A 178,673-nucleotide genomic window follows, 5' to 3' on the forward strand; every position below is an offset into this window, starting at 1 on the left:
GCACCATCATTCGATCAAAGGCAGCTGCCGTTTTAGCGACCTCATCCTCACCGACAACAGCCACTCGTTTGGTATAGTCACCGCTTTGTTCTACCTGAATAATCGTGTTGAATAAACCTGTCAGTGGGTTGGTGATGGAATAAACCAGACGTGCGAGAAAGAAGCTAACAAAAATCAATACCAAGGTAATAACTACCGCCAATACAATCTTTACCTGAGCAATAATATCTCTTGCATCTGTTAATGTTTGGTTCATAAGATAGCGCTGCCATTCTTTTTGATCAGCGATATACTCAAGCATACGATTGCGAGCAGGCACAATTTCACGGGTTAAAAGTGCATAGGCATCGGCAGTTTTCCCCGCTTTCGCTAACTCAACGATTTGTTGAGAAAGCTGCCAAAACACTGTATCGGCCTCACGAATGTTAGAGATGATATCTCTTCCTACATCCGTTGATAAATTCGCTTCCGTTTCATTAATCAAGCTGATTAAAGTCTGACGATCGCCGGCCACACGAACCAGAGTCGCCGACAGTTCTTGCTCATCATCAACAGAAAGTATGGCATGACGAGCTTCTAGCGAAATTTTAACTAATAGCAACTCAGCTCTTGTCATCCTGTCTACTTGGGGTTCAAACATTTCGATAATTTGCTCAGCATGTGATTGGACTTTATTAAGTGCAAGCCAACTTAATGCAGCTACACCGATCAAGAAAAAGCCCAATAATGCAAAACCGAGGAGAAGTCTGAAGCGAATGGACAAGTTTGCAAAATATTTTTTCATAAGAGGCCCAATGACGAGAATGACATTAAGTCAAATACTTGAGCTGAAGGCGTATTAACGGGTTCATAGAAGGCAATACAGCGTCAGCTTTTTCAAATCATCTTAGCACCAAAACCTCAAAGACACGTATCATTCACTGCAACCTTAATTGAACTCGATTAACCTGCTCTTGACGTTGTCAAAAACCACGATGAATCAACTCACTTTCTAATCTGACACAGGTTAAAACACCAAACGCCATGCAATCGGTAAAAAAAGCGCGGTAAACACCGCCGTAAGCCCCATTCCTAAGGATGAAAACGCGCCAGCAGTCGGGCTTAACTCGAAGGCTCTAACCGTCCCAATGGCATGGCCATTAATGCCCAATGCAAAGCCAATTACACGGTGATCCTGAATATTCAGAATTTTAACCAAAACGGATACCCAAAAGGTTGCCATCACCCCTGTAATCAACAGTCCTCCCATTAGAACCGGGATTGAGCCGCCCAATTGCTCCGTAATACTGATGGCAATCGGTGCTGTCACTGATTTAGGAGCCAGAGACGCCATGACTTCAGGCGTCGCACCCGCCAGCCATGCCAACAGCACAGAATACACAGCCGCCAATATAGCAGCTGGGGGCAGGGTGAATAAAATAGGCTTCCACAGGGCACGAATATGATGCATTTGCTGATAAAGGGGTATCCCAAGTGCAACGGTCGCAGGCCCCAAGAGCAGCACCAACCAAGCGGCGCCTTGTTGATACACTTCATAGTTAACGGATAACAAGACGAGCGTTAACACAACAATAAGCGCGGCGATTAAGATACCCGGACACCAACTGGGCCGTCCTATCCATTGAAACACTTGGTTACCCGCAAAAAAAGCCAGCAAGGTCAGCGCAATAGCCGCAATCGGCGTTTCGAAAAGATGATTGGGTAGGGTTAGTAGACTGTCTAACATGACCTATCCTTATCCTTTACAGACTCTTTGGGGGTAAAGCGCGACATCAGGATCAAGGTCGTCAACACGCTCAAAAACGTGCCGACCACTAACGCCGCAACAAACGCCAACCATTGATCTGCGTAACGCCCCGCCACAAAGAAAACACCAACAACACCCGGCATAATCAACATCGCCAACACAGCAATCAGAGGCTGACTGGCGAGGGCAACATCTTCTTGCATGCGCCCACGCAACATGAACCAAAGCGTAATCAGCAGCATCCCAGCCACCCCAGCTGAAATAGGAAGATTCAGCAGGGTCACTAAGACATCGCCTGATAACAAAAACAATAATAGGATCAAAAATCCTTTAATGACTTGCACGTGTTAATCTCATGCTTTTGCCTTGGCAACTTCTCTTAAGCGTTTAACCACTTCGGCGTTAATGCTTCGTTGGGAAAAACTACCATCCGCCTTGAGCTGACCCGCTTTACGTCCCATGAGTAACTCTAAGCACTCATCAACATTGCTAACGGCATAAATAGCAAAGTCTCCATCAGCAACCGCTTTGACGACTTCTTTTTTTAACATCAAGTTACGCACATTTGCTTTCGGAATAATGACAGACTGAGTGCCCGTCAGGCCACGCATTTGGCAAAGCTTGAAAAAGCCCTCAATTTTTTCATTCACCCCTCCTATGGCCTGTACTTCACCATATTGGTTAATCGAACCCGTCGTTGCAAAAGACTGGCGGATCGGGATGTCAGTTAGAGCGGAAATTAAGGTGCATATTTCGGCCAGCGACGCACTATCGCCATCGATATATCCATACGATTGCTCCATAGCGATACTCGCCGACAGGCTGATGGGGAACTGTCGTGCGTATTTATGTCCTAAATAACCGGATAAAATCAGAACGCCTTTCGAATGAATCGGCTGACCCAGCGTGACTTCTCGCTCAATATCGATAATACCCTTGCTGCCAGGATGTACCGTCACCGTAATTCTAGCGGGCGTACCAAACGCAACATCCCCCACTTGTAGAACAGTAAGGCCATTCGCACAACCCACGCTTTCCCCATCGGTATCAATCAAAACCGTACGATTTAGAATCCCTTCAAGAATTTTTTCTGAAAGTCGACCCGTACGCTTTTCTTTTGCTTGGAGCGCGGCTTCAACATGCGGGGCATTAATGAGTTCGTCTCCTTTTTGCTTGCGTCGAAAATCGGCTTCACACAATAAATCCACTAATTCACCGATGTGCGCTGACAGCATCTCCTGGTCTTCGGCGAGGCGAGAGCTATGCTCAACCAATCGCGCAACGGCTTCACGTTTGAGTGGGGCCAAGCCTTCCTCTGTCGCAAGCGTCTTCATTAAACGCGCATAATTACGAATGCTGGAAGGTGTTCGACGAACATCTTCATCAAAATCCACCACCACACGAAACATCTTCTCAAAGTCATGATCGAGTTCTTGCAGTAAGTAATAGGTATCACGTCCGCCCACCAGTACCACCTTCACGTTCAACTTGATGGGTTGTGGGTTCAGCGTAATGGTACTGACACCTGTGTATTCGTTGATCGGATTTTCAATGCGTATTTCATGCGATTTAAGTGCACGCTTCAACGCGCTGTATACAAAGGGCTGCTCGATCAACTTTTCGGCTTCTAAAAGCAGATAACCGCCATTGGCACGATGCAACGCACCGGGGCGAATAAGTTGATAATTGGTCACTAACGCTCCCATTTCACTATTGTATTCAACTCGTCCAAACAAGTTCTCGTAGCTAGGATGCGCTTCATAAATAACCGGAGCACCTTTGGTTTTATGGTTATCAACCATTAAGTTGATGCCATAATTTTCTTGAAAGAAATTAATACGCATTTGGTCCGTGCGTGTTTCGAGGGTCCCACCTTCACCCGCAATATCAGACGCATTTTTAATCAAATCTCGTTCAATGTGCGTCAAATAGTTCACAACATTCGCTTGATGAACATAGCGCTCTTTAAGGCCCGCAAACAGAGGCGCTAATGAGCGTTGTGCCGTTTCTCGATCAAGCGCTTTGATCTGACCTGCCGCCTCACGACGCCATTTAGGAAGTTCAGCCAAGGCTTCATTCAGCTCTTCTTCGAGAAAATCTATATTGCGTTGAAAGGCTTCACGCTCATCTTCTGGCAATTGTGAAAAACCAGCTTCATCCATGGCTTGGCCTTCTGAAACAGGTGTAAAGCCTATGCTACCCGCATCTCGGTACACCGCAATACTAAACTCCCTCGCTTTACGTTCAACCGAATCCACCGCTTGGTCATAACGCCGCGTAAAGTCACGTTCAATTCGGCTCTTACTGCGCTGATAGCCTGGGCTTTCAAATGCGGCAGGCAAGTCCGTTAAGATACTTTCGAGAAGCGTATCGACATCTTTACGCAGTTGCGCCGCCTTTCCAGCGGGCAGCTCTAATATGAGAGGGTAGCGTGAATCCGATAAATTATTGAGATAACACCAGTCGCTCGGTTTTGAGTTTTCTTTTTTGGCGTAATTCTTAAGGTTTTCAATCGCAAACGAAAAGCGACCCGTATGAGGGTTACCCATCACAAACAGATTATACCCTGGTCGGCGCATGCTAACGCCAAACTCCATCGCTTCAATGGCGCGGTCCTGACCGAAAAAACCACTAAAATTCTCGAGCGTTTCAGTGGTTCGAAAAGGAAGGTCTTGGTGATCACACACCTTGTACAACTGATCGACGCTTAATGCTTGCATTGTCTCTGACATTATCAATATCCAGTACTCAACCTTGTATAACAAGGTTATAGCTTGTATTAAGCGTTTGATTCAAGCCCTGTTATATTATTGATGGCTTAAACTTTGCCGCAGCAACTCAATAACGGGAGCCGTATCGGGTTTAACGCCTCTCCAAATTGAGAAGGACTCTGCCGCTTGCTCAACCAACATTCCGAGCCCATCAAATACGCGCTCAGCACCTTGCGACCTTGCCCAACGACAGAAGGGGGTTTGCGTGTTGGAATACATCATGTCATAGCAGAGTGTGTGAGCACTCACTACACCCTCTGGAACAGGTGGTACTTCGCCTTGGATACTTGCAGAAGTACCATTAATGACAATATCTACATGACTTGTTGGAGATATCTCCGAAAACTCACATGCGGCAACTATCACACCTGGCTCGGCCAACTTACTAAACATGTCAGCCAGATGTTTTGCTTTTGCAAAGGTTCGATTCGCGATAACGATGGATGCACAGCCGCTGTCCAACAAAGGCTTGATTACGCCTCTAACGGCACCACCGGCACCTAGTACTAATAGATGACGTCCCTTTAATGTTGCACCACAGTTATTTAGCAAATCATTGACTAAGCCTACGCCATCGGTGTTGTCCGCATGCAGGATGTTGTCTTGCATCCAAAGGGTATTAGCAGCTCCGGCCAATTGTGCCGCTTCACTTAAGTGTTCGGCCATTTTCCAAGCCATTTCTTTGAAGGGAAGTGTTACATTCGTGCCTTTTCCACCTTCAGTAAAAAAATGCTGAATGTCCTGTTTAAACCTATCCACATCCGACAAATTCGCTGTGTACTCAAGGCGTTGCTTCAACTGCTCAGCGAACAAGCTATGGATAATCGGTGACTTACTGTGTGAAATTGGGTTACCAAAGACTGCGTACTGATCAATCATTTGCTGTCTCCTCAGCCCAGTTTCGGGGAACTAAATAACGTTCATACAGATTTGCCTCTGCGGAATCATGCGCAGGTTTCCAATCATAGCTCCAGCGAACCTCGGGCGGTAATGACATCAGGATGGATTCTGTCCGGCCTCCAGACTGTAAGCCAAACAGTGTGCCTCGGTCATATACCAAGTTGAACTCAACATAGCGTCCTCGACGATGAAGTTGAAAGTCTCGCTCAACATCGGAGTAGGGAAGGTGATGACGTTTTTTGACGATTGGTACGTAGGCTTCTAGGTAGGCATCACCGATCGCAGACATTAAAGAAAAGCTGGTCTCAAAATCCGGCTCATTCAAGTCATCAAAAAACAGTCCACCAACACCACGCGGTTCACCTCTGTGCCGAAGGTAAAAATACTCATCGCACCAGGTTTTAAATTTTGGATAAATATCTTCGCCAAAAGGGTCGCATGCGACTTTTGCGGTTTTATGCCAATGAATGCAATCTTCATCAAACCCATAGTAAGGCGTGAGATCAAAACCGCCGCCAAACCACCACACAGGCGCTTCACCTTCTTTTTCAGCAATAAAAAAGCGCACGTTCGCATGTGAGGTGGGTACAAATGGGTTACGTGGATGAATGACTAAAGAGACGCCCATCGCTTGAAAATTCCGTCCCGCCAACTCAGGGCGGTGCGCAGTTGCTGAGGCGGGTAGCTTGTCACCAAAGACATGAGAAAAATTGACGCCACCTTTTTCAATAATCTGCCCATTCGCCAGCACGCGTGTCCGTCCACCACCACCCGCTTCTCGATCCCATTGATCCTCAGCGAATTTAACGCCATCTAATATCTCGAGCTCTCGGCAAATACGATCTTGAAGCGATAAGAGATAGTCTTTTACACGTGCTATATCGGGCTGAGACACAAACATCCTCCGTAGTAAGTATTCACTTACATTCTAACAACTTTAAAATCTAGAATTGAGCGTATGGTGCTTGGCTTGTCTGCTCCACCCGTTGCACCATTCAATATATAATCAACATTAGAGCCGAAGTAAGTCATCACTTTCAATTTACTTCTTGCCGGAAGAGCCGTTGAGCGATTTGCAGACGTTGAGACAACAGGTCCTCCCCAATAGTCACAAAGTGACTTAACAAGTAAGTGACCACTTACTCTTACAGCAACTGATGAATGCTGCCCCTTAATCCAACGCGGGATAAAGTTCTTTGGATCTGGCAATAACCATGTATTAGGTCCAGGCCAAGTCGCATCCAGTTCAGCACGCTGTGCCGATGACAATCCATCCAGTAAGGGTCGAATTTGCTCAATCGAAGATGCAACCAGAATTAATCCTTTATGCTCCGGTCGGTGTTTAATCGCCAAGAGGCGTTGAACAGCCGCTTCATTAAAAGGATCACAACCTAACCCCCAAACGGCTTCAGTCGGGTAGGCAACAACCCCCCCTTGACTCATCACTTCACAGGCTTTCTGAATCTGCCACGGCTTCATAATGACTAATCTCTGTTGAACCTAATGCGATTAAAAACTGAACTCAGGAGCAGGGGCATCCGGCAATAATTGAGCAACTTGTTCAACTTTACGTTTCAAGTCATCAATGTTACCTGCCACTAGATTAATATGCCCGAGTTTGCGACCTGCACGCTCACTCTTACCATAGAGATGCAGATGAGTATCCTCTAGCTTAAGAATATCTTCATAGTCACCATTTTTACCAATGATGTTAATCATACAGGTGAGTGCTTTAGCATGTGTCGAGCCCAGAGGTAAACCTTGGACCGCACGTAAATGGTTTTCAAACTGACTGGTCATCGAGCCATTTTGAGTCCAGTGGCCAGAATTATGTACGCGTGGTGCCATTTCATTGGCAAGCAAACAACCATCCGCTTGCTGAAAAAGTTCTAGGGTTAAAACGCCAACATATTCAAGCTCATCAAGTAATGCATGAATATAGGCTTCGGCCTGCACTTGAGCCTCTTGGCTGAAATTTGGAACAGGTGCCAAGGAGTAGCGCAAAATACCCTCTACATGATGATTTTCAGCAACAGGATAGAATACAACATCGCCAGAGCGTCCTCGTACGGCAATAATCGAAACCTCCCGAACAAAATCGACAAAGGCTTCAACGATTAAGCGAGAGTGACCAATACGTTGCCAAGCAGAAGCGGCCTCATCTGGACGTCTCAAAACAGCTTGTCCCTTACCATCGTATCCCTCTGTTATTGACTTGGCCACGACGGCTTGTGCACCTGCCGTCATCAATTCCTGACACGCCTGAGCCAGCTCATCAGCTGAGTTAACAAGACGATAGTCAGCGACAGGTATACTTAATTGATCAAAGAGGGCCTTCTCTGCCTCTCTGTTTTGACAGACCTGCAGCGCCTTAACACTCGGAAACAAGGGTTTTTGCTCAGCAATCGATTTAACTAAGGGTAAGGGCAGGTGCTCAAACTCATAGGTTACACAATCCACCTGCGCCAAAAAATCGGCTAAAGCACTGTCAGCTTCACTATGGGTAAACAAACATCCTATGTCAGCGCTTGCATTTGCACTGGTATCTAAAAAGGAAAAACGATTACCTAAAGGATAACCTGCTAGCGCCAACATCTGGCCCAATTGACCTGCACCAAGAATACCGATTTTCATGTAAAACTCTCTCTTTACCGCTTAACCACGAGGGTCGGGATTATCTATAACCGTTTGTGTTTGCTGCTGGCGAAATGCAACGAGTGCAGCTTTGACTAAGGGATCTTGTAACGCCACTATTTGAGCAGCCATGATGCCTGCGTTGGTCGCACCCGCTTTTCCAATCGCTAAAGTCCCTACAGGAATCCCGCCGGGCATTTGAACGATCGATAACAGCGAATCCATTCCACTTAAGGCTTTTGACTCAACGGGCACACCTAAAACAGGCAAAGCTGTTTGTGAAGCAACCATTCCAGGTAAATGCGCCGCACCACCGGCACCGGCAATAATCACTTGCAGACCCCGAGCATCAGCAGACTTAGCATATTCAAATAGTAAATCGGGTGTTCTGTGAGCAGACACAACTCGTGTTTCATACGCAACACCTAACTGATCCAACATCGCAACGGCATGTTCCATCGTTGGCCAATCAGACTTGGATCCCATTATTACGCCCACTTTTGGTTGCATTGTTTTAGTCCTGTTAATAAGTTCTCAATCTGTAAAACAAGCCAAGCAGGATACCGCTAAAAGCGATTTGGGAAAAGTCAAACCTAGGTAATTCCTGCTGAATCCGTCTGAATCAAATAGACACCATCCTGTATCACGCGGCCCGCTAAAACCAACTCCATTATGACATTTTGTAAAGCTGAATACTGCATATTCGTTTTCATCATCAAGTCATCAAACGTCATCTGATCATAGGAGAGAGTACGTAGGATTGGCTCCCACTCGGGTTTGACTTGAGGTAACTTTGAAGGTTGTTTAGCACGTTGATCTTCATTTAAGTAGCCCAACAATGCCCCTAAATGTTCAGTGATGTGCTGTGTTGAATCCACCAAAGTAGCCCCTTGACGGATTAACTCGTGACAACCTTTGCTCATAGGATTACTTATCGGTCCAGGGACAGCAAAGACTTCTCGGCCCTGTTCCATGGCAAGTCGTGCCGTAATCAATGACCCACTGCGCGTTGCAGCTTCTACAACGAGTGATCCAACGCTTAACCCACTGATAATTCGATTACGACGAGGGAAATGAGCGCTCAGAGGAGCAGAGCCTGGCATCAGCTCTGATATTAAACATCCCCCTTTGTCTAGAATTTCGCGAGCGAGGCCTGCATTGCTTTTAGGGTAAATTAATTCAGGGCTTGTACCCATCACCGCTAATGTAACACCGTTTGAAGACAAGCAGCCCTTATGTGCTTGAGTATCAATACCCAATGCTAAGCCACTGGTAATTGCAAAACCTGATTTAGCCAGTTCAGCAGAAAAAAGATAGGCAAGACGTGCGCCAGATTGAGTTGGTTTCCGGCTACCGACCACAGCTAACTGCGGTAAATAAAGAGCAGTTTTACAACCCTTAAACCAGAGTACAGGGGGTGGATCAGGAAGGTTCTGTAGCAGAGGAGGGTAATCATCGGCGCCCAGACAGACACATTCAATCTGATGCTGCTCCGCCTTGTCCTGTATTTGCTGGGCTTGGTCTAACCAAAAGCCCGCCGACTTCTGGCGCAAGGACATGGTGGTATCCGGACGTAATCGAATATCATCCGGTAGATTTCCGTCTAAAAGATCACGTAAATTGACATCGAGCTCTACAAGTCGCGAAAGCGTACCTGGGCCAAGCCCGGGTACGAGTAACAACGCGATCCATTCCCTTGGATCTATCTTCATAATTCCCTCTGAGGGTTAAGCGTTTATGGACGTGTTATTTCATCACCAATCGAAATAGTATTCGTTGCACGCATCACCAAGCCATAACTGACTTTATCGTACACTTTAAAAATCATCAAAATGCCTGCACGCTCGGACGGTAACTGAATTACTTCATTGGTCACTGGATCATTGAGCACTTCGCCCTTACGACGAATACTAAAGACATGGCCTGATTCCAAACCATCGCGCTCACCTAAATTGACAACGACGGCATCAAACTGGCCGATATAACTAACCCCTTGAAGCACATCGATAATCAAACCATCGGTATCATAAGGCGCAGGTTTTGGGTAAAAAACAGATTGAACGCGGGTGGTCTCAGATGGAAGCAAACGGAAACCTGCACGAACTTCTTCTGTCGTGCCTAATAAACGCAGAGTTGTAATGTCATTCTCGGTTCCGGTGATACGAGCATCCGCAACCTTGAACAGCTCGTAACCTAAAAATTCACCCGTGACAGGATCGATATATTCCTTAGATGGGCGGTAGAGAATCTGCTGTGCATCATCGCTCAACAGCTCACCACGAAGATACACTCGATCACCTGCACCCGACACAATGCGACGATTATCTCCCGCTACAATATAGGGTGCGCTAGACAAAACATCATCATCCGCCACTCGGTTATCATTCAGGAAACTGACAATATCCTTTAACGGAATTGCGGGGACTGCTTGATCTAAGGCTGACTCACGAATTTGGGGAGATAGTTTACGAACGCCTGGGGTGAGTCCCAATCTTGGACGACCGTCAACCCAAGTGAGGTACACGGTATCACCAGGGTATATCAAGTGAGGATTTTGTATTTGAGGATTCACCCCCCAAATCTCAGGCCATTGCCAAGGCTGATCCAGAAATCGACCCGAAATTCCCCATAGTGTATCGCCTCTCACTACGGTGTATTCCGTTGGGTGTCCCTCTCTCAGCTGAAGTGGTGCTTCGTTGCGTTGAGCCTGTGCATTACCGGTTAGAATACAGGCAGCTGCCAGTAATCCTATTAGCAGTTGTTTCATTTGCAGTTCCCTATGATGAGACACCTTCGAACACCTTTTCTATCTGTGACGCAGGCATCATAACAATGCATTCAATTGAGTATTCAGTATAATATGACTTATACGCATTGCCGTCACCTATCTGACGACATTTATAGACACTTTATGAAAGTTTGAGACCTATGGCTATCTTAACAATTCTTGAATTCCCTGACCCTCGGCTCAGGACAATTGCAACCCCTGTAGAGCAAGTCGATGATTCTGTTCGTCAGATTATAGACGATATGTTCGAAACCATGTACGACGCTCCTGGTATTGGCTTAGCGGCTTCGCAAGTCAACATCCATAAACAGATTGTAGTGATTGATATTTCCGAAGACAAATCTGAACCTTTAGTCTTGATCAACCCAAGTTTTAAAGTGATCGAACCTGAACTTGAAGAGATGCAAGAGGGTTGCTTGTCCGTTCCTGGTTTTTATGAAACGGTAAAACGCCCAAATAAAATTGAAGTAACCTCATTGGATCGAGATGGCAACCCGCAAAACTTCATTGCTGAAGATCTGTTGGCGGTTTGTATTCAGCATGAGCTTGACCACTTGAACGGAAAACTTTTTGTTGATTATTTATCGACCCTCAAGCGCAACAGAATCCGTTCTAAGTTAGAAAAAAAACATAAGCTAGAGCAAATGGATGACGCCTGAATGACAGTTCCTTTGCGTATTATTTTTGCAGGCACTCCTGATTTTGCTGCAACCAGTTTGGCTGCTTTACTGAAAACAACACATGAAATTGTGGCCGTTTACACTCAACCTGATCGGCCTGCAGGTCGAGGACGGAAGTTAACGGCAAGCCCTGTTAAACAATTAGCTCTTGAGCATAACCTGCCAGTAATACAACCTCTTTCTTTAAAAACAGAGAGTGCTCAAGCTGAATTGGCAGCCTTTAATGCCGATCTTATGATTGTCGTTGCCTATGGCCTTATTCTACCCAAAGTTGTACTAGACACGCCGCGGCTTGGTTGCATCAATGTGCATGCATCACTTCTGCCCAGATGGCGCGGCGCAGCCCCTATTCACAGGGCTTTATTAGCAGGCGATCACGAAACAGGGATTACCATTATGCAAATGGATGTCGGCCTAGATACTGGCAATATGCTATGTAAATCGACAACGCCCATCTATGACACGGATACAAGCCATTCTTTGCATGACCGCTTGGCCGCACTCGGTGCGGAGACCTTGGTTCAGTCTCTGGATGCGCTGACCGAAGGGCCTTTGGCAGGTGAAGTTCAAGATGACACGCTTGCTTGCTACGCCGAAAAACTGCAAAAGGAAGAGGGGCGTCTAGACTGGGCACAATCGGCTGTTTATTTAGCGCGGCAAGTTCGTGGGCTTAATCCTTGGCCCGTGGCATGGTGCGTAATGGGTGAACAAATTCTTCGTGTATGGGATGCTCAGGCTCTAGAAATGAATCTAGGCGATGCCGAGCCTGGTACTCTAGTTTCAATGACGAAAGATCAGTTAGTCATTGCGACCGGTGAGGGAGCGCTTGCGCTTAAAACCATCCAATTACCCGGACATAAAGCACAACCTGTCTCCGCTTTATTAAACGGCAAACATCCTTTCCTACTTCAGCAGAGATTTAATTAACTTGAATAATGTTCGTGAAGCAGCGGCAATTGTCATCAGTCACCTTATTCAGCAACAGGGCTCACTGACGACCTTGCTCTCTGATCAATTTGAGACGATTTCTGAAAGAGACAAAGCGCTGCTGCAACAGCTTTGCTACGGGACCGCACGCGATTACTATCGACTCTATGCCGTGGCAGGGCGACTGTTAAAACAACCCTGTGACCAAACAGACACAGACGTTCTTGCATTAATTTTGCTCGGGTTGTACCAGCTTCGTGACATGCGTATTCCTGCTCACGCAGCGATCAGTGAAACCGTCTCTGCGATCAGCGCATTGGGTAAGCCTTGGGCCAAAGGATTGATTAATGCCATTCTACGACGCTATCAACGTGAAGGCGTTGATATTGAAGAGAAACTGGCAAAAACAGATGAGAGCTATGCATTTAACCATCCAACTTGGATGATTGAAAAACTGCGCCATAACTGGCCGGATCACTGGCAAAGCCTACTGCATAATAACGACATTAAAGGTCCGCTATGCCTAAGGATCAATGCACTTAAGTTAACAGTGGGCCAGTGGGAGACACAGGCGCAAGCTCAAGCGATAGGTTACCAATCAGGACACTTTAGCGAGCATGCGATCTATCTTGACGAAGCAATGGATGTACATCTAATCCCTGGCTTTGACGAGGGGCATCTAAGCATTCAGGATGAAGCTGCCCAATTAGCATCTGCGTTATTAGAACTCGCGCCAGGACAGCGTGTCTTAGATGCCTGTGCGGCTCCCGGAGGCAAACTCTGTCATCTACTCGAATCTGAGGCTGAATTATCAGACGTCATCGGTCTGGAGCTTAACGAAGGGCGAATAGGCCGTATTTATCAAAACTTAGAACGTTTAGGGTTACAAACGCGTTGTCAGGTTTTGCAAGGTGATGCATCAAGCCAAGACTGGTGGGATGGGCAACTTTTCGATCGCATTTTGCTGGACACACCCTGCAGTGGCACAGGCGTTATTCGACGTAACCCCGACATAAAGATTTTGAGGCAGAATGAAAATATCCTGCACCTTGCTAAGTTGCAGTTAGATATTCTAGAAAATCTTTGGCAAGTGCTTAAGGTGGATGGTGTATTGGTTTACGCAACCTGTTCTGTTTTTCCACAAGAGAATGAGCGCATTATCGAGCGTTTTTGCAAATTGCATAGCGATGCACATCACGATCCGATCAAAGCCGAGTGGGGGATTGAAAGGCCCTATGGAAGACAACTCTTTCCGCAGACTTCAAGCCATGATGGTTTTTTCTACGCGCGTTTAATTAAAAAGGCGTAATGACTAGAGCTCGGGATGAAATAGGTCCCGAGCCAGTCTTAATTTTCAAACTATTGGTAAATATCCGCTTCCCCTTCAGGTCGTGAACTAAAGCGCTTGTATTCCCATTGATACTGCCAAGGGGCCTGTCTTACACAGTTTTCAACCGTTCGATTCATTGCTGAAGCTGCAACTGACAAGTCTTTTTGATTGATCTCAGGATCTCCCTCATAAAAATAAATCTCAAAGCCCTGTGCATGAGGTAAACGCTTAGCAAAACCACAAATCACACTCGCACCGGTTTGCGCCGCCAACTGAGGTAAGAGCTTCATTGTGAGGGCCGGTGAATTGAAAAATGGAACATAAATACCGCTTTCTAGATCGGGCTCTTGATCCGGTAAAATGCCCACCATTTCTCCACGCCTTAGCGCTTTCATCACCATTCTAACGCCCTGTACATTCGCAGGTGCCATTCGCGAGCCAAGTCGTGCACGCATCCGCTTAATCAGCTTATCCATGGCCGGTTGTTTAGGTGGCTTATACATGGCTGTAAAGCTGTACTTATTAGATAGGTATAAATTTAGTACTTCCCAATTGCCTAAATGCGGCGCAATTAAAATCACCCCCTTTTTTTTAGACAACGCATTCGTAATGAGCTCTTCGTGGTGAATCTTCACAACCTTCTTTAAGGTTCGTTTGGGTGCCCATAGCCAGGACATACCCATTTCAGATACAGACTTGCCTGTTTCAATGAGGCTTTCTTGCACAGCGACATTACGCTCATCTTCACTTAACTCTGGAAAACAGTGTGCAATATTACTCTGCGTAAATCGGCACCACTTGTTTTTATCCCCTTTGCGAAAGAAATAACGCCCCAGGTGCGCACCAAGGAACTGAGCCCAAGACAAAGGCAAAAGCGCCATTAATCCCAGAAAACTGATGGCCAAAACACTCTTAATTTTCTTCACGGCGTAATCCTGTATTTTTTCATAGCAAAATTATACCTCTTCGTAATGATCGACTGAACCAAGATAATGACCTTAGATAGACGCTTAGCGGTTCATGTTGATGTATAATTTGGCCTTTATTTTGATCAATTAATAGCTAAGGTGATTCTCGTGACTGACAAGGCGACTCCAGACGTTAGCACATTTCAGGGGCTTATCCTCGCATTGCAGCAATACTGGGGCGACCAGGGTTGTGTTCTGGTGCAGCCTCTGGATCTTGAAGTAGGGGCCGGAACCTTCCATCCCGCTACCTTTTTACGTGCCATTGGCCCTGAGTATTGGCGTTCAGCCTATGTACAACCTAGCCGACGCCCTACGGACGGTCGCTATGGTGAAAACCCAAATAGACTTCAACACTACTACCAGTTTCAGGTGGTGATGAAACCCTCACCTGATAACTTCCAAGATCTCTTTTTAGGGTCTTTAATGCACATAGGCTTAGATCCCGGCATTCATGACATTCGCTTTGTTGAGGACAACTGGGAATCTCCAACGCTTGGTGCATGGGGATTGGGTTGGGAAATCTGGTTAAACGGCATGGAGGTTACTCAGTTCACCTATTTCCAGCAAGCGGGGGGGTTAGAGTGTTACCCTGTCACTGGTGAGTTAACCTACGGCTTAGAACGTATCGCCATGTACCTCCAGGAAGTGGACAGTGTCTACGATCTGATTTGGGCAAAACAGCCTGATGGTAGCGTTGTTACCTACGGTGATGTGTATCATCAAAACGAAGTTGAAATGTCGACTTACAATTTTGAATACGCAGATGTCCCACAGCTTTTCCTCAATTTCGATCACTATGAAAAAGAGTGCCTGAAGTTACTTGAAGCATCGCTTCCTTTACCTGCGTACGAGATGGTACTAAAGGCTTCTCATACTTTTAACTTGCTCGATTCTCGCCATGCGATTTCAGTGACTGAACGTCAACGTTTTATTCTTAGAGTGCGTACACTTGCCCGAAATGTTGCCCATGCGTACTTTGAAAAGCGTCGTGCATTAGGCTTCCCCTTGGCGCCTGAAGCCTTGCGTCTAGAAGTGTTATCGGCTTATGAGGAGTCTAAATAATGGTTGATCAACAAGATTTTCTGGTTGAGCTAGGAACAGAAGAACTGCCACCAACAGCACTTAAAACCTTGTCTAATGCGTTTCTTGCAGGCATTGAAAGTGGTTTAAAGCAAAGTGCAATTCAATATGATTCAGCACGCGCCTATGCATCTCCTCGCCGTTTAGCTGTGATTGTATCGGGTTTAAGCACCCAACAGCCTGATCGTGTTTTTGAGAAACGCGGTCCTGCAACTTCTGCACCTGAAAAAGCAGTGCAAGGCTTTGCCGGATCCTGTGGGGTTGGCCTTGCCGAACTTGAAACAATGGAAGTTGGAAAGGGTACTTACTACGTTTATCGTGGCACTGAAGCCGGAAAACAAACACAAGACCTGCTACCTGAAATTGTAGCCCAATCATTAAACGCGCTGCCCATTCCAAAGCGTATGCGCTGGGGTGCACGCCGTACTGAGTTTGTAAGGCCCGTTCATTGGCTGGTCATGTTGATGGGAGAGACGGTCATTCCTTGTGAAATTCTTGGTTTAACCTCTGGCAATACAACACGGGGGCATCGCTTCCACTTTAATGAAACCATTGAGCTTACGTCTGCAGCTGAATACGAAGCTAAATTGCTGAACCCAGGCAAGGTCATTGTTGATTTTGATCGCCGTATGCAGAACATTAAGGAACAGGTTCTCGCTGAAGCCCAAAAACTCAACGCTAAGGTTGTTATTGATCCGGCCTTACTGGAAGAGGTGGCGGCACTTAATGAGTGGCCAGTAGCCCTGACAGGGCGCTTTGAGGAACGTTTTCTTGATGTACCATCTGAAGCCTTAATCTCATCGATGAAAGCCAACCAGAAGTACTTCCACTTGGTTGACACAAACAACCAGCTGCTTCCGTACTTCATTACGCTGGCCAATATTGAATCCAAAGATCCTGCTCAGATCATCTCTGGAAATGAAAAGGTTATTCGCCCGCGCTTAGCCGATGCTGCTTTTTTCTTTAATCAAGACAAGCAACATCCACTCATTTCTCGCACCGAGAAGCTGAAAACCATCGTCTTCCAACATGACCTAGGCACGGTCTTTGAAAAGACACAGCGCATCGAGAAGTTAGCCACAGCTATTTCTGAACGCATTGGTGGCAATCCTGCGTTTGCTGCGCGCGCTGCTCAGTTATCGAAGTGTGACTTAATGACTGATATGGTTTTTGAGTTCACCGAGTTGCAAGGGCTCATGGGCTATCATTATGCACTGCATGATGGAGAGCCTGCCGAGGTTGCAAGTGCATTGAACGAGCAGTACATGCCACGCTTCTCAGGTGACGAACTGCCGCAAACAAGAACGGGCATTGCCTTAGCCTTAGCCGATCGTTTAGATACGCTAACAGGCTTGTTTGGTATCAATCAACCGCCCACTGGCTCTAAAGATCCGTTTGCGTTACGTCGACAATCACTAGGCATTCTGAGAATCATCATTGAGCATCAGCTCGACTTAGATCTGGTTGAATTAACCAACCTAGCGGCAAGTCATTACGGTCAACTTCCTAGCCAAGCGGACGTGGCTCAGCGTGTGGTGGATTTCATGCTTGATCGTTTCAAAGCCTGGTATGACGAGCAATCCATTTCGGCTGAAATCTACTTATCCGTGCATGCTTTACGGCCTACAAAGCCACTCGACTTTGACAAACGTATTCAGGCCGTCGCGGCATTTACTCAGCTCGCTGAGGCAAAGGATCTTGCTGCCGCCAATAAGCGCGTATCGAATATTTTATCTAAGCAGGGCATAAGCGACGCTGAGGTTAACGAGAGTTTGCTAGTAGAACCAGCGGAGCAGGCTCTCTACAATCAAATTTCTGAAATTGAATCTGAAATAACTCACTTGTTTGCCACTGGTGCCTACACAGAAGCCATGCAGCATTTAGCAAAGCTGAACGACCCCATCAATCAGTTCTTTGATGATGTAATGGTGATGTCAGATGATGAAGCGCTTCGATTGAATCGTCTTGCACTCTTATCCAAGCTACGCAAGCTGTTCTTGGGTGTTGCGGACATTTCTTTGCTGTAACTCGCCATCTGCTCCACAAAAAAACCGTATCACTCGATACGGTTTTTTTGCTTCACGTGAAGCATATTAATCCATTTTATTTACGGTCGGATCCTAGCACTAAACCTAATGCGGCATAGGCCTTTTTCAACCAAACCTTAACACGTTGACGCTCCATAATACCAAGATGGTTTTCACCTTCTTTAATATTGGCTGCACCCCAAAAACTGAAAGAGGAGTGTTCAATTTTACGCATAGTCGGTGCGTGCAAGCAGGGCAGTTCAATAGATTGAACATCCGCTAAATCACTTGCTAGAAATGCATCAATCTTTGAAAAGTCAGAACCTCTGCCTAAATTCTTTACTACAACGCACTTTAACTGACTGGAATAGCGCTGACTAAACGCTTTCAATAGAGACAAAGAATCCAGCCCATCATCTACTACGTACCAAACAAGCAATTCAATACCTAATTCTTGACACAGCTCAGCCACACCGTTTTCGTTCATCCAAAGATCAAGAAAGCGTTCACTTTGAGCAGGCAAGTCGATTAATACATCTACATCATTTTGAACAACTGTCTCTATGATCTGATCAGCACCTTCAAAATCATCGAGGACAATACGTCGCGTTGATTGGCCATAAGACCGCGTTAGGGTTGCATGAGACTGATCGGCATCCATACCTACAAAGGGTGTGGAGTTATCTAAAAAATACTGCGACAACAGGCGAGACAAAACTGACTTACCAACTCCGCCTTTTTCTCCGCCAACAAAATGAACACGACGCATAACAATCTCCTAGAGGAACCTAAATTCATTAATGGGGCAGGCTTCATAATATTATTAGTATATGAAGTTTAGTGTACAAAGAAATGACAAGGATTGCAGAATTAATTATCGGCATCTGAGCTAGAGCTAGAATAAAGCTCTTATGATCGAAGCAATATGAAGGGTGAAGGGTGAAGGGTGAAGGGTGAAGGGTGAAGGGTGAAAAGGATAGCTCTGGTAGTGTATCAGGTAAAGATACAGACACATCAAAAATAATGATGTGTCTGTATAAACTAAATCGGTTTAAACATCCAAGTTAGAAACATTCAGCGCATTGTGTTCAATAAACGCTCTGCGTGGCTCTACATCATCGCCCATCAGTGTTGCGAATAGCTGATCAGCAGCAATCGCATCATCAATGGTAACCTGGAGCATGCGTCTTGCATCAGGATCCATGGTGGTTTCCCATAGCTGGTCTGGGTTCATTTCACCCAGTCCCTTGTAACGCTGAATCGAGTTTCCTTTACGAGAAATTTCTAATAGCCACTTAATACCGTCGCCGAGATTTCTTAATGGATATTTACGATCACCACGTTGCAAGTAAGCGCCTTCTTCCAACAAGGCTTGCATTTCAGCACCTAACTCGGCAATCGCTTTATAATCTCTCGATCTGAAAAAATCCTGATCGAAGGTATAACGCGTATCCACACCATGCTGCGTCAAGATCACTTGTGGAATGAACTGACTGTGCTCACGATCTTCAATCACGGAACAACCGTACCATGCAGAGCTGGAGCTCACAAAGTCCATTAAGTAGGTCGATAGGGTGTCAACCCATTCCTGGACTGCTTCACGTGAAGCAAGTGAATCAACACTCAACTGTGGCAAATACAATAGCTGCGACAAGACTGAACTTGGATACACACGACTGATACGCGCAATCAGAGATTCAACATGACGATAGCGCGAGATCAAAGACTCTAGTGCAGCACCGAGAATTGGAGGAGCCTCAGCACTTGGGAATAAGGACGTGCCATCTAGAGCACCTTGGAGAAGGTATTGCTCTAATGCCGCTTCATCTTTTAAATACTGCTCTTGCTTGCCTTTCTTTACTTTATACAAAGGCGGCTGAGCGATATAAATATGGCCACGCTCAATGATTGTCGGCATTTGTCTGAAGAAGAAGGTTAATAGAAGTGTCCGAATATGCGAACCATCGACGTCAGCATCCGTCATGATGATAATGCTGTGGTAGCGCAATTTATCAGCGTTAAACTCTTCACGACCAATACCGCAACCTAAAGCGGTGATTAAGGTACCGACTTCGGTTGAGGTCAGCATCTTATCAAAACGCGCCTTTTCAACATTCAAGATTTTACCCTTGAGTGGCAAAATGGCTTGTGTGCGGCGATCACGGCCTTGCTTAGCAGAGCCACCTGCCGAATCACCCTCCACCAAGTAAAGTTCAGACAAGGCGGGATCTTTTTCTTGGCAGTCAGCCAACTTACCAGGTAAACCTGCAATATCCAACGCACCTTTACGACGAGTCATTTCGCGCGCCTTACGAGCGGCTTCACGAGCACGTGCAGCATCAATCATTTTAGAAACGATTGCTTTGGCATCTGATGGACTTTCCAACAGGTAGTCAGATAAATGCTGCGCCATCAGCTGCTCAACCGCCGTCTTCACCTCAGATGAAACCAGCTTATCTTTGGTTTGTGAAGAGAACTTCGGATCTGGCACTTTAACTGAAATGATGGCATTCAAGCCTTCACGGCTATCATCACCCGTGGTCGCGACTTTACCGTTCTTATTAAGCTGTTCAGACTCAATGTAGTTGTTCAAACAGCGCGTCAGGGATGCTCTAAAACCAGACAGGTGAGTCCCGCCATCACGCTGAGGAATGTTGTTTGCAAAGCAATGAATGCTTTCTTGAAAGCCATCATTCCATTGCATCGCCACTTCAACGCCAACACCATTTTCATGCATGGCATTGAAATGGAACACAGAGTTAACCGTGGTTTTCTTCTGATTGAGATACGCAACAAAGGATGCCAGTCCACCTTCGTATTCGAAGATTTCTTCACGACCCGCACGCTCATCCTTTAAACGGATACGAACACCCGAATTCAAGAATGACAGTTCACGCAAACGCTTTGCCAAAATATCAAACTGGAAATGGATATTGTTAAAGGTTTCTTCTGATGGCTTAAAGCGAACAATGGTTCCTGTGGAATCAGTTTCTCCCACGATTCGCAAAGGCTGCTGCGGCACACCGTGATGGTAGATCTGTTCATGCACTTTACCATCACGGCGAATGGATAGTTTAAGTTCGCTAGAGAGGGCGTTCACGACGGATACACCCACACCATGCAGACCACCTGAGACTTTGTAGGTGTTGTCGTCAAACTTACCGCCTGCATGTAAAACGGTCATGATAACTTCAGCGGCCGAAACACCTTCACCTTCGTGAATGTCCGTTGGAATACCACGACCGTTGTCGGCAACAGAGACGCTTTCATCCGGATGGATAATCACCGTCACTTCAGAGCAGTAACCCGCCAGTGCTTCGTCAATACCATTATCAACTAACTCAAACACCATATGATGAAGGCCGCTGCCGTCATCGGTATCACCAATATACATACCCGGGCGTTTTCTAACCGCATCAAGCCCTTTAAGGACTTTAATGCTAGTTGAGTCATAACTATTATGGTTTTCACCACTCATTTTAATCTCCTAGCGCAACCTTGTGCGATAACCGTCCAGAATCCAGATGAAAGAGCGACAGATCTATATCCGAAGCCCAAAATTGCGTCATAGTGTCAGGATCGACACAGGTTATAAAACATTGATCCAAGCTTTGACTGATAAAATCACAAAATAAACGACAGTGCTTATCATCGAGCTCAGAAGGCAAATCATCGAATAAATAAATACAGGGGCGATTCGAATATCGACGATACAGCGACCCTTGCGCCAGCTTCAGTGCACTGACAACAAGTTTCTTCTGACCACGTGACAAAATATCAGCCGCATTCTTCTGCTCCAGTCGGAAGCGCAAATCAGCTCTCTGCGGGCCCAATTGAGTGAAGCCATGCTGAAGATCACGAGCAAAGTTTTCATCAAGCATATCAGCCAACGCGCGCTTTCGATCCCAGCCAGCAGAAAAGCCAAGTCGTATTGGAACGTCACCTAATAAAACGGAAAGAATTTGTTCAAACTCAGGAATCAGCGCTTGCAGGTATCGATCTCTAAGATCCGTTAAGGCTTGCCCTTGCTCAACAAATTCTCGGTTCCACACCTGCATTTGTATTGGGTCTATCTTACCATATTTCAGCAATGAATTCCGTTGTTTCAGCGCACGTTTGAAGCTACGCCAGCGTGTAATAAAGGCCGATTCAGAGTGAAAGCAGCCCCAATCCAGAAACTGTCGCCGTACGGTAGGACTTCCGTCCAACAACTCGAAGGTACCCGAGTGAATAACTTGCACTGGCAGTAACGATGCCAGTTCAGCAGAGTCGAGTGTACGGCCATCGTAACGGGCTTTAACATTGCCTTGATCATCGCGCTCTACACCTAACGCGGATAAACGTTGCTCCGAAAAAGGATCAATACGCGCAAACACTAAGGCTTGCTGCGCTCCTTGCGACAATAAATGGCGAAACTGACTGGTGCGAAAGGAACGAGTGGTTGCTAAAAAGTGAATGGCTTCAAGAACACTGGTTTTACCACTGCCATTAGCGCCATACAGAATATTAACACGAGAGACAGGCGTTAAATCAGCCTGACTTAAATTGCGGATATTCGTAATTTTAATTCGTTTTAAGGTCATTGATGAGATCATAACGAGCGACTGCGCTTAAGAGAGTCGCTCGCCTGTCAGACGGTTGGTTACATGCGCATCGGCATTACAACATACATCGCATCGGTTTCATCAAACCCTTGGATTAATGCACTGCTATTGGAATCCGATAAGTTAAAGCGTACAACGTCGGTGTTAAGAATCGACAAAACATCTAAGAGATAATTAACGTTAAAGCCTATCTCTATATTCTGTCCTTCAAAATCAACAGACAATGACTCTTCGGCTTCTTCCTGCTCTGGGTTGTTTGCTGAAACCTGTAATAAGCCATCGTTGATGTTTAAACGCACTCCACGGTACTTCTCGTTGGATAAAATCGCGATACGAGTAAATACCTGACGCAACTCTAAACGATCACCCAACAGCGTTTTATCGCTATTACGCGGAATAACGCGGTTGTAATCAGGAAACTTGCCATCAACAAGCTTAGAGGTAAAGGTAAAGTCACCCACTACGGCACGAATATGGTTGGCACCAATCACTAACTGAACGGGCGTGTCGCCACCTTGCAGTAAGCGAGCAAGTTCCAGAATCCCTTTTCTGGGCACAATGATCTGATGAAATAACGTGGAATCCACCTCAACCGCTGCAGTACAGGTCGCTAATCTATGACCGTCTGTTGAGACAGCACGCAATAAACCATCTTTAACTTCCAACAGCATTCCATTCAAATAATAACGAACATCCTGCTGAGCCATTGAAAAGCCAGTACGCTCAATAAGATGACGTAAAGACGACTGAGGCAAAGATAAGGTTAAGGCTTCAGGACTGTCTTCAACATTTGGAAAATCAGCCGCTGGTAAGGTCGACAAGGAGAATCGACTGCGGCCCGAGCGCAAAGAAGCCTTCGCACCATCACATTCGATTTCAATGCGTGCATCATCGGCTAATGACTTACAGATATCCATCAGTTTTCGGGCAGGAAGAGTAACCGCGCCTGACTCAACCACTTCTGCAACAGGAATACGAGCCACTAGCTCAACTTCTAAGTCGGTTCCAGTCAAGGACAACTGACCTTGATCCACCACCAACAGGACATTTGACAGTACCGGCATTGTCTGACGGCGCTCTACGACACCTGCCACTAACTGGAGTGGCTTAATTAGTGCTTCTCTTGAAATAACGAATCTCATGGCTGTCTTACCTTAGTCAGGATCCGGACGCTACGCCGTCAGGTGACGCAGCAGGTTTTTATAATCTTCACTGATGTCAGCATCGGTTTCCCTCAGCTCTTTGATTTTACGACATGCATGAAGAACGGTTGTGTGGTCTCGTCCACCAAAGGCATTCCCGATTTCTGGAAGACTATGGTTGGTGAGTTCTTTCGAAATACTCATTGCCACTTGACGAGGCCTTGCCACCGATCGACTTCTCCGCTTGGATAGAAGATCGGCGATCTTAATCTTATAATACTCTGCGACAACACGCTGAATATTATCTATGCTGACTTGTTTATCCTGTAAAGCTAACAAGTCCTTTAAAGATTCTTTGATAAAGGGTGTTGATATAGTGCTGCCTGTGAAGTGAGCATTCGCTATCACTCGCTTAAGCGCACCCTCTAACTCTCTTACATTTGATCGAATTTTTTGTGCGAGAAAAAATGCAGAATCATGGGGTAATTGAATCCTAGCTTCCTGCGCTTTTTTCATCAAGATCGCGACACGTGTTTCAAGCTCAGGAGGCTCAATAGGAACCGTTAATCCCCAACCAAACCGAGACTTAAGGCGTTCTTCAACACCACTGATCTCTTTTGGATAGCGATCACTTGTTAAAATCAGCTGCTGACCACCTTCCAAAAGCGCATTAAAGGTATGAAAGAACTCTTCCTGTGATCGTTCTTTACCCGCAAAAAACTGAATATCATCGATTAGCAACGCGTCAACTGATCGATAATAACGCTTAAAATCATTAAACGCATTCAATTGTAAGGCTTTTACCATATCCGCTACAAAACGCTCAGAATGCAGATAGAGAATCCGAGCATTCGGATTGCGCCGCAACATCTCACAACCGACAGCGTGCATTAAGTGAGTTTTACCTAAACCAACACCGCCATATATAAAGAGAGGGTTGTAACCACCACCTGGGTTATCCGCAACCTGCTGGGCCGCCGCAAGTGCTAACTGGTTCGATTTACCCTGAACGAACGCCTGAAAGGTAAACGCTGGGTTTAAGTTAGACTGATGTTTAACTCCGCCCTCGACATCCACTTTTCGAGGTTTACGTTTGCGTGTGTCTTCGGCAGGTAACATCTCAAGCTCAAGCTGAGGTTCCGGCATGGATACTCGTTGACCATCCGTAACAGGCTCAACGCCTGAAGATTGCATAGACTCATAAGAGTCCGTCGACAAGGATTCTGTATAATGCGCTTCTTGAGCTGGCACATACACTTGATCATTTGACGGCGGTGTCGGTATAGCAGGTACATGACTTCTAACGTCTGCTGTATGTGCAGCTGGCACTGACGCAACAACAGGACTCGATGCTCTTAGCAAAGGCTGAGCCGCACCAGACTGTGCAATTTCAATCATGACTTCAGCACTAATGCTACCTGTCAAATGGCTAAACGCCTGTCTGATATGGCTTAAGTATTTATCACTCACCCAATCCTTCACAAAGCGATTAGGCGCCAAGAGGACTAGAAGATCGGTTTGACACTGAGCTAATCTAAGTGGCCTAATCCAAGTATTATACTGCTGAGCCGGAAACTCATCCCGCAGACTGGACAGGCAGCGCTCCCATAACTCGTCAGACATGAATAACCCCTGTCAACACACATTAATCCGCAAATAATAAACTTCTATTCTATCGGTTCATCGTAAACTTATCCACAACGAATCGCTTCATCAACAGGCATAGAGGTAGAATTAAATAAAACAACAAAGTATTTGCAAGCACAAGCAAGGACGAATATAATCTCGCGTCTGATTTTTTATATAAAACGTGGCAACTAACGTGGAAAACGCGTGGAAAAACGCGCGGCAACTCCAATCACTTAGCTAACACGTAAGAGCTCTCACGTAAGCAGGACTGGTGCAATGAAAAGAACATTTCAACCTAGCGTTTTAAAGCGCGCTCGTACACATGGTTTCCGTGCTCGCATGGCAACAAAAAACGGCCGTCAGGTTCTAAACCGTCGCCGTGCTAAAGGCCGCAAAAGTCTGACTGTTTAATTCAGTTCAGCGGTTTTCGACTCAATGGCCGAATTCGGATACCCCCGTCAGTTACGTTTGTTAACTGGTGGGGACTTCAAACAGGTATTCGACAGAGCCAGTCTAAAGGTATCTGACCCCTCTCTGTTGATCCTCGCGAATCCAAATCAGCTAGGTCACCCACGCATCGGCTTCGTTATTTCAAAAAAAAATGTACGCCGGGCTGTTAAACGTAACCGCATTAGACGTATTATTCGCGAATCCTTTCGACTTCAGCAACATGATTTACCAGCCATCGATATGGTAATCCTTGCTCGCAAGGGATTGGATACCCTCTCTAATGAAGAGATTGTAGCCTTAATTAACCGAAGCTGGTCAAAGCTGAAACGAAAAGCTTCTAACGTCCTTAAAGAAAACTAATGGTTTAATCGCGATGGATGTACAGCGAGTCATATTATTATCCGTATTGTCAGTTCTAACGTATTTTCTGTTTCTTCAATGGAATCAGGATTACAATCAACCTGTCGTACAAGAGATCAGTAGCAGCCCCGTGGTTGCAAGTTCAGTGTCAGATCTCCCTTCCGCTGAATCAGTATCCGCTGATATTCCAGCCGTTGTGACGGGTGAGCCCACCTCAATAGCGTCAGAACAGGCAACGTCTCAAGCGTCTGTCATCAGCGTTGTGACCGATGTTCTGGATATTCGTATTGATGCCAGAGGCGGTGACATCATCTATGCTGCTTTGCCAGAACACAAAGCTCAATTAAACTCTCCGCAGTCATTTGTACTATTAGAGCAAAATGCAAACCGTACCTATGTCGCGCAGAGCGGGCTAGTGGGTCGAGATGGTCCTGATGGACGTGCTGATGGACGTCCTCTATACCGTTCGCCACAAGCCGAATACAGCTTAGATGATAATGAATCGCTTGTAGTCGATTTACTTTACACCACCGAGACTGGCGTTGAAATCATCAAACGTTATTCATTCGAGCGTGGAAGTTACCGTGTAGGCATGAGCTATATCGTTAACAACCCATCGGAAGACACGTTCAGAGCAACACTCTTTGGTCAGCTAAAACGCGACCGCAGTGTTGATCCCACCAGCTCAACGTCAATTGGTATGTCATCTTACTTAGGTGCTGTCTTCTCAACTCAAGACAACAACTACCAAAAAGTCTCCTTCGGTGACATGGATAAAGGCAATTTCCAGCGCACTAGTGATAGTGGCTGGGTTGCGTTTAGCCAACATTATTTTGTTTCTGCATGGGTACCTGAAGCAGGGCAAGAGCTGACGTTCCAAACGCGTCGTGCCAATAACGAATACATCGCAGGCTTCTTAGCACCTACCTTTGAAGTAACGCCCGGTGCTTCCACTGAAGTAAATGCAACGCTTTACGTAGGTCCTAAAGACCAAACACAGCTAGAAGCAACCGCTCCAAACTTGAAGCTAACCGTTGATTACGGCTGGCTCTGGTGGATTGCCTATCCTTTGTATTGGTTGCTGACCACTATCCAAAGCTTTGTGGGTAACTGGGGACTTGCGATCATTGGTATAACCGTGGTTGTTAAAGGTGCCTTGTTCCACTTGAATGCAAAAGCCTTCCGCTCTATGGCTAAAATGCGCAAGTTCGGCCCTGAAATGATGAGAATGAAAGAGCTTTATGGTGACGATCGCCAAAAAATGTCTCAGGAAATGATGAAGCTCTACAAGAAAGAGCAAATCAACCCCCTAGGTGGCTGTCTACCCATACTTGCTCAAATGCCTGTCTTCATTGCACTTTACTGGGTATTAATGGAATCCGTTGAACTGCGTCATGCGCCTTTCTTCGGATACATCCAAGATTTGTCGGTAATGGATCCTTATTTCATTCTGCCGATTCTAATGGGTGTCACCATGTTCTTGCAGCAAAAGCTGAACCCGACACCTCCGGACCCAATGCAAGCGAAGATTATGAAAATGTTGCCAATCGTTTTCACTTTTTTCTTCCTGTGGTTCCCTGCAGGATTGGTATTGTACTGGTTAGTGAACAACATTCTTTCAATTGCTCAACAGTGGTACATTACTAAGCAAATCGAGAAAGAAGACGTCAAAAAAGCAGCCTAGCGCTTGCTCAAAACAAAAGAGGCTCCTTCGGGAGCCTTTTTGTTGTATAAAGATAAATGTGATCCCTGACTTGGAGTTTATTCATGCCACACTACACACAGGATACTATCGCCGCTCAAGCCACTGCACCGGGGAAAGGTGGCGTCGGGATTATCCGAGTATCAGGGCCCGGCTGTGTAAAAATTGCCGAAACTCTTCTGAAGTTAGTCCCCAAACCTAGATATGCTCATTATGGAGATTTCTTTTCTCGCGATGGAAATGTAATAGATCAAGGCATTGCCCTGTATTTTCCTGGCCCAAATTCATTTACAGGAGAGGATGTCCTTGAGTTTCAGGCACATGGCGGCCCAGTTGTCATGGATTTCATCCTGCAAAATGTTATTGCCTTGGGTGCTAGAACAGCAAGGCCTGGAGAGTTTAGCGAGCGGGCCTTCCTGAATGACAAACTCGATCTTGCGCAAGCCGAAGCTATTTCAGATCTAATTAACAGCACTTCTGCACAGGCCGCACGATGTGCGCTTCGATCGTTGCAAGGTGAGTTTTCGAAACGCATTCATAAACTCGTTGAGCGGCTGATTCTGCTAAGGATCTATGTGGAAGCGGCCATCGACTTCCCAGAAGAGGAAATTGATTTTCTGGCCGATGGCAAAGTGCAAAGTGATCTTATCCACATTATGCAGGACTTAATGGATGTGCAAAAAGAAGCCCATCAAGGCAGCCTAATGCGTGAGGGCATGAATGTAGTGATTGCGGGCAAGCCAAATGCGGGAAAATCAAGTTTACTCAATGCTCTGGCTGGTCGTGAAACGGCTATTGTAACCGATATTGCCGGTACCACCCGCGATGTGCTTCGCGAACATATCCACATTGATGGTATGCCGCTGCATATTATCGACACAGCAGGTTTACGCGATGCACCCGACAAAGTCGAGCAGATTGGAATCAACAGAGCATGGGAAGAAATCCATAAAGCAGACCGTATTTTAATGGTAGTGGACTCCAGCGAAACACTTGCGCACACACCAGAGGAAATTTGGCCGGAGTTCGTTGCCCAACTGACGCACACCTCTCATATTACTGTTATACGCAATAAGATCGATCTACAGGCCGAGAAGCCCGAACTCATTAGTAACAGTGATTACTCACTCATTTCTATTTCAGCCAAACAAGGGCAGGGAATAGACTTATTAAGAGAGCACCTGAAAGCCTGTATGGGATTTAGCAGTACAACGGAGGGGGGCTTTATGGCTCGCCGTCGTCATCTTGATGCGTTAGAGCGCGCTCAACAACAGTTAGAGAAGGGCTTAGAACAGCTGCAAGACTTCAGTGCTGGAGAACTACTGGCAGAAGATCTACGCGCCGCACAGCAGAGTTTAGGAGAGATTACAGGGGAGTTTACACCCGATGATCTACTCGGACGTATTTTTTCGAGTTTTTGTATTGGGAAGTAAAGTCATCGGAACTCAACCAACAAATAGAGAATCTGCATATTCTTAGTTCACTCTCTCACTGTGGATAAACAGGGTATCTTCTTCTATATTTAGCCAGTTGAGTTGCTTATATTTAATCAAAGGAATGGCATGATGGCAAAAAAAGACTTAGATAGTTCAGTCAGCCAAAAACTGGATAATTTGCGAAATACTTACAAAGCACACTTGGGTGAATACAAAACTGAATTAGAAAACATCTGGTTAGCAATAAACAAAGATCCTAGACAACTGGAAAGTCTCATATCGATTGCACATCGTCTTAGCGGTTCAGGAAAGGTATATGGTTTTACAGAGCTATCCTTGCTTGCTAAGGCGTTAGAAGAAGCCTCTAATACTGCAGTTACTCTTTCAAAGCCCGAATTAACAGCTGCCTTAGCTGAGCCTTTACACGCACTGCTTACTGTTCTTGATAGAGATTCTATTATTGATAGTAATAACACTCTGAAATCCGTAACAAGTGTTGAAAACCCTTCTATTGATAAAAATGAGGCTGTCAATTTACTCCTAATTGATGATGATCCGGACTTTTCAGTACAAATCAGTGAAATACTCAAACATCGTGGATATTCCATCAAATATCAGGAAGACATAAACCAACTTGAACAAGCGGTAGCAGAGTATGAACCTCTAGCACTGATCGTTGATATGGACTTTTCTGGACAGCGTTTTGCTGGCGCGAATAAAGTAGGACTATGGCGCCAAAAAGATGGAGCGCCTTTGCCTGTAATTTTTATTTCGGCTTTTGACTCTTTTGATGTTCGTCTTGCTGCCGTGCGAGCAGCTGGCAATCATTTCCTCAGAAAACCGCTTGATGTTTCAAAATTAATATCATTGCTTCAATCAGAGCTAAACCTCGCTCCAAGCGAACCATACAGAATAATGATAGTAGATGATGACCGCGATCTTTTAAGCTTATATGGAACAGTACTTTCAAATGCGGGCTACAGTGTTTCGATGGCAACGTGTGCTGAAGATGCAATCGCTATGCTTGAACTTGAGCAGCCAGAGTTGATACTAATCGACGTATACATGCCAAGCTGTAGCGGTATTGAGCTAGGAAGAATTATTCGGCAGCATGAAGAATTTGCCACTATACCTTTGCTATTTATGTCAGCAGCAGGGGATACCGATATACAGCTCGCCTGTGCTCGGCTAACAAGCGATGAATTTATAAATAAACCGATTGAGCCATGGCGTTTGCTGATGGTCATAAAATCACGGGTTTTGCGGGGGCGATTGTTACGGGCCAAAACGGGTTCGTTAACACTCTCAGAAACCTCCGTTAGTCAAGATATGTTAACAGGACTTCCTAAGTTCGCGAAAATACGTTCCATACTCGATAATATACTGCAAAATAGAGACCCAAAAGCGTTAATTGCTGTTGTAAAAATTGATCTACGGAATTTTCATACAATTAATAATTTATACGGTTACTATTTTGGAGACCAAGTACTTCAGAGACTTGCTTGGGAGTTGACTCAGTGCCTAGATGCAAAGGATATATTGTGCCGAGAAAGTGCAGATGAGTTTATACTGCTAATTTCTAATCATAATTCTGAGTACTCTATCAATCAATTCATCAGATCACTCAATATAGCGGTTGATAATACAAATGATGCAGAGAAGCACACCAATATAGCTTTGTCAGCCGATATAGGCATAGCATGTGCCTCAAACGAAACTAAAAATGCGGATGATTTGCTTGATCAAGCGGATGCTGCTTTATTCAACGCAAAAAAATCTCCAACTGCTGACGTATGCTATTACAAGTCTTGGATGAAAGATAAAGAGAAAAATCATTTTTCTTTAGCTAGGTCTATTATAAAAGGGCTCGAGAAAGAAGAGTTCATATCGGTTTACCAACCCATCTTTTCGGTTAGTACTGGCAAACTCATGGGGTTTGAAGCGCTCGCACGCTGGCAACATCCAGATAAAAAAGTGCTAGGCCCTGGAGACTTCATCCCTTTAATGGAAGAACAAGGGCTAATATCAAAACTCACAGAACAAATGTTAAGCCAGAGTCTAACTCGACTTTCATCTTGGCAAGAAAAACAACCTGACTTATTCATGTCCATCAATTTATCAGCACAGGATATTCAAAAGCCCACATTCTTATCACATCTGAGATATCTAATTGCGCATCACCGTTTAATCCCAGACAGAGTCATTTTAGAGATAACCGAATCACTGTTACTGTCTGATTGGCAACAGGCTAGCAACGTGCTAAATGCTCTTAAAGAGATAGGCGTCAGATTAGCTTTGGATGATTTTGGCACGGGTTATAGTTCTCTGAGTTATTTGCAACGAATTAATGCTGCAAAATTAAAGATCGATCGTAGTTTTATACAGCAATCGACCCAAACAGGTGATTCACGACTTCTACAATCGATAGTACAACTGGGAAAAACCATGAACATGAGTGTTATTGCAGAAGGAGTTGAACAAGTTCAAGAACTGAATTTCCTACGTATAATTGGTTGTGATCAATATCAAGGGTTCCTAAAGGCTAAACCCATGCTCGCAGAGGAAGTGGAGCGTGATCTATGGATATGACAAATACTTAAAAAACTGTATAGATTGCCTCAAACAGGGAAGTCTTGCTCGTACAAAACAAAAACTACCCAGATATAATCGGCTTATTTCTCAGTCTTTCTAATACGAAAGCCAATCTCATTAATTAACTGCTCGACTGATACACGTGATTTAAGCAGAGCCAGCTCAACCCTTTCGAGTTGATGACTCGACAGATCTGTGCCAGATAGCACTATTACCTTAGCATCGGGCTGACAGGCACGGATCTCCGGTAGCAAGTCCCAACCCGAACCGTCAGGTAACCCTATGTCTAGCAGTACAACATCAAACCAAGCCTGGAGTAGAGCACTTCTAGCCTCTTCAAGTGAATGTGCGGATATAAATTCAATTTGGTCACCGACCATCGCACAGATCACTTCCTGCAGATCAGCATCATCTTCTATGTGTAAAACTCGGGGCCCATGCTCTCGCTGCGTCGTAAGTTGACCCTGGACTAGGTCTAAAAGCCGAAGCTGATCAATCGGTTTCGCTAACCATTCAATATTCGATACATCGCCATTGAGCGAAAGCCGACCTTCCTCCATTTTTGCTGAGACAACTAGAATAGGTAGATCCGATGTTTTCTGTTCTGCACGCAGTTGACGAATAATATCAAGACCACTTATATCAGGTAACATTAAATCTAGGCATATCAGATCGTAGTGGATATGGATTATAGCTTTTAATGTCTCGGTGCCATTGTAGACGACGTCTACTTGATAGCCCGCCTCATTGAGCATGATGCTCAAGAGATTGGCTACATCTTGATCATCTTCTACAATCAAAATACGAGGCGCTTGTGTATTCGTTGTTGGCAATGCAGGCAGAACCACTGCTGAATGAACAATAGGTAGCTCAAAGAAAAAACGCGCACCCTTACCTTCTTCAGATTCGTAATCGATACGTCCCCCCATTTTTTCGACTAACTCACGGGTAATTGCTAATCCCAAGCCTGTACCCTCTTTTGCACGAGTATCGGATGCATCTGCCTGAGCAAAACGTTGAAATATTTTGCCACGAAACGAATCAGCTATGCCTCGACCATTATCAATCACACTAATAATCACTTTTGTGTCACTTACATCGGCCTTGATCCTGACCTCGTCATGATCCGGAGAAAACTTAATAGCATTGGATAACAGATTAGCCAGCACTTGCATTAAGCGTTGAGTATCAACATAAACGCGTGTATCGGATAAATCGCCTGATATAAATGAAAGCCTTATACCTCTATCACTACCGTAATCTTGATTAGACTCTACAGCCTGCTCAATTAAAGGCATCAAAGGTTGAACTTCCATATCATAATGCAATTTGCCAGCTGTAATCTTTTCAATGTCCAACAGGTCATTAATTAGGTGCGTTAAACGCTTACTGTTTCGGTGTGCTGTCGCCAGAAGTTTTTGAGCCTTTTCGGGAAGATCACCCAAACCACCACCAATTAATAATCCCAAGGCCCCAGAAATTGAAGTCAAGGGTGTGCGCAGTTCATGACTGACCGTGGAAATAAATTCACTTTTCATTTTATCTAAGCGTTTCCGTTCGCTGATATCTTCAGCTATACCAAGATAGCCCGTTATGTCTCCAGTATCATTGCGCATGGTAGTGACTACCAATGACACTGGAATAGGCCGACGGGTCTTGTGCAAGTAAGTCCAATCGCGCTTTTCCGCCCCATTTTGTTCGGCTTTTTCAACAAACACCCTAAAACCATTAACCGGGTAACCGAGAGCTGCGCTCAGTTCCGCTGATCGTTGTTCAACTTCTTCAGCTAAATGCAGTAATGCAGGGGTTTCCTTACCGACTAGATCAGCTCCACTGAAGCCCAACATACGTTCAGCGCCTTTGTTAAAGACAGTAATGACGCCATCTTTGTCGGTAGCGATAATCGATATTTCGGATGCAGAATCGAGAACATTCGTCAGAAATCTTTCTACTTCACGAACGGCAAGGTTAGCTGCCTTTTGTTCCTTAGCTAAGCGATTCATTGCCCGCGCCAATGCCTTTACTTCCGGATTACCCTTGTCGGGGAATACCTCATCTATCAGCCCATCATCAGCCATCTCTTCTATACGTTTGGTCATTTTTTCTAACGATTGCGTAAGGCTTCGTGCAAGCCATACACCAACGATTGCAACGAAAACCGTTAAAATAAGTGCAATTAATAAAAATTGGCGAAAAGACGCTTGAGCGGGTGCTATCACCTCGCTATAGGGAATAGCTCGCAGTACGATCCAGTTTAGAGAACTCAGTTGAATTGTCGCTACTAAAAACGAGCGTTGTTGATCATCAAATAAAATGCTAGGCGGAGCCAAGGTTAAGGCTGCATCTACTAAAACATCTGTACCCTTTTCGGGCAGAGGTTCTGGTTTTTCAAAGCGCTCGCGCATGGAAACAAATAGGCGATGTTGCGGATCAATTATTAATGTTATTGCATGGTTTTCAAAGTCAGATCGAATATCCTCCTTCAGTAATGGAGTATTCGCAAGATCGAGTATCCCTCCAGCATAAGCTAGAATGTCTCCATCGGATGATAATACGGGTTGCAGATAGGAAATTAAGGGTAAGCCAGTCACTCGCCCCAAAATAGGCTCCGAAATCACTGCTGCTTTTGTTCGCTGTGCTCTTTGGAAATGAGGACGGTCAGTGTAGTTTGTACCTAAACGACCCTCCGTAAATTGACTCTCTGCAATGGCCGTTGCATTGGCATCGAATACCAAAAGACCATCAGGAAAAAGGTCCTTGGCAACCGAGGGCTGATTTAGGAGCATTTTAAGTACCTGAGTATCGAGTAATTCTCCATTTTCATTGAGTAAACGCGCAGCAAATCCCTCTAGACCAAGTACACGTTGCTGTTGAGTCAGTTCAAGCTCCGTTGCTAATCGATGTATTTCTGACACATTGCGTTCAGAAACCACCAATTCAATATCTGCTATTTTTAATTTGTATACGGTCAGTAACATACCGCCAACCAATAGGCTACTGATGAAAAGTACAAGAAAGATAATTCGCATGCTCAACGAAATATTCATCAGCTACATACCTCAGGTAACAAAATATAAAACTCACCACCACCGCCAGCAGCCTCTCGATAGTTGACCTCGCCCCCAAGCTGTTGGCTTATCTCTCGAGTGATTGCCAACCCCAACCCTGTACCTGGTAGCTTGCGAGTATCGCTGCTGTCTGCTTGAGAAAAACGTTGAAATAGCTGACTACGGAACACAGGGTCAACCCCAGGACCATGATCTCGCACAATCACTTCTACAGCACACTCTTTCTGCTCGACACTTACTTCAACACTTTCATTTTCAGGGGAGTATTTAATTGCGTTTGAAAGCAAGTTGGTCAGTGCCTGTATAAAGCGTGGTCCATCAACGTTAACCCAAATATCCGGCCAGGTAGGAGTAGTCTTGATTGTTACCCTGTGCTGATCACCGTAACTAATCATGGACTCTACGGCATCATCAATTAAAGGGCCTAGCGCTTGTACACACATATTCAACGTCATTTTACCCGCAACCAGCTTTTCCATATCTAACAGATCATTGATCAAAGTTGCCAGACGCTGTACGTTACGCTCGGCGTTACTCAGCAATATATTTGCTTTATCAGGCAAGGTTCCCGCTGCTCCCCCAGAGAGCAATCCTAACGAGCCTTTGATAGATGTAAGCGGTGTGCGCAACTCGTGACTAACAGTAGCGATAAACTGATCTTTCATTTTATCCAGCTTGCGCCGTTCAGTGATATCTTCAATCAAAGACCAAATGACCCGCCTACCGTCTTGTTCCTCGCTAAGCATCCCTTGTAAACGCACGGGATAGCGGCTGCCATCTTTGCGAATATACTCTTTTTCAAAGGGGCCATAGCGGCCTATCCTTGTTAAATCAGCAAGAGCTTTCTCTTCTTCAAGTTGAAAGTCAATCGGTGTTATATCCTTGTAACTCAAGGCAACAAACTCTTCGCGGGTATAACCCGTTGGTGCCAAAACAGCATCATTTAAGTCGATAAACTGCCCACTTTCAAAGTCATTCAGCGCAATGCCAATAGGAGAAAATTCAAACAAGCCTCTAAGACGAGCTTCATTGCGTGCCAACTTCAGACGTGCCAACTCCTGCTCATGAATATCTTGTAAATATCCATGCCATAAAACACTACCATCCATAAGACGCTCTGGCCGAGCCTGCCCAGAAATCCAACGATAATCATTACCCTCGCTGCGCACACGAAAAGTAGCTTGCCAGTATTCTAACGAATCTGCCGAATACTCGATTGTATTGCTTACCTTATCTAAATCATCAGGATGAATTCGGGTAAATGCAGGGCTCGCGTCATAAGCTGCTGCTTCTGGAGTCAGACCATATAGACTCTGAATCTGTGGTGAACTGAAAGGGAATGACATATGCCCATCAGAATAAAGACGAAACTGATAAATAACGCCTGGCAACTGCGCCATTAGCTTTGTTAAACGCTCACTACTTAGGCTATTCGTTAATGCATCAGAAAGCCAACCTGCCAGCAAGCGCATAAACAGCTGTTCGCTTTCATCAAATTCATCAGCTCGGGGGCGACTGGACGAAAAATTCAATGTACCAAATGCTTGGCCATCAACTTCAATCGTTATTCCAGCATAAGAGCCAAGTGGATTATCCCGATAGCAAGGATGGGAATAAAATTCACTCAGCTCGGCATTCGCAATAAACAGCTCATGTCTTTCAACTAAAAGATGGCCGGAAAATAGTAATTGACACCAAGTTTGATCAAGTGAGAATTGTTGCCCAAACACAACACCCACATTAGGAACTGCATCCATCCACCGAACCGTATAGACGTCACCTTCTATCTGGCTGATAATTGCAAGATCCGCTTTTAAATATTTTCTAGCGGTTATTAGCGCATTTTGTATTTTGCTGTCTAGCGTATCCCCAGAAGCAAAGGCAATATCATTAAGCAACATCAACGCATCATGATGTTTATTCATCTGACTCAGCGCATTACGCTCACGAGTAATATCCACAATAAAGCCTTCAAGGATTTCGGGATATTGTGGATCATTGCGTATACATTTACCGCGTTCCTCGACCCAACGCCAATGTCCATCACGATGGCGCACACGATATTCAACATGCCATTGCTCATTCATTGCCATCGCAGATGCAACAGCTTCGTCCAAACCTTGAGCATCATCAGGATGAATTAAATCAGCATAGCAAACCCGTTTATTGCCAATGAGATCATCTGCCGAATAGCCACTGACACGATCAACTTGACCACTGATATACAGCATTGTCCAATTGTTATCCGGTAAACAGCGATACGTGACACCTGGCATATTATCGATTAGAGAGGACATCTCATCTCGACTTGCGATCAGCTCAGACTCTAAATTTGTATAGGCTGAACGAGTCATTTCATCGGCTTGTATCAGCTCCTCAACAGTACCCGCAAAGTCTACAAGCATATCGATCTGCTCTAAAGATAAGCTTCGGGCAACCGTATCTATCAAGCATAGGGTACCAATTCGATAACCTTTGCTCGTATGAAGAGGGACGCCCGCATAAAAACGGATATTCGGTGCGTTTATAACAAGCGGATTATCAAAAAAACGAGAATCGTCCAACGCATTTTCGACGATCAATGGAACATTACCGAGAATAGCATGGCCGCAAAAAGAAATATCACGTGGTGTTTCCTGCGCCTCTAACCCCTGACGAGACTTAAACCACTGCCGATCCTTGTCAATCAAGGATACCAAAACAATAGGCATTGAGAATATTTGACGAACTAGGCGCGTGATGCGATCAAAACGTTCTTCCGCTCCACACGTGAGAAGGCAAGTTGCATCCAATGCCCGCTGACGCTCTGCTTCATTTTCAGGGACCGGTGGTCGTTTCATTCAGTACCGTCCTAAATAGAATTTTGTAAGAAACTACTTTACTCTATAGCTAAACACACACGGTTCCGACCTGTATGTTTAGCTTTGTACAGTGCATTATCCGCTCGCTCAAGCAGTGCTTCGGGACTATCATCAGGAAACAAATGATTGTCAACAACACCAGCAGAAAGCGTACAGGAAAAATGCTGACCATTGACTGTAAACTGAATAGTCGCAAACGCCTCACGCAGGGCGTTCACCATGCTCATAGCATTCTCAGCGGTACAATCAATTAGCACTAGTGTGAACTCTTCACCACCATAACGACCTAGCTTATCCGTGTTACGAAAGCGCTGACGCAATAATGTTCCCACCGCTGCTATCACTAGGTCACCAACTGCATGACCATAGGTATCATTCACGCTTTTAAAATGGTCTATATCCAGCATCACAACGCTGAACACTTGGGGTTGCCTCTGAACATACTCCCAATGATTTTGTAAAGCCTCTTTAATACTGGCATGTTTAAGCAGGCCTGTGAGACTGTCTTGATTCTGGGTTTGTTTTAATTGCCGGGCCCTACGAACTCTGTCTTGACACAAACGAACCAGAAACTCCATATCAAGTGGCTTTTCTACAAATGCATCTCCACCCATGAGTAAGGCTTGATGACGAAGATGAACATTAGACTCAGCCGATAGATAAATCACCGGCATATGTGCCCAACGATCTACTTGCCTGAGTAAAGAGGCCATCTCTGCACCACTGACATCAGGCAACCAAAGATCCATCAAAATTAAGTCTGGATTAAAATTACTCACTGTTTCAAAGAGCGCTTGTGGATGATCAAGGCAAACGACTTGCATGCCCGCCTGCTCAAGATATGATTGACAGTGTCGAGCCAGTTCTTGATCATCCTCAACAATTAAGAGCCGCTCAGGCTCAACCTTTTCGGGTTTAATCAACTGCGCCAAAAATGAGGTCAGTTTGATCATGTCTAAAGGTTTAACAAAGTATCCTTGACCTCCGCTGCGAAGTGCATTCAAACGCGCGGTAAAGCTCTCTTCGGCCCCCATAAAAAGAATAGGGCAATCAACCAACTTAAAGCACTCCTGCCAAAATAGCACAGGATCTGAGAAGAGAGTCTCCGCTTGACTTCCGTGGTGATCGACTAGAATGCAATCTGGCAATTTTTCTGTGCCATTTTCTATCTGCAAAGCATCATGAAAGGACTTCACAGAGAAGCCAAAACTTTGCAGTTGATGAGTTAAATACTCCTGTAAGATTGCATCTCGTTCAACTAACCAGATAAGAGGTTTGGCGATAGCAGAATAAGACTGATTTGTCTCAATACCAACTGATGAATTACACTTTTCATCCGCTAGCGCCGCATTACGTAAATGTTCAAGCCAGTCTGCGAATGGAAATGTTACTTGCAATGCCTGCGGCTTTTTAAGGGCCTCAGCGAGAAAATACTCATATTCTCTTACCTTATGTCCAAGCTGCTGAAAACCAAACGTTCCAGCTGAGCCTGCCATTTTATGAAAACACGAATGTAATTTTTTAAGATATTCGGCATTAGATGAGTCTTCTGTCAGTCGATCAACAAGTATAGCTAACTCCTCAAAATCGATTTTTAGGCGTTTATTATAAGCTATTCGGAGTGTTTCCAAACGGGCTGTAAGCGAATTGGACGAAGCCTTAATCATTGAAAGTATCCCAAATACCTCTAACCTCATCAGCAAGTGTCATAGGGTCAAAAGGTTTAGCTATAACCTGTGTAACACCAAGCTGTCGATATCTAAGTAACTCATCAGGATAGACTTTTGCTGTCATAAACGCGACTGCTGTTTGATCGGTAACCGACCCTTGACTGCGCATGGCTTCTAAGGTTTCAGGACCATCCATACCGGGCATCATCACATCCAGTAAAATAAGCTGTGGGGCGAAATCATCTACTTCTAACAATGCTTTAGCGCCAGATTCACAGACTTTGACTGTGAGTCCTCCTACATCTTGTAAGGCTAAAGTGGCAATTTCACGAATATCGCAGTCATCTTCAACATACAGAACTCTTTCTAACGTGTTCATGTTATCGGCCTTATATATTTCAACCTTTGAGTAAAGTTAGCACATATGAACACGTTTTTCTTATACCCTAGATGAAACAAGACCAAATATTTACAATAGTAAAGACGTATAATGAGTTCACTACAAGGCGCATGAAAATGAACTACTGGCTTGCAAAAACAGAACCGGATGAGTGTAGCATCAGAGATTTTGCAAATACGCCCGATACCCCGCTGCGCTGGGATGGGGTTCGTAACTATCAAGCACGTAATTATCTAGCCAAAATGCAGCTAAAAGATAGAGTTCTCGTTTATCATTCGAGCTGCAAGCAAATAGGCGTGGCGGGCATCGTTGAAGTGACAAAAACAGCCTATCCGGATCCCACCCAGTTTGATCCAACATCTGTCTATTACGATCAAAAAAGCACTGAAAACGAACCTCGATGGCAAGCAGTGGATATGCGTTTCATTGAAGAGTTTAATGACGTTTTAACATTAAAAAACCTAAAGACACTCACCGAGTTAAACGACTGCCCGTTGGTTAAACCCGGCAATCGTTTATCCGTCATGCCGCTCTCAGCCAGTATGTTTCATGCAGTTCTAAACTTAGCTACGGGGCGTTGAAGGTGCTTTCAATTCAGGCGCCGCTTTATAAGAAAGAACCTCCACAGATGCCCCTTTTGTAATCAAACCAGGCTTAATAACCACTAGATTTTGACCAAAAATAGCGCCGCCTGACTCTAAACGACGGTATTGGCTTAAGGTGCGCAAAGGCTCTTGCAAAGAATTAAAGCTTTCTGATCCAACGGGTAATGTAATCAATTTGCAACGTTCGCAAGGGGAATGAACGGCAAACTCGGCTTCACCAATCTTAACATGCAACCACTGATCCTCTGCAAATGGCAGATTCCCTGTGATCACAAGATTAGGCCGAAACTGATGTATATCAAATGGAGCAGGGCAACGTTCTTGCAGCCATTGATGGGATGATTCCGTAGCCAGAAGCAGGGGATAGCCGTCGGCAAAACTGACTTCAGATGTTTCGACATCCTTCACAGGACGACGAGTTAGCTCACCAAAATAAACCAACTGACAGTCAATCTGCAAAAACTCACTCAGCCATTGGTCCGCTTCATCGCTGCACTTTTGCGCAGAAACAACTTGTCCCCAGACCTTAACCTCAGCGTACGTCTCTGAAAACTCATTAATCACTAACGATAGGCTGTCTTTATCCACAGCCGAAAGCACTAAACCCGTCTCAGTAGGCGTCGCCAACAAACGTGTTAATTTAGGATACTTACGCGCTGTGATAAACAGGCCGTCTTTATCCACTAGCATATAACGGCGATCTGCATTAAGACCTTTATAGTCAGCCCATGCACGGTCAACGCTCAGCGGTGCACAGGATTTAACCGGATATATCACGATATCACTTACAAACAGACTCGACACAGTGCCCCCTAATAAGTCCGTTTAATAAACTTATCCACATACCAACAGCTCGCTGATAGTTGATAATCATTTGATCTTGCCCATTCTAAACCTGCATAGACCAGTGTTTCTGCAATTTTTCGTCCTCGCAGCTCATTGGGTACATAGGTACGCGTGAAATCAATTGATGACCCAGTGACTTCATACTCTAAGACGGATTCTAGATTGTCTTCAACCCAGACAAATCGGCTTTTTTCAGGTTGATGTTTTACCATCTCAATAACCTCAATTTAAAAATGACAACAAGAGGAACTAAGGTCTATGCAGTATTGGGACAACCCTTCTTACAAACCCCATCCGCAAGAAGGGTTATGTATCAATCGCTCGCTAACCAGTGAGTCAGTTCACCAGCGGCGATTTCTTGGCAACCCGTCACATTCTGACCCGCCCAAAGTGGAGTAAAGTCAGCATTGTTAAGGGCTTCTGATGCCGATCTCAGAGGGGCTATCGCTGTGCTCGCCAACGGAAAAGCAGGGGGCAATGACGATAAAGGTCCCAATTCACGCATAATACGATTCACGATGCCACGTGCAGGTCGTCCTGAAAAAAGACGGGTCAATGCCGTATGATCAGCCGCTGAGCTTTTTAAAACTTGTCGATGCACAGGTGTCGTTTTGGCTTCAGGACACAGCAAATAGGCTGTTCCGACTTGAACACCTGCTGCCCCCATGGTCAGAGCGGCACGAACCGCTTTCGGGCTGGCAATCCCCCCTGCAGCAATAATAGGAATCGATGTGTGCTCAAGCAATTGTGGCAACAACGAGAATAGGCCTTTTTGCTGTGTCACATCATCGGTCAAAAACATTGCCCTATGCCCACCTGCTTCTAGACCCTGTGCGATGATGGCATCAACCCCCTTGGCTTGTAACCAAATTGCCTCCTCTAAGGTTGTCGCTGAAGAGATGATTTTTCCTCCCCAGCCACGGATACGGTTAAGCAATTGCTCATTTGGCAGACCAAAGTGAAAGCTCACCACTTCTGGTTCAAACTCACTTAAGACATCACAGGCTTCAGCATCAAAAGGCCGACGCCCTGGCACCTCAGGAATGGCATCAGGGTCAAGCCCTAACTCCAAATAATAAGGACGTAACGCCGAACGCCACAGGTCTTCTTGTACGACATCTGGCGAGGGTGCTTGGTGGCAGAAAAAATTCACGTTAATAGGTGACGTCGTTGCCATCCGGATGGTATGAAGTTCTCGTTTAATCGCCTCAGGCGTTAACATCGCACAGGGCAATGCTCCTAATCCACCCGCTTGAGCCACGGCAATGGCAAGTTCACTGCCTTGAACGCCCGCCATAGGCGCTTGGAGAATCGGGTATTTGATATTAAATAGCTCTGTTACCTTCACATGCAGGTCCTCTTTGAGTCCAGGTGTGTTTCGCCGTTTTAAATAATGATCACTTTCAAGTGTTCTTATACTCTTTCAACCTCTAAGAGTACAATTAGCACTTCATCTGAACCCTTTAAACTTTTACAATCGGGCAAGCTGTCAAAATTAATTTAGACTAGACTTAGCACAACCAACTTATCATAGGGTTTTGAATATGGATATTTCATCAATCATTATTATTGCCGTTATTGCACTTCTTGTGTTCTATACCATCGGCATCTTCAACCGTTTAGTTGCACTAAAAAATCGTTTCGAAAATGCCTTTGCGCAAATAGAGGTCCAATTAAAACGCCGTTACGATCTGATCCCCAACTTAGTCGAGACAGCAAAAGGGTATATGAAACATGAACGCGAAACGCTTGAAGCCGTTATTTCTGCTCGGAACACAGCCTTAGCTAGCTTACAAGCCGCCGCTGCGAACCCGGGTAGTGCCGCCGCTCTTACTCAGCTCATGAGCTCAGAAGGCGCGTTAAAAAGTGCCCTTGGTAGCTTAAATATTACGATGGAGGCTTATCCTGATTTAAAAGCGTCTGAAAACATGCGCCAATTGTCTGAAGAGCTCATCAGTACCGAAAATAAGGTTTCTTTTTCACGCCAAGCTTTTAATGATGCGGTTATGGCCTACAACACATACAAGCAGAGTTTTCCACAGACCTTATTAGCAGCGACCTTTGGTCATGCAGCGGATGCATCATTACTCGTATTTGAAGACAGCGCCTCAATCCAAGCAGCACCTAAAGTCTCCTTTTAAGTGTCTGAAGATAAAGGTGAGGGTTTGTTATGAATTTCTTTGAGCACCAGGAACGTGCCAAACGTAAAACATTGCAACTGGTCTTTTTATTTGCGCTTGGCGTCGGCAGTCTTATTATCAGTTTAACACTGGTCATCGGATTGCTAATGTACTTTGCAGAAGGCGGAACAGGTGAGGTGTTATCCCAAGCGACTAACAATCCTTCCGCTTTGCCTAGTCTTTTATCACCAGAAAATCTCCAATTACTGATCACCCTAACAGTCGCCGTTATCGGCGTTATCCTTTTAGGCAGTTTGTTCCGGCGTGCACAATTGACTAAAGGGGGGCAGGCTATTGCAGAAGCAATGGGAGGACGCTTACTCAATACGGCAACGCTCAATACCGAAGAAGAGCGCATCCTCAATATCGTCGAAGAAATGGCACTGGCATCGGGTATTCCTGTGCCACCGGTCTACCTAATTGAAGACGATGCAATCAATGCGTTTGCGGCAGGCTATCGTCCCCAAGATGCAGTGATTGGCATTACCCGTGGCTCTATACAACTCCTGACACGGGATGAATTACAAGGCGTCGTAGCCCATGAGTTTAGCCATATACTTCACGGCGATATGCGCCTTAATATCCGTTTAATTTCAATGCTATATGGCATTTTACTGATAGGGATGATTGGACGATTTATTGTGCGTTCTCTACGATATCGTCCCATAGCACGCACTTCCAATAAGAATAACAGTGTCGCTTTCTTGATGGTGTTGGGACTGGGGTTGATGATCGTGGGTTTTGCAGGCTCCTTTTTCGGGAATTTGATTAAAGCCGCCGTCAGTCGCCAACGTGAGTTTCTAGCCGATGCCTCTGCGGTTCAATACACCCGCAATCCTCTTGGTATTTCCGGTGCCTTAAAGAAAATTGGTGGTCATGTATCCGGCTCGAGTTTTAATAATCCGCGCGCAGAAGAATTCAGTCATATGTTTTTTAGCCAACATCTCAGCAATGGCTTTAGTGACTGGTTCTCTACACACCCTCCCTTAGAAGATCGCATCAAGCGTGTTGAGCCACGATGGAAAGGATCATTTACCACACCCACTCACATTATCACTGACGATACTCGGCCTGCATCGACCTTTACGACCACTGGATTTGTATCCACAGCCAAGCCCCAAAATTTCAGTGCGCAAATCGCGCTAAATCAAGCCATGGCAGGAATGGCGGACCCAACACCTGAGCACCTTGCGTATGCGAGACGTATATTGGACACATTTGATTCAGACCTGTTAAGCGCGGCTCATGAACCTTTCTCTGCAAGGGCGCTCATTTATGGTTTACTGATGAGTCAGGACAAAAGGATACAAGAGCAACAACTCGATCAGTTACGAAAAGAAGCGCATCCCGATACCTTTAAAGCGTTAGAGGCTTACTTACCCAAATTACTTTCTCTAACGGCAGAGTTCAGACTACCACTCGTTGAAATCAGCCTACCGGCACTAAAACAACTCTCGGATGAGCAATATGAAACATTTAAAACCTGCTTAGAACTCTTAATTGCCGCAGATAATCGTACCTCGCTTTTCGAATGGTCAATCAAAACCATCGTTACCCGCCACATTCGAGGTGTACCGCGCTCAGCAAAACGCTATTTACCAACGGAAACACGTGCTGAAATCAGTCGACTTGTCTGTTTGATCGCAAACGTTGGCCATAAAAATGATGAAGATGCAGAAGCTGCGTTTCATCAGGCCATGCAAAGCCTTAATTTTCCCATGCGTTATCAACCTGACGCACGACCCAAAATAAAGCAGCTTGAATCGGACTTAGAAAAACTTTCACATTTACGTCCGTTGGATAAACCCGCCATCCTTCGTGCCTTAGTGATCTGTGCCAGTCATGATGATGTGATTACTACCGCTGAAGCAGAGTTATTAAGAGCGATCGCAGAGTGCCTGGATTGCCCTCTACCTCCATTACTCATCTAGTTGTTGTTTCGCTCTTTACGCATCTTTAGGCATAGGTATTTTCAGTTTTTTAATACGCCGATAGATCGTAGGGCGCGATACACCGAGGTGTTTAGCTACCGCCGAAATATTCCAACGCTGCTGCCGTAATAGGCTCAACAACCGTTCTTGCTCTGAGTTTTTCGCATAGTTTTTCGTGTGACTGTCGATATCTTCACTAGAAAAAAGCTCTGAAGCGATGTGGTTCGTGCCAATTAATGCGGGCCATTCTGGCGGATGCAAGGTAATGTCTTTGGGTAAATGGTGAACGGTAATTTCATCGCCCTCGCAGATGGCTTCAGCAAAGGTCAAAGCATTCACCAGTTGTCTTATGTTGCCCGGCCAAGAGTAAGCCAATAGTGCGCTCACAGCGTCCGCACGCAGTCGCAAAGTCGAGTTAATCTGTTTCATTAAGGTTTGGATAAGATACTGCTTGTCGGCTCGTGCTTTCAACGAGGGCAGTGTCAGTGTCGCACCGTTGAGTCGATAGAATAAGTCTTCACGAAAACGACCTTCAGTAATCAGTTTTTGAAGATTACAGTGAGTCGCCGCCAATACTCGAATATCGACATCAACGGGTTCTAGCGCCCCTAAAGGCATGACTTGTCCTTCGGCTAACACTCGAAGTAAACGTGTTTGCAACGGTAAAGGCATATCACCAATTTCATCTAAAAATAACGTGCCGCCATTGGCCTGCTGAATCAGCCCTTTCGCACCTTTCGAACGGCCTCCCGTAAATGTGCCCGGTGCATAACCAAACAACTCACTTTCAATCAGTGACTCAGGAATAGCTGCACAATTGACCGCCATAAATGCATGCTTTGCTCTATGACTCGACGCATGAATTGCCTGAGCAAGCACCTCTTTACCCGTGCCTGTCTCACCAAGAATAAGTAAACTCACCTCTTTGTTTCGTAGGCGCTTCGCCAAGCTGATGGTTTGGCGCATGGCAGGGTCATCAGCACACAAGCGGTCCAACACTGGAACCGATTCATCTTGTTGAATAACCCTAGTTGAAGGGTTAAGTAGGCTCGATGTGCGTGATTTAGGTTCAATAAGGGTGCCGAACAGGGTTTGTTGTGTGCCCTGCACTCGAAATGAGCGTGTACCCTCACTGCAGTGGTTAATGGCTAAAATATCTTGCCATTGACACTCAAGCAGCTCCGGTAAGAAAAGATTCGGCTGATCCATTTTTTGCAGCTGAACCAGCAAGTCTCGAGCGATGGTGTTCGCCGCCAAAACATGACCTTCTTCATCCAGAGCAAATAACAACTGCCCACTGACTTGCACCAACTCTCGCGATTGATCGCATTTAAACACTAAATGATGGCGATAACGTCTTAAGAAATAGACGTCTTCTATCAAGCGAGCGTAGAGCTGAGTCAGATGCAATGCAAAATTTTGGCTTTCTGGTGTGCGAGATGAGTTTAAGGCCGAAATATCCAGAACGGCTAAAAGTTGTCCCGATGGGTCTTTGATCGGGGCGGCGGTGCAGGTTAAACGAATATGGGAGCTGTCGAAATGATCAACCCGATGACACGTCAGCGCTTTTTGCTCTTGGATACAAGTGCCCACCGCAGACGTGCCAGCATATTGCTCACTCCAGTCTGCACCCAGATACAATCCTGCCTTATGTAAACGCTCATCGCGCTGATCACCTAAAAACTGAACCGTGATGCCCCGGTAATCGCTCAATAGCAACACATAACCAAGGCTTGCAACCTGAGCATACAATTGTTCGACACCGGCTCGTGCCACATTCAAAAACTCATCGACAGAGTCCTGATGCTCACGCAGGGTTTGGTGCGTTACTATCCGGGCAGGTCTCGGTTGGCAGGGATCCAAACCATAATCGCTCAAACATCGTTTCCACGAGCGTCCAATCATCTCGTGTGTGGGCGAGTAGCTTTTATGCGCGGACTGATAGCCGCCATAGCTAAGTATCGTGTCAATATGACGACGCTGACTTGAGATACTCATGTTTCCCTCATTCACGACTATTATTTTTATTTCAGGGTATTTTCGAGTTTACTCTTGAACAAGTGTGCTTTCTATACTTCTTTAGCGCCTTAATTTGGCCACGTTACACCTGTAAAGTTAAGCTCAATATCGCGTTACAGATGCAACGCCAACAGGTTACAGGTGTAACGACATACGCGAACCAATGCTTCTGCCAATCTGCTCACTAATCTTTAAAGATTATTTTTAAATCTATATAAATCAAACAAATAAAATTAAATACAGTTTTGTGCATACACTCTGGCACATTTGCTGCTCTATCTCTCTTATCAACATTGCTCAGGAACACCTGATCTAAGCGCAAACGTTGGTGTTAACGCAGTTACAAAAACAATAGTCTGCACTGGAGAGATTTATGACACATACCTCACTCACCCCAACCCATGAACCGACACTTGCTGCCGCCGCGTGGATCGAGAAATTATCCACAGCCCTAAGCTCCAACACACCTACCGAAGCCGCTCAATTATTTGAAGAAGAGGGGCATTGGCGAGACCTAGTCGCGTTTACTTGGAACATTAAAACACTCTCAGGCCGAGCCGCCATCCGTGACATGATTGCGGCAACTCAAGCAACAGCTACTCCGAGTAATTGGCGTCTGGAAGAGGATGCTACCGAAGCAAATGGGGTCGTCGAAGCCTGGATCTCCTTTGAAACAAAAGTGGCAAAAGGGCGAGGCTATCTACGATTGCGCAATGGCCTTGCATGGACATTTTTAACCACCATGGTTGAGTTAAAAGACTACCCAGAAAAACGCAATAAATTACGCCCGAAAGGTGCAGAACATGGCGCGAGTAAGAGTCGCCAAACCTGGTTAGAAAAACGTCAGCATGAAGAGGCAACACTTGGCTATAGCGAGCAACCTTACTGTCTAATCATAGGGGGTGGTCAAGGTGGTATCGGCTTAGGCGCTCGGCTTCGCCAGCTTGATGTCCCGACCATTATTATTGATGCATTGCCGAAGCCCGGCGATACCTGGCGCAATCGCTACAAATCTCTCTCGCTGCACGATCCCATTTGGTATGACCACATGCCGTATATCCCTTTTCCTGAAAACTGGCCTGTCTTTACTCCAAAAGACAAAATCGGTGATTGGTTGGAAATGTACACCAAAGTCATGGAATTGAATTACTGGGGCTCCACACGCTGCACCCAAGCAAAATTCGATGAGGAAAGACAAGAATGGACGGTAGAAGTTGATCGAGACGGTGAAAAACTGACGCTTCATCCCAAACAACTGGTTTTAGCAACGGGTATGTCGGGCATTCCCAATATCCCCAACATACCGGGCATGGACAGTTTTGAAGGGGAGCAACATCACTCCAGTCAACATCCCGGTGGCGAGACTTACAAAGGGAAAAAATGCATTGTTCTTGGTGCCAATAATTCTGCCCACGATATCTGCTGTGCGCTTTGGGAAAACGACGCCGATGTCACCATGATTCAACGTTCTTCGACTCATATCATCAAATCGGATTCGCTAATGGAGCTGGTGTTAGGGGGGCTTTATTCGGAGGAGGCGGTTGAAAATGGGATGACGACCTACAAAGCAGACCTCACCTTTGCCTCCATTCCCTTTGAAATTATGCCGCAGTTTCATATACCTGCCTATGAAGCGGTTGCAGAAAAGGATGCAGAGTTTTATCAGCGCTTAACCGATGCTGGATTTATGCTCGATTTTGGTGAAGATGGATCTGGCCTATTTATGAAGTACCTACGCCGTGGATCAGGCTATTACATTGATGTCGGTGCATCTGATTTAGTGGCCAACGGCGATATAAAATTAAAAGCAGGCGTATCAATCGAACGCATCAACCCCAAATCAGTGGTGCTAACCGATGGTACGGAACTAGATGCCGACTTAATTGTCTATGCTACAGGCTATGGGTCGATGAATGGTTGGGCAGCGAAGATTATCTCGCAAGAAGTTGCCGATAAAGTAGGGAAATGCTGGGGCATGGGTTCCAACACCGCGAAAGATCCAGGTCCCTGGGAAGGCGAACTGCGCAATATGTGGAAACCCACGCACCAAGAAGCGCTGTGGTTCCATGGTGGCAACCTACATCAATCTCGGCACTACTCTCAATACCTATCCTTACAGATAAAAGCGCGAATGGAAGGAATCGACACGCCTGTTTATGGCATGGAACCTGTTTACCATCTGAATTAGAAGATGGTTTGGGGTTACCTGAGAAGAGTTTAAGAGGTCTTCCGATTGGATGATTTCAATTACATCAGTAAGGAATATAGTATGTCGATTCAAGGTAAAGTGGCGTTGGTCACAGGTGCTGGTCAAGGTATTGGACGTGCAATAGCCCTGCGTTTAGCAAAAGACGGTGCAGATATCGCTATCGTTGATCTAAACGAAGATAAAATGCGTGAAGTCGCTCAGGAAGTAGAGGCCTTAGGACGCAAAGCCTCTACTTTTAAAGCGGATGTCAGCGACCGCGAACAAGTTTATGCGGCTATCGAACATGCGGAGAAAACACTGGGTGGGTTCGATATCATCGTTAATAACGCGGGTATCGCTCAAGTTCAAGCGATTGCGGATGTCACACAGGAAGAGTTGGATAAAATTCAGAAAATCAATGTGGATGGCACGCTCTGGGGTATTCAGGCTGCAGCAAAAAAGTTTATCCAACGCAAACAAAAAGGCAAAATTATCAATGCGTCTTCAATCGCAGGCCATAATGGTTTTGCCCTGTTGGGCGTATACTCGTCAACTAAATTTGCCGTGCGGGCTTTAACTCAAGCGGCAGCATTGGAATATGCGAGCCAAGGTATAACCGTCAACGCTTACTGTCCCGGTGTCGTTGGCACGGATATGTGGGTCGAGATTGATAAGCGCTTCGCTGAGATCACTGGCGCAGCAGAGGGTGAAACCTATAAAAAGTATGTCAACGGCATTGCTCTTGGCCGTGCACAAACGCCTGAAGATGTGGCAAGTTTTGTCTCCTATCTTGCCGGCCCAGACTCCGACTATATGACAGGTCAAGCACCCTTAATTGATGGCGGCATTGTTTTTCGTTAAGAAAGGCTAGCATGTCGTCCCGTTGACGAATGCCGCCAGCCGTTGCTGGCGGCTCTTCTAAAGTGAACTTTAGCGGATCACCGCACCTTGCCTTCGTTATTCATTTCATCTGAATTAGAAGAATATTCATTGAGTAATCCTTTGTTGTAGTTGCTCAATTTTTAGTCCATTTTTTACAAAAAAATCAAAAATCATCCGCCATTACGCAGGGTTAAGGTACTCTATAGGACTTAATCATTTGCCATGAACAATCAACAGACCCTATCCGATGAAAAATCAAAAAACCGCACTTATGTTTGCACTGGCCGCTGTTGCGTGTTGGTCAACCGTCGCCACTGCGTTTAAGCTCTCACTGAATTATTTTGCGCCCGCTCAATTGCTGCTTGTTGCGACCTTAAGCTCTGCGGTGCTGCTGATCCTATTACTTGGCTATCAGGGTAAGCTCAGCTTGTTGAAAACGCTCTTCCGTGAACGGCCTTATTTTTACTTACTAATGGGGGCGCTTAACCCCGCACTCTATTACCTTATTTTATTTCAGGCTTACGACTTACTGCCGGCGCAACAAGCACAAACGCTCAACTACACTTGGGCAATTAGCCTAACCTTGCTGGCAGTGCCTTTTTTGGGACAACGTATTCGACGTCAGGATTGGATTGCCATTGCTTTAGGGTATTTAGGTGCTTTAGTGATTGCCACCAGAGGTGATCTCCTCGGTTTACAATTCGAAAGTCCTCTTGGTGTTTCGCTGGCATTGCTGTCCACCTTGATTTGGGCAAGTTACTGGATTCTCAACACGCGTAATCAGGGCGATCCACTGGCAAGCCTTGCCTTAAGTTTCTTACTGGCACTTCCAATTGTCTTGGCTGCAACCGCGATAGGTCCTGGGTTTTCAATGTCTCCATGGCAAGGCTGGGCAGGAGCCATTTACATTGGCATCTTCGAGATGGGCATTGCCTTCTTCTTTTGGTTGATGGCAATGAAGTACGCAGAAAACACAGCGAAAATTTCAAATCTAATTTTTATATCACCTTTTATATCATTGATTTTATTAAAATTTATAGTCGGAGAGGAGATATATCCCGCCACACTTGTCGGCTTGGTTTTAATCATTGCGGCCTTACTTATCCAACAAGTACCAACATCGAGGAAGCCATCAACACCTATGAAAACAATTGAATAACCTTACTCACAGTTGGAGTGTTAAATGCTTGGATTTATCCATTCATACAAAGGCTTATTCAAGAAGATATACAGTTAGCTAACAGACTTATCAACAGGATTAATTGTAATATTTATAATATTTTTCAAAAGGTTATAGGTTTACTTTTAATTTTTTATATTTTTTAATCACAAACGGAAAGGGGGTACTTGCCAATATTTGTTGGTAAGTATGTGTATAAGTTGAATTTTTACTGAAATAGATCCAGATGTGTTGTTTTTTCGTTAACAGGGTCGGGAAAATCTGATTTAGGATCGACTGTGCAAACAATCAACTTAGTATGGCTAAAGCGAGATCTTCGTCTACTTGATCATGTGGCACTCGCTCATGCTTGTTCATCAGAACATCCCTTATGTATTTTTTACACCTTTGAGCCCTCATTACTCACAGATCCACACATCAGTGACCGCCATCAAATATTTATTGTGCAAAGCTTGAGTTGTTTATCCACACAACTTAAACAGTTGGGCCATCAACTTTACGTCTTCTGGTGCGATATGCCTGATCTTCTAATGGCATTTCAACAATCCTTTGTCATCAACTGCCTATTGAGTCATGAAGAAATTGGTCTAGACACTACGTATCAACGCGATAAACGCGTTAAACAACTGTGCGCCGAACTCAAGATTCCTTGGATAGAATATCCACAAGTTGCTGTAAGAAGAGGGCAAAATGGGCGAAAAGGATGGAAAAAATTTGCAGATCGCTATCTTAAAGAGCCTATAGCTCAGGTTCATTTTAACAAGGTCTCATCTATTCAACTTTCAGAGGACCATCCACTTCAAAAATTAAGATGCCGTGCACTTCCCAAACCTTGGCTCGAAGCTAACGAAAATTTCCAAAAAGGCGGTGAGTTAGCCGCTTTAGATCGCCTGGCTGAGTTTTTAAACACAAAGCTTGCGTCTTATTCAAAAAGTATCAGTCAGCCAATGCTCAGTATTGATAATTCTTCCCGACTCTCAGCTTACTTAGCCTATGGCAACCTATCCATTCGTTATGTTGTGCAGCGACTCAAATCCCAATCAGGAGCTGATCGTTCAAAGCGCGCTTTATATTCAAGATTACGCTGGCATTGCCACTTTATTCAAAAGTTTGAATCCAACTGCGTCACTGAATTTAAGCCATTGAATCCAGGGTATGTCGAATTACTCAATACCCAGAAAACGAATCAATCAGAAAGTTATACACAGCAATATCAGGCCTGGTCTCAAGGCGAAACCGGTTATCCAATGGTAGATGCCTGTATGAGAGCCTTATTAACAACAGGCTATTTGAATTTTAGGATGCGCGCGATGCTGGTCAGTGTTGCGTGTCATCACTTACAACTTGATTGGAAAGACGTTGCAGAACATCTTGCACGCTGTTTTTTAGATTTTGACCCCGGAATACATTATCCACAGATTCAAATGCAAGTTGGGTTAACAGGATACAACACCCTCAGAATCTACAATCCTTTGCAGCAATCACTGCATCAAGACCCAGATGCCGCCTTTATCCGACGCTATGTACCGGAAATCGCCCATTTGCCTATTCCTTTAATTCATCATCCTTGGTTATTAACGGAGATGGAAAAACACTTTTATCCGGACCCGCATCAAGTAAGTTATCCACAGCGTATGTTTAACCACGAAGAAACGGGGAGTGAAGCACGTCAGCGTCTCTGGGCATGGAAAAAGCACCCGAAAGTTCAGGCAAACGTCCCTAATTTGTTGAAGAATCAAGTTGAGTAAGATGCATAGAAAACCCCATTTACCCGAGAAAATGTGTCCCGTCTGTCAGCGTCCTTTTAGCTGGCGAAAAAAATGGGAAAAAAACTGGGAATCGGTAACCTATTGCAGCCATGCCTGCCGAACTAAACGCAAACCCCATGCACCTAAAGAGGATTAACATGAAACGGCTCAAACTTATTTTAGGTGACCAACTCAATGCTAAGCATTCTTGGTATAAAGCCCGAGATAGCAGCACCTATTTTGTTATGTTAGAACTTCATCAAGAAGCTGACTACGTTAGACATCACATACAAAAACTCTTAGGTTTTTTTGCGGCCATGCGTGCCTTTGCCAATGCCTTAGAGACCGCCGGCCATCAAGTGATTTACTTAACACTAGATGATGCAGCGCCAGAGCACTCACTCACGGAACAACTGGAAAGGTTAATAAACGACTACGATATTAGTGAATTTCATTACCAAGCACCGGATGAGTACCGCCTAGATAAACAGCTACGGGAATGGTGTGAAAATCTAAACATTCCAACCACTATGGTTGATACGGAACACTTTTTGACACCACGAGAGGCTTGGCAAACATACCCAATGTCACGTATGGAGTTTTTTTATCGATCACTGCGTAAACACTACAAAGTTCTGCTTGATGAGCAGGGAAAACCGTTCGGTGAGCGTTGGAATTTTGATACTGAAAATCGAAAAAAACTTCCAGAATCCAAAACAATTCCAGAACCTCTGTGCTTTTCAAAGGATGTAAGTGACATCCTAGCCATGATCAAGCGTCATCAAATAGTGACTATTGGCTATGTTGATGCAACACATTTCATCTGGCCAACCACTCGACAAGAAGCACGAGAATTACTCAACTTTTTTCTTTGTCACTGTCTTCCCGAATTTGGGCACTATCAGGATGCAATGACATCAAGGGGTTGGAGCCTTTATCACAGTCGCCTATCCTTCGCACTGAACACCAAAATGCTGCATCCACTGGATGTGATTCGTCGTGTCGAAAACCATTGGACAGAACATCAAGAGCAAATAGACCTGGCTCAGGTTGAAGGCTTTATTCGTCAAATCTTAGGATGGCGTGAGTTTGTCAGAGCCTTATATTGGCAACATATGCCCGATTATGCACAGCTAAACAGTTTAAATGCCGATCGGAATCTTCCAGATTTTTTCTGGACAGGCAATACGAAAATGGCCTGTGTCAGCCATGCGATTAATCAGTCCTTAGAGCAGGCGTACGCCCACCATATACAACGCCTGATGATCACAGGCAATTTTGGACTGCTCGCAGGCATTCATCCTGATCAAATGGATCAGTGGTATTTAGGCATCTATATTGACGCCATCGAATGGGTAGAAATGCCCAATACACGAGGCATGAGCCAATATGCGGATGGCGGAATCATCGCGAGCAAGCCTTACGCAGCGTCTGGCAATTATATTCAAAAAATGGGGCATTATTGCAAACCCTGCCACTATGACGTTAAAAGCAAGTTTGGCGAAATGAGCTGTCCCTTTAATAGTCTTTATTGGCACTTTTTAAAACGACATGAAGACAGCTTTCGCAAAAATCCGCGCATGAGCTTGGCCTATAAAGCTTGGGAAAAACAATCCGAAGAGCAACAAACCGCTATTCTGAAAACAGCGGACGATTACTTACACCATCTAAACGATCTTTAATGTTTAGATCTTTAATTCATCGGAAACTGCCTTATACTGAGATTTCACATTGATGAAATCTCAATTAGATTCGTCTCAAATATGCCCCTTGAATGAAAAATAGGAATGACTCATGAGCCATGTGTTGCACCGCAGTTTACTCCAAGACTATCCAGTCGCGGTTAAAGGAGACGGTGTGTATATTATTGATGCTGACAATAAACGTTACTTAGATGCCTGTGGCGGAGCGGCTGTTTCGTGTCTTGGCCACAGCGATAGTGAAGTGATCCAAGCCATACAGCAACAAGTCAGTCAACTGGCCTATGCCCATAGCTCATTTTTTACCACCGAGCCGATGGAAGCTCTTGCTGAATTTTTAGCCAAACGCGCTCCGGGCCATCTCAATTCGGTTTACTTTGTATCCGGAGGGTCAGAAGCGGTTGAAGCGGCATTAAAACTGGCACGTCAGTATTATGTTGAAAAGGGAGAGCCTCAACGTAAACACATTATCGCACGTCGACAAAGCTACCATGGCAATACACTTGGTGCACTAGCAACAGGTGGAAATCTTTGGCGTCGACAACAGTTCGAGCCCTTACTCATTAATATCCACCACCTTAGCCCATGTTATGCCTACCGCGAACAGCATGATAGCGAAGATGATGACGCGTTTGTTACGCGCTTGGTCAATGAGCTGGAAGATAAAATTATTGAACTCGGCACTGACCAAGTCATGGCATTTATCGCCGAACCCGTTGTTGGCGCCACTTTGGGTGCAGTACCAGCCGTTGGCCGTTATTTTGAAAAAATGAAAGCCATTTGTGAAAAATACGGCGTTTTATTCATTGCAGACGAAGTCATGTGCGGAATGGGCCGTACCGGTGCATTATTCGCAAGTTCACAAGAAAATCTAGTTCCTGACTTATTGTGCATTGCCAAAGGCTTAGGTGCAGGTTATCAGCCAATTGGCGCAACGCTGGTCAGTGATGACATTATTAACACCTTGAAATCAGGTTCGGGGTTTTTTCAACACGGGCATACCTATATCGGACATGCAACAGCCTGCGCAGCAGCCCTTGCCGTACAACATCGAATAGAAGATGCCCAACTTCTCAGCAATGTTGAGGCAATGGGCACACACCTTCACCAAGCACTGCTTCACCAATTTAAGGATCATCCTAATATTGGTGATATTCGTGGCAAAGGCCTGTTTAGAGGATTGGAGCTGGTCAAAGACCGAAATACAAAAGAGCCTTTTGATAGCGCCCTTAAATTGCACGCCAAGATTAAAAAAGCCGCCATGAATGAAGGCCTGATGTGCTATCCAATGGGAGGCACAATCAATGGTCGAGACGGCGATCATATTTTATTAGCACCGCCTTTTATTTTTAATGAAGAACACATTGATGAGCTGGTCACAAAACTCAGTGTTGCCATTGATCATGCACTCAAAGTGTCTTAACGGAGGTGTCAGATGAAATCAAGATTGAGTCATTTACACTACGATGATATGACAAAACCTCAACAACTGGTTTTGGAAGATATTTTGAAAGGTCCGAGAAGAAACTTAGACGGTCCGTTCCTTGCTTGGATTCACAGTCCAGAGTTGGCCAATCATGCCCAAAAACTGGGTGCATTTTGCCGTTATCACACTCAACTACCCCTTGTGCTAAGTGAGTTAGCAATCTTAACAACGGCTTCTTTATGGCAGTCTCAGGCAGAATGGCAAATTCACGAACCTATTGCCTTAGAAGCCGGGCTGTCTAAGTCAATAATAGAAGCTATACGTCTTAAACAAGTGCCAGAATTTGAAAATGAAGCTCAATCGGTTGTTTATCAACTGACAAAAACCCTTTACGAAACCAAACGAGTCAATCAAGGTTTGTACGACAAGGCTGTTTCTTTGTTTGGGGAAAGTGCATTAGTTGAGCTCGTTGGCGTACTGGGCTACTACGCATTGGTGGCTATGACACTGAACGTATTTGCAGTTGATCGTGAAACGGGACAGCCGTTACCCTTCATCGAACCCTAGATTTATCCCCTTTTATTCAGGCATTCAAGCGAACTATCGACTTGAATGCCCCTTTTTTATCCTCACTTCGCAAGTAATCCACACCTGAACTCTGCATTTTTCAGTGTAAATTTTTATATTTAACACCTGAAAAACTGATTTTTGACATGAAAATCATCATTTTTGACGTCTAAAACCGGTCTAGCACCCTGATTGTGAAAATAAATTAAATTTTTTTCACAAACTTATCAACAGATTACCTAGTAAACTCAATCAACTGATTTTAATCATAATTTAATGTTTATCCGGACGTTTTTATGCACATAAATAACAGCTTATTAACAGATGAAAGGCAGATTAAAACTATCCACATTTACCTGTGTGCAATATGTATAACTAAGGAGGGTAAAAACGGTATGAATCTGTTGATAACTTCACCTGTGCATAACTGACCCTTTTACCCACAGCCGATGAACAGGCAGAAGACCCTTGTTGCCTGTGTATAAACACAAGCTAGCAGGTATTGTAACTATATGATTTATAGTAATCTTTTCTGCTTGTTAACAGAAAAGTGCTCCTCTAATAACAATCATCACTATAAAACTATCTTTTAATAGAATAGTTTTTATTTTAGTAAATCGCTTTGTAAGACTTTGATCATTTTTTGAGCATTTCTTATCTGTGCATAGAGCGTTATACTTAGCCCATCGAAATTGTCTTGTTTGTTGTTCTTTTATTTAATGGGTGAAACCTGATGGTGGATTATCCTGACCACTTTGATGTGATAGTCGTAGGTGGCGGTCATGCCGGTACAGAAGCTGCTCTAGCCTCGGCTAGAATGGGCGTAAAAACGTTATTGCTGACTCATAACATTGAAACTCTTGGCCAAATGTCCTGTAATCCAGCCATTGGTGGGATTGGGAAAAGTCATTTGGTCAAAGAAATTGACGCATTTGACGGTGCAATGGCACGAGCAACAGATAAGGGCGGAATACAATTTCGAATTCTAAACGCTCGCAAAGGCCCAGCGGTTAGAGCAACACGAGCTCAAGCTGATCGAATTTTGTACAAAGCGGCCATTCGCCAAATTCTTGAAAATCAACCGAACTTGTCTATTTTTCAGCAAGCTGTGGATGATTTGGTCATTGAAAACGGCCAAGTGAAAGGTGCGATTACACAAAGTGGTATACGTTTCAAAGCCCGATCTGTTGTGTTAACAGCAGGCACTTTTTTGGGTGGCGTCATTCATATCGGCTTGGAAAACTACCAAGGTGGTCGTGCAGGAGACCCTCCATCTGTGCGTTTAGCTCAGCGTTTAAGAGAAATGCCTTTTAGGGTTGAACGCTTAAAAACGGGCACTCCACCAAGAATTGATGCACGCAGCGTTGATTTTTCGGTGATGCAAGTTCAGCCAGGTGATACACCTACGCCTGTTATGTCTTATATGGGACAATTGAGCGATCACCCAGAGCAGGTCAACTGCTACATCACCCATACGAATCTGAAAACTCACGATATTATTCGTGGTGGGTTGGATCGATCGCCCATGTACAGTGGCGTAATTGAGGGAATTGGTCCGCGCTACTGTCCATCCATTGAAGACAAAATTCACCGTTTTGCTGATAAAGACCATCATCAGATCTTTGTCGAGCCTGAAGGGCTTACAACACACGAATTATATCCAAATGGGATCTCAACCAGTTTACCCTTTGATGTTCAGCTCGATTTGGTTCGCTCAATACGCGGATTTGAAAAGGCGCATATCACGCGCCCTGGTTATGCGATTGAATATGATTTCTTTAATCCGCAAGATTTGAAACACAGTTTGGAAACACGCTTTGTTTCCGGTCTATTCTTTGCAGGTCAGATAAACGGTACAACCGGATATGAAGAAGCGGGCGCTCAAGGGTTGCTGGCGGGTATGAATGCGGCGTTACTGGCTCAAGAAAAAGAGACATGGTATCCGCGCCGAGATGAAGCCTATATCGGCGTGTTGGTTGACGATCTGATTACTCATGGAACATCTGAACCTTATCGTATGTTTACCAGCCGCGCGGAGTATCGCTTGATTTTGCGCGAAGACAATGCGGATATGCGATTAACAGAAAAAGGCCGCGAGTTAGGATTGGTTAGTGATGAACGTTGGCAGCATTTTGAACGTAAACGCGAAGCCATCGAACTTGAAAAGCAACGAATGCTGTCGACTTGGATACAACCGTCTACACCTGAAGCCGAACAACTTAATACTAAGTTGAATCATCCATTGGCTCGAGAGTACAATCTCGCCGATCTTATCAAGCGTCCGGAACTTACGTATCAAGATGTTGCCAGTTTGAAAGGGCAAGCCGTTGAGGATATCGCGGTTGCGGAGCAAGTTGAGGTTCAATTTAAATACGCAGGTTATATTGACCGTCAGTCGGAAGAAATTGAACATCTTCGACGTCAAGAGCATACACAGTTGCCAGATGACCTGGATTATCAACAGGTCAGTGGGCTTTCGAATGAACTTAGATCAAAATTAACCTCGGTAAGGCCTGTCAGCATTGCGCAAGCATCGCGCATTCAAGGAATGACACCTGCCGCAATATCGTTACTGTTGATATACCTGAAAAAGCGAAAAATGTCTGAAAAACAACTGCAGGCGGTCAGTGAATGACTGAGTTAACGTCTTTACTGTTACAACAAACCAAGGCGCTGAATCTGTCCATTTCGAATGAACAAGTGGATCAGTTAATGGCTTATCTGTCTCTATTGGTGAAATGGAACAAAGCCTACAATTTGACGGCCATCCGAGACCCCAAGGAAATGGTGAGCCGACATTTGATAGATAGCCTAAGCGTCCTGCCTTATGTCAAGGGCAAACGCCTGATTGATGTTGGCAGTGGGCCTGGGTTGCCTGGTATTCCCTTAGCCATTTGTTTGCCGGATCTAGAGGTTACAACGCTAGACAGTAATGGTAAAAAAACACGTTTTCAACAGCAGGTAAAAATGGAGTTGGGGCTAAATAATCTTGACGTTATCCACAGTCGAGTTGAAAGATTGGATGTACCGGCCTTCGATATGGTGATTTCTCGTGCTTTTGCATCTTTACGTGACATGTTGGTATGGACCGGACATTTAGCAGCGGAAAAGGGCGTCTTTTTGGCGATGAAAGGTCAATATCCAGAAGATGAACTCACTGAAATACCGAAAGCGTTTACGCTCAGAGAAAGCCATCGTTTAGGGTTACCAGACAATGATGCCGAGCGACATTTGTTGATTTTAGGGAGAGCGTAATCGTGGCTAAAATTTTAACCATCACCAATCAAAAAGGTGGCGTGGGGAAAACAACCACCTGCGTGAATCTGGCGGCATGCTTAGTTGCGGTAAAAAAACGTGTTTTGTTGATTGATTTGGATCCACAAGGCAACGCAACCATGGGCAGTGGTGTGGATAAACATCAAATTGAACATTCATCTTATGAGTTACTCACAGGTGACAGCTCGGCCAAAGACTGCATTATTACGGGACTACCAGGCGGCTTCGATGTCATAGGAGCCAATGGTGACTTAACGGCGGCTGAGGTTGAATTACTGCAGTTGCCGCGTCGAGAATTTCGTTTGCGCATGGCATTAACCGATGTTCAAGATGAGTATGATTTTATTCTGCTGGATAACCCGCCTTCGTTGAACTTATTGACAGTCAATGCTCTTTCTGCGTCTTCAGGCGTGCTCATTCCGATGCAGTGCGAATACTATGCATTGGAAGGAATCAGTGCCTTGATTGGTACAATTGAGAAGATTAACAAGCGTCTAAACCCGGAATTGCGCATTGAGGGCATCCTTAGAACGATGTTCGATCCTCGGATGAGCCTAACCAAAGATGTATCCGTGCATCTGGTCGAGTATTTTGGAGACAAGGTTTACCGAACCGTCATTCCTCGTAATGTCAGATTGGCCGAAGCACCAAGCCATGGTTTACCTGTTTTACAGTATGATAAAAATTCACGAGGCGCTCTGGCATACTTAGCCCTCGCAGGTGAGTTGATTCGTCGGACCGAAGCCGAAGCGCTCGCACAACTTCAAGAAGAGTCAGAAAGTCAGGAAATTGCATAATGGTAGTGAAAAAGCGGGGACTGGGTCGCGGTCTGGATGCTCTATTGTCGGGCATAGGTGATGAAGCCGTTGCGGTACCTGTTTCTAAAGCTAAAGAGTCTTTCCAATCTGAGAACAATCTTAGTGTTGATGGTGAACTCAAGCATTTACCCTTGGGCATCATACAGCGTGGGCGTTATCAACCACGTCGTGATATAGAACCGCAAGCGCTGGAAGAACTGGCTGCCTCCATTAAAAATCAGGGAATCATGCAGCCAATTGTTGTTCGGACGATTGATGATGGACGCTACGAAATCATTGCTGGAGAAAGACGCTGGAGAGCGGCTCAGCTTGCAGGATTGCAAAGCATCCCTGTACTGGTTCGAGAAGTTGCTGATGAGGCCGCCAGTGCGATGGCGCTGATTGAGAACTTGCAACGTGAAAATTTAAACCCGATGGAAGAAGCCATTGCACTTCATCGTTTGCAAACCGAGTTTGAACTGACACAACAACAAGTCGCTGATACCGTCGGCAAATCTCGTTCGGCGATCAGCAACTTATTACGCCTGATGAATTTAACCGATGCTGTTAAAAAGCGCCTAGAGCATGGCGATATTGAAATGGGTCATGCTCGCGCATTGTTGGCGTTGGAGGATGAGCTACAGATTTCTGCTGCCGAACAGGTCATTCACGAAAACCTATCGGTCAGGGAAACTGAGCATCTCGTGAAAAAGATCAGTGCAGGTGAGCCCTTAGCACCGGTTGTTAAAACAAAGAAAGTGGACGAGAGCTTACAAAGTTTATCTGGAAGTCTGTCTCGTCACTTTTCGACGCCTGTAAAGATTACTGAAAATGCCCAAGGAAAGGGAAAAATCAGTATTAGTTATGCTTCTGCTGAGCAACTAGAGCAAATAATCGCGCAATTACAGGCGAATACCTGAAATATGGGGGAAAATAGTTGTAAACGTTAAGACCTTAGTGCTAGAGAAACTCTATAGCTGTTGAGTCATAGCGTTTAAACCCATATAATCCCCCGACTAAGTTAAAGTTGCGATAATACGATGTTAGAAAAACCTGAAGAGAGTGGTCTTAACCTCGCGGGGGTTCGATCCAGAGTCCAAGGCTCACAGGGAAAAGTAGTCGCGCAAGCCTTTGCTAAGGTGTTGTTAATACAGGTTTTTATAACCTCGGCATTATCCTTGGCACTGATATTTAAAGATTTTGTAGCCGCCTACTCAGCTTTTATAGGCGGTATGCTGTACCTAATACCGACGGCTTACTTTACGTTGAAGGTGCAGTTTAAGAATAACGCTCATACGGCAAAGGAAATATTAGCCAATGTCTATATGAGCCAATTTGGAAAGATGGTGTTAGCCATTGCGTTGTTTAGCCTTACCTTTATGATGGTGGAGCCGCTAAACCCTCTTTCTTTATTTGTAACGTTTATATTGATGCAGATATCCGGTTGGTATTTGCAGTTTAAACTCAATAATCGATTTCTGAAACGTTGACTGAGAGTAACTGAGAATGGCAAGCGAAAACCCTACATCCTCAGAATATATTGCCCATCACCTCAGCAATCTCACGTTTGGTAAGCATCCTGTTGAAGGATGGTCTTTTGCCGGCGGAGAGAAAGCTGCGGAAATGGGATTCTGGGCGATCAATGTCGATACCATGTTCTTTTCCATCCTGACGGGCCTGTTCTTTATATGGCTTTTCAAAAAGGTGGCGGACAGCGTGGTGGTTGGTGTTCCGAACAATCTACAAAACTTCGTTGAAGTGGTCATAGAATTTGTTCAGGATAACGTCAAGAGTATATTCCATCACAATAATCCTACGATAGCGCCTCTGGCGTTGACTGTATTCGTATGGATATTTTTGATGAACCTGCTGAAACTCATACCAGTAGACTTTATTCCTTTCATCGCAGGTGAAATGGGCATTCCTTACTGGAAAATCGTACCAACGACCGACATTAACGCGACGTTGGGCATGAGCTTCAGTGTGTTCTTCCTAATCGTTTACTACAGTATCAAAGTCAAAGGTGTCAAAGGTTTTGCCGCTGAGTTATCTTTGATGCCATTAGGTAAGTACTTTATTCCGTTTAACCTGTTCCTTGAGCTGGTTAACTTATTAGCTAAACCTGTTTCGCTAGGCTTGCGTCTATTCGGAAACATGTATGCTGGTGAAATTATCTTTATCCTGATCGCACTTCTGCCTTTCTGGGTACAGTGGGTGCTGTCTGTGCCTTGGGCAATTTTCCATATCCTGGTAATTGTGCTGCAGGCATTTATCTTCATGGTGTTAACTATCGTTTATATGGCGATGGCCCATGATGAGCATGATCACTAATCATTGATTAGTGGTCTGCAATGAAAATAGTTTTTTTGTAAAATTAACTTTAACCTTAAAAATGTTGGAGAAAAAAAATGGCTGAACTGCTGTTTATCGCTGTTGCTCTGCTTCTGGGTCTTTCTGCACTGGCTGGTGCTTTGGGCGTAAGTTTGCTGGGTGGAAAATTCCTTGAAGGTGCTGCTCGTCAGCCAGAATTGGTTCCTTTACTACGTAGCCAGTTCTTCATTGTGGTAGGTCTTGTTGACGCTATCCCAATGATCGGTGTAGGTATGGCACTGTACATGCTTTTCGCAGGTTAATAACCGGTTTTTTTATAGCCTTGGGGCTTACCCAAAGGGGTATGAACCTTATTAATCAATCGCGAGGGGTAATGGCGTGAATATAAATCTCACCATCATTGGTCAGGCCATAGCATTCGCCATTTTTGTTGTTTTCTGCATGAAGTATGTATGGCCGCCGATTACGACAGCCATGGCAGAGCGCAAAAAGAAGATTGCCGAAGGTTTGGATGCAGCTGACCGTGCTGAACGTGATCTAAGGCTCGCTCAAGAAAAAGCGGCTGACAATCTACGTGAAGGTAAGGAGCAAGCTGCTGCCATCATTGAACAGGCCAACAAGCGCGCGAACCTGATCATCGAAGAAGCCAAAGAGAAGGCTCGTGAAGAAGCTGCTCGCGTAAAAGCAGCAGCTGATGCTGAGCTTATCCAGGAAGTTAACCGTGCAAAAGAAGCTTTGCGTGCACAGGTTGGCGTTCTGGCTCTTGCTGGGGCTGAAAAGATATTGGAAGCCTCTGTTGACCAAAAAGCACATGCTAAGCTAGTTGAGAAACTGGCAGCTGAGCTTTAAGCGAGGTTTATGATGGCTGAACTCAACACTATCGCTCGGCCTTACACAAAAGCAGCGTTCGATTTTGCGCTGGAAAAGGGCGAAGTCGATCAATGGTCAAATATGCTGTCATTGGCTGCGGCTGTAGTAAATGACAGTGAAATGAAGCGTGTACTTGGTATACCTTCACTGAGTGCGGAGCAAAAAGCAGACTTGTTAATCGCCGTTTGCGGCAAGCAAGTCTCTGAAGCGGGCAAAAATTTTCTGACACTCTTGTCACAGAATCGCCGCTTGATTTTGCTTCCAGAGATTTCAAATCAGTTCAATGAATTGAAAGCAAACCATGAAAAATCCATCGAGATTGACATGGTAACTGCCTACGATTTGGATGCCGAATTGGTTGAAAAATTAGCTCAGGCTTTACGTACTAAGCTGGGGCGTGAAATTAAAGTAACATCAACAACTGATAAATCAATTATCGGCGGTGTTATTATTCGCGCTAATGACCTTGTGATCGACGGTTCTGTTCGTGCCAAATTGGCAAAACTAGCCGAAGCGATGAATTCCTGAGTAACGGGGAATAACAATGCAGCAACTGAATCCATCTGAGATCAGCGAGATTCTCAAGAAGCGCATCGAAAAACTTGATGTGTCTTCTGAAGCCCGTAATGAGGGCACTATCGTAAGTGTATCTGATGGTATTATCTTGATTCACGGTCTAGCCGATGTTATGTACGGCGAAATGATCGAGTTTCCGGGTGGTATCTACGGTATGGCGTTGAACCTAGAGCGTGACTCTGTAGGTGCAGTCGTACTGGGTGACTATCAAAGTCTGGTAGAGGGCATGACTGCTCGCTGCACAGGCCGTATTCTTGAAGTACCGGTTGGTAAAGAACTTTTAGGTCGTGTTGTCGACGCATTGGGTAATCCAATCGACGCCAAAGGACCGATTGAGACTAAACTGACTGACGCCGTTGAAAAAGTAGCACCGGGTGTAATTTCCCGTAAGTCGGTTGATCAGCCTGTTCAAACAGGTTTGAAAGCAATCGATGCAATGGTTCCGGTTGGACGTGGTCAGCGTGAGCTGATTATCGGTGACCGCCAAGTTGGTAAATCAGCGATTGCGATCGATGCGATTATCAACCAGAAAGGAACCGGTGTTAAGTGTATCTATGTTGCGATAGGTCAAAAGCAATCGACCATTTCTAACGTAGTACGCAAGCTCGAAGAACACGGTGCAATGGATCACACCATTGTTGTAGCAGCAGGTGCTTCAGATCCAGCGTCAATGCTGTTCTTGGCTCCTTACTCTGGCTGCACAATGGGTGAATACTTCCGTGATCGCGGTGAAGATGCGTTGATCATCTATGATGATTTAACAAAACAAGCTTGGGCATATCGTCAGATTTCCTTGTTGCTACGTCGTCCACCAGGACGTGAAGCATACCCAGGTGACGTATTCTATCTTCACTCTCGTCTACTTGAGCGTGCTGCTCGTGTTAACGCAGATTATGTTGAAAACTTTACCAAGGGTGAAGTGAAAGGTAAGACAGGTTCGTTAACGGCATTGCCTATTATCGAAACTCAAGGCGGTGACGTGTCTGCCTTCGTTCCAACCAACGTAATTTCGATTACGGATGGTCAGATATTCCTTGAATCAGACCTGTTCAACTCGGGTGTTCGTCCTGCGATCAACGCAGGTTTGTCCGTATCCCGTGTAGGTGGTGCTGCTCAGACCAAAATCATCAAGAAATTAGGTGGTGGTGTTCGTCTGGCATTAGCGCAGTACCGTGAATTGGCGGCATTCGCTCAGTTTGCATCCGACTTGGATGATACGACTCGTGCTCAGTTAGAGCATGGTCAGCGTGTTACCGAGTTAATGAAACAAGCGCAGTACTCACCTATGTCTGTTGCAGAAATGGGTCTTAGCTTGTTCGCAGCGAACGAAGGCTATCTAAAAGACGTTGATTTGAACAAAATCGGTGCATTTGAAACAGCTCTGATTGCTTTCTTCAACAGCGAGTCTGCTGATCTGATGAAGTCAATCAATCAGTCCGGCGACTATAACGACGAGATTGCTGCTAAGTTCAAAGCAGGGATTGAGAAGTTCAAATCTACCCAAACTTGGTAAGCACTTTGTTGAAGTAACTTGCAACGAAGTAATGCGGTCTGTAAACCTCGGTTTACAGACCCTACACTGAGTGAGGAATAGAGGCGGAACTATGGCAGTCGGAAAAGAAATTAAGACACAGATTGCGAGTATTGGTAGTACGCGCAAAATTACCAGTGCCATGGAAATGGTGGCTGCGTCTAAAATGCGCAAAGCCCAAGATCGTATGCGATCCTCCCGCCCGTATGCCCTAGGCATCAAAGGTGTTATTCAGCACGTTGCAAAAGCAAATCCTGAATACAACCACCTTTACATGCAAGAGCGTGAAGTGAAACGCGTTGGTTTTATCGTCGTTTCTTCTGATCGTGGTTTGTGTGGCGGCTTGAACGTAAACGTGTTCAAGAAAGCTGTTATTGCTATGAAAGAATTCCATGAACAGAAAGTCGAAATTGACATCTGTGCATTGGGAAACAAAGCCATTACTTTCTTCAAAAACTATGGGGGCAATGTTGTTGCTGCCAAAGGCCATTTAGGCGACTCACCTGAACTTGCAGATTTGATTGGATCTGTAAAAGTGATGCTCAACGCCTTTGAAGAAGGAAAAATTGACAAGATCTTCATAGTATCGAATGAATTTGTTAACACGATGACACAACAACCCGTCGTCGAACAAGTTCTTCCAGCGCGGGCAGACGATAACGGAAATGAACAACTGAACCGTAGTTGGGATTATCTGTATGAGCCAGATGCAAAAGAGCTGCTTGAGGCACTTTTCGTCCGCTATATAGAATCAGTTGTTTATCAAGCGGTTATTGAAAATATCGCCTGTGAGCAAGCAGCACGTATGCTAGCGATGAAGAATGCTACAGATAATGCTGGTGATCTGATTGATGAGCTGAAAATGGTTTACAACAAAGCTCGTCAAGCAGCGATTACCCAAGAAATTTCTGAAATCGTGAGTGGTGCGGCGGCTGTTTAATGCAGTTCACAGGTTTAAAAGTTAAGAGGATCCGGACATGAGTAGCGGACGTATTGTTCAGATTATCGGTGCGGTTGTCGACGTGGAGTTTCCACGTGACTCTATACCGAAGGTTTATGACGCGTTAAACGTCACGAAAACCGGTCTGACTCTTGAAGTTCAGCAACAGCTGGGCGACGGTGTAGTCAGAGCCATTGCGATGGGTCAAACCGAAGGTGTAAGCCGTGGTCTTGACGTCGTCAATTCAGGTGCGCCAATTTCTGTACCCGTAGGTACAGCAACCCTAGGCCGCATCATGGATGTTTTGGGTAACCCAATTGATGAAGCGGGCCCTATCGGTGAAGAAGAGCGTATGCCTATTCACCGTAAAGCGCCTTCCTACGCTGATCAAGCAGCTTCAAACGAGCTGTTAGAAACCGGTATCAAGGTTATCGACCTTGTTTGTCCATTCGCTAAGGGTGGTAAAGTCGGTCTATTCGGTGGTGCGGGTGTAGGTAAAACCGTTAACATGATGGAATTGATCCGTAACATCGCGATCGAGCACTCAGGTTTCTCTGTGTTCGCGGGTGTGGGTGAGCGTACTCGTGAGGGTAACGATTTCTACTACGAGATGAAAGAATCCAACGTATTGGATAAGGTATCTCTCGTATACGGTCAGATGAATGAGCCACCAGGAAACCGTTTGCGTGTTGCGCTCACAGGTTTGACAATGGCTGAAAAATTCCGTGACGAAGGTCGTGACGTACTGTTGTTCGTTGACAACATCTACCGTTACACCTTGGCCGGTACTGAAGTATCAGCGCTTTTAGGTCGTATGCCATCTGCGGTAGGTTACCAGCCTACACTGGCAGAAGAAATGGGTGTACTGCAAGAGCGTATTACCTCAACTAAAGTGGGCTCTATCACTTCTATCCAAGCGGTATACGTACCTGCGGATGACTTGACTGACCCATCACCAGCGACCACCTTCTCTCACTTAGATGCGACCGTTGTATTGTCACGTCAAATTGCTGAGTTAGGTATCTACCCTGCGGTTGATCCATTGGATTCAACTTCACGTCAGCTGGATCCTTTAGTGATTGGTCAAGAACACTACGATGTTGCACGTAATGTACAGGGTGTTCTTCAGCGTTATAAAGAGCTGAAAGACATCATTGCCATTTTGGGTATGGACGAGCTTTCTGATGAAGATAAGCAAGTTGTATCTCGTGCACGTAAAATTCAGCGTTTCTTATCTCAGCCATTCTTCGTGGCCGAGGTATTTACCGGTTCTCCTGGTAAATACGTGCCACTAAAAGACACCATCAGTAGCTTCAAAGGCATTTTGGAAGGTGAATACGACCATATGCCTGAGCAAGCGTTCTACATGGTAGGCGGCATTGAAGAAGCGATTGAAAAAGCCAAGAGCATGAAGTAAGTTCTGGCGGAACCTTTTAAGAGGTAATCAACATGGCTGTAACTGTTGAATGCGAAATCGTTAGTGCTGAAGAAGAAATCTTTAACGGCAAAGTCGAGTTCGTTTCAGTAACAGGAAGCCTGGGTGACTTGGGTATTATGCCCGGTCACACTCCGCTATTAACGGAACTGAAACCAGGCCCGATAGAACTGCGTAAAGAAGGCGGTGAGCAGGACATTTTTTATGTTTCTGGTGGCTTTATTGAAATACAGCCTTTCAAGATAACCGTGTTAGCCGATACAGCTTTACACGCGCAGGATCTTGACGAAGCTGCAGCAATGGAAGCACAGAAGCATGCTCAGCATGCGATTTCTGATAAGTCAGGCGAGTTCCAGTACTCACGTGCTGCAACTCAATTGGCAGAAGCAGCTGCGCAATTGCGTACTTTACAGCAGATTAAGAAAAAATTGGGTAAGTAAGTCTATACCGACTTACTACCGGTACAAGAAAAGCAGCCATCAGGCTGCTTTTTTTTATTCTTAAAAAACCTCTAGGGAGTCAAGAGTCGGATATCCGTGTAAAATATCCCTTTGCGATTGATCCCGTCAGGAGAAAAATGGATGAAAACAGACATCGTTATTTTAGCGGCAGGTCAGGGAAGTCGAATGAAATCTGCCCTACCAAAAGTACTCCATCCCTTGGCTGGAAAACCGCTACTATTTCATGTTATCGACAGTGCTGCGAATATAGCCGACAGTCAGCTTCATCTCGTCGTCGGGCATGGTGCTGAGCAGGTTGAGCAATCCCTGAAGGAAAAGAGCACCTCTGTGCAAGTTGCGGTTCAAGCTCAACAGCTTGGCACAGGCCATGCCGTAGCCCAAGCTTTACCCAACTGTGCAGAAGACTCCATCGTTTTGATTCTTTATGGCGACGTGCCTTTAACGCCAAGCGCTGTATTCAAATCACTGATTGCCGAAGCAAACAAGGATCAACTGGCTCTGTTAACCGTCACGTTGGATGATCCAACGGGCTATGGCCGGATACTTCGTAATCAAAATGATGAAGTCATCGCGATTGTCGAACAAAAAGATGCCACTCCAGAAGAGTTGCAGGTTAACGAGGTCAATACTGGGATCTTGGCAGTTCATGTGCGTTACCTCAGGCAATGGCTACCCTTACTGTCTTCTGAAAATGCGCAGGGCGAGTATTACCTAACGGATATCATCGCAATGGCGGCTGCAGATGGTGTACCGATTGCAGCTATACAACCTCAGTACGAACAAGAAGTACAAGGCGTGAATACACGTTCGCAATTGGCTCAGCTTGAACGTTGGTATCAACAACAACTCGCTGAAGCCTTGATGGCGTCTGGCGTGACGCTTGCGGATCCGAACCGCTTTGATCTAAGAGGGAATTTATCCACAGGCACCGATATCTTTATAGATATCAACTGTGTATTTGAAGGTGACGTTGAGATTGCCGAACAGGTCAGCATTGGCCCTAACTGCATGATACGTAATTCACGTATTGGTAAACATACGGTGATTGAAGCAAATACCGTTATAGACGGTGCTGAAATTGGTGAGCACGCGCATCTTGGCCCCTTTGCACGAATTAGACCTGGCACTCAGCTGGGTAAGGCAACCAAGATTGGTAATTTTGTCGAAACTAAAAAAGCCGTCTTAGGGCAGGGCAGCAAAGTAAACCATCTGAGTTACATTGGTGATGCTATTATTGGAGAATCGGTGAACATCGGTGCAGGAACCATTACCTGCAACTATGACGGTGTGAATAAGTCGACAACCAAAATTGGTGACAACGTCTTTGTCGGTTCAAACACAGCTTTGGTTGCACCTGTGGATATCTCTACCAATGCCACGATAGCCGCGGGATCTGTGATTACCCAAACCGTTGAAGAAGGCCAACTCGCCATCGCGCGTGGCCAACAACGTAATATTATCGGTTGGAAACGACCGCAGAAGCGTCAATCTTAAGGAGCAAGTGCATGTGTGGAATAGTAGGAGCTGTAGCAGCTAGACCCGTAGCCGAAATTCTGCTTGAAGGGTTACGTCGGCTGGAATATCGCGGCTATGACTCAGCGGGAATGGCATTGATTGATGGCAAGGATATCCACAGACTAAGACGGGCAGGTAAAGTCTCAGCCTTAGCCGATGCGTTATCCACAGAACCGTTACGTGGACATACCGGAATAGCCCACACGCGTTGGGCGACACACGGTAAACCCAATGAGGTGAATGCCCATCCACACATGTCAGGTGAGCAGTTAGCGGTTGTCCACAATGGCATCATCGAAAACTATGAACCGATAAAAGTACAGTTAATTGAACAAGGGTATGTATTCACTTCAGAGACGGATACCGAAGTTGTGGCTCATCTGCTGGATCAAGCCATTCAATCCGGTATGTCTTTGAAACAAGCAGTACAAAATACCGTGTCGCAACTGGAAGGTGCGTTTGCCTTGGGGGTTATCCACAAGGACTTCCCTGATCTACTAGTGGCCGCACGTAAAGGCAGTCCTCTTGTGATTGGCGTAGGTATGGGTGAGTATTTTATTGCCTCCGATCAGCTTGCCTTATTACCCGTTACCGACCGCTTTATGTTTTTAGAAGACGGTGACATCGCTTTACTGACACAAGATCAAGTTGAGGTTATGGATAAGTCTGGCCAGGACGTACAGCGATCTATTTCAGTGTATGAACATGGCATCAGTGCTGTGGATAAAGGTGAATTTAAACATTTCATGCTGAAAGAGATTTATGAACAGCCTGATGTGATGGCACAAGTGCTTGAAGGTCGTATTGCCAGTGGCCACGTACTGGAACAGGCTTTTGGTGTTGATGCCAAGCGCGTGTTCGATCAAGTCAAACAAGTTCAAATCGTCGCGTGTGGTACGAGTTATCATGCGGGCATGGTGGCAAAATACTGGTTTGAAGAATTGATCGGTTTGCCTTGTATGGTAGAAGTGGCCAGCGAATTCAGGTATCGATCCGTGGTAATACGCGAAGGTACCCTGTTGATAACCTTATCCCAATCGGGTGAAACCGCCGACACCCTCGCGGCATTAAGGGATGTTAAATCGCAAATTCTTGCCAGTTTGAGTATTTGCAACGTGCCGGGTAGTTCATTGGTGCGTGAATCGGATCTCTGCTTAATGACCAATGCGGGGCCCGAAATAGGCGTGGCCTCCACGAAAGCCTTTACCTCACAATTGGTTGCACTTTTGTTGACCTGTTTGGTGATAGGGCGTCGTCATGGCTTAAGCTCGGAACAAGAAAAGCAGATCGTCACCGATCTGCAAAACTTACCGACTCTTACCCGCGCCATTCTCGACCTAGACGAGCCTGTAAAAGCCATGGCAGAGGCCTTTGCAGAGAAGCATCATGCGTTATTCTTAGGGCGTGGTGCACTGTATCCGATTGCCTTGGAAGGGGCGTTAAAGCTGAAAGAGATTTCCTATATTCATGCAGAAGGCTACCCAGCCGGTGAATTAAAACACGGGCCTCTAGCCCTTGTGGATAAAGATATGCCCGTTGTCACCGTTGCCCCGAATAATGAAATGCTGGACAAGCTCAAAGCCAATTTACAGGAAGTACGTGCTAGGGGCGGCGAGCTGTTTGTGTTTGCGGGTTGTGAACAAACATTAAAATCCGAAGAAGGTATGCAAGTCATTGCCCTTCCGGCTTGCAGTAAACTGATGGAACCGATTGTTTATACGCTGCCTTTACAGCTCTTGTCCTATCACGTTGCGGTGTTAAAAGGGACGGATGTGGATCAGCCGCGTAATTTGGCGAAGAGTGTTACGGTGGAGTAGGAGGATAATCACGATCATTTTTAAGTGTCAGAGAATAATAAATTTTGATAATTATAGGCCTCCTTCTATGCGTGAAGTATATGGAGGCCTTTTTTATGTCAGATATCAATACGTCAATCGATCCGAAGCACAAGAAGTTACTTTCCTATCTCGTTGGAAGGGATATGGGCGAGACTACGCATCCTTTATCAAGGCTCATGAATTATGTAGCCAAGGTGAAAGTGTCTGTATTCACAGTGCAACCGTTGGCCAAATTCATCACTTGCTTTCTGGTATCGAACTTCATGCATTTCTCATTTTTGACCAGTATCAGCAAACGGTTAATATCAGAGAACAGTTTCCTATCGATGTGGAAGATGCCCCTGTGGTTGTTTTACCTTTGGCAAAGCAGCGAGCGATCATTGCGATGGTCAATACCCTGGCAGAAGAACAAAGGTTGATACAGAAGTGAGTTAATAATGGTGAGCGCATGATGGGTGCGATCATTAAGATTTATTCGAAAACAAGGAGGTAATCATATGAGAGATCAGCATCAACCCTTCGAACAACTGAAGCAGATTGATGAAAATGACATGGAATTTTGGTCAGCCAGATCAATTTCTAAACTATTAGGCTATTCCGAATACTGTCATTTTCAACCTGTTATTACAAAAGCATTACATCAGAACCATGTATTTGACGAGGTTAAGGCATGACGGATAAGCAGCAACCCCAAGCCCCAATCGGCGAGTTTGTTATGTTCGCAAGCGCGGATGGCAAGGTACGTATCGAGTGTCGCTTCGAGAACGAAACGCTGTGGCTCTCGCAAGCGATGATTTGTGATCTGTACGGCAAGGCTAAGGCCACCATCAGTGGGCATATCAAAAATATATTTGAAGAGGGTGAGCTGAACGAGGATTCAGTTGTTCGGTTTTACCGAACAACTGCCGCAGACGGTAAAAACTATCAGGTGCAGTACTTCAGTTTGCCCCTAGTGCTGGCCGTTGGCTACCGCGTGCGCTCAACCCGTGGTACACAGTTCCGCCAGTGGGCGACACAGACACTGCAGGAATATTTGATCAAAGGTTTTGTGATGGATGACGAGCGACTGAAAAATCCGCCCGTTGGCCAGTTGGTTGTACCGGATTACTTTGGCGAAATGTTGGAACGCATCCGCGACATTCGCGCTAGCGAGCGGCGGATGTATCTGCGGGTACGCGAGATTTTTGCATTGGCTGCCGATTACCAGCCGTCGCTGAAAGAAACCACGCAGTTTTTCCAGATCATCCAGAATAAACTGCATTTTGCCTGCACAGGTCAGACTGCGGCCGAGCTGATTTACCATCGCGTAGACTCGAACCTTCCTCACATGGGGTTAACGAGCTTCAAGGGGGAAGAAGTGCGCAAGGGTGATGTGACTGTCGCTAAAAACTATTTAAACCAACAAGAAATCGACGAGCTGAACCGCGTCGTATCGATGTGGCTGGATTTTGCCGAAGACCAAGCCAAACGCCGCCAGCAGGTATTTCTGCGCGATTGGCAGGATAAGCTGGATCAGTTTTTACAATTTAACGACCGTGATGTATTGCAAGGTGCAGGCAAAATTAGTAAGCAGCAGGCCGATGAAAAAGCGTTGGTCGAATACACGTACTTTGCCGAAAAACAACGCAGGCTGAAAGAAGTTGAAGGTGAAAATGACATCGCGGCACTTTTGGTATGGGATACTTCACCGCGCAGTGATAAGAGGGATAAATGACAAACCAAGCCTTCATACCCAAATTTCAGGAAGAATACGGTGCCAAGTTACTGGCTCTGACGTTATTGACCAACTTCGGCTGGTCGTTCCTCTCCTGAAATGGAATTAAACACCCTTTTTTGCAAGTATGGCCGAATTAGCTTTACAGGAATTTGGAGTCTATTTCATGGAAAAATTTTAATGGCTGGCCATCTTGGCCTAGTAAGGTGATATTTAAAACCTTTATTAGAAAGTCGAGGGTATAAGGCTAAAGGGTTTGATCTTGCCGGTGGCAGTGGCGATATATGCCAGCCTGAACAAATTGAACAGGCGCTTGCGGGGGCTAAAGGAGTCATTCATCTTGCCGCAGTCTCTAGGGGGATCTGGGGTGAGCGGAATCCTGAATTGTGTTGGCATACCAATGCTGTTGCCAGTGAGCAGCTGTTGAAGGCCGCTTGTGAACAGGTAGAGACCCCCCTTCTGTCAGGATAGTTGTCGCGCCATTTGTTAAACTCTCTTAAACATTCAGGGGCGTTTGGAGATTTGTATGCCTAGTTACTCAGATGAGCGACGTCAGGCCGTTATGGCCAAGCTGTTATCACCCTACAACCAAAGCGTCGAAGCTGTTGCCCGCCAAGAAGGCATTTCTTCGGAAACGATTTACAAGTGGCGTAAAGAAGCACGCGCTGAAGGGCGCTGCCTGCCCGATGCCCGTGATCAAGGCACAGAGGGCTGGTCCTCGCGTGACAAGTTTGCGGCGGTGGTTGAGACCCCGCTCCATTTTGGTGCTTATATTATTTTCAGTATGATACTTTATTTGCATAGCGAAGTTTTTTACTGGCAAAAATTATTATTTTCAGGACAGTTCAGTATGAAACATTCCTAGCTCACATCTAAGCAAGTTTTGAATATTTAATTAATATGTTGTATCTACTAGAGAAATTCTTAACGTGCTTAGCTTTTGAGAGCATGGATGAAATAGAGTAGTGGCCACAAAGTAGATTTTAATGTACCTGCTCAAAAAGATGCAGGTACATTGTTGAGCCTTCTTGAAGATGATAACTATGAAAGAATTTCTTGTAGAGCAACCAAACAAGTATCTATCTCATTGACATTGTTGTAATGCGCTAAGGATATACGTGTTACAGCTTTGAGCCCCAGAGGGCGGAGAATATTACCTGAAAAGACATCATCACTGCGGGCATGCACGCGTATTCCACGTCTGCCGAGTTCAGCGACGATATACTTAGCGTCGTACTCAGCGATTGCAAATGATACGACGCCTTCACGGTGAGGAGTGTCTGCAGGACCAATCAGTTTTACCCCAGGATAGGTGCTGAGCCCGGCTAAGCCTGTACTGCCGTTAATCAATCGATCAACTAATGCACGCTCGTGGTTGCGTATTGCATTACCTGCTGCGATCAAACCAGCCCGACGTGAAGGCGCATCGGTAAAGTGTCCACCCAGCCATACTAGGTAGTCGACCATTGCACTAATTCCGATCAAGGCGGAGGGGTCGCGGCTACCTAATTCCCATGCATCAGCAGGCTTGCCGATCAGCTTGTCGTGTTCGGTTAGGCTCAGGCGCCTGGACACCCAGGCATAGCCATTATTAAAACGACAGAACGCCTTATAGGGGGAAATAACATAGGCATCCACCCCATAGGTTTCTACATTGAGTAACCCATGGGGGGCGTGCTGGATACCATCGACGATGATAATGCATTCAGGCGCAATCTGGCGGATACTTTGGGCTATCTCCGCGATATCCATGCTCATTCCTGATACTGGACTGGTATGCAGGAGGGTGGCGATGCGGGTATCGGGACGTACACACTTGGCGTAGTGTGCAGCCGTCACGCGTCCTGTATCGATATCGAAAGGAACCTCAATACACTCACGGTTAGTGCGTTGGGCCCATTGACGAGTCGCATCATAGGTGGCGGGATGTTCGATTGTGCAGGTGACAAGGCTACCGCCTGCTTCAGCTGAGAGGGCGGCAGCACGGATTAATCGAAACAGGCATTCTGTTCCTGTTTCGCCACCAAAAATCACACCATTATTGGGGTTAGCACCGAAGAATGTCATCAAGTCGTTGCGACCCGCAGTGACGATCTCGGATATAGCATGAGAGGCCGGATTATCGCGGTGTTCATTATCAGGAATGGCCGCAATTTCGGCCCCTTGGGTAACGACTGATTTAAGCGTCAGTGAGCCACCGGCGTTTTCAAAGTAGGTGCGCTTACCACTATAAGGACAGGTATCGACATGTAAGAAACGTTCCCGTACTTGAGCCAGTAGTGTGGTGGGTAATAAAACGCCTTGGGTTGAATGGGCTGGGGCCGCTGTATGGAGAAAAGTTGTAGTGCTCATAATAGTTGTCAGCATCTCAAATGATTAGATGTGGGTTTGCCTGTTGGTTACAAAATAGAGTTATTGCTGGGCGTTGCGTCGACGCCATTGGTTCCATAACGGATACGCCAGAGCCAGCACTACCAGAACACAAAGTGTTAGCGACAGTGGCCGAGTAAAAAACGTGGTCAGGTCCCAGTGTGAAATTTGCATCGAGCGGCGAAAGTTAACTTCTAGAATAGGTCCCAGGATGAGGGCAATAACTAAGGGAGCCGCAGGATAACGCCAGCGTTCCATGAAATAGCCCACTACACCGAAAGCTATAACCAGCCAGACGTCAAATATCTCGTTACGCAGCGCGTAGGTTCCGATCACACTGAATACCAGAATCATCGGCCCTAATACGGCCCCGGGGACCTTTGTAACGATGACTAGATAGCGACACAGCCACAATCCCAAAATTGCAAAAAGTATGTTGGCCAGTAACAGGGAGAGGATCAGGGTATAGGTTGTCTCTGCATGTTGAGTGAACAGGCTGGGTCCAGGGATGAGCCCATGGATGGTTAACCCGCCGATAAAGACAGCCGTTACCGCATTTCCAGGAATACCCAGCGTTAAGGTAGGAATTAATGTGCCACCTGTGACGGCATTATTTGCGGATTCAGAAGCGGCAACCCCTTCTAACTCTCCCTTACCAAATTTTTCCGGTGTATTCGAATGACGACGTGCCTCGTTGTACGAAATAAATGACGCAATACTGGTGCCCGCACCGGGGAGAATCCCCACAACTGAGCCTATAACAGAAGAGCGTAATAACGTGCGTAGACAGCGTTTCATATCGGACCATAAGGGCAGATTGCGCCCTTGGAGTTGGGGTCTTTTACTGCTCAGTACGCCCGCGCTTTTGGGAACGCACAGGTTAAATGCTTGAGAAACTGAAAAAAGCCCAATGAGTACCGGTAGCAAGGGCACGCCATCAAACAATTCACGTTGGCCAAAGGTAAAGCGCTGCGCACCCGTAAATGCGTCCAGTCCTACACTCGCCAGTATCAAGCCTATAGCTGCTGAGAGCACTCCTTTTATGGGTTGATCTGATGCGACACCGACGATGGTTACAAGTCCGAATATAGCTAAAACCGTGTACTCTTGTGGTCCGAACGCGAGGGCAACGGTCGAAAGAGGAGGAGCAATGGTGATCAAGACAATCACACTGAAGAGCCCACCAAAAAGTGAGGCCAGTGTGGCCATACCAATGGCTTCACCCCCTCGTCCAGCCATCGCTAATGGGTAGCCATCCAGCGCTGTGGCGATAGATGCATCTGTGCCAGGGGTTCGCAATAGAATTGCGGTAATAGAGCCACCATAAACTGAGCTAACGTATACGGCACCCAGTAGAATCAGTGCCAGATCTGGTGGCATGCTGAAGGTGATTGGAATACAAAGCGCGACGCCCATGGTTGAAGACAGTCCTGGCAAGGAGCCGATGGCCATTCCGGCCAAAGTTCCAAGCAACAGGGTTAACAGAGCCATCGGTGTCACAAGATTTCCGAGAGCTGTAAACAGTATATCCATAGAAAAAATCTCTTGGCTGTCTGTGAAGAAAACGGTTAGTTGGCTAGCCAATTCCAGAGTCCGCCACTCGGTAGGGGGACTGCAAGTAAGTGCACAAAAACGACATAGATAAGGCTAGAGAAAGACACGGCAAGTATCAGAGCTGCGGGCCATCGTAAATCACTCAGGCAGCATAAACTAACCAGTAGAAATATAACCAACGCAACAAATGTTCCAACACTTATCATCAGCCCTAATAACCCCAGCACGCACAGACACCAGAGGGTGAAGCGTTGCCAGGCAATTGGAGGCTGGGATTCATCAGGGCGTTTGCGGCGAAAAGAATTGATTCCTATGCCTAAACAGGCAAGCCCCCCAAGTGAACCGGCGATCACGGGGAAAATCCCCGCGTCGCCGCGCATGCCAAGCCCGATCCAGACTACACCAGCGCACAAGGCTCCAATCAAAACGGTTAGGGTAGAGTCAATTTTGTTCAGTGGCATAGAGTGAGTTCTCCTAACGGGTTGAATCACTGCTCAATCCAAGGCTCTTGGTCCCAAAGGGCTTTTAGACGATCATGACTTTCGTGGATGAAGTCAACGTAGTCTTGTCCATAGATAGGGTTAACTGGCATATTGAGCTGTGCCATTTCGGCAAGAAACTCCGGGTTTTCTACCACCTCGCGGGTCACCGACAGCAGCTTGTCATACACAGGTTGCGACACACCCGCTGGTACAGCAAAGCCGCGTGATGCTGCTGCTAGCACATCATAACCTTGCTCTTTACCGGTAGGTACTTGCGAAATTGCATCGATTCGTTCATTTGACCAGACCGCTAAGCCACGGACTTTGCCTTCATTGATCTGGTTTACTACTTCCGACATGTTGCCTTGAAAAGCTGTAATGTGCCCGCCAAGTAACGCGGCTGTTGCTTCGGCGTTGCCGCTGTAAGAGACAAAATTAAGATCGATGTCAGCTTCTTTGGCAAAGTTTAAGGCTGCCAGATGATCGTCACCCCCAATGCCTTCGTGAGATACAACCACGGATCTGGGATTTTCCTGTACCGCGGTGACAAAACTTTCCAGCGTCTGATAGGGGCTGTTGGCGGCTACGGCCAAAACTCCTGGATCGGTAATGATATTGGCCAGAGGGCGAATATCATCAAGGGAGTAACCGACGCTACCTTCACGGGTGAAAGGATAAACCTCGACTACTGGTGAGTTAATCAAGCCAAGGGTATAGCCGTCGGGTGCTGCATTGGCCAAGTGAACCCACCCCAACTCGCCACCAGCACCGGGTCTGTTTACCACAACGACGCGTTGGCCTAGTTCCTCTTCAGCGTACTTTGCGAAGATGCGTGCCATCGTGTCGGTACTACCCCCAGCACCGAAGGCGACAATCAACTGAATTGGCTTGTTGGGGAAATCTTTAGCTACTGCTAATGTACTCAGTCCGCCTACCAATATTGCCGTCATCGCGCTCAGGATCAATTTTTGCTTGAATTTTATATTTGCCTTCATCATCTTATTCCTTGTTACTATTATATTTGTAAAGCTATTTAGGGCAGTTGAGTACTCGTTAGTAGTTTTGTTAATAGCAGATGCGATGAGTACTTCATTTAGTCATTTAAAGTCATTTTATACTTTCTAAAAAGCGAATAATTTTCATAATATATAAGTCGAAATTTTCATGATTGGAGTGTTTATGTTAACCCTTAAGCAACTTGAGACCTTTGTTCAGGTAGTTGAGTTAGGTACATTTGAAAAAGCTTCTCAGCGCCTCAATGCAACTCAATCAACAGTTTCTAAAAGAATTGGTGAGCTTGAGCAGGCTACGGGGTTGCGTATTTTTGATCGTTCACTGCGTAATGCACGCTTAACTGAAGAAGGTGAGCAGCTACTTGAGTTGGCGTACTTGATGATAGAGAGTGCCAATAAAATTCGTGAACTCAATAGACAGTCAGATTGTAAGCTTCACCGTGTCCGAATTGGTTTTACCGAACTGACAGCGCTGACTTGGTTACCTGGTTTTTTGCGAGAATATACCCTTGAGCGCCCTGATATACGTTTGGATGTCACGATCGATATGAGCCGAACGCTTTACCAGCAGTTTCAAGACAGTGAATTGGATCTTGTTGTTATACCACTTGTTCCAGAGGTATTTGCTCAGCCGGGAGTAGAAAAATTGCTTTTAGAAAAAGTTGAAATGGCATTTATGGCAAGAGCTGGCTTAGTGAGTGGACCTCGGCCTTTACCTATTAGTGAACTTCAATCCTATACCCTGATTAGTCAAGGTAAACGTTCTGGGTTTGCTCAGGATGTGAATCGTTGGATTTCACATCAAGGGTTAGCGGCTCCTGCTCAGATAGCAGATAACTTATTGGCACTTGTTGGTTTGGTAACCGCTGGACGGGGTATCAGTGTGTTGCCAAGGTTATGTGTACAGCGCTTTGCCCAAGCACAAGGTTTGGAAGTCTTAGATATTGTTCCACAACCTCCGACGATGGGCTATTACGCTCTATACCATGGTGGAGTTCGGGTTTCTCTACTTGAAGAAATCTCATTGCGTTTAAAAAAAGCCGCTGACTTTACGCGTCCATTTTTTATCTAGTCATAGTATTTATGTTTTGTTCTAAGGGACGCCGGCATACAGCCTCTTCCTCCATCTGAGTATGTTGATGAGTTTTTCCAGCAATGGGTTTGTATCACTTTTACGGGTTACGAAAACCAGAGTGGTATTGATTTCAATATCTTTGACAGGTAAAAACTACATCCCGCCGATTATTAGGAGGGAAGAATTGAAGTAATAAGCAGCGCTTGAGTAGCTTGGGGGGAAGTCTGCTTTACATCTACTCCCTGTAACCTTAAGTGTATGCTATACGGAACGCCCCCCCTTAACCTACTTACCCAATTTCGACAACATCTCTGGCCGCATAAACTTATTGATAATCAACATAAATCCAATGGATGGAATCAATAAAATAAGCGCGGTAATCGAGGATATCTGGTAATTCCCTTCCATGCTGGCGGTATAGAGCAATAAGGGTAAGGTCGTTACCTCTGGCGCCCCGACAAAAAAGGTGCCAGTAAACTCATCCAATGACTCCAAAAATACAAAGATACTGGCCGCAATGAGACCCGGTGCTGCTTGCGGCAGTACCACATGGATAAAGGTGTAGATTGGCCCGGCTCCCAAATTACGCGAAGCACGGGACAGCATGGGATCAATAGAGGAGAACGCCGCGACACTTATCCACACGGAATACATCAGCCCATGCACGCTGTGCACCAACACGACACCGAGCAGAGTGCCGTTAAGGCCCCAGTCATAAAAAATGCGGGCAATATTGATGTATACCGTTAAATTCGGGAAGGCTTGAGGAATCAAAAACAGCAGCATAAATCCTACCCGCCAAGGCATGGTGTGTTTGGATAGCGCATAGCCCGCCGGTATCGACACCAGCAAACACACAACAACTGCGCAGAGTGCGATGATAATGCTGGTTATCAGTGAACCCGAGACATCACTGTAGGGATTAAACACTTGCTGCCAGTACTTCAATCCCCACTGATTGGGTAAGGTGTGTGGGAAATACCAGGTTTCTGCAATTGTCCAAATCAGTAAATTCGCGATAGGTCCAAAGAGCGCTAAGGCCAATATAGTGATAAATGCAGTTTGCGCCCAAAAACTCCAGCGTAAGGTGAATCGGGCTTTTAGTGATCGAAATCCTCTGTGTTGGATTGTCATCGTTTGACTCATGATAAAGCCCCCTTATCCTTTAAACTTTGACGCAAGTAGAACCATGCTAGACCTGCACAAATTAAGTAAGACACCATGCCTAGGGCATTGGCGACATGGTAATCACCGTAAGAATTCACTCGAAACGCGATATCGGCGGTGATCATGGTGGGCGAGCCTGTGCCTATCATGAGCGGCACGGATAACACCGACATAATGGTCACAGTGGATAACACAAGCGCTACACCTATGGTTGGCATTACTTGCGGCAAAATCACATCCACTAAAATGCGTAGACGAGAAGCGCCTAGGTTTTGTGCCGCTTGAATCTGGTCTCGGTTTAACGCGGCCATTGCGCCACTAATCAGCAAGGTTGAAAAAGCCAGCTGTTTCCAAACAAAGGTAATGATGATACCGCTCCAGCCAAGCAGCGAGACTGTTTCAAGAGGAGTCATTACGCCCATTGCCACAAGGGTGTTGTTCATCAAACCATTTTTCGCTAAAAACGTGCGCATCATTTGCGCGGCAACGATAAATGGAATGAACAAGGGCAAGCGATAGAGCAGGGCCAATACGGCCACCAGCTTGGGAAAAGGAGACAAGGTCAGCGTTGCGGCAATTCCAATCGACAGTATTGCCAGCAATACAACTGAACTCAGGACAATGATTACGGTGAACTTGATATCGTTTGAGTAGAGTTCGAATACCTTTACAAAATGAGCGAGAGTGAAAGACAAATCATCCTGAGTAAACGCCGAGACTAGCGAAAAAAACAGCGGATACAAGAATAACGCCAAGACCATTAATGCAGCTGGCCCAATGAGTAAGAGGTTAGAAGTGGATGCTCGCATAGTAAACCTGAGACAAAACGCTGAGACTAAAATAAGCCCTAAGCAAGCGTATCTCGCTTAGGGCTTGTTATTAATTGGATACCTGACGCTCGTAGCCTTCCTGGATCGCATCAAAGTAAGGGGCGATCGGGAAGCTCTTACCGAAGTTGGCAAGATCGTCTGGTGTGATCTCAACAAACAGCTTGTTCCAACTATCGGTGTCGAGTTCAGGTTGAACAAACTCAGCATCAATGCCGGGGTACCAATTAAATTGCTTCACAATGCCTTCCGCTTGGACCTCAGGACTGGTTGCCAACTCAATAAAGGCACGTGCAAGCTCAGGATTTTTGGCTTTATCCGGTGTGACGTAATACATCGGCTGACCTGGCATGCCCGGGGCAATCAGCGCAAGCTTTAACGAAGGTGGAATCTTCTCATCGGCTTGCCAGCTGTAGAACATATCCACCCATACTGGGCCCATGAAAATTTCACCACGGCTGAGCATGTCTAAGGTGCCTGCATTACCCGGTGTAAAGGTTACGTTCTTGTTGAACTCTTTTAGCTTGGCAAAGGCATCATCCCAAGAGGCTTCAAGGTTCTGGTCATAAGGAGCGCTGGACAAACGTTCGGCATCGGTGCCATAGGCATAGATCCAACCTGTTACGAAGCTGACACCCGACATACCGTTCTTGATGCCGTTATAACCAAAGGCTTTTGGATGTTGCTGTGTCCATTCCACCAGCTCATCGTAGGACGTTGGCGGGTTGGATATAAACTCACTATTGTAGGCAAGGGCTGTTTGACTGTGGAACATGGGCATGACATAGCCATCGACATTTGTGCCTAACGCATTCTTTGCGGTATCGCGTGTGACCAACTTACCCGTGCTGATATCATCACGAAAGGCAGACAGTAAGCCTTGCTCAACCATATCGCCACCGGTTTTTTGATGAACCACGGCCACATCTAAGTCCCACGTCTCTACACCACTCTTTTGCTGAGCGCTCAGTTTTTCCATGATTTTATGAGAGCCCGCATCGCCAGGACCTGTGCCCACCACGTTGACTTTGACATCTGGATGCATGGCTTCGAATTTTGGTGCTAAATAGGTTTTGACGTAGTCGACCATATTCTGGCTTCCTGCCGTCGCAACGTTGAGTACCGTTTGCGCATGAGCGCTTGCTCCAAACTGTGTTATGCAAACCATCGCTAAAACAGAGATCTTCGTTTTAATAAACATGATTTATCCTCGTGAGTTTGACTGAAAAGATGGTGGAGTTTCGTGCGTTGCAAGATCAAACACGTGCAGCGCATGGGGTGGAACATGTAAGGACACGCTTGATGCGATAGGCCAGCATTGGCGAGAATCGGCTTGTAGAATCTGATCCCCAGAGCGCAGGGTATGACGGTACTGCTGCCCTAAAAAAGCGGATTGCTCAATCACACCAGAAATCGTTAAACCCGCTTCAGTTCGGTCTGAAACAGTGCGTAGCTCTGCAGCTGAACTGCGAAAATACAGGGCTAGCTTCTGAGTGGCTGCCGCATTGGCTAAGTTAAGTTGTACACTTGGCGTTGATGCTTGATATATGATGCAATTATCGGCTCCCATAAAGTCAGCCACGAAGGGGGTTTGTGGTTGCTGATAGATGTCTTCAGGGGTGCCTAACTGTTCAATGCGACCTTGGTTAAGCACCGCAACACGGTCTGCCATTACCAAGGCTTCTTCCTGATCATGGGTGACGATTAGCGAGGTGAATCCTAATTTCTTTTGTAAGGCTTTTAGTTCGTGGCGAACGCTAAGGCGAACCTTGGCGTCCAGGTTCGATAAGGGCTCATCCAATACCAGCACGTCTGGTTCAACGGCTAGGGCGCGGGCCAGTGCCACACGTTGACGTTGCCCCCCGGATAGGTTGGTTACTTTCTCGTTTTCAAACCCCTCTAAGTTAATAATGCTAAGCAGATCCAATACGCGTTTGTGTGCTTGAGCCTTTGGGATTTTGCGTACCTTTAAACCATAACTAATGTTTTGTGCGACGCTCATGTGTGGCCACAAGGCATAGCTTTGAAACACCATGGTGATATTGCGACGCTCTGCAGGAAGCAGCGTAATCTCGTGTCCAGCGATATGCACTTCGCCTGATTGCGTTGGCACAAAACCGCATATCGCATTCAATAAAGTGGTTTTGCCGCATCCAGATGGCCCCAATAAAGCAATCATCTCTCCCTTTTGCACTTGTAAATTGATGTCATGCAAAATGGTTTTATCGCCATAACCCGCTTGTAGTTGTCGTATATCTAGGTGTGCCATCCATTAAATCCGCTATCAAATTGCAAAAAAATGCACTAATTTGTATAAATGAACACGTGTTCACTGCGTTGTAAAAAAAATGCAACTTAGTGTCGACATTATGTGTGTCTACTTTGTCGCGTATGTGTGACAGTTTCATTAAGCAAAAAAGAAATTTTCTGGGGTGTTATGAAAATCGACGTAATTGGCAGTGGCAGTGCATTTTCTTTAACGCGCAATACCTCTTCTATTCTGGTAACGGACAAGCATGATCAACGCTGGCTCATCGATTGCGGTCCCACGGTTCCTCGTGCGTTGTGGCAGCTCGCGCTTGATGTGAATGACATCGACGTGCTGTATTTCACCCATATTCACCCAGACCACTGTGCAGGGCTGCCGGTTTTACTCAATCGCTGGAAAAGTTTTGGACGTCGTAAACCGCTGATTATTTATTGCCAGGCGCAGCAGCGTGAATCCCTGCAACAGCTTGTCTCTCTAGCAACCTGGCCTGTGCCTCACATCTGTTTTGACATCGACTGGCGGGATAGCCAAGTGCAATGGCAATGGCAGCAATGGCACTTATCCACAGCGGCCACTCAGCATGAAATGTCCAACTTATCCTTGAGGATTGAAGCTGACGGACACGTGCTTTTTTACAGTGGAGACGGCCGTCCAACAGACGCCAGTAGGGCATTAATGCAGGGCTGTGATCTGGCGTTTCAGGAGTGTGCAGTTTCAACGCCGCTATCAAAAGAGGCTTCCCATGGAGACGTTGTGAACTGCTTAGCGCTGCAGCAATCGCTTTCCTTACCCGTATTAGGGCTTTATCACTGTTACGATGAAGAAATCCCTCATATAGAGGCTCAGATTATAGGGAATCCTCAGGTGTTCTTATCCTATGACGGCCTAAGCTTGGATTTAGATCTTGGTGTTCCACTAGATAAGCTAGTACAAGGGCGTTGCCATGAGTAAGCCTCATAAAAGCATTACCGCCCAAGACGTCGCAAATCATGCCGGAGTGTCGCGTGCGGTGGTGTCTCGAGCCTTAAGTGACAAGGGCAGTATCGCACCCGAAACCAAGACAAAAGTCATTGCCGCAGCTAGGGAGCTGGGCTATCAAGTGAATTTTCTTGCGCAAGGATTGAACCGTAAGCGCAGCCAGTTAATCGGCGTTGTCGTTGCGCGCATTAAAGATCCTTTTCGCAGCAGTTTGCTAGAAGGGTTGATTCACATGATTCAGCGCCGTGGCTATCAAGCATTGGTAACAGAAGTGAACTCAGACAAAGAGTTAGAAGCAACCATGCGTCAGTTTACTCAGTTTCGCGTGTCTGGCGTGATTGTCACATCCGGTCAACCGCCAGCGACGCTTGTAAACGAATGTGTTCAATTCAAAATTCCAGTCGTGGGCATTAATCGTGAATTGGATATCCCATTGGTTGATTTTGTTTGCTCAGACAATCAGCAAGGGGCTGTATTGGCGACGGATCACTTTCTAAAGTGGGGGTGTCATCGCTTTGCTTGGTTAAATTACGCGGGCTCCACTTGGGCCGGGGTGCAACGTGGTTTGGCATTTGAGCAAGCGCTTGAGAGCGCCAAAGTTGGGCCACATTCTGTTCAACAGGTTATCGCAGAGCAGGATGGATACGAAGGCGGTGAAGCGGCTGCGCTCGCGTTCGATCTTAGTCAGGGGTTACCTCAGGGCATTTTCTGTGCAAATGCCCAATTGGCCTGTGGTTTCTTAGATGGTATGCGCCAGCGAGGGTTTGATGCGCCTAAAGATTTTCATTTAATCGGCTTTGATAACACCCCTCAGACAGCCCAGTACAGCTACCGATTGACCACACTTAATCAAGATATTCCCGCCTTGTGTTCTGAGGCGCTCAATTGTCTTGAAAGCCGAAATAAATCGCCTAATCAAGCGGCACGTTTGATAAAGGTTCCCGTTTCTCTGGTCGTACGTCATACCAGCCCTGTTATTAATCTAGGATAATTTTTCTATGCGGATCGAAGCCGAAACCTTACAAAACATTATAGACACAATTGTTGAAATCGGTCAGCAAGCTCAGGTGATCCGTGATGAGGGTCTAAACATCACCACTAAGGCTGATCAGGATTTTGTCTCACAAGCCGATATTCTTGTTGAAAACGCGCTGCAAAACTACTTGGCGCAAGCGTTTCCAAACTCTGGCTTTTTAGGCGAAGAAAGCGGTGTAAAAGAGGGAAAAGACGGTATTTGGGTGATCGATCCGATTGATGGCACCACCAACTTTACGCTGGGCATGGACTATTGGTGTATCTCGGTGGCGTATGTTGTGAAGAATGTTATCCAATTGGGCATCGTGTATGCGCCTGACCGGGATGAACTGTTTATTGCTCAGAAAGGCAAAGGAGCGACTCTAAATGGAGCAACACTCAAGATTGTGGAGCCACTGCCTGAGCGCGTGGTAGTCGGGCTTGGGCGCTCAAATCGTCATCCACTGAATCACTATTTAAACACGCTTGAGCACCTGATTATTGAAGAAAATATCGAATATCGTCGCTTTGGTGCTGGCGCTTTAATGCTGTGCCACGTGGCATCTGGACAGGTACATGGGTATTTTGAAGCCCATTTGAATAGTTGGGATGCCTTAGCGGGGTTATTGATTTGTCAGGAAGCCGGTGCTGCAAGCAATGACTTTATGGCAAATAATGGACTATACGAAGGGAATACCCTTTGGGTTGCGGCTAGCGGCGTTTGGCAGCGCCTGTCAAACTATTTCGATGTCAAAAAAGTGTCTCTATAATCAGTTAGCCTGATTGATTTTATAAGGTTCAAGGAGTCTGTATGCGCGAAACTCACGAAACAAATCAGAGCGCTTGGTCTGTTTTTCTGATTTTTCTTCGATTGGGGTTAACCTCGTTTGGCGGGCCGATTGCTCATCTTGGTTATTTTCGAGAGGAGTTTGTGACCCGAAGACAATGGTTGTCTGAGCGAAGCTATGCGGACTTAGTTGCCTTGTGCCAGTTTTTGCCAGGACCTGCTAGCAGTCAGGTTGGCATTGCCATCGGCTTATCTAGGGCGGGGTATACCGGCGCAGTGGCGGCTTGGACGGGTTTTACCTTGCCTTCAGCCCTGGCTCTGATTCTATTTGCGTTGGGTATCGCCAGCTATGGAGAGGCGATGCCGCAGGGCGTCTTGCAGGGGTTAAAAGTGGTTGCCGTTGCTGTCGTGGCTCAGGCCGTCTGGGGGATGGCACGTAGCCTTTGTCCGGATGTTCAGCGCATCACGTTGATGGTGGCAGCGACCTGCTTTGTCTTGCTGATTCCCTCTGTCTGGGGACAAGTGGGTGTGATTGTTTTAGCCGGTATTCTGGGCCTTTTTCTGTTTAAGGCTCAAGAGCAAGCGGATCATGATCCTTTGCCACTTGTGATCTCTGCGCGTGCTGGGGTTGTCTGGTTAGGCCTTTTTGTCATTCTGTTGTTTGGGCTGCCGCTGCTGGCCAGTGTGTACTCGAACCAAACCCTTACCCTTGTGGACTCTTTTTATCGTGCAGGCGCTTTGGTGTTTGGTGGCGGTCATGTGGTATTGCCCTTGTTGCAAGCCGAAGTTGTACCCAGTGGCTGGGTTGATCCCGAAGCTTTTATTGCGGGGTATGGTGCGGCTCAAGCGGTACCAGGGCCTTTGTTTACCTTCTCTGCGTTTCTAGGTGCATCAATGAATGAGGGGCCGACAGGTGTATGGGGCGGCTTGATTGCTCTCTTGGCTATTTTTATCCCTTCATTTCTATTAGTACTGGGTGCACTCCCTTTTTGGGAAAGCTTACGCCGCAATGTGCGGATGCAAGCAGCACTCTTGGGTATTAATGCAGGGGTTGTGGGATTGCTGCTCGCGGCACTTTATCAACCTGTCTGGACCAGCGCCATTCAAGGCCCTCAAGACTTTGGTTTGGCGTTAGTTGCCTTGGTTGCGCTGATGTTTTGGAAATGCCCTGCTTGGTTGGTGGTGATAGGGGGGGCAGTCGTTGGCGCTTTCTTAGGTGTGGTGTAGAAGTTAAAGTCGCTCGTTTAATAGGCAACTCGACGCGGCTTGTCTATACGATACAGCGAATTTTATATCGATTGATGTGTATTATTGTGATGTAAAGGGTGAACCGCTTAACAAAGACCTTGATAACGGTTAAGTTAGAATATTATAATAATGCGAATGATTTTCATTAAAATAGTGTGGTTTTCTTAAAACCTAATGATTTAGGTTTTTCAGTATCTAGTTTTGTGCCCGTTGTTCGCCACATTTAACGCTATAGTTTCTTTCAGCATGAATATGAGCGCAGTTTCTCTCGCATCTGTTAAAAAGTGTTTTACTGAAGATGATTTGTGTCGTTTTGGCGACAAGTACGCATTGGAGTATCGATTCCATGAGAAACAAGACATGTATGATAATAGAGTTCTTGAAGGGAGGGTCAGCTCACTCAGCTCTGAGTTAGGTATGAACCTAGTTCATTCCACTGTCAATGTGGTCACAACTTATGAATCGACTTCTCTTGATCCTGCTCCTCTGCTTTTGATCGGGATGATACAGGGTAATATTAGCCTTAAACTTGGATCTCAACCCATAGAGCTGCAGGAATCAACAGCGATTACTCTTCAGTTATCCAAAGAGTCTGTGCTGGAAGCGCTGCAAGTATCAGGTCAATATCTTAATGTGATCACTTTAAGTTTGTCTTACGAAGCAATCGATCATCTGAAAATTAACCTAGGGTCTGGGCAAGGATATGGACGATGGAAAATTCCTTCCTGCTTGATACAGGGTATCAGACAGTCCCAGAAAAGAAAGTTGTCTTCACTAATGCTGGAAGGTCTGGGTTTACAATTACTGGCATATGGTATGGAAAACCAGAATAGTGAAGAAGTTTGCATCAAAAAACTTACTCCATCTGAGAGAGGACGGCTTGAACAGATACGGAGCTTGTTGGCAGCTTGCCCTGAACAAACTCCTCACATGATAGACCTTGCGGAACAGGCTGCGATGAGCCCTAGCAGTCTACGAAGCAAGTTTAAATCTTGCTATGGAGAAAGTCTCTACAGCTATTTGAAGCGTTGCCGTCTTGATCAAGCTCACGATCTGCTGTTGGAGGGATACGGTGTACAGCAGGTAGCCCATCGGGTTGGTTATACTCAAGCATCGAACTTTATCACCGCATTCCGCAGCCATTTTGGATACGCCCCAGGTCGCTTGCATCGATAAAACTGTTGTATTGCATAAGAACTATGTCATATCACACAACTTGCAATAGATGAAATCTGAATAATAACGATTCTATTTTAAATCGATACGCTCTTCTCCATTTCAACTGATACAGTTGCTCTGCAGGAGATTTATGGGAACTCATTCAGATGAACAGCAAGACTTTTCTTATCAGGCCAGAGAACGCCCTTATCTATGTTAGCCTTTTGGTATTACCCGCTATAACGTATCAGAGCGTCTTTGCAACAGAGGGGCGCTTTGAGCTGGAGCCGATTGAAATCATCGGTCGAACATTATCGGCAGAGTCAGAGCAGCGTCATAACTACACTCCGGGCCCCAGCACTACTGCCACCAGCCTGCCGCTCTCTATCAAAGATACCCCACAAGCCGTTAGTGTGATTACGAGTCAGCAGATCAGAGATCAGGCTCTCACCACCAGCGGCGAGATACTGCATCAAGCTCCAGGGGTTTCGATGACCCGCCGTGACAGCAACCGATTTGCTTATGCGACACGCGGCTACGGCATCAGTACCTATCAGTTTGATGGTCTGATGACACCGATCCAAGGCTTTTGGAATTTTGGTGATACAGACTGGGATAGTGCGATCTATGATCGTATTGAAGTAGTACGTGGTGCGACAGGGCTTCTGACCGGTGCTGGAGATCCATCCGCGAGCGTCAACTTCATCCGTAAAAAACCGCTGCCTGAGTTTGCTGGGCAGATCAGTGCCACAACAGGCAGTCATGACAAACGTCGCGTCACAGCAGATGTATCCAGTCCATTTGATCAGCAGGGGCGAACAGCCGGACGCCTTATTCTTGCCCATGATCAGCATGGTACACACGTATCTGGGCTGACACACGAAAAAGACACTTTGTATGGTGTGATTAACACTTATCTGGATAGTGGCACAGATATCACAATGGGGCTGGAGTACCAGCACAATCAGACACAGGGCATGGGTGCAGGATTCCCACTCTTTTACGCCGATGGCGGGCTGGCAAACTTTGGGCGATCTGCATCCAATAATACGGACTGGTCGCGCTTTTATAATGAAACCACCCGCGCATTTTTTGATATCAATCATTACCTAGACAATGACTGGCGCCTTCGTGCAGCTTTTAGCCATGACGATGGTAACTACGGTCTGACATATTTGTTTCGAAGTGGTTTCCCTGATCGTACAACAGGAGAAGGGATGGGTGCTTATTTCGCTCAATATCGAGGTGATCGAACACGCCAAGATATGCACTTGACTGCAGATGGCAGTTTCCAGATGTTAAATCGCTACCATGAGTTGGCATTTGGGCTGGTTCATACACGTGACAAACTAGATATGCGTATTGCATTACCATCCGGTACATCTCCCAGTATTGGACGTTATTACAATGGGAAAGGAGAAGCTGTCACAGAACCAGAATGGGGATTATTAAGTAGTGTAGATGACAGTCACTTGACCCAAACAGGTGCCTACGTTGTAACGCGTCTGTCATTATCAGATCCTCTCCATCTAGTACTTGGCACCCGCTTGAGTAACTGGAAATTGGACCAGACTTATTACGGTGAGGTACGTCAATATGAATACAAAAATGAACTGACACCTTACGCAGGTCTCGTCTACGATTTTTCACCAAACTTCAGCACTTACTTGAGTTATACCGATATCTTCCAGACTCAGAATCGTCGTGCAGAAAACGGTTCTTTGCTAGATCCTATAGTGGGTAGAAACTACGAGTTCGGTATCAAGGCTACACTTGGCGATGATCTTGATGCCAACTTTGCTCTTTTCCGAAGCGAGCAGGACAATCTGGGTGAAGCGATCCCGGGTGGTGTCGTCAATGGTATGCCTGACACACAAGCCTATCGTCCGACCAAAGGCGCTAAGGTCGAAGGAGTTGAAGCTGAAATCATCGGTACCCTCGTAGATGGCTGGAACATCAGTGGCAGTTATACTCTTGCTAAGCCACGTAATATGCATGGTGAACGCATCAATACCTTGCATCCAGAGCAGCAGGTCAAATTATTTACCACGTATCGACTACCAGGTGATTGGAACAAGCTCCAGATTGGTGGAGGTATTCGTTGGCAGAGTGGTATTTATTCTGACACTAGAGGACCAAAGGGAGTAATACGAGTACATCAAGACAGCTACACATTGACCGATGTGATGGCACGTTACACCTTTAACCCACAACTGTCTGCTCAGTTGAATATCAACAACCTGTTCGACACAAGCTATTACGAACAGGTTGGATTCTACAGTCAGGGTTGGTGGGGTGCTCCGCGAAATCTGAATCTGAGTTTGAGTTATCGCTTCTAAGTCTTACAAATAAGAGCATTGATGTCATAGGAGGATGACGTCAATGCTTGCAGAAAAGGCTTATTTAAAATTAGAATGAGAATCATTATATATAAAGTGTAAAATTTGAGTAGATTAAAATACTCACGGGGTTGTTTGGTCAACATAAATGCAAATAGCAGGACAGAAGAGTGAACTCGTATAGCAAAGTAAAATCACGGCCGACCAGACAGATTCAGGATGATAAAAAACAGAAAGGATATAGGTTGTCGGTACTGTCCCGAGTCGTGGCTGCGGCTGTTGGTGGTTATGTATTGGCATTAGTGGCATCTATTGTTCTGGCTGCCTTTATGCCGGGCAATAGAGCTGAAGGCGTGCTCTGGGCTATGCAGCTGAGTTTTGCTGTTTACACGCTGGCGGTGATCTGGGTGTTTGCTGCACGAACAGCGACTCGGGCTTGGATCGGGCTTTTCATACCTATCGTTTTCTTGAGTATTTGGGCCGTTTGGTTAACTCAGGGAGGCGTAAAATGAAATCGTTCTTTCGCCAATCCATGGCTTGGTTACACACTTGGGTCGGGCTCGTTTTTGGATGGTTGCTGTTTTTCATTTTCATCACGGGTACGGCGGGTTTTTTTGACACAGAAATAGACCGATGGATGCAGCCAGAGCTGCCGATGGCGCAAACAGTCGATGTCTATGACTTTGCCGATCAGGCGCGTGAGCGTTTGGAAGTGATTGCACCAGGGGCGAGTCGTTGGCAGATTTGGTTTCCTATCGATCGCAACAGACCGTATCCCGAAATTTTCTGGCAAGGTGCTGATTCAGATCCCGCCAGAGGCCGGGAGCAGATTGATGCTAGGACGGCAGAACCCCTCGTTGCACGCGAAACAGGCGGAGGGCAGCTCCTTTATCAGATGCACTGGCGTCTTCATTACCTACCGACACGCATGGCATATTGGATTGTTGGCGTGGGTACGTTTTTGATGTTATTAGGGTTAATCACAGGGATTATCGTACATAAAAAAATATTTGCCGACTTTTTTACTTTTCGTCCCATGAAAGGGCAGCGCTCGTGGCTGGATGCGCATAACGTTGTGAGTGTTGTCACTCTGCCTTTCCAGTTGATGATTACCTATTCAGGTCTTGTTCTGATGATGTTTACCTACATGCCATTGGTGGCTGCAGCGTATTACGGTACTAGTGCAGAGGGGCGCCAACAGTTTATCAGTGAGGCGTTTCCGGCTCGAGAAGTGCTTGAAGCAAAGGGAGTCGCTGCGCCTTTGGTACCTTTCTCCCACCTTATAGAGCAGGCGGTTGAGCGTTGGGGCGAGGGAGAACTCAGTTATGTGGAAATCCATCATCCTGGCGATGCCGCTGCGCGTATTATTCTTGGAAGCAATCTGGCGGAGGGTCCTCTCAGAAGCACTGAACAATTGGTATTTGATGGGGTGTCGGGTGATTTGATCGCAGAAATCCCTCGCTTAACCTCCGGCGCGAAAGCCTCTCGAGACGTGCTGTACGGGCTTCATGAAGGGTTATTTGCAGGCTCAGTGTTACGTTGGCTCTATTTCTTCTCGGGGTTGCTTGGAAGTGTGATGGTGGCATCTGGCTTAATTCTTTGGGCCGTCAAACGCCGCCAACGTGCCGAAAAGCAAGGCAATCAGAACCCTTTTGGATTGCGGTTAGTTGAGCGTCTAAACATCGGAACAATCGTGGGCTTTCCGGTTGCAATGGCTGCTTACTTTTGGGCCAATCGACTATTGCCTACGAGTTTTACAGCGCGTGCGGAGTGGGAGGTGCATCTGATGTTTTTAGTCTGGGGTGTGATGCTGATACATGCGGCGACGCGTCCTCGATTGCGTGCTTGGATAGAACAGTGCTGGATTGCTGCGTTTGCTTTTCTGTTACTGCCTGTCTTGAATGCACTGACATCATCTCGTCATTTAGTACAAAGCTTACGGACAAACGATTGGGTGTTTGCTGGTTTCGATCTAACGATGTTCGCCTTGGGTATCGGTTTTGCACTTATGGCTCTGGTCCTCATCACGCATAACCTAGCCAAACGAGAAAGAGAGCAATCGGTGCACAATCCATCGGCAGCTTCTTTGGAGGCTCTGTAATGAAGGTATTTGTTGAGTTGAGCCCCTTTTTATTCGCTTATGCTGGTTTCGCACTTTTGTCGTTGATAATGGATCGGCATCGCCGTCAGTTATGGCCATCAATTCAAGGCTGGCAGCCTCGCATAGCCTATGCCCTGCGTTCTCTAGGCGGGTTGTTGTTAATATTGTCGCTTTGGCGTTGCCTTCATCTTTGGGGAGTTGGTATCGGTCTAGTGGCTTGGTTTGGGGTGCTGACGCTTGTTGTATTTGTTTTGGTTATGCAAATTACATACTTTCCCAAGCCCGTTGTCGGACTTGCGATAGCTGCAATGATGATCAGTACCGTATCGGTTTTTATTTGAGGTGATCACCAACACCTTGCCTATACAACAAACCCGGATGACCGATTGTTGGGTGTGACTACGCTAAGCCTTCGGTTAGAGTTCAAAAGAACCATGGTGCTAAAAAAAATGCTCCCAAAGAGCTGAGCAATAACACTGGAATTGACCAAGCATGGAAGTGTAACCCCAGGCCTTGTTGGTTGCTTAAGCGCAGTGCGATGAGATTCGCTAGAGAGCCTATGGCAAGCCCAAAGCCCCCGACATTGGCTCCCCAAGCCAGCTTGTATCCATCCTGAGTAAATTCAGACAGGAAAAGGGTTGCGGGTACGTTTGAAATCACCTGTGAGAGAAGAATCGCTGCTGTGACCTCATGCCCAGGGAGGTCAATAAGATATTGAGCGACCACGGCCATAATAGGCAATTTGGCGAGTAGACCTAGCACAATAAACATCAAAATAAAGATGAGAATAATCTGCCAGTCCACGCTCCATAAAATCTTGCGCCAGCCTGCTAAAAAAACAATCAACACTGCGCTGACACCAATCATCACATAGTTCAACTCGACCAAGATCAGAAAGATAGGGTAGCTGAGCAAGGAGAGGTAAAAGAGTGGCAATAACAGGGGAGCGCTTGTGTGGCAACCGTTTAACTCAACGCGTTCATTTTTAAAAGCAAATATCGCAAGTAGCAGAATAACCAATAACATCCACAGAGAAATGGGCAGCATCGTGGTTAAAAAGGACATAAAACTGTCATTGCTGAGTTGCCAAAGGTACAGATTTTGTGGATTACCGATGGGGCTCGCGGCTGAACCTGCATTGACGGCCAATGCCTCGAAAATGACTAACTTTCCGACTGGTATTTTGGCAACTCGATTAAGCCCAAGAGTGAGTGGAACAACAATGAACAGCGCAACATCATTGGTTACGACCGCTGACAATAAAGCCGAAAAAATGACGATGGCGACCGCCAACTTTCGCTCCGTATGCATGTGAGTGAGTAAAAATAACCCCGCACGGGTGAGTGCTCCACTGTCTTCAAGTCCTCGACTTAAAATGATTAAACCAACCAGTATGGCAATCGTGTTCCACTCGACCAGTTGAGGTAAATCCTTTAGGTAGCCTGGCATCATGGCAATTAACACCACAAAACCGATCATCAGAGACAGAAGTAATAAATCTTCGGTTAACTGAGAATAAATATAACGTATGAGTTTCAAGGTATTAATGACTCAACAAGGTGTAAGTTACGTATTAGGTGATAAGCGATCGTCACTGGAATACACATAATAGATAAGGGTACATTGTGTATAAATGTGTACTTAAAAAAGAGATGTTACTATTCAAGCGTAAAAAATATAATATGAACCTTCAAAAGGCCACAAAATATGACCATCATTCTTTATCAGTTTCCCATTTCTCATTACTGTGAAAAGGTACGTTGGGCTTTGGATTTCAAAGGCTTGACTTACAAAACGGAGAACCTTCTACCCGGTGCTCATGTGGGTAAAATCAAAGAGCTGACGAATCAAACGTCAGTACCTGTACTGCAGCTTGATCAGCAGGTTTTAGTCGGTTCCTCAGCAATATTGGAATTTTTAGAAGCGCGCTATCCGCAGCCCGCATTGATGCCGTCTGATGTCGTATTAAAAGAGCAGGTGCTTGACTGGGAAAAGCGATTAGATGAGGTTGGGGGGCCTGCTGTACGTTTATTTTGTTACTTTCACTTGCTGCAAACGCCAAAGCAAGTCACGCCTTTATTAACGGCAAATCAAGCGTTTTACAAGCGATGGTTGTTTACGCTGATGTTTTCGAAGGTGGAAGCGGTGATGAAGAAGCGCATGGGGATTAATGCTCACAATGCGACAAAAGCAGAGAAAGACATTCTTGAATTGCTGACGGAGATAAACGAACGACTCCTATCCAATCCCTTTTTGGTGGGTGATGCGTTTTCGCGGGCGGATTTAACAGCCAGCGCATTATTTGCGCCAATGTTTCAGCCAGAAGCCTACCCCGTACCCTGGCCTAAAGAGCACGATCTCGTTAAGCCTTACCAGGAGTGGATGCAAAGCAACAGGCCCTTGTTGAAGCCCTTAGAAACGATGTATTCGAATCATCGACTCAGACACAGTCAATGAAGGTGCGCAGTCACCTGTCGAGGGAAGTGAATGTTGGCTCGACAGGTTAGACATGTTCAGTAGTGCTCGCGTCGAGCAAGATACTCTTTGGAGAGTTGAGCCAAGTCTGTGACGCCTAGCAAGCCCATATCCCGATCCACTTCGTCCATAATGAGTTGAAGCGCATGAGCGACGCCAGCGTGTCCGGCAATGGTGGCCGCATAATTAAATGGCCGTCCAATCAAGACACCCTTAGCACCCAGCGCGATGGCTTTGAGTACATCTGTCCCCCGTCGAACACCGCTGTCGAGCAGTATCTCCATTCCTTGAGTGGCAGCGGCAATCTCCGGTAATACATCTAAGGGAGCGATACTGCCATCCAGCTGCCGCCCACCGTGGTTGGACAGAATAATGCCATCAGCCCCGATTTGTTGTGCTTTCAGGGCATCCTCAACATTTAGAATACCCTTGATTACCATCTCGCCTCGCCATTGTTTACGAATTTGAATCATGTGATCCCAGGTTAAATGGCCGCGGTCAGAAAAGTCCCTTAATACATTACGAGACATAATGGGGGCACCACGTGTGGCGTAATTGTTCTCAAAATGCGGCATGCCATGACGTATTAAGGTTTGAAAAAAAGTGTTAATCAACCAACGAGGGTGGGTAATACCTTGCCAAGCTAAAGATAGAGACGGGCGCAGAGGTGTGGAAAAGCCTGAACGAATATTATTTTCGCGATTGGCGGCGACGGGCATATCCACGGTAATCACCAGTGTTTTAACCTTGGCCTGTGCGACGCGTTGAATTAAGGCATCAATCTGTTCTTGGCTGCCGGGCAAATAGGCTTGGAACCATGTTCCAGGCGCTGCTTCCATGACTTCTTCAAGACGGATAAGTGAGGACCCACTCATGATGCAGAGCGCGCCAGCTGCCTTAGCCGCTTCAGCAAGGACAACATCGCCTCGATAGCTGGTTAAGGCAGCAATACCCATAGGTGCAATTCCGACAGGTGTCGTGTAGCGCGTGCCAAACAACTCCATTGACGTGTCACGTTTAGACACATCGACTAAAAACCGTGGCTTGAAGGAATATTGTGTAAACGAATGGCGATTGGCATGTAAGGATTGATTATCCTCAACGGCTCCAGACACGTATCCATAAAGTGGCTTTGGAAGTTGGCGCTTAGCGGCAGATTCAAAATCTTGCAGTGATAAAAAATCGTGTAAGGAACGAGGCATGCCTGAATCTCCAAAACATTCTGAATAATAAGTGTTGCTGGAAATTATCCACCCACAACAAGAGCATCAGTCTACGAAAACTAGAATTTTTTAAAAAGCGAATAATATTGATGCTATTATTTCGATTTTATTCAACAGTGAAAGGTGTATATGACGTTTAAACAGTTGGAAGCTTTTTATTGGGCGGCGTCTTGTAACAACTTCGCCGTGGCTGCAAAACGGTTGAATATATCTGTGTCGTCCTTATCAAAGCGAATTTCTGAGCTAGAAGGGCTGCTAAACGCTGAGTTGTTTTCCCGCTCGGCACGCCATGCGGTGATGACCCCCTTTGGTGAGGAGCTATTGCCCTATGCGCTTAATGTTTTGCGCAGTGCAGACCAGTTCCAACAACACGCTAACAAAAACCTGACTTTATCTGGTCGTTGTCGCTTTGGTGTCGGTGAGTTGACGTCTTTAACCTGGCTACCAAAGATGATTGCTACTATTCATCAGCGTCACCCTGATCTTCGTGTTGAAACCACGGTTGCGGTTGGGCAGCAACTTGAGCAAGGACTCGAGGCGGGGGAGTTGGATTTTGCGATCATTGCCGGCCCTTCAACGCGAAGTGTCATTGCCTCTTATATTATAGGTGAGGCAAATTTCGAGTGGGTGATGGCCGCAACACGGAAAGATCAGGAGAGTGAGATGCGTCCTGAGTCTTTAGTGAGTGAGCGCTTAGTAACCTTACCGAGAGGAGCAGGGACAGTGCGCATTTTAGATGACTGGTTAACGCAATATCAAGTGACACCAGCCCAACATCTTTTTTGTGAAAATTTAGGTGCTTTAGCCGGTATGATACAACAAGGATTGGCCATTGGATTTTTACCTTCCGCTTGGGCTGAGTCTTTGATTCGGCGTGGCGATTTGATCAGACTGCAGAGTTTTCCAAAATTAAGACCCTTATCCTATGCGTTTCAATGGCGGCGAGATGACTCGCGTCTATTGATCCAGCAATTACGGGCGATTGCACAGGAAAGTATTAATTTTGATCGATCTGTGTGTTGGGGACGCTAAATTTTTTCACTAGGAAAATAAGATAAAAAAGGCAGTGAATACAGTATTGCTGTTGTGCCAAGACTTGCTTTACCTGTAAATGAAAGCAATATGCTTACGTTTCGATATATTACTGATTTACCTTTAAAGAGAGTCATTGGCGTTGTCAAAAGAACGTCAACAAGTGTAGCCCCCTCTGCAGATTTATTTATAAATATGTTGCTTGATAAATGGATAACTTAAAACATATGAGGCAAGCCCCCAATTACTTGCCTCACAAATTCAAAAAATTCAATTAGCCTTCAAACCAGCTTTCTTGGTCGATAAAGGCGGCGAGTTCCAGCTCTTCTCGTCGTTTTTCAATGGCTCGACGTGCCTCCAATAAGCGTTTAGAAGCAAGCTTCTTACGCATGTTCGTTTGCTCAACATCGTACCCAATCAGCAGGTCGAACACTTCCGTTTGAATTGGCGATAGATCCTGTTCACTACGTATCAGCATAATGACCACTCCGATCTGAATTATCAGACTCACGGGCTTCGGCCTAGGATGCCTCGCCCGGCTCCAAAGGTTGTCACAGATCAATTATTAACCGATTTTAGGGTGGATATCAATTGCAAAAGGTTAATTTTTGATCTACGGACTGATCATATAGAGGGAAAATGACAGAATAATGACGTTTTATGGCTTAATCTGTTAAATCGTTTTGACGACGTGTCGGCAGGAGACGATCATTCTGCCGTAAACTACGCAAGCTTCGCTTGATGGTCTTCAAATGGTCGAACAAGCTAGGGCCCAGTTTCATCGCCACGCCCACGGCTAAAATATCAATGACGACCAAATGAACCACACGTGATGACATTAAGGTGCTGAGATCCTTATCTTCTTCGACGTCCACGTGGATTGGAATCGTGGCCAGCTCAGCTAAGGGGGTGGTGCCTGGGCACAGTGTAATCACTGTTGCACCAGTCTCTCTGACTAACTTCACCGTATGCAGCAAATCTTTGGTGCGGCCAGTTTGTGAAATCGCCACGACGACATCGCCTTGTCGCAGTGTCACCGCTGAAATGGTTTGCATATGTGGATCGGAGTAGGCGGCAGCAGAGACCATCAGTCGATAAAACTTATGCTGGGCATCCGAGCAAACGGGTGCTGATGCACCAAATCCATAGAACTCGACGCGATTGGCTTTGGCGAGTGCATCGATGGCTTCTTCTAGGGTTTCTGGATCAAGCTGTTCACGAATGTTAATCAGGTTGCCAATCATCGAGTCGAAAATCTTTTGTTTGAACTCGATAACGGTATCTTTGGTGTCTAACGAGAATTTTTCAAAGCTGGTGTTGCTCGCCAACCCTTGCGCTAACGTCAGTTTAAAGTCTTGGAACCCATCATAGTTTAGTGCCCGACAAAAACGGACAACGGTGGGTTCGCTCACGTTGGCTTCAGAAGCTAAATCCACAATTCGCATATGAATGACGTCATTGGGGTTTGCTAACACGTAGTCAGCCACTTTTTGCTCAGATTTACGCAGTTTTTCACGCGACTCTGCAATCGATTTAAGAAGATTGAAGGGGTTCAACTCTGGTACCTGTCGGAGCAATTGGTTTCAAGGCTTTAGTATAGCAATGAAAGTTGGCTTGAACGAAGCGTTTTACACAGTAGTCTGTATTTGTTTGCGACAAATACGTGAAAAAAGCCATTCATGCTACAGATCCGAGACTCAAGCACGTACAATAGACCCAACACCAGCCAATTATGCGGAGCGCTCAATGGGCGATAGTCAAACTCTCATCAAGCAATTGAATCAGCTAAAACCTTGGCAGCTGACCGCTGTGTCGGCCGCCTTTACTGAACGCATGTTGCCCAACTTCATGCTTTTCTCCAAATTATTGAATTTTGGTGATACCGCTAAGGTTCGCACCGTCATGGATGGCGTTTGGCAGCACTTATCCGGTGGCGCCAAAATGAACTTTGAAGTTCAACTGGATCATATTGATAGCAACATTCCATCCTTGGATGAGTTTGATATGTATGGTGCCATGCCAGCTCATGATGCAGTTGTGGCATTGTACTCAACCCTGACCTGCATATTGGAAGAAGATGCGTCCGAAGTGCTGAGTGTGATTAGCCTATCGCATGAGTCAGTCGCGACCTTTATCGAAGTGAATCAAGCGGACACTCAGATGTCAGATGTCGATCTGATGCGCTTTATTTCAACGCATGAACTCATGCAAGACGAAGATGCCTTTACAGAAGAGGTGTTCGAGCGCATTTTGAGCCAAGAGCATCCTGATAAAGCCTTTATTCAAAGTCTTCGGACACTGGCAGAAAATCAGGGTATTAGTAACATTGGTATTAGTGATAGCGAGTAATGCTTAGAATTGGTTTGTGTCTGCTGATTATTCCAGGTCTTGTTCTGCTGTTTATATTTTTTCGTGAGCTGATGTGGGTCGACGATTGTCTGGCTAGTGGTGGCTCTTGGAATTACATTAAAGCAGTCTGTGACTCGTCGCAACAACATCCCTTTGTGCCATTGATGACGCGCAAGCCTTTGCTGGTCAATGGTGGTATGTTGCTGTCTTGTTTGGGTTTGCTGATCACCATCGCAGGCCTGTATCGTCGTCGGTCTTAAAGCGAGCTTTTCATGCGTCGTAAAATTTTTCTGTTCAGTATTGTTCTTCTACTTGTTATAGGATTCCTAGCTTGGCAGCAGTCGCCACAGTGGTTGGAGTCCTTTAATGAAACACGAGCAGAAGAGACCAAGGAATATCGAGCGAAGGGCTTGGCACTCGGAGAAGTATCGGATCAAGACACCTGTGTTAGCCGTGTATTAAGCGACTATGCAAGCTGCACAGACTCTGCCTACGCGTGCACAGTTAACCAAGGTATTCAGCTAAAAGCCTGTTTAGAAACCGCCCAACCGAGCGAAAACTTCTGTACAGGAGTACCTGAATTCAATGAAAAAGCCACGGAAGAAGAGAAAAATTGGGCGCGTTACGGCTGTTGGGATGCTGAGATAGCAGGCGAAGGCTGCAGATTGCTGTTGCGTCAAAAACAACAGTTCTGCAGCCAATAGGGTTTTATTCCGAAACGCTGAGTATAATCTTACCAACAGTTTTGCCCGTCGCACTCAACTTGTGAGCCGCGACGGCTTCTGGCAAAGTGAAGATCTTGGCCAGCTGTAAGCTGAGCTTACCCTGCGCCACTAAATCGGCAAGGGATGCCAGTTGTTGGGCGTTAGGTACTACGCGAATCAGTTCAACGGTGACATCCGTGCCTTCTGCCGCGGCGGCAACCTGAGCCGCTGTTACAGAGGGTAGGGTGACCATGCGTCCACCTGGCTTAAGCGCGATGAGGGCATTAATGGCGGTATCACCCCCTACGCCGTCAATAATTAAATCAAATTGGTCTGCGTAATCCCGCATATCAGCACGCGTGTAGTCAATTGCCTCTTGGCAACCCAAGCTTGTAAGGAACTTGATATTGGCGGTTGAACAGGTCGCACTGACGTCAGCCTCATGAATGGCCGCTATTTGAACCGCTAAATGGCCCACTCCTCCAGCGCCAGCGAGGACCAACACTTTTTGCCCGGTCTTCAGCTCGCCTTTGTCGAATAAGGCTTGCCATGCCGTTAAGCCTGCTAAGCCCAAGCCTCCTGCCGTTAAGGCATCCAGCCCTTCTGGACGAAGCGTGATTTGGTCAGCGGGGGCTGTCAAATACTCAGCGTAGGTGTTGGCTGGAGTAGGAAAATGAATAAAACCTAAAACCGCATCGCCCACGTTAAACGCTTCAACCCCTTCACCACAGGCTTCGATGATACCGCTGAACTCCCATCCAGGAATAAAAGGAAATTGTTCAATGAAGCCAGAAGCACCGCCACCTGAACAGGTTTTCCAATCGATAGGATTGACGCCAGCGGCTTGATTTCGAATCAAAACTTCACCCGGTCCTGCTTGGGGGCGCTCGGTTTCTTCATAGACTAGATTGTCAGGCTCAAATGCATGAACACGGATTGCAAACATCAGGTGTACTCCACAGATATTGGCTAAAAACTCTCCACTGACTCAGTGGTGACTGATGTTATTATCTACTTCAGGCTCTTCAATTTCTACGTCGGTGAGCATATCAACCGGGAAATGGCAGATAAACTCACTGCCCACACCCAGTTTGCTTTTGATTTCAAGTTTGGCACCATGCCGAGCCAAGACATGTTTGACGATGGATAAACCCAGTCCAGTGCCTCCGGTTTCTGATGATCGCCCTTCATCAACGCGGTAAAAGCGTTCGGTGAGTCGGGGGAGATGGAAGGACTCAATGCCCGGGCCGTTGTCCTTAACGCTTAAGTGTCCACCATTGGTGTCCACAGACCAAGTAATGTGGAGACGACTTTCGGGAGGAGTGTAGCGAACGGCATTAAAAATGAGATTTGAAAATGCGCTTTGCAATTCTGTCTCTTGACCTAATATGTCCATATTCGAGTTCAATTGCAGATGAATGCGATGTGATTTCTCGCCGCTGAGTAGGTTAGCATCACGAACAATTCGCTTAAGTAAGTAGGGAAGGTTGACCGGATATTCATCACTGACATGCTGGCTTGATTCTAATCGAGACAGCAACAACAGATCTTTCACCAAGGTTTCCATACGTTGCGTTTGACCGCTCATTTGCAGCAGTGCTCGTTTAATGCCCGCTGGGAAGTCTTGATCAATGAAAGTTTCTAGGTAACCGCGTAAAACTGTTAAGGGTGTTCTTAGCTCATGAGATGCATTGGCGACAAACAACTGTCGGGTTTGCTCGAGCCGCTTTAATTGGCTGATGTCCCTTGCTACCAATAAACGATCACCATCACCAAAACGGGTAATGCTGTATTGTAAGGTCACTTGGGGATGTAAGGGAGACGCGAGTTCCAGTGGTTCGGTGTAGTGCTCTTTTTTAAAGAAGCGAACAAAGCGCGGGTCTCTTAAAATGTTGATAAGCGATTTGTGTCGATCTGCTTTAAAACTCAAACCAAGCAAGGTCTCTGCAGATCGGTTCCACCATTCCAAGTGGCCCTTTTTATCGATAATCACCACAGCGTCTTCTAAGGCTGCAGAGGACTGTTGAAAACGAAGAATAATGCTTCTGAGGTTTTTTTCTTTGTCACGGTGGCGTCTTTGTAAACGATAGAGGCCGTCCAGCAGATCACCCCATGCACCAGTCGCTTGTGGCGGTTCGGAGAGATCTTCTTTACTCAGCCACTCCATTACCCGGACAAAATGAGAAATCTGGTAAGCACTCCATGCTAGTAGCGCAATCACAAGGCACACAAAAAAATAGCCAAGTAGAAGGCCAACAACCGCACCGACCGCAATAAACGACAGCAGGCTGTATATTAATAGATATCGCGATCTATACATCTACTCGTCCTTCTTGACCTTAAGATGCTTGAGACGAAAAACGATAGCCTGTACCACGGACGGTTTGAATCAAGTAATCATGGCGCTCGCCGAGTGCTTTTCTGAGTCTACGAATATGTACATCTACAGTACGCTCTTCCACATATACATTACCACCCCATACCATGTCTAATAGCTGCCCACGCGAATAGGCTCGGTCTTGGTGTGTCATGAAAAATTGTAACAGTCGAAACTCAGTCGGACCAAGTTCCAATGGAGTAGAGTCGGACAATACACGATGAGATACAGGATCGAGAGTTAAGTCATCTACCGTTACGGGCTCTTCAATGCCTTTTGGCGTTGTACGACGTAAAACAGTTTTAAGGCGAGCAACTAATTCTCTGGGTGAGAAGGGCTTGGTGATGTAATCGTCCACGCCGACTTCTAAGCCTAACACTTTATTGTCTTCTTCGGCTTTTGCGGTCAGCATAATGATTGGGATTTCCGCAGTCACTTCGTCGCGACGTAAGCGGCGAGCAAACTCAATGCCACTCATGCCCGGCATCATCCAATCCAGCAGAACCATATCGGGTTGTTGATCCAAAATAGCACCATGGGCTTGCTGAGCATTTTCAGCTTCAATGCATTCGTAGCCCGCCATTTCGAGAGCGACTGCGATCATCTCTCTGATGGGTGCTTCATCATCAACAATCAATATACGTTTTGCTAGCGACATGGTTGAGCCTCAATTCAGATAATCTACCACGTCTATTACAAGACGTTTCTGTTACAGATATATGACAATCCAAGCCATTATGCAAAATAGATATTAATTCTTATGCGGCATAATGCAAAACAATACCGATAAGCACGGATAACTCAGCTAAATGATTATTCAAAAAGGCTTTAAAGCAAGGATCACGCTCTCGATGTCGTATCAAGCGGTACTGGTAAACGAAAAAGAAAGCAGCACCAATCAAGCCAGAATAATACCATCCACTCATCGAAAGCTCAGTTCCGATAAACACTAAGAGCGCTAAAGCAGAGATTTGAAGCAGAGCAATGATGAGGACATCGCGCTGGCCAAATAAAATTGCAGTGGATTTAACGCCTATTTTAAGGTCATCGTCACGATCAACCATGGCGTATTGGGTGTCATACGCAACGGTCCACAGTACCTTCGCTAGATAGAGAAGCAGTGCAATCAGCGGTAGGCTTTCGGTGACGGCCGTAAACGCCATGGGGATCGCCCAACCAAATGCAGCCCCTAATACCACTTGTGGCAAATGAGTGTAGCGCTTCATAAAAGGATAGGTGAACGCAAGTGCGATACCCACCACCGACATTAAAATCGTCATGGTATTGGTAAAGAGCACGAGAAAAAATGAAATCAGCATTAAGCAAATAAACAGATAAATGGCTTCTTTTTCAGAGACTTCACCCGTCGCTAACGGACGGTTGGCGGTGCGTTTAACATGACCATCGATATGGCGGTCCGCATAGTCGTTGATAACACAGCCAGCAGATCGGGTCAAAAATACACCCAGAATAAAAATAATCAGGAGGTGGGGAGCCGGAACACCTTCGGATGCGATCCATAATGCCCAAAGCGTGGGCCATAACAACAGCCAAGTGCCTATGGGCCGATCTGCACGCATTAAACGGATATAAACGGAAACTTTATTTGCAAAATTCATGACTCAGCTCCTTTTAGAGGCGCTATTGTACGCCTTAAGGCGCTGAGTCAAAATAAAGTCTTACTTTTTCGTACAAATTCCCAGGATTGGGTAGAGTGGACAATAGCCGACGAGTCCAGTCAGTAAAGGCACAATTCCAATCCAACCCCAGACAGGTAGGGCGCCAAACAAAGTCGCAAGGATCAAGGCTGCGCCAATCACAATTCGTAAGATACGATCAATTCCGCCGACGTTCAGTTTCATGATATAACTCCTTTATCTAAATTAGGCTTTATTGTAATAGATAAGTGTTGGAATAGAAACTGAGTTATTGACCGCTATGAAGGATGAGAAATCTGCGCCATGGGAGGTAAGAATATTTCTGTGACGAGCAGCGGCTGTTGCTTTATCCAAAAAATTGATCGACGGCTGGGGTAGTTTTGATGCTTGGCCGAGAGTTGACACACCTCTAGAGCGCCGCGCCTTATACCCGGATCGGTAAACAGCAGCGTTCCAAGTGAGCGGTTGCCCAGCTGCTCAAGACTTTGATGGCAGTGCTTGAGGGTCGATAAGGGCACAACTGAACGCGCGTACACCCACGCCTGATGCTTGCCTAATAGCTCTACTTCTCTGATGAGAACTTTTTGTTGAGGCGATATCTTTAACGTGAGTGCTTCATCGTAGGTCGGATACGACTTCGTTTGCGCGATGAGCCTGACTGAAAATCGATTGTCGCTAGCACGAATCAATGCCTCAGTTAACGAGCCACGATCACAGAGCCATTTGCGCCAATGCGAGGTTAAAAAAGGACGGTCATTGGCGTTTAACCAATGCCGTCTTCTAAAAGTATGATTCAATTGACTGTAGGTTTCCACGGTATTCTACTGCTTAAGAGAGTCAACCGTGAGTGTACCATTTTACCGTCAAAAATTACTCGCTTTGATAGCTGTCCGATTCGTCCTCAGGAGAAGAGTCGTGTATGGCTTCTTTAATTTCACGCAAGCTTTTATGGCGCACGTCTTCACCACTCACTTGATAGATGAGATGAATCGCGATACTACGTGCATGGTCACCGATACGTTCTAAACTTCTAAGTATCCACATGACGTTCAAAACCACTGTAATAGAACGTGGGTCTTCCATCATATAGGTAACGAGAGAGCGTATAGCTGAGCGATACTCTTGATCAACCTCACGGTCGCGCTTGGCAACCTTGTAGGCCATCTCTAAGTCTCCACGAGAGAAAGCCGTCAGTACATCGCGGACCATCTCGATAACCAAGTTACCAATATGTCGAACTTCTTGGTAGCCGATTTGAGGTTGTCTTGAAGGCTGATTTGCAATTTCAATGGCATGCTTAGAAATGCGTCCTGATTCATCACCAATACGCTCAAGATCAGACGCCACTCGGCTGATTGCGATGATAAGCCGCAAATCACTGGCAGCGGGTTGGCGCAGGGCTATAATCTTCGTGCACTGCTGATCAATATCCATTTCCATTTGGTTCGCGAGCTTATCTCGTTCGCGGGTTTTTTCAGCCAACTCAACATTGCCATTGATCAAGGCATCGATAGCGTCACTAACTTGGCGCTCTACCATACCGCCCATGCTCAGCATTTGGGTACGAATTTGTTCAAGTTCAATATTGAACTGATTGGAAATATGTTTCGAAAAATTGTCATTTACCGATGGCATGGCCACAATCCTCTTCGCGTTAATAAGGGCATAGAATCAAGACCCTGACTAGCCATAACGGCCTGTAATGTAGTCTTCAGTTTGTTGTTTTGCTGGTTTGGTGAAGAGCGTGTCGGTGTCGCCAAACTCGATTAGATCACCCATGTACATGAATGCAGTATAGTCGGAAACACGTGCGGCTTGTTGCATATTATGGGTAACAATGACAATGGTGTACTCGTTTTTCAACTCGTTGATCAACTCTTCAATTTTCAAGGTTGAAATTGGATCGAGTGCGGATGCCGGCTCATCAAGGAGAATGACTTCAGGCTCAATGGCAACGGCACGTGCAATGACTAAACGCTGTTGTTGTCCGCCTGACATACCAAAGGCATTATCTTCTAATCGATCCTTCACTTCATCCCATAGAGCAGCGGCTCGTAGCGAGCGTTCAACCACTTCATCAAGAACGCGTTTAGAGTTAACGCCTTGTAAACGTAAACCATAAGCCACATTTTCATAAATGGACTTTGGGAAAGGGTTTGGCTTTTGGAACACCATACCGACATTACGACGTAACTCGGCAACGTCTACTTTGCGATCGTAAATATTGTGACCATCAAGAACGATTTCACCTTCGATACGACAAATATCAACCAAATCATTCATGCGGTTGAAGCAACGTAATAGCGTGGACTTGCCACAGCCAGATGGGCCGATGAAAGCTGTTACACGCTTCTCAGGAATCGTGAGGTTGATATTCTTGAGCGCTTGATCTGATCCGTAATAAAGGTTCAGGTTGTTGACCGCAATTTTAATTTTCTCATCCTGCATGCGCAGAGCTTCTCTAGGAGCACCACCGCGTGCTTGGCTAGCAGAAACGGCAATGCTTGGTGTGTCGTTGACTTGTGAATTCATAACGTTTCTCACTCTAAAAAAAGGTTCTATCGGCGGCCAGATTAGTCAGATGCACTACGGTAACGCTCACGCAGGCGGTTACGTATACTGATCGCAGTTAAATTCAGGATAACAATCAAGAGCACTAACACCAAGGCCGTTGCATACACTAATGGACGAGCCGCCTCAGCACTTGGGCTTTGGAAGCCGACGTCGTAAATATGGAAACCAAGATGCATGATTTTCCGATCCAAATGGATGAATGGGAAGGTCGCGTCCACAGGTAAGGTTGGTGCCAGTTTTACAACACCCACGAGCATCAAGGGCGCCACTTCTCCTGCCGCACGCGCAATGGCTAGTATTAAACCTGTCATCATGGCGGGTGTGGCTAATGGCACTATAACTTTCCAGAGTGTTTCTGATTTAGTGGCACCTAACGCCAAACTACCTTGGCGTATAGTGGATGGAATACGCGCCAAGCCTTCTTCAGTTGAGACAATGACGATGGGCAGCGTAAGCAATGCCAAGGTCAAGGATGCCCAGAATAAGCCGGGTGTACCAAAGGTGGGCGTTGGCAAGGCAGCTTCGTAAAGGAGCTTGTCGATGCTTCCACCTAAAAAGTAGACGAAAAAGCCTAAACCAAACACGCCGTATACAATAGAGGGGACACCCGCTAGGTTGTATACTGAAATACGGATGATGCGTGTCATCATATTTTGTTTAGCATATTCACGTAGGTAAATTGCTGCCAAAATACCAAAGGGTGTGACCATGATCGACATCACGAACACCATGGTAACCGTTCCGAAGATAGCAGGGAAAATACCGCCTTCGGTGTTGGCCTCACGGGGAACGTCGGTTAAGAACTCCCATAGACGCTCAATATACTGGCCTGCCTTGCCAAATACAGACATGCTATTTGGGGCAGTAACGCGCACAATGGTCGCTAGGCTGATATTCACCTCTCGATCATCACTCATGCGCATAACCAGTGTGTCACGGCGTGTGCTTTCGTAAAGTTTGTCGAGTTCAACACGTAAGATGGCGTATTCGGCATCAAGTCGAGCACGCTCAGCCGCGATACGCTCTTCCTCTTGAGCGCGCTCTTGTGCTGATGGGTTGCGTAGTTCTAAACGACGTAAATCCAAACGTAAGCGCTCGATTTGAGCGTTCATTTGACCAATTTCGCCTTTCTCGATCCCACGAATTTCCTTGTGAAGAGCTAAGCTGCGGTTAATCGACTCTTGCAAAGTCGACCAAAAATTTGTTTCGGCAGGGCGAGCAATGACTTCACCGGAACGGACCAATGCTACGGGTTGTCCATAGAAATTACCCCATTCACGACGTTCAATTTGATAGGCATCTTTAGGGTATTGAAACTCACCCATGCCTAACTCGAAGTACCAAGCAAAATCATTACTGGTTTGGTCTTTATTGCCCTGTTTCAGCAAGTAACGGGTGATCAGATCCATACCCTCAGGTATGTCCGTACGTCCACCATCACGGGCAACGGCCGCTGTAATGGTTTGTGGGCGTACAATCTCACCCATCACAACCTGACGAGAGCCATCAGGTTGCGTGATTTCGACTTTAACAATATCGGCAGGCCAGAAGTGTCCGAAGCCACGTACAGCGATCAGACCAATTAATCCCACCACCATGATCATACAAAATGCGACAGCACCCCCGTTTAACCAGATCCAGGGTGAGCCACTTTTAAACCAAGCTTTCATATAGATTCCCCAATCCTTTTATTACAGGTTGCTGTAGCGAGCACGTAAACGTTGACGAATAATTTCGGCAATCGTGTTAACGATAAAGGTTAAGGCGAGTAGTACCAGCGCGGCCAAGAAGAGCACACGGAAGTGAGAAGAACCTACGGCCGTTTCTGGTAGTTCTACAGCGATGTTCGCCGACAGCGTACGCATCCCTTCAAAGATATTGAAGTTAACCACGGGGCTGTTACCCGTTGCCATGAGTACAATCATCGTTTCACCGACCGCACGGCCAAAGCCCATCATCACCGCAGAGAAAATCCCTGGGCTTGCCGTGGGTATGACCACGCCCATCACTGTCTGCCAACGCGTCGCACCGAGTGCGAGAGAGCCTTGTGTTAAGTGACGTGGCACGGTGAAGACAGCATCCTCAGCAATCGAGAAGATAGTCGGAATAACGGCAAAGCCCATTGCAATTCCTACAATCAGGGCATTACGTTGATCGTAAGTAACACCTATGTCGGTAAACCACTGACGCATACTGCCGTTGAAGAACCAGATTTCGATCCAAGGGCTGGCAATGATACAGACATAGCCAAACAGCAGTATCACAGGTGCTAAAAGCGCGGCTTCCCAGCCATCAGGAACGATCTTGCGAAGGGGCAATTTGCTCCAAATAAAAGCAAACAGCAACATCATGACCGGCATCAGAATAAAGAAGCTAAACACCGCCGGAAGGTTGTCCTCCGCAAAGGGAGCTAACCAGAGGCCCGCCAAGAACCCCAAAATAACCGTAGGCAGCGCTTCCATGATTTCAATGCTGGGCTTAACAATACCGCGCAGTTTAGGTGTCATGAAGTAAGCGGTGTAAATCGCGCCTGCGATCGCCAGTGGCATGGCAAATAACATGGCATAGAATGCCGCTTTCAGAGTGCCCACAGAAAGAGGGACTAAGCTGAATTTAGATTCGAACTCATCTGAACCTGAAGACGACTGCCAGATGTAATCGGGTGCCCCGCGTCCTTCATACCAAACCTTGTTCCACATGGCAGAGAAAGACAGTTGTGGGTGACGGTTCCAAAGGCTCGCAACTTGTAAACGGTTCTGATCATCCAAGACCAAAATTCGGCCGTTGACTTGAGAGATGGCTAAGTCCTTTATCGGTGCATCCGCTTGTTTTTTCAGATAAAGCGTACGAGCAGAGGTACCGTAGTGAATGCCAAGGTAACCGTCAGCATCACCCGCCAAGAAGCCTTTGCGCGTGTATTCAGGTGTTATGACTGTAATGGCCGCATTATGCGACTTGAATTCACGAATTCTTGTCAGATTAAATTGGTTATTTTCATCACGTACTAAAAACCATTGACTAAGCTCACCCTTTTCAGTACCGATGATTAAAGAGACAGAGCCGACTAAAAAATCGATAGCCGTAATGTTCTGACCATTGCCAGCGTTAATACTGGCCACTTTTCGTGCAGTATTGAGGTCTGAAACGTCATAATGGTGGATGTAACCACGATTATCCGTAATGAACAGGTTACGCAGTGCTTTATCCAGTAACATTTTAACTGGGGCTGCTGGAACATCTGTTAATGTGACCTGGCGGGTATTAGCCGTAGTTTCCCCAGTCATCATATTGGTGCGAGTGGTCAAGTGAGTCAGTATCAAGCGTTGATCTTCAGTAATCGCTGCAATGAGTGATCCACCAGATCCACGTGTTACTGTTTCCACTGCTAGATGTTGAATAGCCTTGCCATCTTGATCCACTTGAATTGGATTCGCGCCAAACGGATATTCAATTCTTGGTGCAATGACGCGTCGATCCTGAGGAAAGCTTAAATCAAATGCATGACGAGTGATAATAATTTGACCGTTACTCAACCCTTGGGCGGTGACTCCACCAATGACCTCAGAGTGCGTGAAGCTAGTAATCTCAGTCTCATCAGGTAAGTCTAAACTGACCTGATGACGAACAGCTCCGGTATCCGCTTCGAAAAAGGTAACTTGACCATTTTCCGTGTATTGGATGCCGAGCTCTTCGTAGCGCTCTAAGATTAGATGCTGATGAGTCGCTTGAGTGACTGGGAGTGCATAGTCCGCTTGTGGGGTTACGGTTGCGCCTTTCAATATCGGGAATACCTCATAAAACAGGTAAACGAAAATCATGGCCAGTGCAAAGACAACACCAAATCCAGCGGCTGTAATTCCCCAACGCGAATTACGGTCACGACGGGCGCGTTTTTTTCGAAGCTTTAGTCGAGCTTCTGTATCAGGTAAGAGTGACCGGCTTCGCAGACCCGGTGGCACGGCTGGAGTAACGGTATCGTTCATGTCAAATCGCTCATATCGATTAGAAAGGGATCATGCTGCACAGCTTAAAGTGTGTTTGTGACAGAAATATGACAGTTGTCATATTTCGCAGTTGCACAAATAAAAAAGAGGCCCAGAAGGGCCTCTTTTTTTATAGCACTAAGTGTATTAATCGATACCTAGTTCAGAACGAATGCGTGATGCTAAGGTCTCAGGCAGCGGGACGTAACCATCGCGGTGAACGACTTCTTGACCTGGCTTAGAGTAAAGCATTTTCACGAATTCACGTGTTTGTGGGTCAAGCTCTTGATTAGGATGCTTGTTGATGTAGATAAACAAGTAACGTGCAAGAGGGTATTCGCCACTAGCGGCATTCTCAGCAGAAGCTTCAACAAAATCTCCGCCATGTTCTGCTGCTAAAGGTACAACGCGAACACCTGAGGTGCGGTATCCGATACCAGAGTAGCCAATGCCGTTGATCGACTCAGATACACCCTGTACAACAGAAGAAGAGCCTGGTTGTTCGTTGATGCTGGACTTAAAGTCACCGCCACAAAGTGCGTTGTCTTTAAAGAATCCATATGTACCGGATACTGCATTACGGCTGTAAAGCGCGAAATCACGGTTTTCCCAAGCACCAGTTAAGCCAACCTGACCCCAGCGTGTAATATCTGAGTCATATCCACAGCGACGTGTTGCAGAGAAGATAGCATCCACTTGTGGCAAGCTTAAGCCTTCGATGGGGTTGTCTTTGTTAACATAAACAGCCAGCATGTCGATTGCAACAGGTAATTCGTAAGGCGCATAGCCAAACTTGTCTTCAAATGCTTGAATCTCAGACTGACGCATACCACGGCTCATAGGGGCCAACGTAGCTGTTCCTTCAGTCAGTGCTGGCGGAGCAGTAGATGAGCCAGCGCCTTGAACTTGAATGTTGACGCTTGGGTAAAAGCGGTTGAACTCTTCTGCCCAAAGTGCCATCAGGTTGTTTAAGGTATCAGAACCGATACTTGATAAGTTGCCTGATACACCTGAAACTGCAGTGTAATCTGGCAGGTTAGGGTCAACATCAGCAACGGCATAGCTGCTAAGTGCTACAGCACTGGCTAGTGCAGCCACTGCAAACGCTTTTTTCAACATCATGGTTCACTCTCCGTCAGTCTTAGACTCTGGTGTATTTGATTCACGTAACTCACTATAAGCATCAAATGTGACGAAAGTGTGACAGTCAATAAATTTATAAATACCTCATTAATAGCCTGCATCCTTTTTTGGGTTAATACGTCTTCTATACTGTAGAAGGACTGAATTGTTCATGACTGAACGACGTATTAAGGAGTTCGGCTTTGTATACTCAAATTATTGCGCTTTATCGAGCTAATCCGCGTGAAGTAAAAGTGCTTCTGTTGATGATTGCTGCTTTCTTAGTAATCTATTTCCTTCCAGCGGGGACTGAGCGTTTTGATAATGCGGTTTTAGAAGCGATTAGGCTGACAAACTGGTATGCCCGCGAGCATGTTATTTTATGTTTGTTACCAGCTTTCTTAATCGCAGGTGCCATGGCGGCTTATTTAAGCCAAGATGCTGTGATGCGTTATCTGGGGCCGGATGCATCAAAACCTGTCGCCTTTAGTGTGGCATCAATTTCAGGAACCTTACTCGCTGTTTGTTCTTGTACTGTGCTCCCCCTTTTTGGTGGCATCTATAAGCGCGGAGCGGGCCTTGGTGCCGCAATTGCTTTTCTCTATTCGGGTCCTGCTATCAATGTGATGGCTGTGGTGGTAACGGCAAAAGTGCTGGGGGCCGAAATAGGCATCGCGCGAGCTGTTGGTGCCATTGTGTTTGCCTTAGTGATTGGCACGATCATGCATCTTATCTACCGTAAAGAAGAAGCCTTGCGTTCTACATCCAATAAGCGCGGCTTTACAGGCGGGGGCGGTGATAAATCAATGAGCATCGTCGCACTGTTTTTTGCTTTGATGGTGGGTATCTTGGTGTTTGCCAATTGGGCAGCTGCGGACAGCCATGTGTGGATGCAGATCTATGCTTGGAAGTGGTCTATCACTGCATTCTTATCCATCGCTTTGGGTATTTTACTTGTCTTGAAATGGCAGTGGCCAGTGCTACCGCTTTTGTTGGTGGCAGTGTGCGTGACACTATTCGCGATAATGATACCCTCCGTGCCTGAACTGCCCTTCGTCATCGGAATTGGGGGATTGATGTTGATCTCCTCATTGCGTGAGCAAGATCGAGAGTGGGCGTTACAGAGTTGGGACTTTGCTAAACAGATTATGCCCTTGCTTTTAGCGGGTGTGTTTGTTGCGGGCTTTGCTCTAGGGCGTCCCGGTCATGAGGGCATTATTCCTTCCGAGTGGGTAGCGGCGGCTGTGGGCGATAACTCATTTTTATCGACCATTCTTGCTTCGGTCCTAGGGGCTTTGATGTACTTCTCTACGCTTACGGAAGTTCCGATTGTTGAAGCTCTGTTGGGGGCTGGCATGGGCAAAGGTCCGGCGCTGGCATTGCTCTTAGCCGGGCCTGCTTTATCTTTACCTAATATGTTAGTGATTAGGACGATATTGGGCACCGAAAAAACGCTGGTTTACTGTGCGTTGGTGGTTGTAATGGCAACTATTACTGGGTTTATCTACGGTAATTGGTGGTAGCGTTTATTGATTAAATAGCATATCAATGAGGAAATAAAAATGAAATTTACTATCTATGGCAGTGGCTGTGCAAAATGTAAGCAACTGACTGAAAATGCTGAACTCGCTGCAAATAGTAAAGGCATAGTGTACGAGTTGGTTAAAGTGACAGACACCAATGCGATTATTGACGCAGGCATTATGAGAACGCCAGCGTTGGCAATTGACGATGAAATCGTGATTGAAGGAAAGGTTGCGAGCACCGAGGAGGTCTCCAACTTTTTGGGCTAGCAAGTATGAATGATCGGAATTTTGAGTGTGTATTACGTGCCTGGCAACTCTATGAAAAAGAGTTGCGGGCATTTCTATGTCAACAGTTACAGCATTTAGATGAGGCTGACGACTGTCTTCAAGATGTTTTTGTCAAATCAATGCTGCAAGGAGAAGGGTTTTGTGCAATTGAAAACCCCAAAGCTTGGCTATTTCGAGTCGCAAAAAATGTTTTGATTGACCGCCATCGTCGCTTGAAACACTGGGTTGATCTAGATCTAGAGCACCCGCAACCCGAAGCTGAGCTAGCCTCTATCGATGAGTTGGATAGCTGTTTACGACGAAATGTTCGTGAATTAAGGCCGTCCGATCGAGAAATATTAGAAGCCTGTGACCTCAAAGGAGTGGCGCAAGCAGACTATGCACAGGAAAAAGGTCTGACCTTACCTGCAACCAAAGCGCGTTTACGTCGGGCACGTCAACGTTTACGCCTAGCTCTGATCAATAACTGTCAGGTACGCTTCGATGAAGGTGGCAATGTCTGTTGTCATGTACCTCGTTTGTGAGTGGGTTACAGCCATTTTACGGTTTCAAATGAAAACTCTCGGACGAATTGAAAAGGACCTGTTATGTTCGATAGTATTCACTGGCACACAATGCAGGGACTTGAAGCAGCGATGGACGGATGTCAAATAGGTGATCAGGTGAGCGTAACGCCGGCTCCAGATCAGGCGTTTGGTGAACACCGAGAAGAATTGGTTTTTGAAGCTGTGCGAGATAACTTGCTCTGCTAGGTTAGGTTGCATGTTTTTCATAGGTTCAACCTAACCTAAAAAATTGATGCTTGAATTGTCTTAACCAGAGGCTTGACTTCATTTCTTTATTTCCATAATCTTGGAACTATGGAAATAAAGAATGCAATTGAGAGTTTTGCTGCGCTTTCGCAGGAAACTCGCCTTAAAACCTTTCGATTGCTGGTTCAACACGAACCAGACGGACTGCCTGCGGGCGAGATTGCTCGGCAGTTAAACGTGCCACACAATACCTTATCTGCGCATCTTTCAGTGCTTTCACAAGCGGGATTAGTGATTTCTCAGCGCCAGAGTCGCTCGATTATATATCGGGTCAATTTAAGTCATATGCGCGAGACCATCGAGTTTTTGGCACGTGACTGCTGTGGAGGGCATCCAGATATATGTGAACCCTTGGCTCCAATTTCGCGTGGCAGCCGCTGCGAGCCTAACGAGTACTAATTAAATTCATACTATGATGTATCAAGTATTGAGTCGTAAAGGAAAAGCAATATGAATGCTCGCGCGAAAGCAAAAGCTCCAAGTACAGTAGAGGGAATGGGGCTATTCGAGCGTTTTCTTACGCTTTGGGTGGCATTGGCAATTGTTGCAGGTATATTGCTCGGGCAATTTGCGCCAGCGATTCCCGAAACACTTTCACGCTTCGAATACGCCCAGGTCTCCATTCCGGTAGCGATATTGATCTGGGCAATGATTTTCCCGATGATGCTGCAGATTGATTTCAGCTCAATCGTCGGCGTCGGTCGCCAACCGAAGGGATTGATTGTCACCACAACAGTCAATTGGTTGATCAAACCCTTTACCATGTTTGCGATTGCTTGGTTTTTTCTGATGGTGGTATTTAAACCACTTATTCCTGAAGATATGGCACGTGAATATCTAGCGGGAGCAATCCTTTTAGGTGCAGCACCTTGTACGGCGATGGTGTTTGTCTGGAGTTATCTGACCCGTGGAGATGCGGCGTATACTCTGGTGCAAGTCGCTATCAATGACCTGATCATGCTCTTCGCTTTTGCGCCGATCGTTGTTTTTCTACTGGGTGTATCAAACATTCAAGTGCCTTGGGATACCGTGATCTTGTCTGTCGTTCTCTATATCGTGATCCCATTAGGAGCTGGCTATCTGACGCGTCGGTGGATAATTCAACGACAGGGGATTGAATGGTTTACTCAGGTCTTTATGAAGCGCCTAGCCCCTGTGACTCCAATAGGCTTAATCATTACGCTAGTACTGCTGTTTGCGTTCCAAGGTGATGTGATTATTGCGAATCCGTTGCATATCGTATTGATTGCTATCCCGCTAATTATCCAAACATTTCTTATTTTTTTTATCGCCTATGGTTGGTGTAAAGCATGGCGTGTCCCCCATAACGTAGCAGCTCCTGCGGGTATGATTGGTGCGAGTAACTTCTTCGAGTTAGCGGTCGCGGTCGCCATTGCCTTGTTTGGCCTCCAATCTGGTGCGGCTTTAGCGACAGTCGTAGGCGTATTGGTAGAAGTTCCGCTGATGTTGGCATTGGTTCGAATAGCCAATAAGACTCGTCATCATTTTCCTGTAGAGGGGAGTGAGCAGAATGTTTGAAAATTTACCTAAGTTTGTATTTTTTACAGGTAAAGGGGGAGTGGGAAAGACCTCTTTAGCCTGCGCTACCGCTGTTGATCTGGTGGACGCAGGGTGTCGTGTGTTGTTGGTTAGTACGGATCCAGCTTCAAATGTGGGGCAAGTATTTGATACGGATATAGGTAATCATATTACACCAATCGTTAAAGTGCCGGGGCTAGAAGCGCTTGAAATTGATCCTGAAGCCGCAGCAGAAGACTACCGCGAGCGTATTATTGGCCCGATCCGCGCTAATCTCCTTGGAAACGCCCTCAACAGCATTAAAGAGCAGTTATCGGGTGCTTGTACAACCGAGATTGCAGCCTTTGATGAATTCACGGCTTTGCTGACTGAGCAGGCACTTACCGCACGGTATGACCACATAGTGTTTGATACAGCCCCTACAGGCCATACTATTCGTTTACTCAAACTTCCGGGGGCTTGGAGTGGTTTTTTGGAAACTGGTGGTGATGCATCATGTCTTGGGCCTTTGGCTGGGTTGGAAAAACAGCGTGAGCGTTATGCCGCAGCGGTGAATAGTCTGTCGAATTCTGATTTGACACGTATGATTCTTGTTGCGAGACCCCGTACCAGTTCGCTTTCTGAGGCCGCGAGAACCTATAAAGAATTGGCTGCTATTGGAGTTGGTAATCAGCAACTGGCAATCAATGGACTGATGCCTGACGACGCGCTGGACGATGCGCTGGCGCTAAGTATGATTAATCGTGAACGCAGTGCGATAGCAGCAATGGACGCTGACCTTGCCAGTCTGGTTCAAAGTCATTTTTATCTGCGTCCTGAAAATTTAGTGGGTGTGGATGCCCTGCGTCGAATGAATCAGCCGGTCAACAAAATACAGGCTGAACCAAACCATCACGGCATGACTGATTTACCTTCTTTATCCCAGTTGATTAATGGCATTGAGGATGCAGGTAAAGGCCTGATTATGACCATGGGCAAAGGTGGTGTTGGCAAAACCACTATTGCAGCTGCGGTTGCGGTAGAGCTTGCTGCACGTGGTCACGAGGTCTTGCTCACCACCACGGATCCAGCAGCACATTTGCACGAGACCCTAGCAGGTGATGTGTCCCGTCTCACGGTCAGTCGTATTGATCCTGAAGTTGAGACGCAGAGGTACCGTGATCACATTATGCAGACGCGCGGAGCCAGTCTCGATGCTCAGGGCCGTGCCATGCTGGAAGAGGATCTACGTTCACCCTGCACAGAGGAAATTGCCGTATTTCAGGCTTTTTCTAGGGTGATACGAGAAGCCAGTCGTAAATTTGTGGTGATGGACACAGCACCAACGGGGCATACATTATTGTTGCTAGATGCCACGGGTTCGTACCATCGAGACATTATGCGTCATGCAAGTGATACCACTGCCCGCATGATCACGCCCATGATGCGCTTGCAGGATCCCAAGCAAACCAAAATACTGATTGTGACTTTGCCAGAAACTACACCTGTGTTAGAGGCCGCACGCTTACAGGAAGATTTGCTGCGGGCAGAGATTGCACCGTATGCCTGGGTGGTCAATGCGAGTCTTGCGGCTACCGATAGTGCCCACCCCTTGTTGGTTGCTCGTGCCAAAACGGAAATCGCGGAAATTGAGCGTGTTCAAAAGAGCCTTAGCCTTCGTTATGCCGTCGTGCCTATGCAAGCCGATGACCCTGTCGGTGCCGGCCGATTGCATTGTCTTTTGAAGGTTCGTTGACGGAGCTTCTTTAACGCATGTTAAGCTCAACACCGTTAGAAACTAATTTGATTTTAAAAAAGAACAAGCCCTATGAACGATATAAAGGATCTACCGAATCTCGATTCAAGTTGCCTACAGCATCCTGATTTAAGCCAGATGTGCCGAAACAATGTCGACCATCGTCCTCGTATTTTATTGCTCTACGGATCACTTCGGCAGCGCTCTTTTAGTCGCTTAGTGACAGAAGAAGCGGCTAGACTATTAGAGCTAATGGGAGCTGAGACAAAAATCTTCAACCCCAGTGGATTGCCCTTGCCAGACGATACTGATGATCAGCATCCAAAAGTTCAAGAGTTGCGAGAGCTTGTGCGATGGTGTGAGGGTATGGTGTGGTGTTCTCCCGAGCGTCATGGGGCAATGACATCGATCATGAAGGCTCAAATTGATTGGATTCCGTTAAGCATTGGTGCAGTTCGTCCTACTCAAGGAAAAACCCTAGCGGTAATGCAGGTTTGTGGTGGCTCTCAAAGCTTTAATACGGTTAATCAAATGCGGATTTTGGGGCGGTGGATGCGGATGATCACAATTCCTAATCAATCGTCAGTTGCGAAGGCATTTCTTGAGTTCGATGAGCAGGATCGCATGAAACCATCGGCTTACTACAACCGAGTTGTTGATGTGATGGAAGAGTTAATAAAGTTCACTTTGCTAACACGTCAGTGCAGTGATTACTTAACGGATCGTTACTCTGAACGGGTTGAGTCGGCGGAACAGTTATCAGCCCGAGTGAATCAACGAGCTATTTGAACAAGACAAGCGATACGAAATGAAGTTGTAACAATAAAGGCTTTTCATATTGTTAACATCCGAAAAGCCGATACCTAATTTTAAGTTTCTAAACTGGAGGAATCACGTATGGCGATTAAGGTCGGTATCAATGGCTTCGGCCGTATGGGGCGTTTAGCACTCAGAGCGGCGTGGAATTGGCCTGAGTTTGAGTTCGTTCGTATCAATGACCCTGCTGCGGGTGCTGAGAGCTTGGCGCATTTGCTTAACTTTGACTCAGTGCATGGGCGCTGGTTACATGAAGCCAAGGCTGAAGGCGATCAGATTCTTATCGATGGCAAGTCCATTCAGGTGAGCAGTGAAAAGGAGATTGCCGCTACCGATTGGTCTGATTGCGACCTAGTCTTTGAATGCTCAGGCAAGATGAAAAGCCAAAGCGTCTTGCAAGCCTACCTAGATCAAGGCGTTAAGCGTGTCGTGGTGTCTGCACCCATTAAGGAAAAGGGTGTATTGAACGTGGTGATGGGGGTGAACGATCACCTGTATAACCCAGCAGAGCATCGTATCGTCACCGCTGCTTCTTGCACCACGAACTGCTTGGCACCGGTGGTCAAAGTCATTAAAGAGAAACTCGGCATCAAGCATGCGAGCATGACCACCATTCATGATTTAACCAACACTCAGACCATCCTAGACGCACCCCACAAGGATCTGCGTCGTGCGCGCGCCTGTGGCTCCAGCTTAATTCCAACCACGACTGGATCGGCGAAAGCGATTATCGAGATTTTTCCTGAACTGGCGGGTCGTATCAACGGTCATGCGGTGCGTGTACCGCTGGCCAATGCCTCTTTAACCGATTGTGTATTCGAGGTTGAAACACCGACCAGTGCGGAACAGGTCAATGCGTTTTTAAAAGCCGCGTCTGAAAACGAGTTGGCGGGCATTCTGGGCTATGAAGAGCGCCCATTGGTCTCTGTGGATTATCGTGGAGACTCTCGTTCCAGCATCATCGATGCGTTATCAACGATGGTGGTGAATGAAACGCACGTCAAAATCTATGCGTGGTACGACAATGAGTGGGGCTATAGCGTCAGAATGGTCGAGCTTGGTCGTAAAGTTGGCTTATTAGATCTAGGACAATAACCATGTTAGCAGGGCTTTCGCGTGAGGTGCGGCAATATCTGATTGTCACAGGAAATTATTGGGCATTTACCCTGACAGATGGCGCACTGCGCATGTTGGTGGTGCTCTATTTTAACCAGTTAGGCTATAGCCCCTTACAGATTGCCCTGTTGTTTATTTTTTACGAGATTTTTGGCGTGGTGACCAACCTTGTGGGAGGTTGGCTCGGTGCGCGTTTAGGTTTAAACCGCATTATGAATGTGGGGTTGATTCTGCAGGTCGGCGCGCTATTGATGCTGACACTGCCTGCAGAATACTTAACCGTGGCTTGGGTCATGCTGGCGCAGGCCTTGTCGGGGATTGCCAAAGATTTAAACAAAATGAGTGCCAAGAGTTCGATTAAACTCTTGGTTCCTGACAATGCTCAGGGCAAGCTCTACCAATGGGTGGCGTTGCTAACCGGTTCAAAAAATGCGTTGAAGGGCATCGGTTTTTTCTTAGGGGCCATGCTGTTAACACTTCTGGGCTTTACGGGAGCGGTTGCTGTGATGGCGGCAATGTTAGGGTGTGTTTGGATCTTTTCCATCCTGACCTTGCGCGATGATTTAGGCCGTATGAAAAATAAGCCTAAGTTTACCGATATCTTCTCGAAAAGCCGTGCCATCAACTATCTGTCAGCTGCGCGTTGCTTTTTGTTCGCTTCCCGGGATGTTTGGTTTGTCATCGCCTTACCTGTTTTTTTGAAAGACGGCTTGGGTTGGAGTTTCTGGCAAGTGGGCTTTTTCATGGCCAGTTGGGTGATTGGTTACGGCATTGTGCAATGTTTAGCACCGTATTTTACCGGCAAACGCTCGGGGCGAATTCCGGGACGCGGGGCCGTGGTTGCTTGGGGCAGTGCTTTGGCAGGTTTACCCTTGATAATGGCCGTCGGCTTATCACTTAACTGGGATGCGCAAACCCTATTAATCTCAGGTTTAATGGCATTTGGTGTGGTGTTTGCTGTGAATTCATCTCTGCACAGTTATTTAATTGTTAGCTATGCCCGCGGTGATGGTGTTTCGCTAGATGTTGGTTTTTACTACATGGCCAATGCCATGGGACGTTTACTCGGCACCGTTTTGTCAGGATGGCTCTACATGGCCTATGGCTTGCAAATGTGCTTGAGTGTTTCGGCGGTCATGGTAGGGTTAGCGGTATTGATTTCATTGGCCTTGCCGCAGGGGCGTACACTGGCTGTAGTAGAGGAAAAGTAGAGTGATAGGCGTTGAAAAAACAAGGAATCAAGCAAGTTACGAAGAGCAACGGCTGAACCTTACCGAAGGGGCAGGGGATGCCCTAATGTTCTATAAGAATCTAGCGGAAGAAAACCGTTTACTAAGTCTGCTGTTGTTGAAGCAAGAAGGTGAGCTATGTGTGTGTGAGATTATGGAGGCGCTCAATCAATCGCAGCCCAAAATCTCTCGTCATTTGGCGCAATTACGCCGATCAGGGCTGCTAGTGGATCGACGCCAAGGGCAGTGGGTTTTGTATCGGCTTAATCCTGATATGCACAATTGGATGCAGGATGTTTTAGAACGGACGCTCATCGAAAACCCTCATCTATTGGAAGAGCCCAGCCGACGTTTAAGCGATATGTCGACTCGGCCAATCTTTTGCTCCACGTCAGCCTGAATAGACCGTCTTCAGTTGCCGATAAAAGGCTGCTGAAGAGGTGTTTAGGTTTGCGAGGACTTGACGGCTAAGCAAACTGTCCTCGGGTACGATTGGCATAGCGCACCAGCGCTAACATCAAAGGCACTTCCACCAAGACGCCAACCACCGTTGCCAAGGCCGCGCCAGATTGTAACCCAAACAGGGCAATCGCAGCGGCAACCGCCAACTCAAAAAAGTTACTTGCGCCGATCATCGCACCGGGTGCAGCAATATTATGTGGTACCTTCCAGCTCTTTGCCCAGTAGTAGGCCAGTAAAAATATCAGCACAGTTTGTATGATAAGTGGCACAGCAATGAGGGCGATATGCAAAGGGTTGGCTAAAATCACATCGCCTTGGAACGCAAACAGCAGCACCAGTGTAATAATTAAGGCAATGGGTGTGACAGAGCCAATTTTGGGTAAAAAAACCTGGTCAAACCAATCCTGACCTTTGTTTTTAATGATGCTAATGCGGGTGAGATACCCCGCCGCCAAAGGAATGACGATATACAGCACAACTGACAGGGCGACAGTGTCCCAAGGCACGGGGATATTAGAGATCCCTAGTAGTAGCACCACGATGGGTGCGAAGGCGAAGAGCATGATGAGGTCGTTTAGCGCGACTTGTACGAGGGTGTAGGCGGCATCGCCACGGGTTAGGTAGCTCCAGACAAAGACCATCGCAGTACAGGGTGCCGCACCCAGTAAAATCGCCCCTGCTAGGTATTCATAGGCCAAGGCTTCAGGAATAAAGGGGCGAAACAGCACCACCAGAAAAAACCAGCTGATGGCGAACATGCTAAAGGGTTTAATCAACCAATTGACGCAGGTGGTGATCATCAATCCTTTTGGCTGTTTACGCACGTTCATCAAGGCTGAAAAGTCAATTTGCACCATCATCGGGAAAATCATACCCCAGATTAAAATGGCGACGGGTATGGAAACTTGAGCGACTTCATAGGCTGCTAAGGCTTGCGGCAGGGCGGGTGCAAACTGCCCCAATAGTATTCCTGCGATGATGGCGAGCCCAACCCAGACGGACAGAAATCGGCCAAAAATTCCCATGCTTTCACTAGAGGGTTCAGCGTGATCAGCGGTATGCGGCGTCATTGCGGCTTTCCTTCATTGCCTGAGTGGTAATATATATGGATTTTCATATCTAAATGCACAGGCTTAGATTATGTCCTGCTACCAGTAGGTTTAACAAGTCTGAACGGCAGACAATTCCGATTAATTGGTGTTGATCATCCACCACTGGCATTGCTGTTGCTTTGGTTTGTATTAAATAATCGGCAATGTCGCGTACCAGTGTATCGCTGGTAATCGCAATAACTTGACGCTGTGAAAGCGTAGCGAGGCTATTCTCTGAGGTGATACCCACCTTGAGCAGTTGCAGGCTGGTAATGAGATTAAGCGGTTGCTGCATCTCGTTTACCACCACCAGATGGTCTATTTCTTCCGTCTGCAGGGTGTTCCAAGCATGGCTTAGACTATCGGTTAACTTAGCTGTTATGACTGGGGCTGTCATGATATGGAAGGCTTGTAACTTACGACGCTCATTGAGAGTATCGAGCTGCTTTTGTGTTTCGAGATACTGGTTCGTAGAAGCCGTCGACTTGGAAGGCGAGCGATTCGGTTTGTCTTTCGAGAAATCAATGGGTTTGAAAAGCTGGCGGTCCTTTCCGCTTTTCTGCACTTCACTGAGCCCGACATGACTGAGCTCTATACGTCCTATTTTATGGGATATTGGAAGGTTATCGTAAATTAATAATGCCATTTTCCCTCCTAGCACAGGATCCTAGAGCAGCCTCATCAAATAGGTACATGTATAGGTAATCGGCATCTTGCCCAGAAAGTTTAGGTTTACTTAAAAGGTGAGACACAGTAATCGTTGACTGAACTCAATAGTACAGGTAATAGAACTTGGAATGCGATGGCTTCTCTGGTTAAAATGCGATGAATCTGCGAATCTAGACCCAACAATAACAACATAAGCCCGAATGAGAGGCAGAGAGCACATAATGAGCATAACCCTCCCCTTGCCTCAGGACAAAAAGATCACCTTTACCTGCCGTGTTGAGGCGGGCTGCTTAGGTCCAGATGGTCAGCTTCATGTAAAGGCTTTTTGCCAACATGCCGAAAAGGAAATCGCCTTTTTTGATACCGGCGTGATTCAATGGCGTTTGGTTCCTCGGCATGATAAATCTGAGGAGGAGATCCAGTATTCCATCGCCTCAAAGATCCTGACGCGTGAGCAAGCGGCTCGCTATTTTTCTTTGTTGGATCGTGACATCGAAGATATTGAAAACTTCTTCCATGGTTTTCTTGTACGGTTGATTAATGAATATCTCGGGCACGAGTAAGTACTTACTTATGCTTATCGATGACTGCCAGGAAAACCTTGTACCTATTACGCCTCTTACTCTGATCGCTGCTTTCGGTTCTTAAAAATCCATAGGCTCAGGAGCGCTGTGATCGCGGTTAAACTCCAATAGAATTCAGTGATTAATGCCTGCTCAATTAAGATTGCTGCAAATAGAGCGCCAATCGCAACGGAAAAATCACGCCAGAAAGTGAAGGCACTTAATGAAAGCTGACGCTCATTATCATGCTCGCTGATATCCGCTAACAGCTTTGGCATTAAAATCATGAGAAGCGCATGCCCCGTGGCCGCCAGCACGCTGGCAAAGAGAATCCAAGTCGTTGGCATCAACATCCCCGCTATTAATAAGCATCCCACTGTAAATATTAGCCAGCCATAGGTGTTGGCGAAGAGGGCGAAACGCACGGAGATGAGCCCGATGACCATGCTAAAAATACGCTTTGCCGCAAAAATAAACGCCACGGTGGATAAGGCTAGATGGATTGAATAGCCCATGCTGACCAGTTGTGGGGCCAGGATGATGACCCAGACACCATCAAACAGCAGGCATAATAAAAAGGTGAGCTGGTGTAGTGGAGCAGGCTTTGGCCAAGCCGCCGTTGCCTTTGCTTGGCTTTTGCGTTGCGGGTTGGGCAAGCCTAAGGCAGGAAGAATGGCGAGCACACACAAGAGCGTACCGAACATCAGCACCTGACTCAGCGTTAAAAAGGTCAGCAGCCAAGGCGATAGCAGCATGACTAACAGCGGCCCGATTTCTTGAAAGCTGGTAAACCAGCCTAGGTTTTTAAGGCTAAGTGATCGTTCTTCAGTCGCATAATGCAAACACGCCAAACGCATTAGGGCAAAGGCACAACCCCAGAGCACACGTGAAGCCAACAAAATCCAAGGGCTGGCCATGAGCACAAAACATAGGCTTGCTATCGTGGCTAAGGCAATGGCCTGCAATAAGGCCTTTCGAGCACCCATAATCTGGAAATAACTGACGAGCCACGGATTGATGAGCAGTCGAATAAAACGATTTAAGGATAACAGCAATCCCACCCATAACAGCGTTAAGCCAAAAGACTCGAAATAAAGCGGCAACAACAAATAGAGTAACGCGTCCGAGACCAAGGTGAGGGTTAATACCAGGCTGGATAGCAATGTGTTTCGAGTGGAGTGCTGGGCAGGTGTTGATGCGGACATAACCGCCGCTCCTTTTAGCATAAGAAAGCCGACTAGAATAAACCAAAACCCAGCACTTTTGGTAAGTGAAGACGTTCATAATCGGTTTATATAGTGTTGGCTGACGATGGATCAAGTAATATTAGCTTTTTAAATCATGTGGTAAAATTTTGTTAGTTGCTCTTTATAGTAAACGGACGAGAGCAACGCGATGAATGAGGAGCCCCCGTCCTCCTGATGAATAAGTCCCAGAACACGAATTAGCTACGGCTGCCTAATAATAGATGTGAGGAAGAACCATGAAATCATCGCTACTGATCGCAATTGTAACCGAGGATGTATCTGAAAAAGCACTGGATATAGCCGTACGTGAAGGTATCAAAGGTGCAACAACCTTGCCGGCCAGTGGAATTAGTCAAAATCCTCTCAAAACATTCTTTGGGCTCACGTTTCAAGCACCGATGACCATTCTTTTTTGGATCGCAGAGACCGAAATGGCGAATCAAACCGCCCATGCTTTAAAAAATGAATTGAATCTTGATTCTCCACAGCAAGGCTTGGCAATGACACTGGAAATTGACCAATTGTTTGGATTGAAGATATAAGAGCCAAGCCGAAGAGTCGTAATAATTATTTTAATAAGCTCTCAGTGGGGTCTCGTTTGTGGATTGGATGTCAAATATTATTCTTGTTGGGGCAGGACTCATTGCCCTGTCCATCCTTTCCAGTACTTTCGCATTTCGCTTTGGCACGCCACTGCTTTTGGTATTCCTGTGTATCGGATTAATTGCAGGTGAAGATGGCCTAGGGTTAGAGTTTAACGATGCAGAGCAGGCGTATTTTATCGGGAGCCTTGCTCTGGCGGTGATTTTATTCGACTCGGGTTTTGGAACCCGTGTGCAGACATTGAAACGTGCGGCTGCTCCCGCATTTGTTCTCGCCACTGTTGGGGTCTTTCTGACCACAATGTTTGTTGGGGTAGCCGCCCATTTTCTATTTAATTTGCCTTGGTTATATGCCCTGTTGATGGGCGCTATTATTAGCTCAACTGACGCCGCTGCCGTATTCTTTTTATTACGCACAGGAGGGGTCAAAATATACAAACGTGTTCGATCTATGTTGGAGGTCGAATCAGGCTCGAATGATCCGATGGCGATCTTTTTAACTATCTTGTTGATAGAAATGATCATCACAGATGCTCGTGGCAGTGTGGTGACCAATTTCCTTCATGGTTTCGGTATGCAAATGGGTCTAGGCCTAGTGATAGGCTTTATCGGTGGCTATCTGATCGTTGAAGTCATTAACAGAGTTCGTCTTGAAGAGGCACTTTACCCAATCCTGGTTATGTCTTGTGCCCTCTGTGTTTTCGGCATCGCTTCTTATTTTGGCGGCAGCGGGTTTTTGGCCATTTATGTCGCAGGCATCGTGGCGGGTAACCGATCGATGAAGGGCTCATCAGTTTTACGGCGCTATCAACAAGGTATGACGTGGCTTGCGCAGATAGTGATGTTTTTGGTGCTTGGCTTATTTGTGACACCCTCAGAGTTTGGTGCTGTTTTCGTGCCTGCACTCTTACTTGGGCTGTTTCTTATCTTTATTGGCCGCCCACTCGCAGTGATGTTGTGTTTAATACCCTTCCGCTACGACCGACAAACAATCGCTTTCAATTCGTGGGTTGGGTTGCGTGGCGCGGTCTCTATCCTTTTGGCTATCTTACCAGCGGTCATGGGGGTTGAAGGTGCGGACGTCTTTATAAACATTGCTTTTATCATGGTTGTAACGTCATTACTTGTGCAAGGTTGGACAATTAAGCCTGCTGCGAAGTGGTTGAAATTGATTGTTCCATCAGGTGCAGGGCCTTTAGAACGAATTGAGCTGGAATTACCCGGTAGCCCTAAGCATGATTTTTTAATTTACCGCGTGCCTGAAAACAGCCCACTGATAAAAGACAAAACCACGCTACCTAGGTGGGCTAGGCCAGCATTAGTGGTTCGAAATGGTCGATCAATACATCCTGAGCATGTCGAGCATCTGGATCCTGGTGATCTTGTGTACGTGTTTACACCGCCCGAATATACACCCTTACTGGATCGATTATTTTCCCAACTTAAAACACCAGATCAGAGTGATAAAGAATATTTTGGTGAGTTTTTAGTAAACGCCGATGCCTTGTTAATAGATGTCGCGAAGTCCTATGGCTTGCAAATTGCGTCTCAAGATATACCCTCTGATGTTACGGTTAGTGAATTCATGATGTCTGAGTTGGGTGGGCAACCCGTTGCAGGAGATCGAGTTGCAGTAGGCGCGATAGATCTTGTGGCTAGGCGCGTGCATCAAGGGAAAACAATCACAGAGGTAGGCATTTCACTTTTACCTGAAAATAGGCCCTTTGCGTATGTGCGAAAACATCAGCGATCCAAGATGCACTTATACACGAAGATTAGGGATTGGATGAGCCGTAAAAGTTAGTCGTGATGAATGGGCTCTAGGCCCACATCTAACATCAATTTCGCCATGATCTCTGTTGCTCGATATTCAGTTTCCCGAAGTTGCGCGCCATTTTGAAGTTTTTGGCGCGCTTGCAGCTCCCAGTGTAAGTATTGGCAGACAATCTGTGCCATTTCTGTCGCATTTTCAGCGGTAAAGGAGTTAACGCCATGCTGAATAATGTCTTTCGGGCCTTTTACGTTATACGCCACAACAGGAAGGCCCGTTGCCATCGCTTCTAACACTACACAGCCAAAGGTATCAAAACGCGAGGGTAGCAGGAGCAGATCGGCTTGCAGGTACAGCGAGGCGAGCTTATCTTTCTCAACCCATCCTAAGTAGCAGGCATCCGGCATACGTTTTTGTAGCTTTTTCAGTGCAGGGCCTTTGCCCGCAATCAACAATTGGGCATCTGGGTGGATAGTTTTGATGGCAGCAAAAATAGCGGGTAGATCCAATACGCCTTTCTCACGACTGATGCGCCCAGCAAACAGCAGTGTTTTACCTAGTTGCATATCACGGCGCTGGCTGCCAGCTTCGACATAACGCGCATCTATCCAATGCTGAGTGCTATAGAGACGTTCAATTGGAAAATCCATTGCCTCGGAGGCTAGCCACGCTTTGTGGTCGGAGTTGAGGACAAACAAGCCGTCGTACTGTTGATAAAAAAAGCGTAACAGCCGTCGGAGGCGGTCGCTGGACTGCGCATCCAGTGCGGCGCTACGCTTAAAGAACTCATTCCAGTCTGTATGCATATAGAAGTAGGTGGGCACTGAAAAGGCTTTTTTCAGATACAAAGCGATGAGCCCCATCACCAGCTCTGTGGAGCAGATGATTCGATCATAGCCACCCACTTCAAACAGTGTTTGTACCTCGAGCATGTCTGGGATATAGAGCGTTTGTTCACTCAGCGATGGAATACTAAAGGACTTCATCGGCTTTAAAACATGAAGATGTGCCTGCGCCTCCTGAGTGGGATGACAGATCAGCATATCAATCGGCAGTTGATGCGTTTGTACATGAGCAAGGGTCGACTGCAGCACCGAGGACACACCATTGGCATCGGAAAAGCTATCGGTTAACCAAAGCACGCGCTTTGAATGCTGGCCTTCTTGTAAATCCTCGGCAAGATCGTTTAAAAAGTTGCGGTTGGCGTAGAGCACTTGGCTGCCTGCAAAAGAGGCTCCGCCTATGACAAAGGTCGCCAGCGCTGGAAAGGTAACCTGATCGAGCAAGCCAAAAATGTTCAAATCAGTCATGCGTGGATGCTTAGCGTAGCTGTTGTTAAACAGACTTCTAAACGAGGTCGGCAGCTCGAAATGCTCAATTAAGGTTTGGGCGTTGATGCGTTTGAGGGTTTGCTTGGGCAAGGATAGAATTTCGTGCTCTACGCGGTCAAAAAAGATCTGAGTCACTTCTCGATATAAGGCGGGAAGGGTTTGGCGTAGGGTTGCTGTAAAATGCTTAGGCTGCTGTTGGCGGGCTTTGGCAATGTCTTTAATAATTTTTAACGTGGGTTTGAAGGCTTTACTGACGCCTAAGCTTTTCCACAGGGCAGGTGATTGGCCATGCAGGGCTTGATGAAAGGTTTTTAAAAAGCTAAGTGTGTATTTGTGGCGTTGTAATTCTTGCATCGCATTACTGACCGCCAAACACATCACTTTGTCTTGTAAACTGCCTTTATGCAGCATTAAACGCAACAGGCCGGGATCCTCCATGTTCAGCGTCACCTGCGCGAAATAGTCCAGAAAGGCCGTGGTTAGGCGTTCCTCTTCACCGGGTTCTCCATAGGGAGCGGTATACCCCTTGCGTAGGGCCTCTAGCGCCAGTTGCGATAAGGGTGTGGTTTTACGCCGCTCTGCCAAGTTATCCACATGCAGGAACGTGCCACATTCTCCTGCAAAAATGCCGTTATGGTCATCGGAGCCGCCCGTCATGCATTTGTTAAACGGATGAGCAGAAAAATCGGCTGGATTAATTTTGTGTTTATGTGCCAGTTGTGTGATTTTTTCATCTGTCAAACTGGCGACCCAACGTTGGGTTAGATGATTTTGCCAATAACCGCGTTGACCGTTGAGCACTTCAAAACGCTCAAACAATAGGGCGAACTTTTCCAGTAATTCGATGCTTGGCTTCTTTTTAGCGGTATAAAAGAATAAGGGATGGGGTAAAACCGTGGGAATATCTTGTTCAAGCGCATAGGCTTGGAACTGAAAAATATTGAATCGTAGTTTGTTCAGCCGCATCTCTTGAGCCGGAGAGAAGCCATAGGCCAAGACATGAATGCTTAAACTGTCATCAGGAAAGTGGCAGGTAAACTCAGCGCCCGAGAGAATATCCAGCCCTTTGTCCATCAACGCCCAGCAGGAGCGAGCATTGTTATGATTGGTAACGGTCATTAAATCCGCCCCAGCATCATTCAACCGTTCCAATAGCTTATTTGAAGGCAACCAAGTCTCGGGTAGCTTAAGCAAACGCCCCCAGAGCTCATCAGGAACATCGCTATTTAAATCATGACAATGCAGGTCAATTTTTAGCCGATTCTCAACGGGAAAGCGCTGCTCTTGTGCTAATAAAAAGCGATCATATTCTTGACGAATCTGAGAGTGAAAAGGGCTACCCGTCATGGCAAGGCGTTCCTGAGAATAAGTTACATTCTATGGTATGAAACCTATGTGACAGTTTTCTTACAATGGCAGAAAAAGGCCCTTAAATAAGGCGTAATTGTTTTGTCATAAAATCGTCACTCGAATGACACGAAGTCTCACTAAAGTTTTGACCTAAGTTAAAACCAAGGGTACAACTTCAATGAACCTCGTCTCTGAAATTAAGAAATTCGCTACGCTACCCGTGTTGTTAGGTCTAGCGATCTCCAGCGCAACCTTACAGGCCAGTGATTTGGCACCTCGTTTCACGGATGCGAACGGTGATATGGTGGCCGATGCGCCAACAGATCCTAAGGATTGGATTGATCCTAATGTTTTGATTTTTGCCTATACACCGGTTGAAGACCCTGCCGTTTACGCTCAGGTGTGGGACGATTTCTTAAAGCACATGGAAAAAGTGACTGGTAAACGTGTGCAGTTCTTCCCAGTGCAATCGAATGCGGCTCAGTTAGAGGCCATGCGTGCTGGACGCCTTCATGTGGCGGGCTTCAATACAGGTTCAAACCCTATAGCGGTTAACTGCGCGGGCTTTGTTCCTTTCACAATGATGGCACAGGAAGATGGCAGCTTCGGTTATGAAATGGAAATCATCACCCGTCCTGATTCAGGGATTGCCAAGGTTGAAGATATCAAAGGCCGTAGCCTAGCCTTCACCGCGCCAACGTCTAACTCGGGCTTCAAAGCACCTTCAGCCTTGTTATCTGCAGAGTTTGGTTTGGTGGCAGACGTGGACTTTACGCCTTCATTTTCAGGCAGCCATGACAACTCGATTCTAGGTGTTGTCAACAAAGACTACGACGCCGCTGCTATCGCTAACTCAGTGTTAAAGCGCATGGTGTCTAGAGATGTTGTATCTGAAGCCGATTACACCACAATTTACACGTCACAAACCTTCCCAACCACGGGTTACGGCTATGTCTATAACCTGAAACCTGAGTTAGCCGAAAAAGTGCAAGAAGCCTTCTTCAGCTATGAGTGGGCAGGTTCACCCTTAGAAGCTGAGTTTAAAAACTCAGGTGAGGCTCAGTTTATTCCGATTACCTACAAAGAACATTGGGAAGTGGTTCGCACGATCGATAAAGCGATGGATGTGACTTACAACTGCAATTGATTTAAGGCTCGAGCTTACGCTCATTTGGCCCCTCTTAATGAGGGGCTGTTTTTTTTGTATAGTTTAGGAGCCATTTGTTATGTTAACCATTCAATCCTTAAGTAAACGCTATAACACGGGTGATAAAGCCCTCACTCAAGTCAATATTCAGATTCCAAAAGGGCAGGTCGTTGCTCTTATAGGTCCTTCTGGTGCGGGAAAAAGTACGCTCATTCGTTGTGTCAACCGACTGGTTGAGCCGACCGAAGGTCAAGTTTTTTTGGGTGATACTCAAATTACCAAACTGAATACTCGCCAGTTACGCTCGGCTCGTCGTCGAATGGGAATGATTTTTCAGGATTATGCACTGATTGATCGTTTGTCGGTGATGGAAAACGTCCTGTCTGGCTATTTAGGCTATACCGGATTTTGGCGCAGTTTTTTGCGTCGCTATCCCCAAGACGTGATTGTCGAAGCCTTTCGTTTATTGGAGCGCGTTGGCTTAGAGTCATTTATTGATAAGCGTGCCGATGAGTTATCCGGTGGACAGCGCCAGCGCGTTGGTATTGCACGAGCCTTGTTACAAAACCCACAGATTTTATTGGTGGATGAGCCGACCGCCAGTCTAGACCCGAAAACCTCACGCCAAATTATGCGCCTGATTCGTGAGCTATGCGCGGAGCGTCAGTTGTCGGCGATTATCAATATTCATGACGTACATTTAGCACAGCAATTTGCCGACCGCATTATCGGGCTCAGAGCAGGAGAAGTTGTGTTTGACGGTCAGCCAGATGCATTGGATACAGAGATGCTAACGCTGATCTACGGAGAAGAAGACTGGAATCCGCAAATAGACGCGGATGAGGAAGAAAACGCTAAACATAAAGCACCTGATCAGATGTATATGGATTCTAAGGCGGCGTTGGTATGAAGCCTGTGTTTACCCGTACCGATTTGGCTCGCCAGGGGCAGTGGCGTCCCTTGCCATTAATTCGAGATGTGCGTTATCGCTATCTGTTGATTCTGGCTGTATTGGTGTATTTCTGCTTGGCCTTTCTCAGCATTGATGTCAATTGGGCACGTGTTGCAGAAGGCATGAGCCGGGCTGCGCGCTTCTTAGCGGCCTTTTTACAACCGGATTTTACCACCCGTAGTCAGGATATTATCAACGGCTTATTAGAATCCCTGACCATGACCTTCACCTCGACGGTGATTGGCGTGTTACTGGCGATTCCGGTGGGCGTTGGGGCCGCACGTAATATTGCGCCTTTGCCAGTCTACTTGTTCTGTCGTTCCATTATCGCGATCTCGCGTACCTTCCAAGAAGTCATTATTGCCATACTGTTTGTGGTGATGTTTGGCTTTGGTCCCTTAGCGGGCATGATTACCCTGGCCTTCGCGACGGTGGGCTTTATGGCGAAGCTGTTGGCTGAAGACATCGAAGATATTGATGAGCGCCAAGTGGAGGCCATACGTTCAACAGGCGCGCGTTGGTTGCAGTTAATGAATTATGCGGTGCAACCCCAGGTGATGCCAAGGTTGATCGGTTTGTCTGTGTACCGATTGGACATTAATTTTCGGGAATCCGCGGTGATCGGTATCGTCGGGGCTGGAGGTATAGGTGCCACGCTCAACACGTCTCTGAGTCGCTATGAATACGGAACTGCCGCGGCAATATTGATTATCATTATTGCGATTGTCATGTTAACTGAATATTGCTCGGGTTATATCCGCAGGTGGGTACAGTAATGCCAGTCCGTTATTTAGACAATTCGACATCGCTTGCAAATGCACAGTGGAGCGCTAAAACACGCAAGCAGCAATGGTTAAGCTGGTTGGCTTGGTTGCTGGGTGTTTCTTTATTTATTCTTTGTTGGAAAATGATTTCGGATAACACTCTTTGGGTCTTTGTTGAAGATGCACCCAAACAGGGAGCCGATCTCATCTCTAGGATGATTCCACCACAGTGGAGCTATACACCTAACCTTTGGCAGCCGCTGTGGGACACTCTTAACATCGCCACATTTGGCACCGTATTGGGCATCATTATGGCGTTCCCCTGTGCATTTTTGGCCGCGCGGAACACAACCCCACATCCGTTAATCCGCTCAGCAGCGTTGATGATCATTGTTTCCTCTCGCTCTATTAACTCGTTAATTTGGGCGATGTTACTGGTCACTATTCTTGGCCCTGGATTGCTAGCGGGTATTTTGGCCATTGCTTTGCGCTCCATTGGCTTCGTTGGAAAACTACTCTATGAAGCCATTGAAGAAATCCACCCAACACCCGTTGAAGCCATTACCGCAACCGGTGCAAGTCGATTGCAAGTCATGGCCTACGCTGTTTTACCGCAAGTGATGCCCGCATTTGCCGGCATCAGTATTTATCGCTGGGACATCAATATTCGTGAATCAACGGTGTTGGGGTTGGTCGGCGCTGGTGGGATAGGTCTGCAGCTCAACGCCGCAATCAATACCCTGGCTTGGGACAAAGTCAGCATGATATTTATTTTAATCTTTGCGACGGTATTAGTGTCTGAGTGGATCTCGGCTAAAGTCCGCAAAGCCTTTTTGTGAGGGTTTAACATGCGTTTAACAGATGCGAATTTAACGCTGGTCGACCTGATACGTCATGGCGAGCCAGAGGGAGGTCGCAAGTTTCGTGGCAGTACCGATCATCCTCTGAGCTTATTGGGCTGGTCTCAAATGCAAGCGGCTGTAGGTGAGTATAATCAATGGGATGCGATTGTAACGTCGCCTTTACTGCGTTGCTGCGAGTTTGCACATTGGTTAGGAGATAAGCATAACATCCCCGTGGCAGTGGAGACGGACCTGGCTGAAATGCATCTGGGCGACTGGGAGGGGCTGACCATGGCCGAAGCGAAGGCTCGTTTTCCGGCCATAGATGAATACCCAGATCAGGTTACGGCTTTCTGGGCAGACCCTTTGCATTATCCGCCACAAAATGGTGAAACCTTCCAGCGCTTTGACTTGCGGATACAGCAAGTGTGGACGCGTATTTTAGAGGCGTACAAAGGCCAGCGCGTGTTGATTGTGGCGCATTTGTTCACCTGTAACTTTATTATCCGCCAAGTGTTACAACAGCCACTCGAAAAGGCAATCTTCTTTGACTTGCCTTATGCCGGCCTTAGCCGTTTGCGCTTTGAAGACACGCCGACCAGTGAGCTTATTCAGTTGGAATGGGTGGGGCGCAGTGACATACCCAGTGCGCCGTTGAAGTCTTAGGGCTATTAAGGAATAAGGAATTAAGGGGAGCAAATATCTTAGTGTACGTTTTCGTTCCGCTGGACTTTACACCCCTTAATATGCCCAGTCCCTCAGCGCTTGCCAGTATGTAAGTAGTGAGTCCAAATCTGGCCTTGCTTTTCTGCGTCTGACCAACGGGCAGAGGTTAGTACTATGGCTTGCCGAGAGTTTAACGATGGTCTGGTGTATAACGCCGAGTTTGCCAGTGTATTTTCGTTGGAGCCAGAAAAGGCTTTATTTTAATAATGCTTTGAGATCCTTAAGCATTAGAAATAAGTGGTATGGATCGGTTGGGCTATTTTCGAAATCCCATGCTTCATACCATTGTCGAGCGGTCTCATTCTTGGCATGAACCAGCAGGCATCGAATACCTGCGATGTCAGCAGCTTGTGCGGTACGCAGCAATGCGTCTTTTAATAGAGCCTTACCTAGACCTTTTCCTTGGTGTTGTTGATCAACTGCTAAGCGTGCTAACACCATGACAGGTACGGGGTGTCGAGCTAATCCTTTTATGATTCTCTCTGGGGCGGAGCTTGGATCAACACTTCCGACTGTTAAACTGTAGAATCCCACCACTGCATCGTCGAGGCAACACACATAGGTGTGTGCACTGTTGGCCTTTTGATTGATCAGCGCATATCGTTTCAGAAATTGATCTAGAGCTGTTTGCCCACTATCAAATCCATTTACAGAGTCCGTCGGTTGAAGTTTGCGAATGGGTTGATAACGAGCCATTAATCCAGAAGCCCTGGCTGGCTAAGCAATTTTTTCATGTTCGGTTTAGCTTGAGCGGGACGATCCAGAGCATCTTGAAAAGCCGCCCATTGCTCATCACTGAGTACAAATTTTTGGCGATCTGCCAACGCTTGATTAGCTGCAGTCACTCCTGCATCCAGCAGGAACTCACTAACACTCTTATGACACGAACGTGCGGCATCCTGTAATAACTGCTTAACAGCGCTATTCGCCCGAATATCGATCCGTTCAGTCTTTGATTGATTCACATTGTTCATATTCGTCACCATCATTCTATAGGCTTAATCGTAGCGTACGTACAATATCCTGACAAGCGTTGCATTTGTATTTACTAGAGTGCAGCAGTCTATGAAAAGGTATGTTGGTATATCAACGGAGATAATCTGTTCGGTCTTTACCGTCAATCGAGTGGTGCCTTAAATCGGGTTACTCTCTCCGTTTCCTGACTGCTTCCTTATTTTACAAAGCTGCCTATTTATTTTAGTATCGATCCCGCTTTTAAAACTCTGCAAGGATGTATAGCAGAGCACATCATCAAGGAATAAGGAATTAAGATGCCCAGTCTGTTAGATCTCGCAAAAGCGTGTGAAACTAGTTATAAAACTGAACCTAAGTTAAGTAGTTGGGTCGCGCTACATGAATATGGTCCCCGTCCCAGTGGATTTTTTGGTGTGCTTTTTAGACGTCAGTTAGAGGATGGTATTTTCGAAAATATTTTAGCCTATCGAGGAACCGACGGCCTGTTAGATGGCGATATGGCCAGCAATCGTGACATACTTCGAGGGCGTATGGTGAGGCAGTATCCGGATGCCTTAGCGGCGTTACGAGATGCACTAAAGCAAAGTGAGGGTCACAAGCTGTATATCACGGGTCATTCTTTAGGGGGTGGGTTGGCCGCTCTATGTTCTGTAGATAAGTGGCGCCGGGGTGTACGTGATTTACCTACGGTGACATTCAATGCGCCGGGCGTCATGCGCAGTGCACGTTATCTTTGGGGTGAGGGCTCTGTACGATTTGCACGAGACCGTGTGTTGAATGGATTGGATTCTTATTACAATAGTCACCGAAAAGGCCTCCATGTCGTAACTGAAGGGGATCCTATCGCTCATTTTGGTTCGGCAACCATGCAAGAGTTGCTAGCTGTACCGAACCTAGAGTGCGAGGTAAAGGCGCGACAAGTCTTACCTGAAACCCATCGTCACCGTTCACAATTAGGAATGATACCCACTCTGCAGATGAGGACGAGCACCGCCCTGTGTGCGCATAGCATTCGAAATCTTGTGCAAATCCTTGAGCGTGACCCCATCCACTAGGAGCCTCTCGAATGGTCGTAATGTCTAGGCAGTTTTTATTAATTGGCAGTCTTGCCCTGTCTCTCAGCGCTTGCCAAGATGTAAGCAGTGAGTCTAAAGCTAGCTTTGCTATTTCTGCTTCTGACCAACAGACAGAGGTCAGCACTATGGCTTGCCGAGAGTTTAACGATGGTCTGGCGTATAACGCCGAGTTTGCCAGTGTATTTTCGTTGGAGCCGACACAGGCGGTAGAGATGGACCCCGGTTTGATGGCCGTGAGAGTATATTGGACTGAGATGGCAAATCATCCTGATGAACCAATGATGCAGATGCAATTGTACTTAGAACCAAGTGTGAATTTACAGTTCCCGAAAGACGAAGGTACTCATAATGTAGTAGAAACCTTAGTACGGAGCGGTTTTCGGTATTTTCCACATAGACCTTATACTTACCCAGATAGTAACGATGAGTTCAATTTTCGCTATGTGATTCAGGATGGAGAGGAGTTGGTTTCAACTTACTTACTGCGTTATCGAACAAATTTGACAAGCAGTGGCATTCAAGCAATCCAGCTGGGCACTACCTTCCGGAAAAATCCAGTGGTGTATTTGTATATTGGCGAAGATGACCCGTTGGAGAGTGGAAGAGGTCAGCTTCGCCATGATCTTGCGGCAGGAAAAAGTCATGACCCCGCTCGCTACCTCAAGCTCCGCATACCCACAGAGCTACAGCCCGTGATGCAGTCCCCTTATCGACCTTGTCAAGGAGGCGTAGCACAGCGCTGATTTTAATTTAGTACTCCATTCATTGGGTTTCTTCAGAAGAGGGTGCGTCTCAATTGTTTCCGCAGTGCGGAAACAATTTACCTAGACCTTTTCCTTGGTGTTTTTGATCAACTGCTAAGCGTGAGGAAAATAGCTGGACTTCCCCCGATTCAGTTTCGATGACTGCTTCAACTCGAAGGTCACACTATCATGAAGCTTTATAGAGGCACCATTATGACGTACAATTATCTCATGTAATTCACATTGAGGTATTCACCATGGATGAAGCCACAGACACCAAACAAGACCGTATCAATCTCCGGTTGAAACACAGCGCCAAGAGAGCGATAGAGCGTGCCGCGAGCCTTGAAGGCAAGACCGTCAGCAATTTCATCCTGACCAGTGCGTTGGCTCATGCCGAAAAAACCATTCATGAGCATGAAGTCATGAGCTTGAATAGCCGAGACTCCGAAGCCTTCTTCAATGCATTGGTCAAGCCGATCCGCTTCAACAAAAAACTGGCAGCCGCCTTCGAGGAACATGATCAGCGCGTCACCAACACATGACCGATTATTCAAATTTGGTTATACGGCCACTGGATAGTGATCATGACAGACTTGGATTTCATTGCGGTGTAGCCTCACTGGATGACTATATTCAAAAGCAGGCCCGCCAAGATGTGAAGCGCCGTGTCAGCCGGGTGTTTGCGGCAACTACGGTGGAGCGGCCGAATAGTATAGTGGGCTATTACACGCTCTCCACCCTGTCGATTGAACTCGGTCAATTGCCATTGGCTCTCGCTCGTAAACTCCCCCGGCATCCTGTTCCAGCAGCCTTGCTTGGCAGGTTAGCGGTAAATCAAGCAGCTCAGAGTCATGGGGTGGGGAAAATGTTGTTGGTCGATGCCATCAAGCGAACGCTGGCCGTCAGCGATGAGATCGCCATTTACGCGATGGTAGTCGATGCCATTGATGAGCGAGCACAGCACTTCTATGAACAATTCGGTTTTTCGCTTCTCAGCTCAGGAAACCAACGCTTGTTCCTTCCACTCAAATCCATCTAAATCTATTGATAAGGGGGTAAATTTCTTAGTGTACGTACAGTATACTGACAAATGTTGTGTTTACATCCAAGTATTCCGTACTACAAAATATGGCTTACCTAAATGTTTAATTCAGTAGCGCAATTGCATTTTGCTCAAGTCATCACTTCTCTACAGCATCAAATTATCCGCTGGGTATGCACACCGATGAAGGTGTGGGGTGAATGGTTTGCAGTCGAAAGACAGCTTTTACTGTAAGTACATACAGCACAATCAGTTAGCACCCAGTAATGGGAATCCTCTCCCTAGGATGTGAAGGGTGTCATATACCGCTGCCGCTTTTTCTCTTTAATCTTATCGATCCCCACCAAGACCAGCCCATCAATACAGTAGCCAAAGTCCGCGTCGACACTAAAGTCGAGAAAGCGTACACCGCCATCTTCACACAGCTCAGTGTATTGTTTGTACAGCGTAGGGACGGTAACTCCGTACATATCCAAACGCTCTTTCAAGACAATGAAGTCGTCTTTGGCATCTTGGAAGGTAAAGAGTTTTTGCGCTTCTTGGAGCCCTGCTTCGGAGGCGAGGTAGGGGGCATTGGCACTGGCCAGTTGTGAGATTTCACCAAAATAGTGCCGATAGTAAATGACAAGCAAGTCACGCGCGGTTTGTGGGAGCTTTGCTGAAATCGAGACAGGGCCGATCATATGGGTTATGTGGGGGTGTGAGCGTAAATACGCGCCAATCCCGTACCAGAGATAATCCAAGCTGCGGCGTCCCCAGTATTTGGGTTGCACAAAGCTGCGACCTAGCTCAATCGTGGTGTTTAAGGTGGCGTGAAACTCTTCAGCGTAACTAAATAACGTAGATGAGTAGAGGCCTTTAATGCCCAGTTCTTTCATCAGTGTATTACCATCACCAATTCGATAGGCACCCACCAACTCTAAGGCTTCATCATCCCAAAGGATCAGGTGTTGATAATGGCGGTCGAAACTGTCCACATCGACACGCTCCCCAGTGCCTTCACCCACCCGACGGAAGGTGAGTTCGCGTAAACGACCCAGTTCACGAAGAACCGTCGAATCCGGCCGATAATCGAATAAAAAGATCTGCATGCCCTCCTGAGTGACGCCTAAACGCTCGGCCTGGCGCAATTCGCGCCGTAAAGCAAGACGCTCCTCAGGATGAGCAATGGGCTTTTCGGTAACAAATAAAGGCTTTTTGTTTTTAGGAAGACGATAGACATGCTTCTTTAACAGCTTAATCTTTGTTTTTAGCGGTAAATCCGAGCCATCAAAACGCTCTAACGGGATCAGTTCACCGATGCGCACCGGCATATCTTCGGCATGTTTTTTAAACATCTCATTCACCAGCATTAAGCCGCCAATGGGGCGGTAAATTAAAGACAGTGAGTAAAATAAGGCTGAGTTTTTGCTGCTTAAATGAACGGGTAGAATAGGTGTATTGGTTTTACGGGCGAAATGCACAAAGCCACTTTGCCAAGGTCCATCTTTAATACCGGTGGCACTGGCTCTTGAGACCTCTCCTGCAGGGAAGATGATGAGCGCTTCTTCCTTCTTTAAACAATCGGTTACTTTACGCAGGGTTTGCCGATAACCGCTTTTGCTTAAGTTATCTAAAGGCAGCAGTAAAGGGCGCAAGGGCTCGAATTGCCAGAGTAAATCATTGGCGATAATTTTGACGTCTTTGCGCACTTCTCCGATCAGCTTTAACAACACTAATCCATCTAGAGTCCCAAGGGGATGATTGGCAACGATGATCACCCGACCTTGAGTTGGAATGTTTTCCTTCTCGCGTGCGGACACCAAATAACTGATATTAAAGTGTTCCAATACCTTATCGGTAAATTCAAATGCACCGAGGGCTTGGTGCTGATTTAAGAAGAGGTTCACTTCTTCTTCATGAAATAAGTGCCTGAGCATATTTAGAATCGGGCCTTTAACCATTTTGGGTTTGGTTAAGAGCTTGGGATACTTCTCAGAGATCAAGGTTTCTATGCTAATCATCGGGCAGATCCTATGGGATTATCTATAAAGATCTAACCTGATTTAGATGAAAGACACGTGACAACTGCGTGTCATTTCGATGAATCAAATGCCCCAAACAGACTCAACAAACCGCGCCACGGGCTCCTCACAACCTGATGCTAACCAAGCGGCAATCGCATCTGCCACGGGAGGAAAGACCATAGGTGTTGCACAGGGTTGTTTCAGCCACTCTAAAAGTTCATTCGGATCAAATCGCTTTAATAGGGTGCCTTTTTGCATTTGGACTAGTGCTTTGGCGTTGCAGACTTGTTCAATTTGTCCTTTAAGGGGTTTGGTGAGAATTTTTTTACCCGCGACGAGGGCTTCGCTGCACAAACCAAAACCACTGTTGCAAATGACGCCTTGGCTGGCGACAAGATCTAACGGGAATTGAGTCCGTGATAGGGGCACTAAATGAACATTCTTATAATAAAGAGGATAGTCGACCTGGGTATACACACGAAAATACTGTTCAGGGCAGCCCTGTAGCCAACTGACGACCTGTGATGTTTCTTCGAATGGCAAGTACACGAGGATCATACTAGGCTCCGCTTCGTGCGGTGCGCACGGAAGAGAGCTGATCAAGGGGGGAAGTATGGGCGCATTAAATGCCTGCCAATGGATACCAAGATAATGGGTTGCGGGAGCAAAGGCACTTAGGCTGTGTTTAAGCCAAGGAGCGCGCTGGGTTCCGGGCACCTTATACTTGAGGGCATATTGATGCGCCAGACCAACACATAAACGTTTTTGACGTTTTGCGGCCCAAGCGCTAATCGGTTCGAAATCGGTTAAAACCAGATCATATTGGTTAACATCCAGTGCACGAACGTCTCGTAAAAATTGCAGGGGTTGCGCCTGTAGAAGGGTTTGCAGGGACTGAACCTTACCTTGATCCGTTTTAAATGTGAAACCAGAAAAACACCGATAATGGCCAAATATATCCATATCGAATAGATCTCGAACCGGGCGGCCACTGAAGATAAAGTCAACGTCTATGCCTGCGCGCTGTAAGGCAGGCAGCATCGCTCGCGCACGCGTTATATGGCCATTGCCAGTGGCTTGCACGCCATAGAGGATTTTCATCTCAAACGCTCTTAAAACCCAAGAGAAGGCTGGCGATGGATACCCCTAAACAGCAGCCCGCCAAAATATCGGTCGGATAATGAACGCCCAGTAACACACGAGACACTCCGATGCTTGCCGCAACTGCAAACGCGATTAAACCGAAACTTGGATAGAATTCCGCTAACAGACAAGCAAACATAAAGGCAGCGGCGGTGTGCCCTGATGGAAAACTAAAACGATCTGAAGGTGCGATACTGGCATTTAATCCTGCAAAGCGCCGATAGGGCCGCTCTCGTTGAATCAGGTTCTTCAGCACTAGATACAAAGGCAACTCAATTAAAAAGGCAAGACTGACCCAAAGTAAAAATGCACTGCCAGTTGCACTGTCAAAAACGAAAACACCGAGTACAATCAACGCGTATAAATAGCCATCGCCACACTTAGACAGGGTTAAGCTTAAATGATGGATAGGGCGGTGTTTACCCCAATCATACAGGTAAAAAAAGAGTTGCCGATCGACGGATGTGATTTTATCCAGAGTCATCATTTTTTCACTCCTTATTTCAGTCGCTTCATTATCCTGCATGAAAAATGACAGAGGGATGACAAGTGCGTTAAAACTTAATGACGCAGACCCTTCGAAGCTTAAGCAGCGTATTAAGATTTAGCGAATATGGGTAAACTAGCCGATTTTGGATGCTGTCATGTCAGACCAGCCACTCTACTTACAACTCAGGGACCAATTGCTTGAGCACATGACGCAAGGTGCTCTTCAGCCGGGAACGCGTTTGCCTTCTGAACGAGCATTGGCTGAGACCTTCGAAACGACGCGTGTGACATTAAGACAAGCGCTGGCTCAGCTAGAAAGTGAAGGGGCTATATACCGCAGTAATCGCCGTGGCTGGTTTGTATCAGCCCCTCGACTGGAATACGATCCGGTGAAGGACATTAGCTTCACGCGTTACGTTGCCGATCAAGGTCGAGCGCCGCGAACCGAAGTCGTCGGTATTGAGTTGACGCCCGCTCCAGCACATGTTGCACAGGCATTGCGGTTGGGCGAGGTCGCCGATGTGTATTTGCTCAGACGCAAACGCTATGTTGATGAGCGCTTAGTGTTTATTGAGCGTATTTGGTTAAATCCTATCTACTTGCCGAATATCGATCAGCAACCTGTGGATGCCCTATGGAAACTGCTCAACGAGAAATATGGCATTTCGCTGAACCGAAAACAAATCACCATTACTCCGATTGCGCTCATTGGTGCTATTGCTGAAGCTTTGGATGTCAACTCGGGTTGTCCTGGATTATTTATCACTCGTTTAGGTCAAACCGCAACAGGTGACGCCATTGAGTATGATGAGGAGTATTGGCTCCACGATGTACTGACCATTCGCGTGAGTACCCAAAGTCTTTAATCCGGTTATGGGTATCTGGATTGTCATCAAGTTGTCATAAATTCTACATATTCTGATACAGCGCTATGTTTTCAAGGTATTGATTTATAGTCAGTAAGCGACTCAGGGAAAAGAGTCAGTTCATGAAACAGCCGGATGTGCGCGCAGGATAGACCGAAAACGACTCAAGAGTTCAGATGCCATGTCCACGATTAGCCCCTTATTACCCACGAATGAGCAACTCTGTGTCGAGTTATCGGCAATCTTGGCGAACAAGCGTATCAGCACCTTGTTTCAACCGATTGTGGATATACAGCAAATTGAAGTCTTCGGATACGAAGCATTAAGCCGCGGGCCTTCCGACAGTCCATTGCATGCGGCACCTATTTTGTTCGAAACAGCTGAGCGTTGTGATAAAAACAATCAACTGGAGTTGTGCTGTCTAAATTCAACGTTACAGCACTGGCATCAACACTCCCTGACCAGCAAGGTGTTTATTAACATGAATCCTGAGATGCTGATGCATCCGGGGGTTGGCATTAAAAAACTGCTGCTCAGTCTAAAAAAATACAACATTTGTGCCAGTAATATCGTGATTGAGATGTCGGAGCGCTTTCCAATCAATAATATAGCGCACTTGAAATTAGCTGTCTCTTGGCTCAGAGAGCAAGGCTTTTTGATTGCAATCGATGATCTTGGCGCAGGCTATTCTGGGTTGAAGCTTTGGTCTGATTTAAAGCCCGATTTTGTGAAGATAGATCGCCATTTTATTCGTGATATTCATGAAGATTTAGTCAAACGGGAGTTTGTGCGCTCCTTGGTCGATTTATCGGAACGAATTGGTTGTGACATCATTGCTGAAGGTGTTGAAACCAGCGCTGAACTTAAGGTGGTTAAAGAGTTAAACATACATCTTATTCAGGGCTTTTACTTTGGACGACCACGAGCGATTCCCAGCGCTTCGTTGGAACTGTGTCAAACCAAAGAGGAGCCTCAGCCCCGTGCGTATGGCCAGTTTGCACGTGATTTATCTGAGTATGTTGAACCTGTGAGTTCAACGACTTTGTTAAAACACGCCTGGGAAGTATTGCAAAAAAATCCTACCATTTTTTCCCTGCCGATCGTGGATGATGGCCGACCTTTAGGGCTTTTGCACCGTTGGCGTGTATTGGAGTTATACGGTAGCCAGTATGGTCGTGCATTGTATGAGAAACATCCCGTCATCAAATTTATTAACAAGGATTCGTTGATCGTCGATGTGAATATGTCGTTGGACGATGTCAGCCAACGCTTGATCGATGAAGACTATCACTACCTTAAACAGCACTTTATTGTGGTTGAGCAAGGGTATTATCTGGGGATGGGCACGACTCGCTCGTTGCTCAAACAGCTAACCCATCAGCGCATTCAAATTGCGCGTTACGCCAATCCTTTAACTCAACTGCCGGGCAATGTTCCGATTAAAACCGAAGTTGAACAGCGCATCGCGCAGCGCGAAAGTTTTTATTTTGCCTATGTCGATATTAATCACTTTAAGCCTTTGAATGATTACCTAGGGTACAAAGTGGGAGACACGGTCATTTTAAAGTTGAGCCTATTGCTGAAAAACACCTTTACCAGTGCTAAGGATTTTGTAGGGCATATTGGCGGCGATGACTTTGTGGTGATGTCGAGTCATCCGCATATTGAGTCTGTGTGTCATAAGCTCAGGAAGGATTTCTTTGAAAGTATCAAACATATCTATAACCCGAGCATCTTAGAGCAGGGGTATCACCTTGGCAAAAATAGAAAGGGAAAAGAGCAGAAAATGCCCTTGGCGTCTATCTCGATGGGCGTGGTGTGGATCAAAGGAGACAGCCGGATGACAGAGGATGAGTTGGCCGAACTGGCGGCGACGGTAAAATCTGAGTCGAAAACAGCTATCAATGGATACTTTCAATTAACAGCGGAATAAGCGTATTTCGCCTCTCCTGGTTTGAGTTTTATTTCATACTTTTGTCATGCTTTGGTCATTGAGACGTCATCGAAGTGTCATGAAAAGCGATTAGGCTTCTGTGATCGTTTTTTATGATGGTTTTCCCGTGAATGCATTGACACAACATACAACGCAACCTGCTCTAGAAGTTAACGGTGTCGTAAAACGTTTTGCAGGCGTTGAGGCCTTAGCCTCAGTCAACCTGACTTTACCGGCCGGGCAAGTGTTAGCGTTACTCGGCCCTTCTGGTTGTGGAAAAACCACCTTGCTACGCTGCATCGCAGGGCTAATTGAGCCATCTGAAGGCCGGATTCTAATCTCTGGCGAAGAGGTATCGGGTCCTCGTGGTTGCCTTCCGCCAGAGGCTCGACGTTTGGGTATGGTGTTTCAGGATTATGCCTTATGGCCGCACATGACCGTGGCTGAAAATGTTGCCTTTCCTCTGACGATGCAAGGTATCGCTAAACCGGAACGTCAGAAAAAAGTTGAATGGGCATTAAAAACAGTGGGTCTGCAAGAGTTTGCCAGTCGATCTCCGGGTACCTTATCCGGCGGTCAACAACAGCGTGTGGCGCTGGCTAGGGCAATCGTTAGTGAACCGCGTTTATTGTTGATGGATGAGCCCTTGTCGAATCTTGATAAGGGATTGCGAGAGGCTTTAGCGGTTGAGATACGCCGCTTGATTAAATCGCTTCACCTAACGGCGGTATTTGTCACGCATGATCAACATGAAGCCTATGCCATGGCGGATCAGGTCGCGGTATTGCATAAGGGTGTAATACAGCAAATTGCGCCAGCCCAAGTCCTCTATCGACAACCCGCGACGCCAGATGTCGCTAAGTTTTTAGACGCCGGGACTTTGATGAGTGCAACCGTCGATGCCAAAGGGCTTTGGCTTGATTCTACTTTACCACCCTTGCCTTTGTGTTTGCCTAATGCAGAGCAAGGTCACCTGCAGATTATGCTGCCGCGATCTGCATTACAGGTGTCATCGATACCCTCGACCTATCCGGTCGAGGTGTTTGCCTCGGTGTATCAAGGTGAGTTTTACAGTGTCACTCTAGAGCTCTCATCGGGTGGTCTTCGTCTGCAAATGCTGACGCAAGATGCCCCCGTCTCTCAAGGCTATCTCTATATTGATCTGCGCCAGATTCGGGCGTGGGATTCGAATAACCGTGCTATCGAACTGCGTTCCGTATCCGATCATTCTTACATTTAAAATTTGAGGTTTCGTTGTGAACACAAAACAACTTTTGGCGTCTGCTGTTTTATCGATCACCTTGGCTGCGAGTGCTCAGGCACAGTCGTTAACCGTGTATTCCGCTGGTCCTGAAAGCTTGATTAACCACCTTGCGCAGGATTTCACGGCCCAGTCTGGGATTGCCGTTAATGTGTTTCAAGGAACCACAGGGCAGGTAATGGCTCGTTTAGAAGCTGAACAAGCCAATCCCATTGCCGATATTTTGATTTCAGCCTCTTGGGATTCAGCGATTGCTTTAAAAGCGCGTGGTGATTTGTTGGAGCATGTGTCGCCAAACGCAGTGCAGGTTCCAGAGTATTTAAAAGACACACATTATGTTGCGCAAGGGGTATCGGCCTTGGCAATGGTGTGGAATAAAAACAGCCAAGTGGATATGCCAAAAGACTGGTCAGATTTAGCCCAGCCTGCCTATAACAACGAAGTGACCATGCCAGACCCCGCTCAGTCAGGTGCCGCTTTTCAATTGTTAACGGGCTTGTTGGCCTCGCAGGGTGAGGATGCAACTTGGTCATTGATGCAACAGCTGAAAGACAACAACATGATTGTACCGGGCCCGAATGCACGTGCCTTAAATCCAGTGTTACAAGGTGCGAAGTCCGTAGTGTTTGGTGCGGTGGATTACATTTCGCTCGGTCAACAAGCCGATGGCGAGGCGATTGAAGTGGTGTTTCCTGAAAGCGGCACGGTGATTGCGCCAAGACCTATGATGATTTTCAAATCGACAAAATCACCCGATCAGGCGAAAGCCTTTATTGATTTCGTATTGTCCGATGCGGGTCAAGAGCGTGTGGCTCAAAGCTATTTAATGCCAGCGAGAACCGATATTCCTGCATTGCGTCCAACGCTCACTGAGCTCAATCTGATTCAGTATGATGAAGCGCAATACGAAACGCGTCGTGAAGACATACTGCAATCCTTCAGAGCGATTTTTGGTCAGTCAAACTAATGAGATTATCGGCTTATACGATGCAAGGTGTGATGCTAGCCACGGCTGGCATCCTTTTGCTCTTGGTTGGATTGCCTTTAATCTACATTGTATTACAGGCTATTTTCCCAGATTTAAGCCGGGGCAGCTGGGCTCAGCCTTTTTCGGTGTTTATGCCAACACTAAAAGATCCTGAGCTCGCGCATTTGCTCGGCAATACCCTCAAGCTTGGTTTGGCCGTTGTGCTGGGCAGTGCCTTGCTCGCGATTCCACTGGGTGCCTTAAGAGCACTGGCGAAAGTGCCAGGCGCTGCTATTTGGGATGTGGTGTTTCTGGTTCCTTTCTTGATACCGCCTTACATTGCGGCTTTGGCATGGATGATGTCCTTACAAAACCGTGGCTACTTGCAACAACTCCTTGGGTTTAATGCCGATGCATTTTTATTCTCCTTCTGGGGGATTGCATTCGTCATGGTGCTGAATGTTTTCCCTGTGGTTTACTTTGCCATTTCAAGAACATTAATGGCTGTCGGCGGGCGTTATGCATCGGTGGGACGTGTCTGTGGTGCTGGACCATGGCGGTCATTCTTTCGAATTAGCTTGCCCTTATCGATCCCTGGTATGGCGGCGAGTTTGCTGTTGGTGTTTGTTTTAACGATTGAAGAGTTTGGAACACCCGCGACATTGGGGGCTCAATCTGGCTACTTTGTGTTAGTAACGGGCATTCATGAGCGTTTTTCCGACTGGCCTTTGGATATTCCCGGTGCGTCGGTCTTGTCATTATTGTTGGTGATACTGGCCATGGCGGCCTTTTATTTTCAGCATTGGTTGGTCACGCGCCGTTCTTACATTTCGGTGACGGGTAAGCCGTCTGCGATTGAACAGATTGAACTAGGTCGTTTGAAGTGGCCGGTGTTTATGCTGTTTATGTTGGTTGCGTTTATTTCAGTGGCGGTTCCGATTTTAGCGGTGCTGGCAACGGCGCTCTCCTCGACCTTATCGGGTGGGTTGAGCTGGAGTAACCTATCACTGCGGCATTTTGAGGCGTTATTTGATAACCGTGCAGGTGCGCTGCAGGCCTTGTCGACCAGTCTAGGTTTGGCTACGGGGGCGGCGCTGTTAACGGGAATTCTGGGTGCCTTGATTGGCTATTTAGTGGTGCGAGCGCAAGTTAAAGGCCATAAGCTTTTGGATTTCCTATCGTTATTGCCCAATGCGATGCCTGGGATAGTGATTGCTGTGGGGTTAATTCTCGCGTGGAATCAAACGCATTGGCCGATTCAGGTGTACAACACCAGTGCCATGCTGTTGTTGGCCTACACCTGTTTGCTACTGCCATATCCGGTGCGTTATGCTAGTGCAAGCTTCCGGCAAATGAGTGAAAATCTTGAAGCCGCCGCGCGAGTCTGTGGGGCTGGGTTTATTCAAATGTTTATCCGAGTGTTGCTGCCCGCCTTATCTCCGGCACTGATTGTGGCGATGCTACTGGTGTTTGCGATCGCGTCAAGGGAGCTAGTTGCCTCGCTCATGGTTGCTCCAGCAGGCCTGACGACGGTATCAACCTTTGTCTTCGGTCAATTTGAGCAGGGGTCACCTGGTTTGGGGATGGCGATGAGTGTTGTGGCCATTTTTAGTACGACATTTCTCTTATTGGTATTGACCCTGTTGGGGCGTCGTCGACTGAGTGGTGAATATTAACGTTAATACCTGACAGAATCAGAGGGGCGGAACAACGAATGCGTTTTATTGGCAAGTTACTCGCCCCTGTGGTTTTCTGGATTGCGTATGCGTTGTTTCGCTCACCTTTTGCCCGCAGTGGAAAAGCCCAACACCAAGGCGTGATGAAGCTTTTCCGGTATGCTGCCGATCATGACAACCGTCGTGCTTTATCCGTTTACGGACATTTGCTGCATTTCCGAGGGGAGGGCGTTAGTAACCGTGTGCAGGGTGCTATTTACTTGCAGCGCGCTGCTGATTTAGGGGATATGAAAGCGCAATATCAGATGGGTCGGGTATTTGAGCAGGGCTTCGAGCATTATTTTCAGCCGGATGGTGTAAAAGCCAAACAGTATTATGCGCTCGCGGCCAAACAAGGGCATATGTTGGCACAGCGTTGGTTGGAGCAGAGTGATGTGTAAGGGCTCCAACCGTTTGTCAACGTACTAGTCTTTACTGCCTGCTCTGTCAGCCAGCACTTCAATCCATATCGCACTTGCTAAATGTTTACGTATTGCGGCATTCACTTGGTCTAGAGTGACAGCAGCAAAGTCATTATTGCGCTTGATCCAGTCGTGATAGGTGTGTCCTCGATAGGTTTGATTGGGTAGCTGCGCTAAAATGATTTGGTCTTGGCCAAGCGCTAATTGTCGCTCTTGAAAAATTGTCTGTTTTGCCTGTAATAGCTCCTCTTCCGTAATGCCAACCTCGATCAACTTTGACACTTCATCTCTTACTAAGTCAGCAAACTTTTCACCTTGCGTCATCGGGTAGCTCGACTCTATATTAATCCAACTGTCTGTTCCTAAATTGGCAATTTTAATCGACGTTCGAATACCATAGGTTAGCCCTTTATCTTGGCGAAATCGCTTGCTTAAACGTGACTGGGTAGGATGGCGGCCAAGTACACGTTCAGCTTCTAAAGCGAGCAAAAAATCTAGTTTTCCGAGTCCGAGTCTAACATCGCCGAGTAGCGTGTGCGGTCATAACTTGTCGTCGCATTGAATTGTATGCCGCGCTGGGACAGTTCTTGCGTGAGTGCTTCGCCTGAGCGCTGCTCGGTGCCCCTGAACATCAGATGTTCGAGCAAGTGAGCGGTTCCACTTTTGCCCTCTGGGTCATCTAAGGAGCCGACTTGATAGATCAAATTGAAGAAAACGGCATCTCCTGAAGCATCGGGTGCGAGAATGATTTTCAAGCCATTGGCTAGTCGGTATTTGGCAATATCACCCCGTTCCGCCACTTTTTCCAGTGCAACTGAATATGTTGAGGCCATCAGTAGTAATAAGGCGAATAATACAGACTGAACTCCATTGTTTTTAAGCATTTCGATTCCTGTTCATTGATTTGTTGTCTGAAACTTACTTTTTAACGTTAGCTATTTCTGAACAGTCTTTAGTCATTCAGAAATAGCTGTATCAAGTCTTATATCTTCAGAAATAACGCCTTTTTCCAAGGCAATGATGCGTTTGACAAGAGCAACTGTCTCTCGGCGGTGTGCAATAACAATACGTGTCATTGATAAGGCTTGAAGATTTTGAACCACATGGTGTTCGCCATGTAGGTCAAGGTGACTGGTTGCTTCATCTAATGCCAGAATGACTGGTTGCTTATAAAGGGCACGTGCCAATAGTAGCCGTTGTTTCTGACCGCCGGATAAACCGCTACCCATTTCAGCAACGAGTGTTTGGTAACCCATCGGCATGTTGATAATGGCTTTGTGGATATTCGCTTGTTTCGCTGCAGCTTCTATTCGCTCTTGTGTCGCTTGTGGATCAAAGCAGGCGATGTTTTCAGCCAAAGAGCCTGCCATCATTTGATCATCCTGCATCACTACTCCAACTAGATTTCTCAATGCCGTTGGCCCTAATTGACGCAGAGAGATACCCCCAATGCGTATGTCGCCTTCTGTTGGTGTTAGTAGCCCTAGCATTAACTTGAAAAGAGTCGATTTTCCGCAACCTGAGCGACCGACTAAGGCAACTGAGTCGCCGGCATTCACTTTGAGATTTAAGTCTCTTATTACCCAAGGTTCACTATCTGCGTAGCGAAAAGAAACATTGATAAATTCAATAGAGGGTTCGATTCTGGTTAAGTCTGTTTCCATGAAGTTGTCGGGCTCGGGTGGCTCAAGAGCAATATCTGCTAAACGCTCTGCGTGCAATGAGAGCATTTTGATTTCCACACCTAAGTCGATGAGTTTGCTTGCGCGGTTAGTGAATTGACTTTTATAGGCTAAAAACGCGAGTAACATCCCGAGTGTTAGTGTGTTGTCCAGTACAGCAAGGCCGCCAATATAGAGGATAAACATGCCTTCAAGACCAAAAATCAATGTGTTGCAGCCTGCGAAAACGAGTAATATTTTTTGTGTTTTTAAGTCTCGATTTTGTACATCGGTTAAAAGGTTTTGCCAAGTGGCGAGCCGTAAGGGAGTCGCATTAAAGAGTTTTAAGGGTTGGACAGCGCGGATTGTTTCTAGGAAATAGGCATTCTCTCGTGTTGCTAACACTATGCGTTCTTCTGTGGCGTTACGCAATGGACGGTAAAAAACGAGCCGTAAGAGGCTGTAAAAGACAACGGCAATTAGCACAATGCCTGTCAGTGCTTTGTTGTAAAGTAACATCATGCCTAGCGTTATGAGTGCCACAAGTGCATCAAGCACAATGGTGACAGCACCCTGAGCCAGAATATTGCGAATAGCTCCTAGAGATTGGAATCTCGCTGTTATGTCACCTAGGTGGCGCTTTTCAAAATAGGGCCAAGGTAGGCGTAACAAATGGTGAAAAAAGTTGCTGGTCCATTGCAAGGTTAGCTGTTGATTTAGGCGCAACCCCATCCAGCCTTGTGCCATGCGTAATGCAAAGTCAATAATTAGCAGTAGGCACCCACCCAGCACGACCAGTAACAGTAAATCATAATCGGCTGAAACAAGAGCATGATCAACAACCCATTGAGTAACTTGCGGAGACAAAAGAGCGATAACTTCTAAAGCGAGAGCCAGTAAAAGAATATTACCGAGTGCTCGCTTTAGACCTAGAATTCGGCCTGTAAGGTCTCTTAGTCGTAATCGAGGTTTTTGTTGAGCGGGTTGAAAGTTAGCACTTGGCGTGAGTTCCAAAGCAACACCTGTAAAGCAACGAGACACCTCATCCATTCTTAGTTTTCTACGGCCAACGGCTGGGTCAAGAATTATTATGTGGTCTCGTTTAACTTTTTCCAACACAACGAAGTGGTTTAGATTCCAGTGGAGAATACAGGGCAAGCGCAGTTGTTTAATTTCATCAAGTTCCAATCGCAGAGGACGACAAGAAAAATTAAGCGCCTGGGCATAGTTGGCAATTTGTGCTAAATGGCTACCTTTGACAGAAATAGCAAAACGGCGCCGTAACATAGAAAGGTCCAAATGCAGGCCATATGCACTTGCAATCATAGCTAGGCAGGCAAGCCCGCACTCTTGGCTTTCAGCTTGTAAAATGGCTCTCATATATCAAATTACACTGAGTTCTTTTGCAATTTTTCCTGTTTGAGGTATTGAACTAAATTTCTCGCTTATTAGTTCGATAACATCATTCAAGGCAAGTTGAAAAAGCAGTTCATGTAATTTGCTGGTTGGATAATCAGAGAATTCATCAATGATATCTTTTACCCTACAAGGGTTATGATTATTTATGTAAGTAATGAGATTCTGTGCAATATCATCGACATTGAGCCTGTTACCATTGACTATCATCTGCCCATTCGAAAATGGATGAAGCATGTTTACATTGAGTCGGACGTGTTGTGAATCTTTGAGTTGTTTTACTTTGTTATTGGCTAAAACACCTAAAGAGATTTTAGAATCTACTCGCTGCTGTCCAATGTAATCAGCCATAAACCTTTCAAACATATCACGGTTTGGTATTAATGCACTAAATTCACGTCCAAAGGATTCAAGCGATATTTGGCTACCTTCATAACTATGTAAATTTCGACGCCCTTCTAGCATATCGGGAGCAAATTGAATGAGCCAACTCAGATAATCAAATCCTGTTGGAGCAAAAGTACCAATTGCTAAGTGAAAAGTTTCACCATCAAGTGGTATAGGGTTATGCCACCATCCACGAGGGACATAGAGTACATCTCCAGCTTCAAGAATTATATCCCAGTATACCTCTTCTGGCTCTTTGGCATCTGCTATATTCTTGGTTTGCTGCATATAAAGAGGTAACTCAAAAGTTGGTTTCTTTAAAATCCAACGCTTGCGACCTTTTATCTGAACTGCAAATACATCTCGAGTATCCCAATGGGATCTATAGGAAGACTTTGCACTAAATGCGGCATAGCCACTGGTGATCACTTGAGCATTTGCAAATTGAGCAATCTGTCGGGAAATATTACTTACTAAAGGCTCATTTCTAATTCTGTTATATACTAGGGTTGCGCCCTTTCGCATATAGTCATAAACTACCGGCTTTATAAATCGGTGCTCTACTTTCCCAACGTTAATATAGGCCTCAACATATTCCTCTTTGGGAACCTCGTAGCCATTCATTAATTTAAAACTTTGATCTGATGCATCTGCACGTTCATATATTTCGCTGATTTCGTCCCAGCTAATATTTAAACTATGAATAGATTGCTTGAATAATAAGGGTTTTTGATAGACATAGTCTGAAAAGAATACATCTTTTTTAATTCTGAATTCTATGTGATTATTTTCCATTATTAGCGCCTATTTGTATTGGCATTTTTCTTATGTCCTAGCTTGATTTTTTGGTGATATCTATAAAGGGTTGGCTTTTTGCACTACGAATTTCAACTTAATGATTTCCATAAAAAAATACCCCTATAATGACTGGAACTGATATTAGTATCCAAAATGTCATGCCTGGATTTTCTTTTTTATCAGGAACGGTTACAAGTCCCAGTTTTACAGAGACTATAGCTAAAAATATAACTATTATTAATATTAAAGCAACTGCTAGGATATCTGATGTCATAAATTGTTCCATGCTATAATTGAAGCCCTATATGGTATTAGAGCTCCAGTTTTACTATTTAGTTATATGGTGTTCCGCCAGCGTAATCATTTTCATCCATAAGCCCCGTCCCTATTGTGTATCCACCAAAGAAAGAAAAGGCTATAGCGCCACCTATCCCGACCCATCCGACAGGAGTTGAGGCTATAACTAAACCAATGCCGACACTTGCTAGGCCAGTTCCAACCGCCGCATAGTCTACTCCACCTGATATAACATCCATCTCAGAGATTTTTAAATCTCTCATGTTAAGTCCTTTCTTTTTAAGGTTGTTTTAATTCGAAAGTATGTAGTGTTAATCATTTTTTAGTATCAAAAATTTGGTCCAAACCAGTAGCCATGATAGGTAAGCACCAACATAAATGAATGCAAGATTTTTGTCTTCCAAGCTTAAAAGTAAGGCTGCAAGAACAATGTAAAATGCCAGTGATCTAATTATATTGGTTTTAATAGAATATCTTTCGTAAAACCTTAGCTCAATATCTAACAGTCTTTCTAGTATCTTCATGCAGCTAACCTCAAAATTGATTTCTAGAAAATAATGCATACAGTCTTCTGGGTTTGAAACTATCCCTTTTGAAGGGAAGGTTTTTATGTTATTTGAGGTGCTTGGATGGATGACTATTTTTGTGTGTTAGGTGAAAGAACACTCTTTTAAAAATGTATTTATGATTTGTTATTCTGATTATTTAATGATTCCTCTATCGTTTTTGATTTGTATAATAGTAACATCAATAGACATAAGATTATATTGAAACTAGATTCTAACATTTCATCTCTTCCTCCAGTGAAGCTATAAAAAATATATCGCATACCACTAAATAAAGAGAAAAAGACAAGAAATGAAACATATGCTTTTAAAGATAATTTATATATCCATGACCTATGCTTGATCTTGTTCATAATTGTTATCCTGATGATATAACTTATTAAATATTCAACTTGTTCATTATGAGATTAGTTAAGCTGTTCACTAATCTATAAAAAAACTTATGTATTAATATGTTAGTTATGAATAACTTGTTCCATCAGCGTAGTCACTCCCATCTTGAAAATAATCCCATGCTGCGGCTCCTATACCCCACGCGGCTCCAACTCCAGCACCCCAAAGACCACCTACTCTAGCGCCAACGACAGCTCCTCTGACACCACCTCCAATTATACCGCCAACAGCACCCCATGTTACAATTGATGTACCTATTGAATTGGTAGTATCCAATACACCTGAGCCGACAACAGCTTCCATGTCTGATATATTAATCTCTCTCATATATTTAACCTCATGTTTAAGTTTTTGGTGTTTTTGATAATATAAGTACACTTGCTGATTATACTTCTTGATATGTTTAAGGTAACCCCTATAGATGTAGGGTGTAATTATGAAAGTAGAAATTTCAACTGTGAATTCAGTTGATTTTTAATTGCATATAAACATGCGAAAGAAATGGATATTCTATATTCGGATGTAAGGTTGTTGATAATTCGCGAATAAAATGCCTTCTTTTTATTTAAGATCTCCAAAAAATATTTTAAAAATATTTTTTTTCGTTGGTTTTCTTGAGTAAGATTCTATATTTTTTTTGTTTGTGTAAAAAAACCTGGCGATAGGAATGCATCCAAGGCTAAAGGTGATTCCAATAAATGCTATTTTCTCAATAGGGTCTAATGATGATTTGCTGGCCATGAAAACTATTGTTATTAAAAGTATTATGTAAAAAATTGATGAGAATTTAAAGTAGCTCATGGTAGTGATGGTTTGCCTATTTAATTAAGATCAGTGTTTTTAAATTTAATATATAAAATGTTTGTAGATTGTATTGAGTTTTTATGGGTAAAAAATCCTACAAGTGTAGGGTATTATTGCTTTAAATGATGGGCTGCAATCAATTCAACACGATTACTCACACCCGTCTTGCGTAGCATAGACGAAACATGATCCCTAACAGTAAAATCACTAATATTCAAATAAACAGCGATCTGTTTATTGGTTTTTCCTTGAATAAGCAGTTGGTAGACATCCTTTTCTCTTTTAGTGAATTCCATGTTAGTCTCCATTATGTTATCTACAGCTGCTTCTTGGTGATTGAATAAACAGGCTCGAGTATCCATTCATATATTCTTCGTTTGTCTTGCAGTATGTCGGCCTCAAAAAGCATTCCCGGCATCAGTTTCTGATCATTGCCATAGATTCGAATATCTTGTGAATCGAGTTCAACAGTGACAAGGTAATAAATTCCATCGACTCCTTGTGCTCCATGCCCTTGTAATAAGCTGACAATATGGGGTTGTAATTCGTGAATAGAATAAGGGGTGGCTGCAATATTGATTACCTTGCCCTTGCCCATACCAAACTTCTGATAAGGAAATGAGGCATATCGAAGCATCACCTTTTGATTTGGCTCAATAAAGCCAACTTGATGTGGAGGTACATAAATGTGTGCTTGTAGATTTCGGTCTTTGGGGAGTAGGCTGGCCATAAGGTAATTTAGGTTTACTTGCTGACCAATCTGTATATTGAGCCCTGTTACTATCCCGTCAAAAGGTGCAGTGACTAACTGCTGTGAGCGCACTTTGTTTTCAGCGACTTCTTGCTGCAATAAAGTATGAGTTCGTTCAGCGTCGACAATCTCTTGTTGGAAGCGTTCTTCGGCTTCACGCCGTTGAGCTAATAAAGTTAAGCGGTCTCTTTCCAGTCCCATTTGGCTGCGTTGAACGGCCTGCTTCTGGCTTGTCAGCAGTAGTAGGTCGGATTCTACTTTCTGTAATTCTGATATTGATACATGCCCCCTAGCACGTAATTCTTGTACGCGCTCTAGATTATTTCTTGCAAGTCGTTCCCGTTGCTCCAGTACACTAATTTCTGATTTAAATTGAGACTCTTCTTCCTGCATGGCTTGAAGGCGCAGTTCAAATAGCTCTTTTTGACGCTCAAGCCTATTTAAAGCTTGTGCTTTGTTCTGACTGATTAATTCTTCACGTTGCGTTAGCAGGTCTCCAATGAGTGTTTGGAATTCACCTAGCATAGAGACACGCTCATCCGATATAACAAACAAAGGGTCGCCCGCTACGACTTGATCACCTTCTTTAACATGGACTGCGAGTACTCGACCCTGAGAGGGGGCAAAGACTCTAAGTACACCTTGGTCCGGGATGAGCATTCCTGGAGAGGTCGCTTTACGGGTATGAGTCCCGAGTGTAATAAAGCTTAATGCTAATATAATAAGCAGCAATGCAGCCAAGCCAATAAGCCAGTAGCTTGAGGGTTGGTGAATCAACACCTGCCCGATATGCCTGTGGGACTGGTGTTCGATTACCTCTGGCCTAAAAAATGGCGCTGGCTGTTTTTTAGTATCATCCATGAAACGGGGGTCTCTTGTCGTTCTTGTTCAGAATATAGTTATTTTTCAAAAGCACACAAAACTCATGTGTTTGATGTTATCAAACAATAATCGTTCGTGTCTATTTTTTCATTCATATTAATTTTTTGTTCGATAGGTATTTACCCTATTTTTTCGGAGAGCTAAAAAGGCATTGGTTTCGGCAACATTTAAATAGATAATCGTTGGTGATTAAGTTGAAAAAAATTGATCAGATGGTAGGTAATGTTTTGATTTTGTTATATTCTCTACAGAGTGTGTGTCGTGCTGTAATGTGCTTCATACTAAAGTTAGCTCAGCCACGGAGTTTGGCTTAGGGTGTGAACTACTCGCCGCTAAAGCGGCAGAGCTTCCAAACCAGCGACCTGAGTCGCTCGTTTTTCTTTTTTGACGCTTCGCAGGCCACGGCTAGTTGAGCTTTTGGCTTGGCCAGTCTTACGCATGCCTCCACGTCCAGTATCTGATTTCGGTTTTAACACCCCATCATCAGACAACACCGTTCCAGTGTCTAAAATTAAGTTAATGGCCCGTTTCTTAATCACCATTGACGCATTGTGATCCGCGTTGTCAGTGTGTCCACAGTGACCGCAAGCAAATACGTCTTGTGACTTGCGATTGTCGGGGTGAGTGTGGCCGCATAGAGCACACTCCTGACTGGTTCTTGGAGCCGGTATTTTAAATACCACCTTTCCCGCATGAAAGGCTTTGTATTTTGTAAAGGCTTCGATGAAATGCCAGCCCACGTTTAATATGGACTTGTTCAGTCCAGCCTTCTGTTTGGCTCTATTCGAAACATATCGTCCTTGCTCATCCTGTTGCGCTTTAGGCTTGTGCGTCATCATAGCCGTTCTCAAGGCTTCGAAGACAATGATGTTAGCATCGCTGTTCACCAATGAACGACTGGTTTTATGCGCAAAGTCATGGCGAATATTCGCTTTTTTTGCATGGTGTACCGCGATGCGATGTTTAGTTTTGGCTCTGCGATGAGAGCCTTTCTGCTGACGCGCTAACCGACGCTGTAATCGTTTGATATAGCGCTCGGATTTGCTCATAGATTTTTTCTGATCCTGAGTAAAATCATACGTTTTCTTTCCTGCATGGACAGGAATGATAACGCCCCGATCAATACCGAGCGTGTTTTCTTCCAGGTAGTCACGCGTAGCGCCTTGCAGCCGGGTTAGATGCTGTTCAGGCGTGAGCAGATCCGCATCGGATACATTGTTCTCATAGCAAAATGATAGGGTGTATTGACCCCGTTCCTTGCGAATATACATCGAATTAGGGATTTGGAATTTATCATGTGCCTTGAATGATAAGTAGCCGATATTGTTCGTTTTCGTCCCAATAAACAAGCGAATATTGCCATCTTCGCAGCGGTCAAATCGAAACACTTCGCGGGTCAGGTGGATACTGCCCTTATCCGTTTTCGGTTTGCGCTTGGGTCTACCACACTGACCGCTCATGAACTTTTTATACGTCTTAAACCAGTTAACGGCACTGTTACGCAGTATTTGGCTAGGGCAATTATCCAGCCATGGCGTCAACTCTGCTGACTTAAACTGGGCCGTGGTTTGATCGATGGGGGCATAGGTGCCGATCGGGCAATATTTACGGGCGAAGGTACGATAATAGTGTTCTTCTTCGACCTTGGCATTCCAGATGCTACGAGCACACCCCATCCATTGGCTGAGTATCAGCCTTTGGTGTGGTGTTGGGTTAGCCCTCAGCTTGATGCCTATTAACATTATGCCTATTCATTTGCGTTTTATGTTCCAAATTATTACTCTTGGTTCTGGAATTGTCAATCTAGCATGAGGTCAAAATGTACGACTGGAGAACAGGAAGAAGATGTCTTTTTAAAAACAATATTCATCTAGTCTTTGTAACTAAATATCGCAGTGGCGTATTTACCAAGGAAATGCTCGATAGAACCGAAATCATCTTAAAGGAAACATGCGAGCAAATGGATTGTGAGCTATTAGAGTTCGGAGGAGATCATGATCACGTACATCTAATGGTATCTGTACACCCCAAAGTGGCGATATCTAATCTAGTGAGCAAACTAAAAGGCAAAACTTCCTATATGATCCGTAGAGAATACTGGGATCGTGTAAAAACCATGTTATGGGGTAAGCATTTCTGGTCGCCAAGTTATTGTGTTGTATCCTGCGGCGGTGCCAGTCTTGACGTTGTAAAAGAATACATAAACAATCAGCAGACGGCACCTAGTGAGAGAGCGGTAAAAACATCGCAGACGTTAAGCCAGAAAAAGCAGTGACCTCTTGCTTGACTCGCCCCTAAAGGAGCGAGATTGCGCAAGCATTATGTTCAAACATAACATGGAGGTTCCCGAGATGCCGAGTCAGCATCATGATACAGGCTATAAAGATGTATTTAGCCACCCAGAATTTGTTCAGCAATTGATCGAAGGTTTTGCTCCGCCAGAAATAGCGGAGATTATGGATTTTTCCACGCTTAAAAATCATAGTGGTCATTACATCACACCGCTATTCAAGGAAAGGTTTGAGGACGTTGTTTGGTCGGTTGAAGTGAATTGACAGGGGATACGGCAGCGAGTATTTCTGTATATTCTGCTAGAGTTTCAATCACGTATTGACTACCGCATGCCGATCCGGATAAAGATCGGGTTGATAAGATTGTAACGCGTTGGATTAAACGGCATTTACAGCGGCTAAAGGTGGATGTGAACTTAGATGTGTTAAATAGCTTGGTGGAGGATAAAGACATGCTGGCTGAAAATATAGAAAACCTTGTTAAGAAAGAACGTCGTGAAGGTGAACAGATAGGCATGCGAAAAGGCCTAGAGCAAGGCATTGTAAAAGGTCGTCAAGAAGGACGAAAGGAGCAAATGCATGAAGTGGCACGCAATTTGATTCTGATGAACCTACTCACCGATGCGCAAATTGCACTAGCATCAGGCCTAACCGAAGAAGGCATTGCTGCATTACGCACGACACTTCAGCACTGAGTGTGTTTATAGGACGTACTCAGCCTACCAACACGTCCACCTGTTTGGTGGATAACTGACTGCGTAGGCTTGAGTGCAGTGCCTCGTCGCTAATCACGCTGTGGAAATCACTGATATGACCCGCTCGACACACGCCCTCAGAATTAAACTTACTGCTGTCGATTAACAAAATATGATGTCGGCTGTTGCGCAATAAGGCTTCTCGGGCCATGACTTCGTCTGTGTTGTAGTCATATAGATGCCCTAATTTATCCATACAACCCACTGAAACGATGCCAATTTCGGCATTAAAGCGATTAAAAAACTCAATTGAGTCACCTCCGACAACATCCTGATCTCGCTTTCTGACCAAACCACCGGCAATTAATAACTCACAACTCGGGTGATGGCAGAGATGGCGTGCGGCATGCAAATTGTTGGTCATAATCCGCAGACCAGAGACTTGATAGAGCACTGCAGCCAAATGCTCGACAGTGGTGCCTGTGCCCAATAATAGGCTTTGATGCTCTGCTAGCAGGCTTAAACAGCGTTGAGCGATACGTGCTTTTCCTTGAGCGTTGCGGATTTGTCGTTGTTCAAAGTCCACGTTCTCTCGGCCTGGAAAGGGTGCAACAACACCATGACGGCGAATCAGTAACCCTTTATCTCCAAGGGTGCGTAGATCGCTGCGAATGGTTTGCACCGAGACCTGATACTGCTCGGCCAATTGCTCTGGGCGCACGGCGCCTGCGTGATTAATCTGTTTTAAAATTCGCTGGCGTCTTTCTTTCGAATTCATAATGACCTTCTCAACAAATATAGGCTTGGCTAAAAAACGAAAGCATTCAGCTAGCATACGAAAGAAAGATGTCATTTTAGTGTCACCTGAACCCTTTAGCATGGACACCTCTTCTTGATGAGACAACAAAAGGTGATGTCCATGTTCAATGTTAAAAAAGCGTTACTCTCCGTGGCTCTTGCGCTGCCGTTGACGGTTCAGGCTGCCGAAAAATTGGTGCTGTATACAAGCCAACCCAATACCGATGCTCAGATGACGGTCGATGCCTTCATGAAGGCAAATCCAGGCATTGAAGTTGAGTGGGTAAGAGACGGCACGACTCAGCTGATGACGCGCTTGCGTGCTGAATTGAGTGCGGGTATTTCCAAACCAGACGTGCTCTTGATTGCCGATAGCGTGACAATGGAGTCTCTGATAGAAGAAGACCTTCTCCAGCCGTATATGAGCCCCGAGCGTGCGGGCTACGATGCCGCGCTTTATCATCCAGAAGGTTATTACTACGGCACAAAAATGATCACCACGGGCATTGCCTATCATACCCGTGCTCCTCACCAACCCACGTCTTGGACGGATCTGACACACGAAAATCTTAAAAACCAAGTGGTGATGCCGAGTCCGTTGTATTCGGGTGCGGCTTTAATTCATTTGGCGGCCCTGACCGATATGGATGGATTTGGTTGGGACTATTACCAGCAGCTTCAGGCTAACCAAGTCAGTGCTCAAACGGGCAATGGAGCCGTGTTATCCGCAATTACTGCCGGCACAAAACCCTATGGCATCTTAGTTGACTTTATGGCGATACGTGAAGCCGCCAAAGGTGCGCCGATTAAGTTTGTTTTCCCCACTGAAGGCGTCACCGCCGTGACTGAACCAGTGGCGATTTTCAAAGAGGCTATGCATCCAGAAGCCGCTCAAAAGTTTGTCGATTTTCTCTTGTCGAGTACAGGCCAAGCGTTGGTATCTGAGCAAGGCTACATTCCAGCATTGGAATCCATTGCGTTACCTGACGGATTTCCGGATCGCTCCGAGATACGCTTGATGCCATTGGACGCCGCTAAAGCGCTGCAAAATGCTGAAGACAATAAAAAGCGCTTCAGTGAGATCTTTGGAAGCTGATGGCCATGCAGCAAACCCCGAAAATCAGCAGTCAGCCTTCGCGCTGGCTGCTTTCTCTACTCCTCTTGACAATCTTGCTACTGACGTTGATTCCGAGTCTACGTTTGTTGATCGAGGCGTTAAAGGACTGGCATTTATTAGGCGATTCCACCTTTGCTCAGGTATTGCAACAGCCTTCGACTTGGAGAGCTTTTTCACGCAGTCTTTACACCTCGGGTCTAGGCACTCTGATTGCCCTGTGTTTAGGCAGTTTATTTGCCTTTAGTGTGACCTTGACCAATATTCGTGCGAAAACGGCCTTGGTGTTTTGTTTCATGTTGCCGATGATGATTCCGCCACAAGTGACGGCCTTAAGCTGGTTGCAATTAATGGGTCCTGGTAGCCCTTTATTGAATACCTTGGGTTTGGCTCCGGCATTGGGTTCTCCACAACCCTTGTATTCGGCGGAAGGTATTGCCATGTTGTTGGGCATTCAGCATGCGCCTTTGGTGTTTTTAGCTCTGCGCACCAGTTTAATTCATTTGCCTGGTGACTTAATCGAAGCTGCCCGTTTATCGGGTGCACGTCAGCATCAGATCTGGCTCGATATTATTCTGCCTCTGACGCGCAACGGTTTGATTGCAGGCACATCAATTGCGTTTGTATCGGCACTTGGGAACTTTGGTATTCCTGCGATGTTGGGCATTCCAGCGTCTTACTACGTATTGCCCACGCTCATTTATCAAAAAATGTCGGGTTTTGGGCCGAGCGTACTGCCTGAAATGGCGTCGCTATCCGTGTTAATCGGCTTATTGGCCTTGATTGGAATACAAATCCAACAATATGCCGCACAAAAGGGCCGTTTTCGCTTACTTGGTAACAGCAGTAAAGCGCAGTCATTTGATTTGAAAAGAGGGCGAGTTGGATTAGAAGCCGCTCTTTGGTTGGTGATCAGTCTGATTTTAATGGCCCCCTTACTGGCGTTAATGACCAGCTCTTTAGTGCCTGCATTAGGGGTGCCGTTGACTTGGGAGACCCTGACGTTCTCGGCCTATGATGAAATGGTCTCTCGTCAAGGGATGACTCGACGTGCCTTTTCCAATAGTTTGCTGCTGTCTATTAGTGCGGCGTTGTTACTGATGGTGCTCTCCATCCTCATTGCCAATAGCTTGCGTAAGTCATCGGCGAAGGTAAGTACTTGGCTGCTCAGTAGCATTGAAATTCCCTATGCCTTGCCAGGCGTAGTCTTGGCGATTGCCTGTATTTTGCTCTTCGCTAAACCCTTGCCGTTCATCAATCTCGCGCTCTATGGCACCTTGTGGATTATATTTATCGCCTATTTAGCGCGCTTTTTAAGCGTTGCGTTAAAGCCCGTCTTGGCCAGTATCAATGAAATGGATCCGAGTCTTGAAGAGGCCGCACAAATTGCAGGCGCGTCGCCTTCACGACGACTGATCGACATTGTTTTACCCTTAATTGCACCGGCTGTTGGGGCGGGAGGCCTGTTGGTGTTTTTAACATCCGTGAATGAGTTGACGGTCTCGGCCTTGCTCTGGAGTGCGGGTCGCGAAACCTTGGGGGTTCTGATTTTCAATCTGGATGAAAGTGGTGACAGTATTCTCGCGGCCGCCATTGCGGTGCTTGTCGTGCTGATGGTGTTTGTATTGATGATGTTGTTGAGCCTCTGTGCTCGCTATTTACCCAAAGGAGTTGTCCCTTGGCAGAGTTAATCCTGAATCAGGTCAGTAAAGTATTCGAACAAAATCACGTGGTGGATCAGATTTCACTTAACATTCCACAAGGTAGCTTTGTTGCGCTCTTAGGGCCTTCCGGTTGTGGAAAAACCACCACTCTGCGCATGTTGGCAGGATTTGAGACGCTCAGTGAAGGTGAGCTACGCTTAGGACATCAAACCCTTGCAACAGCGAAGACTCAGCTACCACCTGAAGACCGTAATATGGGCATGGTGTTCCAGTCGTATGCCTTATGGCCGCATATGACGGTGGCTGAAAATGTCGGATATCCGTTAAAGCACCGACGCATTCCCTCTGGCACGTATCAAAAAAAGATAAAAGACGCCTTAGAAACCGTGGAAATGATGCCTTACGCGCAACGTTATCCACAAGACTTGAGCGGTGGGCAGCGTCAGCGTGTTGCGCTGGCGCGTTGTTTAGTGACCGATCCTGACGTGGTGCTGCTGGATGAGCCGTTGGCCAATTTAGACCGCCACCTGCGGGCATCCATGGAAGAGAGCTTTCGAGCCTTTCATCAGCGCACGGGCGCGACCATGATTTACGTGACGCATGATCAAGCTGAAGCCATGTCGTTAGCCAATCAAATTGCTGTTATGGAAAAAGGTCGGCTAGTGCAATGGTCCAGCCCAGAAGCGCTGTATCATCAACCCAAAACCCAATGGGTGGCTGAGTTTATCGGGCAGGGCAGCATTTTGATGGGGCAGAAAGTTCCCGAGAACCAAACCCTGATGGGAGAGGGCGTCAATGCGTTGTTTCATCCAACGAATGAGCGTGCGCAAAGTGCATTTCTGGTTCGACCCCAGCATGTGCAGATTGAGTTAATCAACGCTTCATTGCCGCAATCAGCGGCTTTGACGGCTCGCGTGACCTCTCAGGTGTATCGTGGTGAGCGTTATGAAATCCATCTGGAAATGCCTAACCAACAGCGGCTACAGGCCTTTCATTCAGTGGCTGTACCGATTGGAGCCACGGTTAGCCTTAACCTCACACAGGCTTGGTCATTGGCGGCATAAGGAGTCAGTATGTCGGTTGTAATACGTTGTCTTAGCGGGTTGGGTGATAAAGCGCCTGCCGCGATTTTACTGCAAGCAGACGGTGTCAACCTGCTGTTGGATGCCGGAGGGGCTTTGCAAGCCGGTGAAACGATTCATTGGCCTGAGCAGTTAGAGGGCACCAAACTGGATGCCATCTTAATCACACATGATCATATTGATCATATCGGCGGCGTTGCCCAGTTGGATTTTAACATTCCTCTCTTTTGCACGGAGATTGTGGCACTTAGCTTACCCAAAGGGCGAGACTGGCACCCTTTGCCATTGCGCGGTACCTGCAGGATTGCCGGGATTTCGGTGACAACAGGCTTAAACGGTCATTCATTAGGTGGTGTTTGGTTGCATTTTGGTCTTGATGAAGGCATCTATTACTCAGGTGACATCAGTCTGGAGTCCCTGAGCTTTGCCTTTGACTGGCCACCCAAAGCCAAGGTAGCGCTGTTGGATGCCTCGTATGGCGATTATGATCAACCTCAACAGGCGTGTATCGATGACTTGATGGAGCGAATGCTGCCACAGAGTCTGCTGCCAGTGCCTCCCTCGGGTCGCGCATTGGAAATGGCGATTCAGTTGGAGCAACGTGGTTATACCGTCAGTTTAGATCCCGTATGTGTAAAGTTTTTGGAGCAAGTTAAGTCGCTTAGTCCTAGGTATTTTCAAGAGGGCTTTCATGCAGCTCTGTCGCAATTTTCGCCAAGGCCATGGATGGAAAGTGATCTAGACGCCCTTTGTGTTCGCTTGGCGGCCGATCCTGATGGTTGTTCCGGCGCGGCGGGGCGTTTAATTGCACATCCACACTATCAAGGTAGGGTGATTTATACGGGCTATATGCCAGAAAAAGCATTGAATGACGTGCAAACAGGACGTGCCGAATGGACGCGCTGGAATGTACATCCAAGGTTCAGTGATAGTCGTGCTTTGGTTGAGCATCTGCAGGCTGAGCGTATCTATCCCTTGTTCGCTAAGCCTGAGCAGCTGCAGCGCTGGCAAGAAACCTTTAAGCAGCGTCTGTGTTTATCGAATTGTCTAACCGATTAAGCCTGTCGATTGAACCATTACTATCCAAAACTATGTTGAAACAATTTTTAAACAAAAAAGGACATATGCATGAAAAAATACTCCGCCGTTATTGTTGATGTGGATGGAACCTTAGCTGAATTCGATCCTGAGAGAGTCCGGCATTGGGTGTTGGGTGAAGAGAAGCATTGGGATGCGTTTTTTGATCATATGGAAACGGCGGCGCCTATTGACGCTGTTGTTAAGCTCGTTCGTATCCTGCATCAGCAAGGGCAAAAAATCTTGATTTGCAGCGGTCGTCCTGAAACGCATAAGGCACGTACCCTGGCTTGGCTGAATGCTCATGAAATTCCGTATGATGGTGTTTATTTACGTAAAGAGCGCGATGACCATTTGCGAGATGAGGTGGTCAAGGCCGAGTTGCTTGAAGATATGAAAGTTGCCGGATTTGAGCCTTGGTTGGTACTGGATGATCGTGATGCGGTTGTTGCTCAGTGGCGAGCCTTGGGGTTGACGTGCTTGCAGTGTGCGGAGGGGGATTTTTGAGGCGGTAGTGGGGTAGTAAGCCCTGACCTATCAAGACTCAAGACACGGCATTAATCCGTCCATGGAGCCTCGCGTTCGCCATTCATGGCGAACGACGGTCTTGAGTCTTGCTATGTCAGGGCTTTTGCAGAGATGTGTGCTGCGTTTAGGTCATTTGAGTATTAGAGGCGTTGTTAGTGTTTCGATGTTGATCGAAGCTCAGTTACAACCTTGACGGGTAATCCGGCTATTTCGGCGATCATTGCATCATCCATTTCCGTCAATTTTATTAGGTTGCGGGCGACTTCACATCGGGCTTCAGTACGACCCTCCATATGGCCTTCCAGTCGACCCTCCATACGAGCGGTATTGCGCTCTTTTTTAACTAAGTTTTCTAAGTTCTCTGCTAGCATGTCTTTGTCCTCTACTAGGCTATTGAGTCGATCGAGTTTGATCTCGGCTCCTAGGTAACTTAAATGTCGCTTAATCCAACGTGTCACAACTCTATCAATACGCTCTTTATGCGGAGACGCCTGAATGATCGCTGTGATTTTATCGACCGACCACACGACATCTTCCAGTTTTTCTTCAAATAGTGGCGTGATGTAATTGCCGCTGTGGATAGTAAGTGTTGAGAAATCCATGATGTTAGCGATTTCGGAGGGTATAAAGCCTTCAATCAGTTGCTGGACAAACTCAGGATAGCTAAAGACTTCCTTGTACGCGGTATCGTAATGCTTTGCCATACGAGAGACTCCTTTCTGTTGGTATTGTGTTACATCCTTGTGAGTGAGAAGAGCCTTGTGGTGTGAATAATCAACGAGGCCCTTTTCGTGGAAATGAGAATAAGCCCTGATCTATCAAGACACAAGACACAAGACACGGTGCAAGCCGCTTTCACAACCGCATTACACTAAATAAAGTTTGTTGGTGCCGTCATTAGTGGATATTATTGAACGCTAACATACAATCTGATCTGCACCCCCCGTTAGCCTTCACGAGGGTGTAACCTATTGTTTTATCAATCATGCGAGGTAAAAAGGAATACACATGATTCGCAGCTTGGATGTTTTGTTTTCAGCGTTAGGATTGGTTTTTGGGGCTCCGATTTTTTTGGTGTTAACAATTATTGGCTTTTTTGATACTGGCTCTCCCATCTTTCGACAAACGCGTGTAGGGCGCAATTTACAGCCCTTCACCCTAGTTAAATTCAGAACAATGAAGCCGGAAACAGCCTCTGTTGCGACCCATCTGGCCAATAGCAGCGACATTACCCCCTTTGGTCATTTTTTGCGTCGAACAAAACTAGATGAGCTACCCCAGTTATGGAATGTGCTAAAAGGGGAAATGAGTTTAGTTGGGCCGCGTCCTTGCTTGTTTAACCAGCATGAGCTTATTCAAGAAAGAGACGCGCTGGGTGTGTTTAACGTGCGGCCAGGGATTACAGGGCTGGCGCAAGTGAATAATGTCGATATGTCGACACCTGCCATGCTTGCCGCGATGGATCAGCAAATGATCCTGAACCTTAATTTAAGGCAGTATTTTCGCTATATCTTTCTAACGGTGTTGGGTAAAGGGCAAGGTGACAGGACTGTCTCATGAGTAATATTAAGAAAACGGATTTTTTTCACTCAAAACTGATGCAGTTAAGCCGTTATCAAAAGCGTCTGCTGATGGTGCTGGCCGATGCCGTTGCCTTGCCTCTTGCGCTGTGGTCTGCGTTTGCTCTACGCTTTTCGGAGCTTTGGCCAGAAGAGTATCTATACCCGGCTGCAGTTTTATTTATGGTGTTACCCATCATGGGTATTCTGATTTTTATCCGAATAGGGTTGTATCGAGCCGTCATTCGCTATATCGGTAGTCAGATGATATGGACAGTTGCATCGGGAGTAATGATACTGTCTATGATGCTTTGGGCCGCTGCATTTGTACTCAAAATTGAACCTTTTCCAAGAACAGTTCCTGTTAATTTTGCCATCATTGCCTTGATTTATGTAGGAGGGACACGCTTTTTAATGCGCAGTTATTATCAGTGGAGCTTAGACCTGTTCATTGATAAAAATCCTGTACTTATTTATGGGGCAGGCGAAAGCGGAGTACAGCTTTGCCGAAATTTACAAAACAATATTGAATATAAATGTGTCGGCTTTTTAGATGATGACCCGCTGCTCATTAGTAGTAACGTGGCTGGACGTAAAGTGTATGATCCAAGGCACTTAGCAACATTAATTGATTCGCGCAACGTAAGTGCTGTGTTTCTTGCTATGCCCTCGATTAGTGCAAAGGCGCGCCGCGATATACTGCAACGACTGGAGGAGTTTCCAGTTCATGTCAAAACCCTGCCGTCCATGCACGAGATTTTAGCGGGCGAATCCATCACCAGTTTGCGTGAAGTGCAGATAGAGGATTTGTTAGGTCGAGACCCCGTTCCCCCAATTCGAGCGCTGATTGATGACAGCATTCATAACAAAGTTGTAATGGTGACCGGGGCTGGAGGCTCTATAGGCTCAGAAATATGCCGGCAAGTATTAAAGAATACGCCACGTTGCTTAGTGTTGTATGAGCGAAGTGAGTACGCACTCTATGCGATTGAACAAGAGTTGACGCTGTTATCCAAGACACTGGGCATCAATGTTCCACGGATTTCACTGTTAGGGTCGGTGACAAATAAACAGCGTATTGACGATGTACTTAGTCGGTTTCAGGTACAAACGCTCTACCACGCCGCTGCCTATAAGCACGTCCCCTTGGTTGAGCATAATATCCTTGAAGGCATCGAAAACAATGTACTGGGCACCCAAATACTCGCCGAGGCTGCATTACGGGCAAAGGTTGAGCGCTTTGTATTAATTTCTACAGATAAAGCCGTTAGACCCACCAACGTGATGGGCGCGACGAAACGACTTGCTGAACTGATATTACAAGACTTGGCGCAGCAATCCTCTCAATCTACATCCGAGACCATCTATTCCATGGTGCGTTTTGGTAATGTACTGGGGTCGTCTGGATCGGTGGTTCCTTTATTTCGAAAGCAAATTGAAGAAGGAGGGCCTGTCACCGTCACCCATCCTGAAATCACCCGCTATTTTATGACGATTCCAGAAGCCGCAAACTTAGTGATTCAAGCGGGTTCTATGGCTAAAGGTGGGGATGTATTTGTTCTTGATATGGGTGAACCTGTCACCATTACGGATTTAGCTAAGCGTATGATTCGACTAATGGGCTTTTCCGTTAAGGATGAACACAACACCCGTGGGGATATCGCGATTGAATACACAGGGCTTCGACCGGGTGAAAAATTGTATGAAGAGTTATTAATTGGCGATAACGTAACCCGTACACAGCACCCGAAGATTATGAGAGCAAATGAAGAAATGCTGTCCCCCGATGTTTTGCAGCAAACATTGGTTGAGCTAGAAACAGCGGTCCACCAGAATCAAGTCGACGTTGCACGTGAATGTTTAACACGAAGTGTGTCTGGTTTTACACCATCCGATGCATGTGTTGACTGGATGACAACGAGTTTGCCGCCAATGCACTATGCCTAGACAGGTATTGCACTGAGTGGTATAGTTTTTCAATGAGACGAGTCTTTAAAACACGCACCTTCACCCGCTCGATGAAAAAGGCCGGACTAACCGACGCAGCTTTATGTGCCGCAGTCGAAGAAATGAGCCAAGGGCTCGTGGATGCCGATTTGGGTGGCGATGTTGTCAAGAAGCGCGTCGCGCTGCCTGGCCAGGGCAAGCGTGGCGGGGCCAGAACCATCATCGCTACGAAAATGGCAGGGCGCTGGTTCTTCCTTTATGGCTTCAGCAAGAACGAACGATCCAACATCGACAAGGACGAGCTGAGGGTGCTCCAAGAGGTGGCAAGGGAGTTGCTTGGCTTTGATGATCGGCAACTGACCATTGCGCTGGCTGCCGGTGAAATTGTGGAGATATGTGATGGCGACGACAAAGCGTAACAGCCGAATTCTGGACGAGATGCACGAGACAGCACGTGGGCTTCATGGCGCGGGACTGATCAGCAAGCGTCGCATGGGCGAGTTCGAGGCGCTGTGCAATCTCGATGTGCACGAAATACCGCCGCAGCAGATCAAGGCGCTGCGTGAAAAGGCGCACGTAAGCCAAGCGGTTTTTGCCGCCGTGCTTAACACTAGCCTGTCGACGGTTCAAAAGTGGGAAATCGGCGACAAGAAGCCGAGCGGGCCGTCGCTCAAACTGTTGAACCTGATCGAGCGAAAGGGGCTAGAGGCGGTTATTTAGGCAGTAAAGTGCATTAGCTCAGACTTGAATGTACATATTCGTTAAAACTGGCAAAGCCTGCAGATTGAAGAGCCTTAGACACTTTGCACGCCTTCTCATCCGCGCAGCTCAGGAATACAACCCTAATGCTGCTCGATCTGTTAGACCTTTCAGGGGCACTAGTTTAATAAGTAAACTAAAGGGACGAAGGACGATGAACGATGAACAATACGCTTCCATTGAGAGGTCAGTTAACGTTTTTGTATTTGAACAGTTTTCTGGTTTTTCTACTGCTCGTTAACTTGATCGTTGGTGATGTGCATTTAGTCCGAAATATATTCGCTCTACTGGCCTTGCTGGTTGTGCCCTTCGTCATATGCAAAGCAAAGATTGAGGCATCTGATGGATTTTGGCTTGTCTCTTTGCTGGTCTTTGGGGTCTATCACCTTTTACACATCCTGCTGCTTGGCGACTGGTCTGAACATGGATCAGGCTATATTAAGTTTGTGTTGTTTGCTGTTTTTTATATCTATTTACTACAGACAGGCTATATCCGAGAGTCCATTTACCTTGGAGTCGTTTGTGGTAGCTTACTCACGTTGTTTAGTGGTGCTTTGGAAGTATGGCAAAGCAGTGGTGATGAGCGCATAGGTGTAGGTCATAATCCCATTGTATTTTCAAACTTATTGCTGATTTATTGCTTGGTGCTGGTTAACTTTCTGTTTCGTTCTTATGCGCTACCTTACAAGCTAGGTGTTGGTGTTATCCTGCTAGGTTTGCTGATTCTTCTGTCTTTTACGGGCACGCGCGGTGCTTATTTGACCCTGATTGCCTTGGTTGTATTTTTCGCCTATATGAAACTGCGCACTTCAGCTAATAAACGAAGCCTAGCCATCATAGTGTTGGTCTTGGTGCCAATTGTGTTGGTGGGCTCCTACTTCTCACATGATGGTTTAAAAGACAGAGTACAGGACACAAGAGTCGAAATTGAAACCATCATGGAGGGCGACTTTAATACGTCACTTGGGCTGCGACTCAATGCGTGGTGGATTTCGGCTGGATTGATAAAAGAGCAGCCTTTATTTGGCATTGGAGAGAGCCTTGATAGGCTTAATGCAGAGTCTGAACGATGGGTTGCCGAGCACCAACTCTCCTTCAATGCAATAACCGAGCTGTCACACGTGCATAACCAGTATGTGCAGGAAACGCTTGAATATGGCGTGTTTGGGTTGCTGTGTTTGATACTGCTCGGCATTGCATTTGCCTTCCGAGTACCCGAGAGCACGAGGGTGCTGGTGTATGGCCTGTTGATTATTTTTCTGGTGTTGTCCTTAACCGATACGGTATTCAAAACGAATGTGTGGGTGACGGCCTTTTTTGTGGTGGGGTCCATTCTGCGCCTAGAGTCAAAAGCGGTTTCCATGCGGGATGTTCTTCGTTAACACATTGGCGTAAATCTGCCCCCAACTTTTTTGAGTGAGTCCGATTCCAACTTCAGTCGTCCGATATACCATGATTGCAATGGAATTTGACTTGAATCAATGTTGAGTATAGCTGGAGACGATGTCAACAGGTTAATTATCTAGATAAAGCTCCTGATAGCTGAAGCCAAAGCGTGATACTTTGCCGACTAAGCGCAAGGAATCTCCCGGCATAATGCTATCGTATGTGGGCTTATATACACAAAATTGGTTAAAAGGTGGTACAAACTCATTTATGATTAATGTGTACCCATAACATCTTTTTGAATTCTTATATCCGCCCTTTGTATTGTGCTCTTTCGATTTAACGGTAACGACTATTTCACCTGTTTCTTTTGTTATTTGATGAAGGAGGTTAGGGATGCTGTTATATGCAGGAAAGGCTAAAATTAAAGCCATTACTGGTATTACAACACACCAAGATAATGCTCGATTTAACGGGTTAAGATTCTTATGCTTTTGAAACTCGTAATGGTTTTGATTCATTTTGTAAGATGCTGCGATGTATTTAACAGCTAGAAATGATAAAATAATAAAAATAAAGTGACTTACGATTAAATCATTTTTTGTTATATAGGCAATTTGAATAAAAAAAGGGTAATAACAAATTATAATGAGCCCCCAGAATGCGTTTTTAAAATTCTTCTCCATGATATGATCTCCTAATGTAATTTCTAAAAAAACCGAGTTCAGATAATAACCGAATTACATCATGTGATGAACTAGGTCGAAAGGGGGGCAGCTATCAAAATGTGCTAGCCTTATAATTGGACCGAAAAACGAGATTTTCACATGTGTTATCGGCATCTGACCGATGGGCCAATAATACCAGATCTTTTCGTTGCTCTCACTGGAAGTTTAACAAAAAGTGATCGCAGAAAAGCTAAATATTGCTCATTAGATCAGGGAGGGCTGGGAAGAAATTGCAGATTTTTGTGAAGCGCACCTTGATTGGTTGAAGCGCTACAGCGATTTTGATAATGGAATTCCGAGTCACTCGTTCCAACAATAAGGTGAAACCATCTTTAGCCATGTGTTTTTTAATGTGCAGTGACGATCAGTTGAGCTTAGGCATATTCATGGATAAACCCCCGAAACTCTGTCAGAAAGTGACAATATTTGTCACTTTAGGTGCCCTAAACTGTCACCTTGGTGGGAGTATAAACGATTGAATGTGTGAATACGGAAAATAACATTTCATTAATTAATTGAATTATATAGATAAAATAAAATGATTTTTGAATTTTCCGATTTTGGCACGATACCTGCTCTATAGTTAGTAAGCTTCATGCAATCCTCAAGGATCAGAGGCTTGAATCCTAAACTTACTTTTTTGTTGGAGAAACAAATGAAAAGACAACAAGGTTTTACATTGATCGAGCTGATGATCGTTGTGGCTATCATTGGTATTTTGGCTGCTATCGCGCTGCCACAGTATCAAAATTATCTTGCCCGTTCGCAATTTGCAGAGTCTCATACTCTTCTCAGTGGTGCAAGGACAGCAATTCAAGAAAGAATTGATTCAGGTACAGCTTTTGCTGCTTCTACTGGAGCACCGAATGCTGCAACTAACATCTTAGGTGTTCAATTAGTTGGTCAATATGGCTCTCTAGGAACTGTCGCTGCACCAACAGCACCAGCTTTTGCAGTTGCTGATGCAACTTATAATCTAGACTATGAGTTCGGGGCTGCTACTAACCAAAACCTAAGTGGTTTAGCTGTCCGTTACCGTTATACTACGGCTACTGGTGTTTGGGATTGCTTTACTACTGTTGCTGCTCAATATGCAACTCAATGTCAAACTGTTGCCGCGCTACCTTAAGCACTTTGAAAGCTGATAAGTTTATTTATAATACTTATCAGCTTTTTAGTTGGCTATTAGAATGATGGTGATAACTTGTTCAAGCAAATAGGATTCACATTACTTGAGTTGATAATTGTATTACTGATAATTTCTATTCTAGCGCTCATAGGTATAAATCAATATCAGTTATTTGTTGCAAGAGCCCAATTCAGTGAATCCCTGGTTGTTTTTAGTGGTGCTAAAACTCCAGTACAAGAGAAAATTGATTTAGGCGTTTCTTTTTCTGCATCTACAGGGTTACCAAACTCATCTACAAATGTGCTAGGTATCGCCCTAACAAGTAACTATGGCATTTTATCTGTCCCAGAGTTTAATCCAAATAACAATATTTATATACTTACTTTTACTTTTAATGAAAATGTTAATGCAAACTTACGTAATCGTATTGTTAATCTAGAATATGATAGATCTATTGGTGAGTGGAGTTGTGTAACTAATGTTACCGACCGTTTTTCTGTTGGTTGCGTATCATTATAGCTGGAATTGATTTTTATTAACCTTATTAAAGGTGTTGTTAATTTATAATATTAGTCCGGTAGTGCTTTATATTTGATTTAATATAGTTCCTTCATGATGTCCCCCACGCAAGCTCAGCCAAGAGCAGCAAGAACTACTTAGGTAGAAAGCGATTCGGCTCCGAGATAAAGGCAAAGCCTTCCGCGAGATCAGTCAAGTTTTCAGGAAAAACGCATTAAACCATCAGGGTGGATGCAGCTTGTAGCTGATTTTTAATTTTCAATATACACGCCGGAGCATAATGTGATTTGATGATTCCTTTGTAAAGGAAAATCCTAAAAATGGCCTCTCCCGCTGAACATCTTGCTGTGATCAAAGATCCTCGTCAGACATGGAAGGTAGAACATAATTTAACTGACATTCTCTTGCTGACTATTTGTGCAGTGATGGCAGGGTCTGAAGGATGTGATGAGATTGAAGATTTTGGTGAAGCTAAACTTGATGTTCTAAGAAGTTATGGTGATTTTGATTCAGGCCCTCCTAGGGCAGATACGATTGCAAGAGTTATCGGCATGATTAATCCAAAGCATTTCCAACGAATCTCTGCCGATTGGATGCAAGAGCGACATCAAGCCACCGCAGGTGAAGTCATTGCAATTGATGGAAAAACACACCGAGGCTCTTACGACAAGAGTCGAAAGAAAGGAGCGATCCACATTGTTAGTGCTTTTAGTGCGGCCAATGGTGTGGTTCTTGGACAGGTGAAAACGTAGCAGAAGTCGAATGAAATTACTGCGATCCCAGAGCTGCTTAAATTGCTAAATTTAGATGGTTGTTTGGTTACGATTGACGCAATGGGTTGCCAGAAAAAATAGCATTAGACATTGTTAACTATAGCGCTGACTATTTATTATTGGCCGTTAAAGGCAATCAGCCAAAACTTGATAATACTGTTGAGCGCAACGTTCCGATGAACAAGATAGCGGTCTATGATGGAGATTCGTATACAGCGCAAGAGGAAAGTCATGGTCGTTAGGAAATGCGCGTACATGTAGTTGGTGATATTGATGAAAAATTTCAAGATATTACCTATGAGGGGGCTGGATTAAAAAAGCTTTGTGTCGTCGTTTCTTTCCGTCAGGAAGGTGATCAAATACCCGATCATGCTACGATATGTTACTACATAAGTTCGAAAGATCCCGCTCTGTTAGCCTAGTTGTCCACTTGGCAATTTAACCTTTTAAAATCCTTTGAGCGGGTGGAATGAGAACCGTTATGCCTCGTTATTCCAGTGAGCGTAAAGCGTCAGAACTAAAGAAGTTGCAACCCCCTTTAAAGTGTTCAGTTGCATCCGTATCTTCAGAAGAAGGCATTCTTTCGATAACCCTGTATAGTTGGTTAAAAAAATGCCGTTTAAAAGAAAGCGCTCATTCTAATACGTTCTGTCCCTCATATTCATCGCGCGATAATCTAGCCTCCTATTTATTTAGGAGAGCATCATATGAAACTCTATACCCGTCATACCCCAGAGCAATGGCAGATCTTTATCGATCAGTGGCGCAACAGCGGTCTCTCCGTTGCACGTTTTTGCGATGAGCAAGGCTTAGGCTATGCCAGCTTTTGTGACTGGCGCAAGCGATTTATCAATGAACGTCCAGTCAGCTCCCAATCCCAGCGCTCAGAAGAGGCTGCATTTATTGACCTTGGCACCTTGGCACCTTGGCGCCTTGTCAGTCAGTCATGCAGGTAGCGGCTGGTCGATAGTGCTCAGTTTAGGCGAGGGTGTCGAGCTTCGCCTGAGTCGTCACTGATGTTTGCGCCCGGCAATCTTGCTCGGATCTGGCTTTGCACTCAACCGACTGACATGCGCAAGTCATTTCAAGGATTGAGTGCATTGGTGAAGAATCAGCTTAACCACAACCCGCTGAGAACAGTGTTCTACGTGATGAAAACGAGGCACTGAAACGACGAGTGGCCTGGTTCGAGAAGCAGTTATTTGGTGAGAAATCGGAGAAGCGTCCGGTTGATAATCCACATCAGCCC

General features: G+C 46.0%; 177 protein-coding genes (1 of these 177 only partly in view). 107 read left to right on the forward strand and 70 right to left on the reverse strand.

The window, feature by feature from the left end:
* From DN062_RS09440 to DN062_RS09490, 11 genes are all read right to left on the reverse strand, one after another.
* A protein-coding gene (locus DN062_RS09440) for an ATP-binding protein (RefSeq protein WP_112159090.1) crosses the window boundary here: on the reverse strand, positions 1-784 show its 5' portion. Its footprint begins 1,292 nt before the window's first position; only the first 784 of its 2,076 coding nucleotides appear in the window; the start codon lies at positions 782-784; its stop codon lies off the left edge, out of view.
* 222 nt (positions 785-1,006) lie between these two features.
* Positions 1,007-1,726 carry an LrgB family protein gene (locus tag DN062_RS09445; protein WP_112159091.1) on the reverse strand — a complete coding sequence of 240 codons (720 nt, stop codon included), beginning with the start codon at positions 1,724-1,726 and terminating at the stop codon, positions 1,007-1,009.
* On the reverse strand, positions 1,720-2,091 hold the full coding sequence (locus tag DN062_RS09450) for a CidA/LrgA family protein (protein WP_112159092.1): 372 nt from the start codon (positions 2,089-2,091) through the stop codon (positions 1,720-1,722). The genes DN062_RS09445 and DN062_RS09450 overlap by 7 nt, the downstream gene beginning before the upstream one ends.
* Positions 2,092-2,100: 9 nt before the next feature.
* Complete coding sequence (locus DN062_RS09455) at positions 2,101-4,479, reverse strand: Lon protease family protein (RefSeq protein ID WP_112159093.1); 2,379 nt, start codon at positions 4,477-4,479, stop codon at positions 2,101-2,103.
* 75 nt (positions 4,480-4,554) lie between these two features.
* Positions 4,555-5,397: a shikimate dehydrogenase gene (aroE, locus tag DN062_RS09460; RefSeq protein ID WP_112159094.1), complete on the reverse strand. Its 843-nt coding sequence runs from the start codon at positions 5,395-5,397 to the stop codon at positions 4,555-4,557.
* Positions 5,390-6,313 carry an oxygen-dependent coproporphyrinogen oxidase gene (gene hemF / locus DN062_RS09465; protein WP_112159240.1) on the reverse strand — a complete coding sequence of 308 codons (924 nt, stop codon included), beginning with the start codon at positions 6,311-6,313 and terminating at the stop codon, positions 5,390-5,392. Before hemF ends, aroE begins: the two co-directional genes overlap by 8 nt.
* A 26-nt stretch (positions 6,314-6,339) precedes the next feature.
* Entirely contained in the window at positions 6,340-6,897 is a 558-nt protein-coding gene (gene tsaC / locus DN062_RS09470) for an L-threonylcarbamoyladenylate synthase type 1 TsaC (RefSeq protein ID WP_205126699.1), read from the reverse strand.
* A gap of 30 nt (positions 6,898-6,927) precedes the next feature.
* Positions 6,928-8,052, reverse strand: a complete 1,125-nt coding sequence (locus DN062_RS09475) for a 5-(carboxyamino)imidazole ribonucleotide synthase (RefSeq protein WP_112159096.1) — start codon at positions 8,050-8,052, stop codon at positions 6,928-6,930.
* A gap of 21 nt (positions 8,053-8,073) precedes the next feature.
* Positions 8,074-8,562 (reverse strand): 5-(carboxyamino)imidazole ribonucleotide mutase, encoded by a 489-nt coding sequence (gene purE / locus DN062_RS09480; protein ID WP_112159097.1) that lies wholly within the window; start codon positions 8,560-8,562, stop codon positions 8,074-8,076.
* Positions 8,563-8,645: 83 nt separating this feature from the next.
* A complete protein-coding gene (gene dprA, locus DN062_RS09485; protein ID WP_112159098.1) occupies positions 8,646-9,764 on the reverse strand; it encodes a DNA-processing protein DprA in 1,119 nt (372 codons plus the stop codon).
* A 23-nt stretch (positions 9,765-9,787) separates the two neighbouring features.
* Positions 9,788-10,819 (reverse strand): LysM peptidoglycan-binding domain-containing protein, encoded by a 1,032-nt coding sequence (locus tag DN062_RS09490; RefSeq protein ID WP_112159099.1) that lies wholly within the window; start codon positions 10,817-10,819, stop codon positions 9,788-9,790.
* A 161-nt stretch (positions 10,820-10,980) separates the two neighbouring features.
* On the opposite strand from DN062_RS09490, the gene def reads away from it, so the two are divergent.
* Genes def through rsmB form a run of 3 tightly spaced genes read left to right on the forward strand, consistent with a single transcriptional unit; the run spans position 10,981 to position 13,756 of the window.
* A complete protein-coding gene (gene def, locus DN062_RS09495; RefSeq protein WP_112159100.1) occupies positions 10,981-11,499 on the forward strand; it encodes a peptide deformylase in 519 nt (172 codons plus the stop codon).
* Complete coding sequence (fmt, locus tag DN062_RS09500; RefSeq protein ID WP_112159101.1) at positions 11,500-12,447, forward strand: methionyl-tRNA formyltransferase; 948 nt, start codon at positions 11,500-11,502, stop codon at positions 12,445-12,447. It begins immediately after the preceding gene.
* A gap of 1 nt (position 12,448) precedes the next feature.
* Complete coding sequence (gene rsmB / locus DN062_RS09505) at positions 12,449-13,756, forward strand: 16S rRNA (cytosine(967)-C(5))-methyltransferase RsmB (protein ID WP_164498075.1); 1,308 nt, start codon at positions 12,449-12,451, stop codon at positions 13,754-13,756.
* A gap of 50 nt (positions 13,757-13,806) precedes the next feature.
* Here rsmB and DN062_RS09510 read toward each other — a convergent pair whose 3' ends face one another.
* Positions 13,807-14,703 (reverse strand): lysophospholipid acyltransferase family protein, encoded by an 897-nt coding sequence (locus tag DN062_RS09510; RefSeq protein ID WP_112159103.1) that lies wholly within the window; start codon positions 14,701-14,703, stop codon positions 13,807-13,809.
* A gap of 150 nt (positions 14,704-14,853) precedes the next feature.
* On the opposite strand from DN062_RS09510, the gene glyQ reads away from it, so the two are divergent.
* Both glyQ and glyS read left to right on the forward strand, forming a co-directional pair.
* Positions 14,854-15,807: a glycine--tRNA ligase subunit alpha gene (glyQ, locus tag DN062_RS09515; protein WP_420811669.1), complete on the forward strand. Its 954-nt coding sequence runs from the start codon at positions 14,854-14,856 to the stop codon at positions 15,805-15,807.
* Positions 15,807-17,852: a glycine--tRNA ligase subunit beta gene (gene glyS / locus DN062_RS09520; RefSeq protein ID WP_112159105.1), complete on the forward strand. Its 2,046-nt coding sequence runs from the start codon at positions 15,807-15,809 to the stop codon at positions 17,850-17,852. Before glyQ ends, glyS begins: the two co-directional genes overlap by 1 nt.
* Before the next feature lie 76 nt (positions 17,853-17,928).
* Here the strand turns inward: glyS and DN062_RS09525 are convergent, their stop codons facing one another.
* The 5 genes from DN062_RS09525 to dnaA all read right to left on the reverse strand — a co-directional run bounded on the left by DN062_RS09525 (position 17,929) and on the right by dnaA (position 25,221).
* Positions 17,929-18,621, reverse strand: coding sequence for a P-loop NTPase family protein (locus DN062_RS09525; protein ID WP_112159106.1), 693 nt, complete (start codon positions 18,619-18,621; stop codon positions 17,929-17,931).
* Between the two features lie 282 nt (positions 18,622-18,903).
* Positions 18,904-21,330: a DNA topoisomerase (ATP-hydrolyzing) subunit B gene (gene gyrB, locus DN062_RS09530; protein WP_112159107.1), complete on the reverse strand. Its 2,427-nt coding sequence runs from the start codon at positions 21,328-21,330 to the stop codon at positions 18,904-18,906.
* A gap of 1 nt (position 21,331) precedes the next feature.
* Complete coding sequence (recF, locus tag DN062_RS09535) at positions 21,332-22,435, reverse strand: DNA replication/repair protein RecF (RefSeq protein ID WP_112159108.1); 1,104 nt, start codon at positions 22,433-22,435, stop codon at positions 21,332-21,334.
* Between the two features lie 59 nt (positions 22,436-22,494).
* Positions 22,495-23,598 carry a DNA polymerase III subunit beta gene (dnaN, locus tag DN062_RS09540; RefSeq protein WP_112159109.1) on the reverse strand — a complete coding sequence of 368 codons (1,104 nt, stop codon included), beginning with the start codon at positions 23,596-23,598 and terminating at the stop codon, positions 22,495-22,497.
* 30 nt (positions 23,599-23,628) lie between these two features.
* Positions 23,629-25,221: a chromosomal replication initiator protein DnaA gene (gene dnaA / locus DN062_RS09545; RefSeq protein WP_112159110.1), complete on the reverse strand. Its 1,593-nt coding sequence runs from the start codon at positions 25,219-25,221 to the stop codon at positions 23,629-23,631.
* Positions 25,222-25,503: 282 nt separating this feature from the next.
* Between dnaA and rpmH the strand changes: the two genes are divergently transcribed.
* The 5 genes from rpmH (at position 25,504) to DN062_RS09570 (ending at position 31,764) form a co-directional block, all read left to right on the forward strand.
* Entirely contained in the window at positions 25,504-25,638 is a 135-nt protein-coding gene (gene rpmH, locus DN062_RS09550) for a 50S ribosomal protein L34 (RefSeq protein WP_036512751.1), read from the forward strand.
* Positions 25,639-25,662: 24 nt separating this feature from the next.
* Positions 25,663-26,037, forward strand: coding sequence for a ribonuclease P protein component (gene rnpA / locus DN062_RS09555; RefSeq protein WP_036512754.1), 375 nt, complete (start codon positions 25,663-25,665; stop codon positions 26,035-26,037).
* Between the two features lie 13 nt (positions 26,038-26,050).
* Complete coding sequence (gene yidC / locus DN062_RS09560) at positions 26,051-27,721, forward strand: membrane protein insertase YidC (protein WP_112159111.1); 1,671 nt, start codon at positions 26,051-26,053, stop codon at positions 27,719-27,721.
* Positions 27,722-27,804: 83 nt separating this feature from the next.
* Positions 27,805-29,172 (forward strand): tRNA uridine-5-carboxymethylaminomethyl(34) synthesis GTPase MnmE, encoded by a 1,368-nt coding sequence (gene mnmE, locus DN062_RS09565; RefSeq protein ID WP_112159112.1) that lies wholly within the window; start codon positions 27,805-27,807, stop codon positions 29,170-29,172.
* 129 nt (positions 29,173-29,301) lie between these two features.
* A complete protein-coding gene (locus DN062_RS09570; RefSeq protein ID WP_239995752.1) occupies positions 29,302-31,764 on the forward strand; it encodes an EAL domain-containing protein in 2,463 nt (820 codons plus the stop codon).
* Positions 31,765-31,847: 83 nt separating this feature from the next.
* Here DN062_RS09570 and DN062_RS09575 read toward each other — a convergent pair whose 3' ends face one another.
* The 4 genes from DN062_RS09575 to DN062_RS09590 are packed head-to-tail and all read right to left on the reverse strand — an operon-like array spanning position 31,848 to position 39,745.
* Positions 31,848-34,814 carry a response regulator gene (locus tag DN062_RS09575; protein ID WP_239995753.1) on the reverse strand — a complete coding sequence of 989 codons (2,967 nt, stop codon included), beginning with the start codon at positions 34,812-34,814 and terminating at the stop codon, positions 31,848-31,850.
* The gene (locus tag DN062_RS09580) at positions 34,814-37,675 is read right to left on the reverse strand and encodes a PAS domain-containing protein (protein ID WP_112159115.1); all 2,862 of its coding nucleotides are present in this window, start codon (positions 37,673-37,675) and stop codon (positions 34,814-34,816) included. The genes DN062_RS09575 and DN062_RS09580 overlap by 1 nt, the downstream gene beginning before the upstream one ends.
* Positions 37,676-37,713: 38 nt before the next feature.
* Positions 37,714-39,363 carry a GGDEF domain-containing response regulator gene (locus tag DN062_RS09585; protein ID WP_112159116.1) on the reverse strand — a complete coding sequence of 550 codons (1,650 nt, stop codon included), beginning with the start codon at positions 39,361-39,363 and terminating at the stop codon, positions 37,714-37,716.
* Entirely contained in the window at positions 39,356-39,745 is a 390-nt protein-coding gene (locus DN062_RS09590) for a response regulator (RefSeq protein ID WP_112159117.1), read from the reverse strand. The genes DN062_RS09585 and DN062_RS09590 overlap by 8 nt, the downstream gene beginning before the upstream one ends.
* Positions 39,746-39,882: 137 nt before the next feature.
* Here DN062_RS09590 and DN062_RS09595 point away from each other — a divergent pair, with 137 nt between their 5' ends.
* On the forward strand, positions 39,883-40,347 hold the full coding sequence (locus DN062_RS09595; RefSeq protein WP_112159118.1) for an EVE domain-containing protein: 465 nt from the start codon (positions 39,883-39,885) through the stop codon (positions 40,345-40,347).
* Here DN062_RS09595 and DN062_RS09600 read toward each other — a convergent pair.
* The 3 genes from DN062_RS09600 to DN062_RS09610 form a co-directional block, all read right to left on the reverse strand.
* Positions 40,330-41,175 carry an MOSC domain-containing protein gene (locus DN062_RS09600; RefSeq protein WP_112159119.1) on the reverse strand — a complete coding sequence of 282 codons (846 nt, stop codon included), beginning with the start codon at positions 41,173-41,175 and terminating at the stop codon, positions 40,330-40,332. The two genes, DN062_RS09595 and DN062_RS09600, sit on opposite strands and share 18 nt — an antisense overlap.
* An 8-nt stretch (positions 41,176-41,183) precedes the next feature.
* Positions 41,184-41,429: a GNAT family N-acetyltransferase gene (locus DN062_RS09605; RefSeq protein WP_112159120.1), complete on the reverse strand. Its 246-nt coding sequence runs from the start codon at positions 41,427-41,429 to the stop codon at positions 41,184-41,186.
* Positions 41,430-41,530: 101 nt separating this feature from the next.
* Positions 41,531-42,565 carry an NAD(P)H-dependent flavin oxidoreductase gene (locus DN062_RS09610; protein ID WP_205126700.1) on the reverse strand — a complete coding sequence of 345 codons (1,035 nt, stop codon included), beginning with the start codon at positions 42,563-42,565 and terminating at the stop codon, positions 41,531-41,533.
* A gap of 196 nt (positions 42,566-42,761) precedes the next feature.
* On the opposite strand from DN062_RS09610, the gene DN062_RS09615 reads away from it, so the two are divergent.
* Both DN062_RS09615 and DN062_RS09620 read left to right on the forward strand, forming a co-directional pair.
* A complete protein-coding gene (locus DN062_RS09615) occupies positions 42,762-43,358 on the forward strand; it encodes a LemA family protein (protein WP_112159122.1) in 597 nt (198 codons plus the stop codon).
* 29 nt (positions 43,359-43,387) lie between these two features.
* Positions 43,388-45,328 carry a M48 family metallopeptidase gene (locus tag DN062_RS09620; RefSeq protein WP_112159123.1) on the forward strand — a complete coding sequence of 647 codons (1,941 nt, stop codon included), beginning with the start codon at positions 43,388-43,390 and terminating at the stop codon, positions 45,326-45,328.
* A gap of 15 nt (positions 45,329-45,343) precedes the next feature.
* Here DN062_RS09620 and DN062_RS09625 read toward each other — a convergent pair whose 3' ends face one another.
* Positions 45,344-47,326: a sigma-54-dependent Fis family transcriptional regulator gene (locus tag DN062_RS09625; protein WP_112159124.1), complete on the reverse strand. Its 1,983-nt coding sequence runs from the start codon at positions 47,324-47,326 to the stop codon at positions 45,344-45,346.
* A gap of 394 nt (positions 47,327-47,720) precedes the next feature.
* Here DN062_RS09625 and DN062_RS09630 point away from each other — a divergent pair, with 394 nt between their 5' ends.
* The 28 genes from DN062_RS09630 to DN062_RS09765 all read left to right on the forward strand — a co-directional run bounded on the left by DN062_RS09630 (position 47,721) and on the right by DN062_RS09765 (position 75,187).
* Positions 47,721-49,535 (forward strand): NAD(P)/FAD-dependent oxidoreductase, encoded by a 1,815-nt coding sequence (locus DN062_RS09630; protein ID WP_112159125.1) that lies wholly within the window; start codon positions 47,721-47,723, stop codon positions 49,533-49,535.
* 81 nt (positions 49,536-49,616) lie between these two features.
* A complete protein-coding gene (locus DN062_RS09635) occupies positions 49,617-50,396 on the forward strand; it encodes an acetoin reductase (protein WP_112159126.1) in 780 nt (259 codons plus the stop codon).
* Between the two features lie 268 nt (positions 50,397-50,664).
* The gene (locus DN062_RS09640) at positions 50,665-51,576 is read left to right on the forward strand and encodes a DMT family transporter (RefSeq protein WP_112159127.1); all 912 of its coding nucleotides are present in this window, start codon (positions 50,665-50,667) and stop codon (positions 51,574-51,576) included.
* Between the two features lie 299 nt (positions 51,577-51,875).
* Entirely contained in the window at positions 51,876-53,345 is a 1,470-nt protein-coding gene (locus DN062_RS09645; protein ID WP_112159128.1) for an FAD-binding domain-containing protein, read from the forward strand.
* Position 53,346: 1 nt separating this feature from the next.
* Entirely contained in the window at positions 53,347-53,502 is a 156-nt protein-coding gene (locus tag DN062_RS09650; protein ID WP_112159129.1) for a DUF2256 domain-containing protein, read from the forward strand.
* A gap of 1 nt (position 53,503) precedes the next feature.
* Complete coding sequence (locus DN062_RS09655; protein ID WP_112159130.1) at positions 53,504-55,027, forward strand: cryptochrome/photolyase family protein; 1,524 nt, start codon at positions 53,504-53,506, stop codon at positions 55,025-55,027.
* A 112-nt stretch (positions 55,028-55,139) separates the two neighbouring features.
* Entirely contained in the window at positions 55,140-56,468 is a 1,329-nt protein-coding gene (locus tag DN062_RS09660) for an aspartate aminotransferase family protein (RefSeq protein WP_112159131.1), read from the forward strand.
* Between the two features lie 12 nt (positions 56,469-56,480).
* Positions 56,481-57,038 carry a carboxymuconolactone decarboxylase family protein gene (locus DN062_RS09665; protein WP_112159132.1) on the forward strand — a complete coding sequence of 186 codons (558 nt, stop codon included), beginning with the start codon at positions 56,481-56,483 and terminating at the stop codon, positions 57,036-57,038.
* A 736-nt stretch (positions 57,039-57,774) separates the two neighbouring features.
* Positions 57,775-59,673, forward strand: coding sequence for a tRNA uridine-5-carboxymethylaminomethyl(34) synthesis enzyme MnmG (mnmG, locus tag DN062_RS09670; protein ID WP_112159241.1), 1,899 nt, complete (start codon positions 57,775-57,777; stop codon positions 59,671-59,673).
* The gene (rsmG, locus tag DN062_RS09675; protein ID WP_112159133.1) at positions 59,670-60,293 is read left to right on the forward strand and encodes a 16S rRNA (guanine(527)-N(7))-methyltransferase RsmG; all 624 of its coding nucleotides are present in this window, start codon (positions 59,670-59,672) and stop codon (positions 60,291-60,293) included. The genes mnmG and rsmG overlap by 4 nt, the downstream gene beginning before the upstream one ends.
* A gap of 2 nt (positions 60,294-60,295) precedes the next feature.
* Positions 60,296-61,111 carry a ParA family protein gene (locus DN062_RS09680; RefSeq protein ID WP_112159134.1) on the forward strand — a complete coding sequence of 272 codons (816 nt, stop codon included), beginning with the start codon at positions 60,296-60,298 and terminating at the stop codon, positions 61,109-61,111.
* Complete coding sequence (locus DN062_RS09685) at positions 61,111-62,031, forward strand: ParB/RepB/Spo0J family partition protein (RefSeq protein WP_112159135.1); 921 nt, start codon at positions 61,111-61,113, stop codon at positions 62,029-62,031. Before DN062_RS09680 ends, DN062_RS09685 begins: the two co-directional genes overlap by 1 nt.
* A 120-nt stretch (positions 62,032-62,151) precedes the next feature.
* Complete coding sequence (locus DN062_RS09690) at positions 62,152-62,601, forward strand: ATP synthase subunit I (RefSeq protein WP_112159136.1); 450 nt, start codon at positions 62,152-62,154, stop codon at positions 62,599-62,601.
* Positions 62,602-62,617: 16 nt separating this feature from the next.
* Positions 62,618-63,442 (forward strand): F0F1 ATP synthase subunit A, encoded by an 825-nt coding sequence (atpB, locus tag DN062_RS09695; RefSeq protein ID WP_036512805.1) that lies wholly within the window; start codon positions 62,618-62,620, stop codon positions 63,440-63,442.
* Between the two features lie 77 nt (positions 63,443-63,519).
* Positions 63,520-63,744 carry a F0F1 ATP synthase subunit C gene (atpE, locus tag DN062_RS09700; protein WP_036512808.1) on the forward strand — a complete coding sequence of 75 codons (225 nt, stop codon included), beginning with the start codon at positions 63,520-63,522 and terminating at the stop codon, positions 63,742-63,744.
* Positions 63,745-63,820: 76 nt separating this feature from the next.
* Positions 63,821-64,291 (forward strand): F0F1 ATP synthase subunit B, encoded by a 471-nt coding sequence (locus tag DN062_RS09705; RefSeq protein ID WP_112159137.1) that lies wholly within the window; start codon positions 63,821-63,823, stop codon positions 64,289-64,291.
* 9 nt (positions 64,292-64,300) lie between these two features.
* Positions 64,301-64,840 carry a F0F1 ATP synthase subunit delta gene (locus DN062_RS09710; RefSeq protein ID WP_338039974.1) on the forward strand — a complete coding sequence of 180 codons (540 nt, stop codon included), beginning with the start codon at positions 64,301-64,303 and terminating at the stop codon, positions 64,838-64,840.
* 16 nt (positions 64,841-64,856) lie between these two features.
* Complete coding sequence (gene atpA / locus DN062_RS09715) at positions 64,857-66,401, forward strand: F0F1 ATP synthase subunit alpha (RefSeq protein WP_112159138.1); 1,545 nt, start codon at positions 64,857-64,859, stop codon at positions 66,399-66,401.
* Between the two features lie 91 nt (positions 66,402-66,492).
* On the forward strand, positions 66,493-67,359 hold the full coding sequence (atpG, locus tag DN062_RS09720; protein WP_112159139.1) for a F0F1 ATP synthase subunit gamma: 867 nt from the start codon (positions 66,493-66,495) through the stop codon (positions 67,357-67,359).
* 37 nt (positions 67,360-67,396) lie between these two features.
* Positions 67,397-68,776, forward strand: a complete 1,380-nt coding sequence (gene atpD / locus DN062_RS09725) for a F0F1 ATP synthase subunit beta (RefSeq protein WP_112159140.1) — start codon at positions 67,397-67,399, stop codon at positions 68,774-68,776.
* A gap of 32 nt (positions 68,777-68,808) precedes the next feature.
* A complete protein-coding gene (locus DN062_RS09730) occupies positions 68,809-69,234 on the forward strand; it encodes a F0F1 ATP synthase subunit epsilon (protein ID WP_112159141.1) in 426 nt (141 codons plus the stop codon).
* 141 nt (positions 69,235-69,375) lie between these two features.
* The gene (gene glmU, locus DN062_RS09735; protein WP_112159142.1) at positions 69,376-70,749 is read left to right on the forward strand and encodes a bifunctional UDP-N-acetylglucosamine diphosphorylase/glucosamine-1-phosphate N-acetyltransferase GlmU; all 1,374 of its coding nucleotides are present in this window, start codon (positions 69,376-69,378) and stop codon (positions 70,747-70,749) included.
* Positions 70,750-70,760: 11 nt separating this feature from the next.
* A complete protein-coding gene (glmS, locus tag DN062_RS09740; protein ID WP_112159143.1) occupies positions 70,761-72,587 on the forward strand; it encodes a glutamine--fructose-6-phosphate transaminase (isomerizing) in 1,827 nt (608 codons plus the stop codon).
* Between the two features lie 67 nt (positions 72,588-72,654).
* The gene (locus tag DN062_RS18705; RefSeq protein WP_205126702.1) at positions 72,655-73,038 is read left to right on the forward strand and encodes a PDDEXK family nuclease; all 384 of its coding nucleotides are present in this window, start codon (positions 72,655-72,657) and stop codon (positions 73,036-73,038) included.
* A 67-nt stretch (positions 73,039-73,105) separates the two neighbouring features.
* Complete coding sequence (locus tag DN062_RS09750) at positions 73,106-73,282, forward strand: hypothetical protein (RefSeq protein WP_205126703.1); 177 nt, start codon at positions 73,106-73,108, stop codon at positions 73,280-73,282.
* Complete coding sequence (locus DN062_RS09755; RefSeq protein ID WP_156460557.1) at positions 73,279-74,322, forward strand: virulence RhuM family protein; 1,044 nt, start codon at positions 73,279-73,281, stop codon at positions 74,320-74,322. Before DN062_RS09750 ends, DN062_RS09755 begins: the two co-directional genes overlap by 4 nt.
* A gap of 282 nt (positions 74,323-74,604) precedes the next feature.
* Positions 74,605-74,793, forward strand: coding sequence for an NAD-dependent epimerase/dehydratase family protein (locus DN062_RS19215; RefSeq protein WP_112159144.1), 189 nt, complete (start codon positions 74,605-74,607; stop codon positions 74,791-74,793).
* Positions 74,794-74,848: 55 nt separating this feature from the next.
* Entirely contained in the window at positions 74,849-75,187 is a 339-nt protein-coding gene (locus DN062_RS09765; protein ID WP_112159145.1) for a transposase, read from the forward strand.
* 176 nt (positions 75,188-75,363) lie between these two features.
* On the opposite strand, the gene DN062_RS09770 is transcribed toward DN062_RS09765, so the two are convergent.
* The 4 genes from DN062_RS09770 to DN062_RS09785 are packed head-to-tail and all read right to left on the reverse strand — an operon-like array spanning position 75,364 to position 79,567.
* A complete protein-coding gene (locus DN062_RS09770; protein WP_239995754.1) occupies positions 75,364-76,674 on the reverse strand; it encodes an aminotransferase class V-fold PLP-dependent enzyme in 1,311 nt (436 codons plus the stop codon).
* A 60-nt stretch (positions 76,675-76,734) separates the two neighbouring features.
* Positions 76,735-78,225 carry a tripartite tricarboxylate transporter permease gene (locus tag DN062_RS09775; RefSeq protein WP_112159147.1) on the reverse strand — a complete coding sequence of 497 codons (1,491 nt, stop codon included), beginning with the start codon at positions 78,223-78,225 and terminating at the stop codon, positions 76,735-76,737.
* A 35-nt stretch (positions 78,226-78,260) separates the two neighbouring features.
* A complete protein-coding gene (locus DN062_RS09780) occupies positions 78,261-78,707 on the reverse strand; it encodes a tripartite tricarboxylate transporter TctB family protein (protein ID WP_112159148.1) in 447 nt (148 codons plus the stop codon).
* Between the two features lie 26 nt (positions 78,708-78,733).
* Entirely contained in the window at positions 78,734-79,567 is an 834-nt protein-coding gene (locus DN062_RS09785) for a tripartite tricarboxylate transporter substrate binding protein (protein WP_162301283.1), read from the reverse strand.
* A 340-nt stretch (positions 79,568-79,907) separates the two neighbouring features.
* Here DN062_RS09785 and DN062_RS09790 point away from each other — a divergent pair, with 340 nt between their 5' ends.
* On the forward strand, positions 79,908-80,813 hold the full coding sequence (locus tag DN062_RS09790) for a LysR family transcriptional regulator (RefSeq protein ID WP_162301284.1): 906 nt from the start codon (positions 79,908-79,910) through the stop codon (positions 80,811-80,813).
* Between the two features lie 288 nt (positions 80,814-81,101).
* Here the strand turns inward: DN062_RS09790 and DN062_RS09795 are convergent, their stop codons facing one another.
* The 4 genes from DN062_RS09795 to DN062_RS09810 all read right to left on the reverse strand — a co-directional run bounded on the left by DN062_RS09795 (position 81,102) and on the right by DN062_RS09810 (position 85,079).
* Positions 81,102-81,962, reverse strand: a complete 861-nt coding sequence (locus DN062_RS09795; protein ID WP_239995755.1) for an ABC transporter permease — start codon at positions 81,960-81,962, stop codon at positions 81,102-81,104.
* On the reverse strand, positions 81,959-82,792 hold the full coding sequence (locus DN062_RS09800; protein WP_112159151.1) for an ABC transporter permease: 834 nt from the start codon (positions 82,790-82,792) through the stop codon (positions 81,959-81,961). The genes DN062_RS09795 and DN062_RS09800 overlap by 4 nt, the downstream gene beginning before the upstream one ends.
* Before the next feature lie 70 nt (positions 82,793-82,862).
* Positions 82,863-84,011 carry an ABC transporter substrate-binding protein gene (locus DN062_RS09805; RefSeq protein WP_112159152.1) on the reverse strand — a complete coding sequence of 383 codons (1,149 nt, stop codon included), beginning with the start codon at positions 84,009-84,011 and terminating at the stop codon, positions 82,863-82,865.
* Positions 84,012-84,014: 3 nt separating this feature from the next.
* Entirely contained in the window at positions 84,015-85,079 is a 1,065-nt protein-coding gene (locus DN062_RS09810) for an ABC transporter ATP-binding protein (RefSeq protein WP_112159153.1), read from the reverse strand.
* 168 nt (positions 85,080-85,247) lie between these two features.
* On the opposite strand from DN062_RS09810, the gene DN062_RS09815 reads away from it, so the two are divergent.
* The 9 genes from DN062_RS09815 (at position 85,248) to DN062_RS09855 (ending at position 95,045) form a co-directional block, all read left to right on the forward strand.
* Positions 85,248-86,030, forward strand: a complete 783-nt coding sequence (locus DN062_RS09815) for an MBL fold metallo-hydrolase (protein WP_112159154.1) — start codon at positions 85,248-85,250, stop codon at positions 86,028-86,030.
* Entirely contained in the window at positions 86,023-87,048 is a 1,026-nt protein-coding gene (locus DN062_RS09820) for a LacI family DNA-binding transcriptional regulator (RefSeq protein ID WP_112159155.1), read from the forward strand. The genes DN062_RS09815 and DN062_RS09820 overlap by 8 nt, the downstream gene beginning before the upstream one ends.
* A 7-nt stretch (positions 87,049-87,055) precedes the next feature.
* On the forward strand, positions 87,056-87,841 hold the full coding sequence (locus tag DN062_RS09825) for an inositol monophosphatase family protein (RefSeq protein WP_112159156.1): 786 nt from the start codon (positions 87,056-87,058) through the stop codon (positions 87,839-87,841).
* Positions 87,842-87,882: 41 nt separating this feature from the next.
* Positions 87,883-89,085 (forward strand): chromate efflux transporter, encoded by a 1,203-nt coding sequence (gene chrA, locus DN062_RS09830; protein WP_112159157.1) that lies wholly within the window; start codon positions 87,883-87,885, stop codon positions 89,083-89,085.
* Positions 89,086-89,358: 273 nt separating this feature from the next.
* Positions 89,359-90,282 (forward strand): helix-turn-helix transcriptional regulator, encoded by a 924-nt coding sequence (locus DN062_RS09835; RefSeq protein ID WP_162301285.1) that lies wholly within the window; start codon positions 89,359-89,361, stop codon positions 90,280-90,282.
* A 149-nt stretch (positions 90,283-90,431) separates the two neighbouring features.
* Positions 90,432-92,603, forward strand: a complete 2,172-nt coding sequence (locus DN062_RS09840; RefSeq protein WP_112159159.1) for a TonB-dependent siderophore receptor — start codon at positions 90,432-90,434, stop codon at positions 92,601-92,603.
* 245 nt (positions 92,604-92,848) lie between these two features.
* On the forward strand, positions 92,849-93,115 hold the full coding sequence (locus DN062_RS09845) for a DUF3649 domain-containing protein (RefSeq protein ID WP_205126704.1): 267 nt from the start codon (positions 92,849-92,851) through the stop codon (positions 93,113-93,115).
* Positions 93,112-94,704, forward strand: a complete 1,593-nt coding sequence (locus tag DN062_RS09850) for a PepSY-associated TM helix domain-containing protein (protein ID WP_112159160.1) — start codon at positions 93,112-93,114, stop codon at positions 94,702-94,704. Before DN062_RS09845 ends, DN062_RS09850 begins: the two co-directional genes overlap by 4 nt.
* A complete protein-coding gene (locus tag DN062_RS09855) occupies positions 94,704-95,045 on the forward strand; it encodes a DUF3325 domain-containing protein (RefSeq protein WP_112159161.1) in 342 nt (113 codons plus the stop codon). Before DN062_RS09850 ends, DN062_RS09855 begins: the two co-directional genes overlap by 1 nt.
* Before the next feature lie 82 nt (positions 95,046-95,127).
* Here the strand turns inward: DN062_RS09855 and DN062_RS09860 are convergent, their stop codons facing one another.
* Positions 95,128-96,243, reverse strand: coding sequence for an SLC13 family permease (locus tag DN062_RS09860; RefSeq protein WP_239995756.1), 1,116 nt, complete (start codon positions 96,241-96,243; stop codon positions 95,128-95,130).
* Positions 96,244-96,411: 168 nt separating this feature from the next.
* Between DN062_RS09860 and DN062_RS09865 the strand changes: the two genes are divergently transcribed.
* A complete protein-coding gene (locus DN062_RS09865; protein WP_112159162.1) occupies positions 96,412-97,161 on the forward strand; it encodes a glutathione S-transferase family protein in 750 nt (249 codons plus the stop codon).
* A gap of 56 nt (positions 97,162-97,217) precedes the next feature.
* On the opposite strand, the gene DN062_RS09870 is transcribed toward DN062_RS09865, so the two are convergent.
* Positions 97,218-98,381 (reverse strand): alpha-hydroxy acid oxidase, encoded by a 1,164-nt coding sequence (locus DN062_RS09870; RefSeq protein ID WP_112159163.1) that lies wholly within the window; start codon positions 98,379-98,381, stop codon positions 97,218-97,220.
* Positions 98,382-98,531: 150 nt separating this feature from the next.
* Between DN062_RS09870 and DN062_RS09875 the strand changes: the two genes are divergently transcribed.
* Positions 98,532-99,434, forward strand: coding sequence for a LysR family transcriptional regulator (locus DN062_RS09875; protein WP_112159164.1), 903 nt, complete (start codon positions 98,532-98,534; stop codon positions 99,432-99,434).
* Between the two features lie 274 nt (positions 99,435-99,708).
* Here DN062_RS09875 and DN062_RS09880 read toward each other — a convergent pair whose 3' ends face one another.
* Positions 99,709-99,912, reverse strand: coding sequence for a PA3496 family putative envelope integrity protein (locus tag DN062_RS09880; RefSeq protein ID WP_036513451.1), 204 nt, complete (start codon positions 99,910-99,912; stop codon positions 99,709-99,711).
* Between the two features lie 187 nt (positions 99,913-100,099).
* Positions 100,100-100,990 (reverse strand): transcriptional regulator HexR, encoded by an 891-nt coding sequence (gene hexR, locus DN062_RS09885; RefSeq protein ID WP_036513452.1) that lies wholly within the window; start codon positions 100,988-100,990, stop codon positions 100,100-100,102.
* Between the two features lie 190 nt (positions 100,991-101,180).
* Between hexR and DN062_RS09890 the strand changes: the two genes are divergently transcribed.
* The 3 genes from DN062_RS09890 to DN062_RS09900 are packed head-to-tail and all read left to right on the forward strand — an operon-like array spanning position 101,181 to position 102,487.
* Positions 101,181-101,783 carry a YjaG family protein gene (locus DN062_RS09890; protein ID WP_112159247.1) on the forward strand — a complete coding sequence of 201 codons (603 nt, stop codon included), beginning with the start codon at positions 101,181-101,183 and terminating at the stop codon, positions 101,781-101,783.
* On the forward strand, positions 101,783-102,043 hold the full coding sequence (locus DN062_RS09895) for a hypothetical protein (protein WP_112159165.1): 261 nt from the start codon (positions 101,783-101,785) through the stop codon (positions 102,041-102,043). The genes DN062_RS09890 and DN062_RS09895 overlap by 1 nt, the downstream gene beginning before the upstream one ends.
* Positions 102,044-102,055: 12 nt before the next feature.
* Entirely contained in the window at positions 102,056-102,487 is a 432-nt protein-coding gene (locus DN062_RS09900) for a hypothetical protein (protein WP_112159166.1), read from the forward strand.
* A 4-nt stretch (positions 102,488-102,491) separates the two neighbouring features.
* Here the strand turns inward: DN062_RS09900 and DN062_RS09905 are convergent, their stop codons facing one another.
* From DN062_RS09905 to DN062_RS09955, 11 genes are all read right to left on the reverse strand, one after another.
* Complete coding sequence (locus tag DN062_RS09905) at positions 102,492-103,433, reverse strand: NADP-dependent oxidoreductase (protein WP_112159167.1); 942 nt, start codon at positions 103,431-103,433, stop codon at positions 102,492-102,494.
* 42 nt (positions 103,434-103,475) lie between these two features.
* Positions 103,476-104,807, reverse strand: coding sequence for a phosphate regulon sensor histidine kinase PhoR (gene phoR, locus DN062_RS09910; RefSeq protein ID WP_112159168.1), 1,332 nt, complete (start codon positions 104,805-104,807; stop codon positions 103,476-103,478).
* A 19-nt stretch (positions 104,808-104,826) separates the two neighbouring features.
* Entirely contained in the window at positions 104,827-105,522 is a 696-nt protein-coding gene (phoB, locus tag DN062_RS09915; RefSeq protein ID WP_112159169.1) for a phosphate regulon transcriptional regulator PhoB, read from the reverse strand.
* 100 nt (positions 105,523-105,622) lie between these two features.
* Complete coding sequence (gene ubiA / locus DN062_RS09920) at positions 105,623-106,483, reverse strand: 4-hydroxybenzoate octaprenyltransferase (RefSeq protein ID WP_112159170.1); 861 nt, start codon at positions 106,481-106,483, stop codon at positions 105,623-105,625.
* Between the two features lie 60 nt (positions 106,484-106,543).
* Positions 106,544-106,726: a YgaP family membrane protein gene (locus tag DN062_RS09925; protein ID WP_112159171.1), complete on the reverse strand. Its 183-nt coding sequence runs from the start codon at positions 106,724-106,726 to the stop codon at positions 106,544-106,546.
* Between the two features lie 74 nt (positions 106,727-106,800).
* Complete coding sequence (locus DN062_RS09930; RefSeq protein WP_112159172.1) at positions 106,801-107,337, reverse strand: chorismate--pyruvate lyase family protein; 537 nt, start codon at positions 107,335-107,337, stop codon at positions 106,801-106,803.
* A gap of 55 nt (positions 107,338-107,392) precedes the next feature.
* The gene (gene phoU / locus DN062_RS09935; protein ID WP_112159173.1) at positions 107,393-108,157 is read right to left on the reverse strand and encodes a phosphate signaling complex protein PhoU; all 765 of its coding nucleotides are present in this window, start codon (positions 108,155-108,157) and stop codon (positions 107,393-107,395) included.
* Between the two features lie 48 nt (positions 108,158-108,205).
* Complete coding sequence (gene pstB, locus DN062_RS09940) at positions 108,206-109,054, reverse strand: phosphate ABC transporter ATP-binding protein PstB (RefSeq protein WP_112159174.1); 849 nt, start codon at positions 109,052-109,054, stop codon at positions 108,206-108,208.
* Between the two features lie 41 nt (positions 109,055-109,095).
* Positions 109,096-110,766, reverse strand: a complete 1,671-nt coding sequence (pstA, locus tag DN062_RS09945) for a phosphate ABC transporter permease PstA (RefSeq protein WP_112159175.1) — start codon at positions 110,764-110,766, stop codon at positions 109,096-109,098.
* Positions 110,767-110,787: 21 nt separating this feature from the next.
* On the reverse strand, positions 110,788-113,079 hold the full coding sequence (locus DN062_RS09950) for an ABC transporter permease subunit (protein ID WP_112159176.1): 2,292 nt from the start codon (positions 113,077-113,079) through the stop codon (positions 110,788-110,790).
* 147 nt (positions 113,080-113,226) lie between these two features.
* Positions 113,227-114,201 carry a PstS family phosphate ABC transporter substrate-binding protein gene (locus tag DN062_RS09955; protein WP_112159177.1) on the reverse strand — a complete coding sequence of 325 codons (975 nt, stop codon included), beginning with the start codon at positions 114,199-114,201 and terminating at the stop codon, positions 113,227-113,229.
* 203 nt (positions 114,202-114,404) lie between these two features.
* Here DN062_RS09955 and DN062_RS09960 point away from each other — a divergent pair, with 203 nt between their 5' ends.
* The 11 genes from DN062_RS09960 to DN062_RS19070 all read left to right on the forward strand — a co-directional run bounded on the left by DN062_RS09960 (position 114,405) and on the right by DN062_RS19070 (position 123,662).
* Positions 114,405-115,724 carry a permease gene (locus DN062_RS09960; protein ID WP_239995757.1) on the forward strand — a complete coding sequence of 440 codons (1,320 nt, stop codon included), beginning with the start codon at positions 114,405-114,407 and terminating at the stop codon, positions 115,722-115,724.
* A 39-nt stretch (positions 115,725-115,763) separates the two neighbouring features.
* Positions 115,764-115,994: a thioredoxin family protein gene (locus DN062_RS09965; RefSeq protein WP_112159178.1), complete on the forward strand. Its 231-nt coding sequence runs from the start codon at positions 115,764-115,766 to the stop codon at positions 115,992-115,994.
* Positions 115,995-115,999: 5 nt separating this feature from the next.
* The gene (locus tag DN062_RS09970; RefSeq protein WP_112159179.1) at positions 116,000-116,539 is read left to right on the forward strand and encodes an RNA polymerase sigma factor; all 540 of its coding nucleotides are present in this window, start codon (positions 116,000-116,002) and stop codon (positions 116,537-116,539) included.
* A 63-nt stretch (positions 116,540-116,602) separates the two neighbouring features.
* Positions 116,603-116,767, forward strand: a complete 165-nt coding sequence (locus DN062_RS18535; protein WP_156460558.1) for a peptidylprolyl isomerase — start codon at positions 116,603-116,605, stop codon at positions 116,765-116,767.
* 108 nt (positions 116,768-116,875) lie between these two features.
* Positions 116,876-117,226, forward strand: a complete 351-nt coding sequence (locus DN062_RS09975; protein ID WP_112159180.1) for an ArsR/SmtB family transcription factor — start codon at positions 116,876-116,878, stop codon at positions 117,224-117,226.
* A 51-nt stretch (positions 117,227-117,277) separates the two neighbouring features.
* Positions 117,278-118,366, forward strand: a complete 1,089-nt coding sequence (arsB, locus tag DN062_RS09980; protein WP_112159181.1) for an ACR3 family arsenite efflux transporter — start codon at positions 117,278-117,280, stop codon at positions 118,364-118,366.
* Complete coding sequence (gene arsA, locus DN062_RS09985; RefSeq protein WP_112159182.1) at positions 118,359-120,101, forward strand: arsenical pump-driving ATPase; 1,743 nt, start codon at positions 118,359-118,361, stop codon at positions 120,099-120,101. Before arsB (DN062_RS09980) ends, arsA begins: the two co-directional genes overlap by 8 nt.
* Positions 120,102-120,173: 72 nt before the next feature.
* Positions 120,174-120,890, forward strand: coding sequence for an arsenical resistance protein ArsH (arsH, locus tag DN062_RS09990; RefSeq protein WP_112159183.1), 717 nt, complete (start codon positions 120,174-120,176; stop codon positions 120,888-120,890).
* Positions 120,891-120,998: 108 nt separating this feature from the next.
* A complete protein-coding gene (locus DN062_RS09995) occupies positions 120,999-122,012 on the forward strand; it encodes an ArsJ-associated glyceraldehyde-3-phosphate dehydrogenase (protein WP_112159184.1) in 1,014 nt (337 codons plus the stop codon).
* 2 nt (positions 122,013-122,014) lie between these two features.
* Complete coding sequence (gene arsJ / locus DN062_RS10000) at positions 122,015-123,244, forward strand: organoarsenical effux MFS transporter ArsJ (RefSeq protein WP_205126705.1); 1,230 nt, start codon at positions 122,015-122,017, stop codon at positions 123,242-123,244.
* Position 123,245: 1 nt separating this feature from the next.
* Complete coding sequence (locus DN062_RS19070; RefSeq protein WP_275668118.1) at positions 123,246-123,662, forward strand: metalloregulator ArsR/SmtB family transcription factor; 417 nt, start codon at positions 123,246-123,248, stop codon at positions 123,660-123,662.
* 67 nt (positions 123,663-123,729) lie between these two features.
* On the opposite strand, the gene arsB (DN062_RS10010) is transcribed toward DN062_RS19070, so the two are convergent.
* Together arsB (DN062_RS10010) and DN062_RS10015 are read right to left on the reverse strand one after the other, a co-directional pair.
* Entirely contained in the window at positions 123,730-124,794 is a 1,065-nt protein-coding gene (gene arsB / locus DN062_RS10010; protein ID WP_112159186.1) for an ACR3 family arsenite efflux transporter, read from the reverse strand.
* A 49-nt stretch (positions 124,795-124,843) separates the two neighbouring features.
* Positions 124,844-125,461, reverse strand: coding sequence for a CBS domain-containing protein (locus DN062_RS10015; protein ID WP_112159187.1), 618 nt, complete (start codon positions 125,459-125,461; stop codon positions 124,844-124,846).
* Positions 125,462-125,705: 244 nt separating this feature from the next.
* Here DN062_RS10015 and DN062_RS10020 point away from each other — a divergent pair, with 244 nt between their 5' ends.
* On the forward strand, positions 125,706-126,047 hold the full coding sequence (locus tag DN062_RS10020; RefSeq protein ID WP_112159188.1) for a hypothetical protein: 342 nt from the start codon (positions 125,706-125,708) through the stop codon (positions 126,045-126,047).
* A 56-nt stretch (positions 126,048-126,103) separates the two neighbouring features.
* Here DN062_RS10020 and DN062_RS10025 read toward each other — a convergent pair whose 3' ends face one another.
* Positions 126,104-127,252 carry an MFS transporter gene (locus DN062_RS10025; RefSeq protein ID WP_112159189.1) on the reverse strand — a complete coding sequence of 383 codons (1,149 nt, stop codon included), beginning with the start codon at positions 127,250-127,252 and terminating at the stop codon, positions 126,104-126,106.
* 278 nt (positions 127,253-127,530) lie between these two features.
* On the opposite strand from DN062_RS10025, the gene DN062_RS10030 reads away from it, so the two are divergent.
* Both DN062_RS10030 and DN062_RS10035 read left to right on the forward strand, forming a co-directional pair.
* Positions 127,531-127,836 carry a hypothetical protein gene (locus DN062_RS10030; RefSeq protein ID WP_112159190.1) on the forward strand — a complete coding sequence of 102 codons (306 nt, stop codon included), beginning with the start codon at positions 127,531-127,533 and terminating at the stop codon, positions 127,834-127,836.
* A gap of 67 nt (positions 127,837-127,903) precedes the next feature.
* Positions 127,904-129,700, forward strand: a complete 1,797-nt coding sequence (locus tag DN062_RS10035; protein ID WP_205126706.1) for a potassium/proton antiporter — start codon at positions 127,904-127,906, stop codon at positions 129,698-129,700.
* On the opposite strand, the gene DN062_RS10040 is transcribed toward DN062_RS10035, so the two are convergent.
* The gene (locus DN062_RS10040) at positions 129,697-132,345 is read right to left on the reverse strand and encodes a glycosyltransferase (RefSeq protein WP_112159192.1); all 2,649 of its coding nucleotides are present in this window, start codon (positions 132,343-132,345) and stop codon (positions 129,697-129,699) included. The two genes, DN062_RS10035 and DN062_RS10040, sit on opposite strands and share 4 nt — an antisense overlap.
* A 181-nt stretch (positions 132,346-132,526) precedes the next feature.
* Here DN062_RS10040 and phnD point away from each other — a divergent pair, with 181 nt between their 5' ends.
* From phnD to DN062_RS10065, 5 genes are all read left to right on the forward strand, one after another.
* Positions 132,527-133,495 carry a phosphate/phosphite/phosphonate ABC transporter substrate-binding protein gene (gene phnD, locus DN062_RS10045; RefSeq protein WP_112159193.1) on the forward strand — a complete coding sequence of 323 codons (969 nt, stop codon included), beginning with the start codon at positions 132,527-132,529 and terminating at the stop codon, positions 133,493-133,495.
* A 79-nt stretch (positions 133,496-133,574) separates the two neighbouring features.
* On the forward strand, positions 133,575-134,405 hold the full coding sequence (gene phnC, locus DN062_RS10050; protein ID WP_112159194.1) for a phosphonate ABC transporter ATP-binding protein: 831 nt from the start codon (positions 133,575-133,577) through the stop codon (positions 134,403-134,405).
* Positions 134,402-135,223 carry a phosphonate ABC transporter, permease protein PhnE gene (gene phnE, locus DN062_RS10055; protein ID WP_112159195.1) on the forward strand — a complete coding sequence of 274 codons (822 nt, stop codon included), beginning with the start codon at positions 134,402-134,404 and terminating at the stop codon, positions 135,221-135,223. Before phnC ends, phnE (DN062_RS10055) begins: the two co-directional genes overlap by 4 nt.
* The gene (phnE, locus tag DN062_RS10060; RefSeq protein WP_112159196.1) at positions 135,223-136,050 is read left to right on the forward strand and encodes a phosphonate ABC transporter, permease protein PhnE; all 828 of its coding nucleotides are present in this window, start codon (positions 135,223-135,225) and stop codon (positions 136,048-136,050) included. The genes phnE (DN062_RS10055) and phnE (DN062_RS10060) overlap by 1 nt, the downstream gene beginning before the upstream one ends.
* Before the next feature lie 9 nt (positions 136,051-136,059).
* Positions 136,060-136,719, forward strand: coding sequence for a histidine phosphatase family protein (locus DN062_RS10065; RefSeq protein WP_112159197.1), 660 nt, complete (start codon positions 136,060-136,062; stop codon positions 136,717-136,719).
* Positions 136,720-136,974: 255 nt separating this feature from the next.
* Here DN062_RS10065 and DN062_RS10070 read toward each other — a convergent pair whose 3' ends face one another.
* Both DN062_RS10070 and DN062_RS10075 read right to left on the reverse strand, forming a co-directional pair.
* Positions 136,975-137,475 carry a GNAT family N-acetyltransferase gene (locus DN062_RS10070; RefSeq protein ID WP_036513510.1) on the reverse strand — a complete coding sequence of 167 codons (501 nt, stop codon included), beginning with the start codon at positions 137,473-137,475 and terminating at the stop codon, positions 136,975-136,977.
* A complete protein-coding gene (locus DN062_RS10075; RefSeq protein WP_112159198.1) occupies positions 137,475-137,753 on the reverse strand; it encodes a type II toxin-antitoxin system TacA family antitoxin in 279 nt (92 codons plus the stop codon). Before DN062_RS10075 ends, DN062_RS10070 begins: the two co-directional genes overlap by 1 nt.
* A 297-nt stretch (positions 137,754-138,050) precedes the next feature.
* Between DN062_RS10075 and DN062_RS10080 the strand changes: the two genes are divergently transcribed.
* The 5 genes from DN062_RS10080 (at position 138,051) to DN062_RS19075 (ending at position 140,852) form a co-directional block, all read left to right on the forward strand.
* Entirely contained in the window at positions 138,051-138,809 is a 759-nt protein-coding gene (locus tag DN062_RS10080) for a lipase family protein (RefSeq protein WP_112159199.1), read from the forward strand.
* An 11-nt stretch (positions 138,810-138,820) separates the two neighbouring features.
* Entirely contained in the window at positions 138,821-139,573 is a 753-nt protein-coding gene (locus DN062_RS10085) for a hypothetical protein (RefSeq protein ID WP_112159200.1), read from the forward strand.
* A gap of 257 nt (positions 139,574-139,830) precedes the next feature.
* Complete coding sequence (locus DN062_RS10090) at positions 139,831-140,118, forward strand: type II toxin-antitoxin system TacA family antitoxin (protein WP_112159201.1); 288 nt, start codon at positions 139,831-139,833, stop codon at positions 140,116-140,118.
* A 14-nt stretch (positions 140,119-140,132) separates the two neighbouring features.
* A complete protein-coding gene (locus DN062_RS10095; protein WP_239995758.1) occupies positions 140,133-140,615 on the forward strand; it encodes a GNAT family N-acetyltransferase in 483 nt (160 codons plus the stop codon).
* A 102-nt stretch (positions 140,616-140,717) separates the two neighbouring features.
* Positions 140,718-140,852: a hypothetical protein gene (locus tag DN062_RS19075; RefSeq protein WP_275668119.1), complete on the forward strand. Its 135-nt coding sequence runs from the start codon at positions 140,718-140,720 to the stop codon at positions 140,850-140,852.
* 47 nt (positions 140,853-140,899) lie between these two features.
* On the opposite strand, the gene olsF is transcribed toward DN062_RS19075, so the two are convergent.
* The 3 genes from olsF to DN062_RS10110 form a co-directional block, all read right to left on the reverse strand.
* On the reverse strand, positions 140,900-142,621 hold the full coding sequence (olsF, locus tag DN062_RS10100; RefSeq protein WP_112159203.1) for a bifunctional ornithine lipid synthase OlsF: 1,722 nt from the start codon (positions 142,619-142,621) through the stop codon (positions 140,900-140,902).
* A gap of 84 nt (positions 142,622-142,705) precedes the next feature.
* On the reverse strand, positions 142,706-143,725 hold the full coding sequence (locus tag DN062_RS10105; RefSeq protein WP_112159204.1) for a glycosyltransferase family protein: 1,020 nt from the start codon (positions 143,723-143,725) through the stop codon (positions 142,706-142,708).
* Between the two features lies 1 nt (position 143,726).
* Entirely contained in the window at positions 143,727-144,254 is a 528-nt protein-coding gene (locus DN062_RS10110; RefSeq protein WP_112159205.1) for a phosphatase PAP2 family protein, read from the reverse strand.
* 157 nt (positions 144,255-144,411) lie between these two features.
* Here DN062_RS10110 and DN062_RS10115 point away from each other — a divergent pair, with 157 nt between their 5' ends.
* The 6 genes from DN062_RS10115 to DN062_RS10140 all read left to right on the forward strand — a co-directional run bounded on the left by DN062_RS10115 (position 144,412) and on the right by DN062_RS10140 (position 151,399).
* Positions 144,412-145,122, forward strand: coding sequence for a UTRA domain-containing protein (locus DN062_RS10115; RefSeq protein WP_112159206.1), 711 nt, complete (start codon positions 144,412-144,414; stop codon positions 145,120-145,122).
* A 181-nt stretch (positions 145,123-145,303) separates the two neighbouring features.
* A complete protein-coding gene (locus DN062_RS10120) occupies positions 145,304-147,055 on the forward strand; it encodes a GGDEF domain-containing protein (protein WP_112159207.1) in 1,752 nt (583 codons plus the stop codon).
* 127 nt (positions 147,056-147,182) lie between these two features.
* The gene (locus tag DN062_RS10125) at positions 147,183-148,295 is read left to right on the forward strand and encodes an ABC transporter ATP-binding protein (protein ID WP_162301286.1); all 1,113 of its coding nucleotides are present in this window, start codon (positions 147,183-147,185) and stop codon (positions 148,293-148,295) included.
* A gap of 16 nt (positions 148,296-148,311) precedes the next feature.
* Positions 148,312-149,283 carry an ABC transporter substrate-binding protein gene (locus DN062_RS10130; RefSeq protein WP_112159209.1) on the forward strand — a complete coding sequence of 324 codons (972 nt, stop codon included), beginning with the start codon at positions 148,312-148,314 and terminating at the stop codon, positions 149,281-149,283.
* The gene (locus tag DN062_RS10135; protein ID WP_112159210.1) at positions 149,283-150,959 is read left to right on the forward strand and encodes an ABC transporter permease; all 1,677 of its coding nucleotides are present in this window, start codon (positions 149,283-149,285) and stop codon (positions 150,957-150,959) included. Before DN062_RS10130 ends, DN062_RS10135 begins: the two co-directional genes overlap by 1 nt.
* 38 nt (positions 150,960-150,997) lie before the next feature.
* Positions 150,998-151,399 carry a tetratricopeptide repeat protein gene (locus tag DN062_RS10140; RefSeq protein ID WP_112159211.1) on the forward strand — a complete coding sequence of 134 codons (402 nt, stop codon included), beginning with the start codon at positions 150,998-151,000 and terminating at the stop codon, positions 151,397-151,399.
* Between the two features lie 24 nt (positions 151,400-151,423).
* Here DN062_RS10140 and DN062_RS10145 read toward each other — a convergent pair whose 3' ends face one another.
* The 10 genes from DN062_RS10145 to DN062_RS10195 form a co-directional block, all read right to left on the reverse strand.
* Positions 151,424-151,909, reverse strand: a complete 486-nt coding sequence (locus tag DN062_RS10145; RefSeq protein WP_112159212.1) for a peptidase M16 family protein — start codon at positions 151,907-151,909, stop codon at positions 151,424-151,426.
* Positions 151,910-151,914: 5 nt separating this feature from the next.
* Positions 151,915-152,304 carry a M16 family metallopeptidase gene (locus DN062_RS10150; RefSeq protein WP_112159213.1) on the reverse strand — a complete coding sequence of 130 codons (390 nt, stop codon included), beginning with the start codon at positions 152,302-152,304 and terminating at the stop codon, positions 151,915-151,917.
* Positions 152,305-152,376: 72 nt separating this feature from the next.
* Positions 152,377-154,461, reverse strand: a complete 2,085-nt coding sequence (locus tag DN062_RS10155; protein ID WP_112159214.1) for a peptidase domain-containing ABC transporter — start codon at positions 154,459-154,461, stop codon at positions 152,377-152,379.
* Positions 154,462-154,464: 3 nt separating this feature from the next.
* Entirely contained in the window at positions 154,465-155,679 is a 1,215-nt protein-coding gene (locus tag DN062_RS10160) for a JmjC domain-containing protein (protein ID WP_112159215.1), read from the reverse strand.
* 97 nt (positions 155,680-155,776) lie between these two features.
* Positions 155,777-155,956 carry a hypothetical protein gene (locus DN062_RS10165; protein ID WP_112159216.1) on the reverse strand — a complete coding sequence of 60 codons (180 nt, stop codon included), beginning with the start codon at positions 155,954-155,956 and terminating at the stop codon, positions 155,777-155,779.
* 58 nt (positions 155,957-156,014) lie between these two features.
* A complete protein-coding gene (locus tag DN062_RS10170; RefSeq protein WP_112159217.1) occupies positions 156,015-156,242 on the reverse strand; it encodes a hypothetical protein in 228 nt (75 codons plus the stop codon).
* A gap of 762 nt (positions 156,243-157,004) precedes the next feature.
* Positions 157,005-157,265: a hypothetical protein gene (locus DN062_RS10180; protein WP_112159219.1), complete on the reverse strand. Its 261-nt coding sequence runs from the start codon at positions 157,263-157,265 to the stop codon at positions 157,005-157,007.
* Positions 157,266-157,852: 587 nt separating this feature from the next.
* Positions 157,853-158,038 (reverse strand): LuxR C-terminal-related transcriptional regulator, encoded by a 186-nt coding sequence (locus DN062_RS10185; RefSeq protein WP_112159220.1) that lies wholly within the window; start codon positions 158,036-158,038, stop codon positions 157,853-157,855.
* Between the two features lie 20 nt (positions 158,039-158,058).
* On the reverse strand, positions 158,059-159,354 hold the full coding sequence (locus tag DN062_RS10190) for an HlyD family secretion protein (RefSeq protein ID WP_112159221.1): 1,296 nt from the start codon (positions 159,352-159,354) through the stop codon (positions 158,059-158,061).
* Between the two features lie 353 nt (positions 159,355-159,707).
* Positions 159,708-161,117 (reverse strand): RNA-guided endonuclease InsQ/TnpB family protein, encoded by a 1,410-nt coding sequence (locus DN062_RS10195; protein WP_112159222.1) that lies wholly within the window; start codon positions 161,115-161,117, stop codon positions 159,708-159,710.
* 77 nt (positions 161,118-161,194) lie between these two features.
* On the opposite strand from DN062_RS10195, the gene tnpA (DN062_RS10200) reads away from it, so the two are divergent.
* The 3 genes from tnpA (DN062_RS10200) to DN062_RS18715 all read left to right on the forward strand — a co-directional run bounded on the left by tnpA (DN062_RS10200) (position 161,195) and on the right by DN062_RS18715 (position 162,361).
* On the forward strand, positions 161,195-161,650 hold the full coding sequence (gene tnpA, locus DN062_RS10200; RefSeq protein ID WP_112159223.1) for an IS200/IS605 family transposase: 456 nt from the start codon (positions 161,195-161,197) through the stop codon (positions 161,648-161,650).
* A gap of 76 nt (positions 161,651-161,726) precedes the next feature.
* Positions 161,727-161,930 carry an Rpn family recombination-promoting nuclease/putative transposase gene (locus tag DN062_RS18710; protein WP_239995759.1) on the forward strand — a complete coding sequence of 68 codons (204 nt, stop codon included), beginning with the start codon at positions 161,727-161,729 and terminating at the stop codon, positions 161,928-161,930.
* Positions 161,931-162,118: 188 nt separating this feature from the next.
* Complete coding sequence (locus DN062_RS18715) at positions 162,119-162,361, forward strand: RpnC/YadD family protein (RefSeq protein ID WP_205126708.1); 243 nt, start codon at positions 162,119-162,121, stop codon at positions 162,359-162,361.
* Between the two features lie 19 nt (positions 162,362-162,380).
* Here the strand turns inward: DN062_RS18715 and DN062_RS10210 are convergent, their stop codons facing one another.
* Positions 162,381-163,214: a DeoR/GlpR family DNA-binding transcription regulator gene (locus DN062_RS10210; protein ID WP_239995760.1), complete on the reverse strand. Its 834-nt coding sequence runs from the start codon at positions 163,212-163,214 to the stop codon at positions 162,381-162,383.
* A 66-nt stretch (positions 163,215-163,280) separates the two neighbouring features.
* Here DN062_RS10210 and DN062_RS10215 point away from each other — a divergent pair, with 66 nt between their 5' ends.
* The 5 genes from DN062_RS10215 (at position 163,281) to DN062_RS10235 (ending at position 168,603) form a co-directional block, all read left to right on the forward strand.
* Positions 163,281-164,255 carry an ABC transporter substrate-binding protein gene (locus DN062_RS10215; RefSeq protein ID WP_112159224.1) on the forward strand — a complete coding sequence of 325 codons (975 nt, stop codon included), beginning with the start codon at positions 163,281-163,283 and terminating at the stop codon, positions 164,253-164,255.
* Positions 164,256-164,260: 5 nt separating this feature from the next.
* Positions 164,261-165,964: an ABC transporter permease gene (locus DN062_RS10220; RefSeq protein WP_205126709.1), complete on the forward strand. Its 1,704-nt coding sequence runs from the start codon at positions 164,261-164,263 to the stop codon at positions 165,962-165,964.
* Positions 165,952-167,001, forward strand: coding sequence for an ABC transporter ATP-binding protein (locus DN062_RS10225; RefSeq protein ID WP_112159226.1), 1,050 nt, complete (start codon positions 165,952-165,954; stop codon positions 166,999-167,001). Before DN062_RS10220 ends, DN062_RS10225 begins: the two co-directional genes overlap by 13 nt.
* A 9-nt stretch (positions 167,002-167,010) precedes the next feature.
* Positions 167,011-168,078, forward strand: coding sequence for an MBL fold metallo-hydrolase (locus DN062_RS10230; protein WP_112159227.1), 1,068 nt, complete (start codon positions 167,011-167,013; stop codon positions 168,076-168,078).
* Between the two features lie 69 nt (positions 168,079-168,147).
* On the forward strand, positions 168,148-168,603 hold the full coding sequence (locus DN062_RS10235) for a phosphatase domain-containing protein (protein WP_112159228.1): 456 nt from the start codon (positions 168,148-168,150) through the stop codon (positions 168,601-168,603).
* A 173-nt stretch (positions 168,604-168,776) separates the two neighbouring features.
* Here the strand turns inward: DN062_RS10235 and DN062_RS18845 are convergent, their stop codons facing one another.
* Positions 168,777-169,328: an Rpn family recombination-promoting nuclease/putative transposase gene (locus tag DN062_RS18845; RefSeq protein ID WP_112159229.1), complete on the reverse strand. Its 552-nt coding sequence runs from the start codon at positions 169,326-169,328 to the stop codon at positions 168,777-168,779.
* 304 nt (positions 169,329-169,632) lie between these two features.
* Here DN062_RS18845 and DN062_RS10245 point away from each other — a divergent pair, with 304 nt between their 5' ends.
* The 5 genes from DN062_RS10245 to DN062_RS10265 all read left to right on the forward strand — a co-directional run bounded on the left by DN062_RS10245 (position 169,633) and on the right by DN062_RS10265 (position 174,271).
* Positions 169,633-170,184 carry a sugar transferase gene (locus DN062_RS10245; protein WP_112159230.1) on the forward strand — a complete coding sequence of 184 codons (552 nt, stop codon included), beginning with the start codon at positions 169,633-169,635 and terminating at the stop codon, positions 170,182-170,184.
* Positions 170,181-172,130 carry a polysaccharide biosynthesis protein gene (locus DN062_RS10250; RefSeq protein WP_193483888.1) on the forward strand — a complete coding sequence of 650 codons (1,950 nt, stop codon included), beginning with the start codon at positions 170,181-170,183 and terminating at the stop codon, positions 172,128-172,130. Before DN062_RS10245 ends, DN062_RS10250 begins: the two co-directional genes overlap by 4 nt.
* Before the next feature lie 32 nt (positions 172,131-172,162).
* A complete protein-coding gene (locus DN062_RS10255; protein ID WP_036513230.1) occupies positions 172,163-172,549 on the forward strand; it encodes a type II toxin-antitoxin system RelE/ParE family toxin in 387 nt (128 codons plus the stop codon).
* Positions 172,530-172,850 (forward strand): helix-turn-helix domain-containing protein, encoded by a 321-nt coding sequence (locus DN062_RS10260; protein WP_036513232.1) that lies wholly within the window; start codon positions 172,530-172,532, stop codon positions 172,848-172,850. Before DN062_RS10255 ends, DN062_RS10260 begins: the two co-directional genes overlap by 20 nt.
* A 200-nt stretch (positions 172,851-173,050) precedes the next feature.
* Complete coding sequence (locus DN062_RS10265) at positions 173,051-174,271, forward strand: O-antigen ligase family protein (RefSeq protein ID WP_112159231.1); 1,221 nt, start codon at positions 173,051-173,053, stop codon at positions 174,269-174,271.
* Positions 174,272-174,403: 132 nt separating this feature from the next.
* Here DN062_RS10265 and DN062_RS10270 read toward each other — a convergent pair whose 3' ends face one another.
* Positions 174,404-174,961, reverse strand: a complete 558-nt coding sequence (locus DN062_RS10270; RefSeq protein WP_112159232.1) for a hypothetical protein — start codon at positions 174,959-174,961, stop codon at positions 174,404-174,406.
* 250 nt (positions 174,962-175,211) lie between these two features.
* On the opposite strand from DN062_RS10270, the gene DN062_RS19145 reads away from it, so the two are divergent.
* The 8 genes from DN062_RS19145 to tnpB all read left to right on the forward strand — a co-directional run bounded on the left by DN062_RS19145 (position 175,212) and on the right by tnpB (position 178,593).
* Positions 175,212-175,322, forward strand: coding sequence for a transposase family protein (locus DN062_RS19145; protein WP_420811670.1), 111 nt, complete (start codon positions 175,212-175,214; stop codon positions 175,320-175,322).
* A gap of 336 nt (positions 175,323-175,658) precedes the next feature.
* Positions 175,659-176,132, forward strand: a complete 474-nt coding sequence (locus tag DN062_RS18855; RefSeq protein WP_112159233.1) for a pilin — start codon at positions 175,659-175,661, stop codon at positions 176,130-176,132.
* A gap of 75 nt (positions 176,133-176,207) precedes the next feature.
* Entirely contained in the window at positions 176,208-176,651 is a 444-nt protein-coding gene (locus DN062_RS10285; RefSeq protein ID WP_112159234.1) for a pilin, read from the forward strand.
* 320 nt (positions 176,652-176,971) lie between these two features.
* The gene (locus DN062_RS10290) at positions 176,972-177,403 is read left to right on the forward strand and encodes an ISAs1 family transposase (protein WP_112159235.1); all 432 of its coding nucleotides are present in this window, start codon (positions 176,972-176,974) and stop codon (positions 177,401-177,403) included.
* Positions 177,404-177,489: 86 nt separating this feature from the next.
* Complete coding sequence (locus tag DN062_RS18725; protein WP_156460559.1) at positions 177,490-177,666, forward strand: hypothetical protein; 177 nt, start codon at positions 177,490-177,492, stop codon at positions 177,664-177,666.
* A 3-nt stretch (positions 177,667-177,669) separates the two neighbouring features.
* Positions 177,670-177,846: a hypothetical protein gene (locus DN062_RS18545; RefSeq protein WP_156460560.1), complete on the forward strand. Its 177-nt coding sequence runs from the start codon at positions 177,670-177,672 to the stop codon at positions 177,844-177,846.
* A gap of 285 nt (positions 177,847-178,131) precedes the next feature.
* The gene (gene tnpA / locus DN062_RS10295; RefSeq protein WP_239995761.1) at positions 178,132-178,380 is read left to right on the forward strand and encodes an IS66 family insertion sequence element accessory protein TnpA; all 249 of its coding nucleotides are present in this window, start codon (positions 178,132-178,134) and stop codon (positions 178,378-178,380) included.
* A 60-nt stretch (positions 178,381-178,440) separates the two neighbouring features.
* The gene (gene tnpB, locus DN062_RS19220) at positions 178,441-178,593 is read left to right on the forward strand and encodes an IS66 family insertion sequence element accessory protein TnpB (protein WP_112159236.1); all 153 of its coding nucleotides are present in this window, start codon (positions 178,441-178,443) and stop codon (positions 178,591-178,593) included.
* Positions 178,594-178,673: the final 80 nt, after the last annotated feature.

The sequence above is a fragment of the Nitrincola tibetensis genome (genome assembly GCF_003284585.1).
In the GTDB taxonomy this organism is placed as follows: domain Bacteria; phylum Pseudomonadota; class Gammaproteobacteria; order Pseudomonadales; family Balneatricaceae; genus Nitrincola; species Nitrincola tibetensis.

What these genes read in the sequence shown, in the direction of transcription:
- arsA (WP_112159182.1), top strand. Translation starts at nt 118,359, where the DNA reads ATGTTTGAAAATTTACCTAAGTTTGTATTTTTTACAGGTAAAGGGGGA.
- DN062_RS09925 (WP_112159171.1), bottom strand. Translation starts at nt 106,726, where the DNA reads ATGAAACTGAACGTCGGCGGAATTGATCGTATCTTACGAATTGTGATT.
- DN062_RS09975 (WP_112159180.1), top strand. Translation starts at nt 116,876, where the DNA reads ATGGAAATAAAGAATGCAATTGAGAGTTTTGCTGCGCTTTCGCAGGAA.
- DN062_RS09525 (WP_112159106.1), bottom strand. Translation starts at nt 18,621, where the DNA reads ATGCGTCGTGTTCATTTTGTTGGCGGAGAAAAAGGCGGAGTTGGTAAG.
- DN062_RS10260 (WP_036513232.1), top strand. Translation starts at nt 172,530, where the DNA reads ATGGCGACGACAAAGCGTAACAGCCGAATTCTGGACGAGATGCACGAG.
- DN062_RS09805 (WP_112159152.1), bottom strand. Translation starts at nt 84,011, where the DNA reads ATGTTTATTAAAACGAAGATCTCTGTTTTAGCGATGGTTTGCATAACA.
- DN062_RS18545 (WP_156460560.1), top strand. Translation starts at nt 177,670, where the DNA reads ATGCGCGTACATGTAGTTGGTGATATTGATGAAAAATTTCAAGATATT.
- DN062_RS09880 (WP_036513451.1), bottom strand. Translation starts at nt 99,912, where the DNA reads ATGCTGATACGTAGTGAACAGGATCTATCGCCAATTCAAACGGAAGTG.
- DN062_RS09490 (WP_112159099.1), bottom strand. Translation starts at nt 10,819, where the DNA reads ATGAAACAACTGCTAATAGGATTACTGGCAGCTGCCTGTATTCTAACC.
- DN062_RS09640 (WP_112159127.1), top strand. Translation starts at nt 50,665, where the DNA reads ATGAAAAATCAAAAAACCGCACTTATGTTTGCACTGGCCGCTGTTGCG.
- atpE (WP_036512808.1), top strand. Translation starts at nt 63,520, where the DNA reads ATGGCTGAACTGCTGTTTATCGCTGTTGCTCTGCTTCTGGGTCTTTCT.
- DN062_RS09575 (WP_239995753.1), bottom strand. Translation starts at nt 34,814, where the DNA reads ATGAATATTTCGTTGAGCATGCGAATTATCTTTCTTGTACTTTTCATC.
- DN062_RS18845 (WP_112159229.1), bottom strand. Translation starts at nt 169,328, where the DNA reads ATGGCAAAGCATTACGATACCGCGTACAAGGAAGTCTTTAGCTATCCT.
- DN062_RS09455 (WP_112159093.1), bottom strand. Translation starts at nt 4,479, where the DNA reads ATGTCAGAGACAATGCAAGCATTAAGCGTCGATCAGTTGTACAAGGTG.
- phoU (WP_112159173.1), bottom strand. Translation starts at nt 108,157, where the DNA reads ATGCCATCGGTAAATGACAATTTTTCGAAACATATTTCCAATCAGTTC.
- def (WP_112159100.1), top strand. Translation starts at nt 10,981, where the DNA reads ATGGCTATCTTAACAATTCTTGAATTCCCTGACCCTCGGCTCAGGACA.
- DN062_RS10290 (WP_112159235.1), top strand. Translation starts at nt 176,972, where the DNA reads ATGGCCTCTCCCGCTGAACATCTTGCTGTGATCAAAGATCCTCGTCAG.
- DN062_RS09655 (WP_112159130.1), top strand. Translation starts at nt 53,504, where the DNA reads ATGAAACGGCTCAAACTTATTTTAGGTGACCAACTCAATGCTAAGCAT.
- rpmH (WP_036512751.1), top strand. Translation starts at nt 25,504, where the DNA reads ATGAAAAGAACATTTCAACCTAGCGTTTTAAAGCGCGCTCGTACACAT.
- DN062_RS09590 (WP_112159117.1), bottom strand. Translation starts at nt 39,745, where the DNA reads ATGAACACGTTAGAAAGAGTTCTGTATGTTGAAGATGACTGCGATATT.
- DN062_RS10135 (WP_112159210.1), top strand. Translation starts at nt 149,283, where the DNA reads ATGAGATTATCGGCTTATACGATGCAAGGTGTGATGCTAGCCACGGCT.
- DN062_RS09840 (WP_112159159.1), top strand. Translation starts at nt 90,432, where the DNA reads ATGAACAGCAAGACTTTTCTTATCAGGCCAGAGAACGCCCTTATCTAT.
- DN062_RS10255 (WP_036513230.1), top strand. Translation starts at nt 172,163, where the DNA reads ATGAGACGAGTCTTTAAAACACGCACCTTCACCCGCTCGATGAAAAAG.
- atpD (WP_112159140.1), top strand. Translation starts at nt 67,397, where the DNA reads ATGAGTAGCGGACGTATTGTTCAGATTATCGGTGCGGTTGTCGACGTG.
- atpA (WP_112159138.1), top strand. Translation starts at nt 64,857, where the DNA reads ATGCAGCAACTGAATCCATCTGAGATCAGCGAGATTCTCAAGAAGCGC.
- DN062_RS09820 (WP_112159155.1), top strand. Translation starts at nt 86,023, where the DNA reads ATGAGTAAGCCTCATAAAAGCATTACCGCCCAAGACGTCGCAAATCAT.
- tnpA (WP_112159223.1), top strand. Translation starts at nt 161,195, where the DNA reads ATGTACGACTGGAGAACAGGAAGAAGATGTCTTTTTAAAAACAATATT.
- arsB (WP_112159186.1), bottom strand. Translation starts at nt 124,794, where the DNA reads ATGACGCCGCATACCGCTGATCACGCTGAACCCTCTAGTGAAAGCATG.
- DN062_RS10180 (WP_112159219.1), bottom strand. Translation starts at nt 157,265, where the DNA reads ATGAGAGAGATTAATATATCAGACATGGAAGCTGTTGTCGGCTCAGGT.
- phoR (WP_112159168.1), bottom strand. Translation starts at nt 104,807, where the DNA reads ATGTATAGATCGCGATATCTATTAATATACAGCCTGCTGTCGTTTATT.
- DN062_RS10190 (WP_112159221.1), bottom strand. Translation starts at nt 159,354, where the DNA reads ATGGATGATACTAAAAAACAGCCAGCGCCATTTTTTAGGCCAGAGGTA.
- DN062_RS18705 (WP_205126702.1), top strand. Translation starts at nt 72,655, where the DNA reads ATGCGTGAAGTATATGGAGGCCTTTTTTATGTCAGATATCAATACGTC.
- DN062_RS09570 (WP_239995752.1), top strand. Translation starts at nt 29,302, where the DNA reads ATGATGGCAAAAAAAGACTTAGATAGTTCAGTCAGCCAAAAACTGGAT.
- DN062_RS10250 (WP_193483888.1), top strand. Translation starts at nt 170,181, where the DNA reads ATGAGTAATATTAAGAAAACGGATTTTTTTCACTCAAAACTGATGCAG.
- DN062_RS10140 (WP_112159211.1), top strand. Translation starts at nt 150,998, where the DNA reads ATGCGTTTTATTGGCAAGTTACTCGCCCCTGTGGTTTTCTGGATTGCG.
- gyrB (WP_112159107.1), bottom strand. Translation starts at nt 21,330, where the DNA reads ATGAGTGGTGAAAACCATAATAGTTATGACTCAACTAGCATTAAAGTC.
- DN062_RS10090 (WP_112159201.1), top strand. Translation starts at nt 139,831, where the DNA reads ATGGATGAAGCCACAGACACCAAACAAGACCGTATCAATCTCCGGTTG.
- DN062_RS09785 (WP_162301283.1), bottom strand. Translation starts at nt 79,567, where the DNA reads ATGGCACGCATCTTCGCAAAGTACGCTGAAGAGGAACTAGGCCAACGC.
- DN062_RS10065 (WP_112159197.1), top strand. Translation starts at nt 136,060, where the DNA reads ATGCGTTTAACAGATGCGAATTTAACGCTGGTCGACCTGATACGTCAT.
- DN062_RS09825 (WP_112159156.1), top strand. Translation starts at nt 87,056, where the DNA reads ATGCGGATCGAAGCCGAAACCTTACAAAACATTATAGACACAATTGTT.
- glmS (WP_112159143.1), top strand. Translation starts at nt 70,761, where the DNA reads ATGTGTGGAATAGTAGGAGCTGTAGCAGCTAGACCCGTAGCCGAAATT.
- DN062_RS10085 (WP_112159200.1), top strand. Translation starts at nt 138,821, where the DNA reads ATGGTCGTAATGTCTAGGCAGTTTTTATTAATTGGCAGTCTTGCCCTG.
- atpB (WP_036512805.1), top strand. Translation starts at nt 62,618, where the DNA reads ATGGCAAGCGAAAACCCTACATCCTCAGAATATATTGCCCATCACCTC.
- DN062_RS10105 (WP_112159204.1), bottom strand. Translation starts at nt 143,725, where the DNA reads ATGAAAATCCTCTATGGCGTGCAAGCCACTGGCAATGGCCATATAACG.
- dnaN (WP_112159109.1), bottom strand. Translation starts at nt 23,598, where the DNA reads ATGAGATTCGTTATTTCAAGAGAAGCACTAATTAAGCCACTCCAGTTA.
- DN062_RS10165 (WP_112159216.1), bottom strand. Translation starts at nt 155,956, where the DNA reads ATGACATCAGATATCCTAGCAGTTGCTTTAATATTAATAATAGTTATA.
- DN062_RS10185 (WP_112159220.1), bottom strand. Translation starts at nt 158,038, where the DNA reads ATGGAATTCACTAAAAGAGAAAAGGATGTCTACCAACTGCTTATTCAA.
- DN062_RS10270 (WP_112159232.1), bottom strand. Translation starts at nt 174,961, where the DNA reads ATGGAGAAGAATTTTAAAAACGCATTCTGGGGGCTCATTATAATTTGT.
- atpG (WP_112159139.1), top strand. Translation starts at nt 66,493, where the DNA reads ATGGCAGTCGGAAAAGAAATTAAGACACAGATTGCGAGTATTGGTAGT.
- DN062_RS09875 (WP_112159164.1), top strand. Translation starts at nt 98,532, where the DNA reads ATGACGTTTAAACAGTTGGAAGCTTTTTATTGGGCGGCGTCTTGTAAC.
- DN062_RS10110 (WP_112159205.1), bottom strand. Translation starts at nt 144,254, where the DNA reads ATGATGACTCTGGATAAAATCACATCCGTCGATCGGCAACTCTTTTTT.
- DN062_RS10020 (WP_112159188.1), top strand. Translation starts at nt 125,706, where the DNA reads ATGAGCATAACCCTCCCCTTGCCTCAGGACAAAAAGATCACCTTTACC.
- mnmE (WP_112159112.1), top strand. Translation starts at nt 27,805, where the DNA reads ATGCCACACTACACACAGGATACTATCGCCGCTCAAGCCACTGCACCG.
- DN062_RS09625 (WP_112159124.1), bottom strand. Translation starts at nt 47,326, where the DNA reads ATGAGTATCTCAAGTCAGCGTCGTCATATTGACACGATACTTAGCTAT.
- DN062_RS10040 (WP_112159192.1), bottom strand. Translation starts at nt 132,345, where the DNA reads ATGACGGGTAGCCCTTTTCACTCTCAGATTCGTCAAGAATATGATCGC.
- phnC (WP_112159194.1), top strand. Translation starts at nt 133,575, where the DNA reads ATGTTAACCATTCAATCCTTAAGTAAACGCTATAACACGGGTGATAAA.
- DN062_RS09950 (WP_112159176.1), bottom strand. Translation starts at nt 113,079, where the DNA reads ATGAACGATACCGTTACTCCAGCCGTGCCACCGGGTCTGCGAAGCCGG.
- DN062_RS09585 (WP_112159116.1), bottom strand. Translation starts at nt 39,363, where the DNA reads ATGATTAAGGCTTCGTCCAATTCGCTTACAGCCCGTTTGGAAACACTC.
- DN062_RS09810 (WP_112159153.1), bottom strand. Translation starts at nt 85,079, where the DNA reads ATGGCACACCTAGATATACGACAACTACAAGCGGGTTATGGCGATAAA.
- DN062_RS10015 (WP_112159187.1), bottom strand. Translation starts at nt 125,461, where the DNA reads ATGGCATTATTAATTTACGATAACCTTCCAATATCCCATAAAATAGGA.
- DN062_RS09890 (WP_112159247.1), top strand. Translation starts at nt 101,181, where the DNA reads ATGGGCGATAGTCAAACTCTCATCAAGCAATTGAATCAGCTAAAACCT.
- DN062_RS09605 (WP_112159120.1), bottom strand. Translation starts at nt 41,429, where the DNA reads ATGGTAAAACATCAACCTGAAAAAAGCCGATTTGTCTGGGTTGAAGAC.
- DN062_RS10235 (WP_112159228.1), top strand. Translation starts at nt 168,148, where the DNA reads ATGAAAAAATACTCCGCCGTTATTGTTGATGTGGATGGAACCTTAGCT.
- DN062_RS09620 (WP_112159123.1), top strand. Translation starts at nt 43,388, where the DNA reads ATGAATTTCTTTGAGCACCAGGAACGTGCCAAACGTAAAACATTGCAA.
- dnaA (WP_112159110.1), bottom strand. Translation starts at nt 25,221, where the DNA reads ATGTCTGACGAGTTATGGGAGCGCTGCCTGTCCAGTCTGCGGGATGAG.
- DN062_RS09630 (WP_112159125.1), top strand. Translation starts at nt 47,721, where the DNA reads ATGACACATACCTCACTCACCCCAACCCATGAACCGACACTTGCTGCC.
- phnE (WP_112159195.1), top strand. Translation starts at nt 134,402, where the DNA reads ATGAAGCCTGTGTTTACCCGTACCGATTTGGCTCGCCAGGGGCAGTGG.
- DN062_RS09765 (WP_112159145.1), top strand. Translation starts at nt 74,849, where the DNA reads ATGCCTAGTTACTCAGATGAGCGACGTCAGGCCGTTATGGCCAAGCTG.
- DN062_RS10265 (WP_112159231.1), top strand. Translation starts at nt 173,051, where the DNA reads ATGAACAATACGCTTCCATTGAGAGGTCAGTTAACGTTTTTGTATTTG.
- phnE (WP_112159196.1), top strand. Translation starts at nt 135,223, where the DNA reads ATGCCAGTCCGTTATTTAGACAATTCGACATCGCTTGCAAATGCACAG.
- arsH (WP_112159183.1), top strand. Translation starts at nt 120,174, where the DNA reads ATGAACGATATAAAGGATCTACCGAATCTCGATTCAAGTTGCCTACAG.
- glmU (WP_112159142.1), top strand. Translation starts at nt 69,376, where the DNA reads ATGAAAACAGACATCGTTATTTTAGCGGCAGGTCAGGGAAGTCGAATG.
- olsF (WP_112159203.1), bottom strand. Translation starts at nt 142,621, where the DNA reads ATGATTAGCATAGAAACCTTGATCTCTGAGAAGTATCCCAAGCTCTTA.
- glyS (WP_112159105.1), top strand. Translation starts at nt 15,807, where the DNA reads ATGGTTGATCAACAAGATTTTCTGGTTGAGCTAGGAACAGAAGAACTG.
- tnpB (WP_112159236.1), top strand. Translation starts at nt 178,441, where the DNA reads ATGTTTGCGCCCGGCAATCTTGCTCGGATCTGGCTTTGCACTCAACCG.
- chrA (WP_112159157.1), top strand. Translation starts at nt 87,883, where the DNA reads ATGCGCGAAACTCACGAAACAAATCAGAGCGCTTGGTCTGTTTTTCTG.
- yidC (WP_112159111.1), top strand. Translation starts at nt 26,051, where the DNA reads ATGGATGTACAGCGAGTCATATTATTATCCGTATTGTCAGTTCTAACG.
- DN062_RS09855 (WP_112159161.1), top strand. Translation starts at nt 94,704, where the DNA reads ATGAAGGTATTTGTTGAGTTGAGCCCCTTTTTATTCGCTTATGCTGGT.
- DN062_RS19075 (WP_275668119.1), top strand. Translation starts at nt 140,718, where the DNA reads ATGTTTAATTCAGTAGCGCAATTGCATTTTGCTCAAGTCATCACTTCT.
- rsmG (WP_112159133.1), top strand. Translation starts at nt 59,670, where the DNA reads ATGACTGAGTTAACGTCTTTACTGTTACAACAAACCAAGGCGCTGAAT.
- DN062_RS09650 (WP_112159129.1), top strand. Translation starts at nt 53,347, where the DNA reads ATGCATAGAAAACCCCATTTACCCGAGAAAATGTGTCCCGTCTGTCAG.
- DN062_RS10170 (WP_112159217.1), bottom strand. Translation starts at nt 156,242, where the DNA reads ATGAGAGATTTAAAAATCTCTGAGATGGATGTTATATCAGGTGGAGTA.
- DN062_RS09770 (WP_239995754.1), bottom strand. Translation starts at nt 76,674, where the DNA reads ATGAGCACTACAACTTTTCTCCATACAGCGGCCCCAGCCCATTCAACC.
- recF (WP_112159108.1), bottom strand. Translation starts at nt 22,435, where the DNA reads ATGACCTTAAAACGAATTAAAATTACGAATATCCGCAATTTAAGTCAG.
- DN062_RS09780 (WP_112159148.1), bottom strand. Translation starts at nt 78,707, where the DNA reads ATGCCACTGAACAAAATTGACTCTACCCTAACCGTTTTGATTGGAGCC.
- DN062_RS09475 (WP_112159096.1), bottom strand. Translation starts at nt 8,052, where the DNA reads ATGAAAATCGGTATTCTTGGTGCAGGTCAATTGGGCCAGATGTTGGCG.
- phnD (WP_112159193.1), top strand. Translation starts at nt 132,527, where the DNA reads ATGAACCTCGTCTCTGAAATTAAGAAATTCGCTACGCTACCCGTGTTG.
- arsJ (WP_205126705.1), top strand. Translation starts at nt 122,015, where the DNA reads ATGTTAGCAGGGCTTTCGCGTGAGGTGCGGCAATATCTGATTGTCACA.
- DN062_RS09755 (WP_156460557.1), top strand. Translation starts at nt 73,279, where the DNA reads ATGACGGATAAGCAGCAACCCCAAGCCCCAATCGGCGAGTTTGTTATG.
- tnpA (WP_239995761.1), top strand. Translation starts at nt 178,132, where the DNA reads ATGAAACTCTATACCCGTCATACCCCAGAGCAATGGCAGATCTTTATC.
- rnpA (WP_036512754.1), top strand. Translation starts at nt 25,663, where the DNA reads ATGGCCGAATTCGGATACCCCCGTCAGTTACGTTTGTTAACTGGTGGG.
- DN062_RS09635 (WP_112159126.1), top strand. Translation starts at nt 49,617, where the DNA reads ATGTCGATTCAAGGTAAAGTGGCGTTGGTCACAGGTGCTGGTCAAGGT.
- ubiA (WP_112159170.1), bottom strand. Translation starts at nt 106,483, where the DNA reads ATGAATTTTGCAAATAAAGTTTCCGTTTATATCCGTTTAATGCGTGCA.
- pstB (WP_112159174.1), bottom strand. Translation starts at nt 109,054, where the DNA reads ATGAATTCACAAGTCAACGACACACCAAGCATTGCCGTTTCTGCTAGC.
- DN062_RS10030 (WP_112159190.1), top strand. Translation starts at nt 127,531, where the DNA reads ATGAAATCATCGCTACTGATCGCAATTGTAACCGAGGATGTATCTGAA.
- DN062_RS09850 (WP_112159160.1), top strand. Translation starts at nt 93,112, where the DNA reads ATGAAATCGTTCTTTCGCCAATCCATGGCTTGGTTACACACTTGGGTC.
- pstA (WP_112159175.1), bottom strand. Translation starts at nt 110,766, where the DNA reads ATGAAAGCTTGGTTTAAAAGTGGCTCACCCTGGATCTGGTTAAACGGG.
- DN062_RS18710 (WP_239995759.1), top strand. Translation starts at nt 161,727, where the DNA reads ATGCCGAGTCAGCATCATGATACAGGCTATAAAGATGTATTTAGCCAC.
- DN062_RS09665 (WP_112159132.1), top strand. Translation starts at nt 56,481, where the DNA reads ATGAAATCAAGATTGAGTCATTTACACTACGATGATATGACAAAACCT.
- arsB (WP_112159181.1), top strand. Translation starts at nt 117,278, where the DNA reads ATGAATGCTCGCGCGAAAGCAAAAGCTCCAAGTACAGTAGAGGGAATG.
- DN062_RS10160 (WP_112159215.1), bottom strand. Translation starts at nt 155,679, where the DNA reads ATGGAAAATAATCACATAGAATTCAGAATTAAAAAAGATGTATTCTTT.
- DN062_RS10025 (WP_112159189.1), bottom strand. Translation starts at nt 127,252, where the DNA reads ATGTCCGCATCAACACCTGCCCAGCACTCCACTCGAAACACATTGCTA.
- DN062_RS09970 (WP_112159179.1), top strand. Translation starts at nt 116,000, where the DNA reads ATGAATGATCGGAATTTTGAGTGTGTATTACGTGCCTGGCAACTCTAT.
- DN062_RS09595 (WP_112159118.1), top strand. Translation starts at nt 39,883, where the DNA reads ATGAACTACTGGCTTGCAAAAACAGAACCGGATGAGTGTAGCATCAGA.
- DN062_RS09900 (WP_112159166.1), top strand. Translation starts at nt 102,056, where the DNA reads ATGCGTCGTAAAATTTTTCTGTTCAGTATTGTTCTTCTACTTGTTATA.
- tsaC (WP_205126699.1), bottom strand. Translation starts at nt 6,897, where the DNA reads ATGAAGCCGTGGCAGATTCAGAAAGCCTGTGAAGTGATGAGTCAAGGG.
- DN062_RS10210 (WP_239995760.1), bottom strand. Translation starts at nt 163,214, where the DNA reads ATGACATCTTTCTTTCGTATGCTAGCTGAATGCTTTCGTTTTTTAGCC.
- DN062_RS09965 (WP_112159178.1), top strand. Translation starts at nt 115,764, where the DNA reads ATGAAATTTACTATCTATGGCAGTGGCTGTGCAAAATGTAAGCAACTG.
- DN062_RS09710 (WP_338039974.1), top strand. Translation starts at nt 64,301, where the DNA reads ATGATGGCTGAACTCAACACTATCGCTCGGCCTTACACAAAAGCAGCG.
- DN062_RS10115 (WP_112159206.1), top strand. Translation starts at nt 144,412, where the DNA reads ATGTCAGACCAGCCACTCTACTTACAACTCAGGGACCAATTGCTTGAG.
- DN062_RS10230 (WP_112159227.1), top strand. Translation starts at nt 167,011, where the DNA reads ATGTCGGTTGTAATACGTTGTCTTAGCGGGTTGGGTGATAAAGCGCCT.
- DN062_RS10035 (WP_205126706.1), top strand. Translation starts at nt 127,904, where the DNA reads ATGTCAAATATTATTCTTGTTGGGGCAGGACTCATTGCCCTGTCCATC.
- phoB (WP_112159169.1), bottom strand. Translation starts at nt 105,522, where the DNA reads ATGTCGCTAGCAAAACGTATATTGATTGTTGATGATGAAGCACCCATC.
- DN062_RS09835 (WP_162301285.1), top strand. Translation starts at nt 89,359, where the DNA reads ATGAGCGCAGTTTCTCTCGCATCTGTTAAAAAGTGTTTTACTGAAGAT.
- DN062_RS09955 (WP_112159177.1), bottom strand. Translation starts at nt 114,201, where the DNA reads ATGATGTTGAAAAAAGCGTTTGCAGTGGCTGCACTAGCCAGTGCTGTA.
- DN062_RS09995 (WP_112159184.1), top strand. Translation starts at nt 120,999, where the DNA reads ATGGCGATTAAGGTCGGTATCAATGGCTTCGGCCGTATGGGGCGTTTA.
- DN062_RS10080 (WP_112159199.1), top strand. Translation starts at nt 138,051, where the DNA reads ATGCCCAGTCTGTTAGATCTCGCAAAAGCGTGTGAAACTAGTTATAAA.
- DN062_RS09895 (WP_112159165.1), top strand. Translation starts at nt 101,783, where the DNA reads ATGCTTAGAATTGGTTTGTGTCTGCTGATTATTCCAGGTCTTGTTCTG.
- DN062_RS10070 (WP_036513510.1), bottom strand. Translation starts at nt 137,475, where the DNA reads ATGGCTCGTTATCAACCCATTCGCAAACTTCAACCGACGGACTCTGTA.
- DN062_RS09445 (WP_112159091.1), bottom strand. Translation starts at nt 1,726, where the DNA reads ATGTTAGACAGTCTACTAACCCTACCCAATCATCTTTTCGAAACGCCG.
- DN062_RS10220 (WP_205126709.1), top strand. Translation starts at nt 164,261, where the DNA reads ATGCAGCAAACCCCGAAAATCAGCAGTCAGCCTTCGCGCTGGCTGCTT.
- DN062_RS09685 (WP_112159135.1), top strand. Translation starts at nt 61,111, where the DNA reads ATGGTAGTGAAAAAGCGGGGACTGGGTCGCGGTCTGGATGCTCTATTG.
- DN062_RS10075 (WP_112159198.1), bottom strand. Translation starts at nt 137,753, where the DNA reads ATGAACAATGTGAATCAATCAAAGACTGAACGGATCGATATTCGGGCG.
- DN062_RS09865 (WP_112159162.1), top strand. Translation starts at nt 96,412, where the DNA reads ATGACCATCATTCTTTATCAGTTTCCCATTTCTCATTACTGTGAAAAG.
- DN062_RS09690 (WP_112159136.1), top strand. Translation starts at nt 62,152, where the DNA reads ATGTTAGAAAAACCTGAAGAGAGTGGTCTTAACCTCGCGGGGGTTCGA.
- DN062_RS09790 (WP_162301284.1), top strand. Translation starts at nt 79,908, where the DNA reads ATGTTAACCCTTAAGCAACTTGAGACCTTTGTTCAGGTAGTTGAGTTA.
- DN062_RS09615 (WP_112159122.1), top strand. Translation starts at nt 42,762, where the DNA reads ATGGATATTTCATCAATCATTATTATTGCCGTTATTGCACTTCTTGTG.
- DN062_RS18855 (WP_112159233.1), top strand. Translation starts at nt 175,659, where the DNA reads ATGAAAAGACAACAAGGTTTTACATTGATCGAGCTGATGATCGTTGTG.
- dprA (WP_112159098.1), bottom strand. Translation starts at nt 9,764, where the DNA reads ATGAAGATAGATCCAAGGGAATGGATCGCGTTGTTACTCGTACCCGGG.
- DN062_RS18535 (WP_156460558.1), top strand. Translation starts at nt 116,603, where the DNA reads ATGTTCGATAGTATTCACTGGCACACAATGCAGGGACTTGAAGCAGCG.
- DN062_RS10195 (WP_112159222.1), bottom strand. Translation starts at nt 161,117, where the DNA reads ATGTTAATAGGCATCAAGCTGAGGGCTAACCCAACACCACACCAAAGG.
- DN062_RS18715 (WP_205126708.1), top strand. Translation starts at nt 162,119, where the DNA reads ATGCTGGCTGAAAATATAGAAAACCTTGTTAAGAAAGAACGTCGTGAA.
- DN062_RS10155 (WP_112159214.1), bottom strand. Translation starts at nt 154,461, where the DNA reads ATGAGAGCCATTTTACAAGCTGAAAGCCAAGAGTGCGGGCTTGCCTGC.
- aroE (WP_112159094.1), bottom strand. Translation starts at nt 5,397, where the DNA reads ATGATTGATCAGTACGCAGTCTTTGGTAACCCAATTTCACACAGTAAG.
- DN062_RS09795 (WP_239995755.1), bottom strand. Translation starts at nt 81,962, where the DNA reads ATGAGTCAAACGATGACAATCCAACACAGAGGATTTCGATCACTAAAA.
- DN062_RS10215 (WP_112159224.1), top strand. Translation starts at nt 163,281, where the DNA reads ATGTTCAATGTTAAAAAAGCGTTACTCTCCGTGGCTCTTGCGCTGCCG.
- DN062_RS09800 (WP_112159151.1), bottom strand. Translation starts at nt 82,792, where the DNA reads ATGCGAGCATCCACTTCTAACCTCTTACTCATTGGGCCAGCTGCATTA.
- DN062_RS09730 (WP_112159141.1), top strand. Translation starts at nt 68,809, where the DNA reads ATGGCTGTAACTGTTGAATGCGAAATCGTTAGTGCTGAAGAAGAAATC.
- DN062_RS10150 (WP_112159213.1), bottom strand. Translation starts at nt 152,304, where the DNA reads ATGCTTAAAAACAATGGAGTTCAGTCTGTATTATTCGCCTTATTACTA.
- DN062_RS09815 (WP_112159154.1), top strand. Translation starts at nt 85,248, where the DNA reads ATGAAAATCGACGTAATTGGCAGTGGCAGTGCATTTTCTTTAACGCGC.
- fmt (WP_112159101.1), top strand. Translation starts at nt 11,500, where the DNA reads ATGACAGTTCCTTTGCGTATTATTTTTGCAGGCACTCCTGATTTTGCT.
- DN062_RS09580 (WP_112159115.1), bottom strand. Translation starts at nt 37,675, where the DNA reads ATGAAACGACCACCGGTCCCTGAAAATGAAGCAGAGCGTCAGCGGGCA.
- DN062_RS09870 (WP_112159163.1), bottom strand. Translation starts at nt 98,381, where the DNA reads ATGCCTCGTTCCTTACACGATTTTTTATCACTGCAAGATTTTGAATCT.
- purE (WP_112159097.1), bottom strand. Translation starts at nt 8,562, where the DNA reads ATGCAACCAAAAGTGGGCGTAATAATGGGATCCAAGTCTGATTGGCCA.
- DN062_RS10245 (WP_112159230.1), top strand. Translation starts at nt 169,633, where the DNA reads ATGATTCGCAGCTTGGATGTTTTGTTTTCAGCGTTAGGATTGGTTTTT.
- DN062_RS09905 (WP_112159167.1), bottom strand. Translation starts at nt 103,433, where the DNA reads ATGTTTGCAATCCGTGTTCATGCATTTGAGCCTGACAATCTAGTCTAT.
- DN062_RS09775 (WP_112159147.1), bottom strand. Translation starts at nt 78,225, where the DNA reads ATGGATATACTGTTTACAGCTCTCGGAAATCTTGTGACACCGATGGCT.
- DN062_RS10120 (WP_112159207.1), top strand. Translation starts at nt 145,304, where the DNA reads ATGTCCACGATTAGCCCCTTATTACCCACGAATGAGCAACTCTGTGTC.
- DN062_RS09660 (WP_112159131.1), top strand. Translation starts at nt 55,140, where the DNA reads ATGAGCCATGTGTTGCACCGCAGTTTACTCCAAGACTATCCAGTCGCG.
- DN062_RS09750 (WP_205126703.1), top strand. Translation starts at nt 73,106, where the DNA reads ATGAGAGATCAGCATCAACCCTTCGAACAACTGAAGCAGATTGATGAA.